Here is a 226476-nt window from a genome sequence, read left to right as displayed (position 1 = left end):
CATCACGAAGCAGTGCCCGGAGTGCGAGAACTCGCCGAGCTACCACGCGGACAGCGACTGTGCGTACGACGAGACGCCACCGGAAGAGTGGTCCGAGGGTTTGGTCGGGTTCACGCCGGCGCCGGTGTTTGACGTCTCTCAGACCGATGGGGAGCCGCTTCCCGAACTCGACACGGAAGCGACGGGGGAAGCTGATGACCTTGTCGCCCACCTCACTGCGATCGCGGACGACCTTGACGTGACGGTTCGAATCGTGCCGGAAGGTGAGTGGACGCACGGTGAGGCGAGGGGTATCTACCAGCGGTCGGGTTTCGCCGAGACGCGGCCGCGTATCGAGGTCCGCGATCGGGAGAACGATGCCGACCTTGCGCGGACGGTGATCCACGAGTACGCGCACGCGCTGCTCCACTGCGATGTCGACGACGCTACCGAGCGGTCGAAACGCGAAGTCGAGGCCGAGGCCGTCGCGTACGTTGGGGGGCGATACTGCGGGCTCGACACGAGCGGGTCAGCGTTCTACCTCGCCTCGTGGGGGGCGGACGATCCGGACGTCGTTCGCGACCGACTTAAGCGAATCAGTCGAACGGCAGAGAAGGTCATTGACCTCCTCGAAACCGTGAAGAGTTAATCAGCAACGGCGTCGAGATCGGGCTCGTCAAATTCGAGTGCGTCCGCGATATCGTCCGAAAGTGCCGGTCGGGGAGCCGATTCGTGACGTTCGATTTTTTCGGTCTTCCGCGTGTTCTCGTAGAGGGCGCGCGCGACCGGAAGCCCACGGAGATACTTATAGTCGTGAAGGACCTCAACACCCCGCTCTGTAAACCCGTAGAACTGAGAGGGGAGATCACGTTTCCCTTCGCTCGGTTCGTACGTATAGCGTGCGAGGAGCCCGGCATCGATCAACGTCTCCAGCTGATCTTTGATGGCTGCCTGACTCTTTCCGGTCATATACTCGAATTCGGCGAGCGACATCAGATGGGTGGGATGGCCCAGCAGCTCCTGGATAATGAGATGGCGCGTATCCTGGGACAGCAGCTTGAACAGCCGCTGCTGTTCCGCGAACGGCCCTGAATCGGCCGTGCCAGTGTCGGTTTCGCTCATATGCGATGGTACGAGGAGGGACGCTATAATAGTTAGGATAGTCCAAGTTGGTTAATCCGAGAAAAACCAAAGTAGTTCAGAAGAGATAAGGTGCGACGGTTTGAACCGGCACCTCATGACCGATCCAAGCCCTCCGCCGGAAGCTGGGGACATTATGACCGTCGTTCACGAGGCGGTTGGGGACATCGAACTTGAACCAGCGGAGAAACGCGAGATCTGGCGGTTCACGCAGCGGGAGCTGCCGTATCTGTGGAGTCAGCGGACATCGTATTTTATCCTAGGGAGTTATCGTGACCCCTATCTTCGCCGACTTCGCGCCGTCCAGAACGAACTCACGAAGCAGCTCGGCGCCTATCCATTCATTATGGGTGATCTTCTCGAACTCCCCACTGATCGGCTCAATACGTTCGATATCATGTTTTCGTTGCTCGCGACATACAGCGACTACATCGTCGGCGTCTTCGAGAAGGAAAGTGGTGGGGAGGCCCCTGAATTGGGCGAGATCGATGACCCGCCGTATTTCGCCAAGTCGTACGTGTTCCCACGTGATTACGCCTGGGTGACTGACGATAACCTTGACTCGACACAGCACGTCATTCAGGCCGCCCTCGAAATCGCGTTTGCAGACGATGTGTCGGCGGATGGAGTCCAAGCAAAGGTTACTTCGCTTGTTGATCGCGCCCAAGAGAACGGTCTTGACATCGACGAACAGGAGGTTTGGGATGTGATCGACGACCGGGCAGATGAGGGCGAAGAGCCAGCAACGTACAGTTGGGTCCATCTCAACAAGTTCCGTAAATTCGAACTCCACGATCGATGCTTCCCGTGGACGACAGAGGACGAACTTCGAACCGCGGTTGACGAACTCCCATCCCCGACACCACGTCCGGAGTGGGAAGCGAGTGGAGAACGATGAACTATTTCCATTTGGCTGTCACGTATTGACACCCATAGTGAGCAATAAGTATGGCCGCTGAAAGTGAGCAGCCCGAGTTTCCCGATGAAATGTCCTCTGAGGAGGCACGGCAGTATCTCATCCGGTTCCTCGGACGCCAAGACCTCGACGAGCACGAGGCGATCTACGACGAACTCGCGACGGAGTAGGACTTCCTCCTCGCTGCGGTTTCAACCAAGTACCCCATCCATTTCGTCTGTGTCTCTCCTTTTTTGAGATGAGCCACAGGCATGCCCCGCGGTTGTGCTCCGCGACCGGCCGCGACCCAGATGGCCTTCGGTGCGGCAATCAGCCGAACTTTGGAGTGTTGTTGGCCGTGAGTACTTGGTTCAAATGGATGTTTGCGGGCAGAAACGCGAGATGTTCTGTACTTGGCTGATTGAGTTATAGTCGCGTAGCCCGCAAGCGGTGAGCAGCAGCATGCGACACTCGCTGATCGGTACTCCGCGCGGGGGTTGTTGGCCCCTGAGAGGGTGCGGGGCGATCCAGAAGGGTCGCCACGTACACCCGATGCGCTCGAAACAGCCCTACGACCGAACGTTCGACGAGGAGCCACAGCGCGATGACCAGCCCGGCTGTCCGGACTGCGGCGGCCGCGTCACGACGACGGGCCACGAAACCGTGTGTGACGACTGCGGGCTCGTGCTCGAGGCGTCACCGATCGACCACGGACCGGAGTGGCGGGAGTTCGAGGAGCGGTCGGAGAGCGCGGCGCGAACCGGTGGGGCAGTCACGCCCGCGCGGCACGACCGCGGGCTGTCGACCGAGATCGGGATCGACCGGGACGCGAACGGGAACACGCTCTCCGGTCGGAAGCAGCGGCAGATGGCGCGGTTGCGGACGCGACACAGTCGCGCGCGGTACCAGTCAAAACGGGAGCGAAACCTCGCGATCGGCTGCGTCGAGATCGCGCGCCTGGTGAGCGCACTCGATCTCTCACAGGGGCTGCGTGAGCGTGCGAGTCAGCTCTTCCGGCAGGCACAGCGTGCGGACCTGCTCACGGGGCGCTCCATCGAGGCGTTTGCGGCCGGGAGCGTGTACGGCGCGTGTCGGACCGACGGCGTCCTGCGGACGATCGAGGAGGTCGCGGACGTGGCGCGGTGTCCCCGCGAGAAAGTCCTGCTCGGCTACCGCGTGCTCAACGTGGAGCTCGAGATCGCGAGTCGGCCGATCTCGCCGGGCGACATTCTCCCGCGGCTGTTCACGGCGCTCGACGTGCCGCCCGCGGTCCGGTCGCGGGCAGTCGCCCTCGCGGACGTCGCCCGTGAGACGGGGATCCTGAGCGGCCGGTCGCCCTCGGGCGTCGCGGCCGGCTGTCTGTACCTCGCGAGTGAGGAGCGCGGTGGCGGGTTGTTTCAGGCGGACATCGCGGCGGCAGCCAACGTGACGCCCGTCACGCTTCGAGCGCGGTATCAGGAACTGCAGAAGCATTCTGGGTGATCCCAAGCCGCAGCAGAGACCACTCCAGCAGGCGAAGGCAGATCCTGCGGTTCCACTCGGGAACGTACACGTTCAACTTGCGAGATCAGACCTTGTTTTTGGTGCAAGATGAGACGTGAAAATCCCAACCCAATTTCCAAACAGACCAAATAGCTATGTTCCAACAGTACCAACACTAGTCTATGTCAAGCGGGACCATCGATATCGATGAGTTCGAGGAAGCCGATGCCGACGAGTTCGAGGAGCGGACCGATACCGAGCGGATCGTGCTGTTCCTCGACGACCACGACGACCGCGCGTGGAAGGCCGCAACGATTGCCGAGCGACTCGGGTTGGATACGGATGCTGTCAGTGCGATCCTTTCGCGGTTGAAGGAGCGCGGCCTCGTGCGACACAAGCGCCCGTATTGGGCGATCACGGATGATGAGGAACGGCTCCACTCTGCCTACCGACTGCACCACCATCACGAGACTGCGGATGACCAGTACGGTGAGGAGCATCTCGAGGAACTCCAGACCGACGAGATGGAGCAGGTCCAGTGACTGCGTTCGCGGACTTGGAACGCGGGGATATCGTGTGGGCGAGTGATCCCCTCTCAGGGAAAGGCCGCCCGCTGCTCGTTCTGGGAACTCCGCAGTTCCCGAACCACGGAGTACAACTCATTACTGCGCTGATCTCCACGAAGACCTACCACGAGGAGGCACTCACACTTCGTGATGACGACTACGAGGGCGATCCACTCTGAGAGCGAAGCCACGTTCTCCCCTGGCCGCTTGTAACTCTCACCAGTGCTGCTGACGTCGACCGCTATCTGACCGCTCTGGTCGACGACCGCACCAACGATGTAGCCACTCAAGTGACCGAGTATATCTCGAGCTAGACAGGCTCGGCTGGCCTCATAGCGACGACCGCGGTCCATAGAGTCTGTGAGGGGTGTGGCTAGTCATCGACGAGCAGCACACCACTCATGGGCCGGAGTGGCGGGCGCATGTCGACGAGGATCCCGGTAGCGTCACCAACGCTGGGGGAGGTGGCTAGTCCGACGCGGCCGACGGTTCGTCCGCGGTTTCAGTACGGTTTGCAGGCTCCGCGGTCGGGAGCGCGTGGAGGTACGCATCGAGATCGAGCGCAAGGGTGTCGATGGCTGTGGGGTCCATCCACTGCAACTCGAACGTGGCGCCGTGTTCGGCACCCCCATCGTGGACGACGTGGTTCCAGGCGTCGCGGGGTTCCGAAACGTGAGCGTGGAAAAAGTGGCGGACGTAGCGCTTCGGCGGGTCCTGGCGGCGTGTCCAGACGTCGGTTGCGACCGGGGTGATGGCCGCGAGCTCCGTCAGCCCGGTTTCCTCCCGCACTTCGCGGTGGAGTGCCTCCCGCGGTCGTTCGCCGGACTCGATCGTGCCCTTGGGGATCTGAAGGGTCTCGTGGCCCGGTCCCTCGAACACTAACACCTCCCCAGTCGACCGCGTCACGTACGCGCACGCCTTCCCGACGTACGTGGCGTCACGGAGATTCATGGGACAGACCACCAATCCGCCCGGCATAAATATTGATTATTCATTGACATCGGTGTGTTTGTGGGAGGACTCGATGGCGGGATGGTGCGAACGCGAACCTGTGGCCCGGGTCTGCTCACTGCGGGTGAGGACGGCTGCGAGACCGCTCGCGACCATCAACGGCATTGACCTCCTACTGGTCGTCTCTCCAGCTCCCCCACACTTCTCGGTACTTGCCGAGTTCGCGGTACTCCTTCTTCCGCTCGAAGGCGTCGATGGCGTAGACCACCTCGTTGTCCTTATCCCAATCGATCAGTACGCGAAAGTCGCCGACGCGAAGCTTGTAGCCGGGATGGTTCTTCAACCGGTCGAGAAAGTGGTCCGGGAAGTCGCCGATGTCCTCCAGCTTGCTGATGATCCGCTCGGCGTCATCGGTCTCGAACTGTTCCAGCGTTTCGACTAACGTCTCGGTCAAAACGACTTCGTGAGCCATTAGTCAGCCTCAGTGGTCGATATCGAGACGTTCGCGGGCCTCGTCCGTGGACATCGTCCGCCCCGCTGCAACATCCGCGTACCCCTCCGAGACACCCTCCTGCGCGCCAGGCGTCAGAATCGGCTCTGTGGTGTCGCGCAGAACCTCACGGATGAACTCCGAGCGGGTGGTGTACTCCAGTTCATCCGCCAGTTCGTCGATCTCCTCCAGAAGCCGCTTCGGGACCTTCACGTTCAACTTCACCATGTCCCCATCGCCGTTGTCGCCCGCGTCCGTGCTCATACTGCGTGGTACGCGGGTGGTACTCAAAGAACTGTCGCTCAGTCGTCCCGGGGTCGGCGACGAATCGGTGAACCGCCTCGGGACTTGACTAGTCCGATGCGGTCGATGGGCCGTCCGCAGTTTCGGGGCGGTCTGCACACTCCGCGAGTGGCAGGGCGTGGAGGTACGCATCGAGATCGAGCGCGAGGCTGTCGATGGCTGTGGGTCCATCCACTGCAACTCGAACGTGGCGCCGTGTTCGGCGCCCCCATCGCGGACGTCGTGGGACCAGCTGTCGCGGGGTTCCTCAACCCGTGCGTGGAAGAAGTGGCGGACGTACCGCTTCGGTGGGTACTGGCGCCGCGTCCACACATCGGTCGCGACCGGGCTGACGGCCGCGAGCTTCGTGAGGCCGGTCCCCTCTCGAACTTCGCGGCCGACCGCGTCCCGCGGCCGTTCCTCGGTCTCGATCGTTCCCTTCGGGATTTGGAGCTCCTCGTGGCCCGGCCCGTTGAACACCAACACCTCGCCGGTCGACCGCGTCACGTACGCGCACGCCTTCCCGACGTACGTGGCGTATCGGCGATTCATGTGGCCCCCCTCAAAGCCCGTCAATATATATTGATCATCCATTGACACCCGGGGTGTGCTCAGGAAGACCTGATAGCGGTCGGAGGAGCGAAAGCGATGCAGAACCTGGTACCCGGAAAATGAGAAACCCGTTCATCCACGGCTGCAGGCTGTCTCACGCCCGTTCCATGATCAAGATGTCGCGACAGGGAGTAGCCCGCGATCGTCCCCCGGCATACTGCTTTGGTTGGGACACCCCGGTGATTCAGCGTGGAATCAGTGTGCAGGTGGTGCCTAGGATGGAATGTGTCATGATTTCCGATTTTCTGAGAGGCTATTCCAATACGACGTCAATGTGGACTTTCTCACCGCAATTTCCACAGTGTTCGTCATAGTCTGCAATGCCGGGGCCCGACCAAATCGACGAAACCTCTTCAATACTCTCGATCGTGAATGAAACAGCGTTACCACATTCAGGGCAGGCGACATTTTTCAAGACCATAGATTGCTCTCAGCCAAGAGCATCATAGTGGCTGATGTACCAGCAATACTTCCCGATACTAGTCCCCAGCATGCCGCATCAATCGACGGTTATCGCATCCAGTTCGGTGCGTAGATCCTCGCATGTGTTCTCCTTGATGGGTGTGGGGATTTCCGCAAAGAGTCGTCGCGTAGAGTTCGTCACATATTCAGCAGTCTATTCTCCACCTCGTGGCTTACCGATCACGCGGCCGCGTTCGAGGCGTTCGGGCGGCTAGGTTCGCGCGGCGTAGGCCGGCCATCCGGATGCGCTACGGTCGATCCGCGATCTTGGGAGTCACGAGTCCCTGTGGGTCGCTTGGTAGCTGGCGCGTCGCCGATCGACCAGCCACACGGTCGCGGCCGCGAGCAACGCGACCGCGGCCGGCCAGCGGTCGGTACTGACGAAGATGCCGTCGATGGCGAACCCGTGAGTGATGAACGGCCACAGCAGCGGACTGGACACGCCCGAGGGCTTGTAGAGCAGGAAGTCGAGCGTGTAGTGCGAGCTGGCACCGAGCGCGAGCAGTGCGAACACTGCTCGTCGATGGCGCGCGGACGTGAGCAACGCACCCAGACAGACGACGAGCAGCGTTCCTCCCACGCGGTGGAGGGGCATCCACGAGAAGGGGATGCCAAGCATCGTAGCGATGAGCTCGTCCGAGACCAGGAGATCGATCCGGTTCAAGTCCGGGAGGATGGCTCCACCCATCGCGAGCGTGACGAGTGGTGGCGTGATCCAGTCCACGTGCCACGAGAGGACGGTCGCGAGACAGTACCCGACGAGCATGTGGGTAAACAGATCAGTCATCGCGCGCCTCCTTCGTGCGGAGTCGTTCGTGCAGCGGGACGTCTCTGGGAACGACCGACCACGTCTCGCGGTCGACCGTCCACCCGTTGATCCCGCGGCCGGCAATGAGGAGGGCCGCGAACGTCGAGATACCGTACATATAGAGCACTTCCCACGGCTCGCGGACGATGGCTCGGTCAGGGTCGACCTGCAGTGTGCCGTCATCGGTCAGCTCGCCGGCGACGATCACGTTCTGGCCCTCCGCGACTGGCGGCGCGTTCTCGAGCGTGAGCAGCTGGGGCTCCTCACCCGGCCCGTCAGCCTCGACCTCGATAACCACTGGATCCGTGTCGACGACCACACCACCCGCCTGGATCCGGTCGCCTGCATGGTCTGCGGGGTCGACATCCGCGACCGCGAGATCCAGTCCGGGGTCGGGTGGTGCGGGCCAGCCCATCCCCCCCAAGCACGAAGAGGCTACCCAAGAGGAGACAACAGGCAGCAAGTGCGAGAACGCGGCGGGGATCCGTCGGCATGTAGGCGTGTCTGGTGGACCGTGGGTTAAGTGGTTGGCCCTTGGGAGATGTCGCACCCGTCCTTCCCTTTGATCAGGTAGGAGAACGCGGTCGAGATCGCGGTGTTGGTCGGCACGTGGACGGCTGCGCAGGTCGTGCCCTCGCCGCGAGCGAGCATTGAGCATTTCGGCGGGGTGTGAACGTCGCCCCGGCCTATTAGGCGCTGCTCCGTGAACATCCGGCTAGATGGCCCCCGCGATCGCCCACTTCCTCGTCGGTGCAGCCTTCCTTCTGCTGGTGGCAACTCCGCTCATGCTTCGCTACGATCTCGATCGGGAACTCGCCATCTGGCTGCTCCCGATCGGCGGCGTGTGGGGCATCGCGCCCGACGTGCACCACATCTCGCCCGTAGCTGCGGAGACACTGTACGGCTTCCACCACTCTCCCTGGATGGAGCTCTTCGCCCTTCACTACACGCTTGACCGACCGGCCGTCCGCGCGCAGGAGCACTGGAGCATTTTCGCGTCGATCCTCCTGTTCATCGTCGCGGTCGCCGGCTTCCGGCTTGCTGTCCGCGTGCGGAACAGGGGCCTCGTCGCGCGCCGCCCGCTTGAACACGCGTTCGTCGTCTGTGCCGCGACCGCGGCTGCGGGAACGCTCGCGACGATCGTTCTCGGCGTCGGCGTGAGCATTCAGGAGGCCTTTCCAGCCGTGGCGGGACTGGTCGGCAGTTCGAGCGTCCTCGTCGGTGGCCTGCTTGTGACCCTCGGTGGGGGACTGCTGAGTGTGGGGACGGCCGCGGTCGTGGAGAGTGATGTCGTCGAGCGGGCACGCTTCGAGCCGACTCACGGTGCGTTCGTGGGTGCGAGCGTCGGACTTGTCAGTTGGATCGGCGGCGTGGTCGTCGGTGTCCCCCTCGTGAGTGCGGCGCCGTTTCCGTCCCTCCATGTTGGGAGTCTCGGCACGCTGCTCGTGTTTGGCGTCGTCTTCGGCGCATTCTACGCGGTCGTGCGTGGGGCGTTTCGGGATCCGGATATCGTAGTTCCGGGCAACGAAACGCCGTAGACGTGAAATGGCCGCTCAAGGGTTCCGAGGACAAACCGGTTGTCGCCGATCAGTCGTCCGCCTGGACCGTTTCGTCCGCGTTCGCAGTCGTCTCGGGAGCCGTGTCGGTGTCTGGGTCCTCGAGCTGTGAATGCTGGCCGATTAGACTCTCGTGTAGATCGACCCCGTCGACTGTGGACTTGCGGTCAATGATCGACTCGGAGACGGAGGCGTTCGCGATTTCCGTCTCGGGAAAGATCACGGTTCGGGCAAGGTCCGAATCCCTAACGACCGCGTCGCCGAGCACCTGCACGCCGCTCCCGATGCTCGTGTTCTCAACGGTCGCCTCGTCAGCAACGAGTGCCTCGCCGTCGAGTTCGTACTCGACCGCGTCGAGATAGCTCTCCGCGGTGCCGATGTCGAACCACGCGCCGTCGAAGGTGAACGCGTGCGTCGGCGTCCGGTCCTGCAGCCACTGCACGAACCAGCCCGGCTCGTCCGGATTGTTCCCCTCCTCGAGATACGTCTCCAGCAAGTCGATGGAGTCGCTGGGGAAGCCGTAGCACGCAATGGAGACGAGCGAACTCTTGGGGTGCTCAGGTTTCTCCGCGAAGTCGACGATCCGGTCCCCTTCGAGTTCGACAACGCCGTACGAGGTGGCGCGGTCGCGAGAGCCAACGTCATAGGCGGCGATGGTCGGGCTTTTGGCCTCTTGGAAGAAGTCCAGAAAGTCGCTCACGTCGAAACTGATGTAGTTATCGCCCGCGATGACGACCGTGTCGTCCGAGATCTCCTCGCGGTCGACGAGCTGTGCAAGCGCGCTGATGACGCCGAACTTCTCCGATTCGCCGGTCGTGTCCTCGATGGAGAGTGCCGGTTTCTCGAAGTCAGCCGCGGCGAGGTACTCGCGGAACTCGCCCGCGAATCGCTCGTTCGTCGACACGTACACGTCATCGACGCGGTCGTCCTCCTCAAGCTCCGCGAAGATCCGGTCGATGACGGTGCTGTCCCCCAGTGGAAGAAACATCTTCGGCCGATGCGTCGTGACCGGCCAGAGCCGCGTTGCGTACCCACCCGCCAGCACGATGGCATCCATGTCTATCAACCTATTCGTCATCGCACATAAACATTTTCAGGTCGCTATCAGAATTTGGCATCTGGTCTATGGCCCGTACTCTTGAAGGGGGTAGACTCCGACATACACGTGTCCCTCGGCCACGGTACTCAAGAGTAGTGGCCTTGTCTGGTGTCGTTGAAGGGTGCGGTTAGAATTGTAGAGAGCTCTTGCGATGGGTGGATTCTTCCACTTATACAGGATCTAATAATACATAATTAATGTGTAAAAGACTGCACAATATTGGTGCTGTACGGCGCTATCTAGTATATTATGTACGCATTACTATCAGAATAAGCTAGTAAAGATAGCATAACACTTATGTGAGCATAAATTCACTATCTTCTAAATACTCTATGGTGTTGGGAAGTTCGAGGGGATGGCCATTCCACGTAGTCAATAAAGGAGGTGAATAATGTCGACCTACGCAACATCGGGTGTGAATGGCGAGCGAGAGGCTCCTTTGGAACAGGAACCGATCGATACTACATCCGACACAATCGTCGCCGGTATTCCGACGTACAACGAGGAGATTGCGATCGGCAGTGTCGTCTCGGAGGCACAGCAATACGCCGATGAGGTCGTCGTCGTTGACGACGGGAGCACCGACAATACGGTCCGGATTGCTCAGAACGTCGGAGCGACGGTGATCAAACATGAGGAAAACAAGGGCAAAGGCGGCGCGATCCGAACGCTCATGAAGTATACTACGAATATCGATGGTGTTGACAGCCTCGTGATCCTCGATGGTGACGGACAACACCTTCCCGAGGACATCCCAGATGTTGTTGAACCCGTCCTTGAAGGCGACTGTGACATCTCGATCGGAAGTCGATACGTCGAGCAGGAAGAGACTGAGACGCCGCTGCATCGACGATTCGGGCAGCGTGTGCTCGACACCCTGACACTGGGATCGTCTGGAGAGAACCTGAGCGACACTCAGAGCGGGTTCCGGGCGTTCTCGCCCGAGGCGGCCTCGAGTTTGAACCTCCAGACGGACGGGATGGGCGTCGAAAGTGAGATGATCAGCGAAGCAGCAAATCGTGAACTTAAGATCGATGAGGTGCCTATCGATGTAAGGTATGACGGCATCGATGGACAGACGTTCAACCCGCTTGCCCACGGATTGAGTGTCGCCGTGTTCGTAACGCAACTAATCCGGGACCGGCATCCCTTGCTGTTCTTTGGTGTGCCGGCACTATTGCTGCTCGGAGTTGGAGGTGCGCTGTTACTCCAAACTGCATATCTCTACCAAACTACTGCGGCTTTCCATCAGTGGCGGGCGTTAATTAGCGGGTTCTTGGTTCTGACAGGGATTGTGTGTCTCTTTAGTGCACTCGTCTTGAGCCAGGTGAAGAACATGGTCTCCCGCCCCGATTAAGAATGTCCATGGTGCTATATGAGAGAATTTCGACTGAGGCGAATAATTGATAGATTAGTCAAAACTGTTGGAAGATCAAAATGATCACAGTTAACAATGTTATGAATAAGAGCTAGAATGGACACAAATAGCACAACACACGCCACTGTCGTCGTTGTTACCTATAACCATGCAGATTTTATCGAAACGTGTCTTCGGAGTTCTCTGGCTGAGAATCCGGCGAAAGTCATCGTTGTTGACACCGGTTCAACTGATGGAACAAAAGATATTGTATCGGAGAAATTCCCTGACGTAGAGTTGTTTACAATGGCGGAAAACAGGGGATATGGTGCCGGAAACAATGTTGGTGTGAGCAGTATAGATACGGAATTTACAGTCATTCTGAATCCAGATACTCGGGTCGAATCAGGCTGTTTCGAAGCGTTATTAGAGCCCCTCGCAGAGATGAAAAACCGAATTACGACACCAAAGATACTCACCTATGACGGGAAACATATCAACACTTGTGGGAATATTGATCACTTTACAGGCCTGGGCTTTACTAGAGGTTTCTATCGGCCACCTATGGAACTCTCGGAAACAGAGCGACTTTCTGGTCTTTCCGGTGCGTGCTTTGCCCTCCGTACGGAGCTGTACAGGGAGATAGGTGGGTTTGATGAGGAGCTCTTCCTCTACATGGAAGATGTGGAATTGTCATGGCGAGCGGCACTAAACGATATTGAGATCCGCTACATCCCTGATGCAATAATATGTCATGACTACGAGGATATCCAGGTTCCGGCGAAAAAGATCTATCACCTTGAACGAGGACGATATTACATACTCCGGAAGTACCTCAACATGAAGACAACAATGATGTTGCTACCGTCGCTATTACTGACTGAACTGCTAACTACTGGATTCGCAGTTCTGAGCGGTACCGAAGGAATTCGAAACAAGCTACGAGGAATGCGGGAAGGTCTAACTATGGACATAAACACAGTAAAAAAGGATCCACAAACAGTACTTTCCAAGCTCGCAGTCAAGATTCCAGAAGATCAACTCACATACAGTATGCTTGATCTATTTGGAAAGAAATTTGCGAACACAGTATACAAACTCAATTATTCGCTTCTTAACGTATGAAGGTAGCCATGGTTTCATCTCACGGAGGACATCTCACGGAACTTCAAATGATCGCTGACGCGTTTGATGGGCACGATCAGTTCTATATAACATATGAAAGTGAGCGCACGAACCAGCTTGATATAGAAGCGTATACCTTGGAGAACATTGGGACAAACCCTATATCAATGACAATAGCGTTCAAGCAAATACTTCGGTGGTTCTGGTCGCACAGACCAGATCTCGTAGTGAGCACGGGGTCCGAGATTGCAATCCCCGCATTTGTCGCCGGCGAGATCTTCGGAGCGACGACTATCTTTGTCGAGAGCTGGTGCCGTGTCACCAGCCGATCAACAACGGGACGCATAGTGTATCCTATTGTCGACCACTTCTTCGTCCAGTGGCCGGAACTGCTTGAGGAATACGGTGAAAAGGCAGAGTTTCGAGGAAGCATCGTATGATATTCGGGACAGTAGGGACACATGATCAGCCGTTCAACCGATTACTATCCGGATTGGACGAAATCGCGGACGAATACGACAAGGTGGTCACACAGGTCGGGCACTCGACCTACCGGCCAAAAAACATGGAGTGGTTCGATTTTGTCGCCGAATCTGAGATCAACAATTACTACCGGAATGCGTCGGTCATAGTCGGGCACGCCGGCGCAGGGACGATTCTGACGGCCCTCTCGTACGGAAAGCCAATCGTGTTGATGCCGCGGCGAAAGCAATACGACGAACATATTGATGACCACCAACTCGAGCTGACGGCCGCACTCAGGGAAAGAGAGGGTGTCTTCATCGTGAAGATGGCTGACGAACTCAAAGCTGCGATCGACGACGCGCTAGCATATACTCAGACGAAAACCACGTCATCCGGAGAACTAGTGACGTATCTGTCGGCGAATATCGAACGACTGGTGGACTGAATAATGCACGTCGCGATGATCGTATCGACCCCAATGCCACCCGAAGAGGGGATTGGCTACTACACATACAACCTCTCGAAGGAGCTCCAAGAACGGGGCCATCGAATAACTATCGTCACGAGAGGTGGACTCAAAGGGATGTCCGCAACACACGACGGGCTCGAGATCAAAAAGGTACCGTATATTCCAGCCTACCCGTTCCACGTGGACCTACACGGGATCTTCCTGCGTCGTCGACTCCGTCAGCTCGGCCCGGACATCGTTCACACCCACACACCATTGACACCGCCGGTAGATATCGACATACCGGTGGTCTCGACCATCCACACTTCTGTCGTCGAAGATGCTAACCAGACCGATTCGATCAGGCCCGGTGCGCTTGCACACCGATTTCTCACACGAGTCACTAGCAGACGGACAATCGCTGCGCAAGCTGAATCCGCGACAGAACTCGCGACAGTCGCACACTCGGTGAAGGAAGAGCTTGCGACACATTTCGGGCTCTCAGGCATACACGTGGTCGGCAACGGTGTGAATATCTCCGAATTCGACGGTGTATCGGACACCAACGAACGATTTGGGCTGTTCGTCGGTCGACTGAGTTATCGCAAGGGAATCGCGGACCTGCTCAACGCGTGGGAGCAACTGCCCGACGAACAGCGCATCCCGCTGAAGATCGTCGGTAAGGGTCCGCTTCGCGAGCAGCTAGAAGATCAACTTAGCGGCACTGGACTGTCTGGGGATGTTTCCTTTCTCGGACACCTGCCGCGGGCGGACCTGGTGCGCCTCTATCAGCAGGCTACGCTATTCATCGTTCCCTCGCACTACGAAGGACTTCCAACGGTCCTGCTGGAAGCGATGGCGGCCCGGACTCCTGTTATCTCGACGGCCGTAAGCGGAGCCCTCGATGTCATCGATGACGGAGAGAACGGCATTCTCGTCCCGGCACGGGCGCCGGAAGAGATGAGCGAGGCGGTACTCAGACTCCTGCGTGACCCCGAAGCCCGGAAACGACTCGCAGCGCGCGGTCGAGAAACAGTTGAGCGGGAGTACACCTGGGACGCGGTCGCCGACCGCTACCTAGATCTTTACGAGACAAGCATGAACGCATGAAACTGGTATTCGTCTGCTTCGAGTTCGAACCGAGCAAGCTTCGTAAACAGCCATGGAGGTATGTAGCAGAACTAACACGTGGGCTTGATACGGATGTGGAACCACTCGTGGTCACCGACACCGAGGCTGAGGTCGACGGAGTAGCAACCCACACCGTCGATTCACTCGGGACGCTGACCGGACCCTCCACGGCGCTCGTCGACACAGTCCGTCGAGCGGACCCCGACGTGGTCGCGACAGTGCTTGGGCCCTCTAGTCTGTTTCGGCCGACTTCGCTCGCGTCCGAAGTCCAGGCTCCGACCATCGCCGTCATGACGAGTCCCCTGTACGAACTCGGGGACGTGGTCGGCGTCGGCGCTGCCGAGTTCTATCGGCACTCCTCGTACCTGATTGGCCACCTTGCCGGGGCACTAACACCGGACATCGCTGCCAGACGGCACCTTGACCAGTATGATCACCTTATTACGCTGACCTGCAGTACGGGTGACGCGCTTGCCGACACCGGGACGACGACGCCCGTCGATGTCGTCAGGCCCGGATTGGATCCGTTTGACCGTAAACTGCCGCCAGAGAGCGCCGTAGAAGACGTACAAGCGGAGCTAGCACCAGACGGCGATCCGATTATTCTCTACTTTACCTCGCCACTGACCCTTCGCGGGACGGATACGCTTGTGAAGGCGTTCGCGAAGCTAACCACGTCGACGGACGCGATTCTGGTCGTCCTCGCACGACAGGACGGCGGCGGGCTGAGCGACGAGGAGCAGTATTTGACGGACCTTGCATCGAACCTAGGCGTGGCCGACTCCTTCGTGCTCCTGCCGAAGAACCTCACGCCGGAGGGGGTCAAAGCCCACCTTCGGGCCAGTGACGTGGTGGCCCTGCCCTACAAAATTGTCATCTCCGGCGTACCGGTAAGCATCTTGGAGACGATGGCAGTCGGGCGACCAGTCGTGACGACAACCACCGACGGGCTGCCAGAGCTCGTCGGTGATCGATCCCAACTCGTTGTGCCCAACGATGTTGACTCGCTGGCGAGGAGGCTGGAGGCACGGTTGGCAGACTCGAACGCGGTCGGTCGGGCAAATCGGGAACGGATAAGTGACCACCCGACTTGGGAAGAATCACGAGAACAGTTCGTAGGGATTCTGGAGGGAATACAATGAGTGAAAGTCGACTGATTTGCATTATTGGGCCCGATGGTGCCGGGAAATCAACGCAGGCCGACATGTTGCTGGAATTGTTATCAAACCACGGTCACGATTGTGAGTATCGGTGGCTCGGATTCAATCATTACCTATCGCTGCCGCTACTTGGAGTTGCCCGGCTCATTGGATTGAGCGAAATAGAGACACTCGATAGTGGCAGAGAGGTCGGTTACCATCACTTTGAGCGTTCAAAAATCCTTACAAAGCTGTACCCTGTCCTACTCCTAGTCGATACACTACTTGCCTATCTAATAGCGGTCGCGTGGCCACGAAGCCAACTCGGCAAATCACTAGTCTGTGACCGCTTCATTCACGATACGGTCGTGAATATTATGCTCTCTATCGACCAGCCAGATTTCATAGACACTGCGGTCTGCAATTTGTTTTTTAGGTTAATTCCCGACGACGCGGAAGTATTCGTCTTGTTGGCCGATGAAGATACGCTTCGTGATAGAAGAGATGATGTCGAAGCTGACAGGAACATCTCGGAGAAAATCCAGTATTATCAGATCCTCGCAGATAGGCTTGATCTTCCTGTTATCGATTCTTCAAAATCCCCGGAATCGATTCATCATGAAATCCAAGCACAGCTCAGAAGGGAGCATTAATCGAACAGGCCCGTTTTATCGTAGAGAACAATCAGGTTCTCTCGTTCATCCTCACGTATTTTCGACAACTCTTCAGCGTTTTCAAGAACAAAGATATCAAGCGGGAATTTATCAAACAACGCTCTACTCCTCGCTAGTGTTGTTAACCAACACGCGAAAATTCCGTTTAAGACGCCATCGCTTCGAATAATCCTAATATCTAAATCAGAAGTACTGTGAAGTTCATCTCTTGAGAGACTACCCAGTGCCACGACAGCCTCGATGCTTTCGTGCTCCGCCCCGAGATCTCGTAGAAACTCGCAATAATTATAGAAGGTTTTCTCATCAGTGTGAATCAGATCAACGTTCTTTAACACAACAAATATGTGCCCATTAAATATGAAATTAAGTGTATGAGCGATTAGCACCGAAGCGATAATCCCAATTCTCCCACCAATATGCTTGTTTAATATACTGTATAATATTGCGGTCAAAAGCACGTCAAGACCGACTTTGTAAGCGCACTCCGTTCTAGACATATTAAATAGCCCTTGAAACGTCCAGTGTGACCCCACGAGCACAAGTGCGGACAGCCAACTATCTGCCTCGGTAACCTTTTCGACGAATGTAGCGAACTTCGAATTAAACATGAATGTGTGACATTTCGTCCTGAGAACGTACGAAATGATAGGCGGCAGTAGATATGTGTCCTTCGTCTAATTTCAGTCGATCCGATGATTGAAAAGGGCTAGCTGACAATGTGTGTTGCTAGTCTCAACTTATCTTATTATATTCTTTGATGAGAGCAGTCTAAGGAGAGGCCATCTATGACGTAATTCTTAATAAACACGCAGGCAACATATTACTATCATGAAAGTAGGAGTGGCCTACAACTACGATCCATGTGAACTTCGGACAGGTGGTGGAATTACTTATTGCAACAATCTTGTCCGGTCACTAACCAAAAAAGGGCATAAGGTAGAGTTATTTGATGTCGAACTGACCACTAAACGGGAACCCATCGAAAATTTGAGTCACCACCCTGTACAGCATAGTTCCGATAATTGGTGGAGGTTTATATTTAATCTCTATCGAAAAATCGACACAGGGGATCTCGAAGACCTGGATGTCATACATACTCACCATCCATTAGTCATGCTTCCATTTTTACTGAAACAGACAAAGACACCGACAGTCTGTACGTTCCACGGAGTTCCGCTTGACTGGCTTGACGCTAACTATCCAATGGTATCCCGTACCGCTTCGGTACCCTACAAAAAACTGGAACGGGAGATAATCCAGCGAGTTGATAAAACGACGACAGCGGGGCCCGAGCCGCAGAAACGGCTATCGGAACGACATGGGGACTGGTTCGAAGTGAAGAACAAGCCAATTCCCAGCGGTGTTGATTTAGACTTCTTTTCCCCGGAGAAGACCGATGATGCCGAGGTCACCGAAGGGGTAACAACATACCTGTTTGCCGGGCGTCTTTCCAAACAGAAGAACCTGAAATCACTTTTCCATGCCTTCAATATTGTCAGCCGAAACAACCCCCAAACGGAGCTAATTGTTCTTGGTAGGGGTGAAATGCGGGATGAACTCGAAAACTACGTAACGAATCCGAATGTCCGATTTAAGGGTGAGGTCCCCTTCGAACAGGTACCCCAGTATATGGCCGCAGCTGACGTGTTCTGCCTCCCTTCGCTCTACGAAGCATCTCCAACCGTGGTCAAAGAGACTCTGAGTTGTGGTACACCAATTGTGAGTACGGACGTTGGTGATGTCTCCGAAATCATCACCGCTGAGGAACTAGGCGAAATTGTGCTAGACGACGACGCAGAGACAATAGCAGCGGCGATGGAAGCGGTCGCTAGACGAGTGGAAGAGGATCCCGAGAACATCCGCCGGGCATGCCGTAACTACGCGGCAAAGAATTTTGCTTTCGACACAATTGCCGAAGCATACATCCGGACGTTCGAATCTGCGATGGCAAGGTAGTCGACGCCAGAGGGGGATCGTGAGAAATTAAAAACTAACATCAAGCAATTCGGCCGTCTCAACTGCTTGTGTGCGGATATGACTGTCTGCGAGGAGGACGATGAAATACAGAGTACCGCCAGTGGCTACGAGTCCTAGTAGCTGGGGAATCCCATCAATACTGAACTGTGAATCGATAAGAACCAAAACAAGAGCCATAGCTACCGAGGAAATAACAGACCAGGTTAGACTTCGCCAGTCGACGCGAAGGTCGATGTGTTTCGACGCGAACCACAGTGCCGAGACCGACATCGCCATAGCGGATACCAACGTAGCAATTGCCGCCCCTTCGATCCCTGCGGTGGGGATGAGGATGATATTCAATACGATGTTTGTCACTAATAGACAGAAGCTCACCCACATTAGTCCTCTGGGTAAATTTAACCCATAAAGTATTGCACGAGCGATGCCACCGACAGTCTGTGGAATCTTTTCCAGAAGGAGGATTATCAATACGACGCTGGCTGCGCCGTACTCTGCGGTGAACAAATTTGACAACAGTTCACCCGCAAGGAGACAGCCACCTACAACAATTGGAATGAGCAAAACCAGTGTGAGAGTGAAGTACCGGTACACTACGTCTTCGACTAGTTGTTGTTTTCCTTCCACCCACCATTCACTGAGTTGCGGACGGATGACCGCACCCAGAGACTGTGCTATTATCATCGGGATAAGCGATACTTGCCAAGCGATCTCGTACATACTAACAGATGAAGAGACAAGGAAGAAGCCAATGAGAAGGATGTCGGTCCTATCGTAAGCCTGTTCAGATACTTGAGAGATTCCTGCAAAGATAGAGAAAGTAAATATCTTCTCAGCAGCGTCTTTTGTTGGTGTAGATATTCCAATGGGTAATTTTATGCTAACATAAACTAGCGCGATACAGATTGATGCTAAGTAGGATATTAAAATTGCGTTGATATTCACACGCCCAGAATAATAGAAGAAAGCTATAAATACAAAAAATAGTAATTTTTGCAGAAATTGGGAGAATATTGTATTTGGGACAGCTAAATTGCCGTTCAGTGCCTTTCGTAGCCCTACTAAGAGTATATATAAAAAAAGGCCAAGAGTTACATATGCGATCGAAACATTGAGATAAGATTCTATTTGGGACTTGAATATGTAGCTCAAAAGTGCTAACAGTGTGGATATGAGTAAGACAATGAGTACACCAGTAGAAAAGATTTCTGCCTTGTTTTTGCCTTCGGATAATCTCTTTTCGAGCCCCTCGCCAACTCCGATAAGCGAAAGAGTTCCCACAACGGAAACCACAGAGATATATAAAAAATAAGTTCCTAGAATTGACCTTGGGACTATTCGAGAAATAACTGCTATCGATAAAAAAGAGAGACCCAATTTAGACATATTCCAAATGAATACTTTGGCCCCATCATTGCCCAACGACATATAGAACCAACAAATTTCTACTTTGATAAGAGGGACGATTTGAACATAGTATATAAATAATCGTCAATTAATGTTTGTCAGACATAGCCTAGATCTTTCAACCGCTCCATGGTCTTCTCGTCAAATGAGTCATCGCTATCCTCGCGCTCTGCTTCATGTTCGTCTATCCAATCAGCGATTTCATCGGTTACATCAGATGGGACGTCGTCAACCCCAGCGTGCTTAATGTCGGCATATCTGTATTTAGCAGTTTTAGACTGGTAATACCGTATATCTGCAACTGGCAGAGATGGTGGCTGGTAGTCTGGATTATGTTCTCTGATTAAATCTAGTGCATCATTTAGGTGACCCTTACCTACCTCTGAAATGGCGAACTCTCGTGACTCTTGTCGTAGGTCTTGACCAGCTGGAACGTTTATATCTGCATCTATTTCGTTGAAGACCATCTGTAATCCGTCTGCAGGTTGGACGATCTCATTTGCAACAGCTTCAATCCCATCTATACCAGCAGTCATGAATGGAACATTGGTCAGCTGGTCATTGATAGTGAGCGTATGGCTAATGAGACTGTCCTCACCGAAAAGCTCACCGTGGTCCCCAACTACGATAATAATTGGATTGTCAAGTTTGCGGCGTGCCTCCGCTATCAGGTCTGCTACAATATGGTCAATATATCGAATCAGCATGTCGTAAAGGACTCTGAGTGCAGTAAATTCTTTTTCCGAATAGTCGGCACCTTCACCGATTCGTGCATGGAGATTTTCACTCATATCTATCGCAAGATCAAGCGCCTTATTCATCGGCATCGGGAGTTCGGACGCAAATGTATCTCGCCATGTGACTGGTGGCCAGTATGGGTGGTGGCTATCGTTCAGGTGCATATACAAGAATAGCGGGTCGTCAGCTGACTGGTGCTTATTCAACTCACGTTTCGCTAGATCTTGCTGGATATAACTCGTACAGGCAGTTCGTGTATTCTGTGACAGTCCAGCAGAATGACGTCGAATATTTAATAAATACTTAGCGATCGTGGTGAGTGGAACCGTGTCAAGCAGCGTATCTCGAGTAAGATGGTGAAAATCGTCAAATCCTCGATCCAAATTTGTGGCAGAAGAAACCTGTGTGTTGTTTGAGATACCGACCGTTCTGTATCCCATCTCACTGAACTGTTCCGGGACGGTCTTGACCGACTTGGGCAATTGATCTCTGTCAAAGCCAGTCCGATGGTCGCTAAGGGCTCGTCCAGTCAGAATGGATGCGCTGGAGGCCCGTGTCCAAATACCGTGTGCGTAGCATGATGGGAACGCTGTGACTTCTCCAGTATTAACTAATGATTGCAATTCAGGTGTCGTCTCACGGTGATGTCCATATATTGATAAATGATCTTTCCGAATACTCTCCAATGTAAGCCAGATAATATTCCGTGACATTTAATTATATTTCTGAGTTGAAGTTGAATATGCTTTACTATTTATTACACTGATCAATTTTGTCATACCTACAAATTCCAGTATTGATTTCTCATAATAGTGACCGGTGACCGATTGGTGATTGAATTATTGAATATTTACCTTTGTTGTACCCGAATCAAAAACTTTTGATCGATCGATGAACTCACAGTCTGGACTGTTAGGTAATGCATTTATTGAGGTAACCGAAATGGGGAGGTCACGCCTTCCACATTGCTGTATTCGTCTCATTCGATCTTGTATTGGACTTTCATATAGGCTTACTGTTCTTTCATACAACCAAATGTCAATTTGTATTAGATTACCACCCAACGAATTCTCGGTCGTCCAGTCTACCGCTACTTTCTCTGACGGTTGCGAATAATATGAGTGTTTATCTACATCAATTGGCTGTTCGCTATCGATATAGAGACTAGGTGGTGTCGCAAAACCCTGTAGGATCAAAACGCTCACAAGTAGAACTCCAGCAAAAACCTTTGCATTAGGGAGACGCGGCATTCTGGGTACTAAGGCTGTACTCACCAAATACAACGCAGCCAAGCCATAGACTACAAATCTTCCTCCCCATGCTGCTCCTGAAGATGACGCAGATGAAAACACAGTTAGAATTAATGTGAACATAGCCATTAAACTTCCAAACGCAATAAGCCCGCTTGAAATACAACGTCTTTTAGGAATAAGTAACGATGTTAGAATACTCCCGACACCCGCTATCGGACCTAAAATAAAGGACGAATTCCAAGCTATATTCCAGAGATCTTGCCATGGATAAGTAAATGCTGACCCAGGAGTTCCGGCAATTTGGATAGGTGTACCTGTCGATGAACTAGTTGGTTGCAATGCGGTCAACAACTCCGTTATCGTCAATAAGAGCGGACTCTGTTGAACATAAATCCAAAAACTAACTACTATAACACTTGTAAGTATGGAAAATCCAGTAATATCTATGCTTCGAGTTGTCGGCTCATTGGAAAGTGGAAGATACTGGCTGATAAATAGTGAGCTAAATAAGGTAAGCGAGATTGCAGCTGCAAGATGGTGTGAGATCGTCACTCCACCTATTCCCAATGTTGCAAGTAACGACCATTGCTCACGAGATATATCCTCTCTTGGAACCAATCGGAGAGTTAACAAATATAGAATCAAGGCAAAAAATACGATCCCTATTGTTTCTTTAATGAAACTACTATGAATGAACACGTAACGGGGAAATACAGAAAGAAGTATGACAGTTAACGTTGCAGGACGTAGACCAAATAATTGCCGTCCAGCTAGGAATACAAACAAAAGAAATAACAAAGTAATTATAGCTCCCGTCCACTGAACAGTGGTGAAGATGCTTAAATCCGAAACTACCCTAATTGCGGACCCTAAGAGGTAAGAGCCGGGGTATTGTGCGTCTGTCACTCCCGAATACTGTTGGCTAACTGAACCCACCTCAACGACATTACTGAGCGTCCGATACGATGGCTGGTAGGAAGGGCCGACAAGCACACCGGGAAACTGCTTATAAAAAGACCGTATGAGAAATGTGAATATTATTGATGATATAAGTGCAAAATAGTTTGTGAAACGGCGACTATATAAGAAAAGCAGAGAAATGAAAGCTGACCAAACTGCAAGAAAAGCTAAAAAGACAAGAATGCCCTGTTGTGGCAAGAACCGTATATAGTAGACAGATATACTAAGCAAAAGGAAAAATAGTATCCCAAATTTCCGTTTCATAGATGTGTTGTGTACGAGAATGAGTATGTTATAAGTTTCTACTTCATGGTGGCGTTGCGATCAGGAATGGGGTAGTCTAAAAGTCGAGTAACTCATGCTCTGTTTCAGCCACCTCAGCAGTAAAAGCGTTGTATCGAGTTAGACATTCTGGAGAAAGAGGAGACACACGAGCTGGTGACGAAGCCTTGTATCCGACTCCAATTGACTGGATTATCACCGGATAGCGTCTCGATTGTTGAATTTTTGGTGTCTATTGACGGTCGTGTTTAGTTAAGGATGAAGAGTGAAGCGGGAGAATTTCTTGGTGGTCTATACCAGAAATCGCCCGCCTCAGTGGATGCACGAACTGGATTGATTTGGATTTTGTGGAGCGACAGCGGGTACTGTTCAGATAAGCTGATTCCATGCGAAAGCGAACGATATCAGCCACTCGTCAGCAGTTTCTGCTTCGGCGTTGCTGAAACAGTTTGAGAAGCTGGTAGTTCTGCGTTTTACCTCACGAAAGACACGTTCGACGCTGTTCCGATTTCCATGTCGTTCGTATCTGAAATCGAGGCCATGTTTTTCACATGCTCGGTGAAGAGGAACCGCACCATCAACGAGAATGATCGCGTTATCTACATCATGTTTTTCGCGAAGTTCAGCAAAAAACTGATCTGCGATCACGTTCGTTCTCGTCGGTTCAAGCTTTGTATGTAGCAAATCGTTTGAATCAGGATCAACGGCGGCGTACAGCCAATATTGTTCGTCGTCAAGCTGAATCACGGTCTCATCAACCGCAACGTGATTCGGACTTCGACCAGATTCCGGCTGTAAATCGGCCTTGTGAACCCAGTTATGCACGGTGGAGCGAACTCGATCAACACCGAATACCTCAAGAAATGAAACAGTATTCGAAAGCGACAATCCAGACAAATGAAGCTGAATACTGAGCTTCATCAACAGCGGCGGTGTTGCCTCTCGCTCCACAAACTCTAAGTTGATCTCGTCTAAACAGCCGCTGAGGCGGTCGTTTTCGGGCATAGATCACTTTGAAAACGCACCGCCTCACTTTTCAATCCTTATCTGAACACCGCCGTTGGGCGATTACCGATTTGTGAGATACTAAACTGCTTAATGTGTTGATGAAGTAGCTATTTGTGGCCACGTTGATATTGATTAGTTATGGCTATTGAAAGTGATGGAGAATTACAGAGAATGTACGAAGAGAATCATTTGTTTAATCTCAAGGAGGATGTGACTGCTTGGAAGGTGTCTCACGTGACGGAGGTTCTTGAGGAAGCAGGAATAACCTCCTGCGACTCTATAGTTGAACTGGGTTTTGGGTCGGGGGAAGTCCTCAGCCTTCTCTCTGAGTGGTTTGATGCGGAGGAAACTGTTGGTCTTGATTTTTCGACGCGAGCTGTGTACGTGGCCGACGAGATCGCCGACGAGAAACGTTGTATCGTTGGAGACGCACAAAGAACCCCAATTAAGGACAAAAAATTCGATGTTTGTTGTCTCATGGATATTTTAGAACACGTGAGGGAGCCAGTAACAGTTCTTGAGGAAGCCATCAGAATTGCTGAAACGGTGATTGCTAAAGTTCCGATCGAGTATAATTACTGCCGTCGGGCACAGAACAAACTTGGTATTTTTACGTGGGAAGACTCAAAGCGCGATGTTGGCCACGTTCATTGGTGGACATTAGCGGATATTCAGAAGATAGTCGAGCGTTTTGATGTTAGATATTCTCAGCTAACACCGAGCCGTCGTCACTTTGATTCACACGACAATCCAGTACGTACACTTGCTGGAAATATGGATGCAGCGACATTCAGAATAAGTAGATCACTTTACCATCGTATGTGGGGTGGTAATATAGTCTATATAATAAATTCGTGAATCAAAGCTAAATTTTCATTTAGTGTTCTGACTAAGACAGGCGATAGTGAGTTTGCGGAACTACCACCATCGTCGTAAACGGATGAACGCACCTTACTTCCGCTTTAGCGTTGAGTTGACTGTTTCAGATCAACTCCGCGATCCGTAGTGGTCAGAGTCTAAGGTGCTCCAAGCCTGGTGAAGAAACGATTTGAGCAACACTGTCACAAATACTGCTAATCTGTGGCTCAGATGTTCGATATTGTATGAAACCAGCGAATTTGAGCACTGCCTATAAATTTGATAATTCTAGCATGAAATCTTGGACTGTTCTTATATGATCAAACATATTTTTAACCCTCAACCGGCTTTTTTCACCTAGCTCCTCACGGGTTCTATCATCATCAATCAGTTGCTCAATCATCTCTACCGCTTCATCAGGTGAGCCAGCAATCAACTCTTCCATACCGACGATCTCTCTTTTTGCAGAATTCTCTAGTACGACAGGTGGTGTGCCACACGCCATCGATTCAACGACGGGAAGTCCAAAACTATCCCATTCAGTCAGATGGCAGAATACCGAAAGACTAGAGTAGAACTCCGGTAAATCATTTTCTGCGATGAATTCGGGTGAATATATCTCAATATCCGTTTGTTCGAGAGCGTTCGCTAGTGAGCGGCTCCCAGAAAGGACCCCCAACTCATGATGTTGGTTGGTGTCTAAGGGCCTAAACCGATCAGTATCGATGGGGTTGTAGACCACTGATGAGTGGTACCCCAACTTAGATTCAAGCTGATTTTTGGCGTACTCGGAGACGGAATACAATTTGTCAGCGTACCGCAACTGCGGTATTCTGGTTGCGATATACGCCATATGAGAGATTCTTCGTGTGTTTGTGACGTTACGTGGGACAAAGCCGTGGTTCACGTAAATGACGTTGTTATTGTGCAGAAAGAAGTTCCCCAAGGCGCCCCCCTCCAAAAGAACGACATCCTCGTCCGGTACAGAGATTGGGCGAGCGAGTAACGGCATACCAACCGGACCAACATTACTTACTGTCTCAATGTCAAACTTCGACTCGGCAAACTCAAAATCCACATCAGCGGCCCAGATCTTAGTGTGATACCCAAATTCTTCGAGCGCCTTGGCCCGAGTGATTGCAACCTTGGATTGACCTGAATGGTATGCTAGATAGTCAACTACCAGATGTACCGTCGTCTGAGGATTTGTTGGTGACATGGAGGCGTCGTCAGTAGCGTTAATCAGTACTCACAGAGTAAATCTCTATTCACCACTATTCTACACTATTATGAAAGTCTGCCCCTTCGATTGTACAGTAGTAGAACCTGTCCAAACAGTGTTCAAGCTATTTTATTTTGTAATCGCACGTGGAAGCCCGAAAGGTAGTTTAATCTAGTACTGCCAAGAATGCATGGAAAAGTAGTATACTGCTTTCTCAAATCCCAAACTGTAAATTCATAGAATTGGTCATTCAACACATGATACAGGGCGTAGAGGTCCGCGACCTCCAAGTAAACGCGGATGAGCGCGGCCATCTGGTCGAGGTGTTCCGCGAGGACTGGGACACGTATGACCCAGAACCGGCAATGTCCTACTACTCGATGACGTACCCCGGTGTCGTCCGGGCGTGGCACAAGCACAATCGAGGACAGGTCGATCACTTCGTCTGTCCCTCGGGGCGAATCAAGGTCGGCGTTTACGACGACCGCGAGCATTCACCTACGGAGGGCAACCTCGACACGTTCGTCATCGGCGAGCACAGTCAGCAGGTCATCCGGATTCCGGGCGATTGCTGGCACGGCTTCAAGGCTATCGGCGACGAACCGTCCTTCCTAGTGAACTTTCCGACCAATCTCTACGATTACGAGGACCCGGACGAGGAACGGCTACCGCCGGACACCGACCACATTCCGCTGGATTGGGACGAGAACCCGGACGGGTGAACGATGAAAGGTGTACTCCTCTCCGGCGGGACAGGTTCACGCCTCCGCCCGATCACTCACACCGGTCCGAAACAGCTCGTCCCGGTGGCGAACAAACCGGTTCTCGAATACGCCATCGACGACCTCAAGGAGGCAGGAATCACCGAGATCGGGGTTGTCCTCGGCAACAAGGGTCGCGACGAGATTCAGGAACTCCTCGGCGACGGCTCGAAGTACGGGGTCGAGATTACGTACATCGTCCAAGGGAACCCGCTCGGGCTCGCGCACGCCGCGGGCTGTGCCCGCGACTTCGTCGGTGACGACGACTTCGTAATGTACCTCGGGGACAATATCCTCAAGTCGGGTGTCACCGACCTCGTCGAGAGCTTCCAAGCGGGCGACTACGGCGCGGGTATCGCGCTCCAAGAGGTCGAGAACCCCCAGGCGTTCGGAATTGCGGGCGTCGACGATTCGGGCAACGTTACGGAGCTCATCGAAAAGCCTGACGACCCGCCAACGAACCTCGCACTTGTCGGGATGTATGTCTTCTCTGCCGCGATCTTCGACGCCATTGACGACCTCGAACCGTCGTGGCGAGGCGAACTCGAGATCACGGATGCCATCCAGGACCTACTCGAAGACGGCCACGCGATCGACTCGCACGTTGTTACGGGTTGGTGGAAGGACACCGGGAAGCCCGAGGACATCCTCCACGCTAACCGGCTTGTCCTCGAGGACAAAGTACTTGAGACCGCAGGTACGGTCGAGGACGGCGCAGAGGTTAACGGCCGTATCGAACTCCACGAATCTGCGGTCATCGAGGACGGCGCGGTCGTCCGCGGGCCGGTCTCGATCGCTGAAGATACGGTCATCAAGAGCGGTACCTATGTCGGGCCATACACTTCGGTCGGCGCGAACTCCACACTCGAGAACGTGCACATTGAGAACAGCGTCGTCATCGGCGACTCGACGATCACGGCGTCGGGGCGAATCGTCGACAGTCTCCTTGGCCGGAGCGCGAACGTCGAGAGTGCGGAGAATCATCTCCCCGAGGGCCGCCGCCTCGTCGTCGGCGAGAACTCCCAGCTCAAACTGTAACCATGCGCATCATCACTCACTCCTGTCCGGACTGTGGCACCGTCGTCGCCGCGAATGAGCTCGAGTCTAACCGCGTGATGAAGTGTCCCGGACTCGGCTGTCAGGGAGTCCTCCGGTTCGACGACCTACCAGAAGAGGTGCGCGAGCACTTCCTCGAAAACCGCGAGCGCTACGAGATCTAGCGCACAGCGTCCCTGATTTCTCTCACGTCCGCTTCCAGCGTCGGCTGTGGCCGGCCGAGTCGCGACTCGACGGTACTCACATCGAGACAGGTGTACGTCGGGCGTGTCGCGTCCCGATTGACATCGTCGGTCGACCTCTCTTTGAGCAGCGACGCATCTGATTCGAGCTGACCGGCAAGTACCTCGCCGAACTCGTGGGGCGTTACACAGGATCGACAAGCGACGTGGTACAGCCCGGTTGCATCCGAGTCGACCAAATCAAGCAGCGTCGCAGCCGCCTGACCTGCCCGCGTCGGCGTCACCCACTGGTCGGTGAAGAGCGGGACAGTGTCACTCGACGCCAGCCGGTCACGGACCCACGCCGGAAACCCGTTAAGCTCACCCGAACTCCGATGGACGCCCCATACGAACGAGAGCCGCGCGATCAGGTGGTCCCCGTCTGCCTCCTGCACCGCTCGTTCGCCCGCTAACTTCGAGTCGCCATACACTTGGACGGGGTTTGGCATGTCTCCTTCACAATACGGGTCCCGCGCGGTGCCGTCGAAGATGTAATCGGTCGAGACGTGGACGAACTCGACATCATTTGCCGCACACTGGGACGCCAACGCGCCCGGTGCATCACCGTTGATCACGTCTGCCCGATCAGGGTTCTTTTCACACCCATCCACATCTGTCATCGCGGCGCAGTTAACTACGAGATCCGGGTCATGAGTCTCGAGTACTTCGTCGAACGTTTCGGAATCTGTGAGGTCGAACTGTGTCTGCGGGATTTCGAACTCAGGTCGTGTCGAGTGGTACGTGCCTGCGACCGTCCAATCGCGCTGGATACCGGTATAAACGACGTTGCTACCGAGAAGTCCGTTCGCCCCGACGACGAGAAGACGCATAGTTCGGTATTTCAACAGGAATATAAATAGGTGCTGTTGAGAGTAAGGTAGTATGCGACTCCTCGTCACAGGCGGTGCCGGCTTTATCGGATCCAACTTTGTACACCACGTGCTTGACACCCACGTTGACGACGAAATCGTCACACTGGACGCACTAACGTACGCGGGCTCAAAGACGAACCTAGAAGGCGTCCTCGATGACCCACGCCACGAGTTCGTCGAGGGGGACATCCGTAATCAAGAACTTGTTACGGAACTCGTCGCCGATGTCGACGCGATCGTCAACTTCGCCGCAGAATCACACGTCGATCGCTCCATCGAGGGCGCGAAACCCTTCGTAAGCACGAACGTCCAGGGAACACAGACATTGCTTGATGCGGCCAACGAGGCAGATCTCGATCGCTTCCTGCAAATCTCAACCGACGAGGTGTACGGCCAGGTGCTTGACGGGACCTTCTCTGAGGACGACCCCCTCAACCCACGCAATCCTTACGCCGCGACGAAGGCAGGTGCGGATCTACTCGCGAACAGCTTCCAAACGACACACGACCTCCCCGTGGTCATCACTCGAACCTGTAACAACTTCGGCCCACGACAACACGCCGAGAAGCTCATTCCGAAGTTCATCCAGAACGCAGCTACCGGGAAGAGTCTCCCTGTGTACGGTGACGGGTCGAACGTACGTGAGTGGATCTACGTCGAAGACAACTGTCGCGCACTCGATCTAGTGCTTCGGGAGGGCAACATTGGTGAAGTGTACAATATCGGTAGCCATGCCGAGAAGACGAACCTCGAAGTTACCGAGTCGATCCTCGATGCCGTCGGCGCATCCGACGATCTCATCGAGTTCGTAGAGGACCGCGCCGGCCACGATCAGCGATACGCGCTCGACACCGACAAGATCAAAGCGCTGGGCTGGGAGCCCCAGCACTCTTTCGAAGACGCGCTCAAACGAACAGTCGATTACTACCTCAGCTGATGACTGACAGCGAAAAGCCGATTGCGGACGACGAGTGGCGCACGATCGTCGCAAATGTCCCACTCGTCTCAGTCGACCTTGTGATCGAACACGACGGTGGCGTACTCCTCGGAAAACGAGAAAACGAACCCGTGAAAGGCGAATGGTTCGTTCCCGGTGGGACGGTGTTCAAAAACGAATCCCGTACTGAGGCCGTCCATCGCGTTGCCGAGGCGGAACTGGGTGAACCTGTAGTCATCGACGGCTGTATTGGAACCTATGAACATTTCTACGAAACGGCCGCAACCGGGGGTGTCGACTCGAAGCACTATCTCGCGACCGCCTATTCCTCTCACCTCGATCGTAACGATCCCGAGCTCAACGGCGACGATCAGCATGGTGCTTTCCAGGTCTTCCGGCCACCGTTCGACGAGTTCCATCCATACATCAAACGGTATCTCAACGACTACTAGCCCGTTCTACTATTAGTCCAACCTAATCTTCCTGCGCTCAATATCCATTTTCGGCCCCGAACCGTCTCTTTCTCTACCAACTCCCCCTTCTATCCACGCTTCAGACCTTCGCGATTCTCTGGATATCCGAGGTTACTCCGTCAACCCTCAAGCGGATCGCATCGGTCGTTCGCGCCGCTTGGATCAACAGGTTGATCGCGTCTCTGATCTTGGACTCGAGGGGTACCGACCCATTCTTCATCACCGTATCGCGTCACGCGGTCCGCGGCCGACCGTAGTCGCAACCTTGCTCTCCAACGACAAGCTACAAACCCCCACCCATCCCAACACTCACCAATGACGACGGCGAAGCGGCAGCGGTTCGTCACGGGGGTGACCGCGTGGCTGGTGGGCGCTATCCTCTTGCTCTCCCTGCTGGGATCGATGGAGCTCGAGCTCTTCTTCGTCATGTCCCTGATCGGGCTGCTGGTGGTCGTCGAGCTGACCGCGCCGTTCAACGTGACGCCGCGGTGGCGCCGACGGCTGCTTCCGCTGATCGCGGTCGGGTTGCTGGGCTTCGGGATCATCGTTATCCGTCGCATCTTGGCGATCCTGCCGGAGGGGTTGTTCTAGATGGCGTCGCCGTGGCCGGACCTCCCACGCACTGTCCTCGCCCTGCTGACGGCCGCGGTCGTCGTGGCACTCATCCTGGCAGCCTCCACCTCGACGGTCGCGTTCGGGTCGTACAACCCCTCATGGGAGGGGACCTCGGATCTCCGGGAGCTGGACACGGACGGTACCGAGACCGAAGTTCTCCTCGACACGGAGGGGTACGCGGCCGCGGCGCCGAACGCGACGGTCGCGTTCGTCATCGCGCCCGCGGAGGGGTACTCCCAAGCCGATGTAGAGCGGATCGAGACCTTCCTCGCGAACGGCGGGACCCTCGTGGTCGCGGACAACTTCGGGGCACACGGGAACGCGCTCCTCGACGATCTCGGTGCGAGCGCCAGACTCGATGGCGACATCCTGCGTGACGAGCGGCATTACGGAGAGAATCCGCGGTTCCCGGTTGCAACGAACGTGTCCGACGATCCGGAGCTCGCGGCTGTCGACCAGCTCACGCTGAACCACGGCACGGCAGTCGAGCCTGGGAACGCGACCGTGCTCGTGCGAACGTCGGAGTTCGCGTATCTCGACCGCAACCGGAACGACGAACTCGACGCGAACGAGACGCTGGCCGCCCATGCGGTCGTCGCGCGAGAATCGATGGGAGAGGGGCAAGTGATCACGGTCGGCGACCCTAGCCTGTTCATCAACGCGATGCTCGATGCCCCGGACAACCGCGCGTTCGCGACCGCGCTCCTCAACGGCCACGACGCGGCGCTGCTCGACTACTCACACGCCGGGAGCCAGCCCCCGCTCGCGGTCGCCCTCCAAACACTTCGGGCAACGCCCGGGTTGCAGGTCCTGCTCGGACTGGTCGGCCTGCTCGCGGTCGGCACCGCGTTCTCGGGACGGTCCCACTGGAGCGCGGTCGTCCACGCGGTCGGGACCCGATTCACACGGGTGGGGACGTACTTCGGTCTCACCACGCGACCGGATGAGACACAGCGCACGGATCCAGAAGCACTGAAGACGTACCTTCGCGAGCAGCATCCCGAGTGGGACGAGGAGCGACTCGACCACGTGATGGCAGGAACTTTAGGGGAGACAGACGCAGCAGAGGCCAATGAGTAGTCCCGAAGCGCTCTATGAGGCCATCCTTGCGGAAACGTCGAACGTGGTCGTCGGCAACGAGGACGTCATCGAAGGGCTGACGATCGCGATGATTACGGACGGGCACGTCCTCCTCGAGGGTGTTCCGGGCGTCGCGAAGACGACTATCGCGAACGCGGTCGCCCGGGCGACGGACCTCTCCTACAGCCGTATCCAGATGACGCCGGACATGGTGCCGGCCGACATCACAGGTACGCAGATCTATCGGCAGCAGCAGGGCGAGTTCGAGCTCCAGCGCGGGCCGGTGTTCGCGAACGTCGTCGTCGCGGACGAGATCAATCGCGCGACGCCGAAGACCCAGTCCGCGCTGCTGGAGTCGATGCAGGAATCGACGGTGACGATCGACGGCGACTCGCTCGCACTGCCGGACCCGTTTCTCGTCGTCGCCACGCAGAACCCGCTCGAGATGGAGGGCGTCTTCGAACTCCCCGAGGCCCAGCGTGACCGCTTCCAGCTGAAGTACGTCGTCGACGTGCCGGAGCGGGACAACGAACGTGCAATCTTGGACCGGTTCGATGCGGACCCCGATCTCGATGCGGCGGCCATCTCCTCCGTGGTGGACGCGGCCGACATTCAAGCTGCCCGCGACGCCGTCCAGGGCATCCATGTCGCGGCGCCGATCAAGGAGTACGTCCTCGACATCGTCGCGGCGACGCGGTCGTCCAGTGCACTCCAGCATGGCGGCTCACCGCGGGCGTCGCTCGCGTTCCTGAGTGCGTCGAAGGCGCGAGCGGCGATCCACGGCCGCGAGTACGTCATCCCGGACGACGTGAAGGCGCTCGCGCTCCCCGTACTCCGCCATCGGGTTATCCGAAGCACGGACGCGGAACTCGCCGACCGTGCGGTCGACGACATCGTCACGGAGCTCGTCGACTCCGTCACCCCCCCGGGAAGCGACGAGACGTTCACGTCCGAGGCACCCGACCCGTCAGTCGCCGATAATTGACCCAGTCGGAATTCATCTGGGTCGGCCCTCTTGGCCCTTTGTGACACGGGAGCAGCAGCCGAATCGGCCCCCCGGTGAAGCGTTCTTCCGGATCTATTTCCGCCTAAAAACGGAGATTTCGCATCAACTGTCGTAAATGATACCCCAGTCTCATTTATATATTTATGTCTACGAAAAATCATAATGATCTATCGGCCACCACTCTTTTTCGTCTGTTGTCCAATATCGTAGACATGAGACAGATACGTCGTCGGGACGTATTGAGGAAGGTCACGGGAGGCGGGCTCGTTGCGCTGCTCGCAGGTGGCGGTATCGTAACCCTAACACAGCCGTCGCTCGCAGCTGACGGGACGCTGGATGCTGCGGACGTGTCAGTGTCCTCGACTGATGGGCAGTTGGATTCCTTGACGATCACGCCCAGCATTACCGTGGACTGGGCCAATCAAGACGCTGCCGTCGCAACAGTGGAGGTAACCTGGCACACGAGCGGGCCGAACACCAGCAAATCGACCGTTGGGAATACGCCATACGCGTTCACCCCGAGCAGTAGCTCCACTGACGGATCACTCACCAGAGACATGGGGGAGATCAACCTTCTCAACACACTCGATGCCAGCGCGTTTAGTGCCGATACAGACGGGAACACGACGACCTCGAGTGTTGAACTGTGGCTGGACGTGACGCTCAAAGACAGTGGGGACAACATCCTCGACCAACAGGACGACATCCTCAACACGACGTTCCAAGTGAGCGTCACAAACACGGAGGCATCCGCGTCCCTCTCGGCATCCGGAACCGCAAACACGAGCGGAAGCTGAGCCCTCCTCACTCCCAGTACAGTCACCGGTTCTGGCGGCGCCATCGGTCGGCCGCTTCGACGGCGGAGGCAATCTCGATGGCGCCGACTCTCCGTCCTCGCCGGGACGTGTTTTCTCGAACGTCCGTATGGCGAAAGCGGGCCACCAAGCACGAACTACTCCGGTGAGCCGGTGACCAGTCCCAACGTGTGAAATGTCTCCTGGCTACGTGTCATCCACGTCCCACCGACACGTGACCGTGAACGAGTCGCCAGTGTCGATATCCGTCCGAACCGGCTCGTCAACCGCGGTCGCGGTCCCAACGGCGAGCAGTGAGACGATCGGGTGGTCGAACTGCTCACCAGTCCCATATAGAGGGTCAGACACGGTCCAGGTGGCGCGACCGTTCGTGATGTCGACGTCGACGTCCACTGCGGTGGCGAGCTCGAAGGTCTCGACGAGCGCACTCGCCAGCAGGTTCGCCTGGCTCGCTACGGTTCCCTCGTTCCAGTCGAGAGCGTCGAGAAGGCGTGCACCTGTCGGCTCGAACGCGATACCGCGGTCGGCGTCGTCCGCGCCGACGACGAACGTCTCCTCGAGTGCGTCCGCGGCAGGGACTGAGTGTCCCGTGGATTGGGGGATATACAGCCGGACGTCCGACTCTCGAGGAACGTACGTCGGCTCGCCCACCAGCCCGAGTTCGCTCACCACCGCATCGCCGTTCCGCGCCATCGCAGCGTAGACACGCTCGCCGACGTCGGCGCTGACGAACCGTTCGGGCGTGATCCACAGTGTGAGAACGGCCGCAAACAGGCCCGTCCCCGCGAGCGCGAACAGGACGGATCGTGCGTCCGGAAACAGGGCGGCGCCTCCGATAGCGAACAGCCCCAGCAGGGCGAATCCGGCTGCCGTCCGACGGTGTTTGACGTGCTTTTCGCGGTCGCGCTCGGCGCGGAGGCGCTGCGTTTCCTCTTCGAGAAGGTCGACGCGAGCCTGCAGCTCCGCGGCCGACTCCTCGGTGGCGTTCCGTGTCGTCGAGGTAGTATCAGACATGCTCTTGACCTCCTCCCGGCTCTAGAGACCCGGGAATCCCACCACGGGATTTTAGGCCGAGCGTAGCCCTATGGGTTTCAAGACGCATACGTTCCAAGCGTCTCGTGCTTGATAGCATCAGCTTGGCTGTCTTGCGGGGCGGTCAAACGCCCCCCATCCTCAGCCGAGTCATCGTCATCCGTGTGTTCTCTTGAATGGCTCTCTCCGCTGAGGTAGCGGTCAGCTATGTTGATCGCACCGTTCACGTCGGCTTGGTACTCGCTTATCCAGCAAGCGTCGTTCGTACATTTGAACGTCGCCTGTCGCGGGCGGTACCCCACTTCACCACAAGCGTGACAGTCCTTCGACGTGCTTCGTGGATTCACTGTCTCCACCGGGATACCCTTCTCGACGGCCTTGTAGCGTATCTGCGCATGGATTTTGGCGAATCCCCATCCGTGGAGCCTTCGATTCATGAAGCCGCCGTAGTCCATCGACTCCCGTATATACGTCAGATCTTCTAGTACAAGAACGGGATTCTCGACGGACTCAGCGTACTCCACAACCTCGCGGGTAACGGTGTGGAGTATATCGTCTATCTGGTTCCACACCTTGTCCCCAAAGGACTCCGCGATACGTTCGCATCCCCGCGCCTGGAGGCGGCGCTTGGCGGTGAAGTAGGTCTTGCGGAGCCGACGAACGGTCTTCCCCTCGTCAGCCCATAGAACGGGCGTGGTCGGAGAACCGTGGTCGTCGCGGTGACACACCGTGACGAGTGACGCCTCTCCTACGTCTACCCCGATGGGTGTCGGTTCTTCAGCGGACACCTCGGAGTGTTTCTCTACGTCTCGGGTGGCGGTGATGTGAAGATACCACGTTCCCTCCCGCTCGAACAGCCGACTCTCACCCATCGTGGCAGCTCCTGCATTCAACGCTTCCAGCCAGTCCCGCTGTTCGGGATTCGGTTGAGCGGGAATCCAGAGGTGATAGTCCTCATGGTGCGGGATTTTGACGTACCACTCGATTGCGTTCTCGGGCTTGTGGTCGAGTCGTAGCCCTTCGTTAGTGAACCGAACAGGGTGGTTGTCATGAAGTTCACCCGCGCTGTACGTCGTCGTGAGTTGTGGGACGTATTTCTTGAGGGCGTTCTTCGCGTACCCGCTCAGGTCGTAGTTGACTACGACATCGTTCGCTTCAGTCTGCGTGACACATCCGGCACCGAAAGCTTCTTTCAGGGCGTTTTGATATGCCTCTCGCGTCTCACGAAGTTTCCTTCGCTTGTGGGCGTTTGGCTCTACCAGTTTGAGTTCGAGCGTCTTCGTGAGTTCGATCACGAGTTGCCCTCCTTGTGCTGCTGGATGTAATTCTCGATTGTCTCACTTGAAACGTCCCCGGCGGTTCCTGCGTAGTATCCTCTCACCCAGCCGATTTTCTCGCCCTCATGGTCGGCGTATCGATGGTTGTACTTACGTGAGGAGATACCCTTGAACCAGTTAGCGAGGAGTGCGGGTTCGTTCTTGGGCGGGCTACTGATGAACAGGTGAACGTGGTCGGGCTGTAACGTGAGGTTGAGAATTTCGACGCCTTTGTTGTCTGCTATTTCGTGGAGGATGGACCGCACACGGCTGGCAACCTCATTAACGAGTACTGATTGATGGTACTTCGGCAACCACACTATGTGGTAGTTGAGGTTATAGGTTGCATGCCGTGTGCTTTTCATCCGTGTTGTATACTATAGTCAGCCAGTATCTTAATACTACCGACAGAACGGTGGGAATTTCCGTTTTGGCGTCGGCGGTGGGGACGTAGGCTATTGCCCGCTTGATCCCCGACTAAAGACGAGAGGACGCGCTCCTATGTTTATTATGTCTCCATTGTTGGGCGGGCGAGCCCGAGGCGCACGCGGAGATAGCGGTGACAGCCGTACACGCCCATCGCGACGACCAGACAGAGGCCGGCCGCGAGCCAGCCGATCGAGAGTTGCGTCTGGAGGACTCCGATCGAGACGGCAAACATGGCGAAGAGCGCGGCCGTAAGTACGATCGGCGACCGGACACCAACCGTGCGTGCCGGTTCGGTTAGGACGATTAGGAGGCCGACCTGTACCATCACCAGCGTCAGCAGTCTCGGTTCACCGCCGAGGAGGAGCCACAACTGGCCGGCTGCGACGGCGGGCAGACTCGTGAGCAGCAGGCCCGTGAGAAGGAGGCCGACGGCAGCCACGACCCCTCCGTCACTCCCGACCCCGAGCGCGCCGGCCGCGAGCAGCAGCCCGCCGAGACTGATCGGGTCATGGTCGCGGCGTCCGGTCCGCAGCCACCCCCTCGATCCCAGCTCGGTCATGCAGTCTGCGCCTCCCGTCGGTTCGACAGGACGGCCGCGAGTCGATCACCCGGGGCTACTTCGAACGCGGTCGTCCGCGGGTACCCCGCGATCTCGCGCCGGAGGTCCTCGAACGACAGGTACGCGTCGTACGCCTCGTCGAGGTCGCCCAGGCCGGCCGTTCCGAAGAGCGTCTGCGGCGTGAGGAACACGAGGGCGCTTCCTCCTCCAAGCGTCGCCATCCGGACGGCCTCCTTGAGGCGGACGGGATCCGTATCCGTCGTCACGATGGCGAGCGTCGTGTCCGCGGTGAGCTGCGTCCGCACGCGCCGAACCGTCTCGATGAGCGGGTCGTCCCGCATGCGCGTCACGTACGGATCGGCCGCGCTCACGAACGGGCGCAACGTCCTCGCGAACTGGTGCTCCTCATCGCGGAGCTGGTCAGCCGTCCGGCGGACCGCTGCCGGAGCGCGTGCCCCACCCGGTGTGGCCTCGCCAGCCGGCTGTAGCCCCGTCAGCGTCTCTCGGATGCGGGTGTACGTCTCCGGACCGCTGCCCGGCGTGATCGCGGTCGTGATCCCTTCGTCGCCAATGGTCCAGAGCCCGAGCGGGTCGCCGGTCTCGGCGGCGTACTGGGTGATCCCGAGCCCGACTTCACGGGCGTACGCCAACATCGTCTCTCCCTCCCGGCCGGACGCCATCCGGCCGCGATGGTCGACGAGGAGGACGGTCCGTCGGTCCGTCTCGGCTTCCGTCTCGCGCACGAACACGTCACCCAGCCGGGCCGTCGCTTTCCAGTCGATCGCGTCCGCGGCGTCGCCGGGAAGGTACTCGCGGAGCTCGCGCGTCGTCACACCCGGGCCGGCCCGGTCACCCTCGTGTTCGCCGAACGCCCCGATGGCCGGCGTGCCCCCCTGTCCGACGTGGAGCGTGGACGGCGTCCGCGCGGAGACCGTCAGCGCTGGCGTCGACCCCGTCTCCACCGTCTGCGTGTAGTAGCCAAACGGCTCCGCGAACGTGATACGGGGCGTCGGCAACTCGAACTGCCCGACGACCGTCGGCGTCAGCGACACCGTTGTGTCTGCGATCCGCTCGCCAGCGGCGAGTGTGACCGTGGGGGGCCCGTTCGGACAGGAGACGCCCGGGGGAAGCGGGAGCGTCGTCTCGACCGCCCCGACTGTATCCGTGCGCGTTACGGTGAGCGTCGCCTGCACCGGTTCATCAGTCCGCGTCACCGCGTGGGACAGCTCTGTCGTAACGGACAGGTCCGTGTTCGTCCGGAGTATCCACTGCGTGCTCCACAGCGTGACCGCAAGGAGCCACGCGGCGATCGCCGCGCCGCCATACAGGAGCACCGCTTGCTGGGTAAGGACGGCAACGGCCAGCAGCCAGAGGCCGATGGCCGCGGTCAGCCACCAGCGACGCGTGAGCTCCATCCGTTCCCACCCTTCCGGGCAACTCCATTGAACCTTTCCACCTCCGGCGACAGCCGACCGCGTTACTGGGGGTTGGAAACGTTCATCCAGAGGTGGAGGTCACGGTAGGCGTTCTCCCGTGTCGGCGACGCTGGTGCCTCGCCCATGTACAGCAGGAACTGGACGCGAAGCTCCGTGCCCGTGAACGTCGGTTCCACCACGAACGGTCGCTGGTCCGTCGCGTTATGCTCGAGCGTCGTCCCATACCGGCCGAGTTCTTCACGGCGCTCGACCGTCGAGGTGTTCCCCTCGACCGTGACCTCCTGGAGTTGGACCACAACGGTGTAGTTCTGGGTGCTGTGTTCGTTGTTCCCGATGCCGACGATGAGCTCCGCGGACTCGTTTAGCGCCAGCTCCTCAGGGTAGTCATCCGCAACCAGCTCGCCATCCGGCTGTTCCGTCAGCAGGTAGAACTCCGTGAACTGTTCGCCATCCTGCGGGACGGCGACCGCATACCCCACACTTCCAACGGCCAGCAGCATACTCAGCCCGAGCACCACGTTCAACGCCGCGTCAGTCCGATCTTCAGGCTCGAACACCTCAGCCTTCCCGGCCGCGATCCACTCGCGATACGGCACCACAAAGCGCTCCTCAGGCGGTAGTTCCCACCGACGGACGGCCGCGACCACGACACAGCCGAGGGTGAACAGCGACACCGAGACCGCGATCGGAACGAGCCGAATCCCCCACGGCGTGAAGTTGAGCACCAGCCCGATCAGCGGGACGATGGCGATCGAGAGGCCGAACGAGAGCGCGACGCGCTCGATCCCGTCGATACCGGCGCGGGCGGTCGGATCGTCGGCGGAGGTGTCGGCCGTCTCCGCGGTCGCCTCCTCGGCCGCGGCCGTCCCCGGAACTGGGGCAGGGCCATCTGCATCATCCCCATCGTCTGTGTCCGGTTCGGACGCCGCGGTCCCACCCGCTTCCGAGGTGGTCGGTGATTCTCCCTCTTCCGGAAACAGCGCCGCGATGAACGCGTAGCCGGGCAGAAATAGCACGAACGCAAGCCCGAACACGACGCGAAGCGGCGTCTCGTTCACGATCGGGATGAACACGGACGCGAGCGTCAGGAGCGTGAGCAGAACGACCGCGGCGAGATCGGCTGGCAGCCGACGGACTGGGCGTGGAAGCAGCAGCCACAGATCCCGTCGACCCAGCATTACGCTGGATATACAGGTCACCCTGTAAAAACAAGTCGGTTAGGGAACCGAACGGAGAACCGCCCACTCTTCAGATCCAGAAGTATTTCAATGAGGGAACCAATACGGCCGATCGTGCCGGGTGGTGGAGGATGTCCCCCAAAGCCCCTGATTCCCGGCACGTTTGTGAACCACCCCTGCGATCCGCTCGATTCCCCCATCTCCCATCCCCATTCGTTCACCGCAACTATGCGGTAGTTCCCCAATTCGTGCACATTCAGGGCGATCTGCCGTCGATCGTCGATTGATTCTCGATCACCTCCTGTTCGAACGGCAGGGCACGGATCTCGATACCGCGCCACTCCCCGTCGACGCCGATGAGCGCCTCGGCGTAGCCGGTCTCCTCATTGCCGGGAATCGCGTCTTGGACGTAGCGCATTTGGGCGTGATTCAGCCCGAACTCGGCGGCCCAGTCCTCGTCCATGCCGTCGAGGCGGTGGAACTGCTTGATCGCACACTGGTCGAGGATCATCTCGGCCTCGGGCTGTTGGAAGAACTCGTCGACCGTCTGGGTGACGAGTCGGATAGAGAGATTGTGATGCCGATGGTGTCGAAAAATCGTCTCGATGTAGGAGAGGCTCGCGGCATCAGTGAAGAGGTAGCGCGCCTCGTCGATGACGAACACGACCTCCTTCGGCGTCTCCTTGGCGCGCTCGTAGACGAGCGAGACGAGCAACTGCATCAGGAGGCTCGTCTGTCCGCCGAGGCTCCCCTCCTGCTGGGCGAGGTCGAGGTAGATGAGGTCCTCGTCACGAATGTCGAACGCCGTCTCGCGGCCGAGGTTCTCGAATCGGCCACCCTCCGCGAACGGCCGGAGTTGGTCGATGAGCCACGTCGCGTCCGCTTGGAGTTTGTCCGCTTCCGCGTCCGTCCGAAGGACGTACTCGTCCGGGTCCTCAACGAGCCCCTCTAGGACGTCGATCACGTCCGTCATCGTCGGACTCTCGCGACTGTGCGTGGCGATATCCTCGGTGATGCCGCGGTCGCGGTAGGCCGCGTCGACCGCGAGTTCGAGCGTCGTGCGCCGGTCCATGAGGTCCACCCCGCGAAGCGCGAAGAAGTTGGTGAGGAAGCTGAGCACGCTGTCCTTCTTCTCGGTGAAGGGGCTCGCGTCGGCACCGAGGCGGCGCTGCACGTGCTCGGGCGTCGGCCGGATCTCGAGTGGGTTCAGCCCGAGCGTGCCCCCGACCGTGATGCGGCGGGCGTCAAGGGCGTCCGCGACGCCGGTCCAGTCGTTCAGCGGTTCGAGGATCACGCCGATGCGGTCCTCCGACTGCGCGATGGAGCGGATGAACTGCTGTTTGGCGCTGAAACTCTTCCCTGACCCTGGGTCGCCGACCGTGAACATGGCGTAGCCGTTCTCGCGCGCGAACGGGTCGACAACCACGGGACTATCGGTGTGGCGATGGACGCCGACTTCGACGCCGCCCGGTTCGAGCAGGGTTGGCGAATGGGGAGACGCAAGGAGCGCGCCGACCGCGCCACCGAGCGCGATCGCGTCGCGCCCGAACGGGTTGTCGCCGATCGGCGCGGCCGCTTGCAGCGCGAGATCCTGCGTACAGATCGCGGTTTTCGGCGTGAGGTCGGCGGGCGACTCGCGGAGGCGACGCTTCACGGTGCGCACGGCGTTCCGGAGCTCCTCACGGGAGTCGGCGCGGACGGTGACCTGCATCGCCTGTGCGAAGACGCGCTGGCCGTTTTCGACGGCGCGATAGGTCGCGGCCGCTTCGTTGGCCCGCTCGTGAAGGTAGGTGCTCCGAACGCTTCCTTCGAGATCCGCGTCCACCTTCAGATCGTCCGCGACCGTCTGCAGTTCGTCGCGAGCCCGGGCCTGGTCCTTGGGCCGGACGTGGGCGGTGAGGTCGAAGCGGACGTCCGTGAGGGTGAACAGCTCGCTGAGGTAGCCGTCACTCGGGTAGTCCGGCCAGTCGGCGATGTACAGTGTCGATGTCCAGTCGTCGCCAACCCGGGCGACGCGCGTCTCCCACTCAATGGCGTCGGGGGCGACCGTGTCGGCATGGCGGTCGGCCACGTCATCGAACGCACGTCCATCGTCCGGCGCGGTCGCGATCTGCTCGGGATCAATGAACTGCGAAAGATCGACCTCGGGGTCGTTCCGCGGACGCCGCTCGACGAGCCAACCGCCGATCAGGATGCCGATCACGACCGCGCCGATGACGCCGGCGGAGCCGATCAGCACGTCGACGCTCGTGTCCAGTCCGCCCTGAAGCACGGCGTCGTGACGCACGCTGATAGCCTCACGCATCGTCAGTATCCCGTGATGAGTGATCCACGGCAACCTGTTCGCGCACCGGGGGTTGCTCGCGTTCGCTTCCGGTCCAGAACCGGAGTGCGAGACCAAACAGCTCGACTGTGGAGAGTCGCCGCGCGGACCACCCGCTCACCGTCCCGACGAGCTCGGTCTGGACGGCCCGAATCCGATCGTCGAGCTTCGAGAGCGCGCGGCCGCGAAGCTCGGCCTCCGTGAGCCGCTCGCGTCGCGTGACGAACGGCCGCACCAGCACCCCGAGGACCGGAATCGTCGTGAGCCGTTGGGCAGGCGACCGCTCGTCGTCGTGGCGCTCGTACACCTCGTAGGGTGCAACCTCCACGCCGAGGTAGTAGCGCACCTGCTGTGTGTCGGCCAGCTCATCAGGGCGTTCGCGACGGTACTCCTCGACGAGCTGCTCGAACACCGGATTGTCCGAGACATCCGGGTCGGTCAGCCGCTCCTCGAGCTGCGCCACTAGCTGGTCGGTCGGGAAGGTCCGCGTCGTCGCGTACACGGTCAGCGGAAAGTCGAGCTCGTCGTTCGCGAACGCCGCACCGGCTGCTTGGACGCTGGCCCAGTCGTCGGCCATCGCGAAGTCCATGTTTCCGGGCCGGACCTCCAGAAACGCCTCCATCGTGCCGTCCGTGCGCTGAATCGCGGCCGCGTCCGGCCAGGCGCGTTCGATCTGCGTGAGCTCTTGGGTCGTCTCGTCGACCGTGAACGGCAGGTACTCGGACAGCGATCGGTCCGGGGACTGACGTCGTCGGTCCTGCGCGGCTGTGTCGTCATTCGTCGGCTCGCGCTGCGTCACGCGCGGTCGGAGCACGTAAAAGCGACCCACGTCCGCGAGCCAGCTGGCCGCGGATCGATGCGTGGGCGTCGCGGAGACGGCCGCGACGCCGAGGACGATGCCGAGTCCCACGAGCGGGGCGAGGAGGGCGTCCACGCCGGAGAACGCGGCCGTGAGTAGGCCAGCAACGGGAAAGCCCAGTAGGACATACAGATCCCCTTCGGTGACGTTGAACAGCGGGACGCGCGTCTCCTCGCCGATCGCGTCCATGATGCGTCGCCGGGCCGGATTCTCGTCGCTCATTGTGTCCCCCCCGGTTCGTTCCCCGTTCGACGATAGGCGGGGAGCCGGTCACCGTCAGTCACGAGCGCGCTCTGGAACGTGTCCCCGTCTTCGCCTCCTCCGTTCGCGACCCGATTCGCGATGACGTGGCCGGCCGCAGCGCGTGGTCCCCACCGGGCAGCCGTGGAGGCGGCCCACGGGCCCGCAGCCGCGCCGGCGCCAACGACCGCGCCCGCAGTGAGTGCCGCGCCCGCAGCCGTCTCCACGGTCCGCGTGAGCCGCGGCGTCGCGTACGAAAACGTCTTCCAGACGAGGACCACGCTCACCACAGGCAGCGAGACCGCGACGAGATGGCTCAAGAACGCGGAGTCAGGCGTGACTGCCGGGACGGTCCCACTCCCGAACAGCAGCTCGTACCCGTGGAAGAGGAGCGCGACCGGAATCGGCATGACGAGTAGTGGAACGAATTTCAGACAGACGCGACTCGCGATCCGCGAGACGACCGGGAGGTTCCCGTACGCGAGCGCGATCCCGATCGGCATCCCGTAGATAAAGACGATCAAGAGCACGTCCCGGAGGAAGAACAGCGACTGCAGCGCCCACATCGCACTTCCGCCGAGGATGTTGAGCGAGAGGGCCAAGGCGGGGTTCTCGACGGACGAGGTGAGAAGGTCGACCATCGCGCCTGCAACCGTTCCCACTGAGGGGATCAGGACGAGTGTGAACGCGTCGACGAAATAGACCGAGACCGCAGCGACCCAGTACCACGCCACGATCAGGATCCCACCCGTCCACGCCGTCTTTCTAGCCTTCCGCGCTTCATACGTCGACCCGATGTTGAAGATACGGATCGTGTTTCGGCCCTGAACACAAGTGATCAGGAGCAGCAGCGCCACGATCATGATCTCGCCACCAACGAGGTCGCCGTAGATCGTCTTCCACGGTTCGTTGGTGGGGACCCCAAATCCGAACGGTTCGCCAGTCTGGGGTGTTGGCGTAGAAAAGATCGATTCGGTGACCGATTCATATCCGCTAATCAGCCCATCTTGGAACCACTCGATCCCCTTATCAACTATATCTTGAAACCATTGAACACCAACATCAACGAGAGAGATGTCGGTCACGACGACCCCTCCGTGATTTCAATACTACAGTCGCTCATATCTTCTCCAGTATAGACCACTTGATATTTCTCTTCGACTGCATCCTCTCCAGTGATTTTACTCTCTAGACTGACCGTGAACTCACCTTCGGCTCCTCCTGGTTGACACTCAACAGTATCTCCCGCTGATGAGAATGGGAGTGAATAACTGAATATCTTATATTCGGAATTAGGAGAAATCTCAATTCCATCTGCAGGAACGCTCTGACCATCAGATGGATCAAATATTCCGCTTTCATCAAACCCGTCAGTTGTGGGGTTAGGGACATCACCAGTGAAACGCAGATCAGTCACAAAATCAGGGCCTCTACCGGAATTTTCCAGATAGACTATCACTTCTGTACGTGTTCTTAATTCGGGAGCCCCTTCGTACATCTCGTCAGGATGGTTACGGCCGAGTTTGAGGTCCACAATCTCGAGGTCCGGACGGATCGCAATCGTCTCCGTGTCGGTTACCTCGTCCTCAACAACGGCACGGACCTCGTACTCGCCGGGGGCGTACGGCATTTCGATGGGGAACGTTTCGGTTGTCACCCCGGCCGCGACCGTCGTCTCGGCGAAGAGCTCGCCGTTCGGATCGACGACCGTGAGTGCGTCGACGCTCGCCTCCGCAGCGAGATCGACGACGAGTTCGGTCTCTTCGACGGCCACGGCCGCGAGCGGGCCGTCCGCGGTCGGGGTCCAGTCGGCACCGTCACCGTCGAGACAACCGGCGAGCGCGAGAACGCCCGCGGGGGCAAGCGTTTTGAGGACGGTGCGTCTGCTGGAGGGAGTGGTGTTCGTGTTCATGGGTCGGAAATGCGGAAGAAGCGACCGATCCGGAGTCCGGCATATAGCGTGACGGCAAACGGAATCGCCCACACGACGACGGTCTCGATCACGTGCAGCCACCCCGAGACCGTCGTCAGCGGGTGCCACTGAACGCTTTCGGTTGCACCCACGTAGGCCGGACTGGCCGCACGCCAAGACTCGGGCTCGTACTCGACCGTATAGATCCCCGGCTCGTCGACGGTGACGACCGCAACACCACGGCCGTTCGTCTCGACGGCGTTGCCGTTCACGCGGAGCGTTCCCGTTCGTGGCTCGCCGCCGATCGGCGCACGGCGATCCCCGTCGCGGAGAACGATCGGATCGTCGGTCCGTGCATCCGTGAGTTCGATACGGAGAGTCGCTGCTGTTTCGTTCCGGTCAGTAACAGTGACCGAGAGGTTGCTCTCGCGAAGGGGTCGGTGTTCGCGTTCCACGTCGCTCAGATTCGTCTCGACGCCGCGGACGACGCCGTGGATAGTCAGCGCCGAGTCGTCGACCGAATCCGTTCGGATCGCCATCCCGTACGAGCGGGTGTACGACTCGTTGACGACGCCGACATCAACATTCTCGTGCAGTCCTGCAGCTGGCGTGGGTGCATCAGTCCCCCACACGTCGAGGATCGTCGGCCCGTCACGCACGGGTTCAGCACGAGGACCGATGCGCGAAGGAAACGCGTGTACGTACACCGGTCGTGCAGGCGCGTCAACCGTCTCCGCGTCCGTCGCGGTCGACCGCGTCAGGGTGTCCCAGCGGGTATCGCGGCCGGTGTAGTAGCGCCAGACGCCGCGAACGCGGTCGGTCCCGTCCGCAGTCAGCGTGTACCCGTGCCACGGCTGGGCGTGGTAGATGACGAGCCCCGTTTCTCCATTCGGGTACGTCGTTTCGTACGACTCCGCGTCGAGCGTGTAGACGCGAACGGTCCGAGTCTCCGCGACCGTCACTTCGTCGGCAGGCAGGACCGAGGTGGTTCCGTTCGGACGTGACGCGCTGCTTTCCAAGTCGACCCGGATGTCTGCTTCCAGCCGCAGGTCCACACGCCCGCTCTCATCCGTCCGATACTCGAGGACTGGGGTCGCGTTACCGTCATGGCTGGCGACCCGTTCGCCATCGATGTAGAGGCGGACCTCCTCGATGTCGTGGTCGGTGGTGGAGACGGACGCGTTGGTCGCGTTCGTGATCGCGGCCGGTTCGCGGACGCGATAGTCGACGAAACCGCGAACGGTTCCCTCGGGAGCAATATACTGCGACGGATCGTCGCCATCCAGGTGCACATACGTTGAGGGATGGATCGCGAATAGCGAGGCGTGTGCATCGGCGATCGCGACGGAGTCCGTCGTGTTCGCGTTCGGGGGCACGTACGAGGTGGACGCGTTCCCTGGCGTCAAGGTCGGGAAATCGGCGGCCGTCCATCTCGCGGCCGTGTCCGGAGGCTCCGCGAACGTGATGTCCGTACACGTGGCGAGCCGCTGAATCGCGGTCGGCTCCGTCCCGTGTTCCGTTTCGTACTCCGACTCGGAGAGACACGGGTCTGGCTGCTTCGAGAAGAGCGTCGCTCGCTCCGTCTCGGTAAGCGGCTCTTCCTCTCCATTCGTCTGCATGGCCGTGCCTACTCCGACCGCGACGGCGGTCATTGCCAGCCAGACGAGCAGGAGTCGTGGTGCGCGTGTGCGCATCGATCGGACCTCAATGGGTCACCACGGCGTGAGATCGACACACTGCGCGATGGGGAGGTTCATCATGCTTCCGGCGACGGTCGTGAGGGGCCCCAACACGAGCAGCACGACCGCGGACTTGAGCGCCGTCCGCTTGTGCCGCTTGAGGGCTTCACGCTGGTCGGGCCGCACGGTAAACATCTCGACCAGCGAGTCGGCCTGCCACACGACGACGAGGCCCATGAGGCCGACCGCGGTCGTCAGCTGGAAGAATCCCGAGATCATCTCGGGAAGACGTTCGGCTTCACACACCGCGCTCTCCTGTGCGAGTACTGGGTCGACCGCGACGATCAAAAGCAGGATCGTCGCGATCACCGTCCACCAACCTGGAAGCCATCGTCTCCAACTGATCGATACGGGGATGCTTGGGAGAGGATCGGAAGTCATTGTTGTGGATTTGGGGATACCCCGGAGACCGGCGCATCCGACGACTGAGCCGTGTGTCCCGAGGTGGTGCCACGATGGTTTTGTTCTCAGCAGCAGTCCATAATAGCGAGCTATCCAGATATTAATTTTCTGGGATTCATAAACTGACTGTAAGGTGATCTGGGATAATGAAATTTGCATCCACGTTCATGCATGCCGTACCCATTCGGCAGTCGACTCAGTCGTTGAGCCACAGTCCCTGACAGACGCAGCTGAGTCCGCCTCGGATTCCGACGACACAGCTGGACGACGACACAGTCTCCCGGTCGCATCACACCAACCCAATCCCCCGACCCACAACACGAAAGGGTCTAAATACGTCGGTCGCAAGACATTCCTTGTGACTCGTCGCCCGTTCGTCGCGATCGTTCTCGGCGCGCTCTTTATCGGCGTCGTGATTGTGGGCACGGTGCCTGCAGGCGCAGCGGTCGACACGGTGGCTGACACACCGTTACAAGTGGTAAACAACTCGACTGAAACGCCTCCCCCACACGAAAATCCGGAGGAGGCTAGTGGCGACGGTGATGACGACCAAGTCGCCTCCTACTTAGCCGCCCAACTCGCGTCCCGACTTGGCGATAGTACGCGGGAGATCAGTCAGGGACAGTACGAACATGGACGGACGCTGGTTGGGGACGAGTACGACGCCATTCTCGACCAGTACGTGGAAGTTGCCGGTGACACGGGGAACGAGGACACTGCCGCCGAGCTCAACGAAACGAAAGCCGAGCAGGAACGATTGGCGAACCAACTCGAGGAGTACGAGGAGACTCGCGAGGAGTACGAAGAGGCGGTTGCAAACGGGGACGAGGAGCGCGCCCGGGAGTTGGCTCGCGAACTGCAGGTGCAGGCAAGCGAGATTTCGGAGACGACCACGAACCTTGATGGGCAGTATGCGACCTTCGAGGAGGATCTCCAGACTGACTTTACCGAGTCAAGACAGCAGCTTGCCGAGCTCAACGCGACCGTCACGAACGAGTCGGCGGCGATCCGTGATGCACAACTCGTCGGAACGACCCTCAACGCCACCGCGAACACCTCAAGTGGGTCCTTTACGGAGCCAGTCGAAGTAACCGGTCAGCTCGTCACCACGGACGGTGACCCCGTCGCGAACCGGAGCATCGGCGTGGTCGTCGGCCAGCGCCAGTATTCGGTGGACACGAACGAAAGCGGCCACTTCTCGCTCGTGTATCGTCCCGTCTTCCTCGCGACGAGTGCTACCGACGCCCCTGTTCGGTTCAACCCTCGCAATTCGTCGGCCTATCTCCAGTCGGAGACCACGATTCCCCTGACGGTGACGGAGCAAACGCCATCGGAAACCGCCCTGACGACTGCGACCGAAACGGTCCAATTCGACGAGACGGTTGAAGCGACCGGGACCGTTTCAATCGCGAATCGAACCGTGGCCGGCATCCCGGTGACGCTCAGTGTGGACGGCCAACCGCTTGCGAGAGGCGAGACGACCGCGGACGGCAGCTACACCCTGACCGGGAGGCTGCCGGCCGCAGTCGAAGCCGGATCGCAGTCGGCGACTGTCGCGGTCGGACTGTCGGAGGCGGCGGTCGCATCGTCGAACGCGTCGGCCGAGAGGCGCGTTGGGTCGACCACAACGGGTCTCGACATGAACGCGTCCATATCGGAGAACACGCTCTCGCTCGCTGGGCAACTCACGACCGCGACCGGCGTCGCTCCCGGCGAACGACAGCTCACCGTCACACTCGAGGGGCGGCATCTGGCAACGATAACGACCGATACGGACGGGACATTCACCCACACAGTCACGGTCCCAGAGACGGCTCGGAGCGCCGAGGCGATCAAGCCGGTCGTTACGTTCGACGGATCCGGGCTCAATCTCGAGGGCAGTGAGGCGTCGACGACAGTACCCCTCGCCTCAGGGAGCACGAGTGAGTCGGGGAATAGCGCGTCCGAACTGCCCACAGTACCCGTGATCGGTCTCGGTGCAGTCGTCCTTCTCGGGCTGCTCGCCACAACCTGGTGGTACGTGCGGGGAGGGACCCTTCAGACGTACGTCCCAGTCCTGTTCGGCACCGCACCCAAGTCGTCGACCGCGGCGGCGGACACAGCCACGGCGGACGACGCATCGACGACCACACCCGATGCGGCCACCTCACAAGCGAAGCAGTTACTCGAACACGCAAAGGCCGCGGACGCTGCCGGGAACACGACGACCGCAGTCACGGCCTCGTACGCGGCCGCGAGACGCGCACTCCAAGATCGCGTAACTGATGCCGACCTCGAAGCGGCAACCCCCCGCGAATTTGCAGCACGGATCCAGGACCACCTCCAAGACAGCAGCCCACTCCACACGCTCACTCAAGCGTTCGAGCGCGCCACGTTCGGAGAGACACCCGTCGACGCGACTGCTGCACACGACGCGGTCGAGACGGCGGAGTCCCTGGTCGATGCGAGACAGTCGACACCCACCGACGGGTCCCAGACGGAACGCTAGCTCGTCGTGGGGCGCTCCTGCCTCTCAGACTCCCTCGTAGGGGTCACTAGTCCACACGCGTCCCGTACATGATGCCCTCCCACACTGAGAGGGCTCCAAGCACAAACGGGATGAGCAGCGGGTGGACCACAATCGCCACGGAAAGGACGACCCAGATAACGCCCAGCGCACCGACCGTCTGTCGCGGCCGTTCCCACAGCCGATACGCGGCATTGCGAACGGCCGTCGAGCCAGCAAGAAACGGATACGACGCGAGCAGCGATCCAGCACGCAGCACCCAAAGCGTCACGACAGCGAGCAGCCCGAGCCCGACGATCGCCTCCAGAGGGCTCCGAGATCCCCACAGTAGCCACCTTCGTCCCACTAGACCGGGGAGTAGCGGAGAGAGTGCAAGCAGGGAGAGCGGCAGTGCACGCCAGCGTTCCTGCCACCACCGTCGCCAGAAAAACCGCATCTGCGTCCGTATTGATGATTGATGAGGTCCGTGAGCGAGCTGGCTCGTCCGAAACGTAACGGCAATCGCAGCCGTGACTGCGGCCCCCACAGTGAGGACTGGAATGGCCGCAACGATGAACACGGCACTCACGCACAGCATGGTTCGAACTACCGCTTTCGCCACCAGCAGGTAGGCCCTCACTCTGGCGGCGATGTTCCTCCCCTCCACATTTGTCCGTCGAGTTAGGGATTCAAAAGTAGCCAGATTTCGCGAGGAACAGATCCCCGACACGCACAGAGGCGTTCGGCTTCCTGCTGTCCGTCAACGGACGAGTTCCGCGGCCGCGGTCAGCCGTGTGACACGCCATGCCCCGGCCAGACTGCCGATGATCGCGAACACGGTCGCGACGGCCACGCCACCGAGATACGCCTCCTGGGGCACCTGGACCAGTCCCTCGAACCCAGTCACGGTGGCTGCGACCGTCTCCAACACGATCGCCGTAGGAGGTGTCAAGACGAGCCCGACGAAACACCCACCGGCCGCGATCGCGATCGCCTGTGTCACTGCGACGCCGACGATCTGCGTGCGCGAGCCACCGAGCGCTCGCAGCACCGAGAAGGCATCCCGTTGCGCGTACATCAGCGACAAAAGCAGGTTGACGGCAAGCAGTGCCCCACCGATAACGCCGAGGACGACCAAACTCACGCCGCCCGCAAGAATGACGGCTTGGCGTTCGAGCAGGTCGACGAACTGCTCCTGATTCGTCTTGAACGTGTACTCGGGATGCGCGGCCGCGAGCTCGTCGCGAACCGTCTCCGGATCTGCGCCATCCTCGAGTCGGATCGTGATGAGCGTCGCCCGGTCCTGATACGCGTTCCCAGTGAGCGTTTGTAGTTCGCTCAGTCGCGTCGTGACAGTCCCCGTCCCGAGGAAGTTCGCGAACGTCGGCGAGATCCCAACGACCTCGAACTCGTTCCGGCGAGCGTTCGCGATCGTGCCGCCCATGTAGATAGTGTCGCCAACCTCGAGGTCGTACCGCTCGGCGATCTCCGGCGAGATGATCGCCTCATGCGTCATGGGCCCATCGTACTCGCCGCCCGCGTAGTGGGTGTCCGCGCCCGAGAAGCCGCTCCCGTTCGTGATCGCGACCGAGCCACCACCACCGGGGGCGCCACTCCCCATCACGGTGTCGAACTCCTCGCCGTCAGGGCTCACGTAGACGACCTGGAACCCCATTGGCACGGCCGTCTGGACATCGGGATGCTCCTGAATCTCCGCGGACAGCGTGTGTGCGTCCGGAACCGGATTCTGAAAGCCGCCGACCGTCCCCGGTGCGATCTGGATCGGCCCCCCGGAGACCCACAGGTCACGGTCGGACTCGTTGAACAGCTGATCCCCCGTCTCGACGACGCCCACGCCGACGCCTGCCAACAGGGTCACCGCGAGGACCGCAAGCGCAACGCCCGCAACCGCGAGGAGGGTCCGCATCCGATCCGACCGAAGCTGGCGGAGGCCGAGCCACACCATTCCTGCTGCCGTTCGACTGCGCGTCATCGGGTCAACTCCTCCAAGGTGTCCGTCCGCAGAGCTAGATACAGCGGATACGGCGCCGACAACAGCCCAACAAGTAGCGCCATCACGAACGCGTATCCCGCGAGCGGGAGCGACAGCTCCGCAACCGTCGAGAGACCGATTGTCTGCGCGATGCCCGCGTTCAGTGCGAGGATCCCAGCGGTGCCGAACACAACCCCAAGCAGGCCCCCGAGTGCGGAGACGATGAGCGTCTCGCTGACGGACAGAAGCGCCCGACTGCGCTGTGAGAACCCGATCGCCCCAAGCATCGCGAGTTCGCGCCGCCCCGCGGTCAACTCGAGCCCCATCATCGTCGCCACGAAGGCCACCCCGATTCCCCCAGCCACGAGCGAGGCCGTCAACGCCATGGCGAGCGGCAGACTCGTCGGCGTGGTGTCCGCACCTACGATACCGGACCGCGTGATGACCTTCGTCCGCGGATAGATCCCCGTGAGACTCTCGCGGACGCGACTGTCGCTCGTACTTACCATGATCTGGTCGGCCTGATCACCGCTCGCAGTACCGGTCACCGTCTGCAGCTCCGCAAGCGGCATGACGACCGCGGGCACCTCCCCAACGCCTGCGGAGAGGTTCGTCTCCGCGGCGCCGACGACATCGAGCTCACGGTCGTCACGGGCGAGCTCGAGAGGACCGCCTCGTTCGGTGCCGATCTCTGCGCTCACCGCGGGCGTGATGACGGTTTCACCAGTCCACGCTCCTTCGTATGTACCGTTGGCGTAGTGGGGATATGCGGTGTCAAGCGTCGATATGTTGAGCCCGGAGATATGGGTCTGCTCAGCAGTCGGAATGATCCCCAGCGCGAGCACGTACATCCGTTCGTCAGTCTCCGGATTCTGTATCCGTATTGGGTGGATCGCAACGGGCGTTGCGTACCGCACCCGTTCGTCCGACTCGATCCGTGCTGCCGTCGTGTGCACGTCCCCAAGTTGGGTCCCTTCCGCACTCAACGGCACGCTCCCGGCGTTCCCGTCATCCGGAACGATCCAGTAGTTCACACCATCACCGTCGACGGTTGCGCCCGTTGCCAGCCCGAGTGACAGCCCCGTCACGACCATCAACAGCCCGACTGCGACCGCGACACCCGTGATACAGACGGCAGTACGCCCCGGCGACGCACCGCGAAGCCGACCCACCACGCGACGCCCGCCAAGAGCACCGATCCCGATGACGTGAAGCAGGCGCTCCCTCATTCCACACGCCCATCTCGCAGTCGAAGCACGCGGTCCGTCCGACTCAGCGTGTACTCATCGTGTGACGCAACGATCACCGCCCGTCCATCGCTCACCTCGGTCAACAGATCAAGCACGGCCTCACCCGTCTGCCTGTCCAACTCGCCAGTCGGTTCGTCCGCAATCACGACCGCGGGATCGGCCGCGAGTGCGCGCGCAATCGCAACCCGTTGCTGTTCGCCCCCACTGAGCGATCCCGGCCGATGAGTCAGACGATCGCCGAGCCCCACCCGGTTAAGCAAATCCTCTGCCCGCTCCTGTCGCGTCCCTTTGGCCTGCCCCTGTGCGACGAGCGGCAACGCCACGTTCTCGCGTGCAGTCAATGCCGGGAGCAAGTGGAACCGCTGAAACACCAGTCCAACGTGTGCGAGCCGAAATTGCGCCCGCTGGCGGCGACCGAGTGTGGCGATATCCCGGCTACGGATCCGAACCGCACCAGCCGTCGGCGAGTCCAGCCCCGCGAGCAGATGCAGCAATGTGGACTTACCGCTTCCACTGGGTCCAGCGACCCCAACGACTTCACCCTCTGAGACACTTATCGAGACATCCTCCAACGCAGTTACCGATCGCCCATCTCCCCGTTCGAACCAGCCATCGTCCGTGTCGAACACTCGCGTAACACCAGTACACTCTACTGCAACGGATGGTGGTGTGGCTGGCTCCGACATTCAATAACTCCAGCAATGCTGACAGCCCAATTAAAAATAGGGGTTTGGTTCTACACCGGCGTGACAGTCTGTGACGATTGCTGGACTGTATCGGTGCACTCTCTGTATCCTATGATGAAACAAACACGCCCAAGAAAGTGATACCGAGAGGTTCCAGTTCACCTACTCTATCAGACTGATCACTGATCGCTAAATCGGATATACCCAGCACCGAGCAATAGCGTGAACAGCAGGAGTTGAACTCCCCGAAGCGGGACATCAACTCCACTTTTGTCTTCCGGCGTCTGTGTCCCACTCGGCGTTATTGGTCCGCTCTCAGTAGTCGTAGAGTCCTCTGATTCCGTTCCCTCTGTCGGTGACTCTGTTCGGTCCGTGGACTGAGCGGTCGTGGTTTCCGTTTGAGTCGATGTAGCAGTTGTGGTGGTCTCCGGGGTAGCTTCCTCCGTCGCAGTCGTCTCTTCTGTCGTGGTGTCTGTCTCGATAGGAGTCTCGGTCGGGCCACCAGCACCGCTTCCCGAGCTTCCATCGTCGGTGCTCCCGTCATCGGCCTCAACCTTGACTGTCGATCTGTCCGAGAGCCCGACGAACTGTTTCTCGCCGTTGATCTCCGATTCGCCACGGACCCCTGCATAGATCGAATGGGTGCCTTCCTCTTCGAACGTCACCGTGGCTTCATACGTGCCATCACCCACGTGTGTCATCGAAATGTTGCGTTCCTCTCCTTCATGGGTTGTGACGAGGCCTGCCTGCGTTATTGGCTCCGCGGATTCGTCCGTCTGCGTTGTGGTTACTTGTATCGCCACTGTTTCGCCGGGCTCAACAGTAGTCGGTGCGGATAGGGAGGTGTCATATCCGTCTACCACGAGTGGTAGTGCTGCTTCGTACGACCCGTCTGCAGAGATCAGAATCATGTAAGTTCCGGGGGTGAGTTCGCTCGCATCGAACGTTTCAACTCCACTCCCTTCCATTCGTGACCCTGTTGTCGCGATCTGTTTCTCGGAATCGCGGAGATGAATACGGAAGCTGGTTCCGTCTGGTCCCGTCGCGGAGACATCGAACGTGCTGTCTGCCGATGTGGTCCCGATTGACGCAAAACTATACGTCGACCCTTCTATCGTCACAGTTTGTGGCTGGACATCGATACTGGAATCCATCGCTAGTGAAAACTCATCTGAGGCAGTCACACTAGCACCGGCAACCCCGACTCCAACTGCGATTATCACAAGTAGAGAGAGCCCAAGGAACCAACGGGAGTTCATAAGTGTCTCTATCAGCCCCGGCCCTTAATTAATCGGTATGAACCAATTGGGTCTGATGTATGTGGCTGCATCCTCCCCCCATGTTTCATGTATGTTTGTCTGTGGAATATAGTAGGATCGAAAAAGTATACCGATTGCTTAACCGGGTACACCACCGGAATTCTTTTATCACTCGTATATAACAACTGTAGCCATATGACAAGTCGGTTGAGGACAAGAAGAAGTTCCCTCCTTCTCGCCTGCGTAGTCGTAGTAGTCCTTCTTGGAGTGGTTGCTGGAGCTGGCGCAGTCACTGCGGCTGAAGCCAATACGACAACCGTCAGCGAGAACGAATCAATTCAAGAGGCGATCAATAACGCATCCACAGGTGAGACAATTCATGTGGAGGAAGGAACGTATCAAGAAAGCTTGGTTGTTAACAAGTCCATAACGCTGGAGGCCGCGAACGGTGTGGTCCTCATCGCGGATAATGAGTCGAAGCCGGCTATCGTCGTTCGAAATGGAACCCAACAACTATCGGGTGTCTCCATTTCCGGGTTTGGAATCGCAGATTCGAACAGCGGTGTTCTCGTGGCCGGTAACACAAACGACGTACAAATATCCAATATAGACGTTACCAACGCCACGACCGCGGGACTCGTTATTCACGCTGAAAGTAGTGCGACAGTTCAAGACATCACCGTCAATAGTGTCACTGTTGAAGGGTCCACAAACGGGATCCGACTTCGATCGGCCGAAAACGGGCAGCTTGAGAACGTCTCAATCGAGGAAACTGCTGCTCAAAACATCACACAGTCGGGGGTTCTGCTGTCAAGCGAGGGGATGATTGCTGACGCCACTATCGATGGTACCCTCGTGCGGAATGCGTCCGTCGGCGTGAATGCATGGGCATCGAACGATGGATCCGTTGACAACCTCATCATCACGGATACGGCCGCTCAGGAAATCGAATTTGCTGGGATCGATGTCACTGCTCAGAACGCATCGCTTCAGAACGTCAATATTTCCTCTGCGCTGCTTAACGAGTCGGATCCCAACAGTGACGGTGTCTCTGTTACAAGCGCAAACGGAACAGTCGCCGGTGTTTCCATTACGGACAGTTTCGCTGAAGACGCAGGCACCGGCGTCGCACTCCGATCACGTGACAGTGGACAACTCTCCAATGTTTCCGTACAGAACACCGCTACAACGAATGCGTCAAATGCAGGGATCTCGGTATATGGAGTAAACGGGTCGGTTTCGGGCGTTGCGGTCGACAGCACTTTAGCTAATGACTCGGCCGGCACTGGCCTGGACGTTCTCAGTGATGGCGGAAATGTGAGTGATATCACGGTCGAGAACACCGTCGCTCAGAATACGGGAACGGGGGTCTCACTCTCCTCTCTGAATGACGGGCAAATCTCTAATATCTCTCTTGCAAACAGTGGTGCGTCAAATGTGTCTTCTGCTGGTCTTCGGGTGGTCACGAACAACGGAGCGGTTTCGCAAGTGTCCATTTCTAGGACGTTGTACAATAGTTCTGCAGGCTCCGGGGTCACAGTTATCAGTGATGGTGGAGCGATTGAGGACCTCTCGTTCTCCGAAGTGATCCTTGATGACAACGAAGACGGGCTGTTCCTTATCGCCGAGAACGGCGGGTCAATTGGTACGGTCACTGCTGATACCGCTGTCATTCAGGAGACCAACGGGTCGGCGCTGTTGATCCACAGTAACCAGAGTCAACTGGGCTCCGTCCAGGTCACGGAGTCACTACTTCGTGATAACAACGGTTCCGCTGTCGTCGTGACTGAGGAGACATCAGCTGACGCCGTCCAGATCCACGATTCGTTCCTTGGACGGAACGGTGCCGGAGTTAGCAATGAAAACACTTCGGCAAACGTTGATGCGCGGTTCAATTACTGGGGCAACTCCACTGGACCGTCTAGTACGACGTCTGAACCGCTCAGTGATCCGGAGACAGGCCAGCTCGCGAATGGAGCTGGCGACTCCGTTTCTGAGGGCAGTAACGGTGTCGCAAACGTCCGGTTCTCACCAAGCGTCGGTGGCAAGGGTGAGACGCGTGACGGCTTCTACGATACGTCCGATACCGGTCGGGATCCGGAGGTCAATTTCACAATTCCTGGCGCGTCGATTACGGATCCAATCGAGTATACCGTCGAGGGTGAAGCGGTGAGGGGTCCGGCGTCCGACTTTGTGGGTATCTCCGTCTGGGAACGATCCCCACTTCCGCTTCGGACGGATGCAAGTACTGCGGCCACGTCGGTGCCGATTCCCGAAACGTTCGTTCGCGTTAACGGAGAAGACGTGGGTATCAACCGGCAGCAGATGTCCGTGTATAACAAGGGGGATTCGGTCGCAATCACCTTTGACAAGGTAACCGGTGCACCAACGGACCGATTCGCAGATGAAGACGCGCATGTGGTGCTCGTCCGGACTGACTCGGATGTGAATACGACCGGGCTCAACTCCAGGGATGACCTTCAGGAACTCTTCGAGATGAGTGGCTCACCGACGGATGGTGAGGTAACGCTCGATGCGGAAGGCGTTGAAGTAGTCGACGTTAAGAACGTAGGCCAGCTGGACGGGACTGGAGAAACGTCGTTCGACTTCACACCCAACCAGTCCGGTGATTATGCGGCCGTATTAGCAACCATCGACCAGGGAACTGGCTTCGAGGAAAGCGGTAACGGTGGCATTGCCTTCGACGTCATCAACGATTCCGTCAGCGTGATCGGGGCCGAGCGCATTCAGGTGCAGGAAACCTCATCGTCAGTCACGCCCTCGTCGACGGAGGTCACGCAGGGAGAGAACGTCTCCTTCGAGGCGAACTCGAACCTTGCAGCGGACTCCGTTGCCCACCTCGTCGTTGCCTACGACAAGGCGCAGTTCGAAGGTCAGACGGTCATCATTGAGAATGCAACGTCTGAGAACGTGACCTCGACGGGAACGCTTGTCTCTGTCAGCGGCACACGTGGAGGAGACCCGTTCTTCGCCGAGCTCGTCGTCACGGAGAATGGCACGGTTGAGGACGTCGAAACGGGAGAGAATCTCGACCAAGCCAATGTGTCCTTCGTAACGGCGATGAACGGGAGCGCCACGGAGACGCTCACGATGCCCGTTGGGACGAACGCGAACCTGTCCGAGGGTGACTCGCGAACGTATCAGGTCATCCATCTCGCTGCGAATCGGAGTGACCCGATGCTTCGGAGTTCGAGTACAGAGACGCTGACCGTTACTGGCGGAGAGGTGCAGACGCCGGGTTCAGTTAAGGTGGCGAACGCCGACCTCAATCGGACGGAGATCGAACCTGGAGAGGCCGTCCGCGTCACTGCGGATCTGAACAACCCCGGTGACGAGTCCGCAACGAAGACGATTGACGTGACCGTTAATGGCACCACTCAGGAATCCCGGCAGGTGACGCTCACAGCCGGTGAGTCGCGGACGGAGACGTTTACGCTGACGTTCGGCGACACGGGCTCTTACGGTGTGGCCGTTGAAGGTGTTACGGCAGGAACCGTACAAGTCGCCACTAGCGGTGGTGGCGGCGGTGGCGGCGGTGGCGGCGGTGGCGGCGGTGGCGGTAGTGATGAGGCCTCGAAAACCGTAACCGCGACTGGAACCGGTGCTACGGTCTCGATCAGAGATGCCAGCGGCGGGGAGGCGATCGATGTCGAACTCGGTGATTCCGTCTCCGGTGATGGCGTTGCGTTCGAGAGCCTGCAGCTCCGGATGCTGTTCGCGAATAGCGGTTTCCGTGTCGAGCTCACACGGCCACAGCGGGATCCAGTGGAGAGTGCGCCCGCACTTGATACTGGAGAGCCTGTGAGCTACCTCAATATTGATGCGATTAACGCGAATCAGGACATCGACGAGGCATCGATTCGGTTCCGCGTGAACGAGGATCGGCTTCCGGAAGGCACGGATCCCGACAATGTCCGACTCTTCCGCTACAACGATGGCGAGTGGCAGGAACTGGAGACGAGCCATCAGGGAGAGAACCGCTTCAATGCTGAGACACCCGGATTCTCGCCGTTCGCGGTCGGCGTCATCTCGGATGAGCAGGCCGACGCGGCTGTTCAAGTGACGGATGCACAACTGTCCACAACGACGGCCGCGGTCGGTGAGACGGTCGAGATCACTGGAACGGTTGAGAACACTGGTGATTCCGAGAGCACAGCGACAGTCGACCTCGTGGTTGACGGCGAAACCGTCGACTCACAGGATGTCACAGTCGCAGCGGGTGAAACGGAGGGCGTGACGTTCTCCTCCGCTTTCGATGAGGCCGGCAGCTACGAGGTCGCACTCAACGACGTGACGGCTGGGACTGTCGAGGTCACTGCTGAAGGCGGTCCCGAAGGAACGACCGAAGCTCCGGGCGGCGTCGGTGGTCCCGGCGGAACGTCAGTTGTTCTTGGCATCGTCCTGCTGGTGGTTTCAGTGGCGGCTGCGCTCGGGATCTACTACTACCGTCACGAGCGGTTCCCGTGGGATCCGAAGCGCTAACCCGCGTTCTCTCAAGCGGTCGATCCCTTTCGTCCTGAATTGAGAACCGTCGATTTTTCCTCATAATTTGGTTTGACAGCTGTTTTGCTAGGGCTGTGGTGTCGGAATAGAGGAGATACAAATCAGGAAGACCCGGGAAACTCGAGCTCGAAGAACATATGTGGCGAATGGTGAGGATACTGAAGTAAGTAGAGATAGTTGTAATCTCTGAACGGACACTCCCGGATCTCATTAGAGGGCCACCCTCAACGGGCAACGGCATCGTCTTCCTCTGGAGTTTCCATGAACAGGCGGAGTAGGCTAAGGGCTCGGGGGTTAATCCCGACCGGTTCACAGGGTAGACCGATCGCCTCGACCGCAGGCGCTAGAAATCGGCTACAAACCGGGAGCACATGATGATGGGGACTGACTGTGACGGGCAACTACGAGAATTCGATTGCGAGTAGCGACGCAGCGGTGTCGACGTCGAACAGTTCGGATCCGTAGAAGACAGAAAGGGGCAACTCCCGATCGGCAGCCGCGAACTCCTCTTGCCACAGCTCGGCGAGCTCCTTCAAGTCGGCTGCGCGGATAAGTCGAATGTCCACCCCGATCTGCATTTCCAGTTGCTCCGCGTTTCTGGCAGCTTGGTCCGTGAAATCCGGAGCGATGATGAGAAACCACTCAACATCGTGCTGCTTGCTTTTCGTGTCGATGTAGTTTTTGATCTTGCTTCGGGTGTCGCTTCCAAGACGGAACTGTTGCCGTCGGCGCTTGTTGTCCCACAGTAACCACCGGCCGTCCTGCTCGATCTCCCCGTCTGCGACCATTCCGGTTGCCTTTTGTCCGAGCTGATTCGTCCCATCGAGGTTGAACGCTTCGCGGAAGATTTCCCCGGTTGCCTCTTCAAACAGGATATCCAGTTTCTCCTCAGGGTTGTCGGCGACGACGAGGTCTTGGAGCTGTGGCGGAACGGCTGTGACGGAGCCGTCGGCAATCTCTTCGAAGGCATCGATATACAGATCGACTGCTGGCTCTCTATCGTCGACGGACTTCTGCGATTGTTCGAAATACTCGATGATCGCGGACACCATCTGGTCTGTTTTCTGCTTGTGGGCCTCCAACCCATACTGATCGACGATGGCTTTCAGATCCCCTTTGTCGACGACTGTCTTCAGGAGCTCACTCGGATATACACCCGCAGCAACAATGTTCTCACGTCGGTTCTGGTTTCGACCGTAGTTCTTCCCCTTGACGTCAAACTGATCACGGGCCTCGACGAGGACGGACTGGCGATCAAATGGGTCGAGTGTCTCCAGCATTTGGAGGTAATTCTCATTCGACATCTCGTAGTAGAGCCAGTCCCGGATGACCTCAATGTAGTCCTCTGGGATCCCGACGAGCTCGTGGTAGTCCTCCTCGTTAACCTCATAGACGAGCGCCTGTTCTTGGAGCGACCATAGCCCCTTCTCAATCGTGTCACGAGCATGCTCCGGGCTGTCGGAGCGGGACACCTTTGGGAAGCGGTCGATGGCGGAGAGACGCTGAAAGAAGTCGAGCCATGTGTAACAGTCGTGCTTGCTGTTATGGGCTCGGTTGTGAAGCTCGAAGTAGCTGTAGATCATGTGGATCTCCGAATCGTCGATCTGATTCTGGTAGTCCACAGCAGCACGGGCAAGATGGAGCAAATCGTCCGCATCGTTAAACGAATCCGCATCGAAGCGCTCGATCAGCGTTCGCTGCCAGTCTTGCACTGCATCCAAGAGGTCCGGCTTTTCCATGCTGTAGTCGGGCTGCTGGATCAACTGTCGGAGAATGCCGTAGCGGATGACGAGTGCCTGATACGGTGAGTCGTTGATCGAACTGATCCGGGGCGGGGTGAAGTTGTTGAGTTCGGTCCGGACCCGCTCCGGATCGGCAAGTGCTGGGACGTACGTTTCGAGGTAGCGTTCCCGGTCGTCAAAGCCGTCGTGTTTGAACTCTCCTGGGTCGAAATCGTCTGTGGCCGTCTTCGTCTCCCCCTTCAAAAACCGACTTTGTTCGTAGCTGTTCCAGTCTTTATCAATAAGCTCGTGTAGCTCCATATGTTGATTCAGTACTACTTTCGGCCTACTTGAATCTGTGTGGGGGTGGCATGCTACGATCTGTAGCTGTGCTAGCAACGCCACTCAGTGATATTGATTTCAAGACGCCTGTGAGGTCTTCGCGACTCGCGCTGTATCTTCCACGAACGGGATCTCGCTGAATCACCGTTGCCAAGCCAGCTTCGTACATGGGTGTCTATGCTTTTGGTTGTCTGAGCTGGATGACTAGCAGTTCGGCGGGGAGATGAAGGAACGGTGATGCACCCAACAACAGAACATGAACGGGTACACTAACGCCACGCAGCCCCCTCATCGAGCGTCGTGTCGAAACCCTCCTGCTACTCGTTGAACGGCCGTTCACCAGGATACGGGCGTACGCGACTGGCTGCTCGTACTCAGGGGTCTTGAGCCACGTCCCGGGCAGGCCCCTCAGGCGGGGTGGCTCAGCCGTGGTGGGCCGACTCGACCTCGATCTCAGGGACGCCGGCCACCTCGACCCGGTCGTTGACCGTCACTACGTCAGATCGCCGAGCAGCCAGAGTTCGCTCTCGCGTGGTAGTTGATCCGGCGGCGCGCGGCCGCAGACGGTGTGGTCGGTGACGGCGACCGCGGCCGATCCGCGGCGCCCCACGGCCGGCTCGGGAGCCCTACTCCTCGCTCTCGTAGGGCTCACCGACGGCGGAGGGCGTCCGCGTGGACCCCCAGACGGTGAGGACGACGACCACGCCGGCGTACGGGAACAGGTTGACGAGCCGGTTGGGCACGCTGATGCCGACCGTCTGCAGCTGGATCTGCAGCATGTCCAGCCCGCCGAACACGAGCGCCGCGACGGCCGCGCCGATCGGGTTGTAGTTGCCGAACAGGTAGGCGACGATGCCGATCCAGCCGCGGCCGCTGACCATCGTGTCGCCGGTCCCGGTGAACGAGCCCGCCTGCGCCAGCAGCACCGCACCGCCCAGGCCGGCCATGACGCCGGAGAAGATCACGGCGGCGTACCGGACGCGCGTGACGCTGACGCCGGCCGTGTCGAGCGCCTCCGGGTTCTCGCCGGCCGCCTGGATCCAGTAGCCGTACCGCGTGTCGTTGAGGAACTTCCAGGCGGCGACGGCCAGGACGGCGGTGACGAGCACCAGCGGCGACGTGTCGAAGAGGATCGGGCCGAGCACCGGCACGTCCGCGAGCACGGGGATCGTCAGGTCGTTGATGCTCTCAAGGCTCGGACTGTTGCGGCTGTCCCAGACGAGGACCGCCATGAACGGGCCGAACCCGAGGCCGATGAACCACAGCGCCAGCCCCGCGACGATCTGGTCCGCCTCGTACCGGATCAGCAGGACGGCGAACACGACCGCGAACGCCAGACTGACCAGGACCGAGGCGAGGATCGCGAGCCAGACGTCGCTCTGTCCGGGGGACCCCCCGCCGACGATCCACATCGTGGTCGCCGCGGTCGCCGCCCCGAAGATCATGAACCCCTCGACGCCGATGTTGAAGACGCCGCTCTTCTCGGCGTAGAGCCCGCCGATCGCCGTCAACGCGATCGGGGTCGCGGCCTGGAGCGAGCGCTCCGCGAAGCCGACCGTGACGATCTCCAGGAGCGGCAGGTCCATCGCCACGGCGGCCACCGCCGCGGCGGCGACGAGCGCAACGACGCCGGCGATCCGAACCCGGCTTCCGCCGAGGGAGTCGGTGAGGCTCATCGGCGCTCACCCCCCAGCCCGGTCCGCTGTGCGGCCATACGGAACAGCTCCGGCACCGCGACGAAGAGGATGACGAGTCCGATGACGCCGTCGATGAGCTGGACCGGAACGTCGGTGTAGAGCCCGATGTGCGTCCCCGCGGAGTCGAGGCCGCCGAACAGCAGTCCGGCCGGCACGATGCCGAGGGGGTTGTTCGCCGCGAGCAGGCTCACGGCGATGGCGTCGAAGCCGTACGTCGCGATGCCGCCGGGGTCGGTGTAGTAGCCCATGATCATCACCGCGAACACCGCCCCGGCGATCCCGGCGACCACGCCCGAGAGGGCCATCGTGGTGACGACCGTTCGCTCGGCGTCGACGCCGGAGTAGGTCGCGGCCGACTCCTGGTGGCCGCTCGTCACCATGTCGTAGCCGAACCGGCTCCGCTCCATGACCACGTAGATCGCCGCGACGGTGACGAGCGCGATCCCCAGTCCGACGACCGAGAACCCGGAGCTGTCGAAGACGAGGCTCGGGAACGAGACGTACTCCGGGATCCGCTCCGTGTTCGGCGCCGCGTTGCCCTCCCCGCGGAGGGGCCCCTGAACGAGCCAGCCGACGACGCCGGTCGCGATGAAGTTCAACATGATCGTGGTGATGATCACGTTCGCGTCGGCGTACGCCTTCAGCGCGCCGGGGAGCGCCGCGTAGGCGCCGCCGGCGACCGCACCCGCGAGGAACCCGACGATCAGGAGGCCGACCCCGCCGATGACGCCCCCCGGGAGCAGCGGCGCCGTCCAGATGATCGACATGATGGTCGCGAAGCCGCCGACGACGAACTGCCCCTGGACGCCGATGTTGAACACGCCGGCCCGGAACGCGACCGCGACCGCGACGCCGGTCAGGATGAACAGCGTCGAGAACCGCAGCGTTCGCGCGATCGCCGACCGGCCGCCGACCGCGCCCTCGATCAGGCTGGTGACGAACTGCACCGGGTCGTACCCGGCCGCCGCGACGATGCCGACGCCGATCGCCAGCGCCAGCGCCGTCGAGGCGGTCGCGATCGCCAGCCGCTCGAGCACCGACGCGCGCAGCATGTGGCCGGCGGCGCGGTCGACCGCCTCACGGAGCCGTTCCGACGGCCCGCTCACGACTGGACACCTCCGCTCGAGGCGGCGTCGGAACCGCCCTCGCCGTCGCCGGTGTCGTGGCCCGCCATCAGCAGCCCGAGCTCCTCCTCGGTCGTCGTCTCCGGGTCAACGACATCCACGAACTCGCCCTCGTACATCACCGCGATCCGGTCGGAGAGCTTCTGTATCTCGTCGAGCTTCGAGGAGACCACGACGATCGCCATCCCCGCCTCGCGCAGCTCCAGCAGCCGGTCGTGGATGAACTCGATCGAGCCGATGTCGACCCCCCGCGTCGGGTGGGAGGCGACCATGGCGTCGGGGTCGTGTTCGATCTCCCGGCCGACGATGAACTTCTGCTGGTTCCCGCCGGAGAGCGACTTCGCCTCCGTCTCCTCGTTCGGCGGCTGCACGTCGTACTCCCGGACGATCTCCTCGGCGTGGGCGCGGACGGCCGCCCAGTCGATCAGGCCGTTCGTCGAGAACGGTTCGACGGTCTGGTTGCCCAGGAGCGCGTTGCGAACGAGCGTGTAGTCCTGGACGAGCCCCTCGGTCGTTCGGTCCTCCGGAATGTACGCGATGCCGGCGTCGATGCGCTCGCGTCGGTCCGTGTCGGTGACGTCCGCGCCGTCGAACCGCACCGTGCCGGCGTCGACCTCGCGGAGCCCGGTGAGCGCTTCGACCAGCTCGGTCTGCCCGTTCCCCTGGACGCCGGCCACCCCCAGGATCTCTCCCTCCCGCACGGTGAGGTCGACGCCGCTCACCTGCTCGAGACCCCGGTTGCCCCGCACGCGGAGCCCCTCCGCGTCGAGCACGGGATCGCCCTCCGTCGAGTCCCGGGGCGGGCGGTCGAACTGGACCTCCCGACCGACCATCATCCGCGCGAGCTCCTCCTCGGAGGTGTCGGCCGCGTCGACCGTGCCGATCGCCGCGCCGTCCCGCAGGACGGTGATCTCGTCGGCCGCGTCGAGCGCCTCGCCCAGCTTGTGCGTGATGAAGATGAGCGAGTGGCCGGCGTCCGTGAGCTGCTCCATCACGTCGAGGAGGTCCTCGATCTCCTGCGGCGTGAGGACCGCGGTCGGCTCGTCGAGGATGAGGATGTCCGCACCGCGATAGAGGCTCTTGACGATCTCCACCCGCTGGCGGGCGCCGAGGTCGAGGTCCCGGACCTTCACGTCGAGGTACTCGTCGACGTCGAACTCGTAGCGCGAGCAGATCTCCTCGACGTCGGCCCGGGCGGCCGCCGTGTCGACGAAGCCGCGCTCGGTCGGCTCGTGGCCCAGGATGATGTTCTGGAGGACGGTCATCGTCTCCACGAGCTGGAAATGCTGGTGGATCATCCCGATGCCCGCGTCCATCGCGTCCCTCGGCGAGTCGAACGCTCTGGACTCGCCGCCGACGGATATCGTCCCGGCGTTCTTCTCGTAGAGCCCGTAGAGGACGCTCATCAGCGTCGTCTTCCCGGAGCCGTTCTCGCCGAGGAGGGCGTGGATCGACCCCTGCTCCAGCGAGAAGTCGACCTCGTCGTTCGCCACGACGTCGCCGAACCGCTTCGTGATGCCCTCCATCCGAACGGCCGGCGGCCGCGTGCCTTCAGCCGTCATCGTCTCCCGTCGAAAACGTGTTTATAAATGCCATCGGGATGTGGCCGGCGATCAGTTACAGCCGGAGGCGGAACACGGAACCTCGATGTCGCCGCTCGTGATCCCGTCCTTCGCGTCCTGAACGTTCTGCGAGACGACGTCCGGGAGGTTCCCCTCGAACGCCTGCCCGATCACGACGTCGACCCCCTCCTCGTCGAGGCCGAGCGTGTTCGCGCCCGTGACGCTTCCGAAGTCGTCCTCGGCGACCGCCGCCGCGACCTCCCGCGTCCCCTCGTTGATGTACTTGACCGCGGAGCCGATGATGACGTCCTGGAACTCCTCCAGGGTCACGGACTGGTCCGCGTCGACGCCGATGGCGAAGCGGTTGTTCTCCTGAGCGGCCTCGAAGACGCCCTGTCCGGCCGCGGCCGCGGCGTGGTAGACGATGTCCGCGCCGTTGTCGTACTGGGAGGAGGCGATGCTCGCGGCGGTGTCCGTGTCGCTGTAGTCGCCGATGTACCCCACGTCGACGGTGACGTCGGAGTTGACCCACTCCGCGCCCGCCTTGTACGCCTCCTCGAACGCGTTGATGAGCGACCCGTCGACGCCGCCGACGAAGCCGATGTGCGCGTCGCTCGGCTCGTTCGAGTTCCCCTCGTGGGAGAGCTCCTCGGTCGTCATCGTCCCGCCGAGGACGCCCGCGAGGTACGACATCTCGTGGTTGGCCCACGTGTACCCGGCCACGTTGGGCTCGTCGACGTGGTCGTTGATGAGCATCCAGTTCTGGTCCGGATAGTCCGCGGCGTTCTGCGTCAGGGCCTCCGTGTGGTTGTACGAGACCAAGACGATGAGGTCGTAGTCCCCGCTCTCGGCGAGGTTCGCCTGCGTGGACTGGTAGTTCGACTGCTCGGTCTCCTCGACCTGGTTGATCTCGAGGTCGTACTCCTCCTGCGCGCTCTCGAGCCCCTGGACCGCCAGGTCGTTGAACGCGTTGTCGTCGAACCCGGCCGGGCTGGAGACGATCGCGACGTTCGTCGTCGACCCCGAGCCACCGCCGTCACCGCTGCCGTCGCCGCCGCCGTTGCCGTCGCCGTCACCGCCGTCACCGCCGCCACCGAGACACCCGGTGAGCGTGGTTCCGGCAACGACGGCGCCGCCCGCCGCCAGCATGGAGCGACGATCGATCGCGGCCCCGCGATTCGCCCCGTCAGATCCTTCAACATTGTCTGTGTCAGACATCATCCACGGAAATGTGACACTACACTAAAAGATTATTCATTATCGGGTTACTGTTCCGGTAGGTCTGCCGTCGGCGGGATTTGCCGCCTCGGGAGTCGTCACGAGTAGTCCGCAAACGGTCTATTCGGGCCACTATCGACCGTTCGTCGACACGTCCGAAAACCGATATTTTTGGTGTATTTTCTCTTCAGAGATACTGGCTGTTCGGCGTCGTCGAGCCCGGACGCGAGGCGGTCGATTTCCGCTTCCCCTCGTGAGGGCACACCGGGGGTTCCGGCTCCTGCCCCGAGCGCCGTCGGAGCGGTCACCCATACAGTTATTTTCGAGAGCGCCGTCCTTCGTCCGTGATGGTTCCCGCACAGATTCCGGGCGGTCCGGAGCTCCTGATCCTCGTCGTGGTCTTCCTCGTGCTCCTCGCGATCCCGGTCGCGCTGATCGGGATCGTCGTGTACTTCGTCCGATCCAAATCCGGGGGTTCAGACCCCGAACAGCGCCGGATCGAGGAACTCGAGGACCGCGTCGAAACGCTGGAGGAGGACCGCGACCGCGAGCGCGAGGGCGGACCGCGGTGACCTCGCCCGTCGTCCGAGAGGGTCCGTCTGTCGTTCGAGAAGTCCCGCCTGCCGTTCGAGCAGACCCGGTCGCGAACGGACTCAACAGCAGAACATGAATGGGTAGACGAGCGCGACGCGGTCCCCCTCCTCGAGCGTCGTGTCGAAGCCCGCCTGCTGCTCGTTGAAGCGGCCGTTCACGAGGATGCGGGCGTACGCGACCGTCTGCTCGCCCTCGGGGTTTTTGACCCAGGTTCCGGGAAGGTCCTCGGGCGGGGTCGCCCAGCCGCGGTGGGTCGCCTCGGCCTCCGTCTCGGCGATCAGTAGCTCCTCCAGTCCGGGGTGCTCCTCGAACAGGGCGGCGAGGAACTCGCGGAGGGTCTCGCCCGCGAACGTGAAGGGGAACTCGTGGGTCCCCAGTTCGGTGCGGACGTGGCCGGTACAGCGGACCGTGACGGTCGTGGTCGCCTCCGCGACCCTCTCCTCGTCCGCGACCCTCTCCTCGTCCGCGACCCTCTCCTCGTCCCCGCCCCTTTCCTCGTCCGCGGTCGCTCCCTCGGTGGCGGGTCGGTCCGTGGTGGACGTGCTCATGTCGAGGTGTATGCCCCGGACGAACAACGGCCGTGTGCCGAAGATGTTCGGTGCCGTTCGCGGAGCCCGAGCCGGGAAACGGCGAGCGGGAACTTCCGGTTCCTGTGACCTTTTGCGGGCGCGCGACGAACGCTCACGCGATGACTCGATCACCCGAGGAGCTCGACCTCGACTTCGTCTCACTCGACGGCACCGGCATCCACACGAGCGAGCTGCAGCTCGGCACGTGGCGGTTCGGCAAGGAGAACGACGCCGGCGAGACGGAGATCGACGAGACGCGCGCGAAGGAACTGCTCGACGCCTACGACGCCGCGGGCGGCCGCTACATCGACACCGCGGACGTGTACGGCGGCGGCGCGAGCGAGGAGTGGATCGGCGAGTGGCTGCAGGGGCGGGACCGCGAGCGGTACACGATCGCCTCGAAGATCTACTGGCAGATCCGCGACGGCGACCCGAACAGCCGCGGCACGAACCGGAAGAACGTCCGCGACCGCATCGACGCGCTGCTGGAGCGACTCGACACCGACTACGTCGACGTGCTCTACATCCACCGCTGGGACGACGCGACCGACGCGCGCGAGCTGATGAAGACGCTCAACGCGCTCGTCGAGGCGGGGAAGGTCCACTACCTCGGCGCGTCGACGCTGCGCCCGAACGCGTGGAAGGTCGCCCGCGCCAACGAGATCGCTCGCGCGGAGGGGTGGGAGCCGTTCAGCGTGCTCCAGCCGCGCTACAACCTCGTCGACCGGGAGATCGAGGGAGACTACCTGGAGTTCGCGCGCCAGCAGGACCTCGCCGTCTGCCCGTGGAGCCCGCTGGGACAGGGCTTCCTGACCGGCAAGTACGACCGCGAGGAGGACCTGCCGGAGGAGTCGAAGGTGGCCGCCTCCGACCGGTTCCAGGAGTCGTACCTCACCGCGGAGAACTTCGACCTCCACGACGAACTCGACGCGGTCGCCGACGAGGTCGACGCCTCGCCCGCACAGGTCGCGCTCGCGTGGCTGCAACACCGCGACGGCGTCACCGCGCCCATCGTCGGCGCCCGCACCGTCGACCAGTTGACCGAGAACCTCGCGTCCGCCGCCGTCGACCTCAGCGACGAGCAGGTCGAGCGACTGACGGCGGCGAAAGGCGGCCCCTACGCCGGGCTGTAAGGCGCCGTTCGGTCCCCGCGACCGGTTCCGTCGGCCGTCCGACGTGACGAAACACTAATCAAGTTCTCTCGCGTACGCTGTAGCCAATTACTGGCACGCGGACGGGTCCTGGGGGGCCGGTCGCGGCAGACGCCGGCGCCGAACGGTCCACTCGCGGCGGGCCGACGGCGCTCGGACGCGTGTCGGGACTGACCACCATGGACGGCACATCTCCACGTTCGAACGTTCTTCTCGTCACGGTCGACTCCCTGCGGACCGACGCCATCGGCCCGTACGACGCCGAGCGCCGCACGCCCGTCATCGACGATCTGGGCGACCGCGGCGTCGTCTTCGAGCGCGGCTTCGCGAACGGCAACTGGACGCCCTTCTCGTTCCCCTCGATCATGGCCTCGCAGCCGGTGTTCACCGACTCGGGCCGGATCGGGGTCGAGGGGCGGCCGACCATCGCGGAGGTCGCCTCCGAGGCCGGCGTCTCGACGGCGGGGTTCAACGCCGCGAACGGCTTCCTCACCTCCTACTGGGGGTACGACGAGGGGTTCGACGAGTTCGAGTCGTTCGTCGCCGACGTGAACGCCAGCATCTACGGCAAGTACCTCGCCACCCACCCGACCGTGGAGGCGTGGCTCCAGCTCGCCGCCTCCCCGTTCCGACGCCTGAGCGCGAAGCTCCGCGGCGAGAGCGACGACCGCCCCTTCCTCGACACCTCGCGGATGTTCGACGTGGAGAACGCGGCGACCGAGTTCGTGGAGTCGCGCGACGACGACGAGCCGTTCTTCCTGTGGGTGCACTACATGGACGCGCACACGCCCTACGTCCCCGCGCCCCGATACGTCCGGGAAGTCTCCGACCAGACGGTCGGCACCCACCGGATGCTGCTCGCGCACACCCGGACCGGGCTCGGACTGGAGGTCGGCGACAGCACGCTCGACGACCTCCGAACCCTGTATCAGGCCGCCGTCAGGCAGGTCGACGCCAGCATCGGCCGCCTGCTCGAGACGCTGGAGGCCGAGGGGCTCCGCGACGAAACCGCGATCGTGTTCGCGGGCGACCACGGCGAGGAGTTCCAGGAGCACGGCCACCTCGCACACTATCCCAAGCTGTACGACGAGCTGATCCACGTCCCGCTACTGGTCGACGCGCCGGGCGTGGAGTCGGACCGCAGCGACCGGCCCGTCGGCCTCGACGCGGTCCCGCCGACGGTCGCGGACCTCCTGGGGATCGAGGCGCCCGACGCGTGGGAGGGCGAGTCGCTGCTCTCCCCCGGGGCCGACCGCGCGCCCGACGACCTCGCGGAGGCGGAGTCCGAACCGGCGGTCGCGTCGGACGGCGGCGCGGTCGCGGAGACCCAGGCCGAGACGGGGGCGGATTCGGAGCCGGCGGAGCCGGCGGAGCCGGTCGTCTCCGTCACCGTCCGCGGCGAGGAGCTGACCGCCCAGCCCATCCCGCGCTCGCTCGACGACGGCGACCTCCTCGTGAGCGCCCGGGACGACGGCTGGACCTACATCGAGAACGCGGACACCGGCGAGGCGGAGCTGTACCACCGGCCCTCGGACCCGGACCAGCAGGCGAACCTCGCCGACGACCCGACACCCGAGCAGGCAGCCGCCATCGAGCGGCTCGCGCCCGCGGTCGCGTCCCACGTCGCCCGCCTCCGCGAGGAGGCGGACTCCGGCGACGACGCGGGCGACGAGGAGGAGATCGACGAGGATCTCGAGGCCCAACTCTCCGCGCTCGGCTACCGCTAGATGCTCCGGTCCCTTCTCAGAAACCTCCTCAGCGGGCCAGTCGCGACGCAGCTCCGGCGGTTCGTGATCGTCGGCGCCACGACCGCCGGCATCCAGATGGCCCTGCTGTGGGCGTTCGTCGACGTCGGCGGGCTCAACTACCTCGTCGGCGCGACGATCGCCATCGAGATCACGATCGTTCTCTCGTACGTGCTCAACAACGCGTGGACGTTCCGGGCGACCCAGAACACCGGCCTCCACGACTACCTCGCCGGGCTGCTCAAGACGAACGTCGTCCGGGGCTCCGCGATCCCGATCCAGCTCGGCGTCCTCTACGGGCTGGTGGAGTTCGCGGCGATCACGTACCTGATCGCCAACGTCGCCGCCATCCTCATCAGCGGACTCTACCGGTTCGTCTTCGACTCGCTGTGGACGTGGGGGTAGCTGAACCCGGATTCGATGGGGGTACCGATCGGGCTTCAACCCACAAGGGTTCGTCTGAAACCAGGCCGTCGACCACCAGCATCAGCAGGTCAGGGTTGCTTCAACCCCACAAGGGTTCGTCTGAAACCTCCTGCATCGCGAGCAGCAGCGTTTCTACGTCCTGCTTCAACCCCACAAGGGTTCGTCTGAAACTCGCGGTCGTCCTGAAAGTCGAGGTGTTGGACGTGGCTTCAACCCAACAAGGGTTCGTCTGAAACCGCCCCACACGACTGAGACGGACGACGGTGAGACCTTGCTTCAACCCCACAAGGGTTCGTCTGAAACCCCCCGCAGACGGTGTTCTTAGACGACACCAACCCGGCTTCAACCCCACAAGGGTTCGTCTGAAACGGTGGCGCGGAGGCACTCGACAACGAGCCCGCGAACGCTTCAACCCCACAAGGGTTCGTCTGAAACGGCCGCGAACGCCGCCAGTTCAGCGACCGCGTCCGCGCTTCAACCCCACAAGGGTTCGTCTGAAACCGATGACTACTTCGAGGGCGACCTCCGGCGGGCCTGGCTTCAACCCCACAAGGGTTCGTCTGAAACGTACTGGACCGGCTACCGCGTCTACGCTGACGGCGTGCTTCAACCCCACAAGGGTTCGTCTGAAACAATGGTGGTGTCGCCGCTTAGACGCGATGCGGAAGGCTTCAACCCCACAAGGGTTCGTCTGAAACCGTGCCCCGTTCCCCGGACACAGACCGATTACGCCCCGTTTTCACTCAAACGTTTCCATCGACCCCCAATATCCTCCAAACCCCCGGGGGTCGACAGCCAGCGCTCCGGGCGGGCGGTCCGGTAACCCCACGGGAGCGTTTTAGTACCGGGGGAGTAGATTTGTCTGGTATGCCTGATATTCGCTCGTCACCTGTTCCATCCCGTCGCGTCGGAGGGCAGCGGTGGTAGACCTCGCCATCTCCGCGGGGCGGGTCCTCGTCGCGCTGTTTCTGGTCGCGCTGAACGGCTTCTTCGTCGCCGCGGAGTTCGCGTACGTCCGCGTGCGGGCGACCGCGGTCGAGTCGATGGTCGACGCCGGCAAGCCCGGCGCCGAGACGCTCGACGCCGCGATGGACAGCCTCGACGACTACCTCGCGGTGACGCAACTCGGGATCACGCTCGCCTCGCTCGGACTGGGGTGGATCGGCGAGCCCGCGGTCGCGGCCCTTATCGAGCCCGTGCTCGGCGGGTTCCTCCCCCAGAGTCTCGTCCATCTGGTCGCGTTCGCGGTCGGGTTCTCGGTCATCACGTTCCTCCACGTGGTCTTCGGAGAGTTGGCGCCCAAGACGATCGCCATCGCGCAGGCGGAGCGCATCGCGCTGCTCGTGGCGGCGCCGATGCGCGTCTGCCACTTCCTGTTCTACCCGGGACTCGTGGTGTTCAACGGCACCGCGAACGCGTTCACGCGCGCGCTCGGCGTCCCCCCCGCCTCGGAGACGGACGAGACGCTCACGGAGGAGGAGCTCCGCATGGCGCTTGCGCGCGCCGGCGAGGAGGGCAACGTCGCGGGCACGGAAGTGGAGATGGTCGAGAGCGTCTTCGAACTGGACGACGTGAGCGTTCGCGAGGCGATGGTCCCGAGACCGGACGTGCGGACGGTGACGACGGACCTGTCGCTGTCAGAACTGCGGACGGTCGTCGTCGACGCGGGCCACACGCGCTATCCGGTCGTCGCCGCGGACGACCCCGACCGCGTCGTCGGCGTGGTCGACGCGAAGGACGTGATCCGGGCGGGCGTCAACGCCGCGGAGGCCGAGGCCGCGGGCGCGGAGGGCCCGGCGGTGACCGCGGGGGACCTCGCGCGCGACATCCACGCCGTCCCGGAGACGACGAGCGTGGCCGACCTGTTGGCGGAGCTTCAGCAGCGCCGGACGCAGATGGCGGCGGTGATCGACGAGTGGGGCGCCTTCGAGGGGATCGTCACGATCGAGGACCTCGTCGAGGTGATCGTCGGCGACATCCGCGACGAGTTCGACGCGGTCACGCCGGAGCCCGCCATCGATCGGCGGGAGGACGGGACGCTGGCCGTCGGCGGCGCCGTCCGGCTCGCGGAGCTCGACGAGGAGATCGGGACCGCACTCGACGCGGAGTGGCCCGGGATCGACACGATCGGTGGCCTCGTCGCCGACCGGCTCGGACGGCCGCCGGAGGATGGCGACGCGGTCACGGTCGACGGCCACACGGTCGAGGTGACCGGCGTGGACGGGATGCGGGTCGAGACGGTGGTCGTTCGCCGCGCGGACGGGGGGTCGGACGAGGGCGAGACCGATCGCGACGACGGCGAGGGCGGGAAGGACGGCGAGGGCGGGAAGGACGGCGAGGGCGGGAAGGACGGCGAGGACGGGAAGGACAGCGAGGGCGGAAAAGGCGACGACGGGAAGGACGGCGAGGGCCGAAAAGGCGACGACGCGACCGACGCCACCGACGACGGCTGATCCGAGCCCCGGCCGTCACTGCGCGTTCGCGAGCCGCTTTTCGACGCGCTCGCGGTCGGCGCGGATGCGGCTCACGAGTGCGGCCACCTCGGCCAGCACCGGATGGTCCGCGCCCGGGTCCCGACCGTAGAGGTACCGGTAGAAGGAGGGCGACCTCTCGGGGCGGTCGAGTGGTGGGTTTCTGATCTCCGCCTGCCGGTCGCTCGCCACCGCCGCACAGCGCTGTTCGAGCTCGCCGAGGCGTCGCCAGACGTCGGCGCAGGCGTCGAAGCTGTCCGCGACGCGGCCGTCGAGGTGCTCGGCGAGCGCGCGTCGTTCGCGGTCGATCCGCGCCAGTCGCGTCTCGGCGTCGTCGAGGCGGTCCCGCTCGGCGTCGAGCGCGTCGGTCAGGTTTTCGCGCCGGCGGACTGCCTCGCGGGTGCGGGTCGTGAGTCCCTCCCGGAGGTCCGGCGTGAGCCCGTCGCTCGCGACCAGCGCCGCCGCGGCGTCGTCGCCGAGCTCCGCGGCGACGCTCGCGTGTAAGTCGTCGTCGTACTCCTCCTCGTAGTGGGGGACGCTCATCACGGTCTCGCGATAGGCGCGCTTTACGCGGTCCAACGTCGGGTCGCGACCGGTCGCCGGGACCGCACTCGCGGCGCCGGCTGGAAGCCCGCGTGGCGAGGCGGACCGCCCCGCACCGGCCGGGCGTCCCGCCGGGAGGTCGCGGAGCCGAGCGGCGAACTCCTCGAAGGCGTCCTGTTCGTCCGCGACGCGACGCCCCTCCTCTCGGCAGCGTCCCCTGGCGTCGCGAAGGTACGCGAACGCCACGAGCGCGAGAACCGACGCGAGAACGGTGCCCACGACGACGGCCGGTTCCAGAAGCTCCGCGGCGGTCGAGCAGGTGAGGTCCGTACACTCCGCTGCGGCCGGGTCCGGGTCCGCGACGCGAAACGTCACGTCGGCGGGAGAGATGCTCATGTGAACAGATAGCACGCTCGGAGGACATAGCCTTTCCGTCCGTTCCGAGCGGCTGAGACGGCACTCGCGCCGACGGCTTCGCTCCGCGGCTGGCGCGGCCGGTCGACTCACGCCACACCGCCCGGTCGGGCGGCGTCCTGCGGGGACCTCTCCGAAAAGTATTCCTGCCAGAACTATCACCGAGCGAACGTGCAACGCGACGCCGTCGCCGCGGTCGCGGTCGCCCTCCTCGCGCTCGCGGCGCTCGGCGTCGCCGCGGCCACCATCGACACTGCCGTCGAACCCGACGGCGGCGGCTTCGGCGGCGGTGGAGGGGAGTCGACGGGCGTGGGACCGGACGACCCCGACTCGCTGGGCGAGGACGCCCCCGCCGCGTCGACGCAGATCGCGCCGCTTTTCGACTGCGTCCCGTGGCTCCGGTCGCCGCCGGCGCTGGCCGGGCTGGCGCTGCTTTTCGCCCTCTTCTTCGGGCTGACCTACCGCGACACGGGGTCGCCGTTCGCGGGCGTGATGGTCGCCGGCGCGCTGTTCCTGCCGATCGGCTTGCTGTGGTACGTCTTCGCCTTCTGCTCGTCTCCCGAGGCCCTGGACCGGGACCTGCGACTCGGGCTGGGCAATCAGACGGAGGGCGGGCTTTTCGGGCGGGCCGGCGGGTCAGCCGGGCTCGGCGGCGCCGGCGAGACGGTCTCGACGCCGACGGCGCTGTTCGCGGTGCTGCTCGTCGTCGCGGTCGTCGCCAGCGCGGTCCTCCTGATCACGGCGGGCCGCGACGACGAGGCCGACGCGGCGGGCGGACCCGGGGAGGACGACCCCGAGGAGCCGCCGGAGGTCGCGGCGCTCGGCCGGTCCGCGGGGGCGGCCGCCGACCGGATCGAGGCGGACGCGGACGTGGACAACGAAGTGTTCCGTGCGTGGCGCGAGATGACCGACGCGCTGGAGGTCGACAATCCGCAGTCCACGACGCCCGCGGAGTTCGCCGACGCGGCGGGCGCGGCGGGCGTGGACCGCGACGACGCCGAGGCGCTGACGGCGCTGTTCGAGGAAGTGCGCTACGGCGGCGCCGCCCCGACGGAGGAGCGCGAGCGGCGGGCGGTCGAGGCGCTCCGGCGGATCGAGGAAGCGTACGCGGACGCCGACGGGGACCGGGGGACGGACCGATGAGAGCGGCCGAGGCGGTCGGCGTCGCCGCCCTGCTGGCCGGATTTCTCGCCGTGTTCCAGCGCGGCATCGCGGGGCTGTTCGACTTCAGCTACGCGTTCGTCACCCTGGTCGGCGTGCTCGCGGCCGTCCAGGGGATCCGGTACGCCGGCGCTCGCCGCCGGACGGAGTACGTCTCGCTCGACCTGGGCGACCCCGAGGAGCGCTACGTCGTCGACGTGCCGGGCGCGGAGGTCGACGACTGGCTCCGCCGCGTCGACCCGCGGAGCCGCGGCGGTTCGCGGTTCCGCAACCGCCTCCGCGAACGGATCCGGGAGGCGGCGACGGACCGACTCGTCGCGACGCACGGCTACACGCCCGCCGAGGCGGAGGCGGCGCTCGCGGACGGGTCGTGGACCGACGACGCCGCGGCGGCGGCGTTCCTCGCGCCGTCGCTGGGGTACCCGCTCCGGACGCGCGTTCGGGTTCGGCTGCGCGGCGGCTCGCTCTTCCGACACGGCGTCGATCGGACCGTAACGGCGCTCCGTGAGGAGGGGGAGGGATCGTGAGCCGGGACGCGGAAGGCGGCGGTACTGGCGAGCGGGCGGACGGCGGCCTCGACGACGCGGTCACCTCGTACTCGCCCTTCGAGACGAACCGGTGGGAGGGGGTCGCGGGGGTCACACTGCTGGTGATCGCCGCGGGCGTGATCGCCAGACAGGCCTCGCTGGTGCTCGTCGGCGCCGTCGGCGTGGGGTACGCCATCTACGCGCATTACGGTGACGCGCCCCCCGCTCGCCTCGCGGTGAGTCGGAGTCTCGACGAGACTGCGCCCGAACCGGGCGACGAGGTTCGGGTCACGGTGCGGGTCACGAACGAGGGTTCGGCGACGCTCGCGGACCTCCGACTGGTCGACGGCGTCCCGCCGGCGCTGGAAGTCGTCGACACGCCGGCGCGGCTCGCCACGGCCCTCCGACCCGGCGCCACCGCGACGTTCTCGTACCGGGTCCGTGCGGTCCGGGGGTCACACGACTGGGAACCGCTCCGCGCGGTCACGCGGTCGCCGGCGGGCGCGCGGGAGCGCGAGACGCGCGTCGCGGCGGCGACGACGCTGCGGTGTGCGCCGACGCTCGACGCCGGGGCGGACCTCCCGCTGCGCGGGCTGACGACGCAGTACCACGGGCGCGTGCCGACCGACGTGGGCGGCTCCGGCGTGGAGTTCTACGCCACGCGCGAGTATCGCCGTGGCGACCCGCTCCGGCGGATCGACTGGAACCGACGCGCGCGGACGGGGGAGCTGGCGACGCTGGAGCTCCGTGAGGAACGGGCGGCGACGGTCGTCCTACTGGTCGACGCCCGCGAGGAGGCGTACGTCGCGCCGGCGCCGGAGGCGGAGAACGCGGTCGAGCGGAGCGTCGAGGCCGCCGGACTGACGTTCACGGCGTTACAGGACGGCGGCGACCGGGCGGGCATCGCGGCGGTCTCGCGGCGGGACTGCTGGCTCCCGCCGGGCGCGGGCACCGACCACGCGGTGCGAGCGCGGGACCTGCTGGCGACCCACCCCGCGCTGGCGCCGACGCCCGACGACGACGGCGTCTTCTACGCGTCGGTCTGGCTCCGGCGACTCCGACGCCGGCTCCCCGCCGACGCGCAGGTGATCCTGTTCTCGCCGCTGGCCGACCGGTACCCCGTGCGCGTCGCCAAGCGGTTGGACGCGCACGGCCACCTCGTGACGGTGGTCTCGCCGGACCCGACCTCGGACCGGACCGTGGGCGCCACGGTCGCTCGGTTCGAGCGGGACGGGCGCGTCCGGGACCTCCGCGGGCGCGGGATCCGGGTCGTGGAGTGGGGCGACGAGTCGTTCCCGAAGGCGGTCGCGGGCGCGAGCAGGCGGTGGGACGGATGACCGAGATCGACCGCCGGCCGCCCCCGACCTCGGTCGTTGCCGCGACGGTCCTCGCCCTCTTGTCGGTGCTGGCCTGCGCCGCCGCCAGCGCGCAGGGAGCCCTCGCGGCGACCGTCGGCCTGCTGGCGTTTCTCGTCGGAGTTGTCCGCGGATCGCGCCGGGCACTGACGTGGGCCGTGGTTCTCTACGCCGCCGGGTTCGTCGTCGCCGGCCTCTCCGGGGCGGACCCCGCTCCGCTCGTCGCCGCCGCGGTGGCGCTGGCGCTGGCGTGGGACGCCGCCGACCACGCCCTCTCGCTGGGCGAGCACGTCGGCCGCGACGCGCGCTCGCGACGCAACCAGTTCGTCCACGCCGGCACGAACGGGCTCGTCGGACTGTTGACCGGCGGCGTCGCGTACGGCACCTACGTCGCCGCGACGGGGGGACAGCCGGTCGCGGCGCTCGTGTTCCTGCTGCTGGGCGCGGTCGCGGTCGTCACCGCGTTCCGATGAGCGCGGCGCCGGCCGAGCGTGGCCGACACCGACGGAGACCGACGCTCAGGCCCCCGCCTCCTCCGCGATCGTCGGAACGGGGACGCGCTCGAGCACCTCGCGGATCACCTTCCGCTTGAGGATGGCGTCGACCGTGGCGTCCGGCGTGAGTACGAGGCGATGGGCCAGCACCGGCTCGGCGACCGTCTTCACGTCGTCGGGGGTGACGAACTCGCGGCCGCGGATCACGGCCTGTGCGCGGGCCGCCTCGAACAATCGCTGGGTGCCACGCGGGGAGACGCCCACCTCGACGCGGCGGTCCTCGCGGGTCGCCCGCGCGAGGTCGGCGACGTACTCCAGCAGGTCGTCGTCCATCCGGACGGTCTCGGGCGTCTCGCGGAGCTCCAGCACCGAGGTCTCGTCGAGCACGCGCTCGACGGAGGGGCTCTGCTCGACCCGGCCGGCGCGACGCCGGAGGAGTTCGACCTCGCCGTCCGCGTCCGGGTAGCCGATGGAGCTTTTGACCACGAAGCGGTCGAGCTGGGCCTCGGGGAGCGGGAACGCCCCCTCGCTCTCGACGGGGTTCTGCGTCGCGATCACGTAGAAGGGCTCCGGCAGCTGGTGGGTCTCGCCGTCGACGGTCACCTGGCCCTCCTCCATCGCCTCCAGCAGCGCGGCCTGCGTCTTCGGCGGCGCGCGGTTGATCTCGTCCGCGAGGACGACGTTCGCGAAGATCGGGCCGGGCGCGAACTCGAACGTGCCCTCGCGCTCGTCGAAGACGTTCGTCCCGGTCACGTCCGTCGGGAGGAGGTCGGGCGTGAACTGGATCCGCGAGAACGCCAGTCCGAGGGCGGACGCGAACGCCCGCGCGGTCAGCGTCTTGCCGGTTCCGGGCACGTCCTCGAGCAGGACGTGGCCGCGCGCCAGCACACCCAGCGTCACGCGCTCGAGGAACTCGCGGTCCGCGACCACCGCGCCGCCGACCTCGTCCATCACGCGGCCGCACACGTCGGCCGCTTCGGGGACATCCATGTGCGCCAGGTCCGCTCCGGACCCCAAAGGTCTGTCGGGGGCCACGAACGCCGCGGGCGACCGCCGGAGGGAGTCCGGATCGAAACCACTAAAGTTGGCAACCGACTACCGACGAGTGAGCCGAGGTAGCCTAGCCTGGCCAAGGCGGCAGATTCGAAATCTGCTGTCCATTCGGACACGGGAGTTCAAATCTCTCCCTCGGCGCTTCTTCCGACGCTCCGACCGCGAGCGACCGGTTTCGGTTTCTCTTCGATCGGTGTCCCCTCACCCTTCGCGACCGGCGTCCGGTCCTGTCGACTTACTCCGGTCCGCCGAGCGACTGCTGTTCGCCCCCCTCTCCGCCCCGGAGCCGGCGACGACGCTTGTCGTAGGCCGCCTCCAGTTTCGCGTTCGTCGCCCGCGAGACGAGGTAGCAGTCGACGTCGTCATCGTCGTCGGGGTGGGCGGCCGCGATCCAGACGTGCCCGTCGCCGGTCGAGAGCGACTCCGCCCACCGCTCCGCGGCCGCGCGGCTCCCGAACGCGTGGCGGGTCCCCTCCGCCGCGACGAGCCGACCCACCTTCGCGTTCCGCTTGCGCGCTGACGGTTTGACCGCGACGACGACGCTCACTGGCGGTGTGTGCGTCGCTCCGGGTTAAAAAGGGTCGGCAGACGACCACCATCGAGGGACGCCGGTCGACCGCGGTCAGACCACGGAATTCTCTATCGCAGTATCGGGTTTACTCCGCGTCTGTAGCCATCTCGGTCGCGACGCCGGTGTAGCCCGCGGGCGTGAGCGCGTGGAGCTCCTCGCGGACTTCCTCGTCCACGTCCAACTCGTCGAACAGGTCGCGGAAGTCGTCGAGCGTCACCTGCCGGCCGCGAGTGAGCGCCTTCACGCGCTCGTAGGCGTCGGTGTCGCCCTCGCGGCGGAGGATCGTCTGGACCGCCTCGCCGATGACCGCGGGCGTGCTCTCCAGTTCCTCGGCCATCACCTGCTCGTTGGGGACGACCTTCGCCAGCCCGTCCGCGGCCTTCAGGTAGCCGATCAGCGAGTGGGCCAGCGCGGCGCCCACGTTGCGCTTGACCGTCGAGTCCGAGAGGTCGCGCTGGAGCCGGGAGGTGGTGACGTAGTCCGCGAGGAACGTCAGGTCGGAGTTGGCCTTCGAGAGGTTCCCCTCCGAGTTCTCGAAGTCGATGGGGTTCACCTTGTGGGGCATCGTCGAGGAGCCGGTCTCGCCTTCGACGGCCTCCTGTCCGAGGTAGCGGTCCGAGACGTAGAGCCACGCGTCGCGGTCGAGGTCGAGCAGGACGTTGTTGACCCCGCGGACGGCGTCGAAGACCGCCGCCAGGTCGTCGCAGGGGTTCACCTGCGTCGTCGCCGGCTCGTGGTCGAGTCCGAGGTCGGCGACGAACTCCGCGGCGAACGCGCGCCAGTCGACCTCCGGGAACGCCGCCTCGTGGGCCGCGTAGGTTCCGGAGGCGCCCGCGAGCTTGCCGGCGACCGCGTCGGTCGCGTCGCGGAGGCGGCCGAGACCGCGGCCGAGCCGGGAGGCGTACACCGCCATCTCCTTGCCGAAGGTGGTCGGCGTCGCGGGCTGGCCGTGGGTGCGCGCGAGCATCGGCGTCTCAGCGTACTCGTGGGCGAGGTCGACCAGTTCGTCCCGCACGTCCCGGACCGCGGGCACCAGCACCGCCTCGACCGCGGGCTTCACGAGCAGGCGGTGCGCGAGGTTGTTCACGTCCTCGCTGGTGAGCCCGAAGTGGATCCACGGCGTGATCGCCTCGGGGTCGGCCACGTCGCCGGCTTCCGCGGCGCGGTCGAGCGTCACGCGGAGGAAGTACTCGACCGCCTTCACGTCGTGGTTGGTCGCGTCATACCCCGCCGCGCCCCGGACTTCGAGGTCCTTGATCAGGCGGGCGTCGTCGGCGTCGAACGCCTCGTAGCAGTCGCGGAGGACGGCGCGCTCGTTCGTGTCGAGCTCCAGTGCCGTCGCGGGCAGGTCAGCCAGCGCGATCAGGTACTCGACCTCGACGCGGGTCCGGGCCCGCATCAATGCGGCCTCGCTGGCGTACGGCGACAGGGGCGCGGTGCGACCGGCGTATCGCCCGTCGAGCGGCGAGACGGCCGCGAGCGGATCCGCCCGGTCGAGCCCCGGGATCGTGGCTTCGTCGTCGGTCATACCCGACCGTCCCGGCGGCACCCGCAAAAGGGTGTCGGGGCACGTCCGTGCATCCTTCCGGCGGGTTACCGCGCCGGATCCGGTTTTTCTGTGTCCGAACGTGGATCGAACCGCGCCTCGGACCGCAACCCCTATACTCGGAGCGACGGACCGTGCGAGTATGAAGATCGCCGGCATGGCGAGCAACCGAGGACGGAACCTGCTGCACATCGACGACCTCGCGCCCGCCGGGGCCGCGCTGTCCGTCGTGGTGACCAACCGGGAGGGCGCGCCCGTCGTGGAGGCGGCCTCGGAGCGGGGGATCCCCACCGAGGTCGTCGTCCGCGAGGAGGGCGAGTCGCGGGAGTCCCACGAGCGCCGGATCCTCGACCGGCTCTCGGGCTACGACTTCGACGTCGTCTGTCTGGACGGGTACATGCGCGTGCTGACGGAGACGTTCCTCGACGCCGCGCCGACGGCACTGAACGTCCACCCCTCCCTGCTGCCCGCGTTCCCCGGGATGGACGCCCACGAGCAGGTGCTCGACGCGGGCGTTCGGACGACTGGCGCGACCGTCCACGTCGTCACCGAGGCGGTCGACGCCGGCCCCGTCGTCACGCAGGAACCGGTCCCCGTGTACGAGGACGACGACGCGGACTCCTTGAAGCATAGAGTGCTATATCAAGCGGAGTTCGCGGCCTATCCCCGGGCGGTGCGCTGGTTCGCGGAGGACCGCGTGACGGTGGACCGCGAGGCCGGCGAGGTCCGCGTCGAGGGCGACACGGGCGGGGACTTCCCGCAGCGTCGCCTCGTCTCGGAGGACCGCGCGGCGACGCTCCGCTACGGCGAGAACCCCCATCAGGACGCCGCGCTGTACGCGGACGACGCCAGCGAGGAGGCGAGCGTCGTCTCCGCGCCCCAGTTGAACGAGGGCGCGAAGGGGATGGGCTACAACAACTACAACGACGCGGACGCGGCGCTGAACCTGATCAAGGAGTTCGAGGCGCCCGCAGCCGCGGTGATCAAACACACCAACCCCGCGGGCTGTGCGGTCGCGGACACGCTCGCGGAGGCGTACGACCGCGCGCTGCGGACGGACGCGAAGTCGGCGTTCGGCGGCATCGTCGCGCTCAACCGCGAGTGCGACGCGGAGACGGCCGACGCAATCACGGAGTCGTTCAAGGAGGTCGTCGTCGCGCCCGGCTACACCGACGCCGCGCTCGACGTGCTCCGCGAGAAGAAGAACCTCCGCGTGCTCGACGTGGGGGACCTCGGGCCGATGGCGGAGCGGTTCTCGGAGCGACTCACCGAGAACGACCTCGTCGGCGGCCGCCTCGTCCAGGAGCGCGACCGCCAGCGTCCCGCGGTCGACGACCTCGAGGTCGTCACGGAGCGCGAGCCGACCGACGCGGAGCTCGAGACGATGGTGTTCGCGTGGAAGACGCTGAAGCACGTGAAGTCCAACGGCATCCTGTTCGCGGACGGCACCGAGACGGTCGGCATCGGCGCGGGGCAGGTCTCGCGCGTGGACGCGGTGACGCTCGCGGCGATGAAGGCCGAGAAGGACGCCGACGGCAAGTCCGCCGAGGGCGCGGTGATGGCCTCGGACGCGTTCTTCCCGTTCCCGGACGGCATCGAGGAGGCGGCCGAGGCCGGTATCGAGGCCGTGGTCCAGCCCGGCGGCTCGGTCAACGACGAGGACGTGATCGCGGCCGCCGACGAGCACGACATGGCGATGGCGTTCACCGGTTCGCGGTCGTTCAGACACGACTGACGGAAGTCCGCGAACGGACCGAGAGATCGGGCCAGCGTCGACGGCTGGGGCTTTCTGGGCGGCGCTGGCCCAGCAGCGGAAGGAGCAGCGGGAACAGAAATAGCGTCGCAGGGGACCCGCCCGGGACACGCGAACTGGACGCCACCCACGCGATCCGGCCGTGCTCGACACCCTCCGCATGACCCCTCGAGAGCGGCCGTGGAGCACGCTGGGCCACACCGACGAACGCGGAACGTTCAAACGCCGCGCGCTCCTCGCCGCGGACATGGACGAGGACCGGCGCGTCGCGGATCTCTCGGAGGTCCCCGACGACGCCACGCTGCTCGTGACGCTCCGCCCGGTCGGCGACGTGGCCGACGACACCGGCGACGTAGGCGCGGACGACGCTGGCGACCCGGAGGTTGAGGCGCTGTTGATCCGCCTGTCGGACGGCGTCGCCGCCTACCGGAACTACTGCCAGCACTGGACCGACGTGCGCCTGAACAAGGGCGACGGCGGCTTCGTGCGGAACGGCGAGATCTTCTGCCGCAAGCACGGCGCGACGTTCGAGGGTGGCTCGGGCTACTGCAACTTCGGCCCCTGCGAGGGCGCGACGCTCGACCGCGTGGCCGTGACGGCCGAGGACGGCGCGGTGTACCTCACCGACGAGGAGTACGAGTTCGTCCGCGTCGGTCCCGCCGAGCGCGACGAGGAGGCCGGCGGCTCCCGGATCGACTTCACCGGGAACTGACTCGCGGCCGGCGCCCGATTTTTCGGCACCTCCGTCTCAGCGGTTCTCGACCGCCATTCCCTCGGCGATCTCGAACTCCTCCGCGCCGGAGAATCGCGTCGGGTCGAAGGGGCCGATGGCGGCGTCGAGGGGGTCCTCCGCGTCGGCGGCCGAACTCGGCAGTCCCCGCTCCGCGCGCTCTATCGCCATCTCCGCGAGCGCTTCCGCGTGGGCCGGCGCGCGCATGAACCCGTGGCCCTGCCACCCCGCGCCGACGAACAGCCCCGGCTCGACCTCGCCGAGCAGCGGGTCGCCGTCCGGCGTCGCGGTGCAGAGGCCGGCCCACGCGCGTTCCGGTTCGGTCGCGTACTCCGCGCGCTCCCGGAGCGCGGTCGAGACGTTCCCGACGAACCAGTCGTCGGCGGTCGGGTCGTACGCTTCCGGGTCCGCCTCCACCGGCTCCGTCCCGTCGCCGCCGAGCAGGCCGGTCGGATGCGGCCGGAAGTAGACGCCCGCGGTCGCGTCGTACACCATCGGCCCCTCGTAGGGCGCCGCGCTCGTCAGCGCCTGCACGCGGTAGGGCTTGACCGCCAGCGGCCGGTCCGCGGCCGCGAACAGGCGCTTCGTGTGCGCGCCGGCCGCGACGACCACCGCGTCGAAGCGCTCGCGGTTCGGGTCGGCGTCGGGAGCGGCATCGGTGTTGATCAGCACCGCGGGCGCGTCCGCCGTTTCGGAAAACCCGTCCGCGGGGAGCGCGACCGGCGTCTCCTCCCTGATCTCGACGCCGAGTTCGCGGGCGCGGGCGGCCATCGCCTCGGTGTAGGCGGCGGGGTCGACGTAGCCGGCGTTCTCCGCGACGGCGGCCGCGGCGAGGTCGTCCGTCTTCAGCGGGAACGCGTCCGCGAGCTCCTCGGGGGCCACGAGCGACACCGCGCGGCCGTGGGCGCGCATGCGCTCGACCGTGGCGGGCAGCGCCTCGGCGGTCTCGTCGCCCTCGCGAACGGCGATGACGTACGGGCGCTCCGTGAACGCGAACCCCTCCGGTCCGGGTCCGGCGAGGTCGCGGAACCGGTCCATCGACCGCGCGGCGAGGCGGGCGTCCACGTCCTCGGCGTAGGCGTCGTACAGCACGCCCGCGGCGCGGCCGGAGCTGCCGCTGGCGACCGTTTCGCGCTCGAACAGGGTGACGGCCGCGCCGCGGGCGGCGAGGTCGCCGGCGGTCGTGACGCCGACGGCGCCGCCGCCGACCACGGCGACGTGCGGGGGCATACACGACGCTTCGTCGCCCCGTGCTTATAAGGAACGGTCGGCGGGACGGAGGAAGTCGTCGACGCCGCGGGCGGGGTAGCCGACGACGCGGTCCGCCCCGGCCTCGCGGAGGGCGTCGACGCGCTCGCGCACCGCGTCGGGGTTGCCGACGAGGGCGAAGTCGTGGACCGCCGCCGAGAGCACCTCGCGGGCGCGGTCGGTCGCCGCGGCGTCCGTGGCGGCGCCGTCGGGGAGCGCGCGGGCGACGGGCCGGCGTCGGGCGGCGTAGGCGCCGACCGCGTCGAGCGCCTCGTCGGTGTCGTCCGTGAGGACGGTGGGCGCGTAGACGGCGACCTCGCCGTCGAACCCCGTCGCGCGGAGCGCGCGGAGGTCCCGCGCCGTGGACCGGGAGAGCAGTTCGTACTGCGTCCCGCCCGCGGCCATCGCCAGCCGCTCGACGCCCTCGGTGCCGACCCACGCGTCGGGCGCCGTCTCGCGGGCGGCGCCGATCCGGGGGGCGACCGCTCGCTCCGCCTCCTCCTCGGAGAGATAGGCGCCGTGGCCGGCCACGAGGACGCGGCGGACGCCCTCCGGCAGGTCGGCGAGCAGCGAGTCGTCGCCGAGGGGATCGTACCCGTCGGCGCGGACCGGCGTGGTGAGGTACACCTGCTTGTTCTCGGCGAGGGCGGCGAGGGTGTCCGGCTCCGGGACGTGCTCGCGTCCCTCGTAGTCGATGGCGACGGCGTCGACGGGGAGGTCGGCCCCCCGCGACACGTCGCACTCGGCGGGCTTGAGCGCCGCCGCGTCCAGTCCGGTACGCGCCACTGCGTGCTCGTCGGTCTCTGTCAACATCGAGAATCACTGCCGCCGGCGGATCGGCTCTCGGTGGTCGTGCGGTTACCGTCGCGGAACGCGACCAATCGCCTGTGCGGCCATACCTCCGCTGGGGCCTTCTCCCGCATAAACGCACCGGGTCTCGGGAATGTTGCCGGCCGCTCGCCGGCCGCGTGCCGGCGGCGTGTCGGCCGTGTGTCGGCGGCGTGCCGGCCGTGTGTCGGCGGCGTGCCGGCCGCACCCCCGGATCGAAACGGGCGTACGGGCCGGTGACACCCGCGTCACCCGGTATCCTCGTCCTCGCCGAACGGTTAACCCCGCGGCGCCCCATCCTCGAGACATGAACCAGCTCGTGAACGGCGAGTGGCGGACGGAGACCTACGAGGCGACCGACGAGGAGGGTGCGTTCCAGCGCGGCGAGACCACCTTCAGAAACTGGCTCGCGGGGTCGGCGATCCCGGGGGGCGTCGACGCGGAGCCGGACGAGCGCTTCCAGCCCGAGGCGGGCCGGTACCACCTCTACGTCTCCTACGCCTGTCCGTGGGCCCACCGGGCCCTCCTCGCGCGGTCGCTGCTCGGGCTGGAGGACGCCATCTCGGTCTCCGTCGTGGACCCGTGGCGCGGCGAGGACGGCTGGCAGTTCACCCCCGAGAAGGCGGGCTGTACGCCGGACCACCTCCACGGCGCCGACTACCTGCGCGAGCTGTACGTGAAGGCGGACCCGGACGCAACCTGTCGCGTCACCGTTCCGGTGCTGTGGGACAAGAAGGAGGACACCATCGTCAACAACGAGTCCCGAGAGATCCTCCGGATGCTCGACACCGCCTTCGCCGGGACGGACGTCGGCAACGACGCGACCCTCCTCCCGGAGGCCGAGGACGCAGACGCCTCGGACCGCGTCGCGGACGGCCGCTTCGACCCCGAGGGCGTCGCCCGCGTCGACGAGGCCATCACCGACATCTACGAGCCGATCAACAACGGCGTCTACCGCGCCGGATTCGCGGAGTCGCAGTCGGCCTACGACGAGGCGATCGACGAACTGTTCGGCGCCCTGGACCGCTGGAACGAGGAACTCGGCGAGCGCCGCTACCTCGTCGGGGACACCCTCACCGAGGCGGATCTCTGCATGTTCACCACGCTGATCCGCTTCGACCACGTCTACCACACGCACTTCATGTGCAACGTGCAACAGATTCACGAGTACGACCACCTCTGGCCGTACCTGCGCGACCTCTACACGACCGCGGACGTGGCCGAGACCGTGAACCTCGACCACATCAAGGAGCACTACTACACCACCCACCCCGACGTGACGCCCACGCGCATCGTCGCCCGCGGCCCGGACCTGGAGTTCGCGGCCCCGCACGACCGCGACCGGTTCGGCGGTGGCCCGCCGGCCGGGATCGAGGACGCGGACCGCGCGTCGGCTCCCGGCGTGGGGGAGTAGCGCGCGAAAGGCGGCGCGCGGAACGTCGCGCGCCGAGCGAAACCCGACGGCGTACCCTCCCGTGGCGTCCCACATCGCCGGCTCCCGACCCCTTTTTGCTGACTCGCGCGGTGGGACGGGTATGCACACTCCGACGGAGCGCGTCCGCCGCGCGAAGCGGTCGCGGATCCGCACGATGTTCGACCTCGCGGAGGCGCAACCACCGGAGCGCGACCTCGTCCGGCTGGAGGTCGGCGAACCGGACTTCGACACCCCCGAACACGTCATCGACGCCGCCGCCGACGCGGCTCGCGCGGGCGCGACTCACTACACCTCCAACGCGGGCCTCCCGGCGTGTCGGGAGGCGATAAGCGACACGCTCGCCCGGGAGTACGGCGTCCGGCACGGCGCCGACGAGGTGCTCGTCACCGTCGGCGGGATGGAGGCGCTGCTGCTCGCGGTCCTGTCCACGGTCGGGCCGGGCGAGGAGTTGGTCGTACCGGGACCGACGTGGCCCAACTACGAGACGCAGGCCGCGCTCGCGGACGCCGACTTCGTCGAGGTTCCGATGCCCGCCGAGACGGGGTACGACCTCGACGCCGACCGCGTGATCGAGGAGTTGGGCCCGGAGACGGGCGCGGTCGTGCTGACGACGCCCTCGAACCCCACCGGCCGCGTCTTCGACCCCGAGGAGTGCCGCGCGGTCGTGGAGGCCGCGGCCGACTGCGGCGCGTACGTGATCGCCGACGAGGTGTACCTCGGGCTGACCTACGACGGCGACGCGCGCGGGATCGCCGCGGAGACGGGCCATCCCGACCACGTGCTGACGGTCGGCTCCTGCTCGAAGACGTACGCCATGACGGGCTGGCGGCTCGGCTGGCTGGCGGGCGACCCTCACGTCCTCGACGAGGCGACGAAGGTCCGCGAGTCGACCACGGCGTGCGCGTCGAGCGTCGCCCAGCACGCCGCGATCGCCGCGCTCACCGGGCCGCAGGAGCCCGTCCGCGAGATGCGGCGCGCCTTCGAGCGTCGTCGCGACCTCGTTGTCGAGCGCATCGACGCCATCGACGGCCTCTCCGCGCCGCGGCCGGAGGGCGCCTTCTACGCGTTTCTGGACCCCGCGGGCGTCGAGGACGACATGGCGTTCGCGCGGACGCTGCTGGAGGACCACGGCGTCGTCCTCGCGCCCGGGAGCGGCTTCGGCGAGACCGGACGGGGGAAGCTCCGCCTCTCGTTCGCCAACTCCGCGGAGCGACTGCGGGAGGGGTTCGACCGGATCGAGCGGGCGCTGGGGGAGCGGTAATCACCAAGCGAGGCTCATCGAACGACAATCAGCGAACGGCGGATCTCCGGGCGACGATCACCGAGCGACGATCACCGAGACGGGCGAGTTGTGGACCACCTGCTTGGCGACGTTCCCGACGATCAGACGATCGACCAGCGATCCGCCGTGGCTCCCGATCACGACCGCGTCGTACTCCTCCACGGCGTTCAAAATGACCCGGGCCGGATGCCCGACCTGTACCTCGGTGGTTATCTGTCTCCCGTACTCGGCGGCGAGGTCGCGGGCGTCGTCGAACACGTCCTCCGCGCGGTCCTCCGCGCCCGCCTCGACGTCGTCTTCGAGGGCGAGCGACGTGGCGGCTCCGCCCCATCGGGATGGGGTGCCCGCGACGTGCAGGACGGTGATGTCGGCGTCGGGGTGGTTCTCGAGGGCGTACTCGAGCGCCTGTTTCGCCATCTCCGAGTCGTCCATCGGAACGAGGATCCGCGAGATCATGCGACAGCTACGGCCGGTGAGACGTTAAACCGGCCGGTCGTCCCGGTCGGCGGTGCCGAAACGCGACTCGTGCCCGCGCGTTCGGACCGTGTCGGGACGGGTTCGAGAACGGCCCGGCTGCGAATCGGCTACTCCGCGCGCTCGACCGAGTTGTCGTTCTCGCCTTCTCCGTCCGCGAACGACCCCTGTCGGATCGCCCGTTCCGCGTCCGCGAGGGCCTCCTCGCGGTCGAAGGAGTCGACGACGTACTGCAGTTCCTCGCGCGGCGCGTCCGCGAGGTCCTCGGCGTGGCGCGTGATGGCCGGGACGGCGCGGATGATGTTGTCGACGATCGGAACGTCCGCGGCGCGCGCCGACCGCGATCCGGGATTGAGGTCGATCACGATCTCCGTCTTGCCGGCCTCGGCGAGGGCGGCGGCGCGGTCGCCGTCCTCCAGGGGGACCAGCACCACGTCGGCGGCGCCGATCCCCTCGGCGTCCACCTTCGCGCGCTCGTGGGAGAGCCCCGGGATGCGGCCGTCCGCCGTCAGGCCGAGCACCTCCTCCGCGCCGTGCTCGCGCAGGTGGTCCGCGATGCGGGCCATGCGCTCCTCGGTCCGGTTGAAGAGGTTGACCTCGATCGCGGCGCCGGTCGCGTCCGCGAGGGTGGCCATCTCGCCCGGAACGAGCGCCGCGACGTTGCCGTTCACCGAGAGGACCGGGCGGTCGGCGAGCAGCAGTTGCGCGGCGGCCGCGCGCGCCGCCTCGTCGGCGGAGGGGAGCGTCCGCTCGCCGAGCAGGTAGTCGAACGCCTCCCCGCGCCCCTGCGCGATGAGCCCCTGCTTCGAGGTGATCCCCTTCTCGACGCCCGCCTCGATGCGGTGGCGCGTGAGGAGGGACTCGTACCGGGGGTGGTCCTCCGGGATCTCGACGTCGCTCATGACGACCGATCCTCGGCCGGCGGGGGTCTAAAAGCCGTCTCTCCGCGGTCGGCGGTTCCCCGATCCGGGCCGCTCCCTCACGCCGTCTCCCTCACGCCGCTTTCCTCACGCCGCCTCCCTCACGCCTCCTCGACCGGCCGACGCTCAACGTCCAGCAGGTCGTAGAGGTCCGCGTCCTCGGGCATCGGCGGCTCGTAGGGGCCCTCGCGGCGCGACTCGAACTCCGCGGTCGCGGCCGCGCGGAGGTCGTCGTCCGCGATCAGGCGGCCGAGCGTCGCGCCGATCACCTTCGACGCGTAGCACGCGCCGTCGACGCCCGTGGTCCCGCTGGCGGCGACCGCCTGCCAGGAGTGGGCGGGCGTGCCGACCGGCCACGTCGCGGCGGTGAACCGCCCGAGCGGGACGACCTGACTCACCTCGCCGGAGTCCGTCGAGTACGACCCCGTCTCGCCCGCGTCGGTCGCGTCGATCGGGTCGGTGAAGTAGTCCGCCTCGCGGGCCTTCTCTCGGGCGTCCGACGGGAGCTCCGCGAGCGCGCTCTCCACGTCGCCCAGCGAGTCGCGGAGGCCGGCGGCCGTCTCCGCGTCATCCACCTCGAACGGGCCGAGGTCGGCCATCGTCTCGCGGATCGCGTCGCCGAGCGTCTCGTTCGGCTGCACGCCGTGGAGCCCCGTCGTCTGGGTGACGTCCACGTCCACGTCGGCCATCAGCGCCGCGCCCTCGGCGGCGTCGAGGACGCGCTCGCTCACCGACTCGACGAGGTCGCGGTCGGGCGCGCGGACGAGGATCTCGCCGGTCGCCTCGGGGGGCACGACGTTCGGCGCGTCGCCGCCCTCCGTGACGACGTAGTGGATGCGGACCGGGTCCGGCACGTGCTCGCGCATGTACTCGACGCCGGTGTGGAACAACTGGAGGCCGTCGAGCGCGCTCCGGCCGGCCTCGGGCGCGGCCGCCGCGTGCGAGGAGACGCCCTCGAAGGTGACCTCGTAGCCGTTCACCGCCAGGCACGCCCCCTTCGTCGGCGCGTTGTACCAGCCGGGGTGCCACGAGACGACCGCGTCGAGGCCGTCGAAGATGCCGGCGCGCACGAGGTACGTCTTCCCGCCGCCCTTCTCCTCGGCGGGCGTGCCGACGTAGACGACGCTGCCCGCGAGGCCGTCGTCGATCAGGTCCGCGACCGCGAGCGCGCCGCCGAGGCTCCCGACACCGAAGAGGTTGTGCCCGCAGCCGTGGCCGGGCGCCCCCTGCTCCACCGGGTCGCGGTTGGCCGCCCGGCGCTGGGACATCCCGGGGAGCGCGTCGTACTCGCCCATCGTCCCGACGACCGGGCCCTCGTCGCCATAGCGCGCGACGATGGCCGTCTCCAGCCCGCCCGCGCCGACGGTCACGTCGAACCCCCGGTCGCGGAGCACGCCGGCGATGCGCCCGGCTGCGTAGGTCTCCTCCAGTGCCGGTTCCGGACGCTCCCAGATGTCGTTCGCGAGCGCCGTCAGCTCCTCCCGTCGCGACTCGACCGCGGCCGCGGCTTCCTCGGTGACGTTCATGCCCGTGACTTCCACGGCCGGCGCAAAAGGGTTCCCTCACCGGCAGGCGGCGCGGTTGAACTCGTCGAGGGACACCGCATTGAACGCCGACAGTGGGCGGTGCAGACCGGGTCAGACATCCCGTTTTTCTGAAAACTCGCGGCGGTGCGGTGCGGTCGCGGTACCGTGCGGTGCGGTCGCGGGGTGGGTGCTGTGCGGTCGCGGTACCGTGCGGTGCGGTCGCGAGGTGGGTGCTGTGCGGTCGCGACGCTGGGCTCCGAGGTGGTGCTGTCCAGCGCGGCAGACCTGCGACGATCGGTCGCAAACCGGGTCGTCGCGGTCTCAGGGCGCGACGAGGTCGACGACCGTCTCGTCGTCGACGACGTGATTGTGCGCGCCCTCGTCGTCGTTCCAGAGGACGAGCGCGTTCTCGACGGAGAGCACCGCGCCGTACTCCGCCTCTCGGAGCGCGCGGTTCAACTCCGTCTCCCGGGTGAGGACGGCGTACTGCTCCAGGTCCTCCGAGCCGTCGCCGACCTTGAACAGCCGGTTGCCGCCGTCGCTCAGGTCGTGGCTCAGCTTCACCCAGAGGGCGTTCACGCGGTCGGTGACGTGTTCGTCGGCGGCCGCGAGCGGCATGTGGCGCTCGGGGCTGGCGGTCACGTCGACGCGCCGCTGTCCGTCCGGGCGGAGGATCGAGTAGGCGAACTGCACGTCGACGTTGACGAACTCGCCGGGCGCCTCGCCCGGGTCGCGGTCGGCCGCCTCGTCGAGCCGCCGCTGGAAGGGCGGGACCTCGAGGTCCGGGCGCACGTCGAACGACCAGCCGCGGTCGCTCGGGACCGCGTCGGGCCACAGGCGGAGCGTCGGGCTGTAGACGCTCGTCCCGGCGTCGGGCGGCGTCACCGCGCGCTCGATCTCGCGGAGGCCCGTCGCGGTGTTGAGGTCCGCGGGCGCGAGCGCGACGACCGAGCCGTCCGCGGCGAGCGCGTCCAGCGCCGCCTCGACGACCGGGACCGGCTCCGCGAGTTCCGAGAGCACGTTTCCGAACAGGACGAGGTCGAAGGGCTCGGTGGCCGGGCCGTCGTCATCGTTCCCCTCCAGCCCGAGGAACGATTCCGCGGTCTCGCGGTGGACCGTCGGCCGGAAGTTGCGGTCCGCCTCGTCGAGCAGCGCCTCCAGCACGTCCGCGGCGGCGCTCGGCTCGACCGCGTGGTACTCCACGACCGCGTCGTCGGGCAGGTAGTCGTGGAGGCCGAGCGCCGGGCCGCCGACGCCCGCGCCCACGTCGAGCACCCGAAGCCGGCGGTCGAGCAGCCCGTTCTCGGCGAGGTCGTCGAGGACGTAGCCGACCGCGGCGTAGTAGTCGGGCAGGTGGTAGATCGCGTAGCCGAGCGCGGCGACGCGGTCGTACTCCACGTCGTTCTGGAAGTAGTAATCCTCCTTCAGCCGGCGGACGGCCGCGCGGAGGTCGCCGCCCGAGTCGCCGCGGTGCCAGTTCGCACCGAACTCGCCGATCAGCAGGTCCTCGACTCCGAACGCGTACGCCTCGGGGAACGCCTCGGGCCCCCAACCCGGCAGCGGGGCGGGGTCGTCCTCGACCGGGACGAAGGTCCCGTCCTCGCGCTCGCGGAGGCCGAGGTCGAACGCCTCCTCGCGGAGCGTCTGTTTGACGACGGCCGGGTGAGCCCCGCCCTCGACGTAGTCGGCGAGCTCCTCGGGGTCGATCGGACGGACCTGTCTGAGGTACTTCGCGCTGTCGCGGACTGCGTCTCTGTCGATCATTGGGGTAGCATGTGGGTCATCTGGTGTGGGTCATCGGCGTGGTGTGGGCCATCGGAATCGGCGGGTCGGTCAGTCGTGTCTGTCGCGCGCGTCGCGTTCGCCGCGGGCCGCCTCGTAGAGCGCGGCGAACGCCTCGGGGTCGGCGTCCGCGAGGTCGCGCGCGGCCTCGGCGACCGCGTCGGCGCCGTCGAAGGCGCGCTGGATCTCGGCGTACACCGCCGGGGACCCCTCGGTGACGGTGTCCGCGAGGTCGTCGAGCGCGCCCGAGACCGGGGTGTGGAACTCCTCGCGCACGTCCTCGCCGGCGAGACGCCACGCGAGGATCGCCGCGTGCGCGCCTGCCTGTACCGTCTCCATCGCGCGGTCGTGCTCCTCGGGCGTCGTCTCGAACACGTCGTTGCCGCCGGCCTCCACGTCGGCGACGACCGCGTCGATCAGCGGGCCGCCGGCGTCGATCACGGCGGCGACGTTGCCCGGCACGCGCGGCGGCGCGAACAGGGGATGGAAGCTCGCCCGCTGGGCGTCCGGACACGCCGCGCGCAGCGCCGCGACCGGTTCCGCCATCGCCCCGGACACGTCGAAGACCGCCTCGCCGACGTTGTCGGCGTAGGCGTCGACCGCGTCCGGGACCGCGGACATCGGCACCGCGAGACAGACCGCGTCGAACGTCTCCGTCGTGTCGGGGTCGACCGCGCGGGCGTCGCGCGCGTCGGCCGCGTCGCGGGCGACGACGGGGTCGCGGTCGGCGAACGCCACCGTCCCCTCGACGGTGTCGGCGACCCACCGGCCCATCTCTCCGGCGCCCACGACGAGTAGATCCATCGGTCACTCGGGGTACGACGCCTGGGAGGTAAAAACGTTCGAAGCGCGCGCCGCTCGGCGAAACCCGGGCGCGATCAGAGCCGGTCGTCCTCGATGCTGCCGGGGTCCTCCGCCGTGTCGAACATGTTGTTCTCCGCGCCCTCCAGCATCTCGTCGCGGGGCTCCTCGTCGACGACGGTGACGTTGTACGCCTCGATGCCCGAGGAGATGAGCTCCTCGGCGGCCTGTTCCTCGGAGACGAACTCCTGTTCCGCGAGCTGCTGGAACTCGGAGTACACGTCGTCTGACAGCGAGAGTTCGAAGGTGGGCATACCTGGGGGTATCCCCTGCGTCCTTTTGAACCTTGGCTCCGGATGCGCGCCGTCGACACGACCGGTGCGGTGCCCCCAACGCGGCCGATCCGCCGGCGGTCACTCCTCGCCGACGCGCTCGCGGACCGCGTCGAGGAGGTCCCGCTCTGCCTCGACTTCCTCGCGCAACACGGCCAACGCGTCGGCGAGCGATCCGTGGTCGGCGAGGTAGGTGACGCCCACGGCGCTTTTGATCAGGTTCGCGGTCGGCCCGGTGAACGTCCGCGGCCCCAACTGCGCGACGGCGCCGTCGCCGACGGAGACCAGCCAGCCGGGCGTCTCGAAGGTCCACGTTTCGAACGCCGGCTCCCGGCCGGCCCTCAGCGCCTCCACCGCCTCCGCGACGTTGTTCGCGGCGGTCTCGGAGGCGCGAACCGCCGCCTGCGCGCTCGGCGGCACGACGGCGCCGCTCCCGTCCCGGACCCGTGCGGCGTCCCCGACGACGAAGGTGCGCTCGTCCAGCGCGAGGGTGCCGTCGACCTCCCGGCGACGGCCGTCCAGTGCGTCCGGGCCCCGCACCCCGCCGGTCCAGACCAACAGGCCGTGAGGGAGCGTCCCGGCGTCCGCCGAATCGACCGACTCCCCCGCCATCTCGACGGCGTCCGCGCCGGCGGCCGTCACGCGCGTCCCCGTCCGCACGGCCACGTCGAGGCGGTCGAGTTCCTCGCGGACGGCCGCCCGGAACTCCTCCGGAAAGCCGGGAACGACGCGGTCCTCCGCCTCCAGCAGCACCACCTCGACGTGGCCGGCGACCCCTTCGTCACGGGCGAACTGGGCGAGTTCGCCCGCCGTCTGGACGCCCGACAGGCCCGCGCCCGCGACCACCGCTCGGCCGCCACCGGCGTCGAGGACGCCGCGGAACTCCCGGCGGATCCGGCTCGCGTGCGGGAGCCGCTTGAGCGGGAGCGCGTGCTCCGCGACCCCCGGAACGTCGCGGTAGTCGGTCCCTGCGCCGAGCGCGACCACGACCACGTCGTAGTCGACCGCGTCGCCGTCCGCCAGCCGGACGGACCGATCCTCGCGGTCGACGGACGCCACCGTCGCCTCCCGGACCGTGGCCCGGTCCAGCAGGTCCGTCAGTGGGAGGGAGATGCGGTCGACGAACTCCGGCCGCCGGATGGCCCGGTGGAGTTCGTGCTGGATCAGGTGGTCGCCGGTCTCGTCGACGAGCGTCAGGTCGACGGCCGACGGCAACGTCCCTTCGAGCGTTCGCGTCGTGACGAGGCCCGCGTATCCGCCCCCGAGAACGACCACGCGCATATCGGGCGTCTGGTCCGGGGCCCACTAATGTCTGGTTGCGAGGCCGCCGGCGAACGCCCTCGGTGGCGCCTCTTCGCGCGGCCGTTCCGATCCACGTTTTTGCCCACTAGTCGGCTGTCGGTGGCAATCCTTATGCAGTATCGTCCGCAATTCTCGCGCGTGACAGTGACACTTCCCGGCCCGACGCTCGGCATCGTCGGGGGCGGTCAGCTGGGACGGATGATCGGCGAGGCGGTCGCGCCGCTGGGCGTCGAGGTGGTCGTGCTCGACCCGACGCCGGACCCGCCGGCCGCGCCGACGACCGCGGACCAGATCGTGGGGAGCTTCGACGACGAGGCGGCCGTCCGCGAACTCGCCGAGCGCGCGGACGCCGTGACCTACGAGATCGAGCTCGCGGACCCGGACCTGCTGGCGGCGGTGAGCGAGGAGTTCGACGTGCCGGTCCATCCCGACCCGTCGACGCTCCGCACCATCCAGGACAAGCTCGTCCAGAAGCGCGCGCTCGAGGAGGCGGGGATCCCGGTCCCGGAGTTCGTCGAGGTCTCCGACGAGGCGGCCCTCCGCCGCGCGGTCGAGGCGTTCGGCGGCGTCATGCTGAAGGCCCGCGAGGGGGGCTACGACGGCCGGGGTAACCGTCCCGTCGAGGACCCCGACGAGGCGGCCGCGGCGCTCGCGGAACTCGGCACGCACGCGATGGCCGAGACGCTCGTTCCTTTCGAGCGCGAGCTCTCCGTGATCGGCGTGAAGGGCCCCGACGGCGTGGCTACCTACCCCGTCACCGAGACCCTCCACCGCGAGGAGATCCTCCGCGAGAGCGTGGCGCCGGCCCGGGCGGACGACGCGGTGCTGGAGCGCGCGGAGGCGGTCGCGCGCGACGTGCTCGAGTTCCTCGACGGCCGCGGCGTCTACGGCATCGAACTGTTCGAGGCGCCGGACGGCGAGGTGCTGGTCAACGAGATCGCGCCCCGGCCCCACAACTCCGGGCACTGGACCATCGAGGGCGCGGCGACCTCGCAGTTCGAGAACCACGTCCGCGCCGTGTTGGGCTGGCCGCTCGGGCCGACCGACCTCGTCGCGCCCGCGGTCACCGCGAACGTGCTCGGCGACGTGGCCGAGCCGGAGCCCGCGACGCTGTCGGGCGTCGAGGCGGTGCTGGCCGCGGCCGACGCCGACCTCCACTGGTACGGCAAGCGCGAGGCCCGGCCGCTCCGCAAGATGGGCCACCTCACCGTGACCGGCGAGGAGGCAGACGCCGCTCCCGACGTGCCCGGCGACCGATCGCGCGCCGACCGCGCCGACCTGCTCGCCCGCGCCCGCGAATTGCGCGACGGACTGACCTTCACCGACGACTGACGACCGCGACCCACGACCGCGACCAACGGACACACGACACGCCACAATGACCACCGTTCAGAACCTCATCGACAGACTCGACGCGGAAGCCGACGCGGACGCCGACCCCGCCACGACCCCGGACGTGGGGATCATCATGGGCTCGGACTCGGACCTCGACACGATGGCGGGCGCCTACGACGCGCTCCGCGAACTCGGCTTCGCGGAACAGACCGACTTCGGGAACCCGCCGGACGCCCGGTTCACCTTCGAGAGCTACGTCGTCTCCGCACACCGCACGCCGGAGCTGATGTACGCCTACGGGGAGACGGCGGAGGCCCGGGGAGTCGACGTGATAATCGCCGGCGCGGGCGGCAAGTCCGCGGACCTGCCGAACATGACCGCCTCGGTCGCGTATCCGGTCCCCGTCATCGGCGTTCCCGTACAGGAGAAGTCCGTCGACAGCGTGCTGGGGATGCCCACGGGCGCGCCCATCGTCGCGGTCGACGCGGGTAAGTCGTTCAACGCCGGCCTCTCGGCCGCGCAGGTGCTCTCGCGGGAACACGAGGCGATCCGCGACCGGCTGGTCGCGTTCCACGACGAGCAGAAGGCCGGCGTCGCGGACGTCTCCGCGGCGCTGCACGACGAGGGGATCGACGCGTTCCGCGAGCGCGAGGAGTAGCGCCGGCCGCGCAGCGGGGGCGGTTCGCTCGCCGAGGGGCCGCGCCGCGACGGTCGCGCGCTCTCCGAGGGGTCGATTCGCACGCGCGCACCCGAGAATCAACGCTTATGTAGGGGCCAACCAAACTCGCGCACGTTACGGAGACCCGTATGAACGACTGGATAGCTATCGGCGCACTGGCGGTCGTCGGCCTCGCCATCCCGCTGGGGATGATGGCGGCGTCGGCGCTTCTTCGTCCGAGTGTGCCGGAACAAGGCAAACGCACGGTGTACGAGTCCGGCGAGGTCCCGACCGGAACGGCGCGCATTCGGTTCAACATCCAATACTACATGGTCGCGCTGCTGTTCCTCGTGTTCGACATCGAGACGGTGCTGCTGTTCCCGTGGGTCACCATCTACCGGCCCGCGCTCGAGCAGGGCGTCCCGCTTCTCGACGTTCTGTGGCCGATGCTGGCGTTCGTCGGCATCCTCGCGGTCGGACTCGTCTGGGCGTGGCGCAACGGCGCGGTGCAGTGGACCTCGAGCCCGCGCGCGACGGCCCGCAAGACGGAGCGTGAGACGGAACCATGAGCAGCGACCAACCCTTCATCACCGACGACTCCGCCGTACTGACCGAGACCCGCGACGCCCGGATGGGCGAGGGACGCGGCGACCGATTCAACTCCCGCCTCCGCGAGGCGTTCGGCTCCTCGCCGTTCATCCTCACCAAGTTCGACAAGTTCATGAACTGGGTGCGGGGGTCCTCGATGTTCATGCTGCAGTTCGGGATCGCCTGCTGCAGCATCGAGATGATGCACACCTACGCGGTCAAACACGACCTCGACCGCTTCGGCTCCGGTGTGCCGCGCGCCTCGCCGCGACAGGCCGACGTGATGATCGTCCCCGGGACGATCGTCTCGAAGTTCGCCCCGCGGATGAAGCGCGTCTACGACCAGATGCCCGAGCCGAAGTTCGTCGTCGGGATGGGCTCGTGTACCATCTCCGGCGGTCCCTTCCAGGAGGGGTACAACGTGGTCAAGGGCGCCGAGGAGGTCATCCCGGTCGACATCCACGTGCCGGGCTGTCCCCCGCGTCCGGAGGCGCTCGTCTACGGCGTCGCCAAACTGCAGGAGCGCATCGCCAACGGCGAGGCCTCCCCGGTGACGGTCAAGCCCTACGAGCTGGAACAGTTCTCGGACCTGGAGCAGGACGAACTCGTCGACCACCTCTCCGACCAGATCGACGAGGACGACCTGGTGATGCGGTACAACTTCGCTGATTCGCCATGAGTCTGGAAAAGCCAGAGGCCGACGAGGCGGTCGTTCCGGCCGACGACGCCGAGGACATCGCCGCCCTGCTGGGCGAGAACGTCATCGGCCGCGAGGAGCACGTCAACGCGCCGGGCTTCGTGGTCCGGCCGGACGCGGTCCAGGACACCCTCTCCACGCTCAAGGAGGAGGCCGGCTACGACCACCTCTCGGTCGTCACCGCCCAGGAGTACGAGAACCGCTACGAGTCGATCTACCACCTGAAGAAGTACGACGACCCGACCCAGGAGGTCAGCGTCGTCGTCCCCGCCGACAAGGAGAACCCGGTCTCCGAGTCCGGCGCCGGCGTCTTCAGCACGGCCGACTGGCACGAGCGCGAGGCGTACGACCTCGTCGGCATCGACTACGAGGGCCACCCCGACCTCCGGCGCATCCTGCTGCCGGAGACGTGGCAGGGGCACCCGCTCTCGATGGACTACGACCAGGACCAGCCGCAGGTCGTTAGCCTCTCCGAGCACGCCAACCCTCTGCAGGACGACTACAAGGACGCCGAGTCGGACACGATGTTCGTCAACATCGGTCCGCACCACCCGGCGACCCACGGCGTGCTCCACCTGAAGACGACGCTCGACGGCGAGCAGGTCGCGGACGTCGAATCCGACATCGGCTACCTCCACCGCAGCGAGGAGCAGATGGCTCAGAACGGCACGTACCGCTACCAGATCATGCCGTACCCGGACCGCTGGGACTACATCTCGGCGGGACTCCTCAACGAGTACGCGTACGCCCGCGCGGCCGAGGACCTCGCGGACATCGACGTCCCCGAGTACGCGCAGGTCATCCGCACGATGGGCGCGGAGATGTGCCGCATCGCCGCGCACATGCTCGCGCTCGCCACGTTCGCGCTGGACGTCAACGGCGACTTCACCGCGACGTTCATGTACGCGATCAACGACCGCGAGCAGGTGCAGAACCTGCTGGAGGACCTGACCGGCCAGCGGATGATGTTCAACTACTTCCGGCTCGGCGGCGTCGTCTGGGACCTGCCCGAGCCCCGCGAGGAGTTCTTCTCGAAGACGCGGGACTTCCTCGACCAGCTCCCGGAGTCCGTCGAGGAGTACCACGACCTGCTGACCTCCAACGAGATCTTCCAGATGCGGACGGTCGACACCGGCATCCTCCCGCCGGAGGTGGCGAAGGACTACGGTGCGACCGGTCCGGTCGCCCGCGGTTCCGGCGTCGACTACGACCTGCGCCGCGACGACCCCTACGGCTACTACGACGAGCTCGACTGGGACGTGGTGACCGAGGACGGCTGCGACAACTACGCCCGCCTGCTCGTCCGGATGCGGGAGGTCGAGGAGTCCGCCAAGATCATCGAACAGTGCGTCGACCTGCTGGAGGACTGGCCCGAGGACGAGCGCACGATCCAGGCCAACGTCCCGCGCACCCTCCGGCCGGACGACGACACCGAGATCTACCGCGCCGTCGAGGCCGCGAAGGGCGAACTCGGCATCTACATGCGCGCGGACGGCACCGACAAGCCCGCCCGCTTCAAGATCCGGTCGCCGTGCTTCTCCAACCTGCAGACGCTGCCGGAGATGGCGCAGGGCGAGTACATCCCGGACATGATCGCGGCGCTGGGTAGCCTCGACATCGTGCTCGGCGAGGTGGATCGGTGATGTCGCTCGCGCCCGCCCAGCTGTTCCCCGAGTTCGTCGCGAACGCGCTCGGGATCGGCGGCGTGCTCGGCGAGGTCGTCGGCGCGCTGATCGCCGCGTTCCTCGTCGGCAACGTCATGCTGACGTTCACGGGCGTCGCGGGCCCGTGGGCCAAGCGGAAGATCACGGCCGCGTTCACCGACCGCATCGCGGTCAACCGGATCGGGCCGTTCGGCCTGCTGATCATCCCGGCCGCGGCCGTCCAGCTCCTCGCGAAGGAACTGATCATCCCGGAGGGCGCCGACCGCCCCTCCTACGACCTGGCGCCCATCGTGCTGCCCGCGTCCGCGCTGCTCGGCTTCGCGGTGATCCCGATGGGCAACCTCGGTCCGATAAACGTCCAGCTCGCGGACCCCGAGGTCGGGTTCGCGCTGGTGTTCGCGTTCGCCTCCATCGCCTCCGTCTCGCTGGTGATGGCCGGCTACGCGTCCAACAACAAGTACTCGCTGCTCGGCGGCCTGCGGGCCGTCGCGCAGAACCTCGCGTACGAGATTCCCCTCATCGTCACGGCGATGTCCGTCGTGGTGTTCGCGGGGACGCTCCAGACCAGCGGCATCGTCGCCGCCCAGCAGGAGGCGCTCGTCACGCTCGGCGGGATCACCATCCCGTCGTGGTACGCGTTCGTCAACCCGTTCGCGTTCCTGCTGTTCCTCACGGCGAACATGGCGGAGATCGGCCGGAACCCCTTCGACATCCCGGAGGCCCCGACCGAGATCGTCGCCGGCTACCAGACCGAGTACTCCTCGGCGTACTTCGTGCTGTTCTACCTCGGGGAGTTCCTCCACATCTTCCTCGGCGGCGCCATCCTGACGATGGCGTTCCTCGGGGGCGCCTCCGGGCCGGGCCCGGAGAGCATCGGGTTCGTCTGGTTCGTCGTGAAGATCTGGGCGTTCTTCCTGTTCACCCAGTGGTGCCGGGCCGCGATGCCGCGGTTCCGCATCGACCAGCTCATCGAGGTGGGCTGGAAGGGAATGCTGGTGCTATCGTTCGCTAACCTCGTGCTCACGGCCGTACTCGTGGGGGTGACCGTCTGATGATCGGACTGCTCAAATCCATGGCGACGACGATGAAGCACGCGCTCGACGGCTCGACGTTCACGGTCGAGTACCCGGAGACGGCGCCGGAGGTGAGCCCGCGCTTCCGCGGCGTTCACAAGTTCAGCCAGGAGCGCTGCATCTGGTGCCGGCAGTGTGAGAACGTCTGTCCCAACGACACGATCCAGATCGTCCAGGACGACCAGCGCAACGGCGAGCAGTACAACCTCCACATCGGGCAGTGCATCTACTGCCGGCTGTGCGAGGAGGTCTGTCCCGTCGACGCCATCCTGCTGACGCAGAACTTCGAGTTCACCGCGGACACGAAGGACGACTTCGTCTACAACAAAGAACAGCTCAAGAACGTCCCGTGGTACAAGGGTATCGACCCGCTCAACTCCCGCAACCCCGACCGCAACGCGTGGGTCGGAGAGGGTGACGGGGAGGTCGATTACCAGTAGTTCCGCGAACGGCGTCGAGCCGTTCTCGAAACCTTCAAAGGAAATCTCATAGGAGACACACACAATGGTCTACGAAACCATCGCGTTCGCCCTGTTCGCCCTCGTTACGCTGGCGAGCAGCCTCGGCGTGGTTCTCGCTCGGGACGTGTTTCACGCGTCCCTGCTTCTGGGAGCCGCGCTGGTGAGCGTCGCGGTGCACTACGTGATGTTGCAGGCGGAGTTCCTCGCCGCCATGCAGATCCTCGTCTACGTGGGCGGGGTGCTCATCCTCATCACGTTCGCCGTGATGCTGACGCGGTCGACGGAGCCGGAGGTGCATAGCGCATGAGCGACCGCCGTTCCGGACTCGTCCCGGGGCTGGCGTCGGTCCTGCTGTTCGCGGCCATGGCCGCGGCGTTCGTGAACGCGGAGTTCGGCGAGCCGGCCGGCTTCGAGCTGTCCGGCGAGGCGGCCGACACGGTCGTCCACAACATCGGCTACGCCCTCTTCAACCTCGACCTCGGGAGCCTCGCCGCCAACACGGAGGGGTTCCTCGCCGCGTTCCTCATCGTCGCCTTGACGCTGGACGTGGCGGTCGACGGGGCGCTCTACCTCGCGAAGCGCGAGGAGGGCGGCTCCGTCGTCTCCGCGGTCGGTGAGGCGTTCACCGACGGCGGCCGGGAGGGGGGTGACCGCTGATGGTCCCGCCCACCTACTACCTGCTGTTGGCGGCCGGCATCTTCTGTATCGGCCTGTTCGGCGTCCTCACGCGGCGTGAGGTGCTGTACTTCCTGATGAGCGTGGAGCTGATGCTCAACGCGGCGAACATCAACCTGGTGGCGTTCTCGCTGTTCTACGGGGACCTCACCGGGCAGGTGTTCGCCCTGTTCGTCATCGCGCTGGCGGCCGCGGAGGTCGCCGTCGGGATCGGCATTATCCTCGTGCTGTACCGTAACTTCGGTGAGACAGACGTGACACTGACTTCGGAGATGAGGTGGTAACGATGGTGGACGCGTTCGCGTACGTGCCGGCCATCGTCCTGCTGCCGTTCGTATCGTTCCTCGTGGCGCTGGGCCTCGGGAAGTACCTCCCCAAGGGCGGCGCCTTCGGGGGCATCGCGGCGACCGCGGGCTCGTTCCTGCTGTCGCTGTGGGTGCTCGCGACGGTCGCAGGCGGGGCGGCCTACGACGAGACGATCTACACGTGGGCCGGCGGCGAGCAGTTCGAGCTCGCGTTCGGCCTGCTGATCGACCCGCTGTCGTCGCTGATGCTCGTCATCGTGACGCTCGTGGCGCTTTTAGTCCACGTGTTCTCGCTCGGCTACATGAACGACGAGGACGAGACGGGGCTCCCCCGGTACTACGCCGGCCTCGGCCTCTTCACCGCCTCGATGCTCGGGTTCGTCGTCGCCGACAACCTGCTGATGGCGTTCATGTTCTTCGAGCTGGTCGGGCTCTGCTCGTACCTGCTCATCGGCTTCCACTTCCGGGAGCCGGGGCCGCCGTCGGCGGCGAAGAAGGCGTTCCTCGTCACCCGCTTCGGGGACTACTTCTTCCTCGTCGGCGTGGTCGCGGTGTTCGCGACGTTCGGCACCGCGGGGTTCGCGGGCGCCGAGTCGTTCCCCGCGCTCGCTGAGGCGGCGCTCGCGGGCGAGTTCGACGCCTGGACGCCGTTCGGGCTCGACGCGATGACGTGGTTCACCGTCGTCGGCCTGCTGGTGCTGGGCGGCGCGGTCGGCAAGTCCGCGCAGTTCCCGCTGCACACGTGGCTCCCCGACGCGATGGAGGGCCCGACGCCGGTCTCCGCGCTCATCCACGCGGCGACGATGGTCGCGGCCGGCGTCTACCTCGTCGCGCGGATGTACGGCTTCTACGCGCTGACGCCGACGACGCTCGCGGTCATCGCGTTCATCGGCGGCTTCACGGCCCTGTTCGCGGCGACGATGGGCGTGGTGAAGGACGAGCTGAAGCAGGTGCTCGCGTACTCGACGATCTCGCAGTACGGCTACATGATGCTCGCGCTCGGCGCGGGCGGCTACGTGGCCGCGGTCTTCCACCTGACGACCCACGCGTTCTTCAAGGCGCTGCTGTTCCTCGGTGCCGGGTCGGTCATCATCGCGATGCACCACAACGAGGACATGTGGGACATGGGAGGGCTGAGGGACAAGATGCCCGTCACCTACTGGACGTTCCTCGCGGGCTCGCTCGCGCTCGCGGGCATCTTCCCGTTCGCGGGCTTCTGGTCGAAGGACGAGATCCTCTACGAGGCGCTCGTCCACGGCCTCAACGACCCGCTGCTTCTGGGCGGCTACGTCATGGGGCTGCTCGCGGTGCCCGTCACCGCGTTCTACACCTTCCGCATGGTGTTCCTGACGTTCCACGGCGAGCCGCGGTCGGAGCTGGCCGAGGACCCGCACTCGGTGCGCTGGAACGTGAAGGGGCCGCTGACGGTGCTCGGCACCCTCGCGGTCGTCACCGGATTCATCAACATGGTGCCGGTCAAGAAGGTGCTCGGCGTGAAGGGCATCGACGTGCTCCACCGCTGGCTCGACAACGAGTGGGGCGGCATCGACGGCCTCTCCTCGCACCACTACGCGGACATCGGTCCGTACAGTAGCGGCTACATCGCGGGCGGCGAGGTGCCCACCGTGCTGATCGGCGCGGGCGTCTCGCTCGGGCTGGCGCTGGCCGGCCTCGCGGTCGCGTGGACGCTGTACAACGTCGCCGAGCCGACGGAGCACACGGCGAAGCTCGGCGGCCTCAAGGACGTGCTGTACAACAACTACTACCAGGACGAGGTGCAGGTCTGGCTCGCCGCCCGGACGCAGGACGTCTCCGGCGGCGCGGACACCTTCGACCAGGGCATCGTCGACGGCGTCGTCAACGGCGTCTCCTCGGTGAGCCTGGCGGCCGGGCAGCGCGTCCGGCGGGTCCAGACGGGCGTGGTCACGCACTACGCCGCGATGTTGACGCTCGGGCTCACCGGCCTGCTTCTCCTGTTCGGTGTGCTCGGGGGGTGGTTCCTGTGATAATCGAGACGCTCATCGCCGTAACGTTCGTGAGCGCCGTGGTCGTCGCGCTCGCTCCCGACGAGTGGGCGGGACGGCTCGCGTTCGCGCTCAGTCTGCTCCCGTTCGTCGGGAGCCTCTACATGTGGTCACAGTTCGAGGCGGCCGGCAACGCCCTCACGGGCGGCGGCATCGCCTTCGAAACGCAGGCCGACTGGCTGGAGGTCGGCGGCTACACGCTCCAGTGGTTCGTCGGCGTCGACGGCATCAGCATGCCGCTGCTGGTGCTCACGACGTTCCTCGTCCCGCTAGCGATCCTCTCGGCGTGGACGCCCATCTCCGACCGCATCAGCCAGTTCTACGCGCTGCTGCTGTTCATGGAGGCGAACCTGCTCGGCGTGTTCACGGCGCTGGACTTCTTCGTCTGGTTCATCTTCTGGGAGGCCGTCCTCGTCCCGATGTACTTCCTCATCGGCGTCTGGGGCGGCCCGCGCCGGAAGTACGCCGCGATCAAGTTCTTCGCGTACACGAACCTCGCGTCGCTGGTCATGTTCATCGGGTTCATGGCGTTGGTGTTCGCGCTCCCGGTCGAGACGTTCGGGATGCCCGCGATCACCGCGGCGCTCGCGGCCGGCGAGGTCGAGGCGTTCTACGGGATCGCCCCCGACGCCATCCGGCTGTTCGCGTTCCTCGCGCTGTTCGTCGGCTTCGCGGTGAAGGTGCCGATGGTGCCGTTCCACACCTGGCTGCCGGACGCCCACGTGGAGGCGCCGACCCCGGTGTCGGTGCTGCTGGCCGGCGTCCTCCTGAAGATGGGGACGTACGCGCTGTTGCGGTTCAACTTCACGATGCTGCCCGAGGAGGCGACCGCGCTCGCGGTGCCGATCGCCGCGATAGCCGTGGTGTCGGTCATCTACGGCGCCATGCTGGCGCTGGCCCAGCAGGACCTCAAGCGCATCGTCGCCTACTCGTCCGTCTCGTCGATGGGCTACGTCATCCTCGGCCTGATCGCGTTCACCGAGTACGGCGTCGGCGGCGCGACGTTCCAGATGGTCGCGCACGGCCTCATCTCGGGGCTGATGTTCATGGCGGTCGGCGTCGTCTACAACGCGACGCACACGCGGATGCTCTCGGACATGTCCGGGATGGCAGACCGGATGCCCGTCGCGGTGGGCGTCCTCGTCGCCGGCGCGTTCGCGTACATGGGGCTGCCGCTGATGGCCGGCTTCGCGGGCGAGTTCTTCATCTTCGTGGGCTCGTTCGGCTCGCCGGTCGCGGGCGGCCTGATGCCGCTGTTCACCGCGGCGGCGATGTTCGGCATCGTCATCGTGGCGGGCTACCTGCTGCTGGCGATGCAGAAGACGCTGTTCGGGCCGTTCAGCCTCGCGACCGACTACGAGGTCGGCCGCGCGCCGGTCCGCGACGTGGCGCCGCTGATGGCGCTTCTGGGTGCCATCATCCTGCTCGGCGTCGCGCCGGACCTGTTCTTCGAGATGATCCGTGACGCCGTCGCGGACGTGGTCGCAGGAGGTGTCAACTAATGGCGACGCAACTCCCCGAGTGGGCCGCGCTCTCCCCCGTGCTGGCGCTCGCGCTGACGGGGCTCGCGCTGCTGCTCGTGGACACGATCAACCCGAACAGTCGTTCGAACACCTCCTCGGCCGTCGTGGCCGTGCTGGGGTCGCTCGCGTCGCTCGGCGCCGCGACGTGGTTCCTGCTGGCCGGGACCGGACAGGAGGGCACCGGCGGCGCGATCACCCTGCTCGCGGACGCGATCGTGGTGGACGGCCTCGCGCTGTTCTTCACGGTGGTCTTCGCGGTCGTGACGGCGCTGGTCGTCGTCGCGGCGCACGACTACCTCGCGGACGTGGACAGCCCCGGCGAGTTCTACTCGATGGTCCTGTTCGCGGCCACGGGGATGTCGCTGATGGCGGCCGCCAACTCGCTGGCGGTCGCGTTCGTCGCGCTGGAGATGGCGTCGCTGCCCTCCTACGCGCTGGTGACGTTCCTCAAGCGGAACAAGGGGAGCGTCGAGGCGGGGCTGAAGTACTTCCTCGTCGGCGCGGTCTCCTCCGCGGTGTTCGTCTTCGGCATCTCGCTGGTGTACGCCGCGACGGGGTCGCTGCTGCTGTCCGACGTGGCCGCTGGCCTGACGAGCGGTGACGCCCCGGTCGGCGTCGCCGGCATCGGGATCCTGATGGTGCTCGGCGGGCTGGCGTACAAGACCGCCTCCGTGCCGTTCCACTTCTGGGCGCCGGAGGCGTACGAGGGCGCGCCCGCGCCCGTGAGCGCGTTCCTGTCGTCCGCCTCGAAGGCGGCCGGCTTCGCGCTCGCGTTCCGCGTGTTCACCGAGGGCTTCGCGCTCGGGAGCGAACTCGTCGCGGGCGTCGACTGGGCGGTGGCGTTCGGCATCGTCGCCGTCGTCACGATGACGCTCGGCAACTTCGCGGCCGCGGTCCAGGAGAACGTCAAGCGGATGCTGGCGTACTCCTCCATCGGTCACGCCGGCTACGCGCTCATCGGGCTGGCGGCGATCTCGGTCGGCGGGGCCCACAACGGCGACGTGATGGGCGCCGCGATGGCGCACCTGCTCGTCTACGGGTTCATGAACACCGGCGCGTTCCTGTTCATCGCCCTCGCGGAGACGTGGGGCGTCGGGAAGACGTTCGAGGACTACAACGGCCTCGCGAGCAAGGCGCCGATGGCCTCGCTCGCGATGACCGTGTTTATGTTCTCGCTGGCGGGGCTGCCCCCGCTCGGCGGGTTCTTCTCGAAGTACTTCCTGTTCATGGGCGCGGTGTTCAACGGCTTCTGGTGGCTGGCGGCGGTCGGCGCCGCAAACAGCGTGCTGTCGCTGTACTACTACAGCCGCGTCGTGAAGGCGCTGTGGCTGGAGGAGCCGGCGGGCGACCTCGACGCGGTCGACTCGCGCCCGACGGCGCTGTACGCCGCGATCGTCTTCGCGGCGGTCGGTACGGTGCTCGTACTGCCCGGCTTCGGGCCGGTCATCGAGAGCGCGCAGGCGGCCGCGAACGCGCTGTTCGCGTAACGCGGACGCTTCTCACACGTTTTTCCGACGACGCATTCGGTCGTTGACCGGCGACGTATTTGTGACTGGTAGAGCGTTTCTACCTGCGCTTCGGACGGCGAGGTTTCCGTGTCGGCTGCAGATCCGGTTACTCCAGACAGCAACATCCAGAAAGCCCCAGCCGGCTCTCCCTCCTACTGATCTGGATCTGCTACAAATACTGCTCTAGACAGCAACATCCAGAAAGCCCCAGCCGGCTCGACCGCGCCGGGTTCCGGCAGGCGGTCCGGGCTGCCTGCGGTAGCGGGCTGCCGGGCTGCGACTGCCGTCGTCCCGCTCGGCAGGCTCGCGGGACCCTCGCTGCGCTCCTCGCTCTCCGCTTGGCGAGACAAACCGCGTCTCGCTAGCCTCCAGCGTGCAGTGGCGCGCTGGAGACACAGCCCGCTGCGGTGCTTGTCTGGCAAGACGGTCCGGGCGTTCCGTTGCGTCTCTCCGCACCGCCCGACGGACGGGTCCGGGCTGCGACTTGCTGACTCTCGCTCGGCAGGCTCGCGAGAGCGTCGTCCGGGCGGGTTCGAGCCGGCTGCCCCTTTCAGTCCCACCCCGCACAGCACCGCACCGCGACCGCACAGCAGCCTCACACCTCCCCAGCCTCGGCCGCGGGCGGGGCGCGGAACCGCAGCGCGGGACAAACCGCGTCCCGCTGGCCTCCGGCGTGCAGTGGCGCGCCGGAGACACCGCAGGCGGCCGCCCCGCGCCCTCCACCGAAAATCGGAGATTTTCGAGCAGCCAGCGTGCAGTAGCGCGCTGGCGACCTCGCGCGGTCGCGGCGACACGGGGTCGCCGCGGCGCGCGCCGACCGCACCGCCACGCACAGCACCGCGACCGCACGTGGGACGAACGTTTTTGGCTGATACCGAAGGACTCCCGCCGTGAGTGCAGTTGGGTGGGATGGCTCGCAGCCCATCGCCTCGGGGGTCGGTCCACCGGACTCACCGTGACGGTACCGTTTTGAGTCCGCGTCCCGCAGGGACGGGCACATGGTACGGCGGCTGGTTCTCGGCTGCGGCTCCGTCGGTCACACGCTCGTCGAGCGGGCGCGAGAGCGCCGCGGCGAGTTACACGTCGTCGCTACCGACACCGGCTGGGTGACGACGCTCCGGGAGGCCAACGTCGCCGCCGTCGAGGCGGACCCGACCGACTCCGCCAACTACCCCGACAGGGCGGCGGTCGTCGTGGTCGCGAGCGACGACCCGGACCGGAACCTCGCCGCCGCGCTGTCGGCGCGGGCGGCGTTCCCCGACGCGCTGATCGTTGCGTACGCCGGCGAGAACCCGGCGGACGCCGTCCGTGACCGACTCCGGGAGACGGCCGACCGACTCATCGACCCCGTCGACGCGCTCGCGGACCGCGTCGTCGCGGCCGCGGGCGCGGACGAGGGCGAGCGCCTGGCGTCGCTGTTCGCGGCGCTCCGGAAACTGAACGGGCCGCTGGCGGTCGTGACCCACGACAATCCCGACCCCGACGCCATCGCGAGCGCCATCGCCCTGGTGCGCGTCGCGGAGGCCGTCGGAGTGCCCGCGGAGGCGTGTTATCACGGCGAGATCTCCCATCAGGAGAACCGCGCGCTCGTGAACCTGCTGGACATCCCGATCCGGAACGTGGAGTCGATCAACCCGGATGAGTACGGCGGAATCGCCCTGGTCGACCACTCGCGCGCGGGCGTCAACGACAGCCTCGACCCCGAGACGCCGGTCGCCGTCGTCGTCGACCACCATCCGCCGCGCGGCCCGGTCGACGGCGCCTACGTCGACATCAGGCCGGACCTGGGCGCGACGAGCACCATCCTCGCCGAGTACCTCGACCGGCTCGGGATCGAGCCGGACCGCCGGACCGCGACCGCCCTACTGTACGGGATCCGCGTCGACACGCGCGATCTCACTCGCGAAGTGTCGGCCGCGGACTTCGAGGCGGGCGCGAACCTCCTCCCGTTCGTCGACGAGGAGGTGCTCGAGCGCGTCGAGTCGCCGAGCGTGAGCGCGAACACCGTCGAGACGCTCGCGGAGGCGATCCGGAACCGGGACGTGCGGGGGTCGGCGGTCGCCTCGTGCGCCGGACCGATCAACGACCGCGACGCGCTCGCGCAGGCGGCCGAGCGACTGCTGAACCTGGAAGACGTGACGGTGTCGCTCGTCTACGGCTACATGGACGGCGTCGTCTACGTCTCCGCTCGCGCGCGCGGCGCGTCCATCGACCTCGGCGAGACGCTCCGGGAGGCGCTCGACCAGATCGGCTCCGCGGGCGGACACGCCGACATGGCCGGCGCGCAGGTCCCGCTCGGCATCCTCGGGGAGGTCGACGAGGAGGCGGAGGAGACCCTGACCGACGTGGTCGAGGACATCGTCTCCGGCCGCTTCTTCGAGACGCTCGCGGACGCGCCCGCGGCGCCGGACCACGATCCGGACGCCGCGTTCCCGCACGACTGAGGCGTCTCGCGCCGCCGGAGTCCAGCCGCGCTTCGGGGCCGAGCCGTCTGTGGACACCTCACAGTCGGCGGCATAACCGCCAGACTTTATCCGCCCGGGTTGGTACGCGCGACATGGACCAGTTGCGGCAGTCACTCCTCGACGCGCCGATCATCGAGAAAGGCGACTACGAGTACTTCGTCCACCCCATCAGCGACGGCGTTCCGATGCTGGAGCCGGAGCTCCTCCGCGAGATCGTCATCCGGATGATCCGGAAGACGGAACTGGAGAACGTCGACAAGATCGTCACCCCCGCGGCCATGGGGATCCACATCTCCACCGCGCTCTCGCTGATGACGGACATCCCGCTCGTCGTCATCCGCAAGCGCCAGTACGGCCTCGACGGCGAGGTGCCGCTGTTCCAGGAGACGGGCTACTCCGAGTCCGAGATGTACATCAACGACGTGGAGGCGGGCGACCGCGTGCTCGTCCTCGACGACGTGCTCTCGACGGGCGGCACGATGAAGGCCATCCTCGACGCGCTCACGAACGAGGTCGGCGCGGACGTGGTCGACGTGCTCGCGGTGATCAAGAAGGCGGGCGAGAACGAACTCGACGACACCGACTACGACGTGAAGACGCTGATCAACGTCACTGTCGAGGACGGCGAGGTCGTCATCGTCGACGAGGACGGCGACGGGTAGCCGCGGAGCGGCGGGGACCGACTCCTCGCGCCGCCCCGACCATCCCGGGGCCTTCCGATCCCGGTCCGACCTGCCGGCCACCACGGCCTTTTGCGTCGCCGGCCCGAACCGGAACTGCATGAGCGATACGCAGACCGCGCTGTTCGTCGTCAGCGAGGAGGGGTACTGGGCCGAGGAGTGCATCGAGCCGCTGAACGCGCTGGGCGCCGCCGGCGTCGACGTCACGGTCGCGACGCCCTCGGGCACGGCCCCGGAGCCGGACGAGCGCTCGCTCGACCCGGAGACCGTCGGCGAGGAGACCGCGGAGCGCTACCGCGAGGTCGCGGGCGCGGACCCGGCCCTCAACGACCCGATCCCGCTGGCGGCCGCCTCCGCGGCCGACCACGACGCGGTCGTGTTCCCCGGCGGCCACGGCACGGTCTGGGACGTAAACCAGGACCGTGACGCGCGCCAGCTCCTGCTCGAGGCGGTCGCCGGCGAGGACGGCGTCGCGCTCGTCGTCTGTCACGCGGTCGGGATCCTCGCGTTCACGCGCGAGGCGGACGGCTCCTTCCTCGTGGAGGGCCGCGAGGTCACCGGCTTCCCGAACGCGTGGGAGGCGGACATCGTGGACGACGACGACGTGCTCCCGGACGGGCGCAAGCTCCCCTACTGGGTCGAGGACGAGGTCGTCGCCGCCGGCGGCCTCTGGGATGCCGAACTCGACGCGGACACGAGCGTCACCGTCGACGGCGACCTGATCACCGCCCGTGGCCCCGGTTCCTCCGAGGCAGCCGCGGAGACGCTGATCGACGTGCTGGAGCTGTAGGCGGGTTCTGGGCTCGGGAACCGTTGCTCAGGACATCTTCGATCAGGACACATCCGATTCGTCCGACCCGTCTCGGCAGGCCGCGACGAACTCCCCCGTTCTCGGTACCTCCGCGCTCGCCTCAGGACGAGCGCGCGGTCCGAACCGCCAGTGCGCCCGCGAGCGCGGCCGCGAGCATCGCGACCCCCGTCAGGCCGGCGAACAGGGCCTCCGAGCCGCCGGCGTCGAGGGCCGCGCCGGCAAGCAGCGCGCCGAGCGCGCCGACGCCGAACGTCCCGAGGTAGACGAAGCCGAACGAGAGCCCGTGGCTCGCCTCGTCGACGCTGCGCGCGACGACCGTCTGCGCCACGGGCGCGACGGCGTACGCGAAGAAGCCGAGCAGGGCACAGACCGCGAGCAGCGGGGCGACGCCGGCGTTCGAGAGGGGGAGGAACGCGACGGAGACGACCGCCAGCCCGGCGAACGCCGCCAGCAGCGTCCGCTCGGGCGAGAGTCGGTCGCTGGCGAGGCCGCCGGCGTACTGCCCCGCGACGCCCACGAGCAGGAGCCACGTGTACGCGAGCCGACTCGCCTCCAGGTCGCGGCCGCCGAGCGTCAGCGGCTCGAAGACGGGGACGCCGGCGAGCACGTCCGGCAGGAAGGTGAACGCGCCGCGGTAGTAGACGCCGTAGACCATCTGGATCGCGAAGACGAGCAGGAAGCCGCCCGCGAACAGCCGCCGGGAGTCCGCGACGAGCGCGAGAAGCGCGCCGCGGGGCGTCTCGGCGGCGGCCGCGGCCGACCGCTCCGCCTCCGACTCTCCGTCCGCGTCATCCCCACGTCCACCACCTCCGTCACCGTCCCGGTCGCCCTCACCGTCCCGGTCGATCCGCACCCGGAGCCCCACCAGCACCGCGACCGCGGCGGGGACCGCGAGCGCCGCGGCGACCGCCCGCCACTCGGCGGCCGTGAGCGCGAGGATGACCGCGAGCGGGCCGACCACCATCCCGACGTTGCCGCCCGCGCCGTGGACCGCGAGGACCGTCCCCCGGCGGTCGGCGCCGCGACTGATCAGCGAGAGGCCGGCGGGATGATAGAGGCTCGCCGCGGCGCCCCACGCCAGCAGCGCGAGCGTCACGCCGGCGAGCGTGGACGCGAGGTACAGGCCGGCGAAGGCGGCGCCCATCCCGCCGATGGACAGCAGGACGAGCCGCCGCGACCCCCACCGGTCCGCCGCCGCGCCCGAAAGCGGCGCGAGCAGGCCGATGAGGGCGTAGCTGGCGCCCGTGACGGCGCCGACGACCGTCGCCGAGACGCCGAACTCCGCGATCCACAGCGGGACGAACAGCGGGATCGACAGCTCGAAGCCGTGGAACGTGCCGTGGCCGAGCGCGGTGAAGGCGGCGACGGCGCGGTCGCTGGCGTTCACGGGCGGCGGTTCGACGGGGGCGGAAAAGGGGCTGCCGGTTCGCGCCGGTCGGGTGCTACTCGGCGGCGTTCTCGTCGGCTTCTTCGTCGGCATCGGCGGCCGCGACCGTCTCCGCGTCGACGATGTCGACCGTGGAGACCTCGTCGCCGGCTTCGAGGTCCATCACGACGACGCCCATCGTGTTGCGGCCGACCTTCGAGAGGTCCTCAACGCGCGTCCGGAGGATCTGGCCTTCGCGGCTCATCGTCACGAGGTGGTCGCCCGCGGACACCGCGTCCACGGAGACGACCTCGCCGTTCCGATCGCCGGTCTTGATGTCGATGAGGCCCATCCCGTTGCGGGACTGGAGCCGGTACTCCGCCACGTCCGAGCGCTTGCCGTAGCCGTTCTCGGTGACCGTCAGGAGCCAGTCGTGCGCGTCGGCGTCGACGGCCGCGACGCCCGCGACCGCGTCGCCCTCGCGGAGGTCGATCCCTCGGACGCCGCGGGCGGTGCGGCCCATCGCGCGGACCTCCTCCTCGGCGAAGCGGATCGCCATCCCGTCGCGGCTGCCGATGACGATGTCGAAGTCGCCGTCGGTGACGCCGACGTCGACCAGCTGATCGCCGTCCTCCAGCCGGATGGCACGGATCCCCGTCGAGCGGATGTTCTCGAACTCCTCGACGCCGGTTCGCTTGATGTAGCCGTCCCGGGTGACCATCGTGAGGTACTCGTCGTCGTCGAGGTCGTCGGTGTTGACGACCGCCTGGATCTCCTCGCCGTCGTCTAGGTCCAGCAGGTTGACCGCGGATTTCCCGCGGGCGGTGCGGGACATCTCCGGGATCTCGTAGGTCTTCAGCTGGTAGATCTGGCCCTCGTTGGTGAACACCAGTAGGTAGTCGTGGGAGTTGGCGACGAAGACGGAGGAGACGGCGTCCTCCTCCTTCAGGTCGGTGCCGATCACCCCCTTCCCGCCGCGGTTCTGCGCGCGGATGGCGTCCAGCGGCATCCGCTTGATGTAGTCGTCCTCGGACATGACCACGACGAACTCCTCCTCCGGGATGAGGTCCTCGTGGGTGACGGAGCCGGTGTCCTCGATGAAGGAGGTGCGGCGCTCGTCGCCGTACTCGTCTTTGATCTCCAGCAGCTCTTTCTCGATCACCGCGTCGAGTTCCGCCTGCGAGTCGAGGATCTCCTCCAGCCGCTCGATGCGGGCGGTCACGTCCTCGTACTCGGACTCGATCTCCTCGGTCTCCATCGAGGTGAGCGAGCCGAGCTGCATCCGGACGATGTGGGCGGCCTGCTCCTCGGAGAAGTCGAAGTCGTCCCGCAGCGCCGCCTTCGCGGCGTCGCGGTCTTCGGACTCCCGGATCGCCTCCACCACCTCGTCGACGTGGTCGAGCGCGCGGAGCCGGCCCTCGAGGATGTGCGCGCGGTCCTGTCGCTCGGCGAGTTCGTGCTCGGAGCGCCGGCGGACGACCTCGCGGCGGTGGTCGAGGTACTCCTGGAGCGTCTCCTTGAGGTCGAGCACCTTCGGCTGGCCGTCGACCAGCGCGAGGTTGATGACGCCGAAGGTGCGTTCGAGGTGGCTCTCCAGTAGCTGGTTCTTGACGACCTCCGCCATCGCGTCGCGCTTCAGCTCGACGACGACGCGGATGCCGTCACGGTCGGACTCGTCGCGCAGGTCGCGGATCCCCTCGATGGAGCCGTCGTTGACGTCCTCCGCGATGCGCTCGACCAGCCGGGACTTGTTCTGCTGGAAGGGGAGTTCGGTGATGACGATGCGGCCTTCCTCCTCGTCGACCTCGAACTCGGCGCGGACGCGGATCCGGCCGCGACCGGTCTTGTACGCCTTGTGGACCGCGTTGCGGCCGACGATGTTGGCGCCCGTCGGGAAGTCGGGTCCCTTGACGTGTTCCATCAGGTCCTCGACGGTCGCCTCGGGGTCGTCGATCAGCTCGACGGTCGCGTCGATGACCTCGCCGAGGTTGTGCGGCGGGATGTTCGTCGACATCCCGACCGCGATGCCCGAGGAGCCGTTGACCAGCAGGTTCGGGAACGCGGACGGGAGCACTTCCGGCTCCGTGAGCCGGTCGTCGTAGTTGCTCTGGAAGTCGACCGTGTCGCGCTCGATGTCCGCGAGCATCTCCTCGGCCAGCGGCGCCATGCGCGCCTCCGTGTAGCGCGGGGCGGCCGGCGGGTCGCCGTCGACGGAGCCGAAGTTCCCCTGCCCGTCGACGAGGGGGTACCGCATCGAGAAGTCCTGGGCCATCCGCGCCAAGGCGTCGTAGATGGGGGAGTCGCCGTGCGGGTGATAATCGCCCATCGTCTCGCCGACGATGGAGGAGGACTTCCGGTGGGAGGTGTTGCTCGTGATGCCCGCCTCGTGCATCGCGTAGAGGATGCGTCGGTGGACGGGCTTGAGCCCGTCGCGGACGTCGGGGAGCGCGCGCCCCGCGATGACCGACATCGCGTAGTCGATGTACGACTGCTCCATCTCGTCCTCGATGCGGGCGGTCTTGACCTGTGCGGCTCGCACGTCGTCGGGATTCGGTGTCTCGGAACTCATCTCAGATGTCCACCCACTCGGCGTCGGTCGCGTGCTCCTTGATGAACTGTTTGCGCGGTTCGACCGCGTCGCCCATCAGCACGTTGAACATGCGGTCGGCGGCCGCGGCGTCCTCGATATTGATCTGCTTCAGGATGCGGTTCTCCGGGTCCATCGTCGTGTCCCACAGCTGCTCGGGGTTCATCTCGCCGAGGCCCTTGAACCGCTGGATCTGCGTGGGGTTGCCGTTGCACTTCTCCTCGACGACGCGGTCGCGCTCCGCCTCGGTCATCACGTCGTACGTCTCGCCGTTGTACCGGATCCGGTAGAGGGGCGGCTGGGCCGCGTACACGTAGCCCGCCTCGATGAGCGGCTTCATGTGGCGATACAGAAGCGTCAGGAGGAGGGTTCGGATGTGGGCGCCGTCGACGTCGGCGTCAGTCATCAGGATGATCTTGTGGTAGCGCGCTTCCTCGATGTCGAACTCCTCGCCGATGCCGGTGCCGATGGCGGTGATCAGCGCCCGGATCTCGTCGTTCTCGAGGATGCGGTCGAGGCGGTGCTTCTCCACGTTGAGGATCTTCCCCTTGATGGGGAGGATCGCCTGGAACTCCCGGGCGCGGCCCTGCTTGGCCGAACCGCCCGCGGAGTCGCCCTCCACGACGAACAGTTCGCCCTCGTCCGGGTCGCGGGTCTGGCAGTCGGCGAGCTTTCCGGGCAGGGCCGTCGACTCCAGCGCCGACTTGCGGCGGGTCAGCTCCTCGGCCTTCTTCGCGGCCTTGCGCGCGCGGGCGGCCTCCGCGGCCTTGTGGACGACCTTCCGGGCGGTGTCGGGGTTCTCCTCGAAGAACGTGCCGAGCTGCTCGTGGGTCGCGGACTCGACGACGCCGCGGACCTCGGAGTTGCCGAGCTTCGTCTTCGTCTGCCCCTCGAACTGCGGGTCGGGGTGTTTGACGGAGACGACCGCGGTGAGCCCCTCGCGGACGTCCTCGCCCTTGAGGTTCGCGTCGAGGTCGTCGACGAGGCCGTGGTCGTTCGCGTAGTCGTTGACGACGCGCGTCAGCGCGGTCTTGAACCCGGTGAGGTGGGTGCCGCCCTCGCGGGTGTTGATGTTGTTCGCGAACGCGTGGACGGAGCCCTGCAGCTCCTCGGTGGCCTGCATCGCGACCTCGACGTGGATGCCGTCCGCCTCGTCCTCGAAGTAGATGACCTCGTCGTGGATCGGCGACCGCGTCTCGTTGAGGTACTCGACGAACTCCCGGATGCCGCCGTCGTAGCGGAACGTCTCGGACTCGTCGCTCCGCTCGTCGGCCAGCGTGATCTCCACGCCGGAGTTGAGGAACGCCAGTTCGCGGAGGCGGCTCGACAGCGTCGAGAAGTCGAAGTCCGTGGTCTCGAAGATGTCGCCGTCGGGCCAGAAGCGGATGTGCGTCCCCGTCTCCTCGTCCGGCTCCATGTCGCGGACGCGCTCGAAGGCGTCCGGGACCGGCTCGCCGGTTTCGAAGCGGTGGCGGTAGACGCCGCCGTCGCGTTTCACCTCGACCTCCAGCCGCTTCGAGAGCGCGTTGACCACGCTCACGCCGACGCCGTGGAGCCCGCCCGACACCTGGTAGGACTTCGAGTCGAACTTGCCGCCCGCGTGGAGGACAGTCATGATGACCTCCAGCGCGGGGCGGTCGTACTCCTCGTGGGTGTCGACGGGGATGCCGCGCCCGTCGTCGCGGACGCTCACGGAGCCGTCGTCGTGGATCTCCACCTCGATGTCGTCACAGAAGCCGGCCAGCGCCTCGTCGATGGCGTTGTCGACGACCTCGTAGACGAGGTGGTGGAGTCCGCCGGCGTCCGTGGACCCGATGTACATCGCGGGCCGTTTGCGGACGGCCTGTAAGCCTTCCAGCACCTGGATCTGCCCGGCGCCGTACTCGTTTTCTTCGTCCATCGTACTTGATCGGGTTACTCGATGCCCACTGATAAAGGCGCCGCACGCGCGTGGGCGCGCAGGCGAACACATCATGGCGACACGGTGTGCACTCCGTGTGCACGACCCCGAGGTCCGGGGTGGTCGGCTCCCGGCCGCCCCGTGGCCGACCGCGCGGACCGCGCCGGCCGCGTTTCCACAGACCCTTATGTTCCGACGACCACGTTCGCGTATGGCTGACACCGAGACCTACACCGTGACCGGACCGAACGGCGAGGAGGACACCGTCGAACTGCCCGCGGGGCTCGTCGGCACGATGGCCGAACAGGGCGAGAACCCGGCGAAGGTCATCAGCGACGTGGTGCTGCAGGCGATGGCCCAGCAGGCGCACATGATGGCGCATCACGGCGAGGGCGAGGTTCCCGAGGAGATCCAGGAGATGAACGACACCGCCGAGGAGCTGTTCGAGGCGCGCTTCGGCACCTCGCTCGCGGACGCGCTCGGCCACTCGCACTGACTGGCACTAACCGCGTCTCGCCGGAGGCTTCGAGGACCGCTTTTCGACCCGCTTTTTGACCCGCACAGCGCCGAGGCCGGCCGCGCACGTTCCGCCGGCGTCCGCAGCCTTTTGTCGGCCGGCCACCTGCGGCGGGACATGCACCAGCGCGCTGCGGAGTTCGCGGAGCGGGCGGCGGCCGACCACGACCTCGACGTGACCGTCGAGGAGTTCGACGCCGGGACCGAGACCGCGGCCGCGGCCGCCGACGCCGTGGGCTGTGAGACCGCCCAGATCGCCTCCAGCATCGTGATCGAGCTCTCGGGCGGCCCGCGGGACGGCGACCTCGTCGTCGCGGTGACCAGCGGCGCGAACCGCGTCGACCTCGGCGCGGTCGCGGCGCACTTCGACGCCGACGGCGCCGCGATGGGCGACCCCGGCCGCATCCGCGAGGAGGTCGGCTGGAGCATCGGCGGCGTCCCGCCGATCGGCCACGACGCCGCACTCCCGGCGGTCATGGACCCGACGCTGACCGAGTTCGACACCGTCTGGGCCGCGGCCGGCACCCCCGACGCCGTGTTCCCGGTCGCGCCCGAGCGCCTGCGCGCGGCCGCCGACGCGACCGTCGTGGACCTCACCGAGTGAGGGTCGCGGCGGGATAATAACTCGCCCGCGACTACTGGCCGAAGTTATTAAAACGAGTCTGAAGGATAACAACCCTTTTCTCGGAGAACCCGATAGGGTCGTGTATGACCCATTCACGCCGCGACGTGTTACGCGCGACCGCGGGGACGCTCGGCGTCGGCGCGCTCGCCGGCTGTACCGAGCGACTCAAGCGCGTCGCGGGCACGAGCGAGTTGGAGGACGGCGCGTACGCCGCCTTCTTCACGCTCGCCGACTTCGCGCGACAGGTCGGCGGCGACGCCTTCCCGGTCGAGAACCCGGTCCCGGCGGGGACGATGGGCCACCGCTGGGAGCCCGGCCCGGACCTGGCGACCGAGGTCGTCTCCCACCAGGCGTTCGTCTACATGGACGTGCCGGGGTTCCAGCGGTGGGCCCGCAACACGGCCGCGACCATCGAGTCCGACCACCCCGAGGTGACGCTCGTGGACGTGCTCGACGGCGTCGACCTGCTGGCCCTCGACGAGGGGGGCCACGACCACGGCGACGACGGTCACGACGACCACACAGAGGAGACTCACGACGACGGTCACGACGACCACACCGAGGAGACCCACGACGGCCACGACCACACCGAGGAGACTCACGACGACCACGAGCACGGCGACTACGACCCCCACTTCTGGGTCGACCCGGTCCGCGCGGCCGAGAGCGTCGAGACCATCGTCTCGGGGTTCCAGGAGGCGGACCCGGACAACGCGGAGGTCTTCGCGGAGAACGGCGACGCCTACGTCGAGCGCCTGACGGCGCTCCACGAGGCCTTCGAGGCCGGTCTCGCCGACCGCGAGCGCGACACCGTCGTCGTCGCCGCGCACAACTCCTACGCCTACCTCGCGGACCGCTACGGGCTGGAGGTCGTCTCCCCGCAGGGCGTCTCGCCGGACGCCGAGCCGAGTCAGGACGAGATCTCGGCGGTCGTCGACCTGATCGACAGCGAGGGGATCGACGTGGTGCTGGCCGACCACTTCGGCTCCGACGACCTCGCGAACACCGTCGTCCGCGAGTCGAGCGCGAGCCGAGTCGAGCACCTCTCGCCCGCCGAGGGGACGACCCAGGAGTGGAACGAGCGCGGCTGGGGCTACCTCGAACAGATGGAAGAGGTTAATCTGCCGGCCCTGCAAGCGGCGGTAGGGATCACCGAGTGAGCGAGGACGCAGCACGGCGGGACGACCCGCCGGTCGTCGCGGTCGAGGACGTCACCTACGACTACGGCGAGACGCTCGCCGTCGAGGACGTGACGCTCACGGTCGAGTCCGGCGAGTTCCTCGGTCTCGTCGGTCCGAACGGCTCGGGCAAGACCACGCTCCTCCACCTGATGCTCGGGCTGCTCGAGCCCGACGAGGGCTCCGTTAGCCTGTTCGGCGAGCCGATCGACGAGTTCGAGGACGGCCACCGGATCGGCTACGTCGCTCAGCAGGCGACCCAGCAGGGCTCCGCGATGCCGGTCACCGTCGAGGAGGTCGTCGAGATGGGGCGGTACCCACACCGCGGCTCCGGCCGGCTGACGGACGCCGATCGGCGGACGGTCCGCGAGGCGATGGAGCGGGTCGAGATCGCCGACCTCGCGGACCGCCGGATCGCGGCGCTCTCCGGCGGCCAGCGCCAGCGCGCGTACATCGCCCGCGCGGTCGCGTCGGAGGCGGACCTGCTGGCGCTCGACGAGCCGACCGTCGGCGTCGACGCGGAGTCGCGCGACCGCTTCTACGGCCTGTTACAGGAACTCAACGACGACGGGATCACGATCGTCCTGATCGAACACGACATCGGCGTCGTCACCGACCGCGCGAGCCGCATCGCCTGCATCAACCGCCGGCTGTTCCACCACGGGGACACCGAGTCGTTCGTGGAGAGCGACGCCTTGGAGGAGGCGTACGGCTCGACGAGCAGCGTCGTCCATCACCACCACTGATGACCGGGAAACCCACGCGGACGCGGCTGGTCGAGGGCGCGACGGTCGCGGTCGCGGCGTTCGTCGGCCTGCTCGTGCTGTTCATGGCCAGCGACGCGCTCGGGAGCGCGGGGCTTCCGGGCGGCGGCCTCGCGGAGTTCCTCGTCCTGCTCGGGCGCGTGCTGGAGGCGCTCACGGGGCTGGAGATGTTCCGGTTCCGGTTCGTCTGGTACTCGCTGGCGACGGGCGCGCTCATCGGCGTCGTCGGGCCGCTGGTGGGGATGTTCGTCGTCCACCGGGAGATGGCGCTGATCGGCGAGACGCTGGCGCACACGGCCTTCGCGGGCGTCGCCGCGGGCCTGCTCGTCGCCTCCGCGACCGACTGGTCGGCGCCGCTGCTGCTGTCGGCGCTGGTCGCGGCCGTCCTGGGCGCGTTCGGCGTCGAGTGGCTCGCGGAGCGCACGGAGACGTACGGCGACGTGCCCATCGCGGTGATGCTCACCGGCTCGTTCGCGCTCGGCACGGTGATCATCTCCTACGGCGGCGGCTTCTCGGGGCTGAACATCGACTCGTTCCTCTTCGGGAACATCTCGTTCGTCCCCGTCGGCGGCGCGTGGGTGATGGTCGCGCTCTCGGCGTTCGTCGTCGGCGTCGTCGCGACCCAGTACAAACAGCTCCTCTTCATCACCTTCGACGAGCAGGCCGCCCGCGTCGCGCAGTTCGACGTGTCGCTGTACAACAAGCTGCTCGTCGTGCTCACGGCGATGGTCGTCGTCGGCTCGATGCAGGTGCTCGGCGTCATCCTCGTCGCCGCGATGCTGGTCGTCCCGACCGCGGCCGCCTCGCAGGTCGCGGAGAGCTTCCGCGAGGCCCTCCTCCTCGCGGTGCTGGTCGGCGAAGTGTCGGTCGTCTCGGGGCTACTCGTGGGGTACGTCACCGGCCTCCCCGCGGGCGGAACCGTCGTCCTGATCGGGATCGGCTTCTACCTCCTGAGCGTCGCCGCGTCGAGCCGGTCGGTCTCGCTGTCGCTGCACTGACGGCCCCCCGAACGGGCGGTCGGCCGCGAGGGGCGCCGCGAGGGCCGCGGAGCGTGACGCGGCAGAAGGCATTTACCGGCCTGCCGAGGATCCGGAGGCGTGTCCACGCCCTCCACGCGCCGGTCGTTCAGGCGTCACTCGGTCCCGCTGGTCCTGTTCGGACTGGTGGCGCTCGCGGTCCTCGTCGTCCCGCCGCTCGTCCTCGGCGAGGTGACGACGCGCACGTACGCCATCGCGGCGGCGATCCTCATCATCGCGGTCGGGGCCGCGTTCCCGTACGCGGTGTTGGTCGCGCTGGGGACGCTCCCGCTGCTTCGCGCGGGCGTCGCGAGCTTCGCGGCGCCACAGCCCGAAGCCGACGGTCCCCACGCCTTCTCCGCGGAGGCGACGGTCCGGCACGTCGTCGCCGGCGTCGCGTACGTCCTCGGCGCGGCCGCGGTCGGCGCCATCGGCCTCGGCGCGCAGATCGGACTGCGGAGCGGTCCCACGGCGACGCCGACGTTCCTGCAGCCGTCCTTCCTGTACCTCGGCGGACTCCTCGTCGGCGGCGTCTTCGTCGCGCTGCAACTGTGGCGCTACGACGCGGACGCGGCCGTCATCGACCGGCGAACGGCCCTCGCGACGGTCGGGCTCGGAGTCCTGATCGCGCTCGCGCCGGCCGTCGCCTTCTGGGTGTTCAACGGCGGCGTCTGAGGGCCGTGTCCGGCCGGGGCGGCTCGCTCCTCCGGGCAGGGGCCACGGAGGTCGAGGTGGCCGCCCCGCCGCCCTCCCGGGAGGTCCACACCGAATGACTGACGGACCCCTGGCCGTAACGGGGACGCATGAGTCACGGGGAGCGCGGCGACGGACGCGAGGACCTCGACGGCCTGTCCGTCGACGCGGCGGTCGATGCGGTCGACGACGAACGGACCGATCCCGGCCGGGTGCGCGAGACGCTCGCCATCGTCGCCCGCGACGGGACGGTTCGCCGAACGGCCGTCGACGACGCGCTCGCGAACGCCTCGAAGGTGGTGACGACCGCCGAGACGCGGACGGAGCTCGCGGCTCGGAAACTGTCCGAGGCACGCGAGGACGCCGATCCCGTGCTGGACCTGGGTCCCGTCTCGTCGCGGGTCGACGGCTTCGCGGCACGGCTCGACGCGATCGAGGACCGCACGGACGAACTCGGCGACGACGTACAGGCGATCCTCGCGCGAAAGGACGACGGCGACCTCTACCGGATCGCGCGACGGATCCGGTCGGTGACGGGCGCCGCGAACGAGGCGCAGCGCGCCGCCGACGACCTGCAACTCGAACTCGACTCGTTCCGGGAGTGGCTCACCGACGCCGACCGGCGCGAGGCGGCGTTCGCGGACGACGTCGACGCGGTCGCTGACGCGCTGGACGGACTCGACGCGACCGCCTCGGAGATCGCGGCCGCCGGCGAGGCGCCCGAGGGGAACGAGAGAGGACGGCGGTGGCTCGCGGCGACGATCCGCCACCGCGTCCTGTCGCTGATGATCGCGGACCTCCGGGCGGAGCTGTCGGCGCTGCGGGCGTGGGCCGAGCGCGAGGGGGTCGACCCGCCCTCCGGGGTCGACGCCCGGATCGACGAGCTCGCGGCCCGTCACGACGCCGTCGGTGACCGGCTCGAGGGCTGCGCGTCGCCGGCGCTGGCCGAGCGCTTCGACGACCGACTGACGGCGGTCGAGGCGGCGCTCGCGGATCTGGAGCCGCCGGTCGACTGGTCCGAGGTCGAGGCCGTGGTCGCGGAGCACCGGCCGGACGTGGCGTAGCGGTCAGAGGTCGAGGTTCCGGGCGCGAACCGTCGACCGCGCGGCGGCGTCCGCGACGCGCCGGCCGCACGCCGCCATGCGCCGAAGCTGCTCGATCGCGCCGGCCAGCGCGACGGCCGTCGGCACCGACTCCACGGCCGTCCCGTCGAACAGCGCGCGTTCGACCTCGTCGATCCGCTCGACGGCGTCCGCACAGCGCTCCTTCGACCGACGCGCCGTGGTCGTGTCGCCGTCGAAGATCGCGGTCACCGCGTCGTCGAGCGCGAGTTCGGCGCCCTCAGCGGCCGACCGGAGATCCGAGGCGAGGGGCCCGGGCACCGGACCGGGAAGGCGCTCCGTCAGTGCCGCGATCCGGACGGCCCGCCCGACGACGGTTTCGAGGCACTCGGCCGTCACGTAGTAGACGAACAGCTCCGGGCGCGATACGTCGAGCGCGTCGAGCTCCGCGTGCGAGACCAGCGACCGCGACAGATGGCGCGTGATCATCTCCGCGGACCGACGGGCCTCGTCGGCTCGGTCGCGGACCCTCGCGTGCGCGTCAGCGGCGTCGAGGAACGCGTCGATCGCGTCTCGCTGAAGCCCGATGGCCACGTATTGGAGTTGGACGACCGACTGGCGCACGGAGACGGACGACGCGTCCAGCATGTGGCTGACCGTGATCGCCGCGTCCGACTCGGCGGTGATGTCCGTCCCCACGAGCCCGCGCACCGTCGACTGCGCCGCCTTGCGCTCGGCGTCGGTGAACGGCTCGGCCGATCGGATCGTTATCGTCTCGAACCCCGCGGCGTGGGCGGTCCGGATCGCCCACCGCACGGCGTCGGGACCGTCGGCGTCGACGTCGATCGCGACCTCGTCCAGACACCCGCCGTCCGCGTCCGAGGACCGGACGAGGAGCGACCCGTCGTGGTGGGTGTACAGCCGCAGGTCCATCCCCCCCTCGAGCCCGTGGTCCCGCGCCCACCCCTTCGGGATCGACACGGTGAACGTCCCGCCGCCGACCTCCTGGAGCTTTCTCGTCTCCATGATCAGTAGATCAGCTCCGGGTCGCTGTCGGTCACGTACAGCGTCCGCGCGGCGACGTTGACGGCGTGGTCGCCGATCCGCTCGAGGTCGCGGATCGTCAGCAGCAGGTTCGAGATCCCGTCGAGGAGCCGTTCGATCTCCCAGCGGTCCGGCTCGCCGGCGACCAGTTCGCGGACGACCGCCTCGCTGGCGTGTTGACACAGCGCGTCCAGTTCGTCGTCGCGCTCGGCGATCGCTCGGCAGGCGTCGGCGTCCCCCTCGACGTACGCGTCGACGGCGGCCCGGACCTGGTCGGCGGCGGTCTCACCGATCTCGTGGACGCGAACGTCCGCGCCGACGGCCGGCCCTTCGACGAGGGCGTAGCGTGCGAGGTTCGTCGCGAGGTCCCCGATCCGCTCTAAGTCGGTCAGGATCTTGAACGACGCGGCGACGAACCGCAGGTCCGAGGCGACGGGCTGTTGGAGCGCGAAGAGGTCGATGCAGTCGCCCTCGAGTTCGAGGTATCGCCGGTTGATGGCCTCGTCGCCGTCGATCACCGCGCGGGCCGACGCGTCGTCGTCGCCCGCGAGCGCCGCGAGCGCCCGCCGGAGCTGGTCGAGCACGTCGTCGGCCATCGAGTCGACGTCGGACCGGAGCGCGTCGAGCGACTCGCGGTAGTCGTCACGGGGCACGGCGATCACCCGAACTTCCCGCTGATGTAGTCCTCGACGCGCCGGCTCTCGGGGTCCTCGAAGATCTTCTGGGTGTCGTCGTACTCGACGAGTTCGCCGCCCGTCAGGAAGACTGCGGTCTGGTCGGAGACGCGGGCGGCCTGTTGCATGCTGTGGGTGACGACGACGACGGTGTAGTCCTGCGCGAGGTCCTCGATGAGGTCCTCGATCTTCGCGGTGGCGATGGGGTCCAGCGCGGAGGCCGGCTCGTCCATCAGGATGACCTCCGGGTCGACGGCCAGACAGCGGGCGATACACAGCCGCTGTTGCTGGCCGCCGGAGAGGCCGAGCGCGTTGTCGTCCAGCCGGTCGCGAACCTCCTCCCAGAGGGCGGCCCGTTCGAGCGACCGTTTCACGAGGTCCCTCTCGCGGTCGGGCTCCGCGCGCCCGGTCAGCCGCGCGAGCAGGCCCGTCTCGACGTCGCCGTGTTTCCGCGGGCCGTAGGAGACGTTCGCGCGGATCGACTTGGGGAAGGGGTTCGGGCTCTGGAACACCATCCCGACGCGCTTGCGCAACTCGACGAGGTCGACGCCGTCCTGATAGACGTCCTCGCCGTCGATGGCGACGGTCCCGTCGACGCGGGCGCTGCGGATGCGGTCGTTCATTCGGTTCAGACACCGGAGGAACGTCGACTTGCCGCACCCCGACGGGCCGATGAGGGCCGTCACGCTCCGCTCGGGGATGTCCATCGAGACGCCCTTCAGCGCGTGGTCGTCGCCGTAGTGGACGTCGAGCTCCTCGACGGCGAGTTTCGTCTCGCCGGCGGCCTCGTAGTCGGTCCACTCCGGGCGCGTTTCCTCGACGGTCTCGCCGGCGGTCGTGGAGACCCCCTGGTCGTCGGTGCGGTTCGCCGTCGTCTCTGCGGTCTCTACGGTCTCCGCGGTGTCTGTCTGACTCATTGGTGGAGTTTCCGTCTGAAGTAGTAGCGCGTCGCGATGCCGACCGCGTAGAAGGCCAACACGACGAGCAGCAGCGTCAGCGCCAGCCCCCACGCGAACTCCTGCGGGTTCTCGATGTTGCCGCTCAGCCCCGCCGTGATGAGCGCGTACAGCTGATACGGCAGCGCGCTCGTGGCCTCGAGCAGCGCGGGGTTGCTGACGAACGGCGGCGAACCGGTCAGCCGGAAGCCGCCCAGCACGTCGGGCGCGGCCGACTTCGCCGGGAGGACGCCGCCGCCCGTGGTCAGCAGGATCGGCGCGGTCTCGCCGGCGATGCGCCCCACGCCGAGGATGACGCCGGTCGTGATCCCCGGGATCGCCGCGGGGAGGACCACGCTCCGGACCGTCTGCCACTTGGAGACGCCGAGGGCCGCGCTCGCGTCCCGGTACTCGTCCGGGACCGCGAGGATCGCCTCGCGGCTCGTGATGAGGACGAGCGGCAGCAGCATGAACCCGAGCGTCAACATCCCCGCGATCAGCGACTTCTGGTTGCCGAACCGGGGGATCAGGAAGGCGGCGCCGAACAGGCCGAAGACGATGCTCGGCGTGCTCCAGAGCCCGTTCGTCGCCACCTCGACCGCGCCCGTGAACCGACCCTGTTCGGCGTACTCGCTGAGGAACACGGCGGCGCCGACGCCGGTCGGCACGGCGAACAGGACGGCGCCGACGACCAGCCAGACCGTCCCGACGAGCGCCGGGAACACGCCCGCGACCTCGGCCAGCAGCCCCGCCCCGTTGGTCAGGAACGGCCACCTGAGGAGGCCCGGGCCGCCCACGCCGAACCCGCGGAACAGCCCGGGGAGCCCCCTGACCGTCACGAAGGCGACGAGGCCGACGAGGACGGACAGGATCGCGACCACGACGAGGTAGATGAGGACGTACGCGCCGACGTTGCGTCCCCGGGCGCCGAACCCGCCGTACGCCTTCGCGGCCCCCCAGCCCGCGACCAGCGAGGCGACCATCACGACGACCGGCACGACGGTGTCGCCGAACAGCGTCGCGTCGTACCCCGCGAGGACTCGCTCCCACCCCGGTCCGACGACGGCGCTCGCGAGGACCGCGCCCGCGAGGACGGCCACGCCCCCCGCGGGCAGGGTCGACCCCACGTCCTCGCGCGGGAGCGCGGTCGCCGCGAACGCGACGCCCCCCGCGACGACCGCGACGGCGAGCCGGCCGACGCCCTCGAGGCCGACGCTCCCGGCCGCGAGCGCACCGATGGCGAGCCAGAGACCGGTGAACGCCGCCGTCGCGACGATCCCCGCGCTCGGTTGCGGCCCCGTGTCGACGACTCCCAGTCGGGAGGCCACGCCGAACCCGACGACGCCGAGGCCGACGACGACCAGCACCGCGCCGAGCGCCGTCGACAGCGGGAGTCCCGCGACGGGGTCGTCGATGGCGACGACGTCGACGAGCGCCGCCAGTCCGACGGCGAACGCGAGCCCCGAGACCCCGACCGCGCCCGCCGTGAGGGCCTCGTACACGCTCCGGTCCTCGCGGACGAGGGCCGTCTCGGTCGCGCGGCTCATTCGGCACCCCCCAGGCGGCGCCGCATGCGTAACTCGACGTACTGCGAGACGAGGCTCAGACACAGCACGGTCACGAACAGGACGACGCCGGCGGCGAACAGCGCGCTCTCGTGGACCCCGTTCGCGCTCCCGTACCCCCGGGCGATCAGCGACGTGAGCGTCTCGTAGCCGTAGAAGACGTTGAACAGGGGGTCGCTGATGCGCGGAACGCCGGCCAGCATCACCGTCGCCGCCATCGTCTCGCCGATCGCGCGCCCGACGCCGAGGAGGACGGCCGCCGAGACGCCGGAGAACGCGGCCGGAATCGTGATCGAGGTCATGGACTGCCAGTCGGTCGCCCCGAGCGCGAGCGACCCGTCCTTCATCGCGTCCGGGACGCTCGTCAGCGCGTCCTCGGCGACGGAGACCACCGTCGGCAGCGCCATCAGGCCGACGACCGCCCCGACGAAGAGGTACGTCGAGCCGCCGTTAAGCGCGAACGCGTCGTTCGCCCAGGGGTTGATCACGGTGAAGCCGATGAACCCGTAGACGATGGAGGGGATGCCGGCGAGCACCTCGATGCCGGGCTTGACGAGTTCACGGACGGCCGGGGGCGCGATCTCCGCGATGAACAGCGCGGCGGCGACGCCCAGTGGCGCCGCCACCAGCGTCGCGATGGTGGTCACCATCACGGTCCCGTGGATCATCGGCACGAGCGAGAACCGGACCGGCTCCGAGACCGCGTCCCACCGCGTCGCCGTGAACATCCGCAGTCCGGGGACGGAGGTGCCGAGGACGGTGGCCGTCTCGTACCGAAACGCCGGGAGCGACTCGGCGACGATGAACACGACGATGAGGCCGAGCGTGACGAGCGTCACCGTCGTCATCGCGAACGTGACGGCGCGGGCGACGAGCGCCTGGTGGCGCACCCAGCCGACGCCCGTCGCGATCAGGAACGCGCCGAGCGGAACCGCGGTCCAGGGGGACGCCAGCAGGAAGCCGAGAAACGCCGCCAGAAGCGACCCCATCGAGACGCCGACCACGGCCAGCGCCTCCGGGTCGGTCTCGTCGACGAACGCTCGCGTCCGGGTGACCCGCCGCTCGATGCCCGCACGCCAGTCAGTCGGTGGATTCGTGAGTGACATGTGATAAATATCGGTCGGAGAGCGGTCGTCTCCGGGGCCGCGACGCTAGGCCTGCTCCGGCAGCTTCGCGCGCTCGGCCTCGATGTCGGAGGTCGGTAGGGTGATGTAGTTGACGTCCTCGACGAACACCTGCTGGCCGAAGTCGGTCAGGAACATGTTGAGGAACGCCGCCTCGCGCATGTCCGTTCCCTCCGGCGTGTCCTCGGTGATCCGCGTGTACATGTGGAGGTCGCGGTTCAGCGGGTACTCGGAGTCGAAGATGGTGTTCTCGGCGTCGGGGTCCGGGCGGAAGACGGTGCCCTCGAAGTCGATCGCGATCGCCTGGATCCCCGGCCCGGAGAACGCGAGCGCCATGTAGCCGATGGCGTTGTCGTTGTCCTGGAGGACCTGCTGGACCTGCTGGTTCTGTCCGAGGCGGGTGTCGACCTCCATCGGCGCGTCGGCGTCGCCGAGCATGTTCAGCCTGAACGAGGTGTCCGTGCCCGAGCCCTCGGCGCGGCCGACCACGTAGATCTCCCGGTCGGGACCGCCGACCTCGCTCCAGTTGGTGATGTCGCCCTGGTAGATGCCGCGGATCTGCTCGCCGGTGAGCTGGTCGACGCCGGCGTCGTAGATCGCCTGGCTGACGAAGACGGGCTGGCCGTCCCGGCCGACGACGTGGTCGACGTAGTTCTCGTCGCGTTGTTCCTCGCTGATGTCGAGTTCCGCCGTGATGGGCCCGGAGGAGTTCCCGATGTCGACCAGCCCGTCGCGGACGGCCTCACAGCCGGTCCCCGAGTGGCTCAGCGCCACGCGGGTCGCGAACGGGGGGTTCGACCGCTCGCCGGTCGGCTCGAAGCCGTACAGCCCGGCGAAGTAGTCGGCGATGTTCTGGTCAGTGTCGATCTGGTCCCAGCCGGGGACCGACGACTCGTCGTTGGAGCCCCAGTACTCGCCGTCGCTCGCCGGCGAGTTGGAGTTCCAGTAGGAGCTCCCCTTGTTCGAGATGGGGTACACCGTCGAGGACCCCTCGGCAGTCACCGTGGCCGGCGCCGCCGACCCGCCGCTTCCACCCTCGTCGGCGTCGTCGCCGTCTCCGCTCCCGCCGCCGCTCCCGCCACTGCTGGTCCCGCTCTCGCCGCCGCTCCCGCTGTTGCTCTGTCCGCTACACCCCGCGAGGCCTGCCGCCCCGGCGGCGGTCAGCGTCAGCAGGTACTTTCGGCGTGATACCGCGTCCACCTGATGCGCCGCGTCACGTGACATCGAGTAAGAGCACCCGTCGACCTATTAAACACGTTTATAATAGGTGACTGGACCGTGACGGAGCGACCAGGACCCGACGGTAGCGCCTCGGAGTCGGCGGTATCGGTACTGTCGGATATATAGTGTATGGAGCGCGGGCCGCGCGAGTGGTCGCGCGAGTGCTCCCCGCGTCGCGCGTGGGGGCTCACCGAGCGCCGGCTCCCGGTCCCCGGCTCCCGGCTCCTTCACGGGGTCGTCCCCGGCCTCTCACTCCTCACGAACCCGCTCGACCACGCGCTCCCGCAGCGCCTCCCGCGCACGGTGACTCGTTTCGGCGTCGGTCCGCACCTCGATCAGGTGGCTGCCGGGCTCCTCGCGTGCGGTCGCGAGGGCGTCGCGGAGGGCCGCGGTCGCCTCGTCGGGGGCCAGCGCGCGCCCGGCCGCGTCGTCGCTCTCCCCCCCGTCACCCGCGCCGCCGCGCGCGTCGATCCGCGCGAAGTCCACGTCGTACAGCGCCGAGAGCGGTTCGAAGTCGATGCCGTGAGGCGTCCTGAACTGCTCGGTGAACGGCGGGTCGAACGCCTCGACGGGAAGCTTGTGGAAGATGCCGCCGCCGTCGTTGTTGACGGCGACGACCGTCGCGTCCACCTCGCAGCGGTCGAGCGCGAGCAGGCCGTTGGCGTCGTGATACAGCGCGAGGTCGCCGGTCACGAGCGTCAGGTCGTCGGTCGTCGCGGACCCGGCGCCGAGCGCCGTCGAGACGATGCCGTCGATGCCCGAGGCGCCGCGGTTCCCGAGCGCGGTCACCGACTTCGCCGACGGGGCGACGAACCGGTCGAGGTCGCGGACGGGCATGGAGTTCGAGACGAACAGCGTCGCGGGGTCCGGAAGCGCCTCGACCACGGTCTCGAGGACGCGCCCCTCGAGGAAGGCGTCGGAGGCGGTCGCGCCGGTCGCCTCTCCGGCGTTCCGGCCCTCGGCGGCGCTCCCCTCCAGCGCGTCGAACGCCGCGGCGTCCGCCGTCTCCCACTGCGCGCGCCAGTCGGCGTCGCCGCCGGGGAGCAGTCGCGAGAGCCGACCGCAGAGCCGGGAGGGCTCGGCGACCACCAGGTCCGTCGCCGCGAACTCGGCCTCGCGCCACGCGCCCGCGGGGTCGACGACGTACTGGTCCGCGTCCGTCGCCGCGAGGTACTTGCGGAGGTTCTTCGAGGTCGGGGAGGCGCCGAGTCGGACGACGACCTCGGGGTTCGGGAACGCCTCCGCCTCGGCCAGGTCCGGCGAGAGGTAGGCGTCGTAACCGCCGATCACGGGCGCGACGCGGGTGTGTCCGCCGAACCGGACGCCCGAGAGGGGGTCCGCGAGGACCGGGAAGCCGGTCGCGTGCGAGAGCGCGGTGACCGCCTCCGCGTCGAGGCCCGGCGGGTCCGCCGGCCCGGCGACGATCAGTCCGCGGTCGGTCTCGAGCGCGGCCGCCAGTTCCCGCAGCGACGTGTCGTCGAGTTCGGGGGCGCCAGCGTGGCGGGAGACGTAGGGGCCGTCGCGGCCCGCGGCGGCCTCGGGGTCGAGGTCGGCGGGCACGTCCCCCTCCACCGGCGTCGGTTCGAGCGGCTTGGCGAACGGGACGTTGAGGTGGACCGGGCCGGCCGCCGTCCCCTCCGCGGCCGAGAGCGCGCGGGCGACGGTGGTGCGGACGGACTCGAGCGCGCGCTCGTCGGCGGCGGGTTCGGGCAGGTCCTTGTAGTAGCGGACGGCGTCGCCGTAGAGCTTCTCCTGGTCGACGGTCTGGTTCGCGCCGGAGTCGCGCAGCTCCGGCGGGCGGTCGGCGGTCAGCGCCAGCATCGGGACGCGCGCCTCGTCGGCCTCCACGATGGCGGGGTGGTAGTTCGCAGCGGCGGTGCCGGAGGTGCAGACCAGCGGCGTCACCTCGCCCGTCCGCCGCGCGCGGCCGAGCGCGAAGAAGGCCGCGGAGCGCTCGTCGAGTTGGGAGAAGACGTGCACGTCGTCGTGGCGGGCCAGCGCCATCGTGAGCGGCGTCGAGCGGCTCCCCGGCGAGACGACCGCCGCGGAGACGCCCGCACGGGCCAGCTCCTCGACGATGGCGGACGCCCACAGCGTGTTCCGGTTCGGTGCGGTCATTAGTTCCCGTTCGGGGGTCGCGGGCTTATAAGCCGGCGGAACGCGACCGAGTGGGCGGAACGCGGCCGCGACGAGCGGAACGCAGCCGGGGGAAGCGAACCCCGGCCGCGGCGTTCTGCAAGCCTTAAGCCCGGCGCGGGCCTCCCCTCGCACATGAGCGACGACGACGCCGTCGACGTCGAGGTCGAGGCGCCGAACGACGAATCGGGCGCGGCCGGGGACGCGGCGAGCGCCGCGGAGGCCGCAGGCGAGAACCCCGCCGCGGCCGCCGACGGGGAGTCGGCCGACGCGAACGGCGCCGCCGGCGGCCGGACGACCGACGACGGGGAGTCGGCCGACGCGAACGGCGCCGCCGGCGGCCGGACGACCGACGACGGCGAGACCGAGACGCCCCTCGCCGACCGCGTCGCGGCCCACGACGAGGAGCTCGCCTCGGCGGTCGCGGACCTCGAGGCGGGCGTGACCGAACTGGAGGCGGAACTCGCCGAGGCCGAGGAGACGGTCGCGGACCTCGAGAGCCGACTGAAGCGTTCGAAGGCCGACTTCCAGAACTACAAGCAGCGCCAGCAGCGGAAACAGGAGCGGATCAAGGAGCGCGCGGCCGAGGACCTGGTGGAGCGCATCGTCCCCGTCCGCGACAACCTGATCCGGGCGCTCGACCAGGAGGAGGGCGCGGACATCCGGCCGGGCGTCGAGTCCACGCTGGAGGAGTTCGACCGCGTGCTGGAGGCGGAGGGCGTCGAGCCCATCGAGCCGGAGCCGGGCGCCGACGTGGACCCGACGCGTCATCAGGTGATGCTCCGCGTCGAGAGCGACCAGCCCGAGGGGACGGTCCACGAGGTGTACCAGCCCGGCTACGAGCTGGGCGAGAAGGTGATCCGCGAGGCGCAGGTGACCGTCTCCGACGGCGACGAGTAGTCCGGGTCGGTTTCCGGCCGCCGTCGATCCGCGCTCAGCCGTCGCCGTCCCGCCGTCCGTCCAGCCGTCGTATCTGTTCGCGGTGGAGCGACAGCATCATGTCCGCGAGGAAGCCGAACATCAGCAGCTGGAACCCCAACAGGACGCCCGCCGCCGCCACGATGGCGAGGATCTGGTGGCCGATACCGTACGCGATCCAGTCGTAGAGCACGTAGGCGGCCACGGCCAGGCCGGCGGTCGTCGACGCCGCGCCGACGCTCCCGAAGTAGAACAGGGGGTTGTTCGTCTTCGCCTTGCGGAACAGCTCCAGGAAGATGATCCCGCCGTCGCGGACGGGGTTGAGGTTCGTGTCCGACCCGGAGGGGCGCGGCCGGTAGGTGATGGGGACGACCGCGACCGGCACGTCGTGTTTGACGCACTCGACGGCCATCTCGGTCTCGATGCCGAACCCCTCGGCGCTCAGGGTGAGCTGCTGGAACGACTCGCGAGTGAACGCGCGGTACCCGGAGAGGATGTCGCCGTAGTCCTCGCCGTGGATCAGGCGGAATGCGCCGTTGATGAGCCGGTTGCCGATCCGGTTGAGCCGGGTCATCGCCCCCTCCCGCATGTCCGCGAACCGGTCGCCGATCACGTGCTCGGCCTCGCCCGACAGCAGCGGCTCCAGCATCGCGTCGGCGTCGGCGGCGTCGTAGGTCGCGTCGGCGTCGGCCATCAGCACGTAGTCGGCGTCGACGTGGTCGCGGACCGCCTCGCGGACCGCCTGTCCCTTGCCGTCGCCCGACTGCTCGACGACTCGCGCGCCCGCCTCGGCGGCGCGCTCGCGAGTGCCGTCCTCCGAGCCGCCGTCGATCACGACGACGTTCTCCAGTCCCTCCGCCCGATAGCCCCCGACCACGTCCGCGATGGTCGCGGCCTCGTTGTAGGTCGGCAGGAGGACGCACACGTCGTCGCGACTCGCCATTACCGGCCCGTCGCCCGCCCGGGTGGTTAAGTATACGGTTTGACGCGACGGCGGAACCCTCCGCTCCCGGCGGGCACTCAGCTACTCCATGTAGCCGAGTTGTTTGAGTCGGTTTTCGACGCCGTCGGTGTCGCGGTCGGTCGCGGCCGCGGCGGGCGAGAGGGGGTCGCGCGTGTCGGCGTCCTCGGCCGCCTCGCCGGCGAGCATGGGGAGCACGTCGCCGTCCATGTCGGTGGGGACGGCACAGCCGGCGGCCGCGAGCAGGGTCGGGGCCATGTCGGTGATGCTGATCTGCTCGAGTTCGCCGCGGTGTTCGAAGTCGGGGCCGCTGGCGAGGAAGAGGCCGTTGCGCGTGTTCTCGGCGCGCCAGCGGTCCGGGCCCGCCAGTACGTCGCCGCCGCCGACGCCGTCGTTGACGTGGACGCCGTCGCGCTGGTCGACCACGACCGCGGGCGCGTCCGACTCGCCGAGGTGCGGCCCCTCGTACACCTCTTCGGCGCGGTACACCCCGTCGAACAGCGGGCCGTGGTCGTCCTCCACCGCTTCGAGGTCCGCGATCAGCTCCTCCCGGACCGCCTCCGTGTCGAAGGCGGGGTTGAGGTAGATGGGTCCCTGCCCGCTCGCGACCGCCTTCGTCTCCGACAGATCCATCGCCTCCAGTTTTCTGTCCCTCTTGAGGCCCGCGCTCTGGGGGACGAGCTGCTGGAGTCGCTCGGGGACCACCTTCGCGAGGAGGTCGACCGCGCCGACCGCCTTCGCGGCCGCGAGGGCGTTCTCGCGGTCGATGCCCACCTTCTGGAGCACGCTGTCCACGCTCGCCGACCGCGTCTGGTAGCCGTTCTCGGCCAGCCACTCGTTCACGTAGAACTCCGTCGTCGTCGGCGCGCAGCCGTGATCGGACATGATCACCAGGTTCGTCTCCTCCATCTCGTCGATCCGGCCGACCCACTCGTCGACGATCTCGTAGGCGCGCTTCGTCGGCTCGTCGTTCCAGAAGAAGTGCTGGAGCACGTTGAGGTAGAACAGCGTGACGTGGACGAACTCGAGGTCTTCCTCCTCCAGGAGGGTCGTGGCGACCTCGAAGCGCTTCTCGAGGAGGTCGAGGATGGCGTCGACCTCGGCGCCGGTCTCCTCGTTGGAGGAGAGCAGGGGGTCGGGGTGGACGCGGTAGTCGAAGCGCTCCTCGAGGTCGTCGGCGAGCCCCTCGGGGGTGGCGTAGCCGCCGCTGATGGAGCGGTACTCGCCCTCGACGGCGTCGGGGCCGCCGGCGACGACGGGGCCGTCGATGTCGCGGGGCGGGTACATCGTGGGCATGTTGACCACGCCCGCGCGGTGGCCCTCGTCGTTGAGGTAGTCCCACAGCTCGAGCGTCTCGAAGTCCGCGCCGTTGGTCACCTCGATCTCGCCGGCCGCGAGGTCGACGCGCTCGAACCAGTAGACGCCGAACTTTCCGGGGTTCTTGCCGGACGAGTAGCACTTCCAGTTCGGGAAGGTGACCGGCGGGAGACAGCTCTCGGTCTCGGCCCACGAGCTCTCCTCGCGGAGGGCGGCGAGGTTCGGGAGGGTGCCGTCGTCGAGCCACGGTTCGAGCAAGCGCCAGTTCGACCCGTCCAGCCCCACGACGACCGTTCTGCTCATGTCGGGACGGTCCCGGCCGACTCACAAGTCGCTTTCGTCGTGCGCGCGAACGGCGCTCCGGCGTCGGCGCCCTCTCCGGCCGGCCGTGGCGCCCTCGCCGCCCGGCCGCGACGCCCTCGGGCGAACGACATTCATAAGTGCGGGCCGCGGGTTCTCTCGGGCACGTGCGAACCGTAGCCGTCCTCCCCGCGTACAACGAGGCCGAGACGGTCGGCCCCGTGATCGAGGGCACGAGCGAACACGTCGACGAGGTCGTCGTCGTCGACGACGGCTCCAGCGACGCGACCGCCGCGGTCGCGCGCGACCACGGCGCGACCGTCGTCGAGCACGTGTTCAACACGGGCGTCGGCGGCGCGGTCAGGACCGGCTACCAGTACGCGATCCGCAACGACTACGACCTCGTGGTGCAGGTCGACGGGGACGGCCAACACGACCCGGCCCACATCCCGCGCCTGCTGGAGGCGGCCGAGGACGCGGATATGGTGATCGCCAGCCGGTACCTCAACGAGAGCTTCGAGGAGTACGGCTTCGTCCGGCGGCTCGGGATCAGCTTCTTCACGACCGTCGTGAACGTGCTCGGCGGCGTCGACATCACGGACGTGACCAGCGGCTTCCGCGTCTACCGCGTCGACGCGCTGGCCGAGATCCTCCACCGCTCGGACAGACACTGGGCGGTCGAGCAGACGCTCGACGCGGCGAAGCGCGACCAGCGCATCACGGAGGTGTCGGTCGCGATGCCGACCCGCGAGGAGGGCGACTCGCAGTTCACGCTGGACACGTTCGTCCTCTACCCGCTCCGCATGACCGACGTGGTGTTGCGCGTCCTCCTGTTCCGGTGACTCCCATGATCGACACACTCGCAACGACCGGCGCTCTCGTCACGCTCGACGCTCCCGTCACCGCCGGTGCTCCGGCGGTGCTCGGTACGTTCGACTACTCGCTGGTCAACGTCGTCTCGCTGCTCGTCGGCCTGCTGTTCCTCGCGAACGGCTACTTCCTCGTGCGGAAGGGCCGGGAGGCGGTCGCGGTGTTCGTCCTCTCGGTCGCGGTGGGGGGCGGACTCGTCTTCGTGGCGCTGTTCCCGGGCGCGTTCGACTTCGTGGCGCGCCTGCTCGGACTGGAGTTGCGCGCACGAGCCATCCTCGTCGTCTCGAACCTGACGCTGTTCGCGCTGGTCATCTACCTGCTCAACCGCATCGGGAAACTGTACGACCGCGTCTCCCGGCTGAACGAGCGCCTGAGCCTGCTGGACGCCGAACTGGAAGCGGCCGGGGGTCGCGGCGACAGCGATGACCCCGACGACCATGAGTGACGGGGGCCGCGGCGGCGGGCCGAGCGACGCGCGCCGCGCCGTCCTCTCGGTCGACGTGGAGCTGTTCCGTCACACGCCCGCGTACAGGAACGCCTCGGGGACGCTCGACGACCCGAGCGTCGGGCTGGCGGGCGCACGGTTTTTGCGGGAGGCGTTCGCGCGCCACGACGCCCGGACGACGGCGTTCGTCGTCTCCGAGGTGGCCGAGGAGCATCCCGGCGCCGTCGGCGCGTTCGTCGACGCCGGCCACGAGGTGGGCTCGCACACACACACGCACCGACTGCTGACCGACCTCTCGCCCGACGAGCGCCGCGAGGAACTCGTCCGGTCGAAGGAGCGGCTCGAGACCGTCACTGGCGCGTCGGTCGCGGGCTTTCGCGCGCCGGCGTTCGACTTCGGGGACGACCACTTCGCGGCGCTCGACGCGGCGGGCTACGCCTACGACGCGAGCGTCGTCTCCTGTCGCGCGATTCCCGGCTGGTACGGCGGCGAGTACGACCTCCACCGGCCCGCGCCCGCGACCGCGGTCGACCCGACCGCGCCGGCCGGCCTCGCGGAGGTGCCGACCGCGGTGTTTCCCGGTATCGGGCTCCCGCTGACGGGGACGTGGCTGCGCTTCTTCGGCGTCCGGTACACGACCCTCGGGATGCGCCTGCTCGCGCGTCGGGGGATCGCCCCCGTGCTGTACGTCCACCCGTGGGAGTTCGTCGACCTCCCGGACGTCGAGGGCGTTCCGAAGCGAGTGTACGCCAGGACCGGCGACTGGATGCGGCGCGCGGTCGAGCGCATCCTCTCGACGGAGTTCTCGTTCGTCGCCTGCGAGGACGTGCTCGCGGACGCCGGACTGGGTGACGGTGGGGAGCCGGAACCGCCCGACGGAGGGGCGTAGTGTGGCGGACCGCTCCCCCCGCGATCTGGCGGTCGCCGCGCTCCAGTACGGACTCGGGATCGCGGCGCTCGGGTGGGTGTCGACGCAGGTGCGGTTCGGCGAGGTGCTCGGCCTCCTCGGGCGCCTCGGTCCCGCCGAGATCGCGGTCGTGCTCGGCGTCTCGGTCGTCGGCCTGCTTGCGCGCTTCTACACCTGGCAGGTGCTGATGGCGCGGGTCGGCGCGGCGTCGTTCCGCGCGGCCGCGAGCGTCGACCTCACCGTCTACTTCCTCAACCAGTTGCTCCCCTCGCGGCTCTCCGGGCGCGTGGCGGCGCCGTTCGTCCTGCGGAGCCGGACCGGGATGTCCTACGCCGACGGCGCCTCGGTTTCGGGCGTTCACACCGGGATCTACGCGGTGCTGTACGGGGTCGCGGCCGCGGTCGGCGTGGCGGCCGCCGCGCCGCGGCTCTCGCCCGGGATCCTGTCGCTGCTCGCGCTTTCGACCGGGCTCTACCTCGCGGCCGGCGGTGCGGTGCTTCTGGCCGGCATCAATCTCCCGCTGCTCGACCGCCTCGTGGACGCGCTCGCGGCGCTGGCGGGGCGGCTTCCGCGGGTCGGCGCCGCGGCCGCGGAGCGCGTCGCGGGGCTGCGGGAGTTCACCGCAGCCGCGAGCGCCTCGTTCCGCCGGCTCGCGGTCGACCCCGGCCTCTGGGGGCGGTACGCCGCCGGCTGGACCGTCTTCTCGGTGCTCGCGCCCGGCCTCCGCGTGCTGGTCCTGCTCGCGGCGTTCGGCGCGCCCTTCGAGCCCGCGGCCCTGCTGCCGCTGTACCTGGTCGCCGCCTACAGCGTCACCCTGCTGCCGCTGACGCCCGGCGGCATCGGCGTCACCGAGGCGACGACGACGGTGGTGTTCGTCGCGCTCGGCGTCCCCGAGGCGGCCGCGGTGTCGGTCGTGCTCGTCGACCGCTTCCTCGGCGTCTACCTGCCCGCGGTGGCCGGCTGGTACCCCTCGATGGCGCTCGACATCGACGGCGCCTCGGACGCGGCGGATCCGCCGAACGACGGCGTGAACGACTGACCGCGGTACTGAGCGGGGCGGCGTGTCGCCGCCTGTTTTCTGTCACTTGTGGGTTTTTGCGGCTGCTGTCGGTGCCGCTGCTCGGGCCAGGATCACCTCGAAAGCCCCAGCCGGCTCGACCGGGTCGGGTTTCAGGAGACGGGTCGGGCGGGGCCGAACCGGGTGTCCCGTTCAGTCCTGCCCCGTCCAGCATCGCAATCGCATCGCAACCGCCCAGCACCGCAATCGCACCGCAACCGCCCCGCACCGCACCTACCCCCGCACCGCACCCGCCCAGCACCGCAACCGCACTGCAACCGCACCGGCGCCTCGCATCTCCCCAGCCTCGGCGGCGGCGCGGCCGCGGAACCGCACAGCAGGCGGCCGCGCCGCCGCCTCCACCGAAAATCGAAGATTTTCGAGCAGCCGGCGTGCGGTAGCGCGCCGGCGACCTCGCGCGCGTTACTCGCGCGCGCCGACCGCATCCGTCACTACCGGCCGTCTCCGTAGTGCGTTCGCTCCACGCGCCGCGCGTACAGGCGCGAGAGCAGCGTCGTCAGGGGACCGGCGGCGCGGTCGGCGTTTTTGGGCGTCGCGTCGCCGGGCGTCGCGTCGCCGGGCGTCGCGTCGCCGGGCGTCGCGTCGCCGGGCGTCGCGTCGCCGGGCGTCACGTCCACCCCGTCGACGGTCGCGACCGGCCGGACCTCCCACGTCGAGTTGGTCAGGAAGACCTCGTCGGCGTCGCGCACGTCTGCGGGCGTTATCCGCCCCTCCTCGACCGGAATCCCCTCCTCGGCCGCGAGGTCCAGCACGGTGTCCCGCGTGATTCCGGGCAGTACCGGCCCGTCGATCGAGGGGGTTCCCAGTCCGCCGTCGTCGACCAGAAACAGGTTCGACGTGGCGCCTTCCGCGACGTACCCCTCGGCGTCGCGGAGCATCGCCTCGTCGGCGTCCGAGGCGCGGAGTTCGAGGCGCGCGAGGATCCCGTTGAGGTAGTTGTGCGTCTTCGCGTCCGCCGGGATGGCGCGGTCGGGCACGCGCTGGGTCCTGACCGTCTGGAGCGCGGCGGGGCCGTCCCAGACCGGCTCCGCCTCGGGGGCGGTGCCGCCTCGGGGAAGCGGCGAGACGTAGACGACGACGGTGGGGTCGACTGCGGGGTCGGGGTCCAACTTGCCGGGCTGGACGCCCCGCGAGACGGAGAGCTTCACGGAGGCGTCCGCGAGGTCGTTGGCCGCGAGCGTCTCGTCGACCCGGGCTTTCAGGTCTGCGTCGGCGAGCCCGTGGTCGAGTTGGAGCGTCTCGCAGGTGCCGCGGAGGCGGTCGGCGTGCGCGTCCCACCGAAAGACCTCGCCGCCGTACGCGCGCATCGTCTCGAAGGCCGCGTCGCCGTACATGAACCCGCGGTCCCGGACGTTCACGGTCGCTTCGTCGGCCGGAACGAGGGCGCCGTCGACGTGGTACAGGAGGTCGTCGGGGGAGCTCATCGGGACGCCGCCCCCCACGTCTCGCAGGTCGCCACGAAGTTCGCGACCATCCGCTCGCCCGCGTCGGTGAGGATGCTCTCGGGGTGGAACTGCACGCCGACGTGCGGCTTCTCGCGGTGCCGGACGCCCATCACCACCTCGCGCTCGTCCTCGGTCCGGGCGGTCTCGATCAGGTCGGTCGGGAGGTCCTCGCGTTCGACGCACAGCGAGTGATAGCGGCCGACCGAGAGCCGGTCCGGCAGGCCGGCGAAGACGCCGGTCCCGTCGTGGCTGATCGTCGAGGGCTTGCCGTGGACCACCTCCGGGGCGTGGCCGACCGGAGCGCCGAGAGAGGCACAGAGCGCCTGGTGACCGAGGCAGACGCCGAGGACGGGGCGGTCGAGCTCCCACACGTCCATCGAGACGCCGGCCTCCCGCGGCGTTCCCGGTCCGGGCGAGACGACGACGCCGTCGGGGTCCATCTCGCAGATCCCGGCGCTGTCGACCGCGTCGTTGCGCCGGACCGCCACCGCGCCCGCGACCGCTCCCACGTACTGGACGAGGTTGTAGACGAACGAGTCGTAGTTGTCTATCACGAGGATCCGCGCCTCGGAGTCGCCCGCACCGGGCCGCCAGCCCGCGGCGGCCGTGGGGCCGTCTTCTTTCGGCCTCGCGCTCGCGTCAGTCATCGCCCGCCTCCTGGTCGCCGCGGGTCTCCGAGCCCCCAACCGCGCCCTCGGCGTCGCCGGCCGCGTCCACGCGCAGGTCCGCCGCGGCGAGCGCCTCGTCGATGGCGGTCACGAGCGCGCGCCCCTTCGCCAGCGTCTCCTCGTACTCCGCGTCGGGGTCCGAGTCGTCGACGATGCCCGCGCCGACGCGGAGGTGGTACTCGTCGGCGTGTCTGACCAGCGTCCTGATCACGATGTTCAGCGTCGCGCGCCCGTCGAACCCGAAGACGCCCATCGAACCGGTGTAGGGGCCTCTGCGCGTCGGCTCCACCTCGTCGATTATCTCCATCGTTCTGGGCTTGGGCGCGCCCGTGATGGTGCCGCCGGGGAAGCAGGCAGCGACCGCGTCCGCGAGCGTCACGTCCGAGCGGGCGCGCCCCTCCACCAGCGAGACGAGGTGCATCACCTCGCTGTACCGGTCGACGCGGCGGTATTCGGCCACCTCGACGGTTCCGAACCGGCTGACCTTTCCGAGGTCGTTGCGTTCGAGGTCCACGAGCATGGCGTGCTCGGCGCGCTCCTTCTCGTCGCCGGTCAGCTCGGCCTCCAGCGCCGCGTCCGCCGCCGGCGTCTCGCCGCGCGGTCGCGTGCCCGCGATGGGCTCCGTCGCGAGTCGGTCGCCGTCGCGGTCGAGCAGGAGCTCCGGGCTGGCGCTCACGAGGTCGACGCCGCTGTCGGCGGCGCCGCGGCCGCTGTTTTCTCCCGCGCTCGGCCGCGCGAACTCCAGCAGGCCCGAGTAGGGCGCGGGGTTCACGTCCCGAAGCGCGTCGTAGGCGTCGACCGGATGGACCGCCGCGGGGGCGACGAGGCGCTGGGAGACGTTCGCCTGGAACGTGTCGCCGTCGCGGACGTGCGCCTTGACGCGACGGACCGCGTCCGCGTACGTCTCGCGGCCCGACTCGCTCCGAAAGGTCGCGTTCTCCGAATCAGGTTCCGGTGCCGGGCCGGCCTCCGGACCGCCCGTTTCGATCCGCTCCACGAGGTCGACCGCCCGCGAAACGGCCGCGTCGTACAGCGCGTCGTGGTCCGCTCGCTCGGCGTCGGCCGCTCGCTCGGCGGAAACGCGCGGACAGACCGTGATCCGGAGCGTCACCGCCCCCTCGTCGGGGACCGGACACTCCCACGCTGCGAGCCGGTCGAACACCGCGGCGTCGAGTCGGGGGAGGTCCCGGTCGTCGACCGCGCCCTCGTCCGGGAACGTCTCCAGTTCGCGGGCGGCGTCGTAGGAGAGCCACCCGAGGACCCCGCAGGGGTACGGCACGTCGCAGTCGCCGCGGGCGAGGGCCTCGCCGGCCAGCAGGCCGTCGAGCGCCGCGAGCGTCGGGGAGTCCCGTCGGTAGTCGCCGGTTCCGGCGTCCGGGTCGGACTCGCGGACGACCGCGTTCGGACCGACGCGCAGCCGCTCGGCGGGGTCGACGCCGAAGTACCCCCAGCCGGTCTGGCCGCCCGTGGTCTCCAGGAACGCGCCGCCGGGGCCGTCCCGGGCCCGCCGGTAGGCGTCGAAGGGGTCCGCGACCGTCGTCCGGACCTCGACGGGGACGCGGGCGCCGCTCGGGGCCGCGGCCGCCGTCTCGCGGAAGGCGGCCCGGTCCGTCCGGACGGTGTGGGTCATCGTTGAGGGAAGGTCGTCGCCGGCGCGTGAAACAGTTGTGGTGTCCGGCGACGACGCGGCGCCTCAGAACTCCTGGGCCCGCTCGATCCACGTCGCTGCGCGGTTCTCGCCGACGTTCGCGCCCTCGGCGACCTCGGCCGGGTCGGCGTCGGCCAGGTCGGCCACGGTCTCGATGCCGATGTTCGAGAGGCGGTCGGCGTACGCCGGACCGATCCCCTTGACGGAGTCGACGGCGGTGCCGCCCACCTCGTCGACGTCCTCGTCGACTTCCACGTCCTCCGATTCGGGGCCGGCCGCCTCCGCGGGCTCGGCCGCCTCGGCCGGATCCGCGGCGGCGTCCTCCTCGTCGACGAGCGATTCGGTCGAGGCGGCCGCGTCCGTCTCGGTCGCGACCGGTTCGTCGCCGGAGCCGTCTCCGTCCGTCGAGTCGGACTCCTCGTCGGGCTCGTGCTCGACGGTCACCTCCGTGTCGCTCCGGGCCGGCTCGTCGCCGGAGCCGCCGATTCCGAGTTTCTCCTTGAGTTTCTGCAGTAGCGCCATCGGCGACACTTAGGACAGGCGGGTATTTAAAAGCCGGCGGCGGTCGGACCGACCACGCCGCGTCCCGGTTCGGCCGCCGGACAGCCGGCGACCCTCCCCGGTGTCGCCCCTTATAAGGTGGTGGCGGCCGAATTCGGGTCCATGTCCGTTCTCGACGCCGTGATGTGGACGATCCACGTCTCGTTCGCCGCACTCTGGACCGGAAGCGTCCTGTTCGTCGTCGCGACCATCCTCCCGTCCGCGACGGCGGGCGACATCGGCTCCGAGGCCTTCGGGCGCATCGTCGACCGGCTGCGGTGGATCACCCGGGTCTCCGCGGTCGCGTTCCTGGCCTCCGGCGGGCACATGGCCGGCACGCGCTACGACGTGGGCACGCTGACGGGGACCGGAAACGGGCACCTCGTCCTGACGATGCTCGGCCTCTGGGTCGTGCTTACTGGCCTCGTGGAGGTCGCCGGGATCAAGGTGGAGTCGGGCGTCGACGAGGGCAAGCTCCGGGAACCGGCCCACGACGCGAAGCCCTTCTTCTTCGGGGCCGCCGCGGTCGCGGTGCTGCTCCTGATCACCGCGGGGCTGCTCGCCAGCAACGTGCTCGCCTGAGGGGGCCGGGCCGAACGTCTCGGCCGGCTCTCCCTCATCCGCTGCCGTGCTCAGTTCTGGTCCTGCTGCTTGGAACAGCACCACCCAGAAAGCCCCAGCCGGATCGAGCCGGCTGCCCCTTTCAGTCCCGCCCCGCACAGTACCGCTTCGCACCGCAACCGTACGGCAGCCTCACGCCTCCCCAGCCTCGGCGGCGGCGCGGCCGCGAACCGCACCGCACAGCAGGCGGCCGCGCCGCCGCCTCCACCGAAAATCGAAGATTTTCGAGCAGCCGGCGTGCGGTAGCGCGCCGGCGACCTCGCGCGCGTTTCTCGCGCGCGCCGACCGTATCAGCACCGCACCCCCAGCGCATCAGCACCACGATCACCCCGTCGCCGTTTCGTGAGAGGTCGTCCTCACTCGTCGGCGGTCGGTCCGCTACCGGCTTCGATCGCGGTCTCGTCGACGTACTTCTCCGACCACGTGCCGCGGCCGTACCACGCCAGCGCGAGCAGGCACCCGACCACGTCGCCGAGCACGACCGCGAGCCAGATCCCGTCCTCCGCCCAGCCGAGCGTGAACGCGAGCAGGTAGGTCGCGGGGACGCGGACGACCCACAGCGTCGCCACCGAGAACAGCATCGCGGTCTTGGTGTTGCCGGCGCCGCGGAACGTCCCCAGCAGGATCTGCAGGACGCCCATGGGGACGAACATGAACGCCGCGATCTGCAGGTACTCGACGCTGTACGCCAGCGCGTCGGCGGTCCCCTCGGCGGTGAGGAACACGCCGGCGATCGGCGCGGGCACGAGGAAGACGACGGCGGTGAGCAGCGCCATCACCCCCGCGGTGACGGCCATCGCCAGCCGGGACCCGCGCTCGGCGCGGTCGGGACGCTCGGCGCCGAGGTTCTTCCCGACGACGGTGTCGACCGCCTGCGAGAGCCCCAGCGCGGGCAGAAACACGAGCGAGACGATCCGGTTGCCGAGCCCGTAGGCGGCCACGACCGGGGGCGAGAACGTCACCACGATCGCGGTGAGCGCGATGAACGCCAGCGAGGAGGCGGACTGCTCGACCGCGCTCGGGACCCCGAGCCGGACGATGTCGCCGACGTCGGACCGGTTGAGGGTCAGGTCCTCCCGCCGGATGTCCGGGCCGGCGCCGGTGCCGAACAGGACGTATAAGCCGAGAACCGTGGCCACGAACCGCGAGAAGACCGTCGCGAGCGCGGCCCCCTGTACGTCCAGCGCGGGGAACGGCCCGATCCCGAAGATCAGCAGGGGGTCGAGCGCGACGTTGACCGCGACGGAGACGACCATCACCCGCATCGGCGTGCGCGTGTCGCCGTAGCCGCGCATCAGCGAGACGAACACGAAGAAGCCGAACAGGAACGGCGTGCCGAGGAAGAACACCCGCATGTACGCCGACGCCATCGGCACGATCCGCTCCTGCGTGGCGGCGTCGGCCGGCAGCAGCGCGAGCATCGGGTCCGTGACGACGTAGCCGATGGCGCCGACCGCGACCGCGACGAGCGTGACGAAGACGAGCGTCTGCCCCGCGATGCGGTCCGCGTCGCGGTCGGCGCCGGCCCCGCTGTACTGGGCGATCAGGATCGCGCCCGCGGCCGTGAAGCCGCCGCCGATGGAGATCAGGAAGAAGACGATGGGGAACGCGAGGCTGAGCGCGGCGACCGCGTCCGCGGAGTAGGCGCCAAGGAACGCCGTGTCGGCGACGTTGTACGCCACCTGCAGCAGCTGGATGACGACCATCGGCCACGCGAGCGCGACCATCGGCCCGAGGAGGTCGCCCTCGGTCAGGCGGCTCGCCACGTCGGGTTCGGAGGGCACTACGGACCGTCAGCACCCCGGGGCTTAAGAACGGTCGTGAAACCTGTTGACGCTTGTTGATGCCTGCTCTCCGGCTCCCAGCGGGCGGAGGCCGGCCGTCCCGGTTCAGTCCTTATAAGTGCGGAGCGACCGCAGGTCGGGGCATGAGCAAGATCGGCTTCATCGGCGGCAGCGGGATCTACGAGGCGCTCCCGCTGAACGACGTGCGCGAGGAGGCGTACGACACCCCCTACGGCGAGCCATCCGACGCGGTCACGGTCGGCGAGTTCGCGGACACGGGCAAGGAGGTCGCGTTCCTCCCGCGGCACGGCTCGAACCACGGCGCCTCGCCCACGGACCTGCCGTACCGCGCCAACATGTACGCGCTGAAGCAGGCGGGCGTGACGCACGTCTTCGCCTCCAACGCGGTCGGCAGCCTGAAGGAGGAGCTGGAGCCGGGCACGCTCGTCGTCCCCGACCAGATCTACGACCGGACGAAACACCGCGAGCTCTCCTTCTACGGCGACGGGGTCGTCGTCCACCAGCCGTTCGCGGACCCCTATAGCCCGGAGCTCGTCGACCACCTCACCGACGCCGCCGAGGCCACGACCGACGACGACACCGAGGTCGTGAAGGGCGGCACCTACGTCTGCATCGAGGGGCCGCAGTACTCGACGCGCGCGGAGTCGGAGTTCTACCGGGCGCAGGGGTGGGACGTGGTCGGGATGACCGCCATCCCGGAGGCCAAACTCGCTCGCGAGGCGGAGATGGCCTACGCCACCATCGCGGGCGTCACCGACTACGACGTCTGGAAGGCGGACAGCGAGGTGACCTTAGAGGAGGTGCTGGAGAACGCGGAACAGAATCAGGCCGCGATCAAGGCCGCCGTCGAGGAGGCCGTCCGGACCCTGCCCGACGACCACGAGTGCGAGGCCCACACGTCGCTCGAAGGCACGATCAACACTCCGAGCGAGGCGATCCCGGCCGAGACGCGCGAACGCGTCGACCCCCTGCTGGGCGAGTACCTGGACTGATCGCGCCGGGCGCTTCCCCCGCATCTGTGCCAATCAGTCACACGCCCGTCTGACACACATTTATACCGCTCCCGTGACCAGTGCGCCCATGAGCAATCGGGTCGAGGAACTCGAGGGGCAGGTCGCCGAGCTGCAGGCCGCGGTCAACGGGCTGACGGAGGAGCTCGTGGAGATGAAAGAGCGCGTCCGGCAGCTCGAGGACGACGCCGAGGCCCGCGAGGCACGCGAGGCCGCCGCGTCGACTACGTCGGCCGAGCCGGCCGCGTCGGAGACGGACCAGCCCGCGGCCGGACCGACGGCCGCCGAGTCCGGCCCGAGCGAGCGCACGACGAAGAGCGACGACCGCGTCGAGGTCGTCGAGTCCACCGGCGAGGCGGACGCCGACGGCGCCCACGGCGGGGCCGCGGCCGACGCCGAAGGGGGTAAGGCCGCGGAGGACGCAGACGCGACCGACGAGGGCGAGTCCGAGGACGGCGACATCATCGTCGCGTAACCGGCGGGCCGCCCACAGCCAGCCAGCATGCACATCAAGGAAGTCGTTCTGGACAAGTTCAAGAGCTTCGGGCGGACGACGAGGATCCCCTTCTACGAGGACTTCACGGTCGTCACCGGCCCGAACGGCTCGGGCAAGTCGAACATCATCGACGCGGTGCTGTTCGCGCTCGGACTGGCACGCACCCGCGGGATCCGCGCCGAGAAGCTGACCGACCTGATCTACAACCCCGGCCACGAGGGCGACGGTGAGGTCGAGGGGCCGAGCGAGGCCTCCGTCACGGTGATCCTCGACAACGAGGACCGTGCGCTCGAGCGGAGCCAGGTCGTCTCCGCGGCCGGCTCCGAGAACGTCGGCGACGTGGACGAGATCACCATCAAGCGCCGCGTCAAGCGCACCGAGGACAACTACTACTCCTACTACTACCTCAACGAGCGCTCGGTGAACCTCTCGGACATCCAGGACCTGCTGGCGCAGGCCGGCGTGACGCCGGAGGGGTACAACGTCGTCATGCAGGGCGACGTGACCGAGATCATCAACATGACCCCGTATCAGCGCCGGGGGATCATCGACGAGATCGCCGGCGTCGCGGAGTTCGACGCGAAGAAGGAGGCCGCCTTCGAGGAGATGGAGACGGTCGAGGAGCGGATCGGCGAGGCGGACCTCAAGATCGGCGAGAAGCGGGACCGCCTCGACAGGCTCGCGGACGAGCGCGAGACCGCGCTGGAGTACCAGGAGTACCGCGACGAGGTCGAGCAGTACCGCGGCTACCTCAAGGCGGCCGAGCTGGAGGAGAAGCGCGAGACGCTCGGCGAGATCGCCGACGACATCGCCGAGAAGGAGGCCGAACTCGCGGAGCTCCAGGAGGAACTCGACACCCGGCAGGGGAAGGTCACCCGGCTGGAGACGGAGCTCTCACGACTCAACGACGAGATCGAGAGCAAGGGCGAGGACGAACAGATCGCGATCAAGTCCGAGATCGAGGAGGTGAAAGGCGACATCTCCCGCATCGAAGGCGAGATCGAGAACGCGGAGGAGCGCGCCGAGGAGGCCGAGACCGAGCGCCGGAACGCGTTCGTCCAGATCGACCGCAAGCAGGAGACGATCGACGACCTCGAGGGCGACATCAAGGAGGTCAAAGTCGAGAAGGCCTCCGTGAAGGCGGAGATCGCGGACAAGCGGTCCGAGCTCGCGGACGTGCAGGCGGAGATCGACGGCATCGACACGCAGTACGACGAGCTGAAGGCCGACCTCGCCGAGCGGAAGGAGCGGCTGGAGGCCGTCAAGTCCGAGAAGAACGAGGAGCAGCGCGAGAAGGACCGCCTGCTCGACGAGGCGCGCCGCCGCTCGAACGCGGTGAGCGAGGCCCAGACCGAGCTGGAGGAGGCCCACGAGGCGATCCCGGACCTGAAGGCGCGGATCTCGGAGCTGAAGGGCGAACTCGACAAGGCGGAGCGCAACCGCGAGACGATCGAGTCGACGGTCGAGGAGCTGTTCGCCGAGAAGGCGGAGCTGCAGGAGCGGCTCGACGAGATCGACGAGACGCTGCGTGGCAAGCAGAACGAGTACGCGAAGCTGGAGGCGAACGCCGACCAGCGCGGCGACAGCTCCTGGCCCCGCGCGGTGACGACGATCAAGAACGCCGGCGTCGACGGCGTCCACGGCGCGGTCGGCGAACTCGGCGCGGTCGACCCCGAGTATGCGGAGGCGTGTGAGACCGCCGCGGGCGGTCGGCTCGCGAACGTCGTCGTGGACGACGACGGCGTCGGCGAGACGTGTATCGACCACCTCAAGAGCCGGAACGCGGGCCGGGCGACGTTCCTCCCCATCACGGAGATGGACGACCGGAGCCTGCCGCGGAAGCCCTCGATGCCCGGCGTGGTCGACTTCGCGCGCAACCTCGTCGACTACGACAGCGAGTACGAGTCGATCTTCTCGTACGTGCTCGGGTCGACGCTGGTCGTTGAGGACATGCGGACCGCCCGCGACCTGATGGGCGACTACCGCATGGTGACGCTGGAGGGCGACCTCGTGGAGAAGTCGGGCGCGATGACCGGCGGTTCCGGCGGCGGTTCGCGCTTCTCGTTCACGAAGTCGGGCGGCGGCAAGCTGGAGCGGCTCGCCGAGGAGATCTCGGAGCTGGAGGACGAGCGCCAGGCGCTCGACGCCGAGATCCGCGAGCTGGAGTCGGACATCGACGACGCCCGCGAGCGGAAGAGCGACGCGGCCGACCGCGTGCGCTCGGTCGAGTCGGACATCGAGCGCGCGGAGGCGGACCTCGCGGACCAGCAGGACCGCATCGAGGAGCTCGAGGACGAACTCGAGGCGCTCCGCGAGGAGCGCGAGGCGGTCGACGAGGAGATGGCCGCGATCGACGACGCCATCGAGGAGTTGAACGCCGAACAGGCGGAGCTGGAAGCCGAGATAGACGAGCTCGAGAGCGAGCTGGCGGACTCCCGGATCCCGGAGCTGTCCGACCGGGCCGACGAGATCCGCGAGGAGATCGACGACCTCGAGGACAGACAGAGCAAGCTCGACGGCCGGCTCAACGAGCTCCAGTTGGAGAAGGAGTACGCGGAGGACGCGGTCGACGACCTCCACGAGACGGTCGAGAAGGCGCAGAACCGGAAGGCGGACGCCGAGGGGACCATCGCCGACTGCGAGGACCGGATCGCGGACAAGCGGGAGCTGCTGGAGGAGAAACGCGAGGCCATCGCGGACCTGGAGGAGGAGCTCGCGGAGCTGAAGGAGGAGCGCGAGGCGCTCCGCGAGGACCTGGCGGACGCGAAGGAGTCCCGCGACGAGCAGACGGAGCGAGTGAACGCGGTCGAGTCGACGCTCGCGGACCTGCAGGACAGACAGGACCGGCTGGAGTGGGAGGTCGACGAGTTGGCCTCGCAGGTCGGCGAGTACGACCCCGAGGAGATCCCGGACCACGACGAGGTCGAGAGCCGGATCGCCACGCTGGAGGGGAAGATGGAGGCGCTCGAACCCGTCAACATGCTCGCCATCGACGAGTACGACGAGGTGGAAGCGGAGCTGGACGACCTCCAGCAGCGCCGCGACACTCTCGTCTCCGAGCGCGACGCCATCGAGGAGCGCATCGAGAGCTACGAGGCCCAGAAGAAGGAGACGTTCATGGACGCGTTCGACTCGATCAACGAGCAGTTCCGGGAGATATTCTCGCGGCTCTCGGCGGGGACGGGCGAACTCGTCTTAGAGAACCCGGAGGACCCCTTCGAGGAGGGGCTGACGATGAAGGCCCAGCCAGCGGACAAGCCGGTCCAGCGGCTCGACGCGATGAGCGGCGGCGAGAAGTCGCTCACCGCGCTCTCGTTCATCTTCGCCATCCAGCGGCACAACCCGGCGCCGTTCTACGCGCTCGACGAGATCGACGCGTTCCTCGACGCGGTCAACGCCGAGCGCGTCGGCGAGATGATCGAGGAGCTCTCCGACGAGGCGCAGTTCGTCGTCGTCGGGCACCGCTCCGCGCTGCTGGAGCGGGCCGACCGCGCCATCGGCGTGACGATGCAGGGCGACAACGTCTCGGCCGTCACCGGGATGCAGTTCGGCGGCGACGGCGACGACGAGGGCGAGGAGGTGCCGGCCGATGACTGACGGCTACGTCCCGGACGTGAGCCTCTCCGACCGCGACGACGATGACGACGGCGACGCGGCCGACGACGCGACCGGTCCCGCCTTCGGCACCCCCACGGAGAACGGAGGTGCCGAGAACGCTGCCGCCGAGAACGGCGCTTCGGCGACCGGCGCCGCGGAGGGCGAGTCGGTCGAGGCAGGGGAGGGCTCCGACTCCGGGGCCGTCCCGGACATCGAGCACCCGGACGCCGCGGACGACGGCGAGGTGGAGCCGGTGGAGCTGCTGGTCCAGCTCGCGGAGGAGGGCGAGATCGAGCCGTGGGACATCGACATCGTGCAGGTGACCGACGCGTTCCTCGAGAAGCTGGACGCGACGGACCTCCGGACCTCCGGGCGGGCGCTGTTCTACGCCAGCGTCCTCCTGCGGATGAAGGGCGACGAGATGATGGCGGAAGACGACGGGGACGACGAGCCCGACCAGGAGCCGTGGCAGGCCGCCATGGAGGGCGGCGAGCCCGCGCCCGACGCCGACTTCGATCCCGTCTCGGAGCTGGAGGCGGAGATGGACCGCCGGCTGGAGCGCAAGAGCACCCGCGGGTCGCCGGAGACGCTGGACGAGTTGGTCCGCGAACTCCGGGACGCCGAGCGCGGCACGTGGTGGAAGGACTCCCGCGAGTACGACACCTCGGAGTCGCCGCAGGGGTACGACCGCGGCACGCAGACCGTCGACTACCGCGCCGGCGACGAGTTCCGCGGGGAGCACGAGCCGACCCAGGAGGAGGTCACCGGCGGCACACACGACGAGGACATCGAGGAGGTCATCGAGGACGTGCGCGCCGCGCTGGACGAGCAGTACGGCAAGGGCCGCGAGGAGGTCCTGTTCGCGGAGGTCGCCGACGCCGGCGGCCGCTCGTTCATGACGTTCCTCGCGCTGCTGTTCCTGGCCCACCGCGGCGGGGTCGAACTCCGACAGGACGAGTTCTTCGGCGACCTCTGGATCCGCGACCCGACCGCCGCGACCGGCGAGGCGGAAGCGGTCGCGGACTGAGGGGCGGGGACCGAGTGCGGGCGGAACTCGCGGGAGGCGGCAGCGTTCACGTCCACCCGTGACACGCTCGGTTCGCAGGCCACCGGTCTCTCGATCGCTTCCAGCAGTTCGGCGACGACCGGCAGTTCCGCAAGCGATAGCTGCTTCAACATCTTTTTGTCACTCTCCGGATGCGCACTAATCATGCGTCGCCGCGCCCTCCTCGTGTCCGCGCTGACCGCCGCCTCCGCCGTCACTGCGGGCTGTAGCACCGTCGAACCGCGAACGGAACACACGAATCCGGTCGAGAAAACCAGCGACGACCCCCGCGACGACGAGAAGTATCTCGAGTTTCCCGGGGACGGTGGCGATCTCGCCGTCGTGGGCGTCGACCCTCGGTTTTCCCCCCTGCCGGAGCACTTCCACACGTGGATTTCACACGCTGAGGACACCGAGCTGCAGTCGCTCACACAGCGGTTCGTCGCACCGGACGGTGACGGCACTCCGCCACAGCTCTCGCTCGAGGGCCCGTTCATGGGAGACGCCGAACCCCACCCGTCCGTGTCGCTCTACCGGGACGACGGGGCTGCGGTCGTCGAAGTCCACCGGTTCGGCGAGCTCGCCGACGAGACCGTATTCATCAACTTTCCGGTCATTCGATGGCCGGAGTCAAGCCGGCGGGTCGTCGTCGAGAACACCGTCGAACTCGTTCGGTCGGGACTGCTCGACCGAACACACGTCCTCGACGGACGACTCGAGTTCTCCGCCGAGACCGACGGGAGCGACTGAACCGCGGAACCGGACGGACCCCTCGTCGACGCCTTCACACCTCCACCGCGGCCCTTGCGAACGTGGGTCTGCTCGGGGGCTGCGCACCGACACGGGCCGAGGCCCCCGACCGCCATCGCTTAGTCGCCGGCGGCACCTCTCTCCGGCATGCCTGTCCTCTCCTGTTACGCCTGCGGTCGGACGGTCGAGGCCCCGGCCGCGCCGCGGTGTGAGTGCGGCGAGCCGCGGTGGTTCGAGACGGACCCGGAGGCGCTCGCGGCCCTCGAGTGGCCCGGCTCGCTGGACGCCCGCGCGTGGGCCTTCGCGGACCTCCTGCCGGTCGACCCGCCCGCGGCGGGCGTGGGGGCGGCCGCCGGCGGAACGCCGCTCGTGCGCACGCCGACGCTGGACGAGTACGCGGGCGTTCGCACGTTCGTCAAGGACGAGGGGCTGAACCCGACCGGCTCGTTCAAGGACCGCGGCACGGCGGTGGGGATCGAGCTCGCGCTCGCGGAGGGCGCCGACGCGGTGGGCACCGTCTCGCACGGCAACATGGCGATGTCGACCGCGGCGGGGGCCGCGGCGGCGGGCCTCGACTGCGTGGTCTGCGTCCCCGCGGACATCTCCGCGGAGCGGCTCGGCAACATCGCCCGGTACGAGCCCCGGATCGTCCGCGTCGAGGGGGACTACGGCCGGCTCTACTACGACGCGCTCGAGATCGGTCCCGAGCGCGGCGTCCGGTTCGTCAACTCCGACACGCCCGGCCGCGTCGCCGGACAGAAGACCACCGCGCTGGAGGCGCTCACGCAACACCGCGCGCGGACCGGCGCGGTCCCGGACGCGATCGTCCTGCCGACCTCCTCGGGCGGCCACGCCAGCGGCGCGTACAAGGCCCTGCTGGAACTTCGCGCCGCCGGCCTGCTCGACGAGGCGGCGACGCCGCGGCTCTATCTGGTGCAGGCGGCCGCCTGCGCGCCGGTCGCGGCGGCGTACCGCGACGGCCGCGAGGCGGTGACGCGCGTCGAGCGCGGCGAGACGGTCGCCTACTCCATCGCCAACCCGGACCCCCCGAGCGGGACGCGCGCGCTGCACGGCGCCCGCGAGACGGGCGGCGGCGCTGTCGCGGTCGAAGACGAGGAGATCCTGGACGCACAGCGCCGCCTCGCCGCCGAGGCCGGCCTCACCGTCGAGGCGTCCTCCGCGACGGCGCTGGCGGGCGCCCGCCGGCTCGCGGCCGACGGCGTGCTCGATAGCGAGGACTCGGTCGTCTGCGTCACCACCGGGTCGGGGTTCAAGGAGTCCGTCGGCGCGGCCGCCGGCGACGAGGTCGACGCCGAGACGGTGCCGCTCGACGAGTTGGGCGACCGGCTGTAGCGGGCGCGGGCGCTCGGGCGGTGCGCTACTCCTCCAGTTCCACGATGTCGCCCGGTTCCACGTTCTCGGCCGCACCCGCCGGGAGCTCCACGACGAGGTCCGCGCTCGCGCGGCCGACGCCCACGAACGGCCTGAGCCGCTTCTTGTGGACCACCTCCGGGCCGCGGATCCACAGCGCGTCGATGGCGAAGGGGACGAACAGCATGTGCAGCGTCCGCGGCCGCGGCTCGTCGAACCGGAACGCGAGGCCGTAGCCGTCCGGGACCGACCGCCGGAACATCAGGCCGCGGGCCTGCTGGAGCGTCGTGTCCGCCGTCTCCACGTCGCTCGCGAGCGTGTCGGCCTGCCGGTCCTCCAGCGGGCCGTAGCGGTGGACGAGTCGCACGACCGCACCGTCGCTCGCGGCCGACTTAAACGCTCGCGGTCGGATGGTCGGCGGAGCTGTGCGGGCCACGCGCGGCCCCCTCGCGCGGCCCCTCGCGTGACCGACCGCTACCCCAACCGCTTTGCCGCTGACGGCGGAGCCCCGAGTATGCCCGAGACCGAGACGGATGCGGACCTGTACGCGATGACGTGGGAGGAGGCGGCCGAGGCGGTCGCCACGAGCGACCTCGCGGTGCTTCCCACCGGAAGCATCGAGCAGCACTCCACGCACCTGCCGACCTCGACGGACACCCTGCGGGCCGACTACCTCTCCGCGGAACTGGTCGAGGCGGCGCCCGACCACGGTCTCGAGTTGCTCCGCCTACCCACGCTCCCGTTCGGCTACTCCGAGCACCACATGCGCTTCCCGGGGACGATCACCCTCTCGCGGGAGACGTACGTCGACGTCGTCGTGGAGATCGGCGAGTCGATGGCGGCCCACGGCGTCGACCGCCTGCTGTTCCTGAACACCCACGGCGGCAACAAGGAGCCGCTGGCGATGGCCGCCGACCGGCTCGGCCGCGAGACGGCGCTGTCGGTCCACTTCGTCCACTGGACGGACTTCGCCCGCGAGGACCTCGAGGAGGCCTTCGGCGAGGGATGGGGCCACGCCGGCGACCACGAGACGAGCTTCGTGGAGCTGTACCGACCCGACCTCGTCCGCGAGTCGAAGAAGGAGCCGCAGGAGGCCCGCGAGATGCCCGAGACGCGTTCGTACGAGTACTTCGACGAGGTGACCGAACTCGGCGGCCTCGGCGACCCGACGAACTCGGACACGGACGTGATGGAGCGCGTCGTGGCCGACACGACCGCGAAGATCCTCGAGGCGGTCGCGGCCGACATCGACGCCGGCTGGTAGGCCGACGGCGGCGGAGAGCGATAAGTCGCTGCCGGCGCCCCATCGTTCAAATACGGGGCCGCACAACGGCGGTCATGGAGCGGACACCGGACGGGACGCCGGTCGGCGTCGACGACCCCTACGCGGTCGCGGGCGTCTGCGACCACCTCACGGACAACGGGCGCTGTCGGTTCGCGCTCGATCGCGCCGGCGACGACCCGGAGTTCGCGGCCGCGCGCCGCCGCGACGGGTACGCCTGCCACGTCGGCGAGGAAGGGAACTGGTTCGCCTGCCCCCACTACCGGTCGACGACCGCGAATCGGGAGTGCGCCCGCTGCGGGCTTCCCGAGGTCCGCATGGCGCACGACGACGCCCGGCCCATGCTGGAGGAACACCACCTGATGTACGGCGACGCGGCGCGGGAGTCCGAGGCCGGCGGGGCCGTCGATCCGGACGACTCCAGCGAGCCCGACGACCTCGACGACGCCGGGCCACACGAGATAACGGTCGCGCTCTGTCGGTGGTGTCACGCGAAGGTCCACAAGTCGTTCGCGCGGATCGACGACGACGCCGGTCCGGACCCCGAGGCGCTCGCGGAGCGGGAGTCCCGGCGGAGCAAGGAACAGGCGGAGTTCGGCTTCGCGGCCGCCAGCGAGCGCTACGAGGAGGAGTGAGCCCTCCGGCCCGCGGGGACGACGGCGACGGCCGCCCGAGCGGGCGGATCCATCGCTTCCTTTTTAACCGCCGGGGGGCGTTTCCCCTCCAATGAGCAATCCGTGGGAAGACTGGGACCACATCCTGAAGGTCGACCCCGACAAGGACCTCGTCGGCGACGAGACGTTCGAGGACGTCTGCGAGACCGGGACGGACGCGCTGGAGATCGGCGGTACGCTCGACATGACCGCCGACAAGATGCAGCGCGTCATCGACGCCTGCGCGAAGTACGACGTGCCGATCTATCAGGAGCCGTCGAACCCCGCGGTCGTCGTGGACGACCCGGCGTTGGAGGGGTACCTGATCCCGACGGTGTTCAACTCCGAGTCGCCCTTCTGGATCGTCGGCGCGCACAAGGAGTGGGTCCGCATCGAGAACGGCCTCGACTGGGACCGCACCCACACCGAGGCGTACATCGTGATGAACCCCGACGCGTCGGTCGCGGAGTACACCGAGGCGGACTGCGACCAGTCCGCGGAGGACGTGGCCTCCTTCGCGCGCGTCGCCGAGAAGATGTTCGGCCAGGAGATCGTCTACGTGGAGTACTCGGGCACCTACGGCGACCCCGAGAAGGTCGCGGCCGCCGACGAGGCGCTCGACGACGCCACGCTGTTCTACGGCGGCGGCATCCACGACTACGACGCGGCCCACGAGATGGCGAGTCACGCGGACGTGGTCGTGGTCGGCGACCTGCTCCACGAGGAGGGCGTCGACGCCGTCCGCGAGACCGTCCGCGGCGCGAAGGACGCGCAATAGGGCGTTTTCTGTCGGCGGTTCGAAAGGCGGATTTCTGTCGGCGGTCTCACGAGCCCGTTTACGCCAGACAGGCGGCGACGACGCGCAGCGCCGCCTCGCCGCGCACCTCCTCGGCCAGCAGGGGCACGCGCTTCACGTCGCGGCCGCGGAACAGGTCCGTCGCGCGCCCGAGGGCGTTCTGCTGGACCTCCCAGCGGCGCTGACAGAACTCGCAGTCCTCGAGGTTCGGCGAGACCACCCACTCGGGGTCGACGCCGGTCGCGGCGGCGTTTTCGTCCCCCGCCGCTCCGCCCTCGGCCCCCGCCACGTCGGTCACGTCCGCGAGGTCCTCCATCACCCGGTTGACGACGAGCGTGTTCACCGGGATGTCGAACTCGTCGAGGCGAGCGACCAGCCGTTCGGTCTCCACGACGCTCATCTCCTCGGGAACCATCACGGCGCGGAAGTCCGTCTTCGCGGGGTCCTGCAGCACCGCGCGCAGGCGCTCGATGCGCTCGCGGAGCTCGTCGAGGTCGGCGCTCGGGTCCGGCTCCTCGTCCCCGCCGCCGAACATGCCCGTGATGCCGTCCATCATGCCCGAGAAGCGCTGCCGGAGCTTCATCACGCGGCCGAGCATCGAGTCCATCACCTCGGGTAGCTGAAGGAGTCGAAGGGTGTGACCGGTCGGCGCGGTGTCGACGACGACGCGGTCGAAACGCGGGTCGTCGAGGTACTCCAGGAGCTGTCGCATCGCCGCCGCCTCGTCAGCGCCGGGGACCGTCCCCTCCAGCAGGCCGCCCGCGGGACCCTCGCCGTCGGTCGAGCCGCCAGCGGCACCGCCCATCCCGCCCATGCCGCCCATCGCCTCGCCCATCTCGCCGAGGCCGCCGAGGGGGTCGGCGTCGGTGCCGAACATCCCCTCCTCCATCGCCGCGTCGGGATCGATCTCCGCGGCGAAAAGCGGCGCGTCGGCCCGGATCCGGGTCGGCTCCGCGGGCACGTCGACGTCGAGCGTGTCCGACAGCGAGTGGGCCGGGTCCGTCGAGACGACGAGCGTCGGGACGCCCGCGGCCGCCGAGGCGAGCCCGGTCGCGGCCGCCATCGTCGTCTTGCCGACGCCGCCCTTCCCGCCGTAGAGCACGTACTCCGGCGCGTCGACGGTCTCGGGGAGCGGCGCGCCCTCGGTCGCGGCGAGGTCCTCGGCGTCCGGGGCGGTGTCCCGAGCCTCGGCTGGGGCCGACCCGTTCGCCGACTCCTCGTCGTCGACCGTCTCGACCGGCTCGACGTCGATCTCGTCCATGTCGCCCGGGAGGGCGGGCCGCCTTGTGTACCCGTCGGTCGCTGGCTCGGTCGGGGAGCGAGCCCGGGCTTCGATCCCGATCCGCGGGCCCCGCGAGCGCTACGAGAAGTAGTCAGCCAACCGCTCGGCCGCCTCGACGGCCCGAGGGGTGACCAGCGCGAACCGGACCCACTCCTCGCGGGCGGTGCCGAACGTCTCGCCGGGCATGCCCGCGACGCCGGCCTCGTCGACGAGTCGCTTGACGTTCGCCATCGTGCCGGGGAAGCCGTCGAAGCGCGCGAGGACGTAGAAGCCGCCTTCCGGCGTCGTGTACTCCGCGCCGGCCTCATCGAGCGCGGCGGTGAACGCGTCGATGCGTTCCTCGAGCATGCCGCGGGCCTCCGCGTAGTAGCTCGGGGGCGTCTCGCGGAGCGCGTGGAGGACGGCGTACTGGGAGGGGCGCGGGCCGGTCACGTTGACGAGCATGTGGCGCGTGCGGGCGGCCTCGACGTGCTCTTCGGGGAGGATCGCGTAGCCGACGCGGAACCCCGTGATCGCCATCGACTTCGAGAAGCCGCCGGTGACGATCCGGTTCGGCGAGTCGATCCGGAGCGCGCTCTCGAAGGAGCCCGTGTGGTCGAACGCCTCGTACACCTCGTCGACGACGACGAGCGCGTCGTGGGCCTCGGCGAGGCGGACCACCTCGGCGACGGCCTCGGGGTCGTAGACCGCACCGGTCGGATTGTTGGGCGTGTTGCACATCACGAGCGCGGTCTCGTCGCTCATCGCCTCGCGGACGGCCGCGAGGTCGAGGCCGCCGTCGCGCGCGGTGGGGACGAGCCGCTGGGTCCCGCCGAGCATCTCCACCTTCCCCGGGTAGTAGGGGTAGACGGGGTCCAGCAGGAGCGCCTCGTCGCCGGCGTCGCGGTCGAGCGCGCGGGCCATCGCGAGGTAGTTCGCCTCGCCGGTGCCGACGGTGATCACGACCTGCTCCGGGTCGACGCCGCGCCGCTCCGCGACCGCGATCCGGAGCTCCCGGAGGCCGTCGCTCGGCGGGTACTGGAACGCGTCCGGCGAGAGCTCCGCGTACTCGGAGAGGGCGGTCCGCAGGGCGCCGGGCGGCTCCCAGTCGGGGTTCCCGCTCACCATGTCGATGACGTCGCCGTCCGCGCGGGCCGCGTACTGCATCACGTGGAAGAACTGCGGCTCCTCGTACTCCATGTGCGGTCCTCGGCGGCGGCCCCCGTGGCTCTTTCGTCCGCGGCACGGCTCCCGGCCGACCGCGGGCGTAGACCGGGAGCCTCGCGCCCGCGTCGCCGTCGAGGGAAACGCTTGAGTCGGTCCCGGGAAGAGAACGCGCCATGAACAAACGCGGCCACGTCCTGAACGCGCTGCTTCTGGCGATCGGGCTCGGGTTCGTCCTCGAGCCGGCGGTCGACGTCGCGACGGCCGAGAAGATCGGGCAGATCACGGTGCCGATCGTCCTCGGCGCGCTGTTCCCGGACGTGGACACCGCGTTCGGCAAGCACCGGAAGACGCTGCACAGCCTGCCGGTGCTCGCGGTCGTGATGGCGTACCCGGTCGTCTTCGACAACCTCCACTTCGTCTGGATCGGCGTCCTCACCCACTACCTGCTCGACGTGGTGGGAAGCAAGCGCGGTATCGCACTGTTTCACCCCTTCTGGGGCGAGGAGTTCGGGATCCCGGTCGGCGTGACCACCTCCAGTAAGTACGCGGACTTGGTGACCGTGATCATTACCGGCCTGGAGATCGCGGCCTTCTGGGCGGTTCACACCTACGTCGTGGACCTCGACGTGGACCTGTCGGCCGCCTCGCAGGCGATCGGGGTCTGAGGCCCCGGCCAGTCCCCGCGCGCACCCCCCATCTCGTCGGTCGGGGTTCGGGGCGAATGCGGTGCTGATTCGGACGCGGGGCGGTGCGGTCGCGGTGCTGTGCTGTGCTGTCGGCGCGCGCGAGAAACGCGCGCGAGGGAGGCCGCGGGCCGGCCGCCTGCGGTGTGTTGCGGTTTCGCGGCCGGCCCGCGGCCGAGGTTGGGGAGGTGCGAGGCTGCGGTGCGGTTGCGGTGGGTGGGACCGAAAGGGGCAGTCGGCTCGGTCCCGCCCGGACGACGCAAGCACTCGCGTCGGGCTGTGCTGAGAGACGCGAGCGCACAGCGAGGCCCGGCGGGTCGAGCCGGCTGGGGCTTTCCGAGTGTCGCCGTCCCGATCAGCAGGATCAGTAACAGACACAGAAAATGCACCGTACAGAGAGCCGGGTGGGACTTTCCGAGTGTCGCCGCCCCGATCAGCAGGATCTCCACCGGAACCGGATCGGCAACCCGGCTCCCGTCCTCACGCCTCGTCGTCCGCGTCGACGACCTTCTTGCCGGTCGCCTGCGGCAGCACGCGGCGGTCGGCGTCGGTCCACTCGCGGTCGAGTTCGCGGCCGTCGAACAGGCGGTCCAGAAACACCGCGAGGCCGGCGACCTCGGAGTGGGGCTGGTTCGTCACGCCGACGTTGAACTCGGCGCGCTCGTAGAGCTCCCACGGCACCTTCTCGCCGCCCACGACGATCAGGAGGGGCTCGTCGGCGTGCGCGTCGCGCACCTCGGACTCCACGTCCTGCACGCGCTCGCCGTACATCGTGAGGTGGACGACGGTCCCCTCCCAGTCGCGGACGACGGCCGTCTGGTCCTCGCGGAGCTCGACCTCGAAGGGGCCACCGAAGCGGTCGGTGATGTCGCGGATCGTCTCCGCGGACTGGCCGGCGTTGTCCGGGAGGAGCACGCGGTCGGCGCCGAGCGCGCGCGCCGTCAGGCCGACGTGGGTCGTCATGCGGTCGTCGCGGCCCGGCCGGTGGCCGAAGCGGAGCACGGCGACCTCGGGTTCCTCGTGCATGTCCCGACGGACGGACGCGGCCGGTTAGGGGGTTTCGATGCGGCGACCGCCCGCGACCGGAACGCCCTTCCCCGCCGCCGGGAAAGCGCGCGACATGGAGCTTCAGGACGCGCGCGTGCTCGTCACCGGCGGCGCGGGACTCGTCGGGTCTGAGCTGGCCCGACAGCTCGCGCCGGACAACGACGTGGTCGTCGCGGACGACCTCTCGAACGGCCTCCGCGAGACGGTCCCCGAGGGCGTCGAGTTCCGGCAGGCCGACCTGCTGGACCCCGCGGACGTGGCCGAGGTGATCACCGAGGAGCTCGACATCGTCTTCCACCTCGCGGCCGCGAACAAGTACGTCAACGCCGAGGACACCCGCGGGCAGTTCGAGGCGAACGGCGAGTTGACGATGAACGTCCTCGAGCGCATGGACGAGGTCGGCGTCGACCGCATCGCGTTCACCTCCTCCTCGACGGTGTACGGCGAGGCCCCGCGCCCCACGCCCGAGGACTACGCGCCGCTGGAGCCGATCAGCGTCTACGGCGCCGCCAAGCTCTCGGAGGAGGCGCTGCTGTCGGTGTACGCGCACTCGCACGGCTTCCGCGTGTGGAACTTCCGGTTCGCGAACGTCGTCGGGCCGCGCTTCGGCGCGGGCGTCGTCCCGGACTTCGTGGAGAAGTTGGCCGACGACCCCGAGACGCTCACCATCCTCGGGAACGGGCGCCAGGAGAAGTCCTACATGCACGTCGAGGACTGCGTCGCGGCCATGCGCCACGTCGTGGAACGCGCGGACGACGCCGTGAACACCTACAACCTCGGCTCGCGGACGACCACCTCGGTCACACGCATCGCCGACATCGTCGCCGACGAGATGGGGCTCGACCCCGACTACGAGTACACCGGCGGCGACCGCGGCTGGACCGGCGACGTGCCGAAGATGCGCCTCTCCGTCGAGAAGCTCGCCGCGCTCGGCTTCGAGCCGCCGGGCTCCTCGGACGAGGCGGTCCGCAGGGCCGCCCGCGAACTCGTCGCGCGCGTGGACCGGCGCGACGACCTTCATCCCGACCGGGTTTGATCCGGCGGCGCCCCACCCGAGAACCGGATTCTGACGAAAGACGCGGTTCTGCGTCCAGTTTGCACGCGGGCGCTCGGGACAACTCGGCGCAGCTTTCACAAGCTTTCCTCATCAAGAACAGCCCGTAATTATGGGCCTCGTGACGACCCTCAAGCGGACGCTCTCGGAGTCCGAATCGGGCGATGACGAGGACGCCACGTTCGACTATCGGTGTGCGGGCTGTGAAACCGAGTTCTCGAAGCCCCGTAGCCGGATGGTCCGTGTGACCTGTCCGGACTGCGGTTCGGCGGCGGTCCGCGCCGTCGACTGACCGCGCCGCGGCGCGGTCACTCCCCGAACGGGGCGAACTGGCCGTTGATGTCCCACTCGTGGACGCAGTAGACGTTCCCGGGGTCGTCCGCGACGAGCCACGTCTCGGCGTCCTCGCTCCACGTCTCCGTCCGGCCGCAGTTCTCGCACGTCCGTTCGGTGGGCGTCCGGAGCGTCGTGTGCATACCCGAACGAGGGTGGTCGATCACCAAAAGCGTGACTCCGTCGGCGAGCGGCGCCGCCCGCGAGCGGGGCCTGCGAGCGGGGCGGGCCTCCGGTGGCCGAGCCGAAGACCTATCCTCGCCGCCCGAAAACTCCGTTCCACCACGCCATGCACCGAACCGGTCACTACGGCGCCGCGCTGTGTCTGTACGCCCCGGTCGGCTTCCTCGCGCTCGCGGCCGGCTTCGCGGAGCTCGCGGTCGCGGGCGGGGTCGTCGCGGTCGGGGGTGCGACGGTCCCCGACCTCGACCTCCGGGTGCCGTTCCTCCCCCACCGCGGGCCGACCCACACCGTCTGGTTCGCGGCCGCGGTCGCCGCCGCCTGCGCCCTCGGCGGTGGGGCGCTCGGGGCCGGCTCGGGCGCGCTCGCCGCGGTCGGAGTCGGCGCGTTCGCGGCGCTGGCCGGCGCGGTCGCGATCGGCTCCCACCTGCTCGCGGACGCCATGACGCCGATGGGGATCCGGCCGTTCGCGCCGCTGCGCGACGACCGCTACTCGCTGGAGGCGGCACGCGCAGCGAACCCGATCGCGAACTACGGGCTGCTGGCGCTCGGCGTCCTGCTGACCGCGGCCGCCGCGGCCGGCGGGAGCGCCGTCGCCGGCGCGGTCGGGTAAGCCGCGACCCCCTCGCGAGCGTCCCGCTCCGAAAACGATAAACGCCGAGTCGCTCATCGTCGACCATGATCAAGCTCGTCGAGTTCGTCGTCCGCAAGGAGGAACTGTCCCACGCCGAGTTCGCGGACTACTGGCTCCACGACCACAGCCCGATCGCGAAGGAGATGCCGGGGCTGAAACGCTACGTCACGTCGCTGCCGGCCGACCCCGAACAGTCCGAGTACGACGGCGTGTTGGAGCTGTACTTCGAGGACACGGACGCGCTGTCGGAGGCGTTCGACTCGGAGGCCGGCCAGCGGACGATGGCCGACGCGGAGAGCTTCCTGCAGGTCGGAGAGGGGCCGCGCATGATCGTCGAGGAGACCGTCCAGCTGGACGAGACGGCATAGCGGGCGTTCCGCCATAGGGAGGGACCGGGCGCCCGCGGCGACCGTGACGCCCGCGGCGACCGTGGCGACCGCGGCGACCGTGACGCCGGCCGGGACACGGTAAGGACCGCGAACTACCCACTGAGCGCGTTGTTCCGCGTCGACAGCAGGTGCACTATCGCTGAGACGCCGAGCACCGCGGCGGTCAGGAGGCCGTACACGGTCCCGGAGAGGGCGGCGAACGGCGGCGTCCCGATCGCGGCCGCACCCACCAGGAGAAACGCCACCACGGCGAGCCCGAGATAGTACTCGCTCCACAGGAGGTCCTTCCCCGTCACCACCTCGAGATAGATCTGCAGATCGTCCGCATCAGAGGTGAGCGAAACCGTCCCCCGGTTCCGGTCGTAGTCGATGAACCCCTCCCGCGCCAGCCGCGGCAGATGCGACTGGTGGAGCGAGGTGTACACGCGCTTCCGCTGATCGTACGTGACTTCGTCCGTCTCCACGCCGTTCTCCCACGCCGCGACCTGCCTCGCGATGTCGCGGACGGCCGCCTTCTCGTCTACTTCCTTTAGGTACCGTACCGTTTCGCGGCGTCGACGGTTACTCAGTACCTTCAACACCGTGTCCATCGAGTCGGGCTCGACGGAGCGGTCCGTGGAGTCGTTCTTTTTGTCTGGCTTTCTCTCCGGCGACCTGAGGTTCATGTTGTCCCACCACCAAGCCCCTGATCCGAGTCATGGGTGATAAATATTGCTACCATTTGAAATATTCAACTCATAGATCACTACCGTGGGAAGCCCGTTAATAACGTGTTTACCGCCGGTATGCGTGTCATAACTACACCGCTGAAGCGTCCTCGTTCGATTGATGTCTAACGTTCCCAATGTATTGATCGAGCGAATCCGCCGGAGGGAGTACACGGGACCCAACCGCTGTGTGCCCTGTACGACCCTGAACCTCGTGGTGGTCGCCGTCGCGGCCGCGGTCCTCGGGAGCGTGCGGCCCGCGCTGGGCGTGGGGCTGGCGATCGTCGGCGTGCTGTCCGTCTGGCTCCGCGGCTACCTGATCCCGGGCACGCCCTGGCTCACCGCGAACTACCTCCCGCGACAGGTCCTCGCCCTGTTCGACAAGGAGCCGGCCGCAGAGCGCGCGTTCATGGACGACGGTGCAGGCGGGGAGACGGCGGAGGACGCGGAGGCCACCCTGTTGGAGTCCGGGCTTCTCGTCGTCGATCCGTCGGGAGCGGACCTGATGATCGCCCCCGACGTGGCCGACGACCTGCGGGCCGCGGCGGCCGCGGTGAACGCCGGCCCCTCGGACGAGGAGACGCTCTCGCGGCTCGCCGGGATCCCGGCCGAGGACCTCCGGTTCGGGTGGGAGGGGGACGCGTACGTCGCGCAGTTCGGCCACGAGAAGATCGCCGTCTGGGAGTCGCGCTCGGCGTTCGTCGCGGACGCGGCCGCGGACCAGGTCTTCGCGGACCGGATCCCGGGCTACGCCGACGAGTCGCTCGCCCGCCGGACCGCCCTGCTGGGCGCGTTCCGGATCTTCCTCGACCGGTGTCCGACCTGCCACGGGGAGATAACGGTCGGCCGCGACGTGGTCACGTCCTGCTGTGCCAGCTACGACGTGGTCGCCGGGACCTGTGCGGGCTGTAACGACCGGCTCTTCGAGATCGAGGTCGACGGGACGGACCTCGCGTAGTCACCGATCCGCGTCCGTCGCGTCCCCGCTCTCCAACTTCTCGACCGCGTCGTCGAACGCCGCTTCGAGGGCTTCGTCGCCGGTCGCTCCCGGATGCGCCTCGCGTACTGCGGGGAGGTCGTCAGGGTCGCCGATCTCGCCCAGCGCGTGCGCGGCGAACGAGGGGAACCCGTTTCCGCGTCCGCGGTCGAGCAGATCGCGGAGCGCCGCCCGGACCTCCGCGGTCGGCACGGCGTCCGGCGACCGCGCGGCGACGTATCCGAGCGTGAACGCGTGGTGAGACGGCGCGTTCGCCTCGGACCGAACCGCTTCGACGAGTCGATCCGCGTGGGGTTCGACGACCGCGGGCGCGCGCTGTGCGACCCTCGCCAGGGCGTCCGCGACGTACACGACCGCTCGGAGCCGGTCGGAGGCCATCCACTGTTGCGGCGACGGGATCCCCTCGACCTCGTCGGGATACGTCGCGGAGGCCTCGACCAGTTCGGGGACGAACGGCTCGAACAGGGCCGGGCGGTCGAACACGTGCTGGAGCACCTCCGCTGCGGTGACGCGGACCTCCGGATCCTCGCACGCGAGGAGGGAGACGGCCGTACCCATCTCCTCGGTCGTGATCCCGCTGGGGTCGGCTTCGGCGCGTTCACGCAGGTCGCGAGCGGTGTCGAGATCCGCGGGGGCGTCGGTCCCTCGGGCCGCGGAGTCACCGCTCGCTTCGGGCGCGTCGTCGTCCTGCATTCTCACTCCGTGAGGTCGACGTCGAGGTGGAGGTCGGTGAAGATGTGCGCGTACACCTCTCGCTTGTTCACGCCCGTCTCCGCACAGAACTCGTCGACGCCGCTCGCGGTCCAATCGGTTCGCACGTCGGCGAGCAGGTCGTAGAACGAGACGGAGTACCGGGGAGTCAGCTCGGCCGTCCGGGCGACGAGCCCCTCGTCGACCAGCTCTTCCAGCACGGCCCCGAACGCCGACTCGGTCTCCGGCGGTCCCTCGATGTGGTCGGCGGTCGCGAACTGGTAATAGTGGTCCTGGACGGTCCGGATCGGGCTGCCGTCCTCGCCATCGAGGAACGCGTACGCCCGTTCGGCGGGATCGCTCACGTTGTCGACGCTCGGCTCCTCCAGATCCGCCCCGTATCTGGAGAGGATCGCCTCGACGACTACCGGGTCGACGTCGTGCTGCCGGAGCAACTCCGTGGTAGTCCGCGTCATTGTTCTTCGGTAGACATGTTCGCCTGTTAAGTCTGGTCCCGTCGCCCGTCTGGTCCCGTCGTCACCCCAGCAGCGAGAACCGGTACGACCAGAGGTGGTAGACGCTCACGGCCGCGAAGCCGACGAGCGCGAGGCTCGTCCACAACAGCGGGTCCACGCGCGCGAGCCCGGGCGCGCCGACGAGCGAGCCGAGCACCGCACACAGGCCGACGATCCCGACCCCGCGGTACAGCTCCGCCCACGTCACCCCGAACGACGTGACCACCTCTTGGTACACCCGGAGCTGCTCGGCGTGGGGCGCGAGCCGGACCGTCTGCGCGTCCGCGTCGTGGACGACCACTCCCGACTCCTCGAGCGTCGGCAGGTGCGTCTGCACCAGCGAGCAGTAGACGCTCTCGCGCACGTCGCGCGGCGGGGGCGAGGTTCCGGACTCCCGCTCCGCGACGAACGTCGCCAGGTCGCTGACGGAGATCTCCTCGTCCGCGCGCGAGAGCCGGTCGAGCGTCGCCTGCCGTCGCTCGTTCGACAGCAGCGCGTGAATCCGCGTCTCCGGTAGCGTCACCGGGACCGCCACGTCGATCCCCCCTCGGGTACTCGCGGGTGAGTCATAGCCGGCCTGTCGCAGCCCCCATACGTAGGTATGGGTCGGTTGCCGTCTCGTACGGACTGGCAACCGCCTCCGATGGATCCGGTAGGGACACCGATCGGGTTACGGTAACACACCCCATCCATCGGCGAATCGGACGTTACGATCGGTTGCTCGGCCGTTGGAATCCCTTATGCTCCCATTCAACGGCGCTATTCTGGGGTTTAGCGGCACTATGCTGCCGTTTAGCCGTGTATAGCTCGCTCGTACATAAGGTGGCAGCCGAATGAGGGGTGGATACACGACGACCGGACTCGCCCGGCCGTCGACCCAACCATGACAGACAACGACATCGACACCATCGGCCTCTCCCGGCGTCGGATCCTCGCCGGGCTCGGCGCGGTCGGCGTCGCGTCCGCGGGTGCAGGACTCGGGACGACGGCGTACTTCAGCGACGAGGAATCGTTCGACAACAACACGCTCACCGCGGGCGAGCTGGACCTCAAGCTCGACTACAGGGCGACGTACGCGGGCGGGCCCGGTCGGCTCGAGGAGATCGACGGGTGGTACCCCGACTTCGACGTGCAGGAGGAGGAGCCGGGCGTCTACCTGCTCGGCGAGGTGCCGGACGTCGGCGGGTGGAGCTGGCCGGAGGAGGTCCAGGAACGCGACCTCTGTAACCCGGAGCTGAACCTCGTGGACGGCGACGCGATCCCGGTGTTCACGCTGGAGGACGTGAAGCCGGGCGACTACGGCGAGGTGACGATCAGTCTCCACATCTGTGACAACCCCTCGTGGGTGTGGATGTACGGCGACCTCAGCGGAAACGCGGAGAACGGCCTCACTGACCCCGAGTCGGCGGTCGACGAGACCGGCGGCGACCCCGGTGCGGGCGCCGGCGAACTCGCCGACGCCATCGACGTGACGATGTGGTACGACGAGGACTGCGACAACGTCTACGAACCCGCCGGGGGCGACGACGACCCGATCTGTGTCGAACTCGTCCTCGACGTCTCCGGGTCGATGGGGACCGGCAACCGCCTCCAGGACATGAAGGACGGCGCGTCGACGCTGGTCTCGACGATACTCGGCGCCAGCTCCGCCAACCGCGTCGGCCTCACGACGTTCGCGAACAGCGCGAACACGCTCGTCTCCGTGACCGACGACGAGGCCGCCCTGCAGAACGCGATCAGCGGCCTCTCCGCCAACGGCAGCACGGCGATGGCCGACGGCGTCTCCACCGGGCAGGCGGACCTCGGGAACTGTCCCGACGGCCACGACCGGATCATGGTCGTGTTCACGGACGGGCAGCCGTCCAGCGGGCAGGACCCCGCGAGCGCGGCACAGGCCGCGCGAAACGCGGATCCGAGCACGGAGATCTTCGCCATCGGCGTCGCGGGCGCCCAGCAGTCGACGCTGGAGTCGATGGCCAGCGACCCGACCGACGACCACATCTTCACCGCGACCGACGACGCCGCGCTCGAACAGGCGTTCGGCCAGATCGCGGAGACGCTCGTGGGCGAGCAGGTCATCTTCGAGGGGTCGCTCGCGGAGGCGATGGCCGCGCTCTCGAAGGACGAGGGCGGGATCGCCCTCGACGGCAACCGGTCCACGGAGGACCGCGAGTGTTTCGCGGGCGGACTCACGCAGTGTATCGGCTTCGAGTGGGAGCTGCCCCCGGACGTGGGCAACGAGGTGCAGTCGGACTCCGTCACCTTCGACGTGGGGTTCCACGCCGAGCAGTGCCGGCACAACGAGGAGCCGGGCAACCCGTTCGAGCAGCCCACTCCGACGCCGACCGCGACGCCGAACGACACCCAGACGCCAGAGTGAGACCACGAGAGCGGCGGCGCCGCTCGATTCCCATCCGGACTCCGGCAACCCGCCACGGCGGCGGGTTCCGGGACGGCCGGCCCGGCGGTTCGATCCCGCCGGTGGGGTTCCCCATTCGGGGATGAACACCATGAACGACGACAACATCGGCATTTCGCGGCGGCAGACGCTCCTCGGCCTCGGCGCGGTCGGCGTCGCCTCCGCGGGCGCAGGGTTCGGAACGACGGCGTACTTCAGCGACGAGGAGGCCTTCGAGGACAACACGCTCACCGCGGGCGAACTCGACCTGTTCGTTCACGTCGACTACTCCGAGGACCAGGGCAGCTACAACCAGTACGCGATCGACACGGTGCTGAACGGCAACACCGTCGGCGAGGACACGGAGGGCGACCCGCTCAAGATCGAGGTCGACGACGTCAAGCCCGGCGACTCCGGCGAGGGGGTCCTCTGTTTCTCCATCGTCGACAACCCCGCGTACATGTGGATGTGCGGGCAGCTGACGGAGAACAGCCAGAACGGCACCACGGAGCCGGAAGCGGCGGCGCTCAACGACATGTACGGCGAGATCCCCGAGGCGGGGCAGCTCGCCGAGGCGATGCAGGTGACGCTCCGCTACTGCACCGAGGAGGACGACGAGCTAATCGAGGGCGACCTCATCGCCGAGGGCTCGCTCGCGGACGTCATGGCCGCGCTCGACAACGGCGTGCCGCTCGACGGCTCCGGCGACGGCGCCGCGGGCATCGACCGCGACCCCTTCGACGGCGTCGAGAGCAGCGAGGAGCACGACGAGACCTGCGTCTGCCTCTCGTGGGAGATCCCCACGAACGTCGGCAACGAGATCCAGACCGACTCCGTCACGTTCGACGTGTCCTTCTACGCGGAGCAGGCGCGGCACAACGACGGCACGATGAACCCCTGCATCACCTCGCGGGAGGTCGAGGGGTTCGGCAAGCTGGACTACGACGACGCCGACGTGCTGTGGATCTCCAAGGCGCGCAACGGCGGCTCCAACACCTTCGAACTGCTCGTGGGCGACGACAACGCCAACAGCGACACCGCCGACTACGACTTCGGCGGCAGCAGCTTCGACGGGGACCTGACCGTCGCGTACGACGCCGACGCCGGCGAGGCGACGCTCGAACTCGCGAACGGTTCCACCGGAGACGTCTCTTACGCCGTCAGCGACGCGGCCGGCGACGTCGTCTCCATCGTCGCCCGCGGCGACGACGCGAGCCACCTCGCGAGCGTCTCGAACGTTCGCGTCAACGGCAGCGCCCCGACCGGTCCCGACGCGGTCGAGGCCGACGGCGCCGAGATCAACTCCCTGCTGGTCGAGGACGTCGACGCCAGCGTCGACTGGGAGCTGACCGCGGACGTGACGCTCGAGGGACTCGACGACGACCCCGCCGCCTCGGACGAGAACCCCGCGGTGTACGTCGAGGTGCTCGACGCGTAGGGACCGCGAACCGCCTCGGACTGCCTCGGACTGCCGGGGGAACGTTCCCCCACCCCCCACGTCGGCGCACGACGGTTCGACTCCGTCGGTGGGACTCCCATCAGGGATCGCCATGACACCCATCACACGTCCGCCCGGATCCGCGAGCCGAGAGTCGGGTCGCGGGCGTCCGGTTCGCTCACCCTGCCGGATCGCCGCGACCCGGTACGCGACCCATACATATGCGCTCACCCCGCAAACGAGCGGGTCGACCACGGACCGAGCGCGCGCGTTCGCCTCGGAGGAGGGTCGGCGTGTCACAAAATGACGAATTCCGGTTCAGTCGGCGGCAACTGCTCGCGAGCGCCAGCGTCGTCGGGGCGGCCGGGCTCGGGTTCGCGCGCGGGAACCGTCGGGTGTCCGGGACGGACCCGTCGTACCCCAACGTCACGTACGCGGCGACGCAGGGGCCCTCCCTGCGCGTCGGCTGGCACGCCACCTACGACGATGGTCGCGAGGAGGACCCGCTCCGGTCCGTGTCCCCGGGGACCGATGAGTGGAGCCACGGCGACACCGACGCCTACGCGAACGAGCTGGACGAGGACGGCCCCGCCGGACCGGTCATCGACTTCGGGGATGTGGTGCCGGGCGACTCGGGCACGTTGAGCGTCGGGCTGTACGTCGACGCCGACTCGGAGCCCGGGACCGTGTGGGTCCGTCGGACGCTCGCGGGCGAGAGCGCCCTCGCGAGCGCGGTCGACGTGGAACTGTGGTACGACACCGGGCTGTTCGGCGTCGGCGGCTGTCGCGGCGCCGACGCGTCCGGCTTCGGCGAGCCGGTGGTCACCGGCACGCTCGCAGCGCCGGAGACGACCCTGGCCGCGACCGGCACGTTCGACGAGGGCCTCAGGCTCGACCCCGGGCTCGCGAGCGCGCGCTGTCTGGAGCCCGGCGAACGGCTGTGTCTGGGCTTCTCGTGGGCGCTCGACGAGAACGTCGGCAACGCGTATCAGGGCGCCGGAACGCAGTTCGCGCTGGAGTTCGGCGCCGTCGGCTGTGACTTCGCGGGGAACCCCTTCGTCGTCGAGCCGTGGGGGGGAGAGCAATGAGCCTCAGTCGCCGCGAGATCCTCGCCGGCATCGTCGGGACGGGGACGCTCGGCGCACTCGGTGGCGTCGGCGGTGCGCGGACCGTCGCGCTGCTGTCCGACCGCGAGCGCGCGGGCGGACTGCTGACGAGCGGCGACCTCGAACTGGCCGTCGAACTCGACTGTGCGGACTGCGCGGCGGACGCGCCTCCCGGCGTCATCAGCTTCACCGACCTCGACCGCGGCGACGAGGGACGGGCCACGCTCGCGTGGACCATCACCTCCAACCCCGGCCGGCTGTGGGTCCGGACGACCTGCCCGTCCGGCCCGGACCCGCTCGGCGACGCGCTCCAGGTGACCGTCTCCCTCGGTGGGACGACGCTCGCGGCCGGTTCGCTGACCGCGGTCCGCGAGGCGCTCGCCGGCGGCGTCCGGCTCGACGACCGCGACGGAACGCCGTGTCTCGACCCCGGGACGCCGCTGTCGCTGGTCGTCGAGTGGACGCTCCCGCCCGACGCCCCCGCCGCGGCCGCCAACGAGACGACGGAGCTGGCCGTCTCGGGGTACGCCGAGCAGTGTCGCCACGTGTCGGAGTCCGCGGCCGTCAACCCCTTCGAGGGGCTCGGCGACTGCCCGGACGAGCCGGACTGCGCGACGTGTCCGCCCGCGGACGGCGGCGAGGGCGAGCGCATCGCGAGCGCGACGTTCGCGTACGCGGGGCCGGACGACGTGCTCCTCGAGATCGTTCGCTCCGGGTCCGGTGGGGGAAGCGGTGGGAACGGTGGAGGCGGAAACGGCAACGGTGGAGGCGGCAACGGTAACGCCGGCGCCGGCGACGTCGCCTTCTCGGGCACGCTCGATGATGGCGACGAGTTCGACGCCGTGCTCCACGACCCGCCGTCGGTCTCGGGCGGGCCCGACTTCGACGTGGTCGTCGACGGCGCGGTCGTCGGCGGCTTCCACATCAGCTGTTCACAGCCCTTCGGCCCGGGGCTCGTGATCGGCGACGGCACGCACGACGTGACCGTCCTCGAGGCGGTCGATACGGACGGGTCGGTCCTGTGTGAGGTGGATTCCGCATGAACACCAGAAAACTCGCAAGCGTCGCCGCACTGCTGCTGTTGATCGCGGTCGTCGTGCCGTTCGTCGTCTACGCGGCCCCCTGGACGATCGGCGCCGACGAGAGCTACGTCGTGCTCACGGCGAGCATGACGCCGGCCATCGCGCCCGGCGACGTGGTGATCGTCGACGACCGCGGCCCCGGAGCGATCGCGGAGGGCGACGTGATCACGTTCCGCCGCGGCGACGAGCAGGTCCCGGTCACCCATCGCGTGGTCGGCGTCGAGGAGCGGAACGGCGACCGCGCGTTCGCGACGAAGGGCGACGCCAACGAGGACGCCGACGCGGGGTTGGTTCCCGCGAGCAACGTCCTCGGCACCGTCGTGTTGACGATCCCGTACCTCGGCTACGTCATCCAGTTCGGAAACTCGCCGTACGGGTTCCTCGCACTCGTCGTGGTCCCGTTCGGGCTGCTGGTGATCACGGAGATCTGGTCGCTCGTCGGCCCGCGGATCCGTGCCGGGTCGTCGGACGAGACGGCGTCCGCCACCGAGAACTCGGCCGACGCAGCCGACAGCGACCCCTCCGAAACGTCGAGCGGTGAACCTGCCGAGCCAGCCGTCGCCGATTCATCCGCCGGCGCGTCGGCCGCCGCTGTGGATCCAGGCGCTGGCGAGTCGGCCGCCGCGACGGCCGCCGAGAGCGATACCGGGAGCGAGAGCGCGGGCGAGAGTGGAGGCGAGATCTCCGTCGAGACCATCAAGGGGGCGGCCGCCGTGCTCGCGCTCGCGGCGCCGTACGCCGTCTACGTCGCCGTCCGGCTGCAGTCGCCGGTCACGCTCTCCGTCGCGTTCGCCGCGACGGTGACGCTGCTGGGCGCCGCGGGGATCCTCCTCACCGCTCGGCGGGCGACGCCCGCGGTCGACCAGTCGACGGCCTCGGACGCGGCGACCGAGAGCGCGGCAGCCACGCCGGCGTCGGACGGCGGGACGCCGCTGTCGGCAAGCGGCGACGAGTCCGAACCCGCGGACGCGACGGCCGATTCGGCGACCGACTCGGCCGACGACCCGCCGCATGACTCGACGGGCGCCGAGGAGGTCGACCGATGAGCCGCGTGTCGCTCCGGCGTCGCGTCGCGGTCGCACTCCTCGCCGCCGTCGTCGTCACGTCGGTCGGGTTCGGGGGCGGCGCGACGGTCGCGCTGTTCTCGGCCACCGGCGACGCGACCGCGGAGTTCTCGTCAGGGTCGTTCGACGAACCGGCCGGCGCAAACGGGGCCGGAGCGTTCGCCGCCGGCGCGAACGAGTCCGGTTCGGGCGGGGCGTCGGAGACGACCGCGGGCAACGGGACGGCCTCGGGCAACGAGACGAGGGCCGACGGCAACGAGACCGCGACCCACCCCGGGAACGAGACGCGGAACGGGACGCGGAACGGGACGGCGAACGGTTCGACCGCGCCGCCGGGCAACGAGTCGACGACGCCGCCCGAGAACGGGTCGACGGAGTCGCCGCAGGGCTCGGAGAACGGAACCGCGGACGCCCCGCGCAACGAGTCGACGGGGACGGCACAGAACGAGACCGCGACCGGGGACGGCAACGAGAGCGAGAACGAGAGCCGGCCGGAAAACGAGAGCCAGATGACGCCCGACGGCGGGACGCCCACGGCCAACGAGAGTGAATCCGGCGACGGGAACGCGTCCGGCGACGGGAACGCGTCGGCGTCCCTGACGAGCGCGTCCGCGGTGGGGCTCCACGACGGCGACGCGTCGACCCCGCTCGGCGCGTTCGACACCCTCGCAGGTGAGTCGGAGCGCGGAGGTGCGGTGCCGTGACCGACGACGCCGCGGCCGCGCGGGAGAACGAGGTCGCGTCGCCGACACCCGCCGCCGAGCCGTCGGAGGTGCGGGCGACCGACGTGATCGTCCACGAGCTCCGCAACGCGCTCGCGATCGCGACCGGGAACGCGGCGCTGCTCGCGGAGGACCGAACGGGCCCGAACGCGGCCCGAGAGACGGACGACCGCGCGCTCGACTGTCTCCGGACCGCACTGGACCGCATGGGGAGAACTCTCGACGACGCCGAGCGCATCGCCGCCGCGGAGCGCGTCGAGTCGCCGGCGCGCGTGGACCTCGAGCGGGTCGCGGAGGCGGCCTTCGAGTGCGTCCACCACGACGCCGCAGCGGGCGAGACGGCGACCGCGCCGACGCTGACGATCGAGTGCGACACGGTCGCCGCCGACCCGGCCCTGCTGTCGGCGGCGCTGGAGAACCTCTTCCGGAACGCGCTCGAGCACGGCGGCGACGCGGTCATCGTCCGATCGCTCCCGGACGGGGCGGGGTTCCTGGTCGCGGACTCGGGCCCGGGCATCGACCCGGACGTGCGCGAGGACGTGTTCGATCCCGGCGTGAGCACCCGCGCGGGCGGGGGCGCCTCCGGGCTCGGCCTGCACATCGTCGACCGCGTCGCGTCCGCTCACGGCTGGACGGTCACCGTCCGCGACGGTCCCGCCGACTACCCCGGTGCCTGTTTCGAGTTCCGGACCGGAAAACGCGCGACTTCGGAGTGACGGAGGCGTCGACCGCGGTCGCGCGAGGCGTGGGCCCGATCAGTACTCGATCGTCCCGGAGTAGCGGTCCAGGAGGCCGACCGCGAGCGCGCCGCCGACCGCCGCGAGCGCGAACTCCGGCGCGGCCGCGCGCCAGGTGCCGCCCGTCTCCGCGAGGACGCGGCCGACCTCCGCGACCGGCGCTCGGAGCGCGCCGACGATGAGGCTGACCAGGAACGCGAGCGTGGCCGCGCGGTCGCGTTCGAGCGCGCGCCGCACCGCGTGCGCGACGGTGAACAGCCCGACGAGCGCGCCCGCGACGAAGACCAGCACGGGCGGCGCGGTCTCGGTCACGCGGGCGGGCTCGCCGCCCACGGCGAGACCGACCAGCGCGTCGACGAACGCCGAAAGCGCGCCGCTCATGTACTCGTACTGGCCGAGGATGATCAACAGGAGCGAGCCGGAGATGCCCGGGAGGATCATCGCGCTGACCGCGACCGCGCCCGCGACGAAGAGGACGGGGTAGCTCCCCGCCCCGAGCGCGCTGGAGGCGTAGCCGGAGGTGAGGAAGGCGAGCAGGAACCCGCCCGCGGCCGCCGCCTTCCGGTCGCGCGTCGAGAGATCGACCTCACCGTAGAGGACGACCGCCGAGGCGGCGATCAGCCCGAAGAAGAAGCCGAAGGTGGGGACCGGGAGCGTTTCGAGCAGGTGGTCGACCAGTCGCAGGACGGTGACGATCGCGGTCGCAATTCCGGCGCCGAGGACGGCGAGGAACGCGCCGTCGACCTCCAGGAACGCGGCCCTGGCGTCGGGCAGGTTCCGGGGCCGCACGCCCGCGAGCACTCGCCGGATGCGCTCCGGGCTGACGGTCGTGATCGCGGCGATCAGCCGCTCGTAGACACCGACGATGAGCGCGATGGTGCCGCCCGAGACGCCCGGGACCGCGTCCGCACAGCCCATGGCGACCCCCTTCAGGTAGACCGCCAGCCAGTCCCGGAGCGCGACCATCGGACTACGGCTCCGCGGCAAGCGTCCCGGCCCGCGGTGCGGTCACGGCCTCGAACGTGCCAGCGCCGCCGTCGCCGTCAGCCGCCGTGAGCGAGTCCGCGAACGCGCTCCCCGACAGCGAGGACTCGTTCGTCGTGGTGCCGTCGTCCGTCTCGTTCCCGCCCGCGCCCTCCGGTTCGGTCCGCTCCTCTTCGAGGGTGACCGTCACCGGCTCGTCGTCGTCGCCGACGACCGTCGCCTCGGAGATGTCCACCTCGGCGCGGTTCTGGACCGTCGTGCCGTTGTCGAGCGTCTCGCCTTCGTCGAAGATCCGGTACGAGCCCTCGGCGCGGACGCTCGTGTTCGTGTAGCCGTTCTCGGGGCCGTACTCCGCGTAGCCCGTCGTGGAGTACGGCAGCGTGAACGTGAACTCGCCGTCCTCGTTCGCGGTCGCGTACTGCGTGTACGTGAACGTCTCGTTGCTGCCAGGCATCCCCATCTCGACCGTCGCGGTCACCTCCTCGCCGGGCTCGGCGCCCGAGCCCTCGACGGTCGCGCCGGGCACGCGCTCGAACGTCTTCACCCAGCGCTGGGGCGTCGTCGAGAGCGCGCTGCCGGGAATCCCGAGCACCTGCGCGACCTGCTGGCGCTGGAGCGTGCGCCGGAACGCCGGCTGCTGGTTCGCGTGCACGAGCCGGTAGTGCTCCAGGGCCGGCACGTCCTCGCTCGGGAACCCGCCGATGCCGCCGACCTGCGCACTGCCGTCCTCCTCGACGTAGGCGCGCGCGGCGCTCATGTTGTCGAAGGTCTTGACGGTCGGCTCCTCGCCCTGCGGCATGGTGTTGACCGTCACCTGCTCGCCGCTCTGCGTCTGCGCGTCCGTCTCCTGCCAGTCGACGACGACCGGCTGAGCGGAGGTGGCGCTGCCGTGGAACTCGTAGAGGCGCACCATCAGGCTCTCGTAGTAGCGCTGGTCGTTCACCTGCGTGACGGGCCGGAAGCCGCCCTGCTCGGTCTGCTGGTAGAGCAGACTGAAGAAGTCGTCGCGGGTGAGCTCCTGCCCCTCGTCGTTGTAGAACGTGACCGGCGCGCCGAACTTGGAGTTAGCGTCGATCATCTGCCAGTCGACCATGACGTAGCGGGTGTGCTCGCCTTCGTCGCTCTGGCTCGCGAGGACGTCCTCCGCGTCCTCCTCGCTCGGCGCTAAGAGGAAGTTGGCCGCCTCGGCCGCGTTCTGCTGGAAGGGGTTGGCGTTCGGGATGCGCTCGGCTCTGGTGGTGATCCAGTGGCCGTAGTCCCACCACGACTGCACGCCGTAGGCGCCCTCGGGGTAGTCGAAGTCGCCGTCCTCAGGGCGCTCGTAGGTGCCGTAGAACTCCATCGGGTTGTTCGCGCCCTCGAGCTCGCCCGGATGGGGCGTCTCGTCGTTCATCCACTGCAGGCTGTCGTCCCACTGGACGACGCTGCCGGGGCCGTTCTGCGCGCCCGCGGCCCACACCGGCGTGACCATGAACAGTAGGGGCGCGACGAGCACGAGCACCACGGCCGCGGCCGTTAGCACCTGCCAGCCCTGGATGTCGCTCGCGAGCTCGTCGAGGGGCTGGCCGCGGAGGTTCAAGGCGTCGAGCGCGAGCTGGAGGAAGTACGCCGCGCCGACCGCGACGATGACGGCGAGGTAGTAGTTGAAGCGCATCTGCGTGAACGCGGCGCTCGCGATGAACGCCGCCCACACGAGGAAGTAGAGTTCCTCCGCGTCGTACTTGGCGCGGTAGGTCGCGCCCACGAGGAACGCGGCCGCGATGGCGAGCCCGACGACCTGCCAGCCGACGCCGACGAGGCCGCCCACGAAGCCGTACACTTGCGGCAGCGCGTACACCGAGCCGATGACGACGAACGCGGCCGCGACGTAGCCCGTGTCACGCACGTCGTCGCTCTTGATCAGCGGCCGCGCGAGGATGTAGAGGACGGCGAAGAGTGCGAGGAAGAACGCGAGCCCGTACTCGGAGAGCACGAACTCGCCGAAGCCGTATCGGGCGAGGGGGGGTTGGGCCTCGCCGATGGTGCGGGCGGTCGCGCTCGTGCTGAATCCGAGCGTCCGGAGCACGTTACTGTACAGCGTGTTCCAGAAGGAAGGGACTGCGACCGAGAGCACACCAATAGAGAGTGCGATCAGCCCGCCGACTGCGGCCGGGTACGTCGTCGCGTCGAGATCACGTGCCTCCCACTCGCGGGCGAGGTACGCGAGAAACGCGCTTCCGACGGCGACGCCGAGCGGGAGGATGACTTGCAGGAGGGAGTAGCCGGTCGTATCGAAGCTAAAGGTGTCCAGAGGGATGAGCTGCAGAAGGCCGGCGATGCCCATCGCCACCGCACCGACGAACGCGGTCGGCTCCGGGCTCTCGCCGTGGACCACGTCGCTCGTGATCTTGACGACGAGGAAGATGCCCGTGAAGCCGACCATCATCACGCCGGGCTGCCACGTGTACATGTAGAGCGCGAGCGCGAGACCGGCCGCGGCCGCGTACGCGAGGGGGCGCTTGAGGGCCTCGGTGTCCTGGTCGACGACGAGTTCCCAAACGGGCTTTTCACGCTCTGCAACCGCAAAGGCGACGAGGAACGCGAGGACGGCGAGTGTCTGGAAGAAGACCTCACCCGCGTGGTGGTCGTAGAACCCCACGAGGGTGTAGTTGAAGAACGTCCCCGAGAAGAGTGCGAGGACACCGACCGCGACGACTGAGCCGAACTTCCCGACGAAGCGCTTCCCGATGAAGTATGTGAGGAGGCCGGTCGCGGCTGCGAACAGCGGCGCCATCACCAGCATCATTACCGTTGACGCGTCCTCGCCGAGGAACGGCGAGCTGACGAGGATAAGCGTCGCCGTGATCAGGTCATAGAGAGTACCGAAGTGACCTACATGCTGTCCATACGGAAATCCGGTCCACGCCTCAAACGGTAGCGTTCCCGGGAAGTTCTCGACGGTGTACTTCGTCGTGCGGGAGTGATACCAGGCGTCGTTCCCGCGGAAGAACGCTTCGCCGTCGCGGACGAACTCGCCGTAGTTCTGGAGACGGCTCCAGAGCATTAGGCCGAGGAACGCCGCGAGCGCGGGGACGTGGTACCACCGTTCGAGGAGGTCGAGCACCGAGTCGCCCGACTCATCGGGTGGGTCGCTCGCTTGACTCATTGTCTGAAGCAGACTGGCAAAACGCGCATAAGGCTTGTGATAAAGGGAGCAACCGCGCAGTCACAATACATAAACTGTGCTTACGTCATCGTCTACGTGTGAAAGTCTCGGTCGTCCTGTGCACGTATACGATGGATATGTACGACCACTTCGCGGAGGCCGCCGACAGCGTGCTCTCACAGACGTACGACGATGTGGAACTCGCCGTCATCGTCGACGGCACACCGGAGGTGTACGACCGCGTCGAGGAGGAATACGGCGACTGTGAGGACGTGGTAGTCCACTGTAACGACGAGAACGCCGGCCTTCTGAAGAGCCGGAACAAGGGTGCGGAGATCGCGTCCGGCGACGTAGTTGCGTTCATTGACGACGACGCTATCGCGGACGAAGAGTGGGTTGAGCGGCTGGTCCGTGCCTACGAAGAGGAGGACGCCATCGCGGCTGGCGGAAAGATGACTCCCGAATGGCTCGCGGGCAAGCCATCGTTCCTTCCCGAGGAGTTTTATTGGCTTGTGGGCGTCACACACCGTGGCTTCGCGGACGGACCCGGTGAGGTGCGAAACACGTTCGGGTCGAACATCTCGTTCCGTGCCGACATATTCGAAGAACTCGGCGGGTTCGACGCGAATATCGGCGGGCGAAAGGGAGACGCGAATTTGCAAGGTGGGGAGACGGAGCTGTGTGCGCGAATGCGCGAGCAGTACGGTCGCGGCGTGTGGTATGACCCCGAGGCGACGGTCGCGCACAAGGTGTTCGACTACCGAACGGACTTCTTCTGGCTGTTGGACCGGGCGTTTTGGCAGGGATACTCGAAGCGAGCAATGGAAACCTTGGTTCAGGAGGGTGGTAGCGAAGAAGGAGAATTCATAGGCAATCTGCTGACGGAATTTGTTCCCGGTCGTGTGAAGAAGTTAGCGCGGTCTCCGTCAATAGCGGCCGTGGTACAATTGATGATGTTACTGGTATTTACTCTGTGTGTGGGTAGTGGATATGTGTATGGTTTGTGGAAGTGGTTCGACCGCTCATAAAACCAAAAAGTGAAACGATTTTAGAACTTCTCGGCTACACGAGAGCACCGCAGTCAACCTGACTGTAGCTGTCTCTCTCGGGGATGATATTGTTGTACAAAAATTGAATCAGAGATAAGTAAGGCGACAAATTATTTTAATATCATTATGTCTGTCCATAATTGGAATCCTTGTGGATTTTCAAGCAGGTAGTGTCACCGGTAGGTACTGATTGACTATTTGTCTGATCTCCGGGTCAAATAGGACGAGTCCCCCGTATACTCCCGCACCGATGAGAATAGTGAGTAGAAGAGTCACCGTCGACAGAGGCCCGAGAGCTGTGACGATAGTGGCAACGATGACGCCCATTCCGACTGCGCTCCCGATTTGCCACAACAAGCTCCTGGTGGGATAGTCGATATCAAGCAACCTTTCGATGAATATCCACTGATAAGCTGTATCGATCAACTTCGCTACCAGCGTCGCTACGGCAGCACCTACGAGGCCGTAACGGGGAATCAAAGTGATATTTAGCGCCAAAGCGAGCGTTACTCCAACAAGCCGCGATCGGAAGGGAATGTCCGCTCGGTCCATCCCGGTCAGCAGGGAGTTGCCTATCCGTTGAATTGACTCCACGACCATATATCCAGACAGAACCAACATCGGAATGGCTGCAATAGTATAATTTGGATCATATATCGTGCCGAGTATCTCTTCCCCCAGGACAAAAATTCCGATGGTGCCGGGAAGCGGGAAAAACAGTCCGAAGAGAACGGCTCCCGGAATCACGCGCTCTATCTCGCCATGCTCTCCTCGACTCGCCCACCGGGATACTTTTGGAAAGATGGTGGTATTGATCGCTGACGTCGCGATAACCAGTACCCTAGTGGTCTGCCATGCGACTTCGTACGCACTCACATCTCCCCTCGTAAGCAGGACACCGATGAGAAACGTGTCGAGCCAGAAATATATTAGGTTAGTCGGCCCAAAAAACATTGTGTAGCGTGATATACTGAACACACGTGAGAAGTCGGCCCCCTCAGGAACCGCGAACGATAGATCCGAGATCGGGAAGCCGATAATCACGGTTGCGACGAAGCCCGCAATAACGCCATACATCAGTCCGACCGGGCCGTAGCCGATAGTGAGGAGTACGGCACCAATACCAACTCGGACTATATCTTGAAGTAGTTGGAGTAAACCGCCGGTAAGGACCCGATCCTCTGCTTGAAGCGTGCTAATTAACAAATCAGCGAGGAGCCACGTCCCAGTTCCCAACGCTAGGAGTCCTGGAACGTCAGCTCCAATATAGCCTGCGAGCGGTTCTCGAAGGGCATAGAAAGTGACTGTTGCGATCAGCGTGACTACAGTGACAACAGTTATCGTAACGGTAAACAGTTCAGACTGGCGTTCCCCTTCGCCGATGCGCCGGACAAGCGCTTGCCCTAACCCCATGTTCCCCAGCATCGAAGAGACTTGGATCACGAGGAAGAACAGGAAATAGACGCCAAGTTCTGATGGAGGAATCTCCTTCGTGAAGTAGATGAGACCCAAGAAACCGACGACACGAGCCGCCATCTGGATCCCAAAGAGCAGAATGCTCTCCCTGCCCGCATCGCTGTCGGTCATCTGCTAGGATCTTCCCGATCTGATGAGGTTAGATTTTTTCTAGCAGCATTATCAAAGGCGTGCGCCATTGCCTCGATTTTCGTAGTCCGCGCGAAGCGCTCGAACAACTCGGGGTCTGGATCATACATGAACGTGCCAGAACGTAGGTCATGGAGGGCAGACGATATCTCGTCGCTGTTCCGGGGATCAACGACGATCCCCAGTCCGTTCCGATCAATTATTTTGGCGACCCGGAAATCGGGATCGACGAGCGCGAGTATCGGCGTCCGGGCCCCGATGTAATCCCAAACCTTCGAGGGGACGCTCTCGCTGTTCTCCGGATCCGTTCCGCCGATGTAGAGGGCAACGTCTGAACCCTTCAACACCGGAACGATCTCCTCGTAGGGAACGAAGTCGTGTGTCTCCACGACGCTTTCGACTCCCGATTCTCGGGCGGCAGTGGAGTACTCCTCTTCCCAGTCGCCGTAGAACTGCGCCGTGAGGCCGGGGTCGTCCCGCTCGACGTACTCGCCAAGACCCTCGAGGAACGCGTATGGTTCTATCCAGCCATCGTAGAACGATCCGGCGTACGTCACAGTGAAGTCATCGTACTCCTCTGGTTCGACATCGTTGAACGTCCCCCGTTCGTACCCTTTGAAAGGCAGTTCGACGAACGTCTCCGAGTCGACGTTCGGATACCTCTCGCGGTAGTAGGACACTCCGACTTGGATACCATCGGTCCAAAGTACTCGCTCGGCCCGCGTGACACAAAGACGCTCGACGGCCTCTGCAACCTTCGTAAGCGGGGCGTCCGGGTCCCGGTCGGGGTTCGTCACCATCGGGTCACGGAACTCGACTACCCACGGAACCCTGAGGAGGCGGCTGACGACGAAGCCGACGAGTTGGAGGTGGAAGGGATTACTCACCGAAACAACGATATCAGCGTCGGATCGCCGCCCGCGACGGTAACACCGGAGTATCGACGGCAGGAACGTTTTGACGTACGGCTCCGGCACATGCCCGATGACCTGTTCCCAGCCGTTCTCACGGAGTAGCTCCTCCCGTGTCGAGAGGTCCGCCGCACGTCCCCCTGGATCGTCGGTGGTGACGTTCGATATCAGGAGTGCGGTCCGCATCTCAGATGTAGCCGAGGTCTTCGAGGTGGCTCCGCGTCTCGTCGCCGACTCGATCCGCGGTTTCGTAGCGCTGGTCGTCATCACCGATCCACTCTAGGAGCTCTTCGAGCAGGTCGGCGGCGACCTCCTCTTCTTCCTCTAAGAGGTTCCGGGACTCCGCGGGGTCCTGTGCGATGTGATACAGCTCCCGCGGTTTGACATCCCCGTTCGCGGTGCAGACGAGTTTCCACTCGTTGGACCGGACGCCGACGAGTGAGTCGATGTCGTTCCAGCCGAACTCGTAGTTCTCGTTCATTTTGTGGGTCAGCTTGTTCTCCGAGGTGAGTTGGCCGTGGTACGTTTCGAAGTACGCCAATTCCGGGAGGTCACCGTCGAGCAGGCTCCCGCCGTCAACGTCCGGACTCCCGATGTCGAGGGCGTCGAGTAGGGTCGGCACGATATCGATGGTCCTGACCTGCTCGTGGACCGTCCGCTCCGGGAACATCTCACCGGTGAAGATCAGCGGGACCCTGACCAGTTCATCGTACAGTTCGACCGCGCGGAACTGGGAGCCGACTCTGTTGCCTTCGCCGTCGTACACCCACGGGTAGCCGTGTTCCCGCGGCATCTTCGAGCCGTGGTCGGCCGTCAGGACACCCGCATCGACGTCGACCAGATCGAACAGCAGTTCCAACTGTCGCCCAACGAAGTCGGCTTCCTCGTGATAGCGTTCCTGCTGGCGGCCGATGTGCTGTTCGACGTTCTCGTAGACGTGCTGGTCGTCGAAGTCGGGACGTTCGCGGTTGCCGAACTCCGATCGGAGGGTGAAGTGGAGGTCGAAAAAATGGAGGAAGACGAAGTTGTCCTCGCCCTCGTGGTCGTGGAACCAGTTGATGGCGCGGTTCACGAGCACGTTCGCGGGGCCGAACTCTTGTCGACCCTCCATTCGGTCCTCGATTTCGGCGTGGTGTTCCCACGTATCGAACCCCTTGTCGAGGTTACCGGTGGGGAGCGGATAGCCGCCAGTGAACCCCGCCGTGTTGAACCCTTCCTCTTGGAGCAGTTCCGTCAACGTCGTCGCATCCGTCTCGTAGTCGACGAGCCAACGAACGTCATGGTTGTACGGCGCCTGACCGGTAAGCATCGAGGTATGGGAGGGACTCGTGAACGGGGCTTGGACGATGCAGGTGTCGTAGAAGGCCCCGTTCTCCTTCTCGCGTTCGTAGAACCGGTGGGTGAACGCGTCCGGCCGCGCACAGTCGACCGAAGCGAGGACGATATTCATGTTCGTGAGAAGCGCTGTCCGGGTGTTTAAGCTATTGGTTCAGAACGATTCGAGGGTCGCCACGACCTCCTTGGCGTCCGCTTCGGACATCCCCGCGTGGATCGGGAGTAGCACAATTTCCGCCGAGAGCGCTTCCGCAACCGGGAACGAGCGGTCTACTGACGGCGCCTCATCGTACTCGTGGAGCGGCTTCGAGTACAGCCGCGACGTTCCGATGTCGTGCGCTTCGAGGTGGTCGGCGAGCCGGTCAGCGTCGGCATGCCGAATCGGATATGCATGGTAAACGTTCGTTGCGCCTTGGCGCGTTGCTGGATGGCGACCGATATCGGATACCTGCCGATATATCTCGGCGATATGGCGCTTCCGGCCGACTGTCTCGTCGTAGTTCTCCAGTTGGCCGAGACCAATGGTGGCCTCGATATCGTTCATTCGAACGCTCCGGGGCGGTGGCGACACGTCGTCGGTGTTCGAACGGGAACGGCTCACTCGCTCCTCGATGGCAGGGTCGTCACTGAGAACCACCCCGCCCTCGGCTGTCGTGATGTTCTTGGTTGCGCCAAAACTACAGACGCTCACAGTCCCGATCGAACCAGTTACTCGTCCGTCGGCCTCTGCCCCGGGCGCCTGTGCGAAGTCCTCGACGACGGTGATATCGTTCGCGTCCGAGACGGTGAGCAGGTCGTCGACCCTGCTAGGTTCGCCGAATAGGTGGGCGACGAGGACGCCGTCTACGGAAGTCCCGACGGTCGATAGTGACTCCGGGTCGATTCCACAGGAGTCCGGTTCGGCGTCGACGAACGCCGGTTGCAGGCCTGCACGGAGGACTGAGTAAAGGGTCGCACCACAGTTATACGGCGAGAGAGCGATTCGGCTCCCGGAATCGAAGACGGCTTCGAGTGCCATCTCGAGAGCGACGCTCCCAGAGCAAACTGCCGTCGCGTACTTCCTGTCGGAAAACGCCCCGAAGGTCTGTTCGAACTCTTCGACGGCCTCCCCCGTCGAGAGGTCACCAGAAGCGAGGAGACTGCTGACGTGCTCGATTGTTTCCCGGTCTACCTGTGGGTCAGCGAGTGGAACCATCAGTTGCTTTGTTCGACACGGTACGCCGGGAAGTATCCCGACTCGGTGTCGACACCGGAGTCGGACGCTGCATCAACGAGCGTATCGTACACGTCGTCGATGTGTACCTGCTTCGCGATGTGGAACTCCCCGCGGCCAGACTCGGAGAAACCGCGCTTGAATTTGAATACGCCTGGACGGCCCCCCTGAAAGTCGAACAGTTCCCGTCCGGTCCTTCGCATCTCCATGAGCGATTCGTAGCAGATCAGGTTGTTCACCCTGAGGTCCCAGTAGTCAGGATCCGACGCGCGCAGGTAGTCATGGGCGATGTCGTCGTCGTGAACGACGAACGACCCCCCGATCACTTCCCCCTCGTACCGGGCAACCGAAAGCGTCGCCAAATCGTCCTCGGCCAGTAATGCCTCGAAGAACGAGAGCGGGAATCGGTAGTGTTTGGCTGCGTCCTGCGCCTTCATCGCGTCCGTGTAGATGTCGTGGAACGCTGCGTAGTCGTCGGGGTCGGTCGTTGGCTCGACGACGATATCCGTCTCCTGTGCCTGCCGAATAGCGTTCCGATTCCGCTTCTCAAAGTCGTCCCAGATGTCGTCGAGTGACTGGGTCAGGTCAACGCGAACGGTTTCCCTGTTGAAACTGGGATCGAGCGCCTCGAACGTCTCGTGGTTCTCGAGGTTCGGGTCAAATCGGACGAACTCGGAGACGATGTTCTCCCGGCGACAGTAGTCAGAGAACTCCTCAAGGAACGCATCCACGGTATCCTCGTCCGCCCCGACCGACGCGACCGGCCCCCCGTAGTACCACGACGAGACGATGTCGGAGTACTCCACGCCGTCGATATCGTCGACTTCGAACGGGAGTTCGGACAACGTGCGCCGGATATACGGGTAGTAGACGAACGCGTCGTCGGTCGTATAAACGAACGCCTCGGCGAATTCGGACTCCTGTTCGAACCCACCGGCCAGCAACGACATGTATCGTGGGTCGTGGTACGACCCAGCGTGCTCGAGCGAGTCGTACAACTCTTGCCACTCGTTCAGACGATTCTCGGTGAATATTTCAACGGTCATCTGTCACATGTACGGGTATTCGGAGTTACGCATCTCTTTCTGTGAGTAGTCCGTGATCTCCTCTTCCTCCATCCACTCCTTGATTTCCTGCACGCCGTCAGCGATGTCGTACTCGGCTTCCCAGCCGAGGATGTGGTTGATCTTGTCGAAGCTGACTCGGTAGGTTCGCTCGTCTTCCTTGTGTTCCACGAATCGGACTTCGGCGCCCTCGACGTTTTCCTCGACGATGCGGCCAACTTTCTTAATCTGGTAGTTCAGATCGTTGTCGCCGACGTTGAAGATCTGGTGGTCGACTTTCTCCTCGTCGGCGTCGAGGACGGCGGCGAACGCCCGAGCGGCGTCGTGGACGTGGACGAGGGGGCGGTACTGTTCCCCGCCGTAGACCGGGATGTCTCCCTCGAGGACGGCCTTTGCCGTGAGGATGTTCACGACGAGGTCGAAGCGCATCCGCCGGGACCAGCCGAAGATCGTGCCGAGGCGGAGAATCGTCGTCGTGATGTCGTTGTCGGCGAACTGATCCTGCGTTTCGTGGAGGATGATCTCCTCGGAGTCGATCTTCGACTCAGCGTACAGCGAGAGGGGGTTGAGGTAGGAGCCCTCATTCAGTTCCATCAGTTCGCTGGCGCCGTAGACGCTACACGTCGACGCGAAGACCAGGCGGTCGATGTCGTGCAGCTTCGCCACTTCGACGAGCGACTTCGTCGCTTCAACGTTCACCGACTGGGTCGCCTGCTCGTTGACGCCACAGGCAGGGTCGCCGACAATCCCGGCCATGTGAACCACCGCATCGCGGTCATCCATGGCGTAGGAGAGGTCCTCGATGTGCCGGATGTCCCCTTCGCGGATCTCGAGGTTTTCGTCGTCCTCAAACGGCTCCAGAGCGTCGTCCCCCCAGAGCATCGAATCGAGGACACGGACGTGGTGTCCGGCGTCGAGGAGTTCCTCGACGATGTAGTTCCCGATGTATCCAGCGCCGCCTGTCACGAGTACGCGCATTCTGTCCGAATTTTACTGAGAGTGAGTAAAATCCTTCCGCATTCCGGAATCGCTACATCAAATCATATAACTCTGCCCGAGTGACTGCCCTCATGAGCGATTTAACCAGCCGGGCGAAGGAACGTGCTTACTTCCTCTTCGCCAGCCTCTCTCCCCGCCGACTAGCCGCGAGATGGTCCGGCCCCCGAGTTCTCGCAAATAGCGTGCCGAAGTCGGGTACCAACCTCCTTACGCAGTGTCTCTCACTGTTCCCTGTGCTCCGTCCGTCTTTTGAGCACGTAACGATGAATTACAACCGTCGACCCGGAACTGACGAGTTAGCGAAGAAGGTGAACGCTACAAAGCGGGGTCAATTCACTTCTGCTCACGTCTTTTATTCTCCCGAAAACGCCAAAATCGTCGAAATGAATGAAATGAGAATGATTCTCATGACTCGAGACCCTCGCGACGTAGTCACCTCCCACTTCCACTATGTGTCAGAAAAGCACCCAGACCATCGGCTTCACGAGCACTATACGGACCTGCCCAACGACCACGAACGGCTCATGGCTTCTATTCGGGGTGTTGACGGGAAACATACCGACGATGGTGACCCCTTGGAAAGTATTGGAACCTGGATGGACTCCTTCCTCGCATGGGAGACGAAGCCCTACGTGGAAACCGTTCGATTTGAGGATCTCATTGGGCCGAAAGGTGGTGGGGATCGGTCATCACAGGAGCGGACTGTTCGACGTATCGCCCACCATCTTGATGTCAGTATTGACGAGAACGACCTCAGTCACATCGCAGACAAGACGTACTCAAGCGGAAGTGACACGTTCCGAAAAGGTCTCATCGGTGACTGGAAAAACCACTTCACGCCGGCACACGTCGAAGCATTCAAGGAAGAAACTGGGGATGCGCTCGTTCGCCTCGGATACGAAAACGACCACGCTTGGGGGATCTGACCTTCCCGATATCCTTTTTTACCTACCTAGGGAAGGCGACCTATGACGACACGAGTGGCTGCAGACCTCCACTTACACACGACGGCCTCGGACGGTACGTGTTCGATACCCGACCGCGTCGAGCAAGCCGTTGAGCGAGATCTTGACTCGATCGCTATTACCGACCACGACCGAATAGATGACGTCCTCACAGAGCGGGTCGAACTGCGCAACGGAATCTCGATCGTCACTGGGGTCGAAATCCGGGCAGACCTCTTCGACACGAAGATCGAGATACTCGGACATTTCGTCGATCCGGATAATGAGGAGCTCCTCGACGCTCTCGACCAGACGCGAGAGTTTCGGCGAGAGCGGAACCGCCAACTCGTGTCGAACCTCACAAACGCCACCGAACTCGACCTCTCCTACGAGGCACTGCAAGAAGAGGCCGACGGCACACTAGGCCGGCCCCACCTCGCTGAACGACTTGTTGATGGAGGTGTCGTTGACTCTATCGGAGAGGCCTTCGACGCCTATCTCGGGACTGGCGCAGAGGCGTATGTGCCGATGAAACGGCTCCCGCATGGTACAGTTCTCAACGCAATCCACGCCGCTGGGGGTGTTGCCTCTCTTGCACACCCCGGACGTATCCGCTCGGAACGTGTCCCCGAGATGGTCGACACTCTGGCAGATTCGGGACTCGACGGCATCGAGGTGTGGTATCCATACGACTCGGCCGGGCCGGACGCGTACGCTGACATCGATGTCGCAGAGGCAGACGAGCTTGCTGCCGAGTACGATCTCCTTCGAGTAGGGGGTTCGGACTGTCACGGTCCGGGGTCAGGTAAGTTCCGTATCGGCGGAACCGGAATCTCACGGGAGCAGTTCGAACTCCTCCGTGAGACTGCGGGACTATCGTAACGAAACAGTATTAGGACACGACAGGGAAAGCTGCGTATGGCTGAAACTGTAAACCGAGTCGGAGGCGATGCATCCGAACCACGGTACGCGCTGATTTTCGCGGTCGGTGTGATCGTCGGGACGGTGATTCGGGTGTGGATGTGGGCGCTGCCAACTGGATTTGTTGACACAGTCACGTCGCGACTTGAACGCGAGTGACGCCGCGGAGACAACACGCTTTTGCGGGATAGGCAAGAATCCAGAGCCGATGATCGAGCCTCACGGTGGTAGTCTCATCAACCGGATGGTTCAGGAATCGACTCACCGCGAGCGGGTCGATGATATCGGGTCACTTCCCCGAATACAGCTGGACGAGCGATTGTTCCAAGACGCAATGAACATCGCAAACGGTCGATACAGCCCTCTCAAGGGGTTCATGTCCAGTGACGATTTTCTCAAAGTCGTCCACGACCGAACACTAGAGGATGGAACCGTCTGGCCGCTCCCGGTCGTTATCGACGTGGACGCGGACCTCGCCGCGGAACTCGAACCTGACGAGCGGGCGGCGCTCGTTGATCCAGCGGGCGACGTGATGGGCACGATAGCAGTCGAAGAGATATACAAATTCAACAAACAAGAGTCGGCAACACACGTGTTCGGGACGGATGATACGGACCACCCTGGGGTGGCTGAGCATTTATCCATGGGTGACTTCCTCGTCGGGGGGCCCATCGACGTCTTCGAAGGCTATCGATACAACGAGAGTGACCTCCACCCGAAGGAGTCGCGAGTACTGTTCCGGGAGTACGGCTGGGATCGAGTAGTTGGATTCCAGACACGAAACGCGCCTCACCGGGGTCACGAGTATATCCAGAAATGTGCGCTTGAGCGGACCGACGGTATCCTCATCCAACCGAAACTCGGGGAGAAGAAAGCTGGCGACTACCAAGACGACGTGATTCTCAGCTCCTATCAGGAACTTATCGAGCACTACTACCCATCGGATCACGTTGCACTGTCGGTGTTCCCGAGTCGGATGCGATATGCGGGGCCCCGAGAGGCGGTGTTCGACGCTATCGTGCGGAAAAATCAAGGTTGTACACACTTTATTATTGGTCGGGACCATGCCGGAGTCGGTGACTACTACCGGCCTGAGGCAGCACACGACGTCTTCGAGGAGATCGGTGATATCGGGATCACACCGATGCTGTTTGAGCACGCGTTCTACTGCCGAGCGTGTGATGGTATGTGTTCAAGAAAGATCTGTCCGCACGGCGACGAGGAACGCATCTATCCGTCAGGATCGAAAATTCGAGAACTAGTGAAAGAGGACCAGTCCCCCTCCGAGAAAATAATGCGGCCGGAGATAGCGGAGTTTATAATGGAACGAGACGACACCTTCGTTGGAAACTGATGTCATTCACACTGTGGTTTATGGGCCGTCCCGCCTCCGGCAAGTCGACATTAGCGAAACGTGTCGAAGAACAACTCAGGACTGCGAACCTTTCGGTCGAGAACCTCGATGGCGATGAGGTCCGGAAGAATCTCCATCCGGACCTCGGGTTCAGCAGAGAGGAACGAGCGCTGAACAATCGCCGCACAGCGTTTGTTTGTAAACTTCTAAACAGGAATGGCATCAACGCGGTTACCGCAATGATCACCCCGTTCAGAGACTCACAGCATCAGGCACGAGAGATCATCGAGGAATCGGGTGAGTTCGTTCTCGTATACGTAAAGTGTCCTCTGGATGTCGCGGCTGAGCGTGATCCGAAGAACCTCTATGAGAAGGCCAGAGCCGGAAAAATAGAGAAGTTCACCGGTGTCAACCATCCGTTTCAAACCCCGATCGACCCCGACATAGTTGTGGATACCGCCAGCGAGTCGGTTGACGAATCAGTGGACCATGTAATGAAGCGGCTGGATGATTTGGGCGTATTCGACGACGAAACACTCTCCCAGTATGACTTCGACATCACACAGGGCGAGGAGTCATCGATCAAGCAGCGCTTAGAAGACTTGGGGTATTTCAAATGAGCGGCGAATCCTCCGCCGTATTCCTCCTCTCAACTGAGCGCTCGGGATCGAACCTCGTTCGGAGCATCCTGAATACCCACTCGGAAATCGCTGGTCCGCACCCACTCGAAACCGCCTACCCATGGCGGAAGACGAAGCCAGCAGGTAAACTCTCACCCGAGAAGCGGCATCGTCTGATCCGTGACATCCTGATCAGCAAGCAGTACTCTTTCCACCCGCTCGTGGAGGCGCTCGACATCGATGCTGTCGTGGATCGCTTGGAGTCAACTGATCTCGATTCCTTCCTTGCAGTCCAGCAGGCACTATACGAGGAGTACGCGGCTACTGTCGATGCGAACCACTGGGTTTCGAAGGACCCCAGCATGTGGGACTACCTCGACGAGGCGTTCGAACACTACGAGGATCTGAAGGTTGTCTATCTCGTTCGGGACCCTCGTGATGCCGTCCTATCGTTCAAGAATTCGAACGTGGGACAGTACCACCCGTATTTTAACGCCAAACGGTGGCAGGAGGAGCAGGAGGCTGGACTCAACCTTCTCGAGGAGCGGCCGGATAGCGTCCACCGCATTCGATATGAAGATCTGCTTCAGAACCCCGAGGAGGAAGCACAGGCGCTCTGCTCGTTCCTCGACCTTGAGTACGAGCCGGAAATGCTCTACTACTACGAATCAGAGGATGCGCGCGAGTCATCTCAAAGTGCCGATGTATTCGAGAACCTCTCGGTACCTATCAAGAGCGACAACTACGGAAAATATCTGGACCGTCTCCCGTACGAGGAGATCAAGATCACAGAGCACATCGCTGCCGACGAGATGGAACAGCACGGGTACGAACTTGAACACGACAGGGAACTACTCGACGAGTTCGAGACGGATGAGGCGGCGTATACGGAGCAGGATCGGGACCTGGAACGTGCTGCCACACTCAAATACTGGCGGGAGAGCCCTCGTGAGCAGATCGATCGTTATGCTACTCGCTCATTTTCCTACTACATGGTCCTGAAGTACGGCCTTCTCGCCTGAAGCCGTCTTTACGCCTTCGGATCGAACTCTCGAACCGTCTCGATGACGTAGTCGATATCCTCCTCCTCTAGCCCGGGGTGGTTCGGCAGTCCGAGCATCTTCCCGACGACGTCCTCGACGTTCGGGAGCGACATCGAACTGTAGTCGTGGTCGGCGTCGTTCTCGCTCCAAGGGAACTCGCTGTTGAATCCCTCGTGTTCGACGAATGCCGGCTGTTCGTACAGCGGTCTGTCGTAGCGATGGCGGGTCTCGACACCTTGCTCCTTGAGGCGTCGCCAGACTTCCTTGCCCGACAGGCCGATGACATCGGTTTGGACTTCGAACGGCGCCCAGAAGTACGCGTGTTCGACGTGGTCCGGGACGGTGACTGGTTCGAGCCAGTCGAGATCGCTGAGTTCGTCAGCCAACTGCTCTGAGATACGCCGGCGCTTCGCGTTGAAGTCAGAGAGTCGCTCGACTTGCTTCGCTCCTACGGCGGCGTGAAGTTCGCTCATTCGATAGTTGTAGCCAACTTTCTCGTGGGTGTCGCGGTCGACGAGGCCGTGATTTCTGAGGCTTCGAATCTCTGCAGCGAGTTCATCGTCATCGGTCGTAACCATTCCCCCTTCCCCAGACGTGATGTTTTTGGTCGCGTAGAAGGAGAAACAGCCGACATCGCCGATAGAGCCGACGCGCTCACCTTTGTACTTAGCCCCGTGTGCCTGTGCAGCGTCCTCGACCACGGCGATGTCACGACTGTCGGCGAACTCCCGTATCTCGTCCATCGCTGCTGGCTGCCCGTAGAGGTGGACCGGCATAATGGCGGCGGTCCGGTCGGAGACACAGCGTTCGAGATCACGGTGATCGAGAGTATACAACTCTCGGTCAATGTCCCCGAAAACTGGGACACCGCCTTGGTGAACGACGGCGGTTGCGGTCGATCCGAACGTGAGACTCGGTACAACGACCTCGTCACCGGGTTCAACTCCGAGCGCGTTGAGTGCCAACTGGATGGCTACGGTCCCATTGGTAACGGCCACGGCGTGGTTTACTCCGACGTAATCGGCCCACTTTGCCTCGAACTGTTCGACAAAGGGTCCTTGAACGAATCGTCCGCTTTCAAGTACCTCAGCAATATTTTCACGCTCAGCATCGCCGAGAATTGGTTCAGCGACGCTTACCTTACGACCCATACTTTGCCGTACAGATGGGAACTAATTAATACCACGGTACGCGCCGGGGATGGCTCGATTTCGGGAAAAATAGTCTCGGGGTCTTATTTATAGGGATAGCGGCCGGTGAATAAGCGTCGAGACTGCTGCGTGGGAGAGAGTTACTCTCTTCTCACAAATCTTAAAAGATACATATCTTCGACACGATGTTCCCAGATGAATGGCACCTTCTGGATCACGCGGACGTTCTTCACCGTCACCATCCCCCTGCTCGTGGTCATGTTCGCGCTCTTCCTGATCGCCTGCGGGGTCATCATCCTCCGCTTCGGCGGCGTCGAGGAGGGGAAGGAGGTCATGCTAGTCCTGAGCCTCGAGGACCGCTCCGGCGTCGACCTCGGCCCTCTGAAGGAGCTCGCGAAGATTTTCATCGTAAGAACTCCGCGGCCGGGTCACGCGGCCGCTTTGCGACTAATTACATCTAATTAATTACTAGTACCTCCAGCCACAACCCGTGTCCAATGACCGACTACACGACCATTTCGCTGCGGAAGGAGTTCGTCGCGGACGTGGAGGCGTACATCGAGGACGAGCCGTTCGGGTCGGTGAAGGAGTTCGTCAAGCACGTGGTCGTTCGCGAGATGGAGTCGGACGACGAGATCTCCGAGACGGAAGCGCGCCAGATCGCGCAGAAACTGCAGGATCTGGGCTACATGGAGTAGCGCCGATGCGTACGCTCGACGCCGCGACCGTCTTCGACACGCTCTCGCGGGCGGACCTGGTGCTCTGCTGTCTGCCCTTGCTCTTCGCTGCGGGGTATCTCGCGGGCGCGGCCGCGTTCGGGACGCGCGTCGCCGCGGTCGCGGTCGGGGCGGCCGCGTGCTGGCCGGTGGTCGCGGACGCCTGCCTTCTCCACCCGCCGGGCGCGGAGTGAGCCGGCCGCGAGCCCGGGTATGAACCAGCCTGGGGTCGGTGCCGTCCGCGGACGGCCGCTCCAACGACCGAGACGGTCCCCGACGGACCCCCGCCTCCGAGCGATCCGGACTCCGTCCCGGGGATCGCGCCGTCGACGAGCGACCGGCCCGCGGCTCGCTCTTCGCGCCGCCGTCGAAGCCGGACCGAATCGTCATACTCGGGGTTTCCGACCGCAAGAACCCGGCAGCAGGCCGGTCGCGGTCGAGTATGACCGTCGCCGCGGAGCCGGCTTCGCGAGCGTCGCACGCGAACGGCCTGCCGAAATCGCGGTCGTGAGAAGTTCTCCGGGCCGTCCTCTCTCAACGAGGCGCTCCCCGTGGTCGCGGCCCGCGCGGGGACGACCGCGATCGAACAGCGAATCACGGGACGGCAGCCGATTATGAGGAGTTCGACCGCGAGTGTCCAAGCGTTTCGGTCGTGGCAGGCCGACCGCGGTCGCCCGTTTTCGGCACGCAGCCGGGCGAATGGCCGCCATCCGCGGTCCTCATCACGCGGCCGCGAGTGTCCCCGTCACGGGTCGCCGCAGTCATACCCGTCCAGAGCCGGGGGACGACGATGCACCTTGCGGGTCCGAGACGCGGCTATGACCCGAAGTCCACTCACAACGCCAGTAGCTGAGACACTGCGTTTCCCGTGAACTCGAGGGAGATCGCGGATGGCCGATCGTCGGGGCACCGGGGCCGAGCTCGCCAGTGGGACACCCCTTGTTTCGTCTGTTCTTCGTTGCGCAGGCAGGGGCTCTTCGAGCGGGGACACACCCCTCGTTTCGTCTGTTCCGCTCGCGATTGCGTCTGCTGCTCTCCGTTCACGACCGGCTACGCCCCTGTCGAGTTTCGAGTCGAAACCCGAAACCGTGGCACGACCTGAATTTCGGACACCCCTCGTTTCGTCTGTTGTTTGCGGTCGTTTCGCTGCAGGGAGTCGATCAGGTACCCTCGAAGCTACAGACGAAACACAAGAAACAGATAAACACCAACACTTATGGTCATTCCGATGAATCTCGTGTTCACTGAAGATGCCCGAGGATCTGTTCACCGAGATGACGGATACGCTCTTCGAGGACAAGTCGATCCTCTCGGAGGAGTACCGGCCGGACGACATTCTGGAGCGCGATACGGAGATCGACGCCTATCGAACGGCGCTCAAGGACGTGTTGTTCGGCCGGAATCCGCCGAACATCTTTCTCTACGGGAAGACCGGTGTCGGCAAGACGGCCGTCACCGAATCGATGATGGAAGCGCTCGAAGCGGAGGTCCACCGTCGGGACGACGCCGACGAGCTGCACGTCCACTTTCGGAACTGCAACGACGACAGCGTCTACCAGGCGGTCCGGTCGCTGATCAACAGCATTCGTGGTGACGACCGCGACCCGTTCCCCGAAACCGGACTCTCGACGTCGCGGGCGCTCGAAACCCTCTACGAGGAGATGGAGGACCGCGGCGGCACCTTCCTGTTCGTCCTTGACGAGATCGACCACCTGTCGGACCCGAACTCGCTGCTGTACGAACTCCCCCGCGCGCGGGCCAACGGCCATCTCGAGGACGCCCGCGTCGGCGTGATCGGGATCAGCAACAACTACACGTTCCGGTCGTCGCTTAGCCCCAAGGTCAAGGACACCCTGATGGAGAAGGAGCTCGCGTTTTCGCCGTACGACGCGAGCGAACTGCAGACGATCCTCGCCGCACGAGCCGAGAAGGCGTTTCTCCCCGACGTCTGTCAGGACTCCGCGATCAAGCTCGCGGCCGCCCGCGCTGCGAAGGACACGGGAAGCGCCCGACAGGCGATCGACCTCCTTCGGGAGGGTGGTGATGTCGCCGAAGAGCAGGGGGCCGAACAGGTCACTGACGAGCACATCGTCGCTGCCGCGGAACGTGTTCGACGTGGACGTGTCGAGGACAAACTCCGTGACCAGACGATGCACGGCCAACTCATCCTCGAGGCGATCGCTCGGCTCGAGACGAACGGCTCGGTCCCCGTTCGCTCGAAGGAGGTACAGTCGACCTACGAGCAGACGGCCACCCACTGGGACTACGACCCGCTCACGACCTTGAAGAGCGTGCAGAATCACCTCGCGGACCTCACGATGCTCGGCTTTCTGGAACGGACCGAGCGCAACGAAGGGCGCGCGGGCGGGGCGCACTATCAGTACGAACTCGCCCTCGATCCGGAGCTCGTCCTCGACACGCGGGAGTCGATCGAGACCGCAGTCTAAGACCAACCTCCGTTCTCGGCGTCACGATCCTCATCCGTCCCCCTTCGCGGCCGGCGCTTCCGGTCCGTACTCACCGTTCTTCATCTCCAGTTCCCTCGGTCTCTGCCGCCCCCTCCGAATCGGAGAACAGACGAAACGAGGGGTGTCTGCGCCATCGCACACACGGCGAGACCCGTCGGAGGCATTCCGGAAGGGCACGCAGTTAGCGCTCTCCGAACGTCGCTCGGCCCGCGTCCCGGAACGCTTCCTCGTCCCACTCGTCCCGGTCGCGACCCGTCGACACCGTTTCGAGCTCCGGCAGCTGCCGGACCAGCAGGATGGTGTTGTTCTGCCGGACTACGGTGAACGTCGTCCCACCCTCGATCTTGAGGTCGTCACGAAGGGATTTCGGGATGGTGAGCCGCCCGCGGTCGGTTATCTCTACTTGGCCGTATTCCTCACCACCATGTTCGGTTGGGTCACTCATCGTACTCCCCGACTGGATCAACTTCACTCGATCATGATAAGTCTCGATGCATATCTGGGTCCGGTCGCTATCGAGAGAACGAAGCTCCCCCGCTTTCAAAATCAGAAATTCGTTCCTGCGCTTCGGTGGAGTCTCACGGGAGATGAAGACCCATCGTCGGGACTCCACCCATCCCCATACCGAGAAGACGGACACGTGTTTCCCATGAATCAAGGACGGAGTCCGGTGTCCACCTCCGCGTTCCAGACGACGACCGCGAGGAGGCATGTGGACCGAGAATCGCTCAGATCGGACGTGACTTGAACGGAAGTTCTTTTTCCAGCAAGATTGACTGCCAATCCATGAGTGACTCCTCCCCGTCCGACGCACCGTCGGCCTCCTACGACATCTCCACGGTCGATCTCGACGACGACCGCTACGAGGTGAAGCAGTCGGCGATCCGGAACAAGTACGTGGTGCGCGACAGCGCCGGCGCCGTCGTCCTCCGCGGGAAGCAGAAGCTGTTCAAGCTGAAGGAGGAGTTCCCGTTCGTCACCGGCGAGGACGCGGACGCGTTCACCGTGAAGGCCGGCGGGATCATGGACGTCGCGGGCAACTACGCGATCATCGACGCCGGGACCGGGGAGGAGGTCGTCGTCCTGGACGAGGACTACTCGTTGTTCGTCGAGAACTGGACGATTCGTGACCCCGAGTCGGGGGAGTCGTTGGCGACCATCCGGTCGAAGCACAAGCTGCTCTCCGCGCTTCGACATCTCTTCTCCGCCGCGAACCTGGTCCCGAACAAGTACGAGATCGTCGACCCCGACGGGACGCACGTCGGCGACATCGAGGGGAAATTCTCACTGCGGGACACCTACACGGTTACCATCGACGACGCCAGCACCGTTCCGAAGGAGGCGGTCGTCGCGGCCGCGTGCATCCTCGACGCGCTCGAGAACAAGTGAGCCGACCGCGGGCCGGGGAGGCCCTCCTGCCGGATCCGACGCCGGTTCCTCCCGCGCCTCTCGGCCCTATCGCGGGTACCACGCCAGCGGGTGGTCGGCGACCAAGTCGACCGCGACCGACTGGTCGAGGTCGAACTCCTCGACGTGGTTGTGGAGGCAGTGGACCGCCTCGCCGGAGTCGAGCTCGACGCGGTAGATGAAGGAGGGCCCGACGTACTGCCGCGAGACGACGGTGCCGTCGGCGTTCGAGCCGGACGCGGGCGTCGCACGGAGGTCGTCCGGGCGCACGAGCACGTCGACGGGCGCGCCGTCGTAGACGGTGTCGTACCCCTCCAGCGTGGCGGCGTTGAACCGGCCGACGCCGGTGTCGACCTTCCCCTCGCTGAGGTGGCCCTTCAGGAAGGCGGCCCGGCCGAGGAAGGAGGCGACGAACTTCGACTCCGGCTGCTGGAAGACGGCCTCGGGCTTGCCGACCTGCTCCAGTTTCCCGTCGTTCATCACGGCGACGCGGTCGGAGATGGAGAGCGCCTCCTCCTGGTCGTGGGTGACCGAGACAGCCGTCACGCCCGCGGCCTTCAGGATGCGGCGCACCTCCTCGCGCATCTCCACGCGGAGGCGCACGTCGAGGTTCGAGAAGGGCTCGTCGAGCAGGAGCACGTCCGGCTCGGGCGCGAGCGACCGCGCGAGCGCGACGCGCTGCTTCTGGCCGCCCGAGAGCTGGTCCGGCGTCTTCTCGCCGTGGTCGGGCATGTTCACGAGCTCCAGCAGGTCGTCGACGCGCTCGGCGGTCGCATCGGCGTCCGCGTCCTGCAGGCCGAACGCGATGTTCTCGCGAACGGTGAGGTGCGGGAACAGCGCGAAGTCCTGAAACACGATGCCCACGTCGCGCTCCTCCGGCTTCACGAACCGATCCCCGGTCCCGGCTACCTCCTCGTCCGCGATGGTGATCGAGCCCGCGCTCGGCGCCTCGAGCCCGGCGATCATCCGCAGCGTCGTCGTCTTCCCGCAGCCCGACGGGCCGAGCAGCGTCAACAGCTCGCCCCGACGGACCGACAGCGAGACGCCGTCGACCGCGGTCTCCTCGCCGAACGACTTGCCGACGTCGTCGAGCGCGAGCACCGACTCCTCCGCGACCGCTTCGGCGGCCGCGTCGACGCGCTCCTCGGCCGCGGCAGTATCCCGGACGAGTGACTTCGGTGTGGACATGATTGGGAGACCGCTCTGGTTGCCCACCGATAGTTTAGGAATCCCTAAAAGCATATCGCTCGCAGCCCCCGGCTCCGGCGACGGAGCTCGAAAACGGCGCCCGCCTCAGGCCAGTTCGCGCTGGATGACGTTCCGGAGCTCGCGGATCTCGTCGGCGGTGGCCTCGACCGCGGTCCCCTCGATGGACAGGTCGAGCGTCCCGTCCGTCGTCACGTCGCCGAGCCGGAACACGGGCACGTCGCCGGCCAGCTCCGCGACCGCTTCGGGATCGGTCGTCTGGACGACCAGCCGGCCGGGCGTCTCGTCGAACGCCGCGACGCGGTCCGGGAGGGCCACGTCCGCGCCGGCCTCCGCGGTGACGAGCTCCGCGAGCGCGACCGCGAGCCCGCCGTCGCTCACGTCGTGGGTCGCGAGCGTCGCGTCGTGGCGTGCGATCGCGGCGAGCGTCGCGACGAGGTCCCCGGGCGCCTCCGGCAGCGTCGGGAACCGGTCGCTCCCGCCGACCCGCGCGAGGTACTCGGAGCCGCCCAGCGCGTCGCCGCCCGCGCCCACGAGGAGGAGGGCCGACTCGTCGGCCGCGTCGGCCGAAAGCGCCGCGGGCGGCGCGTCGTAGCCCCGCTTCGTGCCGATCAGCGCGAGCGTCGGCGTCGGCGGGATCGGCCCGGCGACGCTGTCGTTGTACAGCGAGACGTTCCCGCCGACGACCGGCGTCGAGAGCGCCGAACACATGTCCGCGAGCCCGTCGACGATCCCCTCGAAGCCGCCGTACACGTCGGGCTTCTCCGGATTGCCGCCGTTCAGACAGTCGACCGCGGCCAGCGGGGTCGCCCCCTTCGCCGCGAGGTTGGTCGCGTTCTCCAGCGCCACCGCGCGAGCGCCGTCGTAGGGGGCCACCTCGGTCCAGTTCGGGTTCGCGCCCGACGAGAGCGCGAGGCCGACGCCCGTCCCGGAGGCGTCACCGGACGCGCCACCCTCAGTCCCGTCGAGGGCTTCGCCCTCCGCGGCCTCCCGGATCGCCATGATCGCGGCGTCGTCGCCGGGCTTGCGCGCGGTCCGCGTTCCGACCTCGTGGTCGTACTGCCGGTAGACCCAGCGCTTGCTCGCGGTCGAGGGCGCCGAGACGACCGCCTCGAAGGCGTCCGCGAGGTCGCCCGTCGGCAGGTCGCGCTCCGGCTGGGTCGGTTCCTCGCTGTCGAGGTCGTTCATCGGCGCGCCCTCCGCGAGGAAGTCCGCGTCCACGTCGACGACCGTCTCGCCCTCGAACTCGCAGACGTAGTTGCCCGCGGTCACCTCGCCGATGACCGAGCAGCCGAGGTCGAACCGGTCGGCGAGCTCCTCGACGCGCGCCACGTCCGTCGGCGCCACCTCGTAGCACATCCGCTCTTGCGACTCCGCGAGCAGGATCTCCAGCGCGCTCATGTTCGGCTCGCGCTGGTGGACTCGCCCGAGGTCGATGCGGGCGCCGAGCCCGCCCTTCGCGACCAGCTCGGAGGAGGCGCCCCCGAGGCCCGCCGCGCCGAGGTCCCGTGCGGCGAGCACCAGGTCCTCGTCGACCAGCGCCTCGTTGCACTCGATCAGCCGCTTCTCCGCGTAGGGGTCGCCCACCTGCACCGCGGGGCGGTCCTCGGTCTCGGCGTCCTCGCCCAGGTCCTCCGAGGCGAAGGAGGCGCCGCCGAGCCCGTCGCGCCCGGTCGCGTTGCCCACGAGCACCAGCTTGTTGCCCGGTTCGGTCGCCTCGGCGGTGACGAGCCGGTCCTCGTTCGTCAGGCCGACGCAGGCCACGTTGACGAGGGGGTTGCCCTCGTAGCCGTCGTGGAACGCCACGCTCCCCCCGACGGTGGGGACGCCGATGCAGTTGCCGTAGTGGGAGATGCCGTCGACGACGCCCTCGAACAGGTAGCGGGAGTGCTCGCGGTCGAAGTCGCCGAAGTACAGCGAGTCGAGCAGGGCGACCGGATACGCGCCCATGCTCATCGTGTCGCGGACGATGCCGCCCACGCCCGTCGCCGCGCCGTCCACGGGGTCGACGTAGGAGGGGTGGTTGTGGCTCTCGACGCCGAACGTGACGTAGGTGTCGCCGTAGTCGTCGGCCTCGCGCTCGCTCGCGGGCGTGTCGGCGGCGTCGGGGTCCGGCAGCGCCAGCACCGCGGCGTCGTCGCCCGGCCCGACGACGACCTGATCTCCCTCGCTGTCGAACGCCCCGAGGAGCGGGCGCGAGGAGCGGTACGCGCAGTGCTCGCTCCAGAGGTTCTCGAACAGGACGCTCTCCGCCGGCGTGGGCTCCCGACCGAGCTCCGCGACGACGAGTTCGTGGTCCGCCTCGGACAGGCTCATTCACTTGCGTGTCTACTTCCGGGCGTCTAATGCTTTTCTATGTGCACGTTCGTGCGTTACTTCCGGCTTCGGTCGGCTCCCGCTGCGCCGGCCTCCGTCACCACGACCACGCGCAGGTCGTTGACGTTCGTCCCCGTCGGCCCGGTCTCGATCAGCGCACCGACCGCGTCGAGCACGGGATACGCGTCGTTGTCCGCGAGCGCGGCCCGGCCCGCGGCCCGCCTCTCGGCGTCCGCGACCGCATCCGGCCCGAGCACCGCCCCGGCCGCGTCGGTCGCGCCGTCGACCCCGTCGGTGTCGACAGCGCCCACGACGACCCGATCGCGGTCGACCGGCTCCACGTCGAGTTCCAACGCGGCCGCCAGCGCGAACTCCTGATTCGGCCCGCCCGTGCCGTCGCCCTCCACCGTCACCGTCGTCTCGCCGCCGGACAGGAACACCGCGGGCGGCGCGACGGGGTTCCCGGTCGCGAGCGCCTCCTCGGCCATCGCCGCGGCGGTGACGGCGGCGTCCCGGGACTCCCCGCGGATCCGCGAGGAGACCAGCAGGGGTTCGTGGCCGGCCTCCCGCGCGACCCCAGCCGCGGCCCGCATGGCCGTCAGCCCGTTCGCGAGGACGTGCGTGCGCACGCGGTCGAACGCCGGATCGCCGGCAGAGGGGGTTTCAGAAATTTCCCCGGCCGCGCCGCGCTCCAACCGCTCTCGGACCGCATTTGGTACAGAAAGGTCGTACCGGTCCAGCACGGAGAGCGCGTCCGAAAAGGTCGTCTCGTCGGGGACGAACGGCCCGCTGGCGATCGTCGAAAGGTCGTCGCCGACCACGTCGGAGAGCACCAGACACCGGACCGTTGCGGGCGCGGCGGCCGCGGCCAACCGGCCGCCCTTCAGGTCCGAGAGGTGCTTCCGGACCGCATTTATCTCCCCGATCGCGGCGCCGCTCGCCAGCAGCGACGCCGTGGTCTCGCGGAGGTCCGCGAGCGTGACGCCCGCGACGCCCGCGACCCCCTCCGCGGGCGCGGGCATGAGCGCGCTGCCGCCGCCGGTGATGACCCCCAACACGAGCGTGTCTGCGTCGGCGGACGCGGCCGCGGAAAGCACCTCGCGGGCGCTCTCGACGCCGCGCTCGCTCGGCGTCGGATGGTCGCCGGGAAGCACCCGGACGCGCTCGCAGTCGACGGCGTCGTCCGTCACCACGACGCCGCCGTCGACCCGGTCGCCAAGCAGCCGCTCCAGTTCGCGCGCGACCTGCGAGGCCGCGTTGCCGCCGCCGAGCACCAGCACGCGGTCGAACGCCGCGAGGTCGACCGTCTCCGCGCCGTCGATCAGCAGCCGGCTCCCCTCGAGCACGAGGCGGTCCGGGACGACGCGGTCCGGCCGAGCGGCGCGGATCCCCGCGGCGAGACAGTCGAGCGCGAGGTCGTGGGCGGCCGTCTCCGGGAACCGGTCGCGGTCGTCGATCATCGGTCGCGTGCTCATCGGTGCGAGAGGGAGAAAAAACCGGCCGGTGGTCGGTTCGCCCCGCTACCGGTCGACCTCGCCCATGATCGTGTCCAAGCTTCCGACGGTAGCGATCAGGTCCGCGACCGACTCGCCGCGGGCCATCTCGGGGAGCGCCTGCAGGTTCGAGAAGGAGGGGCCGCGGATCTTGAACCGGGCCGGCGACTCGGTGCCGTCGGAGCGGATGTACACGCCGAGCTCCCCCTTGGCCGCCTCGACCGTCCGGTAGATCTCGGCGTCCGCGTCCGGGCGAAGCGTGCGCGGCACGTTGCTCTGGACCGTCCGGTCGGCCGCCGGCCAGTCGGCCAGGAGGTCCGCACACTGGGTCAGGATGCGGGCCGACTCCTCCAGCTCGCCGAGCCGCACCGAGAGCCGGGCGAAGTTGTCCCCCGCCTCCCGCGTCACCACGCCCCAGTCGAGCTCGTCGTACCAGCCGTACGGGTCGTCGCGCCGCAGGTCGTAGTCGACCCCCGAACCGCGGGCGACCGGGCCGGTGCAGCCGTAGTCCCGCGCTACGTCCGCGGGGAGGACGCCGGTGTCGACCGTCCGGAGCTGGATGATCTCGTTCCCCGTCAGCAGGTCCCGGAACTCCGCGACGCGCTCGGGGAGCTCGGCAGCGAACTCCCGAACGTCGTCCAGCCATTCCTCCCGCGGCTGCGGGAGGTCCCAGACGACGCCCCCGAGCCGCAGGTAGTTGAACATCAGGCGCTGGCCGGTGAGGTCCTCCAGCAGCGACTGGACGCGCTCGCGCTCCTGGATCGCGTACATGAACGCGGCGGTGAACTCGCCGATCACGTCGAGCGCGTACGTGCCGACCGCGAGCAGGTGCGAGAGCACGCGGGAGAGCTCGGCGCCGAGCGTCCGGACGACCTGCGCGTAGTCGGGCACGTCGACGCCCGCGAGGTCCTCGGCCGCGCGGGCGTACGCCCACTCGTTCAGGAGGCCGCCGCCGCCCCAGTCCCACCGGTCCGGGTACGGCATGATCTGCCGACGGTAGGTCCCGCGCTGGGCCATCTGCTCCTCGCAGCGGTGGATGTAGCCGATGTCCGGCTCCACGTCGACGACCGTCTCCCCGTCCAGCAGCGCCTTCAGGTGCAACACGCCGTGAGTCGCCGGGTGGTGCGGACCGAGGTTGATCATCATCGTCTCCGTCCCGCCTCCGGTCGAGTCCGAGCCGACGCCCCCGGTCGAGGCGGGGTCGAGCGCGTCCCCGTGCAGCCGCTCGCTCTCCGTGAGCGGGACGACCTGCGACTGGTCGCCGTCGTAGTCCCGCGAGAGCGGATGCCCCTGCCACGTCTCCGGCAGCAGGATACGCCGGAGGTCCGGATGGTCCCGGTACCGGATCCCGAGCAGGTCGTACGCTTCGCGCTCGTGCCAGTTCGCGGTGGTGAACGCCGTCGCGCCGCTCTCCGTCTCCGGGTCCGCGGTCGCGGCCGGCACGACCACGCTCACCTCCTCGGTCGGGTCGTCGTACGTCCGCAGGTGGTAGATCGTCTCGTAGCGCGACGCGTACTGCTGGGCGGTGACACACGAGCAGTGGTCGAACCCCGCGCGGTCGCGGAGCAGCGCGAGCGCGTCCGCCACCTCGTCCCCGCGGACGACGAACGCGGGGGCGTTCAGGTGGTCGTCCCGGCTGATGGCGAGCGGATCCAACAGTGCGGCCGCCGCGTCCGTCGGCGCCCGTCCCGCGGCGAGGCTCGCGTCGCCGGGCCCCGCGTCGTCCGGTCCCGCATCGTCCGTCGCGACATCGTTCGCGTCGGTCGAACCGTCCCCCACGTCCGGTCTCGGGTGCGTCTGCGGTGGCGTCATGGCGGTCTCGTGGTCGCATCTCCGGCCGCCGTCCGGGGGAGCGTTCTGCCTCTCAGGTGAGGTCCTTTCAAGTACTACCGTGAAGACGTGCCGGACGTGCGACTGCTCACCCTCCGACTCGACCTCGCCGACCACGCGCTCCACCCCATGCACGCGTTCGTGGCGGCGGACGACCGCTACGGCCCGACCCGCCTGCTGCAGTGGAACGAGACGGGGGACGGCACCAACCTCATGGTGTTCCGCGTCGCCGGGCCGCGGGAGCCGTACCTCGACCGCATCGAGGCGGTTGACGGGGTGCGGTCGGTCTCCGTCGCGTCGACGGCGGAGGGGCCGATATCCGGCGGGTTCTTCCTGTTCGTGGAAGATGAGATCGGCCCGATCCAGCGCGACATCGTCGACGCGCACGCGGCCGAGTCCGTCGTCGTCGTGCCACCGGTCGTCTTCCGCACCGACCGCGCCGCGACGATCACCTTCGTCGGACCGACCGACGACCTGAGCCGGATCGTCGACCGGCTCCCGCCCGCGGTCGGCGTAGAGGTCAGACGCGTCACCTCTGGGGACGCCCCGCTCACGCGGCCGGTCGACCGGCTCACGGAGCGACAGCGCGAGGCGCTCGCGACCGCGTGGGCGGTCGGGTATTACGAGGAGCCACGGGCGGCGACCGTGGCCGACGTGGCCGACGAATTGGACCGCGCGCCCGGGACGGTCGCCGAGCATCTCCGCAAGGCGGAGTCTCGGCTCGTCGCGCACGCCGTGGGGCGCGGCTGACGGGCGACCGCCGCCCGGACCGCGGGGCTTTTTTACGCCACACGCCAACGCAGGGGCGTGCTATCGGTCGAGCTCCACACGCATTCCGAGCTGTCCCACGACGGGCGCGATCCGGTGGAACTCCTCGTCGAGCAGGCGGCCGCGGTCGGGCTCGACGCGCTCGCGGTCACCGACCACGACGAGATCGACGCCAGCAAGGAAGCCGCCGAGCTGGCGGCCGACCACGGGCTCGTCGGCATCGTCGGCATGGAGGTGACGAGCGCAGCGGGCCACGTCCTCGCGTTCGGGATCGATGAGCTGATCCCGGCCGGGCTCCCCTTCGACGAGACGCTCGACCGCATCCGCGAGCAGGGCGGGATCGCCGTCGTCCCCCACCCGTTCCAGAAGACGCGCCACGGCGTCGCGCCGCACGTCTCCGACGCGCAACTGGCGAGCGCCGACGCCATCGAGGTGTACAACTCCCGGCTGTTCACCGGCCGGTCGAACAGGCAGGCGGAGGCGTTCGCGGTCGAACACGGCGTCCCGATGACCGCGGGCAGCGACGCGCACATCTCCGAGATGGTCGGTCAGGCCGTCACGGAGGTCGACGCCGACGAGCGGACCAGCGAGGCGATCCTCGACGCCATCGCGGCGGGAAAGACCAGCGTCCTCGGCCACCGGACCCCCTGGCGCGTCTCGCTCCGACAGTTCGCCGGCGGCGCCAAGCGGCGCGCGATCCGCACCCTCGGCAGGCTTCGATGACCGGTGACGCGGCCGGCGGCGCGGCCGACCCCGCGACCGGCGACCGACTCCGCGGCGCCGACGCCGCGACCGTACGCCGCGCGCTGGCCGACCGCGACCCCTTCCCCGGCGGCGCGGGCTTCGCGGGCCGCGTGGCCGCGGGCGGTGCCTCATTTATGAATCGCGAGGGCAGTGGCGGTCCCCGACTCGTCCGCGACGTGCTGGGACGGCAACCGCTCTTCGTCGAGCGCGGCGCGAGCGACCCGACCGCGGGCGAGGCGTGGAGCTTCGATCCCGCCACCCTGACCGACCCGGAGGCGCTCCCCGCGGGAACGACCGCCTCGCCCTCGGGCGAGCGGACGACCGCGTGGACGCTCCCTGATCCGCCGGCGGCCGACCCGGAGCCCGCCCAGGCCGCCGTGACGGAGGCGGTCACCGCGGCCGTGGAAGCGGTCGGGGACGCCGACGCCGGCGCGACCGCGGTCGCGTTCTCGGGCGGCGTCGACTCCGCGCTGGCCGCGACCGGCGTCCCGGACGCGCCCTGTTACGTCGCCGGTTTTGAGGGGAGCCACGACCTCTCGGCCGCACGCGAGGCGGCCGCAGAAATGGACCGGGAGCTCCGCGTCGTCGAGTTAACCCACGCCGACCTCGAGCGCGCGGTGCCCGAGCTGGTCGCCGCGACCGGCCGGTCGAACGCGATGGACCTGAACATCGCGCTCCCGCTGTACCTGACCGCGGAGGCGGTCGCCGCGGACGGGTTCGAGCGCCTCGTCGTCGGGCAGGGGGCCGACGAGCTGTTCGGCGGCTACAGCAAGGTGGTCGAGCCGGCCGCGGACCACCGCGTCGACGCCGACACCGTCCGCGGCGCGCGCCGCGAGACGATGCTGACGCTCCCGGCACAGCTGGAGCGTGACGTGCTGGCGCTGCGCGCCGCGGGCGTCGAACCGGTCGCGCCGTTCCTCGACGACCGCGTGGTCGCGGCGGCGCTGGAACTGCCGGGCGACCTGCTCGCGACGCCAGACGAGCGGAAGGTCGCGCTCCGTCGGGCCGCCCGCGGGGCGGTTCCCGAGTCAGTCCGCACCGCCGACAAGAAGGCGGTGCAGTACGGCACGTACGTCGCGCGCGAACTCGACCGGCTGGCCCGGCAGGCCGGCTTCAAGCGCCGGATGGACGACCACGTCGGGCAGTACGTCGACGCGCTCGTGGCGGGCGAGGTCTGAGGGCGCGGTCGGCCGCGAGCGGCACCTCCCCGACTCCGTGCCGGTAGCTATTAACCGAGGGACGGTCTAGCGGCCGGTCGCATGCCCGCGGACTTCTACGACCTGCTGGAGGTGGACCGGGACGCGGACACCTCCGAGATCAAGCGCGCCTATCGCGAGAAGGCGCGCACTTACCACCCGGACGTGAACGACGACCCGCGGGCCCGCGACCAGTTCGCGACGCTGAATCGCGCGCGTGAGACGCTGACCGACCCCAAGGAGCGGAGCCGCTACGACCGACTCGGCCATCAGGACTACGTGAGCCAGCATCTCGACGGGCTCCCGACGCTGAGCCGACCGAGCGACGCGGACGCCGGCGGTGACGGGGCGGGCGGTGACGGAGCGGGCGGCGGCGAGACGGCCGACGCGCGCGACGGGACGGCGGACGAGGCCGAGAGCCGGACCGACGCCGGGCGCTCGGACGTGGGGTCAGCGGCGAGCGATTCCGCGACCGACGAGTCCGCGACCGGTGCGTCCGCGACCGATACGTCGGCGACCGAAACTGCGACCGGTTCCGGGCCGACCGGAGAGGCGTCGCAGTCGACCGGCTCGAACGAGGGATCGTCGCGAGGCGCTTCCCGCACCGGGTCCGGGGCCTCGAGAACGAACGCCTCCGGGTCGACCGGCACCGCGGAGCGCGCGGGGTCGACCGCCGAGCGCGGAGCGAGTTCCGCCGCCGACCGCTCCGGGCACGCGTCGCGGAAGCGGGGACTGCGCCGCGGCTGGACCCTCTCGGCGGCGGCGCTCGTCGTCTACGCGGTCGGCCTCTCGGCGGCCGTTGCGACGGCGCCGGACGCGGCGAACGGCGCCCTCGACGCCGTCCTCGCGGATCCCGCGGGCGCGCTGACGGCCGCGTCCCCGCTCCCGGACCCGGTGACTGCGGTCCGGGGCGCCGCGGCGCTCGCGGCGGGTGCGGTCACGCCGGCGTCGCTCGGCGGCGCGGCGCTCGGCGTCGGCCTCGTCGCGCTCCCCGCGGCCGTCGGCGGAACGGTCGCGCGGTTCGGGAGCGGTGCCGCGACGCTGTACCCGGTCGGCGTCGGCGTTCCCGCCGGCTGGGCGCTGGTCCGCCCGTTCGTCCCCGCGCCGCTCGCGGCGGACCTGCTCGCGCTGGCGGTCGCGCCGCTCGTCGCCGGCGTCTGGTTCCTCGCGGACATCGGCCGCTACCTTCGGTCGTGAACTCCTGCAGAAAACCCCGCCGCAAACGGCCCCGGAGGGGCCGTCGACTGACCAAGCCACTGTGGGAGCACTAGTCCACAGGCGACGCCCGTGCGGGGGTCCGTCGGGCGTCAGCGACTATTCGCCTGTTGTCAACTAAATAGCTGACGATGGGTCAAATATGGCCACCACGATCGCGAGTTTCTTTTGGTTCACGGATGGCGTGCCGTCAGGACGGATCGATCTACGAACTCTCGCTCCGACAGCAGCATGAAAAGTGGACGGGCGCACGCCGCGGCGTCCGTTCCCTCACCGCACGAGGTACGGGTCGGACCCGGCGATGAAGCGCCCCAGGTCCGTCTCCCGTCGGTAGTCGGTCCGCTGGAGCGTCCGCAGCCCCTCGACGAGTCGGTCGGCGTCGTCGCCGGTCCAGTCGGCGGGCTCCTTTATCGGGACGACCAGAAAGCCGGAGCCGCGGATCTCGGTGCCGTGAAGCGCGTCCATGTCGACCGCGGTCTTGTGCGCCTGCGCCGTGTACGTCTCGAGGACGTGCGCGGTGGCCCGGGCGCCGACCGGGAGGAGGACGTGGGCCGCGATCGCGCGGAGCTCCGCGTCGAAGAACCGCTCCATGTCGTCGTAGGCGTCCGCGGTCGGGTCGCCGTCCTCGGGGAGACACATGTGGCGATACGAGAGGAACGTCTTCGCGACCGCGAACGGGGCCGCGTCGCCCGAGCCGTCCGCGGCGGGCTCCGGGGCGTCCGGTTCGCGCTCGGTCGGTTCGGTCCCGGCGACCGAGTCTTGGTCCGTGTTCGCCAGCAGGCCACCCTCGCGGAGCGCCTCGAGGAACGCCGCCGACCACGGCTCGCCGGTGAAGGGGACGCCGCGGTCGAGGCCGCCGTGGACGCCGGGATGGTCGCCGACGACGTGGAAGTCGGCGTTGGCGTCGCCGTACCCCGGGACGAACTGCTCGCAGGGCGGGCTCATGCCGAAGGGGTTCGACAGCCGGTCGGTGACGTTTCGCACGGACGCGGGTAGGTCGCGGGGCGGTAATAGGGCGTTCGGTTCGGACGTTCCGGCGTTGCGGGCGGAGGCGTCCGGCCGAGATCGGGGGGACGTGTGAGCCGAGCTACAGCTCGACGCCGGACGGGATCAGGCTCTCGGAGCGGAGCAGGTTCCCCTCGGCGTCGTACACGAGGAGCGTGCGCTTGTCGTAGGTGACGAGCTCCTCGCCGTCGACGGTGATGATCACGCGGTAGCCGCCGTCGTCGTCGGCGGCGTCGCCGTACGCCCGGGCGGCGCCGATGAAGTCGAGCACGTCGTCGGCGTCCTCGTTGAGTTCGAGCACGAAGTCGCCGGTGACGCGGTTCGTCACGGCGACGACGCCGGCCGGGTCCGGGTCGCCCAGTGAGTCCTGGAGCCGGAACGCCACGTCGGTCTCCTCGGCCGCGAGCAGGTCGCCCTCCACGTCCGAGAGCCGGTCGCGAAGGAGTCCCTCGGGGCCGTGGAAGTCGATGCGCACCAGCGGCTTTCCGGGGTCGACAGCCCCCTCGACGCGCTCCACCGACAGATCGAAATAGTCCCGCCGCATCAGGTACCTGACTCTTGGACGTGCGCGGGTATGAACGTAACGCCGGCGCGAGGGTCTGCCGCCGACCACGGCTGCGACGGGCATCGCTGCGACGGGCAGCACCGCGACGGGCACCGCTGCGACGGACACCCCTGTCGCGGCCACGACTCCGGCGGGAACCCCCGCGACCACGCGCTCCGGACGGAGACTTTTAAGACGACGCCGGGAGCGGGTCCGGTATGGTCTGGGTCCGATCCGAGTACGCGGGCGAACTCGCGGTGCTGTCCGCGTGGCTCGCCGCGCTGATCCCCTGGAACGTCACCGTGGCGAGCGAGCAGGTGCCGGGCTACCTGTTCTACCTCCGCTTTCCCTTCGCCGAGGTGCAGTACCTGCTCGGCTTCGACGTGGGCGGACGGAGCTTTTTCCTTTTGTCCATCGCCGAGGCGGTGACCAACCAGAGCGGCCAGGTCGTCTACGGCGCGTACCTGACGTGGGCGGCCGGCGCCGCGCTGATCGGGGCCGCGGTCCTCGTCTCGATCGCCTACTACCTCGAGGAGGAGTACGTCGAGTCCGGGCCGGTCGACCCGGTCCGCGCCATCGGCGCGCTGCTGACGGCGGCCGGCGCGGTGCTGCTCGTCGCCACCTACCTGCTCGTGACGCGCGGGATCCCCGGGATCCCCCTCCCCATCGGCGCGCTGCTGCTCGCCGTCATCGGCGGCACGCTGCTCCGCGTCGAGCGCCGCTGACCGGGGGTGTTCTGGATATGCGGATCTGAACCGCGGAGTGGCTGCTCCCGGAGCGACGCCCGCGGCCGCTCAAAAGCCCTCGCGGAGGAACGTCGGCCGCGGCGGGAACAGCCGCTCCAGCGCCGGCCGCGCCGTCCCCGGATCGAGCCGGTCGAGCCGCGTCGCCTCCCCGACCGACAGGTAGCCCACGTAGAGCTGCGAGAGCGTCCCCACGTCGACCGCGACGGTGGGTAGCGAGCCGGCGTCCTCGGCCGCGTCCCCGGCCCCCGATTCGTCGGTCGGCGTCGCCGTCACCTCGCCGCCCGCCGCGTCGGTCCGGACCGTGAACCGGCCCTCGTTCCACGGGACGAGCGGATCCTCGACCGCGAGGACGAAGGGATCGACGGGCCCGGCGGACGACCCCTCTCGGCCCTCCGGCGACGGCAGGCGCTCGAGCGCGTCGGGCACGTCGACCAGCCTGACCATCGGCCCGGTCTTCTCGGCCTGCGTGACCGCTCGCGGGTCGTCGACGCGGTCGAGCACGTCCGCGTCCGGCGGCGCGCGGATCCGGACCTCGCCGGCCTGCGAGTCGTGGTTGCGACAGAACCGGAGCAGGTGGAGCCACGCGGTCTCGTCGACCGCGATGGCGTCCGAGACGGTCATCGTGCGCTCGTTTTTCCCCTCGCCCTCGGAGAAGGTGTACGAGAGCAGCCCGCGGAGCTCCCCGTCGCGCTCGTAGCCGTAGACGAACGGGTCCGTCTGCCAACTGCGGAGGCTCCGGTGTTCCCACCACGCCGCGGAGCGCGCCATCGTGAGGTCGTAGCGCTCCGCGACCCGCTCCAACAGTTTCGCGACCGCGGCGTGGTCGTCGGGGCCCAACCGTCGGAACCGGCCGGCGTCGGGGTCGATCGCCTCGACCGCGAACGACAGCTCCTCCGGCGGAGCGATCAGGTGGGTGTACCGGCTCGCGGTCGCCCAGCCGAACCGCCGGTAGAAGCCGTACTCGAAGGGCCACAGCGCGGAGACGGCGATGCCGTCGTCGCGGTGTTCGGCCAGCGACTCGCGGAGGAGGTGCCGAACCAGCCCGCGGCGGCGGTGCTCGGGCGGGCACGCGACCGCCGAGAGGCCGGCGACGCGCCGGTCGGCCCCGCGGATCCGGAGGTCGAACTCGTGGTGGCCACAGACCGCGAGCGGTTCGTCGCCGTCGAACAGCCCGCGACCGGCGGCGAGGGACTCCCGCTCGTCCGCTTCTTCGGGGTCGTAGGGACCGCGTTCGGGCGAGAAGGCGTACCGGGTGAACGCGCGGAACTCGTCCTCGCGCGACTCGGGGAATGGACGGTACTCGACCATACGCGGATGGCGAGGGTCGGACACAAAAGGGTTCCCGAACCGTGGGAGGGCGTGGCAAAAGGCGGCGCGGAGGCGACGCGGAGGCGACGCGGAGGCGACGGCGGCTCGCGGGAGCACGAGGCCGACGACGGGCCGGGCGAGCTACTCGAACCGGCCGCGGCGGTACTGCGGCGGCCACTCGACGTCGACGCCGAGTTCGTGGGCGGCCTCCAGCGTCCAGTAGGGGTTCCGCAGGAGTTCGCGGCCGAGCGCGACCAGGTCCGCACGGTCGTTGCGCACGAGCGCGTCGGCCTGTTCGGGTTCGGTGATCTTGCCGACCGCGGCGACGGGGACCTCGCCCTCGCGGCGGACGGCCTCGGCGAGCGGCACCTGGTAGTTCGGGCCGGCGTGCGGGAGGTCCTGGTCGCGGTGGATGCCGCCCGAGGAGACGTCGATCAGGTCGGCGCCGGCCTCGATAAGGAGGGGCCCGAGCCGCGCGGACTGCTCGCGGTCCCACGAGGGGCGGTCGTCGATCCAGTCGGTCCCGGAAATGCGGACGAACACCGGCTTGTCGTCGGGCCAGACCTCGCGGACCGCCTCGACGACCTCGCGGACGAGCCGGGTGCGGTTCTCGAAGCTGCCGCCGTACTCGTCGTCGCGCTCGTTGGCGACCGGCGAGAGGAACTCGTGGAGGAGGTAGCCGTGGGCGGCGTGGACCTCGGCGACCTCGAAGCCGGCGTCGAGCGCGCGCTCGGCCGCGTCGGCGAACGCCTCGATCACGTCGTCGATGTCCCCCTTCGTCATCCGCCGCGTCTTCGGCGGGTTCTCGAAGGGGTACGGCACGTCGCTCGGCGCGATGGTCTCCCAGCCGCCCTCATCGGGCTGGAGCGGGCCGCCCTCGTCCCACGGCCGCGTCGTGGACGCCTTCCGGCCGGCGTGGGCGAGCTGGATCGCGGGCGTGGCGCCCTGCTCGGCGACGAACTCCGCGATGGGGGCCAGCGCCTCGGCGTGCTCGTCCGACCAGATGCCGAGGTCCTCCGGCGTAATCCGGCCGCGGGGCTCGACCGCGGTCGCCTCGGCCATCACCAGCCCCGCGCCGCCGACGGCCCGCGAGCCGAGGTGGACGCGGTGCCAGTCGGTGGCGAGCCCCTCCTCGGCGGAGTACTGACACATCGGCGACATCATCACGCGGTTGCGGATCTCCGTGTCCCGGATCGTCATCGGGGAGAACAGCGAGTCGGTCATGGTGGGGGAGACGAGGGCCACGACGTAAGGCCCTGCGATCCGCCTCGCCGATTGCCCGTATCGTGGAGCCGGCGGCGGGGGCACAGCCGCCGATCCCGGATGGGTCGTTCTGAGCGCCGAGGGTTTAGGCACACCAAAACCTATATGTCCGTCCCTCCCCGAGCCACCGGTAATGCCGACCGCGGACGCACCGACGACGGACTCCGAGGACCGCGACGAGGAACTGCCGGAGATCACTACCGCCTGCACCAGTCCCGACCGGACGGTCTTCTCCGAGCGGGACAACCCCGACGGCTGGATAGCGACGGACTACACCGTCGATCTCGACGAGTGATTCCGTTTTCGCTCCGGCTTCGGAGCATGGGTCTTGAATTTTCCTTGACGTGATCGGCCTGAAACCACGGAGTGGGGTCCCCGTGAGTATCGGTACGCGAGAACGTTCATCGGTAGCAGGTGGGCTTATTGCACGCCATCTCGTAAGGTGGCATATGAGCATACGCGCGACCGATCTGGCGGAGTTGTTCGGCGTCGACGTGGAGGAGGTGGACGACGACGTGCCGCTCGGGACGGCACTTCGTGGTGAATTCGCCGATGTCGAGGTGGACTCCGTGAAAGCTGTTCGCGAACTCCGAGAGCAGTAGGATGGAGCTGCTGGTCGACACGAATATTTTTGTCTCGAACTTGGTCGATGAACCGGGGCGCGGAGAGATCGCGACCGAATTGCTTGACTCCGAGCACGAGCTCTATACGACGATTCTGAACCTCATGGAACTCCGGTCCGTGTTGGTGAAAAAGAAGCGTCAGGAAGCGGACCGCGTCCGAGAGATCGTCGCCAAGATTCCCGGGACGGTTGGACTGTTGATCCCCGATGCCGGCGACATGATGGCGGCGAACAACTACCAGAACGAAACCTGGCTGTACACGATGGACGCGATCATCGCCACTCTGGCGAAGCGGAACGACCTCACGCTCGTGACGTTCGACAGCGAACTGTTGGAACACGACGCGGTCGCTCCCGAAACAGTCCTCTGATCGCCCGGGGACGACCGTCAAAAGTTCGAAGAACTGTCGAGGAACGCGTCGAAAACGCGAGCGTTCGACCGCGGCCGGACGCGTCTCGGAACGGTACCCCCTACTCCATCGAGCCCTCGGTGACGAGCGTGTCGTCCTCGAGGTAGTGCTCGATGTGGTGGCCGTGTTCCTCGACGTCCTCGAGGATCTCGCGGAGCTGCTCCTCGGTGTTGTAGTCGCCGAGGTTGTTGGCGAGGCGGATGTGCTCGCGCAGCGACTCCGTGATGTCGCCGAACATCTCGAGGTCGTGCTCCAGCGAGGTGCGGATGTCGTAGGCGTCCTTGTCCTCGGGGGTCACCGTCGCGTGCTCCTCGAAGTTGGCGCCGCCGGAGAGGGGGACGCCGCCGAGCGCCTGCGCGCGCTCCGCGAGCACGTCCGCGCCCTCTTCGAGGTCCGCGGCGACCTCGCCGAGGTAGACGTGCAGGTCGTGGAACTCCGCGCCCTCGACGATCCAGTGGTGCTTCTTGATCTGGTGGTAGAGGACGTACGTCGACGCGAGGTCGGAGTTGAGCGCGTCGATCAGCTGCTCGGCCTTCTCCTCGGGGATGCGCAGGGCCTCGCTCTCCTCGACGTCGCCGTACTGCTGGCGTGCGTGCTTCTGGGTGCTCATGACGTTTCATCGTTCGGCGGCATTGCACTTAAAGATTCCTTACTACGAAAGAGAAGTTCGCGGTTCAGAAACTTCTGTTTCAGAAAAGCGGAAACAGTGGCGCATCAGACCGACCCGACGAACGCGCGCTGTTCGCGGAGGAGGTCCTCGTCCAGCGTCGCCACGAGGTCGCGCTCGCCGCGCGCGAGCGAGCGGTGGACGACGCCGTCCGGGCGGACGACCGCGGAGCGGCCCGCGTACTCGGTCGCGGGCGCGCCCGCCACGTCGCGGGAACCGGTCCGCCCGGCGCCGACCACCCACCGGACGCCGTCGAGCGCGCGAGCGCGCAGGAGCAGGCGCCAGTTCTCGGAGTAGGCGGCGGGCCACGCGGCCGGCACCGCGAGCGCGTCGACGCGCTCCTCGGTCAGCGCCGCGCTCTCCGCGACGAAATTCAGGTCGTAGCAGGTCAACAGCGCGGTCGCGCCGGCGGCGGTCTCGACGACGACGCGCTCCTCGCCCGCGGTCAACAGGTCCGCCTCCGCGCCCCGGAGGTGCCGCTTGCGGTAGACCGCCGTCTCGTCGGCCGCGTCGCCGGCCGCATCGCCGGCGGAGTCCCTCGTGCTCGCCGGCGGGACGTGCGCGACCGCGTTGTACGTCCGCCCGTCCGTGTCCCGCTCCAGAAAGCCCGCGACGAGGGCGGTCCCTTCCTCGCGTGCGACCTCGCGGAGCCAGTGGACCGCGGTTTCCCGCTCCAGCGCCGCCTCGTGGACGCGCTCGTCGGGGACGAATCCCGTGAGCGCGTACTCCGGGAACACGGCGAGGTCGACGTCGGCAGGGAGCGCCGCGACGCGGTCGGCGATCCGCCGGCGGTTCGACTCGGGGTCGAGGTCGTCGACGTCGGTCTGGGGGACGGCGACGACGGCGTCGTCGGTCGCATCCGCGGACGCAGTCATGCGCTCGACGTCGGCCGGCAGGGCTTAATCGTTGGCGACCGGCGGTCCGGACGGACACGATGGAGCCCACGGAGCGGATCGAATGACCACGGTGGACCCACCGACGCGCGACGAGCTGTTCGAGGGCGCAGCATCGACCGACGGGCTCGACGTGGACCCGGAGGCTCTCGACCGAGAATGGGTGGCCGCGGAGGCCGCCGCGACCTTCTCGCTGACCCCCGCCGAGGCGGAGGCGTGGATCGCCGAGGACGGTGTCGGCGCGGTCTACGCCCGGATACAGGCGTACTGGGGAGCGCTGTGAGATGCGGTCGTGTTCTCGGTCACGCCCGGTCGCGCGGGCGAAGGGAAACGTCCTTATGGGCTTCGCACGGAGAATCGAGCATATGAGCAACGGCGACGACGAGGCGGCCGACGCGCCCGAGGAGGCGGCGGAGGACGGCGCTGCGGACGCGGACGCCGAGGAGGCGACCGCCCCGGCGCTCCCCGACGAGGTCACCGAAGAGTCCCTGAACGAGTACCTCGACGAGATCGCCGAACGACTCGACGAGGCGGAGACCGAGGCGGACCTCGACGACGTCGAGGCGCTGATCGACGACGCCGAGGCCGGTATCGAGGAGGCGGACCTCCCCGAGCCGGACGAGGACGACGAGGACGCCGAGGACCCGCGCGCCGACCTGGAGTCGCGCGTCGAGGACCTCCGGAGCGACCTCGAGGACGCCCGCGGCCCCTACGCCGAGGACGTGGTCGCGGACGTCGAGGCGGCGGTCGAGACGGTCGAGAGCACCGAGTGGACCGCGGACGGCCTCGGTGACGCCGCCGACGCGGTCGAGGCGTTCGCGGCGACCGTCGGCGACGAGCTCGGCGTGGAGGTCGAACTCGAGGACGACGAGGTCGAGGCGCTGACGCTCGCGCTCGACTCGCTCGCGGAGGCGGTCGACGACGCCGACCTCGACCCCGACGACGATGCGGAGACGATCGCGGCCCTCGTCGAGGCGACGGACGCCCTCGAAGCCGGGCTCGACGAGGCCGAGGAGTGGGACGACCTGGAGACGAACGAGCAGCTGATGGCGCAGGGCTACTACGACGTGCTCGGCCACTACAAGGACTACCCGCCGGAGTGGTCGGCGCTGAAGGTCCACGAGCGCGAGGGCAACACGGACATGGTGCTGCTGGCGCTGAACTCGCTGCAGTCCGAGTTCATGGAGCGGCACTGTCTGGAGTCGCTCCAGCGGATGGGCAAGCGCGCCGCCACCGAGGAGGCCGTCGACCAGATGCTCGACCGCGCCGGGAAGCGCGACCAGCCCGCGATCCGCATCCTCGGCAAGATGGCCGCCGAGGAGGCGACGGAGACGCTCGTCGAGTACGTCGACGAGGACTCCAACCCGCAGCTCCAGAAGGTGACGTTCAAGGCGCTCGGCGAGATCGGGGCCGCGGAGGCGGTCCAGCCGCTCGCGAACAAGCTGGAGATGGAGGACGACAACGTCCGCCCGTACGCCGCCCGCGCGCTCGGGCTCATCGGGGACGCGCGCGCGGTCGACCCCCTCGCGGACGCGCTCGCCGAGGACGACTCCGACGACGTGCGCGCCGCGGCCGCGTGGGCGCTCCGCCAGATCGGCACCCGCGAGGCGCTGGAGGCCGCCGCGGAGTACGCCGACGAACGCGTCTTCATCGTCCAGACGGAGGCCGAGAAGGCCGCCGACGCGCTCGACGAGGCCGCACAGCCGGCCTGAGCGGCGCCGAACCCCGCGCGATTCCTCTCATCTTTCCGTCCGTTTTCTCACCTCTCTTCCCTTCCGTTCCCTTCACCCGGCTACGATCCCTCTCCGTCGCGTTTCCGACCCGGGCCCTTTTGAACGAAGCCGCGCCAGACCCCCCGTGCGTCTGCCGGACGAGAGCGAGCGGTTCGAGCGTCCCGACTCCGCGCCCGACCGCGCCCGGGGAGCCGCGGCGCTGCGCGTGGCCGCTGCCGTCGCGGTGCTGGTCGCGACCCTGCTCGCGACCGGCGGAGCCACCGCACCGGGCGCCGCGGAGCCTCGTCAGGAATCCCCTGCAGCAGCCGGCGCGCCCGCCGCGCCCGAGACGGCGACCGTCCGCGAGCTCTATCCGAACCCGGTCGCGGACGGGAACGCCGGCGAGTACCTGATCGTCGACCTTCCACGCCCCGGCAACTGGAGCCTCTCGGACGGCTACCACGAGACGCCGCTCCCGGCGGGCGTGACCGGCCGCGTCGCGCTCTCGCGTGAGCCGGCCATCGCGAGCGACCACGTCGACCGCCGCGTCTATCGGCTTCCGGAGCCGTTCCCGCTGTCCGCCGCCGGCGACCGGATCGCCCTCAGGCACGGCACGGAGACCGTGGACGCGGTCGCCTACGAGCGCGCCCGCGAGGCCGCGGTCTGGAACCGGTCGTGGTCGCGTTCGGACGCCGACCACGCGGCCGCGAGCGCGCATGCCGAGCCGAGCGATCCCGACGATCCGGGTTGGCGACCCTACGGATTCCGGCCGCGCGAGCCGGTCTCGACCGGGTCGACGAACGGAACGGCGTTCGTGCTCCCCGACGCCCCCGAGGAGCCGGTCGCCCCGCTTGTTGACGCCGAGGACCGCCTCTACGTCGCGGCGTACACCTTCGACTCGGCGCGCGTGACGGACGCGCTGGTGGCGGCCGCGGAGCGCGGCGCCGACGCCCGGTTGCTGCTCGAGGGGTCCCCCGTGGGCGGCTTCCCCGCCGCGAGCGAACCGCACCTCGACAGGCTCGCGGCCGCGGGCGTCGAGGTTCGGGTCCTCGACGGTCCCCGGACGCGGTTCGCGTTCCATCACGCCAAGTACGCCGTCGCCGACGACCGGGCAGTGGTGTTGACCGAGAACTGGAAGCCCGCGGGCACCGGCGGAGCCGGGAGCCGCGGCTGGGGCGTCACGCTCCGGGACCGCAAAACCGCGGACGAACTCGCGGCGCTATTCGAGCGCGACGCCACCGCGGTCGACGCGCGGCCGTGGGGGCGGTTCGCCGCGAACGCGAGCTTCCACGGGGACGGCCCGGCGTCGGGATCGTACCCGGCACGCTTCGACCCGGCGACGTTCGCGGACGCCCGCATTGAGGTGCTGACTGCGCCGGGCAACGCCGAGGACCGCGTCGTCGCCAGGGTCGATGCGGCCGACGAGCGCGTGCTCGGCGTCGTCCCGCGGACCGGCGGCAGGGACCAGCGGATCGTCCGCGCGCTCGGCCGGGCGACCGACCGCGGCGTCGAGACGCGACTGCTGCTCTCGGGCGCGTGGTACGACCGCGAGGAGAACGCGGCGCTCGCCGAGCACCTCTCCGCGGATCGGGGGGTCGCCGCCGGCGTGGCGGACGGGCGCGGCCGCTACGCCAAACTCCACGCGAAGGGACTGGTGATCGACGACACCGCCGTCATCGGGAGCCTCAACTGGAACGACGCGGCGGCCGGTCGCAACCGCGAGGTGCTCGTCGCCGTCGAACACCCGGCGGTCGCCGACTTCCTCGCGCAGGTGATCGCGGCCGACGCCAGCGGCGGAACGCGTCGGCTCCCGGTCGCCCTGCTCGGGGGCGTCCTCGTCGCGCTCTGCGGTGCGGGGACGCTGGCGCGGCGGCGAGTCCGGTTCGCGGACCGCTGACCGAGGACCAGTCGGCCGCGACCGGGACAGAAAACCACCGGCCGCGACCGGGACAAAAATAGCGGCGGGACCGCGGGGTCCGACCGTCCTACTCGTCGCCGACGATGGTGCTCGACAGCGCCTCGTCGATCTCCGCGTCGGCCATCTTCTCGACGAGCGCCTCGATCACGGGTTGGCGGCGCCCCTTCACGAACTTGATCGAACCGACGACGAGGTGGCCGCCGCCCGAGACGCCGGCCTCGGGCAGCTCCTCGTTCAGCTCGGTCACCATGTTCGGGATGTCGAGGCGGACGCCGTCCGAGCGGAGGACGGAGAAGTCCGGCCCGTAGCCGATGGTGATGACGGGGTCGCCGGTCTCCTGCACCTTCGTGTCGTGCAGTTCGCCGGTGGTCTTGCCCGGCGCGGGGTAGGTGAACCGGTGGGCGTACTCGTCGAGGTCGATGCGGTAGAGGTGCGCTCCCGACGCGAGCCGCTCGTGTTCGACGTGTTCCTCGACCGCGTCGAGCTGTTCTTCGACGTCGCGTTCGGCGCGCTCCGCGAGGAAGTCGACCAGCTCCGCGTGGCGGGCCTCGTCGTCGCAGCCGACGTTGAGCACGTCGTTGACGAGCGTCTTGCCCTCGGAGTAGCGGAGCCAGTGGGCGGCGTAGTCGAGCGCCTCGCCGATGTCCAGCAGGTCGTCGCGGTCGTAGCCCGCCTCGGCGGCCAGGTCGACGTAGTCGTCCATCGCCTCGGCCTTCGAGCGGTCCGAGAGCCCGGCGACCGCGGGGACGTGTTCGAGCTCCTCGGTGAGCGAGGGGTCGATGAGGCGGGCGAGTTCGACGCACATCATGCCCGTCGTGACGCGGTAGTCCTCGCCGTGCGTGTAGGGGTTGACGTGGGCGTCAAGCAGGGGGTCGACCGCCTCCGGGTCCGGGTGGTGGTGGTCGACGACGGCGATGGGGATGTCGTAGTGCGCGAGGTTCTCGTAGGCGGGCACGTCCTCCTCGGTGGAGCCGTTGTCCAACATCAGCAGGAACGGGAGCTTCTGGCCGTGGCGGGCCTGCCCCTCCAGCGCGAAGTTGAGGTCGCGCGTCACGTCCTCCATCTCGTAGAAGGGGGCCTTGCTCGGCAGGCGCTTGAACAGGTGCCGCGGCGCGTCGGTGTCCTCGTGGACCTCGCTGACGAACGTCTCTAACGCGAGCTGGACCGGGATGGCGGCGCACATGCCGTCGCCGTCCGCGTGGTGGCGCACGCGGATGGGGCGACCCGAGAGCACCGTGCGGCGGAGCAGCCGCGCGACCTCGCGGAGCTCCTCGTGGATCGGCTCGAACGCCTCCCACTCCACGAGCGGCTCGACGTCGGCCGGGGCGGCGCGCTCGTCGAGCGCCTCCTCGAACCGCTCGCGGGCCTCCTCGCGGCGGTCGCCCTCGAGTCCCGTCAGCGAGTCGACCTCGATCTGGATCGCGTCCTCGCGCGTCTCGACGGTGCCCGCGACGTGGACCATCTGCCCGACCTCGATCTCGGGGTACGCGCGGACGCCCGCCTCCTCGAAGGCGGCACAGGAGACGATCCCGGTGCCGTCCGCGACCGCGAATATCGTCGGGCCGCCGGTCTGTTTGGCCTGCACGACCTCGCCCTCGACGGTGACCTCGTCGCCGGCGGTGAGCCCGCGGACGCGGGTGATCGTCGGCTCGTGGGCGACCGCGACCGTGTGGTAGTCGTCGAGGTCGACGTCGTCGAAGGCCACGTCGCCGTTCTCCTTCACTTCGGTCAGCTCGACGACGAGCTCGTCGCCGACCGCGTAATCGCCGTCGAGCGAGGACTCGTGGACCAGCCCCGAGACCGCCTCGGAGACGTCGACGAAGACCCCGTAGTCGACCACGCCGTTCACCTCGGCGAGGTAGTACGCGCCCGTCTCCACGTCGGTCAGCGTGCAGTCGGGGGCGAGGTCGTGGACGACGTGTTCGCCGTTCTCCGGCGCCTCGTTCTCTGCCGCATCCGTCGTCGCCTCGCCGCCGTCGGCTCGAACCGCGGGACTCGAATCGTCCCGCACGCCGGAACACCCGGCGGAGTTGTCGGTCATGTAGCGAAGTAGGTCGGCGGCCGGTGTTAAGCTTTTTATATCGCTTTCGCGGCTCGTCCGGGGAACGGTCGGTTCGTCGGGGAGTCCGACCGAGGGCGGCGCGGTCGGCCCTTCCGGAACCCTTGTAAGGAGCGCCGACCCACGTCCACGCATGCGCCTGTTCCGGTCGAGCGAACTCCTCGGGATCGCCCGGGAAACGATGGAGTTCGTGCTCGAAGCGTGCGAGGACACCCACCCCAACGAGTACATGGGCTTCCTCCGCGCGGAGGACGCCCGCACGCTCGGCCTCGACCGGGACGGACAGGTGATCACCGACGTGCTCGTCATCCCCGGCACGGAGTCGAGCCCCGTGAGCGCCACCGTGCGGACGAACATGAAGCCGAACGACGCCCGCGCCGTGGGGTCGGTCCACTCCCACCCCAACGGCGCCCTCCACCCGAGCGACGCCGACCTCGCGACGTTCGGACAGGGCGAGGTCCACGTCATCGTCGGCGCGCCCTACGGCTGGGGCGACTGGAAGGCGTTCGACAACGAGGGCGACCCCACGACGCTGGACGTGCTCGACGTGGAACTGCCCGACGACGCCTTCTTCGACTTCACGCAGGCGGACATCGACGCCGAGCTGCGCGAGGAGCGCGAGGACGACCGCGGCGGTATCCTCTCGTGGTTCCGATGACGCGGGTGCTCGCGCAGGGGACCTTCGACATCCTCCATCCCGGCCACGTCCACTACCTCTCCGACGCCGCCGCCCGCGGCGACGAACTGTACGTCATCGTCGCCCGCGGCGCCAACGTGACCCACAAGGAGCCGCCGGTCCTGCCGGACCGCCAGCGCCGCGACATGGTCGCCGCCCTCGAGGTCGTCGACGAGGCCCGTCTCGGCCACGAGTCGGACATCTTCGTCCCGGTCGCGGAGATCGACCCCGACGTGATCGTCTTGGGCTACGACCAGCACCACGACGAGGACGCCATCGCGGCCGCGCTCGACGACCGCGGGATCGACTGCGAGGTCGCGCGCGCAAGCCCCCGCGATCCGGCCTACGAGGGCGAGCTCCTCTCGACCGGTCGGATCGTCGACCGGATCCTGAAGCGGCGCGGCGCGGAGTAGCCGACCGGCGGTCGTCCCCTCCCGCACCGTCCGCGAGCCTCGGCCCCCGAACGGTCCCTTCCAGCGCGCCGGGAGGAAGCGCGGAACCTATATGGAGCGGTTCCCAACCCCCGACAGTGACTGTCCCCGATCGGTTCCCCGGCCTCCTCGCCGCCGCCGCGATGGGCGTCTACCTGCTGCTCGTGGTGGGGGCGACGACGGCCGTCACGGACGCGGCCGCCGCCTGCGGCGCGTGGCCGGCCTGCGGGTCCGGCTGGGCGCTTCCCGCGGAGGCCGCCGGCTGGGTCGCGCTCGGCCACCGCGCCGTCGCGGCGGTCGTCGGCGCGCTCGTCGTCGCGGCCGCCGCGGCCGCCTGGCTCGGCGACGAGCGCCGCCGCGTCCGCGCCGCCCTCGCGGTCGCCGTCCTGCTGTACCCCGCGCAGGTTGCCCTCGGCGCCGTCGTCGCGGTCGAGGGCGCCTCCGCGGTCGTCTCCGCGGTCCACCTGCTGGCGGGGGTCGTCATCTTCGGCGGCCTCCTCGCCGCGCTGGCGTGGTGGTTGGAGGCGGAGACGGGCGACCCCGACGACGATCCCGCGATGACCGAAGCGGACCTCGAACCTAACTTCGATGACGTACAGGACCACGCGGGCGACGACGGTCCCGGAACGCCGGCCGCGGTCCCGACGGAGCCGTGGCCGCGCGCGAAGGCGACCGCGGCCGCGTACTTCCGCCTGATGAAGCCGCGGCTGATGTGGCTGCTCTGTCTGGTTGCCGCGGCCGCGATGGCGCTGGCTGGCGGCCCCGGATTCACCGTCCGCACGGTGGCGACGACGCTCGTCGCCGGTTCGCTGGCCATCGGCGCCTCGGGGACGTTCAACCACGTCCTCGAGCGCGACGTGGACCGCAAGATGCAGCGTACCTCGGACCGCCCGCTTGCGGTCGACCTCGTGCCGGTCCGGAACGCCGTGGCGTTCGGCCTGACGCTGACCGCCGTCTCCGTCGGCCTGTTCTGGTCGATAAACCCGCTGGCGGCCGCGCTCGGCCTGCTGGCGATCCTGTTCTACAGCGTCGTCTACACGCTCCTGTTGAAGCCGAACACGGTCCAGAACACGGTGATCGGCGGGGCGGCCGGCGCGCTCCCGGCGCTGATCGGCTGGGCGGCGGTGACCGGCGAGGTGGGCGGCGGCGGGCTGCTGCTCGCGGCGCTCATCTTCCTGTGGACGCCGGCACACTTCTACAACCTCGCGTTAGCCTACCGCGACGACTACGAGGCCGGCGGCTTCCCGATGATGCCGGTGGTCCGCGGCGAGACGGCGACGCACCGCCACATCCTCTGGTACCTCGGCGCGACCTACGTCGCGGCCGCGGTGCTCGCCGCGACCGCGGACGCGCTCGGCCTGTTGTACGTCGGCACGGGCGTGGCGCTCGGCGCGGTGTTCCTCTGGGCGGTCGTCCGCCTCCACTACGAGCGGAGCGAGACGGCCGCCTTCCGCGCGTTCCACGCCTCGAACGCCTACCTCGGCCTGCTGCTTCTGGCCGTGGTCCTCGACTCGCTGGTGGTCTGACGTGGCGGGACGCGACTCCGCGGCGCCGCTCGCGTCGCTGCGCGCACGCCTCGACGACGGGCCGGTCGACCTCCGGACGCTCCTGATCGCGGCCGTCGTGCTCAACGCGGAGCTGTTGTTCGTGGTGCTGTACGCCGCCTTCTCGAACGCGACGATCACCGCGCCGCGGTACATCCTCTACGGGCTGACGTGGGTGAACGTCGGCGCGCTGGTGCTGTGGCGGGTGCGGCCGCCCGCTGGCTACGACTTCGAGACGCGACGGCGCGCGCTCGCGGTCGCCGCCGGCTACTTCGCGCTGTTGGCCTTCTTCGGCGGGATGGTCGGCATCGGCGTCCCGCCCGACTTCGTCGACCTCCGGATCGCGTGGCTCCCGCCGGGATGGGGGCCGGCCCTGGTGTGGGCCACCGAGTACCTGACGATCGTGGTGATGCCGGCGTACCTGGTGGGCTACACCGCGCTCGCGTACCTGCTGTACATCACGGCACTGGAGGCGTCCGGTTCGGTCGTCGCGGGCGTGGTGGGGCTGTTCTCCTGCGTCTCCTGTACCCTCCCCATCGTCGCCGCGCTGGTCTCGTCGTTCCTCGGCGGGACGGGGATCGTCGCCGCGACCGCGCTCGACGCCTCCTACGGCGCCTCGACCGCGGTGTTCCTGGTCACGGTCGCGCTGCTGTACTGGCGGCCGGGCTTCCGGTAGTCGGCTAGACAAGGCGACCACGGCCGGGACAGAAATAGCCCGGCACAGGGACAGAAATAGCCCGACACAGGGACAGAAATAGCCCGACACAGGGACAGAAATAGCCCGACACAGGGACAGAAATAGCCCGACACAGGGACAGAAATAGCCCGACACAGGGACAGAAATAGCCCGACACAGGGACA

General features: G+C 66.4%; 212 protein-coding genes, 1 tRNA gene, 3 pseudogenes and 1 CRISPR repeat array (1 of these 217 only partly in view). Of the genes and pseudogenes, 118 read left to right on the top strand and 98 right to left on the bottom strand.

Going from position 1 to position 226476, the window contains the following annotated elements; all coding sequences use genetic code 11:
- Nucleotides 1–628, top strand: partial view of an ArdC-like ssDNA-binding domain-containing protein gene (locus ACQE3L_RS02965; RefSeq protein WP_426962414.1) — the 3' portion only. 308 nt of this gene lie to the left of the window's left edge; the window shows 628 of its 936 coding nt (coding positions 309–936); the start codon falls outside the window, past its left edge; it ends in the stop codon at nt 626–628.
- Here the strand turns inward: ACQE3L_RS02965 and ACQE3L_RS02960 are convergent.
- Nucleotides 625–1101 carry an ArsR family transcriptional regulator gene (locus tag ACQE3L_RS02960; protein WP_426962299.1) on the bottom strand — a complete coding sequence of 159 codons (477 nt, stop codon included), beginning with the start codon at nt 1099–1101 and terminating at the stop codon, nt 625–627. The two genes, ACQE3L_RS02965 and ACQE3L_RS02960, sit on opposite strands and share 4 nt — an antisense overlap.
- Before the next feature lie 115 nt (nt 1102–1216).
- On the opposite strand from ACQE3L_RS02960, the gene ACQE3L_RS02955 reads away from it, so the two are divergent.
- From ACQE3L_RS02955 to ACQE3L_RS02940, 4 genes and pseudogenes are all read left to right on the top strand, one after another.
- On the top strand, nt 1217–2017 hold the full coding sequence (locus ACQE3L_RS02955) for a DUF8170 family protein (RefSeq protein WP_426962298.1): 801 nt from the start codon (nt 1217–1219) through the stop codon (nt 2015–2017).
- A 549-nt stretch (nt 2018–2566) separates the two neighbouring features.
- On the top strand, nt 2567–3496 hold the full coding sequence (locus ACQE3L_RS02950) for a transcription initiation factor IIB (RefSeq protein ID WP_426962297.1): 930 nt from the start codon (nt 2567–2569) through the stop codon (nt 3494–3496).
- 182 nt (nt 3497–3678) lie between these two features.
- Nucleotides 3679–4038 (top strand): MarR family transcriptional regulator, encoded by a 360-nt coding sequence (locus ACQE3L_RS02945; protein WP_426962296.1) that lies wholly within the window; start codon nt 3679–3681, stop codon nt 4036–4038.
- Nucleotides 4035–4376, top strand: a pseudogene (locus ACQE3L_RS02940) (type II toxin-antitoxin system PemK/MazF family toxin). Before ACQE3L_RS02945 ends, ACQE3L_RS02940 begins: the two are co-directional and overlap by 4 nt.
- Before the next feature lie 154 nt (nt 4377–4530).
- Here the strand turns inward: ACQE3L_RS02940 and ACQE3L_RS02935 are convergent.
- The 6 genes and pseudogenes from ACQE3L_RS02935 to ACQE3L_RS02910 all read right to left on the bottom strand — a co-directional run bounded on the left by ACQE3L_RS02935 (nt 4531) and on the right by ACQE3L_RS02910 (nt 8082).
- Nucleotides 4531–5013, bottom strand: a complete 483-nt coding sequence (locus tag ACQE3L_RS02935) for an NUDIX hydrolase (RefSeq protein ID WP_426962295.1) — start codon at nt 5011–5013, stop codon at nt 4531–4533.
- Between the two features lie 172 nt (nt 5014–5185).
- A complete protein-coding gene (locus tag ACQE3L_RS02930) occupies nt 5186–5485 on the bottom strand; it encodes a type II toxin-antitoxin system RelE family toxin (RefSeq protein WP_426962294.1) in 300 nt (99 codons plus the stop codon).
- 9 nt (nt 5486–5494) lie between these two features.
- Nucleotides 5495–5767 (bottom strand): ribbon-helix-helix protein, CopG family, encoded by a 273-nt coding sequence (locus ACQE3L_RS02925; protein ID WP_426962293.1) that lies wholly within the window; start codon nt 5765–5767, stop codon nt 5495–5497.
- An 88-nt stretch (nt 5768–5855) separates the two neighbouring features.
- Nucleotides 5856–6337 (bottom strand): annotated as a pseudogene (locus ACQE3L_RS02920) (NUDIX hydrolase).
- Nucleotides 6338–7133: 796 nt separating this feature from the next.
- Entirely contained in the window at nt 7134–7646 is a 513-nt protein-coding gene (locus ACQE3L_RS02915) for a metal-dependent hydrolase (protein ID WP_426962292.1), read from the bottom strand.
- A complete protein-coding gene (locus ACQE3L_RS02910) occupies nt 7639–8082 on the bottom strand; it encodes an OB-like fold-containing membrane protein (protein WP_484494584.1) in 444 nt (147 codons plus the stop codon). The genes ACQE3L_RS02915 and ACQE3L_RS02910 overlap by 8 nt, the downstream gene beginning before the upstream one ends.
- 304 nt (nt 8083–8386) lie before the next feature.
- Here ACQE3L_RS02910 and ACQE3L_RS02905 point away from each other — a divergent pair, with 304 nt between their 5' ends.
- A complete protein-coding gene (locus ACQE3L_RS02905; protein ID WP_426962290.1) occupies nt 8387–9205 on the top strand; it encodes a hypothetical protein in 819 nt (272 codons plus the stop codon).
- Between the two features lie 49 nt (nt 9206–9254).
- Here ACQE3L_RS02905 and ACQE3L_RS02900 read toward each other — a convergent pair whose 3' ends face one another.
- On the bottom strand, nt 9255–10280 hold the full coding sequence (locus tag ACQE3L_RS02900; RefSeq protein WP_426962289.1) for a nucleotidyltransferase family protein: 1026 nt from the start codon (nt 10278–10280) through the stop codon (nt 9255–9257).
- 433 nt (nt 10281–10713) lie between these two features.
- On the opposite strand from ACQE3L_RS02900, the gene ACQE3L_RS02895 reads away from it, so the two are divergent.
- The 7 genes from ACQE3L_RS02895 (at nt 10714) to ACQE3L_RS02865 (ending at nt 16640) form a co-directional block, all read left to right on the top strand.
- Nucleotides 10714–11679: a glycosyltransferase family 2 protein gene (locus tag ACQE3L_RS02895; protein WP_426962288.1), complete on the top strand. Its 966-nt coding sequence runs from the start codon at nt 10714–10716 to the stop codon at nt 11677–11679.
- 117 nt (nt 11680–11796) lie between these two features.
- Entirely contained in the window at nt 11797–12804 is a 1008-nt protein-coding gene (locus ACQE3L_RS02890) for a glycosyltransferase family 2 protein (RefSeq protein WP_426962287.1), read from the top strand.
- Nucleotides 12801–13244: a PssD/Cps14F family polysaccharide biosynthesis glycosyltransferase gene (gene pssD, locus ACQE3L_RS02885; protein WP_426962286.1), complete on the top strand. Its 444-nt coding sequence runs from the start codon at nt 12801–12803 to the stop codon at nt 13242–13244. Before ACQE3L_RS02890 ends, pssD begins: the two co-directional genes overlap by 4 nt.
- Nucleotides 13241–13714 (top strand): glycosyltransferase, encoded by a 474-nt coding sequence (locus tag ACQE3L_RS02880; RefSeq protein ID WP_426962285.1) that lies wholly within the window; start codon nt 13241–13243, stop codon nt 13712–13714. Before pssD ends, ACQE3L_RS02880 begins: the two co-directional genes overlap by 4 nt.
- Before the next feature lie 3 nt (nt 13715–13717).
- On the top strand, nt 13718–14827 hold the full coding sequence (locus ACQE3L_RS02875) for a glycosyltransferase family 4 protein (protein WP_426962284.1): 1110 nt from the start codon (nt 13718–13720) through the stop codon (nt 14825–14827).
- Nucleotides 14824–15990, top strand: a complete 1167-nt coding sequence (locus ACQE3L_RS02870) for a glycosyltransferase family 4 protein (protein WP_426962283.1) — start codon at nt 14824–14826, stop codon at nt 15988–15990. Before ACQE3L_RS02875 ends, ACQE3L_RS02870 begins: the two co-directional genes overlap by 4 nt.
- The gene (locus ACQE3L_RS02865; RefSeq protein WP_426962282.1) at nt 15987–16640 is read left to right on the top strand and encodes a nucleoside/nucleotide kinase family protein; all 654 of its coding nucleotides are present in this window, start codon (nt 15987–15989) and stop codon (nt 16638–16640) included. The genes ACQE3L_RS02870 and ACQE3L_RS02865 overlap by 4 nt, the downstream gene beginning before the upstream one ends.
- Here ACQE3L_RS02865 and ACQE3L_RS02860 read toward each other — a convergent pair.
- Entirely contained in the window at nt 16637–17158 is a 522-nt protein-coding gene (locus tag ACQE3L_RS02860) for a nucleotidyltransferase domain-containing protein (RefSeq protein WP_426962281.1), read from the bottom strand. The genes ACQE3L_RS02865 and ACQE3L_RS02860 overlap by 4 nt on opposite strands.
- Nucleotides 17159–17489: 331 nt before the next feature.
- On the opposite strand from ACQE3L_RS02860, the gene ACQE3L_RS02855 reads away from it, so the two are divergent.
- Nucleotides 17490–18617: a glycosyltransferase family 4 protein gene (locus ACQE3L_RS02855; protein WP_426962280.1), complete on the top strand. Its 1128-nt coding sequence runs from the start codon at nt 17490–17492 to the stop codon at nt 18615–18617.
- Between the two features lie 27 nt (nt 18618–18644).
- On the opposite strand, the gene ACQE3L_RS02850 is transcribed toward ACQE3L_RS02855, so the two are convergent.
- The 3 genes from ACQE3L_RS02850 to ACQE3L_RS02840 form a co-directional block, all read right to left on the bottom strand.
- Complete coding sequence (locus ACQE3L_RS02850; RefSeq protein WP_426962413.1) at nt 18645–20024, bottom strand: oligosaccharide flippase family protein; 1380 nt, start codon at nt 20022–20024, stop codon at nt 18645–18647.
- Between the two features lie 119 nt (nt 20025–20143).
- Complete coding sequence (locus ACQE3L_RS02845; RefSeq protein WP_426962279.1) at nt 20144–21496, bottom strand: sulfatase-like hydrolase/transferase; 1353 nt, start codon at nt 21494–21496, stop codon at nt 20144–20146.
- Between the two features lie 126 nt (nt 21497–21622).
- Nucleotides 21623–22735, bottom strand: coding sequence for a hypothetical protein (locus ACQE3L_RS02840; RefSeq protein WP_426962278.1), 1113 nt, complete (start codon nt 22733–22735; stop codon nt 21623–21625).
- Nucleotides 22736–23571: 836 nt separating this feature from the next.
- Here ACQE3L_RS02840 and ACQE3L_RS02835 point away from each other — a divergent pair.
- Nucleotides 23572–23640, top strand: a pseudogene (locus tag ACQE3L_RS02835) (IS6 family transposase); the annotation flags it as partial.
- A 7-nt stretch (nt 23641–23647) separates the two neighbouring features.
- On the opposite strand, the gene ACQE3L_RS02830 reads toward ACQE3L_RS02835, so the two are convergent.
- Nucleotides 23648–24283, bottom strand: a complete 636-nt coding sequence (locus tag ACQE3L_RS02830; RefSeq protein WP_426962277.1) for an IS6 family transposase — start codon at nt 24281–24283, stop codon at nt 23648–23650.
- Between the two features lie 141 nt (nt 24284–24424).
- Here ACQE3L_RS02830 and ACQE3L_RS02825 point away from each other — a divergent pair, with 141 nt between their 5' ends.
- A complete protein-coding gene (locus ACQE3L_RS02825; RefSeq protein ID WP_426962276.1) occupies nt 24425–25144 on the top strand; it encodes a class I SAM-dependent methyltransferase in 720 nt (239 codons plus the stop codon).
- A 271-nt stretch (nt 25145–25415) separates the two neighbouring features.
- Here the strand turns inward: ACQE3L_RS02825 and ACQE3L_RS02820 are convergent, their stop codons facing one another.
- A complete protein-coding gene (locus ACQE3L_RS02820) occupies nt 25416–26363 on the bottom strand; it encodes a glycosyltransferase family 4 protein (RefSeq protein WP_426962275.1) in 948 nt (315 codons plus the stop codon).
- Nucleotides 26364–26623: 260 nt separating this feature from the next.
- Between ACQE3L_RS02820 and ACQE3L_RS02815 the strand changes: the two genes are divergently transcribed.
- From ACQE3L_RS02815 to ACQE3L_RS02805, 3 genes are read left to right on the top strand one after another with little or no spacing between them, the layout of a single operon-like run.
- Nucleotides 26624–27088, top strand: a complete 465-nt coding sequence (locus ACQE3L_RS02815) for a dTDP-4-dehydrorhamnose 3,5-epimerase family protein (RefSeq protein ID WP_426962274.1) — start codon at nt 26624–26626, stop codon at nt 27086–27088.
- Nucleotides 27089–27091: 3 nt separating this feature from the next.
- A complete protein-coding gene (locus ACQE3L_RS02810) occupies nt 27092–28165 on the top strand; it encodes a glucose-1-phosphate thymidylyltransferase (protein ID WP_426962273.1) in 1074 nt (357 codons plus the stop codon).
- A 2-nt stretch (nt 28166–28167) separates the two neighbouring features.
- Nucleotides 28168–28347, top strand: a complete 180-nt coding sequence (locus ACQE3L_RS02805) for a hypothetical protein (protein WP_426962272.1) — start codon at nt 28168–28170, stop codon at nt 28345–28347.
- Here ACQE3L_RS02805 and rfbD read toward each other — a convergent pair.
- Complete coding sequence (gene rfbD / locus ACQE3L_RS02800; RefSeq protein ID WP_426962271.1) at nt 28344–29234, bottom strand: dTDP-4-dehydrorhamnose reductase; 891 nt, start codon at nt 29232–29234, stop codon at nt 28344–28346. The genes ACQE3L_RS02805 and rfbD overlap by 4 nt on opposite strands.
- Nucleotides 29235–29286: 52 nt before the next feature.
- Between rfbD and rfbB the strand changes: the two genes are divergently transcribed.
- The 6 genes from rfbB to ACQE3L_RS02770 all read left to right on the top strand — a co-directional run bounded on the left by rfbB (nt 29287) and on the right by ACQE3L_RS02770 (nt 34184).
- A complete protein-coding gene (gene rfbB / locus ACQE3L_RS02795) occupies nt 29287–30213 on the top strand; it encodes a dTDP-glucose 4,6-dehydratase (protein ID WP_426962270.1) in 927 nt (308 codons plus the stop codon).
- Nucleotides 30213–30665, top strand: coding sequence for an NUDIX domain-containing protein (locus ACQE3L_RS02790; RefSeq protein ID WP_426962269.1), 453 nt, complete (start codon nt 30213–30215; stop codon nt 30663–30665). The genes rfbB and ACQE3L_RS02790 overlap by 1 nt, the downstream gene beginning before the upstream one ends.
- 336 nt (nt 30666–31001) lie before the next feature.
- Nucleotides 31002–31277, top strand: a complete 276-nt coding sequence (locus tag ACQE3L_RS02785; protein WP_426962268.1) for a DUF8044 family membrane protein — start codon at nt 31002–31004, stop codon at nt 31275–31277.
- Complete coding sequence (locus ACQE3L_RS02780) at nt 31278–32381, top strand: DUF4350 domain-containing protein (RefSeq protein ID WP_426962267.1); 1104 nt, start codon at nt 31278–31280, stop codon at nt 32379–32381.
- A complete protein-coding gene (locus ACQE3L_RS02775; protein WP_426962266.1) occupies nt 32374–33366 on the top strand; it encodes an AAA family ATPase in 993 nt (330 codons plus the stop codon). Before ACQE3L_RS02780 ends, ACQE3L_RS02775 begins: the two co-directional genes overlap by 8 nt.
- 233 nt (nt 33367–33599) lie before the next feature.
- Nucleotides 33600–34184, top strand: coding sequence for a hypothetical protein (locus ACQE3L_RS02770; protein WP_426962265.1), 585 nt, complete (start codon nt 33600–33602; stop codon nt 34182–34184).
- Nucleotides 34185–34388: 204 nt separating this feature from the next.
- Here the strand turns inward: ACQE3L_RS02770 and ACQE3L_RS02765 are convergent, their stop codons facing one another.
- From ACQE3L_RS02765 to ACQE3L_RS02710, 12 genes are all read right to left on the bottom strand, one after another.
- Complete coding sequence (locus ACQE3L_RS02765) at nt 34389–35216, bottom strand: DUF7982 domain-containing protein (protein ID WP_426962264.1); 828 nt, start codon at nt 35214–35216, stop codon at nt 34389–34391.
- Nucleotides 35217–35293: 77 nt separating this feature from the next.
- The gene (locus tag ACQE3L_RS02760) at nt 35294–36529 is read right to left on the bottom strand and encodes an RNA-guided endonuclease InsQ/TnpB family protein (protein WP_426962263.1); all 1236 of its coding nucleotides are present in this window, start codon (nt 36527–36529) and stop codon (nt 35294–35296) included.
- Nucleotides 36526–36915, bottom strand: coding sequence for an IS200/IS605 family transposase (tnpA, locus tag ACQE3L_RS02755; RefSeq protein ID WP_426962262.1), 390 nt, complete (start codon nt 36913–36915; stop codon nt 36526–36528). Before tnpA ends, ACQE3L_RS02760 begins: the two co-directional genes overlap by 4 nt.
- Before the next feature lie 143 nt (nt 36916–37058).
- Nucleotides 37059–37538, bottom strand: coding sequence for a DUF8163 family membrane protein (locus ACQE3L_RS02750; protein WP_426962261.1), 480 nt, complete (start codon nt 37536–37538; stop codon nt 37059–37061).
- Nucleotides 37535–38953 (bottom strand): DUF58 domain-containing protein, encoded by a 1419-nt coding sequence (locus ACQE3L_RS02745; RefSeq protein WP_426962260.1) that lies wholly within the window; start codon nt 38951–38953, stop codon nt 37535–37537. Before ACQE3L_RS02745 ends, ACQE3L_RS02750 begins: the two co-directional genes overlap by 4 nt.
- Nucleotides 38954–39015: 62 nt before the next feature.
- Nucleotides 39016–40152, bottom strand: coding sequence for a DUF1616 domain-containing protein (locus tag ACQE3L_RS02740; protein ID WP_426962259.1), 1137 nt, complete (start codon nt 40150–40152; stop codon nt 39016–39018).
- Nucleotides 40153–40408: 256 nt separating this feature from the next.
- On the bottom strand, nt 40409–42457 hold the full coding sequence (locus ACQE3L_RS02735) for a VirB4 family type IV secretion system protein (protein WP_426962258.1): 2049 nt from the start codon (nt 42455–42457) through the stop codon (nt 40409–40411).
- Nucleotides 42450–43556 (bottom strand): TraC-like domain-containing protein, encoded by a 1107-nt coding sequence (locus ACQE3L_RS02730; protein ID WP_426962257.1) that lies wholly within the window; start codon nt 43554–43556, stop codon nt 42450–42452. Before ACQE3L_RS02730 ends, ACQE3L_RS02735 begins: the two co-directional genes overlap by 8 nt.
- Nucleotides 43553–44659, bottom strand: coding sequence for a TrbL/VirB6 family protein (locus tag ACQE3L_RS02725; RefSeq protein ID WP_426962256.1), 1107 nt, complete (start codon nt 44657–44659; stop codon nt 43553–43555). The genes ACQE3L_RS02730 and ACQE3L_RS02725 overlap by 4 nt, the downstream gene beginning before the upstream one ends.
- The gene (locus ACQE3L_RS02720) at nt 44656–45486 is read right to left on the bottom strand and encodes a hypothetical protein (protein WP_426962255.1); all 831 of its coding nucleotides are present in this window, start codon (nt 45484–45486) and stop codon (nt 44656–44658) included. Before ACQE3L_RS02720 ends, ACQE3L_RS02725 begins: the two co-directional genes overlap by 4 nt.
- Nucleotides 45483–47105, bottom strand: a complete 1623-nt coding sequence (locus ACQE3L_RS02715) for a DUF8186 domain-containing protein (protein ID WP_426962254.1) — start codon at nt 47103–47105, stop codon at nt 45483–45485. Before ACQE3L_RS02715 ends, ACQE3L_RS02720 begins: the two co-directional genes overlap by 4 nt.
- Nucleotides 47106–47198: 93 nt before the next feature.
- Entirely contained in the window at nt 47199–47534 is a 336-nt protein-coding gene (locus ACQE3L_RS02710) for a DUF7985 family protein (protein WP_426962253.1), read from the bottom strand.
- 451 nt (nt 47535–47985) lie between these two features.
- Between ACQE3L_RS02710 and ACQE3L_RS02705 the strand changes: the two genes are divergently transcribed.
- Nucleotides 47986–50115, top strand: coding sequence for a DUF4129 domain-containing protein (locus ACQE3L_RS02705; RefSeq protein WP_426962252.1), 2130 nt, complete (start codon nt 47986–47988; stop codon nt 50113–50115).
- Nucleotides 50116–50161: 46 nt separating this feature from the next.
- On the opposite strand, the gene ACQE3L_RS02700 is transcribed toward ACQE3L_RS02705, so the two are convergent.
- The 5 genes from ACQE3L_RS02700 to ACQE3L_RS02680 all read right to left on the bottom strand — a co-directional run bounded on the left by ACQE3L_RS02700 (nt 50162) and on the right by ACQE3L_RS02680 (nt 55300).
- Nucleotides 50162–50779: a hypothetical protein gene (locus ACQE3L_RS02700; RefSeq protein ID WP_426962251.1), complete on the bottom strand. Its 618-nt coding sequence runs from the start codon at nt 50777–50779 to the stop codon at nt 50162–50164.
- Nucleotides 50780–50872: 93 nt separating this feature from the next.
- The gene (locus ACQE3L_RS02695) at nt 50873–52105 is read right to left on the bottom strand and encodes an ABC transporter permease (protein WP_426962250.1); all 1233 of its coding nucleotides are present in this window, start codon (nt 52103–52105) and stop codon (nt 50873–50875) included.
- Nucleotides 52102–53334, bottom strand: coding sequence for an ABC transporter permease (locus ACQE3L_RS02690; protein WP_426962249.1), 1233 nt, complete (start codon nt 53332–53334; stop codon nt 52102–52104). The genes ACQE3L_RS02695 and ACQE3L_RS02690 overlap by 4 nt, the downstream gene beginning before the upstream one ends.
- Complete coding sequence (locus tag ACQE3L_RS02685) at nt 53331–54041, bottom strand: ABC transporter ATP-binding protein (RefSeq protein WP_426962248.1); 711 nt, start codon at nt 54039–54041, stop codon at nt 53331–53333. Before ACQE3L_RS02685 ends, ACQE3L_RS02690 begins: the two co-directional genes overlap by 4 nt.
- 179 nt (nt 54042–54220) lie before the next feature.
- Nucleotides 54221–55300: a hypothetical protein gene (locus ACQE3L_RS02680; RefSeq protein WP_426962247.1), complete on the bottom strand. Its 1080-nt coding sequence runs from the start codon at nt 55298–55300 to the stop codon at nt 54221–54223.
- Nucleotides 55301–55495: 195 nt separating this feature from the next.
- On the opposite strand from ACQE3L_RS02680, the gene ACQE3L_RS02675 reads away from it, so the two are divergent.
- Entirely contained in the window at nt 55496–59803 is a 4308-nt protein-coding gene (locus ACQE3L_RS02675; protein ID WP_426962246.1) for a PGF-pre-PGF domain-containing protein, read from the top strand.
- A gap of 422 nt (nt 59804–60225) precedes the next feature.
- Here the strand turns inward: ACQE3L_RS02675 and ACQE3L_RS02670 are convergent, their stop codons facing one another.
- The 5 genes from ACQE3L_RS02670 to ACQE3L_RS02650 all read right to left on the bottom strand — a co-directional run bounded on the left by ACQE3L_RS02670 (nt 60226) and on the right by ACQE3L_RS02650 (nt 67419).
- Complete coding sequence (locus ACQE3L_RS02670; RefSeq protein WP_426962245.1) at nt 60226–61866, bottom strand: hypothetical protein; 1641 nt, start codon at nt 61864–61866, stop codon at nt 60226–60228.
- Between the two features lie 647 nt (nt 61867–62513).
- Nucleotides 62514–63563, bottom strand: coding sequence for an ABC transporter permease (locus tag ACQE3L_RS02665; protein WP_426962244.1), 1050 nt, complete (start codon nt 63561–63563; stop codon nt 62514–62516).
- Nucleotides 63560–64636, bottom strand: a complete 1077-nt coding sequence (locus ACQE3L_RS02660) for an ABC transporter permease (protein ID WP_426962412.1) — start codon at nt 64634–64636, stop codon at nt 63560–63562. The genes ACQE3L_RS02665 and ACQE3L_RS02660 overlap by 4 nt, the downstream gene beginning before the upstream one ends.
- 50 nt (nt 64637–64686) lie before the next feature.
- Entirely contained in the window at nt 64687–66234 is a 1548-nt protein-coding gene (locus ACQE3L_RS02655; RefSeq protein WP_426962411.1) for an ABC transporter ATP-binding protein, read from the bottom strand.
- 87 nt (nt 66235–66321) lie between these two features.
- The gene (locus ACQE3L_RS02650; RefSeq protein ID WP_426962410.1) at nt 66322–67419 is read right to left on the bottom strand and encodes a BMP family lipoprotein; all 1098 of its coding nucleotides are present in this window, start codon (nt 67417–67419) and stop codon (nt 66322–66324) included.
- Between the two features lie 416 nt (nt 67420–67835).
- Between ACQE3L_RS02650 and ACQE3L_RS02645 the strand changes: the two genes are divergently transcribed.
- Entirely contained in the window at nt 67836–68060 is a 225-nt protein-coding gene (locus ACQE3L_RS02645; protein ID WP_426962243.1) for a preprotein translocase subunit TatA, read from the top strand.
- Between the two features lie 81 nt (nt 68061–68141).
- On the opposite strand, the gene ACQE3L_RS02640 is transcribed toward ACQE3L_RS02645, so the two are convergent.
- Nucleotides 68142–68630 carry a MoaD/ThiS family protein gene (locus tag ACQE3L_RS02640; RefSeq protein WP_426962242.1) on the bottom strand — a complete coding sequence of 163 codons (489 nt, stop codon included), beginning with the start codon at nt 68628–68630 and terminating at the stop codon, nt 68142–68144.
- A 140-nt stretch (nt 68631–68770) separates the two neighbouring features.
- Between ACQE3L_RS02640 and ACQE3L_RS02635 the strand changes: the two genes are divergently transcribed.
- The 4 genes from ACQE3L_RS02635 (at nt 68771) to ACQE3L_RS02620 (ending at nt 74426) form a co-directional block, all read left to right on the top strand.
- Nucleotides 68771–69784, top strand: a complete 1014-nt coding sequence (locus ACQE3L_RS02635; protein ID WP_426962241.1) for an aldo/keto reductase — start codon at nt 68771–68773, stop codon at nt 69782–69784.
- A 197-nt stretch (nt 69785–69981) separates the two neighbouring features.
- On the top strand, nt 69982–71529 hold the full coding sequence (locus tag ACQE3L_RS02630) for a sulfatase (protein ID WP_426962240.1): 1548 nt from the start codon (nt 69982–69984) through the stop codon (nt 71527–71529).
- Nucleotides 71530–71952 carry a GtrA family protein gene (locus tag ACQE3L_RS02625; RefSeq protein ID WP_426962239.1) on the top strand — a complete coding sequence of 141 codons (423 nt, stop codon included), beginning with the start codon at nt 71530–71532 and terminating at the stop codon, nt 71950–71952.
- A gap of 31 nt (nt 71953–71983) precedes the next feature.
- A CRISPR array of direct repeats spans nt 71984–72671; the repeat unit is 30 nt; unit sequence GCTTCAACCCCACAAGGGTTCGTCTGAAAC.
- 222 nt (nt 72672–72893) lie between these two features.
- Nucleotides 72894–74426 carry a hemolysin family protein gene (locus ACQE3L_RS02620; RefSeq protein ID WP_426962238.1) on the top strand — a complete coding sequence of 511 codons (1533 nt, stop codon included), beginning with the start codon at nt 72894–72896 and terminating at the stop codon, nt 74424–74426.
- 15 nt (nt 74427–74441) lie between these two features.
- On the opposite strand, the gene ACQE3L_RS02615 is transcribed toward ACQE3L_RS02620, so the two are convergent.
- Nucleotides 74442–75383 carry a DUF7260 family protein gene (locus ACQE3L_RS02615; RefSeq protein ID WP_426962237.1) on the bottom strand — a complete coding sequence of 314 codons (942 nt, stop codon included), beginning with the start codon at nt 75381–75383 and terminating at the stop codon, nt 74442–74444.
- Nucleotides 75384–75572: 189 nt separating this feature from the next.
- Here ACQE3L_RS02615 and ACQE3L_RS02610 point away from each other — a divergent pair, with 189 nt between their 5' ends.
- From ACQE3L_RS02610 to ACQE3L_RS02595, 4 genes are read left to right on the top strand one after another with little or no spacing between them, the layout of a single operon-like run.
- Nucleotides 75573–76544: a DUF4129 domain-containing protein gene (locus ACQE3L_RS02610; protein ID WP_426962236.1), complete on the top strand. Its 972-nt coding sequence runs from the start codon at nt 75573–75575 to the stop codon at nt 76542–76544.
- Nucleotides 76541–77089, top strand: a complete 549-nt coding sequence (locus tag ACQE3L_RS02605; protein WP_426962235.1) for a DUF7269 family protein — start codon at nt 76541–76543, stop codon at nt 77087–77089. The genes ACQE3L_RS02610 and ACQE3L_RS02605 overlap by 4 nt, the downstream gene beginning before the upstream one ends.
- On the top strand, nt 77083–78426 hold the full coding sequence (locus ACQE3L_RS02600) for a DUF58 domain-containing protein (protein WP_426962409.1): 1344 nt from the start codon (nt 77083–77085) through the stop codon (nt 78424–78426). Before ACQE3L_RS02605 ends, ACQE3L_RS02600 begins: the two co-directional genes overlap by 7 nt.
- On the top strand, nt 78423–78917 hold the full coding sequence (locus tag ACQE3L_RS02595) for a DUF7519 family protein (RefSeq protein WP_426962234.1): 495 nt from the start codon (nt 78423–78425) through the stop codon (nt 78915–78917). Before ACQE3L_RS02600 ends, ACQE3L_RS02595 begins: the two co-directional genes overlap by 4 nt.
- A 45-nt stretch (nt 78918–78962) precedes the next feature.
- Here ACQE3L_RS02595 and ACQE3L_RS02590 read toward each other — a convergent pair whose 3' ends face one another.
- Nucleotides 78963–79928 (bottom strand): AAA family ATPase, encoded by a 966-nt coding sequence (locus ACQE3L_RS02590; RefSeq protein ID WP_426962233.1) that lies wholly within the window; start codon nt 79926–79928, stop codon nt 78963–78965.
- Nucleotides 79929–80047: 119 nt separating this feature from the next.
- Here ACQE3L_RS02590 and ACQE3L_RS02585 point away from each other — a divergent pair.
- Nucleotides 80048–80132 (top strand) — tRNA-Ser (locus ACQE3L_RS02585).
- Between the two features lie 94 nt (nt 80133–80226).
- Here ACQE3L_RS02585 and ACQE3L_RS02580 read toward each other — a convergent pair.
- Both ACQE3L_RS02580 and purB read right to left on the bottom strand, forming a co-directional pair.
- A complete protein-coding gene (locus ACQE3L_RS02580) occupies nt 80227–80538 on the bottom strand; it encodes a DUF8081 domain-containing protein (protein ID WP_426962232.1) in 312 nt (103 codons plus the stop codon).
- A 109-nt stretch (nt 80539–80647) separates the two neighbouring features.
- The gene (purB, locus tag ACQE3L_RS02575) at nt 80648–82090 is read right to left on the bottom strand and encodes an adenylosuccinate lyase (RefSeq protein WP_426962231.1); all 1443 of its coding nucleotides are present in this window, start codon (nt 82088–82090) and stop codon (nt 80648–80650) included.
- A 160-nt stretch (nt 82091–82250) separates the two neighbouring features.
- Here purB and purH point away from each other — a divergent pair, with 160 nt between their 5' ends.
- On the top strand, nt 82251–83843 hold the full coding sequence (gene purH / locus ACQE3L_RS02570) for a bifunctional phosphoribosylaminoimidazolecarboxamide formyltransferase/IMP cyclohydrolase (protein ID WP_426962230.1): 1593 nt from the start codon (nt 82251–82253) through the stop codon (nt 83841–83843).
- Between the two features lie 265 nt (nt 83844–84108).
- On the top strand, nt 84109–84573 hold the full coding sequence (locus ACQE3L_RS02565; protein ID WP_426962408.1) for a Rieske (2Fe-2S) protein: 465 nt from the start codon (nt 84109–84111) through the stop codon (nt 84571–84573).
- A 36-nt stretch (nt 84574–84609) separates the two neighbouring features.
- Here ACQE3L_RS02565 and ACQE3L_RS02560 read toward each other — a convergent pair whose 3' ends face one another.
- Both ACQE3L_RS02560 and ACQE3L_RS02555 read right to left on the bottom strand, forming a co-directional pair.
- Nucleotides 84610–85821, bottom strand: a complete 1212-nt coding sequence (locus tag ACQE3L_RS02560; protein ID WP_426962229.1) for an NAD(P)/FAD-dependent oxidoreductase — start codon at nt 85819–85821, stop codon at nt 84610–84612.
- Nucleotides 85822–85845: 24 nt separating this feature from the next.
- Nucleotides 85846–86652 carry a DUF7388 family protein gene (locus ACQE3L_RS02555; RefSeq protein WP_426962228.1) on the bottom strand — a complete coding sequence of 269 codons (807 nt, stop codon included), beginning with the start codon at nt 86650–86652 and terminating at the stop codon, nt 85846–85848.
- A gap of 322 nt (nt 86653–86974) precedes the next feature.
- Between ACQE3L_RS02555 and ACQE3L_RS02550 the strand changes: the two genes are divergently transcribed.
- Nucleotides 86975–88081, top strand: a complete 1107-nt coding sequence (locus tag ACQE3L_RS02550) for a glutathione S-transferase family protein (RefSeq protein WP_426962227.1) — start codon at nt 86975–86977, stop codon at nt 88079–88081.
- 121 nt (nt 88082–88202) lie between these two features.
- The gene (locus ACQE3L_RS02545; RefSeq protein WP_426962226.1) at nt 88203–89363 is read left to right on the top strand and encodes a pyridoxal phosphate-dependent aminotransferase; all 1161 of its coding nucleotides are present in this window, start codon (nt 88203–88205) and stop codon (nt 89361–89363) included.
- A gap of 57 nt (nt 89364–89420) precedes the next feature.
- Here the strand turns inward: ACQE3L_RS02545 and ACQE3L_RS02540 are convergent, their stop codons facing one another.
- The 7 genes from ACQE3L_RS02540 to ACQE3L_RS02510 form a co-directional block, all read right to left on the bottom strand.
- Entirely contained in the window at nt 89421–89840 is a 420-nt protein-coding gene (locus tag ACQE3L_RS02540; RefSeq protein ID WP_426962225.1) for a universal stress protein, read from the bottom strand.
- Between the two features lie 128 nt (nt 89841–89968).
- Nucleotides 89969–90760 (bottom strand): 4-phosphopantoate--beta-alanine ligase, encoded by a 792-nt coding sequence (locus ACQE3L_RS02535; RefSeq protein WP_426962224.1) that lies wholly within the window; start codon nt 90758–90760, stop codon nt 89969–89971.
- A 119-nt stretch (nt 90761–90879) separates the two neighbouring features.
- Nucleotides 90880–92304, bottom strand: coding sequence for an amidohydrolase (locus ACQE3L_RS02530; RefSeq protein ID WP_426962223.1), 1425 nt, complete (start codon nt 92302–92304; stop codon nt 90880–90882).
- Between the two features lie 321 nt (nt 92305–92625).
- Nucleotides 92626–94068 carry a small ribosomal subunit Rsm22 family protein gene (locus ACQE3L_RS02525; protein WP_426962222.1) on the bottom strand — a complete coding sequence of 481 codons (1443 nt, stop codon included), beginning with the start codon at nt 94066–94068 and terminating at the stop codon, nt 92626–92628.
- Between the two features lie 69 nt (nt 94069–94137).
- The gene (locus tag ACQE3L_RS02520) at nt 94138–94890 is read right to left on the bottom strand and encodes a prephenate dehydrogenase (RefSeq protein WP_426962221.1); all 753 of its coding nucleotides are present in this window, start codon (nt 94888–94890) and stop codon (nt 94138–94140) included.
- Nucleotides 94891–94964: 74 nt separating this feature from the next.
- A complete protein-coding gene (locus ACQE3L_RS02515; RefSeq protein WP_058365944.1) occupies nt 94965–95201 on the bottom strand; it encodes a DUF7120 family protein in 237 nt (78 codons plus the stop codon).
- Nucleotides 95202–95300: 99 nt separating this feature from the next.
- A complete protein-coding gene (locus ACQE3L_RS02510) occupies nt 95301–96500 on the bottom strand; it encodes an NAD(P)/FAD-dependent oxidoreductase (protein ID WP_426962220.1) in 1200 nt (399 codons plus the stop codon).
- 159 nt (nt 96501–96659) lie between these two features.
- Between ACQE3L_RS02510 and ACQE3L_RS02505 the strand changes: the two genes are divergently transcribed.
- The 16 genes from ACQE3L_RS02505 (at nt 96660) to ACQE3L_RS02430 (ending at nt 112967) form a co-directional block, all read left to right on the top strand.
- Nucleotides 96660–97853: a 5-(carboxyamino)imidazole ribonucleotide synthase gene (locus ACQE3L_RS02505; protein WP_426962219.1), complete on the top strand. Its 1194-nt coding sequence runs from the start codon at nt 96660–96662 to the stop codon at nt 97851–97853.
- A 46-nt stretch (nt 97854–97899) separates the two neighbouring features.
- Nucleotides 97900–98514: a 5-(carboxyamino)imidazole ribonucleotide mutase gene (purE, locus tag ACQE3L_RS02500; RefSeq protein ID WP_426962218.1), complete on the top strand. Its 615-nt coding sequence runs from the start codon at nt 97900–97902 to the stop codon at nt 98512–98514.
- A 149-nt stretch (nt 98515–98663) separates the two neighbouring features.
- The gene (locus ACQE3L_RS02495) at nt 98664–99083 is read left to right on the top strand and encodes an NADH-quinone oxidoreductase subunit A (protein ID WP_426962217.1); all 420 of its coding nucleotides are present in this window, start codon (nt 98664–98666) and stop codon (nt 99081–99083) included.
- A complete protein-coding gene (locus tag ACQE3L_RS02490; protein ID WP_426962216.1) occupies nt 99080–99781 on the top strand; it encodes an NADH-quinone oxidoreductase subunit B in 702 nt (233 codons plus the stop codon). Before ACQE3L_RS02495 ends, ACQE3L_RS02490 begins: the two co-directional genes overlap by 4 nt.
- A complete protein-coding gene (locus tag ACQE3L_RS02485) occupies nt 99778–101442 on the top strand; it encodes an NADH-quinone oxidoreductase subunit D (protein ID WP_426962215.1) in 1665 nt (554 codons plus the stop codon). The genes ACQE3L_RS02490 and ACQE3L_RS02485 overlap by 4 nt, the downstream gene beginning before the upstream one ends.
- Nucleotides 101442–102515, top strand: coding sequence for a complex I subunit 1/NuoH family protein (locus ACQE3L_RS02480; RefSeq protein WP_426962214.1), 1074 nt, complete (start codon nt 101442–101444; stop codon nt 102513–102515). Before ACQE3L_RS02485 ends, ACQE3L_RS02480 begins: the two co-directional genes overlap by 1 nt.
- Nucleotides 102515–102976 (top strand): NuoI/complex I 23 kDa subunit family protein, encoded by a 462-nt coding sequence (locus ACQE3L_RS02475; protein ID WP_058365952.1) that lies wholly within the window; start codon nt 102515–102517, stop codon nt 102974–102976. Before ACQE3L_RS02480 ends, ACQE3L_RS02475 begins: the two co-directional genes overlap by 1 nt.
- A 64-nt stretch (nt 102977–103040) precedes the next feature.
- Entirely contained in the window at nt 103041–103304 is a 264-nt protein-coding gene (locus ACQE3L_RS02470) for an NADH-quinone oxidoreductase subunit J (protein WP_426962213.1), read from the top strand.
- The gene (locus tag ACQE3L_RS02465) at nt 103301–103654 is read left to right on the top strand and encodes a hypothetical protein (RefSeq protein WP_426962212.1); all 354 of its coding nucleotides are present in this window, start codon (nt 103301–103303) and stop codon (nt 103652–103654) included. Before ACQE3L_RS02470 ends, ACQE3L_RS02465 begins: the two co-directional genes overlap by 4 nt.
- Nucleotides 103654–103956 (top strand): NADH-quinone oxidoreductase subunit NuoK, encoded by a 303-nt coding sequence (gene nuoK / locus ACQE3L_RS02460; RefSeq protein ID WP_426962211.1) that lies wholly within the window; start codon nt 103654–103656, stop codon nt 103954–103956. Before ACQE3L_RS02465 ends, nuoK begins: the two co-directional genes overlap by 1 nt.
- A gap of 2 nt (nt 103957–103958) precedes the next feature.
- The gene (gene nuoL, locus ACQE3L_RS02455; RefSeq protein ID WP_426962210.1) at nt 103959–105983 is read left to right on the top strand and encodes an NADH-quinone oxidoreductase subunit L; all 2025 of its coding nucleotides are present in this window, start codon (nt 103959–103961) and stop codon (nt 105981–105983) included.
- Nucleotides 105980–107503, top strand: coding sequence for a complex I subunit 4 family protein (locus ACQE3L_RS02450; RefSeq protein WP_426962209.1), 1524 nt, complete (start codon nt 105980–105982; stop codon nt 107501–107503). The genes nuoL and ACQE3L_RS02450 overlap by 4 nt, the downstream gene beginning before the upstream one ends.
- The gene (locus ACQE3L_RS02445) at nt 107503–109011 is read left to right on the top strand and encodes an NADH-quinone oxidoreductase subunit N (RefSeq protein ID WP_426962208.1); all 1509 of its coding nucleotides are present in this window, start codon (nt 107503–107505) and stop codon (nt 109009–109011) included. The genes ACQE3L_RS02450 and ACQE3L_RS02445 overlap by 1 nt, the downstream gene beginning before the upstream one ends.
- A 1019-nt stretch (nt 109012–110030) precedes the next feature.
- The gene (locus ACQE3L_RS02440) at nt 110031–111476 is read left to right on the top strand and encodes a DHH family phosphoesterase (protein WP_426962207.1); all 1446 of its coding nucleotides are present in this window, start codon (nt 110031–110033) and stop codon (nt 111474–111476) included.
- A gap of 113 nt (nt 111477–111589) precedes the next feature.
- Nucleotides 111590–112159: a hypoxanthine/guanine phosphoribosyltransferase gene (hpt, locus tag ACQE3L_RS02435; protein WP_058365726.1), complete on the top strand. Its 570-nt coding sequence runs from the start codon at nt 111590–111592 to the stop codon at nt 112157–112159.
- A 118-nt stretch (nt 112160–112277) separates the two neighbouring features.
- Complete coding sequence (locus ACQE3L_RS02430; protein ID WP_426962206.1) at nt 112278–112967, top strand: DJ-1/PfpI family protein; 690 nt, start codon at nt 112278–112280, stop codon at nt 112965–112967.
- 121 nt (nt 112968–113088) lie between these two features.
- Here the strand turns inward: ACQE3L_RS02430 and ACQE3L_RS02425 are convergent, their stop codons facing one another.
- Genes ACQE3L_RS02425 through gyrB form a run of 3 tightly spaced genes read right to left on the bottom strand, consistent with a single transcriptional unit; the run spans nt 113089 to nt 118841 of the window.
- Nucleotides 113089–114375 carry an MFS transporter gene (locus tag ACQE3L_RS02425; RefSeq protein ID WP_426962205.1) on the bottom strand — a complete coding sequence of 429 codons (1287 nt, stop codon included), beginning with the start codon at nt 114373–114375 and terminating at the stop codon, nt 113089–113091.
- Between the two features lie 55 nt (nt 114376–114430).
- Nucleotides 114431–116923 (bottom strand): DNA gyrase subunit A, encoded by a 2493-nt coding sequence (gyrA, locus tag ACQE3L_RS02420; protein WP_426962204.1) that lies wholly within the window; start codon nt 116921–116923, stop codon nt 114431–114433.
- Between the two features lies 1 nt (nt 116924).
- The gene (gyrB, locus tag ACQE3L_RS02415; protein ID WP_426962203.1) at nt 116925–118841 is read right to left on the bottom strand and encodes a DNA topoisomerase (ATP-hydrolyzing) subunit B; all 1917 of its coding nucleotides are present in this window, start codon (nt 118839–118841) and stop codon (nt 116925–116927) included.
- Nucleotides 118842–119052: 211 nt separating this feature from the next.
- Here gyrB and ACQE3L_RS02410 point away from each other — a divergent pair, with 211 nt between their 5' ends.
- The 7 genes from ACQE3L_RS02410 (at nt 119053) to ACQE3L_RS02380 (ending at nt 124697) form a co-directional block, all read left to right on the top strand.
- Nucleotides 119053–119337 (top strand): DUF7545 family protein, encoded by a 285-nt coding sequence (locus ACQE3L_RS02410; RefSeq protein ID WP_058365720.1) that lies wholly within the window; start codon nt 119053–119055, stop codon nt 119335–119337.
- 138 nt (nt 119338–119475) lie between these two features.
- Nucleotides 119476–119961 (top strand): YbaK/EbsC family protein, encoded by a 486-nt coding sequence (locus ACQE3L_RS02405; protein WP_426962202.1) that lies wholly within the window; start codon nt 119476–119478, stop codon nt 119959–119961.
- 104 nt (nt 119962–120065) lie between these two features.
- Complete coding sequence (locus tag ACQE3L_RS02400) at nt 120066–121142, top strand: metal ABC transporter solute-binding protein, Zn/Mn family (protein ID WP_426962201.1); 1077 nt, start codon at nt 120066–120068, stop codon at nt 121140–121142.
- Nucleotides 121139–121906 (top strand): metal ABC transporter ATP-binding protein, encoded by a 768-nt coding sequence (locus ACQE3L_RS02395; protein ID WP_426962200.1) that lies wholly within the window; start codon nt 121139–121141, stop codon nt 121904–121906. Before ACQE3L_RS02400 ends, ACQE3L_RS02395 begins: the two co-directional genes overlap by 4 nt.
- Nucleotides 121906–122922 carry a metal ABC transporter permease gene (locus tag ACQE3L_RS02390; protein WP_426962199.1) on the top strand — a complete coding sequence of 339 codons (1017 nt, stop codon included), beginning with the start codon at nt 121906–121908 and terminating at the stop codon, nt 122920–122922. Before ACQE3L_RS02395 ends, ACQE3L_RS02390 begins: the two co-directional genes overlap by 1 nt.
- A gap of 99 nt (nt 122923–123021) precedes the next feature.
- Complete coding sequence (locus tag ACQE3L_RS02385) at nt 123022–123615, top strand: hypothetical protein (RefSeq protein WP_426962198.1); 594 nt, start codon at nt 123022–123024, stop codon at nt 123613–123615.
- A 128-nt stretch (nt 123616–123743) separates the two neighbouring features.
- Nucleotides 123744–124697, top strand: coding sequence for a halo transducer protein (locus ACQE3L_RS02380; RefSeq protein ID WP_426962197.1), 954 nt, complete (start codon nt 123744–123746; stop codon nt 124695–124697).
- Between the two features lie 3 nt (nt 124698–124700).
- Here ACQE3L_RS02380 and ACQE3L_RS02375 read toward each other — a convergent pair whose 3' ends face one another.
- The 7 genes from ACQE3L_RS02375 to menD all read right to left on the bottom strand — a co-directional run bounded on the left by ACQE3L_RS02375 (nt 124701) and on the right by menD (nt 133375).
- Nucleotides 124701–125720, bottom strand: coding sequence for a phosphate uptake regulator PhoU (locus ACQE3L_RS02375; RefSeq protein WP_426962196.1), 1020 nt, complete (start codon nt 125718–125720; stop codon nt 124701–124703).
- 2 nt (nt 125721–125722) lie between these two features.
- Nucleotides 125723–126400, bottom strand: coding sequence for a phosphate signaling complex protein PhoU (gene phoU, locus ACQE3L_RS02370; protein WP_426962195.1), 678 nt, complete (start codon nt 126398–126400; stop codon nt 125723–125725).
- Nucleotides 126397–127329, bottom strand: a complete 933-nt coding sequence (pstB, locus tag ACQE3L_RS02365; protein ID WP_426962194.1) for a phosphate ABC transporter ATP-binding protein PstB — start codon at nt 127327–127329, stop codon at nt 126397–126399. The genes phoU and pstB overlap by 4 nt, the downstream gene beginning before the upstream one ends.
- A complete protein-coding gene (gene pstA, locus ACQE3L_RS02360) occupies nt 127326–128894 on the bottom strand; it encodes a phosphate ABC transporter permease PstA (RefSeq protein ID WP_426962193.1) in 1569 nt (522 codons plus the stop codon). The genes pstB and pstA overlap by 4 nt, the downstream gene beginning before the upstream one ends.
- On the bottom strand, nt 128891–130018 hold the full coding sequence (gene pstC / locus ACQE3L_RS02355) for a phosphate ABC transporter permease subunit PstC (RefSeq protein WP_426962192.1): 1128 nt from the start codon (nt 130016–130018) through the stop codon (nt 128891–128893). Before pstC ends, pstA begins: the two co-directional genes overlap by 4 nt.
- 45 nt (nt 130019–130063) lie before the next feature.
- The gene (locus ACQE3L_RS02350; protein WP_426962191.1) at nt 130064–131260 is read right to left on the bottom strand and encodes a substrate-binding domain-containing protein; all 1197 of its coding nucleotides are present in this window, start codon (nt 131258–131260) and stop codon (nt 130064–130066) included.
- A gap of 246 nt (nt 131261–131506) precedes the next feature.
- Nucleotides 131507–133375 (bottom strand): 2-succinyl-5-enolpyruvyl-6-hydroxy-3-cyclohexene-1-carboxylic-acid synthase, encoded by a 1869-nt coding sequence (gene menD, locus ACQE3L_RS02345; protein WP_426962190.1) that lies wholly within the window; start codon nt 133373–133375, stop codon nt 131507–131509.
- Between the two features lie 153 nt (nt 133376–133528).
- On the opposite strand from menD, the gene ACQE3L_RS02340 reads away from it, so the two are divergent.
- Nucleotides 133529–134293, top strand: a complete 765-nt coding sequence (locus tag ACQE3L_RS02340; protein ID WP_426962189.1) for a nucleotide exchange factor GrpE — start codon at nt 133529–133531, stop codon at nt 134291–134293.
- Between the two features lie 34 nt (nt 134294–134327).
- Here ACQE3L_RS02340 and aglJ read toward each other — a convergent pair whose 3' ends face one another.
- Together aglJ and ACQE3L_RS02330 are read right to left on the bottom strand one after the other, a co-directional pair.
- Nucleotides 134328–135254 (bottom strand): S-layer glycoprotein N-glycosyltransferase AglJ, encoded by a 927-nt coding sequence (aglJ, locus tag ACQE3L_RS02335; RefSeq protein ID WP_426962188.1) that lies wholly within the window; start codon nt 135252–135254, stop codon nt 134328–134330.
- 81 nt (nt 135255–135335) lie between these two features.
- A complete protein-coding gene (locus ACQE3L_RS02330) occupies nt 135336–136892 on the bottom strand; it encodes an alkaline phosphatase family protein (RefSeq protein WP_426962187.1) in 1557 nt (518 codons plus the stop codon).
- Between the two features lie 164 nt (nt 136893–137056).
- On the opposite strand from ACQE3L_RS02330, the gene ACQE3L_RS02325 reads away from it, so the two are divergent.
- Genes ACQE3L_RS02325 through ACQE3L_RS02310 form a run of 4 tightly spaced genes read left to right on the top strand, consistent with a single transcriptional unit; the run spans nt 137057 to nt 140150 of the window.
- Nucleotides 137057–137731 (top strand): glycosyltransferase family 2 protein, encoded by a 675-nt coding sequence (locus ACQE3L_RS02325; protein ID WP_426962186.1) that lies wholly within the window; start codon nt 137057–137059, stop codon nt 137729–137731.
- Between the two features lie 5 nt (nt 137732–137736).
- Nucleotides 137737–138204 carry a DUF2304 domain-containing protein gene (locus ACQE3L_RS02320; protein WP_426962185.1) on the top strand — a complete coding sequence of 156 codons (468 nt, stop codon included), beginning with the start codon at nt 137737–137739 and terminating at the stop codon, nt 138202–138204.
- Nucleotides 138197–139093, top strand: a complete 897-nt coding sequence (locus tag ACQE3L_RS02315) for a polysaccharide deacetylase family protein (protein WP_426962184.1) — start codon at nt 138197–138199, stop codon at nt 139091–139093. Before ACQE3L_RS02320 ends, ACQE3L_RS02315 begins: the two co-directional genes overlap by 8 nt.
- A 1-nt stretch (nt 139094) precedes the next feature.
- Nucleotides 139095–140150 (top strand): lysylphosphatidylglycerol synthase transmembrane domain-containing protein, encoded by a 1056-nt coding sequence (locus ACQE3L_RS02310; RefSeq protein WP_426962183.1) that lies wholly within the window; start codon nt 139095–139097, stop codon nt 140148–140150.
- A gap of 470 nt (nt 140151–140620) precedes the next feature.
- On the opposite strand, the gene ACQE3L_RS02305 is transcribed toward ACQE3L_RS02310, so the two are convergent.
- The 4 genes from ACQE3L_RS02305 to ACQE3L_RS02290 all read right to left on the bottom strand — a co-directional run bounded on the left by ACQE3L_RS02305 (nt 140621) and on the right by ACQE3L_RS02290 (nt 144472).
- Complete coding sequence (locus ACQE3L_RS02305) at nt 140621–141613, bottom strand: aminotransferase class IV (RefSeq protein WP_426962182.1); 993 nt, start codon at nt 141611–141613, stop codon at nt 140621–140623.
- On the bottom strand, nt 141610–142281 hold the full coding sequence (locus tag ACQE3L_RS02300) for an anthranilate synthase component II (RefSeq protein ID WP_426962181.1): 672 nt from the start codon (nt 142279–142281) through the stop codon (nt 141610–141612). The genes ACQE3L_RS02305 and ACQE3L_RS02300 overlap by 4 nt, the downstream gene beginning before the upstream one ends.
- Nucleotides 142274–143932: an anthranilate synthase component I family protein gene (locus ACQE3L_RS02295; RefSeq protein WP_426962180.1), complete on the bottom strand. Its 1659-nt coding sequence runs from the start codon at nt 143930–143932 to the stop codon at nt 142274–142276. The genes ACQE3L_RS02300 and ACQE3L_RS02295 overlap by 8 nt, the downstream gene beginning before the upstream one ends.
- A gap of 63 nt (nt 143933–143995) precedes the next feature.
- Nucleotides 143996–144472 (bottom strand): helix-hairpin-helix domain-containing protein, encoded by a 477-nt coding sequence (locus ACQE3L_RS02290; protein ID WP_426962179.1) that lies wholly within the window; start codon nt 144470–144472, stop codon nt 143996–143998.
- A 141-nt stretch (nt 144473–144613) separates the two neighbouring features.
- Here ACQE3L_RS02290 and ACQE3L_RS02285 point away from each other — a divergent pair, with 141 nt between their 5' ends.
- Nucleotides 144614–145072, top strand: a complete 459-nt coding sequence (locus ACQE3L_RS02285) for a transporter (protein WP_426962178.1) — start codon at nt 144614–144616, stop codon at nt 145070–145072.
- Between the two features lie 395 nt (nt 145073–145467).
- On the opposite strand, the gene ACQE3L_RS02280 is transcribed toward ACQE3L_RS02285, so the two are convergent.
- Nucleotides 145468–146838 carry an MATE family efflux transporter gene (locus ACQE3L_RS02280; protein ID WP_426962407.1) on the bottom strand — a complete coding sequence of 457 codons (1371 nt, stop codon included), beginning with the start codon at nt 146836–146838 and terminating at the stop codon, nt 145468–145470.
- Between the two features lie 200 nt (nt 146839–147038).
- Here ACQE3L_RS02280 and mtnP point away from each other — a divergent pair, with 200 nt between their 5' ends.
- The 6 genes from mtnP to ACQE3L_RS02250 all read left to right on the top strand — a co-directional run bounded on the left by mtnP (nt 147039) and on the right by ACQE3L_RS02250 (nt 155167).
- A complete protein-coding gene (gene mtnP, locus ACQE3L_RS02275) occupies nt 147039–147908 on the top strand; it encodes an S-methyl-5'-thioadenosine phosphorylase (protein ID WP_426962177.1) in 870 nt (289 codons plus the stop codon).
- A gap of 88 nt (nt 147909–147996) precedes the next feature.
- Nucleotides 147997–148401 carry a DUF7518 family protein gene (locus tag ACQE3L_RS02270; protein WP_426962176.1) on the top strand — a complete coding sequence of 135 codons (405 nt, stop codon included), beginning with the start codon at nt 147997–147999 and terminating at the stop codon, nt 148399–148401.
- Nucleotides 148402–148428: 27 nt separating this feature from the next.
- Nucleotides 148429–152019 (top strand): chromosome segregation protein SMC, encoded by a 3591-nt coding sequence (gene smc / locus ACQE3L_RS02265; protein ID WP_426962175.1) that lies wholly within the window; start codon nt 148429–148431, stop codon nt 152017–152019.
- On the top strand, nt 152012–153046 hold the full coding sequence (locus ACQE3L_RS02260; RefSeq protein ID WP_426962174.1) for a segregation/condensation protein A: 1035 nt from the start codon (nt 152012–152014) through the stop codon (nt 153044–153046). Before smc ends, ACQE3L_RS02260 begins: the two co-directional genes overlap by 8 nt.
- Before the next feature lie 183 nt (nt 153047–153229).
- Nucleotides 153230–153814, top strand: a complete 585-nt coding sequence (locus ACQE3L_RS02255; RefSeq protein ID WP_426962173.1) for a DUF8121 family protein — start codon at nt 153230–153232, stop codon at nt 153812–153814.
- A gap of 147 nt (nt 153815–153961) precedes the next feature.
- Complete coding sequence (locus ACQE3L_RS02250) at nt 153962–155167, top strand: threonine synthase (RefSeq protein ID WP_426962172.1); 1206 nt, start codon at nt 153962–153964, stop codon at nt 155165–155167.
- A 25-nt stretch (nt 155168–155192) separates the two neighbouring features.
- On the opposite strand, the gene ACQE3L_RS02245 is transcribed toward ACQE3L_RS02250, so the two are convergent.
- Nucleotides 155193–155552, bottom strand: a complete 360-nt coding sequence (locus tag ACQE3L_RS02245; RefSeq protein ID WP_426962171.1) for a DUF192 domain-containing protein — start codon at nt 155550–155552, stop codon at nt 155193–155195.
- A 147-nt stretch (nt 155553–155699) separates the two neighbouring features.
- Between ACQE3L_RS02245 and ACQE3L_RS02240 the strand changes: the two genes are divergently transcribed.
- The 3 genes from ACQE3L_RS02240 to ACQE3L_RS02230 all read left to right on the top strand — a co-directional run bounded on the left by ACQE3L_RS02240 (nt 155700) and on the right by ACQE3L_RS02230 (nt 157898).
- Nucleotides 155700–156449: a creatininase family protein gene (locus tag ACQE3L_RS02240; protein ID WP_426962170.1), complete on the top strand. Its 750-nt coding sequence runs from the start codon at nt 155700–155702 to the stop codon at nt 156447–156449.
- 74 nt (nt 156450–156523) lie between these two features.
- Complete coding sequence (locus ACQE3L_RS02235; protein WP_426962169.1) at nt 156524–157102, top strand: DUF7097 family protein; 579 nt, start codon at nt 156524–156526, stop codon at nt 157100–157102.
- 91 nt (nt 157103–157193) lie between these two features.
- Nucleotides 157194–157898, top strand: a complete 705-nt coding sequence (locus ACQE3L_RS02230; RefSeq protein WP_426962168.1) for a phosphoglycerol geranylgeranyltransferase — start codon at nt 157194–157196, stop codon at nt 157896–157898.
- Between the two features lie 58 nt (nt 157899–157956).
- On the opposite strand, the gene ACQE3L_RS02225 is transcribed toward ACQE3L_RS02230, so the two are convergent.
- Both ACQE3L_RS02225 and ACQE3L_RS02220 read right to left on the bottom strand, forming a co-directional pair.
- Nucleotides 157957–159177 (bottom strand): ArsA family ATPase, encoded by a 1221-nt coding sequence (locus ACQE3L_RS02225; RefSeq protein ID WP_426962167.1) that lies wholly within the window; start codon nt 159175–159177, stop codon nt 157957–157959.
- A gap of 99 nt (nt 159178–159276) precedes the next feature.
- Complete coding sequence (locus ACQE3L_RS02220) at nt 159277–160377, bottom strand: pyridoxal phosphate-dependent aminotransferase (protein ID WP_426962166.1); 1101 nt, start codon at nt 160375–160377, stop codon at nt 159277–159279.
- Between the two features lie 140 nt (nt 160378–160517).
- Here ACQE3L_RS02220 and ACQE3L_RS02215 point away from each other — a divergent pair, with 140 nt between their 5' ends.
- Nucleotides 160518–161009: a metal-dependent hydrolase gene (locus ACQE3L_RS02215; RefSeq protein WP_058365660.1), complete on the top strand. Its 492-nt coding sequence runs from the start codon at nt 160518–160520 to the stop codon at nt 161007–161009.
- A 498-nt stretch (nt 161010–161507) separates the two neighbouring features.
- Here ACQE3L_RS02215 and ACQE3L_RS02210 read toward each other — a convergent pair whose 3' ends face one another.
- Entirely contained in the window at nt 161508–162053 is a 546-nt protein-coding gene (locus ACQE3L_RS02210) for a tRNA (cytidine(56)-2'-O)-methyltransferase (RefSeq protein WP_426962165.1), read from the bottom strand.
- Nucleotides 162054–162147: 94 nt separating this feature from the next.
- Here ACQE3L_RS02210 and ACQE3L_RS02205 point away from each other — a divergent pair, with 94 nt between their 5' ends.
- Together ACQE3L_RS02205 and ACQE3L_RS02200 are read left to right on the top strand one after the other, a co-directional pair.
- Entirely contained in the window at nt 162148–163110 is a 963-nt protein-coding gene (locus tag ACQE3L_RS02205) for an NAD-dependent epimerase/dehydratase family protein (RefSeq protein WP_426962164.1), read from the top strand.
- Between the two features lie 130 nt (nt 163111–163240).
- Nucleotides 163241–163420: an FmdB family zinc ribbon protein gene (locus tag ACQE3L_RS02200; RefSeq protein WP_426962163.1), complete on the top strand. Its 180-nt coding sequence runs from the start codon at nt 163241–163243 to the stop codon at nt 163418–163420.
- A 16-nt stretch (nt 163421–163436) separates the two neighbouring features.
- Here the strand turns inward: ACQE3L_RS02200 and ACQE3L_RS02195 are convergent, their stop codons facing one another.
- Nucleotides 163437–163604, bottom strand: coding sequence for an HEWD family protein (locus ACQE3L_RS02195; RefSeq protein WP_176696639.1), 168 nt, complete (start codon nt 163602–163604; stop codon nt 163437–163439).
- Between the two features lie 146 nt (nt 163605–163750).
- Between ACQE3L_RS02195 and ACQE3L_RS02190 the strand changes: the two genes are divergently transcribed.
- Together ACQE3L_RS02190 and ACQE3L_RS02185 are read left to right on the top strand one after the other, a co-directional pair.
- Nucleotides 163751–164254, top strand: coding sequence for a metal-dependent hydrolase (locus tag ACQE3L_RS02190; protein ID WP_426962162.1), 504 nt, complete (start codon nt 163751–163753; stop codon nt 164252–164254).
- Nucleotides 164255–164319: 65 nt separating this feature from the next.
- Nucleotides 164320–164643, top strand: coding sequence for an EthD family reductase (locus tag ACQE3L_RS02185; RefSeq protein ID WP_426962161.1), 324 nt, complete (start codon nt 164320–164322; stop codon nt 164641–164643).
- Nucleotides 164644–164756: 113 nt separating this feature from the next.
- Here ACQE3L_RS02185 and ACQE3L_RS02180 read toward each other — a convergent pair whose 3' ends face one another.
- A complete protein-coding gene (locus ACQE3L_RS02180) occupies nt 164757–165329 on the bottom strand; it encodes a DUF7344 domain-containing protein (protein ID WP_426962160.1) in 573 nt (190 codons plus the stop codon).
- Nucleotides 165330–165492: 163 nt separating this feature from the next.
- Between ACQE3L_RS02180 and ACQE3L_RS02175 the strand changes: the two genes are divergently transcribed.
- On the top strand, nt 165493–166329 hold the full coding sequence (locus ACQE3L_RS02175) for a DUF8054 domain-containing protein (RefSeq protein ID WP_484494583.1): 837 nt from the start codon (nt 165493–165495) through the stop codon (nt 166327–166329).
- On the opposite strand, the gene ACQE3L_RS02170 is transcribed toward ACQE3L_RS02175, so the two are convergent.
- The 3 genes from ACQE3L_RS02170 to ACQE3L_RS02160 form a co-directional block, all read right to left on the bottom strand.
- Nucleotides 166330–167061: a hypothetical protein gene (locus ACQE3L_RS02170; RefSeq protein WP_426962158.1), complete on the bottom strand. Its 732-nt coding sequence runs from the start codon at nt 167059–167061 to the stop codon at nt 166330–166332.
- A gap of 2 nt (nt 167062–167063) precedes the next feature.
- Nucleotides 167064–167534, bottom strand: a complete 471-nt coding sequence (locus tag ACQE3L_RS02165) for a hypothetical protein (protein ID WP_426962157.1) — start codon at nt 167532–167534, stop codon at nt 167064–167066.
- A 61-nt stretch (nt 167535–167595) separates the two neighbouring features.
- The gene (locus ACQE3L_RS02160; RefSeq protein ID WP_426962156.1) at nt 167596–168108 is read right to left on the bottom strand and encodes a DUF7344 domain-containing protein; all 513 of its coding nucleotides are present in this window, start codon (nt 168106–168108) and stop codon (nt 167596–167598) included.
- A 348-nt stretch (nt 168109–168456) separates the two neighbouring features.
- Here ACQE3L_RS02160 and ACQE3L_RS02155 point away from each other — a divergent pair, with 348 nt between their 5' ends.
- The 7 genes from ACQE3L_RS02155 to ACQE3L_RS02125 all read left to right on the top strand — a co-directional run bounded on the left by ACQE3L_RS02155 (nt 168457) and on the right by ACQE3L_RS02125 (nt 176099).
- Nucleotides 168457–169953, top strand: coding sequence for a vWA domain-containing protein (locus ACQE3L_RS02155; RefSeq protein WP_426962155.1), 1497 nt, complete (start codon nt 168457–168459; stop codon nt 169951–169953).
- A 130-nt stretch (nt 169954–170083) separates the two neighbouring features.
- Nucleotides 170084–171409, top strand: a complete 1326-nt coding sequence (locus ACQE3L_RS02150) for a SipW-dependent-type signal peptide-containing protein (RefSeq protein ID WP_426962154.1) — start codon at nt 170084–170086, stop codon at nt 171407–171409.
- A gap of 293 nt (nt 171410–171702) precedes the next feature.
- The gene (locus ACQE3L_RS02145) at nt 171703–172497 is read left to right on the top strand and encodes a hypothetical protein (RefSeq protein WP_426962153.1); all 795 of its coding nucleotides are present in this window, start codon (nt 171703–171705) and stop codon (nt 172495–172497) included.
- Nucleotides 172494–173558 carry a hypothetical protein gene (locus ACQE3L_RS02140; protein WP_426962152.1) on the top strand — a complete coding sequence of 355 codons (1065 nt, stop codon included), beginning with the start codon at nt 172494–172496 and terminating at the stop codon, nt 173556–173558. Before ACQE3L_RS02145 ends, ACQE3L_RS02140 begins: the two co-directional genes overlap by 4 nt.
- Nucleotides 173555–174643, top strand: coding sequence for a signal peptidase I (locus ACQE3L_RS02135; protein ID WP_426962151.1), 1089 nt, complete (start codon nt 173555–173557; stop codon nt 174641–174643). The genes ACQE3L_RS02140 and ACQE3L_RS02135 overlap by 4 nt, the downstream gene beginning before the upstream one ends.
- Nucleotides 174640–175365, top strand: coding sequence for a hypothetical protein (locus ACQE3L_RS02130; protein ID WP_426962150.1), 726 nt, complete (start codon nt 174640–174642; stop codon nt 175363–175365). The genes ACQE3L_RS02135 and ACQE3L_RS02130 overlap by 4 nt, the downstream gene beginning before the upstream one ends.
- A complete protein-coding gene (locus tag ACQE3L_RS02125) occupies nt 175362–176099 on the top strand; it encodes a sensor histidine kinase (protein ID WP_426962149.1) in 738 nt (245 codons plus the stop codon). The genes ACQE3L_RS02130 and ACQE3L_RS02125 overlap by 4 nt, the downstream gene beginning before the upstream one ends.
- A gap of 39 nt (nt 176100–176138) precedes the next feature.
- On the opposite strand, the gene ACQE3L_RS02120 is transcribed toward ACQE3L_RS02125, so the two are convergent.
- Nucleotides 176139–177086 (bottom strand): DUF368 domain-containing protein, encoded by a 948-nt coding sequence (locus ACQE3L_RS02120; protein WP_426962148.1) that lies wholly within the window; start codon nt 177084–177086, stop codon nt 176139–176141.
- Nucleotides 177087–177090: 4 nt separating this feature from the next.
- Nucleotides 177091–180249: an oligosaccharyl transferase, archaeosortase A system-associated gene (locus ACQE3L_RS02115; protein WP_426962147.1), complete on the bottom strand. Its 3159-nt coding sequence runs from the start codon at nt 180247–180249 to the stop codon at nt 177091–177093.
- A 98-nt stretch (nt 180250–180347) separates the two neighbouring features.
- Between ACQE3L_RS02115 and aglG the strand changes: the two genes are divergently transcribed.
- Entirely contained in the window at nt 180348–181277 is a 930-nt protein-coding gene (aglG, locus tag ACQE3L_RS02110; RefSeq protein WP_426962146.1) for a glucosyl-dolichyl phosphate glucuronosyltransferase, read from the top strand.
- A 180-nt stretch (nt 181278–181457) separates the two neighbouring features.
- Here aglG and ACQE3L_RS02105 read toward each other — a convergent pair whose 3' ends face one another.
- Genes ACQE3L_RS02105 through ACQE3L_RS02080 form a run of 6 tightly spaced genes read right to left on the bottom strand, consistent with a single transcriptional unit; the run spans nt 181458 to nt 188404 of the window.
- Nucleotides 181458–182885, bottom strand: coding sequence for an oligosaccharide flippase family protein (locus tag ACQE3L_RS02105; protein ID WP_426962145.1), 1428 nt, complete (start codon nt 182883–182885; stop codon nt 181458–181460).
- Nucleotides 182882–184000, bottom strand: a complete 1119-nt coding sequence (locus ACQE3L_RS02100) for a glycosyltransferase family protein (RefSeq protein ID WP_426962144.1) — start codon at nt 183998–184000, stop codon at nt 182882–182884. Before ACQE3L_RS02100 ends, ACQE3L_RS02105 begins: the two co-directional genes overlap by 4 nt.
- Before the next feature lies 1 nt (nt 184001).
- A complete protein-coding gene (locus ACQE3L_RS02095; RefSeq protein ID WP_426962143.1) occupies nt 184002–185264 on the bottom strand; it encodes a sulfatase-like hydrolase/transferase in 1263 nt (420 codons plus the stop codon).
- A gap of 39 nt (nt 185265–185303) precedes the next feature.
- On the bottom strand, nt 185304–186344 hold the full coding sequence (locus ACQE3L_RS02090; RefSeq protein ID WP_426962142.1) for a DegT/DnrJ/EryC1/StrS family aminotransferase: 1041 nt from the start codon (nt 186342–186344) through the stop codon (nt 185304–185306).
- Nucleotides 186344–187408, bottom strand: coding sequence for a lipid II:glycine glycyltransferase FemX (locus ACQE3L_RS02085; RefSeq protein ID WP_426962141.1), 1065 nt, complete (start codon nt 187406–187408; stop codon nt 186344–186346). The genes ACQE3L_RS02090 and ACQE3L_RS02085 overlap by 1 nt, the downstream gene beginning before the upstream one ends.
- A 3-nt stretch (nt 187409–187411) precedes the next feature.
- Nucleotides 187412–188404 (bottom strand): NAD-dependent epimerase/dehydratase family protein, encoded by a 993-nt coding sequence (locus ACQE3L_RS02080; RefSeq protein WP_426962140.1) that lies wholly within the window; start codon nt 188402–188404, stop codon nt 187412–187414.
- Between the two features lie 92 nt (nt 188405–188496).
- On the opposite strand from ACQE3L_RS02080, the gene ACQE3L_RS02075 reads away from it, so the two are divergent.
- The 5 genes from ACQE3L_RS02075 to ACQE3L_RS02055 all read left to right on the top strand — a co-directional run bounded on the left by ACQE3L_RS02075 (nt 188497) and on the right by ACQE3L_RS02055 (nt 193286).
- Entirely contained in the window at nt 188497–189351 is an 855-nt protein-coding gene (locus tag ACQE3L_RS02075) for a sulfotransferase domain-containing protein (protein ID WP_426962139.1), read from the top strand.
- Between the two features lie 42 nt (nt 189352–189393).
- Nucleotides 189394–190251 carry a PHP domain-containing protein gene (locus tag ACQE3L_RS02070; RefSeq protein ID WP_426962138.1) on the top strand — a complete coding sequence of 286 codons (858 nt, stop codon included), beginning with the start codon at nt 189394–189396 and terminating at the stop codon, nt 190249–190251.
- Nucleotides 190252–190498: 247 nt separating this feature from the next.
- Complete coding sequence (gene sat / locus ACQE3L_RS02065; RefSeq protein ID WP_426962137.1) at nt 190499–191644, top strand: sulfate adenylyltransferase; 1146 nt, start codon at nt 190499–190501, stop codon at nt 191642–191644.
- The gene (cysC, locus tag ACQE3L_RS02060; protein WP_426962136.1) at nt 191644–192264 is read left to right on the top strand and encodes an adenylyl-sulfate kinase; all 621 of its coding nucleotides are present in this window, start codon (nt 191644–191646) and stop codon (nt 192262–192264) included. The genes sat and cysC overlap by 1 nt, the downstream gene beginning before the upstream one ends.
- Nucleotides 192261–193286 (top strand): sulfotransferase family protein, encoded by a 1026-nt coding sequence (locus tag ACQE3L_RS02055; protein ID WP_426962135.1) that lies wholly within the window; start codon nt 192261–192263, stop codon nt 193284–193286. Before cysC ends, ACQE3L_RS02055 begins: the two co-directional genes overlap by 4 nt.
- Before the next feature lie 8 nt (nt 193287–193294).
- Here ACQE3L_RS02055 and ACQE3L_RS02050 read toward each other — a convergent pair whose 3' ends face one another.
- Nucleotides 193295–194458, bottom strand: coding sequence for a DegT/DnrJ/EryC1/StrS family aminotransferase (locus ACQE3L_RS02050; protein ID WP_426962134.1), 1164 nt, complete (start codon nt 194456–194458; stop codon nt 193295–193297).
- 195 nt (nt 194459–194653) lie between these two features.
- On the opposite strand from ACQE3L_RS02050, the gene ACQE3L_RS02045 reads away from it, so the two are divergent.
- The 4 genes from ACQE3L_RS02045 (at nt 194654) to ACQE3L_RS02030 (ending at nt 197621) form a co-directional block, all read left to right on the top strand.
- Nucleotides 194654–194923, top strand: a complete 270-nt coding sequence (locus ACQE3L_RS02045) for a hypothetical protein (protein ID WP_426962133.1) — start codon at nt 194654–194656, stop codon at nt 194921–194923.
- A 32-nt stretch (nt 194924–194955) separates the two neighbouring features.
- A complete protein-coding gene (locus tag ACQE3L_RS02040; protein ID WP_426962132.1) occupies nt 194956–195156 on the top strand; it encodes a hypothetical protein in 201 nt (66 codons plus the stop codon).
- A gap of 5 nt (nt 195157–195161) precedes the next feature.
- Nucleotides 195162–195368: a DUF8015 family protein gene (locus ACQE3L_RS02035; protein WP_426962131.1), complete on the top strand. Its 207-nt coding sequence runs from the start codon at nt 195162–195164 to the stop codon at nt 195366–195368.
- A 1056-nt stretch (nt 195369–196424) separates the two neighbouring features.
- Nucleotides 196425–197621: an orc1/cdc6 family replication initiation protein gene (locus tag ACQE3L_RS02030; RefSeq protein WP_426962130.1), complete on the top strand. Its 1197-nt coding sequence runs from the start codon at nt 196425–196427 to the stop codon at nt 197619–197621.
- 202 nt (nt 197622–197823) lie between these two features.
- Here ACQE3L_RS02030 and ACQE3L_RS02025 read toward each other — a convergent pair whose 3' ends face one another.
- On the bottom strand, nt 197824–198087 hold the full coding sequence (locus tag ACQE3L_RS02025; RefSeq protein WP_426962129.1) for an AbrB/MazE/SpoVT family DNA-binding domain-containing protein: 264 nt from the start codon (nt 198085–198087) through the stop codon (nt 197824–197826).
- 341 nt (nt 198088–198428) lie between these two features.
- Here ACQE3L_RS02025 and ACQE3L_RS02020 point away from each other — a divergent pair, with 341 nt between their 5' ends.
- Nucleotides 198429–199031 (top strand): LURP-one-related family protein, encoded by a 603-nt coding sequence (locus tag ACQE3L_RS02020; RefSeq protein ID WP_426962128.1) that lies wholly within the window; start codon nt 198429–198431, stop codon nt 199029–199031.
- A gap of 66 nt (nt 199032–199097) precedes the next feature.
- Here the strand turns inward: ACQE3L_RS02020 and ACQE3L_RS02015 are convergent, their stop codons facing one another.
- The 4 genes from ACQE3L_RS02015 to ACQE3L_RS02000 all read right to left on the bottom strand — a co-directional run bounded on the left by ACQE3L_RS02015 (nt 199098) and on the right by ACQE3L_RS02000 (nt 205876).
- Nucleotides 199098–200237 (bottom strand): ABC transporter ATP-binding protein, encoded by a 1140-nt coding sequence (locus tag ACQE3L_RS02015; RefSeq protein WP_426962127.1) that lies wholly within the window; start codon nt 200235–200237, stop codon nt 199098–199100.
- 105 nt (nt 200238–200342) lie between these two features.
- Nucleotides 200343–202571, bottom strand: a complete 2229-nt coding sequence (gene purL, locus ACQE3L_RS02010) for a phosphoribosylformylglycinamidine synthase subunit PurL (RefSeq protein ID WP_426962126.1) — start codon at nt 202569–202571, stop codon at nt 200343–200345.
- 56 nt (nt 202572–202627) lie between these two features.
- Nucleotides 202628–204031: a glycerate kinase type-2 family protein gene (locus ACQE3L_RS02005; protein ID WP_426962406.1), complete on the bottom strand. Its 1404-nt coding sequence runs from the start codon at nt 204029–204031 to the stop codon at nt 202628–202630.
- Between the two features lie 60 nt (nt 204032–204091).
- Nucleotides 204092–205876: an NADH-quinone oxidoreductase subunit D gene (locus tag ACQE3L_RS02000; protein WP_426962125.1), complete on the bottom strand. Its 1785-nt coding sequence runs from the start codon at nt 205874–205876 to the stop codon at nt 204092–204094.
- A gap of 96 nt (nt 205877–205972) precedes the next feature.
- On the opposite strand from ACQE3L_RS02000, the gene ACQE3L_RS01995 reads away from it, so the two are divergent.
- The 4 genes from ACQE3L_RS01995 (at nt 205973) to ACQE3L_RS01980 (ending at nt 209799) form a co-directional block, all read left to right on the top strand.
- Nucleotides 205973–206644, top strand: a complete 672-nt coding sequence (locus tag ACQE3L_RS01995; protein WP_426962124.1) for a helix-turn-helix domain-containing protein — start codon at nt 205973–205975, stop codon at nt 206642–206644.
- Between the two features lie 57 nt (nt 206645–206701).
- Complete coding sequence (locus tag ACQE3L_RS01990) at nt 206702–207385, top strand: PHP domain-containing protein (protein ID WP_426962123.1); 684 nt, start codon at nt 206702–206704, stop codon at nt 207383–207385.
- A complete protein-coding gene (locus ACQE3L_RS01985; protein WP_426962122.1) occupies nt 207382–208584 on the top strand; it encodes an asparagine synthase C-terminal domain-containing protein in 1203 nt (400 codons plus the stop codon). Before ACQE3L_RS01990 ends, ACQE3L_RS01985 begins: the two co-directional genes overlap by 4 nt.
- 81 nt (nt 208585–208665) lie before the next feature.
- A complete protein-coding gene (locus ACQE3L_RS01980) occupies nt 208666–209799 on the top strand; it encodes a DnaJ domain-containing protein (RefSeq protein WP_426962121.1) in 1134 nt (377 codons plus the stop codon).
- 288 nt (nt 209800–210087) lie between these two features.
- On the opposite strand, the gene ACQE3L_RS01975 is transcribed toward ACQE3L_RS01980, so the two are convergent.
- Both ACQE3L_RS01975 and ACQE3L_RS01970 read right to left on the bottom strand, forming a co-directional pair.
- On the bottom strand, nt 210088–210801 hold the full coding sequence (locus tag ACQE3L_RS01975; protein WP_058365325.1) for a uracil-DNA glycosylase family protein: 714 nt from the start codon (nt 210799–210801) through the stop codon (nt 210088–210090).
- A gap of 103 nt (nt 210802–210904) precedes the next feature.
- Nucleotides 210905–211366, bottom strand: a complete 462-nt coding sequence (locus ACQE3L_RS01970; protein ID WP_426962120.1) for a DUF5793 family protein — start codon at nt 211364–211366, stop codon at nt 210905–210907.
- Nucleotides 211367–211584: 218 nt separating this feature from the next.
- Between ACQE3L_RS01970 and ACQE3L_RS01965 the strand changes: the two genes are divergently transcribed.
- The gene (locus ACQE3L_RS01965) at nt 211585–212091 is read left to right on the top strand and encodes a DUF7549 family protein (RefSeq protein ID WP_426962119.1); all 507 of its coding nucleotides are present in this window, start codon (nt 211585–211587) and stop codon (nt 212089–212091) included.
- A gap of 69 nt (nt 212092–212160) precedes the next feature.
- On the opposite strand, the gene ACQE3L_RS01960 is transcribed toward ACQE3L_RS01965, so the two are convergent.
- Both ACQE3L_RS01960 and ACQE3L_RS01955 read right to left on the bottom strand, forming a co-directional pair.
- The gene (locus ACQE3L_RS01960; protein ID WP_426962118.1) at nt 212161–213420 is read right to left on the bottom strand and encodes a GNAT family N-acetyltransferase; all 1260 of its coding nucleotides are present in this window, start codon (nt 213418–213420) and stop codon (nt 212161–212163) included.
- 141 nt (nt 213421–213561) lie between these two features.
- On the bottom strand, nt 213562–214644 hold the full coding sequence (locus ACQE3L_RS01955; RefSeq protein ID WP_426962117.1) for an NADH:flavin oxidoreductase/NADH oxidase: 1083 nt from the start codon (nt 214642–214644) through the stop codon (nt 213562–213564).
- A gap of 172 nt (nt 214645–214816) precedes the next feature.
- Between ACQE3L_RS01955 and ACQE3L_RS01950 the strand changes: the two genes are divergently transcribed.
- The 3 genes from ACQE3L_RS01950 to ACQE3L_RS01940 all read left to right on the top strand — a co-directional run bounded on the left by ACQE3L_RS01950 (nt 214817) and on the right by ACQE3L_RS01940 (nt 215676).
- On the top strand, nt 214817–214978 hold the full coding sequence (locus ACQE3L_RS01950) for a DUF7331 family protein (RefSeq protein WP_426962116.1): 162 nt from the start codon (nt 214817–214819) through the stop codon (nt 214976–214978).
- Between the two features lie 154 nt (nt 214979–215132).
- Nucleotides 215133–215285 (top strand): hypothetical protein, encoded by a 153-nt coding sequence (locus ACQE3L_RS01945; RefSeq protein ID WP_426962115.1) that lies wholly within the window; start codon nt 215133–215135, stop codon nt 215283–215285.
- A gap of 1 nt (nt 215286) precedes the next feature.
- The gene (locus ACQE3L_RS01940; protein WP_426962114.1) at nt 215287–215676 is read left to right on the top strand and encodes a type II toxin-antitoxin system VapC family toxin; all 390 of its coding nucleotides are present in this window, start codon (nt 215287–215289) and stop codon (nt 215674–215676) included.
- Nucleotides 215677–215776: 100 nt separating this feature from the next.
- On the opposite strand, the gene dpsA is transcribed toward ACQE3L_RS01940, so the two are convergent.
- The gene (dpsA, locus tag ACQE3L_RS01935) at nt 215777–216325 is read right to left on the bottom strand and encodes a DNA starvation/stationary phase protection protein DpsA (protein ID WP_058365320.1); all 549 of its coding nucleotides are present in this window, start codon (nt 216323–216325) and stop codon (nt 215777–215779) included.
- A 104-nt stretch (nt 216326–216429) separates the two neighbouring features.
- Entirely contained in the window at nt 216430–217257 is an 828-nt protein-coding gene (locus ACQE3L_RS01930) for a carbon-nitrogen hydrolase family protein (RefSeq protein ID WP_426962113.1), read from the bottom strand.
- An 82-nt stretch (nt 217258–217339) separates the two neighbouring features.
- On the opposite strand from ACQE3L_RS01930, the gene ACQE3L_RS01925 reads away from it, so the two are divergent.
- From ACQE3L_RS01925 to ACQE3L_RS01915, 3 genes are all read left to right on the top strand, one after another.
- On the top strand, nt 217340–217558 hold the full coding sequence (locus tag ACQE3L_RS01925) for a hypothetical protein (protein ID WP_426962112.1): 219 nt from the start codon (nt 217340–217342) through the stop codon (nt 217556–217558).
- A gap of 82 nt (nt 217559–217640) precedes the next feature.
- On the top strand, nt 217641–218987 hold the full coding sequence (locus ACQE3L_RS01920; protein WP_426962111.1) for a HEAT repeat domain-containing protein: 1347 nt from the start codon (nt 217641–217643) through the stop codon (nt 218985–218987).
- Nucleotides 218988–219132: 145 nt separating this feature from the next.
- Nucleotides 219133–220884 carry a phospholipase D-like domain-containing protein gene (locus ACQE3L_RS01915; protein WP_426962110.1) on the top strand — a complete coding sequence of 584 codons (1752 nt, stop codon included), beginning with the start codon at nt 219133–219135 and terminating at the stop codon, nt 220882–220884.
- 88 nt (nt 220885–220972) lie between these two features.
- On the opposite strand, the gene han is transcribed toward ACQE3L_RS01915, so the two are convergent.
- Nucleotides 220973–222946, bottom strand: a complete 1974-nt coding sequence (han, locus tag ACQE3L_RS01910) for a Hef-associated nuclease (RefSeq protein WP_426962109.1) — start codon at nt 222944–222946, stop codon at nt 220973–220975.
- A gap of 151 nt (nt 222947–223097) precedes the next feature.
- On the opposite strand from han, the gene ACQE3L_RS01905 reads away from it, so the two are divergent.
- The 4 genes from ACQE3L_RS01905 to ACQE3L_RS01890 all read left to right on the top strand — a co-directional run bounded on the left by ACQE3L_RS01905 (nt 223098) and on the right by ACQE3L_RS01890 (nt 226291).
- Nucleotides 223098–223622: a JAB/MPN domain protein-containing protein gene (locus tag ACQE3L_RS01905; RefSeq protein ID WP_058365316.1), complete on the top strand. Its 525-nt coding sequence runs from the start codon at nt 223098–223100 to the stop codon at nt 223620–223622.
- Entirely contained in the window at nt 223619–224053 is a 435-nt protein-coding gene (locus ACQE3L_RS01900; protein WP_426962108.1) for an FAD synthase family protein, read from the top strand. The genes ACQE3L_RS01905 and ACQE3L_RS01900 overlap by 4 nt, the downstream gene beginning before the upstream one ends.
- Before the next feature lie 116 nt (nt 224054–224169).
- Nucleotides 224170–225597 (top strand): heme o synthase, encoded by a 1428-nt coding sequence (locus ACQE3L_RS01895; RefSeq protein WP_426962107.1) that lies wholly within the window; start codon nt 224170–224172, stop codon nt 225595–225597.
- Nucleotides 225598–225634: 37 nt separating this feature from the next.
- Nucleotides 225635–226291, top strand: coding sequence for a DUF7546 family protein (locus ACQE3L_RS01890; RefSeq protein ID WP_426962405.1), 657 nt, complete (start codon nt 225635–225637; stop codon nt 226289–226291).
- The last annotated feature ends 185 nt before the right edge of the window (nt 226292–226476 follow it).

The organism is Haloparvum alkalitolerans (genome assembly GCF_050122995.1).
Classification (GTDB): domain Archaea; phylum Halobacteriota; class Halobacteria; order Halobacteriales; family Haloferacaceae; genus Haloparvum; species Haloparvum alkalitolerans.
Note: the sequence above shows the minus strand (reverse complement) of the source record. Positions and strands in the feature narration are given on the sequence as shown.

Coding starts and splice junctions, on each gene's coding strand:
- ACQE3L_RS02960 (WP_426962299.1), bottom strand. CDS start 1,101: ATGAGCGAAACCGACACTGGCACGGCCGATTCAGGGCCGTTCGCGGAA.
- ACQE3L_RS02955 (WP_426962298.1), top strand. CDS start 1,217: ATGACCGATCCAAGCCCTCCGCCGGAAGCTGGGGACATTATGACCGTC.
- ACQE3L_RS02950 (WP_426962297.1), top strand. CDS start 2,567: ATGCGCTCGAAACAGCCCTACGACCGAACGTTCGACGAGGAGCCACAG.
- ACQE3L_RS02945 (WP_426962296.1), top strand. CDS start 3,679: ATGTCAAGCGGGACCATCGATATCGATGAGTTCGAGGAAGCCGATGCC.
- ACQE3L_RS02935 (WP_426962295.1), bottom strand. CDS start 5,013: ATGAATCTCCGTGACGCCACGTACGTCGGGAAGGCGTGCGCGTACGTG.
- ACQE3L_RS02930 (WP_426962294.1), bottom strand. CDS start 5,485: ATGGCTCACGAAGTCGTTTTGACCGAGACGTTAGTCGAAACGCTGGAA.
- ACQE3L_RS02925 (WP_426962293.1), bottom strand. CDS start 5,767: ATGAGCACGGACGCGGGCGACAACGGCGATGGGGACATGGTGAAGTTG.
- ACQE3L_RS02915 (WP_426962292.1), bottom strand. CDS start 7,646: ATGACTGATCTGTTTACCCACATGCTCGTCGGGTACTGTCTCGCGACC.
- ACQE3L_RS02910 (WP_484494584.1), bottom strand. CDS start 8,082: ATGGGCTGGCCCGCACCACCCGACCCCGGACTGGATCTCGCGGTCGCG.
- ACQE3L_RS02905 (WP_426962290.1), top strand. CDS start 8,387: ATGGCCCCCGCGATCGCCCACTTCCTCGTCGGTGCAGCCTTCCTTCTG.
- ACQE3L_RS02900 (WP_426962289.1), bottom strand. CDS start 10,280: ATGGATGCCATCGTGCTGGCGGGTGGGTACGCAACGCGGCTCTGGCCG.
- ACQE3L_RS02895 (WP_426962288.1), top strand. CDS start 10,714: ATGTCGACCTACGCAACATCGGGTGTGAATGGCGAGCGAGAGGCTCCT.
- ACQE3L_RS02890 (WP_426962287.1), top strand. CDS start 11,797: ATGGACACAAATAGCACAACACACGCCACTGTCGTCGTTGTTACCTAT.
- pssD (WP_426962286.1), top strand. CDS start 12,801: ATGAAGGTAGCCATGGTTTCATCTCACGGAGGACATCTCACGGAACTT.
- ACQE3L_RS02880 (WP_426962285.1), top strand. CDS start 13,241: ATGATATTCGGGACAGTAGGGACACATGATCAGCCGTTCAACCGATTA.
- ACQE3L_RS02875 (WP_426962284.1), top strand. CDS start 13,718: ATGCACGTCGCGATGATCGTATCGACCCCAATGCCACCCGAAGAGGGG.
- ACQE3L_RS02870 (WP_426962283.1), top strand. CDS start 14,824: ATGAAACTGGTATTCGTCTGCTTCGAGTTCGAACCGAGCAAGCTTCGT.
- ACQE3L_RS02865 (WP_426962282.1), top strand. CDS start 15,987: ATGAGTGAAAGTCGACTGATTTGCATTATTGGGCCCGATGGTGCCGGG.
- ACQE3L_RS02860 (WP_426962281.1), bottom strand. CDS start 17,158: ATGTCTAGAACGGAGTGCGCTTACAAAGTCGGTCTTGACGTGCTTTTG.
- ACQE3L_RS02855 (WP_426962280.1), top strand. CDS start 17,490: ATGAAAGTAGGAGTGGCCTACAACTACGATCCATGTGAACTTCGGACA.
- ACQE3L_RS02850 (WP_426962413.1), bottom strand. CDS start 20,024: ATGTCTAAATTGGGTCTCTCTTTTTTATCGATAGCAGTTATTTCTCGA.
- ACQE3L_RS02845 (WP_426962279.1), bottom strand. CDS start 21,496: ATGTCACGGAATATTATCTGGCTTACATTGGAGAGTATTCGGAAAGAT.
- ACQE3L_RS02830 (WP_426962277.1), bottom strand. CDS start 24,283: ATGCCCGAAAACGACCGCCTCAGCGGCTGTTTAGACGAGATCAACTTA.
- ACQE3L_RS02825 (WP_426962276.1), top strand. CDS start 24,425: ATGGCTATTGAAAGTGATGGAGAATTACAGAGAATGTACGAAGAGAAT.
- ACQE3L_RS02820 (WP_426962275.1), bottom strand. CDS start 26,363: ATGTCACCAACAAATCCTCAGACGACGGTACATCTGGTAGTTGACTAT.
- ACQE3L_RS02815 (WP_426962274.1), top strand. CDS start 26,624: ATGATACAGGGCGTAGAGGTCCGCGACCTCCAAGTAAACGCGGATGAG.
- ACQE3L_RS02810 (WP_426962273.1), top strand. CDS start 27,092: ATGAAAGGTGTACTCCTCTCCGGCGGGACAGGTTCACGCCTCCGCCCG.
- ACQE3L_RS02805 (WP_426962272.1), top strand. CDS start 28,168: ATGCGCATCATCACTCACTCCTGTCCGGACTGTGGCACCGTCGTCGCC.
- rfbD (WP_426962271.1), bottom strand. CDS start 29,234: ATGCGTCTTCTCGTCGTCGGGGCGAACGGACTTCTCGGTAGCAACGTC.
- rfbB (WP_426962270.1), top strand. CDS start 29,287: ATGCGACTCCTCGTCACAGGCGGTGCCGGCTTTATCGGATCCAACTTT.
- ACQE3L_RS02790 (WP_426962269.1), top strand. CDS start 30,213: ATGACTGACAGCGAAAAGCCGATTGCGGACGACGAGTGGCGCACGATC.
- ACQE3L_RS02785 (WP_426962268.1), top strand. CDS start 31,002: ATGACGACGGCGAAGCGGCAGCGGTTCGTCACGGGGGTGACCGCGTGG.
- ACQE3L_RS02780 (WP_426962267.1), top strand. CDS start 31,278: ATGGCGTCGCCGTGGCCGGACCTCCCACGCACTGTCCTCGCCCTGCTG.
- ACQE3L_RS02775 (WP_426962266.1), top strand. CDS start 32,374: ATGAGTAGTCCCGAAGCGCTCTATGAGGCCATCCTTGCGGAAACGTCG.
- ACQE3L_RS02770 (WP_426962265.1), top strand. CDS start 33,600: ATGAGACAGATACGTCGTCGGGACGTATTGAGGAAGGTCACGGGAGGC.
- ACQE3L_RS02765 (WP_426962264.1), bottom strand. CDS start 35,216: ATGTCTGATACTACCTCGACGACACGGAACGCCACCGAGGAGTCGGCC.
- tnpA (WP_426962262.1), bottom strand. CDS start 36,915: ATGAAAAGCACACGGCATGCAACCTATAACCTCAACTACCACATAGTG.
- ACQE3L_RS02750 (WP_426962261.1), bottom strand. CDS start 37,538: ATGACCGAGCTGGGATCGAGGGGGTGGCTGCGGACCGGACGCCGCGAC.
- ACQE3L_RS02745 (WP_426962260.1), bottom strand. CDS start 38,953: ATGGAGCTCACGCGTCGCTGGTGGCTGACCGCGGCCATCGGCCTCTGG.
- ACQE3L_RS02740 (WP_426962259.1), bottom strand. CDS start 40,152: ATGCTGGGTCGACGGGATCTGTGGCTGCTGCTTCCACGCCCAGTCCGT.
- ACQE3L_RS02735 (WP_426962258.1), bottom strand. CDS start 42,457: ATGCGTGAGGCTATCAGCGTGCGTCACGACGCCGTGCTTCAGGGCGGA.
- ACQE3L_RS02730 (WP_426962257.1), bottom strand. CDS start 43,556: ATGAGCGACGAGAATCCGGCCCGGCGACGCATCATGGACGCGATCGGC.
- ACQE3L_RS02720 (WP_426962255.1), bottom strand. CDS start 45,486: ATGAACACGAACACCACTCCCTCCAGCAGACGCACCGTCCTCAAAACG.
- ACQE3L_RS02715 (WP_426962254.1), bottom strand. CDS start 47,105: ATGCAGACGAATGGAGAGGAAGAGCCGCTTACCGAGACGGAGCGAGCG.
- ACQE3L_RS02695 (WP_426962250.1), bottom strand. CDS start 52,105: ATGACGCGCAGTCGAACGGCAGCAGGAATGGTGTGGCTCGGCCTCCGC.
- ACQE3L_RS02690 (WP_426962249.1), bottom strand. CDS start 53,334: ATGAGGGAGCGCCTGCTTCACGTCATCGGGATCGGTGCTCTTGGCGGG.
- ACQE3L_RS02685 (WP_426962248.1), bottom strand. CDS start 54,041: ATGTCGGAGCCAGCCACACCACCATCCGTTGCAGTAGAGTGTACTGGT.
- ACQE3L_RS02680 (WP_426962247.1), bottom strand. CDS start 55,300: ATGAACTCCCGTTGGTTCCTTGGGCTCTCTCTACTTGTGATAATCGCA.
- ACQE3L_RS02675 (WP_426962246.1), top strand. CDS start 55,496: ATGACAAGTCGGTTGAGGACAAGAAGAAGTTCCCTCCTTCTCGCCTGC.
- ACQE3L_RS02670 (WP_426962245.1), bottom strand. CDS start 61,866: ATGGAGCTACACGAGCTTATTGATAAAGACTGGAACAGCTACGAACAA.
- ACQE3L_RS02665 (WP_426962244.1), bottom strand. CDS start 63,563: ATGAGCCTCACCGACTCCCTCGGCGGAAGCCGGGTTCGGATCGCCGGC.
- ACQE3L_RS02660 (WP_426962412.1), bottom strand. CDS start 64,636: ATGCTGCGCGCGTCGGTGCTCGAGCGGCTGGCGATCGCGACCGCCTCG.
- ACQE3L_RS02655 (WP_426962411.1), bottom strand. CDS start 66,234: ATGGAGGGCATCACGAAGCGGTTCGGCGACGTCGTGGCGAACGACGAG.
- ACQE3L_RS02650 (WP_426962410.1), bottom strand. CDS start 67,419: ATGCTGGCGGCGGGCGGCGCCGTCGTTGCCGGAACCACGCTCACCGGG.
- ACQE3L_RS02645 (WP_426962243.1), top strand. CDS start 67,836: ATGGTTCCCGCACAGATTCCGGGCGGTCCGGAGCTCCTGATCCTCGTC.
- ACQE3L_RS02640 (WP_426962242.1), bottom strand. CDS start 68,630: ATGAGCACGTCCACCACGGACCGACCCGCCACCGAGGGAGCGACCGCG.
- ACQE3L_RS02635 (WP_426962241.1), top strand. CDS start 68,771: ATGACTCGATCACCCGAGGAGCTCGACCTCGACTTCGTCTCACTCGAC.
- ACQE3L_RS02630 (WP_426962240.1), top strand. CDS start 69,982: ATGGACGGCACATCTCCACGTTCGAACGTTCTTCTCGTCACGGTCGAC.
- ACQE3L_RS02625 (WP_426962239.1), top strand. CDS start 71,530: ATGCTCCGGTCCCTTCTCAGAAACCTCCTCAGCGGGCCAGTCGCGACG.
- ACQE3L_RS02615 (WP_426962237.1), bottom strand. CDS start 75,383: ATGAGCATCTCTCCCGCCGACGTGACGTTTCGCGTCGCGGACCCGGAC.
- ACQE3L_RS02605 (WP_426962235.1), top strand. CDS start 76,541: ATGAGAGCGGCCGAGGCGGTCGGCGTCGCCGCCCTGCTGGCCGGATTT.
- ACQE3L_RS02595 (WP_426962234.1), top strand. CDS start 78,423: ATGACCGAGATCGACCGCCGGCCGCCCCCGACCTCGGTCGTTGCCGCG.
- ACQE3L_RS02590 (WP_426962233.1), bottom strand. CDS start 79,928: ATGGATGTCCCCGAAGCGGCCGACGTGTGCGGCCGCGTGATGGACGAG.
- purB (WP_426962231.1), bottom strand. CDS start 82,090: ATGACCGACGACGAAGCCACGATCCCGGGGCTCGACCGGGCGGATCCG.
- purH (WP_426962230.1), top strand. CDS start 82,251: ATGAAGATCGCCGGCATGGCGAGCAACCGAGGACGGAACCTGCTGCAC.
- ACQE3L_RS02565 (WP_426962408.1), top strand. CDS start 84,109: ATGGACGAGGACCGGCGCGTCGCGGATCTCTCGGAGGTCCCCGACGAC.
- ACQE3L_RS02560 (WP_426962229.1), bottom strand. CDS start 85,821: ATGCCCCCGCACGTCGCCGTGGTCGGCGGCGGCGCCGTCGGCGTCACG.
- ACQE3L_RS02555 (WP_426962228.1), bottom strand. CDS start 86,652: ATGTTGACAGAGACCGACGAGCACGCAGTGGCGCGTACCGGACTGGAC.
- ACQE3L_RS02550 (WP_426962227.1), top strand. CDS start 86,975: ATGAACCAGCTCGTGAACGGCGAGTGGCGGACGGAGACCTACGAGGCG.
- ACQE3L_RS02545 (WP_426962226.1), top strand. CDS start 88,203: ATGCACACTCCGACGGAGCGCGTCCGCCGCGCGAAGCGGTCGCGGATC.
- ACQE3L_RS02540 (WP_426962225.1), bottom strand. CDS start 89,840: ATGATCTCGCGGATCCTCGTTCCGATGGACGACTCGGAGATGGCGAAA.
- ACQE3L_RS02535 (WP_426962224.1), bottom strand. CDS start 90,760: ATGAGCGACGTCGAGATCCCGGAGGACCACCCCCGGTACGAGTCCCTC.
- ACQE3L_RS02530 (WP_426962223.1), bottom strand. CDS start 92,304: ATGAACGTCACCGAGGAAGCCGCGGCCGCGGTCGAGTCGCGACGGGAG.
- ACQE3L_RS02525 (WP_426962222.1), bottom strand. CDS start 94,068: ATGATCGACAGAGACGCAGTCCGCGACAGCGCGAAGTACCTCAGACAG.
- ACQE3L_RS02520 (WP_426962221.1), bottom strand. CDS start 94,890: ATGGATCTACTCGTCGTGGGCGCCGGAGAGATGGGCCGGTGGGTCGCC.
- ACQE3L_RS02515 (WP_058365944.1), bottom strand. CDS start 95,201: ATGCCCACCTTCGAACTCTCGCTGTCAGACGACGTGTACTCCGAGTTC.
- ACQE3L_RS02510 (WP_426962220.1), bottom strand. CDS start 96,500: ATGCGCGTGGTCGTTCTCGGGGGCGGATACGCGGGCCTCGTCACGACG.
- purE (WP_426962218.1), top strand. CDS start 97,900: ATGACCACCGTTCAGAACCTCATCGACAGACTCGACGCGGAAGCCGAC.
- ACQE3L_RS02495 (WP_426962217.1), top strand. CDS start 98,664: ATGAACGACTGGATAGCTATCGGCGCACTGGCGGTCGTCGGCCTCGCC.
- ACQE3L_RS02490 (WP_426962216.1), top strand. CDS start 99,080: ATGAGCAGCGACCAACCCTTCATCACCGACGACTCCGCCGTACTGACC.
- ACQE3L_RS02485 (WP_426962215.1), top strand. CDS start 99,778: ATGAGTCTGGAAAAGCCAGAGGCCGACGAGGCGGTCGTTCCGGCCGAC.
- ACQE3L_RS02480 (WP_426962214.1), top strand. CDS start 101,442: ATGTCGCTCGCGCCCGCCCAGCTGTTCCCCGAGTTCGTCGCGAACGCG.
- ACQE3L_RS02475 (WP_058365952.1), top strand. CDS start 102,515: ATGATCGGACTGCTCAAATCCATGGCGACGACGATGAAGCACGCGCTC.
- ACQE3L_RS02470 (WP_426962213.1), top strand. CDS start 103,041: ATGGTCTACGAAACCATCGCGTTCGCCCTGTTCGCCCTCGTTACGCTG.
- ACQE3L_RS02465 (WP_426962212.1), top strand. CDS start 103,301: ATGAGCGACCGCCGTTCCGGACTCGTCCCGGGGCTGGCGTCGGTCCTG.
- nuoK (WP_426962211.1), top strand. CDS start 103,654: ATGGTCCCGCCCACCTACTACCTGCTGTTGGCGGCCGGCATCTTCTGT.
- nuoL (WP_426962210.1), top strand. CDS start 103,959: ATGGTGGACGCGTTCGCGTACGTGCCGGCCATCGTCCTGCTGCCGTTC.
- ACQE3L_RS02445 (WP_426962208.1), top strand. CDS start 107,503: ATGGCGACGCAACTCCCCGAGTGGGCCGCGCTCTCCCCCGTGCTGGCG.
- ACQE3L_RS02440 (WP_426962207.1), top strand. CDS start 110,031: ATGGTACGGCGGCTGGTTCTCGGCTGCGGCTCCGTCGGTCACACGCTC.
- hpt (WP_058365726.1), top strand. CDS start 111,590: ATGGACCAGTTGCGGCAGTCACTCCTCGACGCGCCGATCATCGAGAAA.
- ACQE3L_RS02430 (WP_426962206.1), top strand. CDS start 112,278: ATGAGCGATACGCAGACCGCGCTGTTCGTCGTCAGCGAGGAGGGGTAC.
- gyrA (WP_426962204.1), bottom strand. CDS start 116,923: ATGAGTTCCGAGACACCGAATCCCGACGACGTGCGAGCCGCACAGGTC.
- gyrB (WP_426962203.1), bottom strand. CDS start 118,841: ATGGACGAAGAAAACGAGTACGGCGCCGGGCAGATCCAGGTGCTGGAA.
- ACQE3L_RS02410 (WP_058365720.1), top strand. CDS start 119,053: ATGGCTGACACCGAGACCTACACCGTGACCGGACCGAACGGCGAGGAG.
- ACQE3L_RS02405 (WP_426962202.1), top strand. CDS start 119,476: ATGCACCAGCGCGCTGCGGAGTTCGCGGAGCGGGCGGCGGCCGACCAC.
- ACQE3L_RS02400 (WP_426962201.1), top strand. CDS start 120,066: ATGACCCATTCACGCCGCGACGTGTTACGCGCGACCGCGGGGACGCTC.
- ACQE3L_RS02390 (WP_426962199.1), top strand. CDS start 121,906: ATGACCGGGAAACCCACGCGGACGCGGCTGGTCGAGGGCGCGACGGTC.
- ACQE3L_RS02380 (WP_426962197.1), top strand. CDS start 123,744: ATGAGTCACGGGGAGCGCGGCGACGGACGCGAGGACCTCGACGGCCTG.
- ACQE3L_RS02375 (WP_426962196.1), bottom strand. CDS start 125,720: ATGGAGACGAGAAAGCTCCAGGAGGTCGGCGGCGGGACGTTCACCGTG.
- pstB (WP_426962194.1), bottom strand. CDS start 127,329: ATGAGTCAGACAGACACCGCGGAGACCGTAGAGACCGCAGAGACGACG.
- pstA (WP_426962193.1), bottom strand. CDS start 128,894: ATGAGCCGCGCGACCGAGACGGCCCTCGTCCGCGAGGACCGGAGCGTG.
- pstC (WP_426962192.1), bottom strand. CDS start 130,018: ATGTCACTCACGAATCCACCGACTGACTGGCGTGCGGGCATCGAGCGG.
- ACQE3L_RS02350 (WP_426962191.1), bottom strand. CDS start 131,260: ATGTCACGTGACGCGGCGCATCAGGTGGACGCGGTATCACGCCGAAAG.
- menD (WP_426962190.1), bottom strand. CDS start 133,375: ATGACCGCACCGAACCGGAACACGCTGTGGGCGTCCGCCATCGTCGAG.
- ACQE3L_RS02340 (WP_426962189.1), top strand. CDS start 133,529: ATGAGCGACGACGACGCCGTCGACGTCGAGGTCGAGGCGCCGAACGAC.
- aglJ (WP_426962188.1), bottom strand. CDS start 135,254: ATGGCGAGTCGCGACGACGTGTGCGTCCTCCTGCCGACCTACAACGAG.
- ACQE3L_RS02330 (WP_426962187.1), bottom strand. CDS start 136,892: ATGAGCAGAACGGTCGTCGTGGGGCTGGACGGGTCGAACTGGCGCTTG.
- ACQE3L_RS02320 (WP_426962185.1), top strand. CDS start 137,737: ATGATCGACACACTCGCAACGACCGGCGCTCTCGTCACGCTCGACGCT.
- ACQE3L_RS02315 (WP_426962184.1), top strand. CDS start 138,197: ATGAGTGACGGGGGCCGCGGCGGCGGGCCGAGCGACGCGCGCCGCGCC.
- ACQE3L_RS02305 (WP_426962182.1), bottom strand. CDS start 141,613: ATGAGCTCCCCCGACGACCTCCTGTACCACGTCGACGGCGCCCTCGTT.
- ACQE3L_RS02300 (WP_426962181.1), bottom strand. CDS start 142,281: ATGACTGACGCGAGCGCGAGGCCGAAAGAAGACGGCCCCACGGCCGCC.
- ACQE3L_RS02295 (WP_426962180.1), bottom strand. CDS start 143,932: ATGACCCACACCGTCCGGACGGACCGGGCCGCCTTCCGCGAGACGGCG.
- ACQE3L_RS02290 (WP_426962179.1), bottom strand. CDS start 144,472: ATGGCGCTACTGCAGAAACTCAAGGAGAAACTCGGAATCGGCGGCTCC.
- ACQE3L_RS02285 (WP_426962178.1), top strand. CDS start 144,614: ATGTCCGTTCTCGACGCCGTGATGTGGACGATCCACGTCTCGTTCGCC.
- ACQE3L_RS02280 (WP_426962407.1), bottom strand. CDS start 146,838: ATGGTCGCGCTCGCGTGGCCGATGGTCGTCATCCAGCTGCTGCAGGTG.
- mtnP (WP_426962177.1), top strand. CDS start 147,039: ATGAGCAAGATCGGCTTCATCGGCGGCAGCGGGATCTACGAGGCGCTC.
- ACQE3L_RS02270 (WP_426962176.1), top strand. CDS start 147,997: ATGAGCAATCGGGTCGAGGAACTCGAGGGGCAGGTCGCCGAGCTGCAG.
- smc (WP_426962175.1), top strand. CDS start 148,429: ATGCACATCAAGGAAGTCGTTCTGGACAAGTTCAAGAGCTTCGGGCGG.
- ACQE3L_RS02260 (WP_426962174.1), top strand. CDS start 152,012: ATGACTGACGGCTACGTCCCGGACGTGAGCCTCTCCGACCGCGACGAC.
- ACQE3L_RS02255 (WP_426962173.1), top strand. CDS start 153,230: ATGCGTCGCCGCGCCCTCCTCGTGTCCGCGCTGACCGCCGCCTCCGCC.
- ACQE3L_RS02250 (WP_426962172.1), top strand. CDS start 153,962: ATGCCTGTCCTCTCCTGTTACGCCTGCGGTCGGACGGTCGAGGCCCCG.
- ACQE3L_RS02240 (WP_426962170.1), top strand. CDS start 155,700: ATGCCCGAGACCGAGACGGATGCGGACCTGTACGCGATGACGTGGGAG.
- ACQE3L_RS02235 (WP_426962169.1), top strand. CDS start 156,524: ATGGAGCGGACACCGGACGGGACGCCGGTCGGCGTCGACGACCCCTAC.
- ACQE3L_RS02230 (WP_426962168.1), top strand. CDS start 157,194: ATGAGCAATCCGTGGGAAGACTGGGACCACATCCTGAAGGTCGACCCC.
- ACQE3L_RS02225 (WP_426962167.1), bottom strand. CDS start 159,177: ATGGACGAGATCGACGTCGAGCCGGTCGAGACGGTCGACGACGAGGAG.
- ACQE3L_RS02220 (WP_426962166.1), bottom strand. CDS start 160,377: ATGGAGTACGAGGAGCCGCAGTTCTTCCACGTGATGCAGTACGCGGCC.
- ACQE3L_RS02215 (WP_058365660.1), top strand. CDS start 160,518: ATGAACAAACGCGGCCACGTCCTGAACGCGCTGCTTCTGGCGATCGGG.
- ACQE3L_RS02210 (WP_426962165.1), bottom strand. CDS start 162,053: ATGCACGAGGAACCCGAGGTCGCCGTGCTCCGCTTCGGCCACCGGCCG.
- ACQE3L_RS02205 (WP_426962164.1), top strand. CDS start 162,148: ATGGAGCTTCAGGACGCGCGCGTGCTCGTCACCGGCGGCGCGGGACTC.
- ACQE3L_RS02200 (WP_426962163.1), top strand. CDS start 163,241: ATGGGCCTCGTGACGACCCTCAAGCGGACGCTCTCGGAGTCCGAATCG.
- ACQE3L_RS02195 (WP_176696639.1), bottom strand. CDS start 163,604: ATGCACACGACGCTCCGGACGCCCACCGAACGGACGTGCGAGAACTGC.
- ACQE3L_RS02190 (WP_426962162.1), top strand. CDS start 163,751: ATGCACCGAACCGGTCACTACGGCGCCGCGCTGTGTCTGTACGCCCCG.
- ACQE3L_RS02185 (WP_426962161.1), top strand. CDS start 164,320: ATGATCAAGCTCGTCGAGTTCGTCGTCCGCAAGGAGGAACTGTCCCAC.
- ACQE3L_RS02180 (WP_426962160.1), bottom strand. CDS start 165,329: ATGAACCTCAGGTCGCCGGAGAGAAAGCCAGACAAAAAGAACGACTCC.
- ACQE3L_RS02175 (WP_484494583.1), top strand. CDS start 165,493: ATGTCTAACGTTCCCAATGTATTGATCGAGCGAATCCGCCGGAGGGAG.
- ACQE3L_RS02170 (WP_426962158.1), bottom strand. CDS start 167,061: ATGCAGGACGACGACGCGCCCGAAGCGAGCGGTGACTCCGCGGCCCGA.
- ACQE3L_RS02165 (WP_426962157.1), bottom strand. CDS start 167,534: ATGACGCGGACTACCACGGAGTTGCTCCGGCAGCACGACGTCGACCCG.
- ACQE3L_RS02155 (WP_426962155.1), top strand. CDS start 168,457: ATGACAGACAACGACATCGACACCATCGGCCTCTCCCGGCGTCGGATC.
- ACQE3L_RS02150 (WP_426962154.1), top strand. CDS start 170,084: ATGAACGACGACAACATCGGCATTTCGCGGCGGCAGACGCTCCTCGGC.
- ACQE3L_RS02140 (WP_426962152.1), top strand. CDS start 172,494: ATGAGCCTCAGTCGCCGCGAGATCCTCGCCGGCATCGTCGGGACGGGG.
- ACQE3L_RS02135 (WP_426962151.1), top strand. CDS start 173,555: ATGAACACCAGAAAACTCGCAAGCGTCGCCGCACTGCTGCTGTTGATC.
- ACQE3L_RS02130 (WP_426962150.1), top strand. CDS start 174,640: ATGAGCCGCGTGTCGCTCCGGCGTCGCGTCGCGGTCGCACTCCTCGCC.
- ACQE3L_RS02120 (WP_426962148.1), bottom strand. CDS start 177,086: ATGGTCGCGCTCCGGGACTGGCTGGCGGTCTACCTGAAGGGGGTCGCC.
- ACQE3L_RS02115 (WP_426962147.1), bottom strand. CDS start 180,249: ATGAGTCAAGCGAGCGACCCACCCGATGAGTCGGGCGACTCGGTGCTC.
- ACQE3L_RS02105 (WP_426962145.1), bottom strand. CDS start 182,885: ATGACCGACAGCGATGCGGGCAGGGAGAGCATTCTGCTCTTTGGGATC.
- ACQE3L_RS02100 (WP_426962144.1), bottom strand. CDS start 184,000: ATGCGGACCGCACTCCTGATATCGAACGTCACCACCGACGATCCAGGG.
- ACQE3L_RS02095 (WP_426962143.1), bottom strand. CDS start 185,264: ATGAATATCGTCCTCGCTTCGGTCGACTGTGCGCGGCCGGACGCGTTC.
- ACQE3L_RS02090 (WP_426962142.1), bottom strand. CDS start 186,344: ATGGTTCCACTCGCTGACCCACAGGTAGACCGGGAAACAATCGAGCAC.
- ACQE3L_RS02085 (WP_426962141.1), bottom strand. CDS start 187,408: ATGACCGTTGAAATATTCACCGAGAATCGTCTGAACGAGTGGCAAGAG.
- ACQE3L_RS02080 (WP_426962140.1), bottom strand. CDS start 188,404: ATGCGCGTACTCGTGACAGGCGGCGCTGGATACATCGGGAACTACATC.
- ACQE3L_RS02075 (WP_426962139.1), top strand. CDS start 188,497: ATGAGCGATTTAACCAGCCGGGCGAAGGAACGTGCTTACTTCCTCTTC.
- ACQE3L_RS02070 (WP_426962138.1), top strand. CDS start 189,394: ATGACGACACGAGTGGCTGCAGACCTCCACTTACACACGACGGCCTCG.
- sat (WP_426962137.1), top strand. CDS start 190,499: ATGATCGAGCCTCACGGTGGTAGTCTCATCAACCGGATGGTTCAGGAA.
- cysC (WP_426962136.1), top strand. CDS start 191,644: ATGTCATTCACACTGTGGTTTATGGGCCGTCCCGCCTCCGGCAAGTCG.
- ACQE3L_RS02055 (WP_426962135.1), top strand. CDS start 192,261: ATGAGCGGCGAATCCTCCGCCGTATTCCTCCTCTCAACTGAGCGCTCG.
- ACQE3L_RS02050 (WP_426962134.1), bottom strand. CDS start 194,458: ATGGGTCGTAAGGTAAGCGTCGCTGAACCAATTCTCGGCGATGCTGAG.
- ACQE3L_RS02045 (WP_426962133.1), top strand. CDS start 194,654: ATGAATGGCACCTTCTGGATCACGCGGACGTTCTTCACCGTCACCATC.
- ACQE3L_RS02040 (WP_426962132.1), top strand. CDS start 194,956: ATGACCGACTACACGACCATTTCGCTGCGGAAGGAGTTCGTCGCGGAC.
- ACQE3L_RS02035 (WP_426962131.1), top strand. CDS start 195,162: ATGCGTACGCTCGACGCCGCGACCGTCTTCGACACGCTCTCGCGGGCG.
- ACQE3L_RS02030 (WP_426962130.1), top strand. CDS start 196,425: ATGCCCGAGGATCTGTTCACCGAGATGACGGATACGCTCTTCGAGGAC.
- ACQE3L_RS02025 (WP_426962129.1), bottom strand. CDS start 198,087: ATGAGTGACCCAACCGAACATGGTGGTGAGGAATACGGCCAAGTAGAG.
- ACQE3L_RS02020 (WP_426962128.1), top strand. CDS start 198,429: ATGAGTGACTCCTCCCCGTCCGACGCACCGTCGGCCTCCTACGACATC.
- ACQE3L_RS02015 (WP_426962127.1), bottom strand. CDS start 200,237: ATGTCCACACCGAAGTCACTCGTCCGGGATACTGCCGCGGCCGAGGAG.
- purL (WP_426962126.1), bottom strand. CDS start 202,571: ATGAGCCTGTCCGAGGCGGACCACGAACTCGTCGTCGCGGAGCTCGGT.
- ACQE3L_RS02005 (WP_426962406.1), bottom strand. CDS start 204,031: ATGATCGACGACCGCGACCGGTTCCCGGAGACGGCCGCCCACGACCTC.
- ACQE3L_RS02000 (WP_426962125.1), bottom strand. CDS start 205,876: ATGACGCCACCGCAGACGCACCCGAGACCGGACGTGGGGGACGGTTCG.
- ACQE3L_RS01985 (WP_426962122.1), top strand. CDS start 207,382: ATGACCGGTGACGCGGCCGGCGGCGCGGCCGACCCCGCGACCGGCGAC.
- ACQE3L_RS01980 (WP_426962121.1), top strand. CDS start 208,666: ATGCCCGCGGACTTCTACGACCTGCTGGAGGTGGACCGGGACGCGGAC.
- ACQE3L_RS01970 (WP_426962120.1), bottom strand. CDS start 211,366: ATGCGGCGGGACTATTTCGATCTGTCGGTGGAGCGCGTCGAGGGGGCT.
- ACQE3L_RS01965 (WP_426962119.1), top strand. CDS start 211,585: ATGGTCTGGGTCCGATCCGAGTACGCGGGCGAACTCGCGGTGCTGTCC.
- ACQE3L_RS01960 (WP_426962118.1), bottom strand. CDS start 213,420: ATGGTCGAGTACCGTCCATTCCCCGAGTCGCGCGAGGACGAGTTCCGC.
- ACQE3L_RS01955 (WP_426962117.1), bottom strand. CDS start 214,644: ATGACCGACTCGCTGTTCTCCCCGATGACGATCCGGGACACGGAGATC.
- ACQE3L_RS01950 (WP_426962116.1), top strand. CDS start 214,817: ATGCCGACCGCGGACGCACCGACGACGGACTCCGAGGACCGCGACGAG.
- ACQE3L_RS01945 (WP_426962115.1), top strand. CDS start 215,133: ATGAGCATACGCGCGACCGATCTGGCGGAGTTGTTCGGCGTCGACGTG.
- ACQE3L_RS01940 (WP_426962114.1), top strand. CDS start 215,287: ATGGAGCTGCTGGTCGACACGAATATTTTTGTCTCGAACTTGGTCGAT.
- dpsA (WP_058365320.1), bottom strand. CDS start 216,325: ATGAGCACCCAGAAGCACGCACGCCAGCAGTACGGCGACGTCGAGGAG.
- ACQE3L_RS01930 (WP_426962113.1), bottom strand. CDS start 217,257: ATGACTGCGTCCGCGGATGCGACCGACGACGCCGTCGTCGCCGTCCCC.
- ACQE3L_RS01925 (WP_426962112.1), top strand. CDS start 217,340: ATGACCACGGTGGACCCACCGACGCGCGACGAGCTGTTCGAGGGCGCA.
- ACQE3L_RS01920 (WP_426962111.1), top strand. CDS start 217,641: ATGAGCAACGGCGACGACGAGGCGGCCGACGCGCCCGAGGAGGCGGCG.
- han (WP_426962109.1), bottom strand. CDS start 222,946: ATGACCGACAACTCCGCCGGGTGTTCCGGCGTGCGGGACGATTCGAGT.
- ACQE3L_RS01905 (WP_058365316.1), top strand. CDS start 223,098: ATGCGCCTGTTCCGGTCGAGCGAACTCCTCGGGATCGCCCGGGAAACG.
- ACQE3L_RS01900 (WP_426962108.1), top strand. CDS start 223,619: ATGACGCGGGTGCTCGCGCAGGGGACCTTCGACATCCTCCATCCCGGC.